At 72.2% G+C, this 229338-nt stretch carries 207 protein-coding genes, 4 tRNA genes, 1 other RNA gene and 6 pseudogenes (2 of these 218 running past the window's edge); 114 read left to right on the top strand and 104 right to left on the bottom strand.

Annotated elements, in window-relative coordinates; translation table 11 throughout:
• Positions 1-952 carry the 3' portion of an RNA polymerase sigma factor gene (locus S1361_RS13565; protein WP_243769517.1) on the top strand. The gene continues 266 nt to the left of window position 1, outside the view, so the window shows 952 of its 1218 coding nt (coding positions 267-1218); the start codon falls outside the window, past its left edge; it ends in the stop codon at positions 950-952.
• A 37-nt stretch (positions 953-989) separates the two neighbouring features.
• On the opposite strand, the gene S1361_RS13560 is transcribed toward S1361_RS13565, so the two are convergent.
• From S1361_RS13560 to S1361_RS13545, 4 genes are all read right to left on the bottom strand, one after another.
• The gene (locus S1361_RS13560; protein WP_208032109.1) at positions 990-2918 is read right to left on the bottom strand and encodes an ABC transporter ATP-binding protein; all 1929 of its coding nucleotides are present in this window, start codon (positions 2916-2918) and stop codon (positions 990-992) included.
• Positions 2918-4651, bottom strand: a complete 1734-nt coding sequence (locus S1361_RS13555) for an ABC transporter ATP-binding protein (RefSeq protein ID WP_208032108.1) — start codon at positions 4649-4651, stop codon at positions 2918-2920. Before S1361_RS13555 ends, S1361_RS13560 begins: the two co-directional genes overlap by 1 nt.
• A gap of 102 nt (positions 4652-4753) precedes the next feature.
• Positions 4754-6193, bottom strand: coding sequence for an FGGY family carbohydrate kinase (locus S1361_RS13550; protein WP_208032107.1), 1440 nt, complete (start codon positions 6191-6193; stop codon positions 4754-4756).
• A gap of 62 nt (positions 6194-6255) precedes the next feature.
• A complete protein-coding gene (locus S1361_RS13545) occupies positions 6256-6561 on the bottom strand; it encodes a YtxH domain-containing protein (RefSeq protein WP_208032106.1) in 306 nt (101 codons plus the stop codon).
• Between the two features lie 158 nt (positions 6562-6719).
• Between S1361_RS13545 and S1361_RS13540 the strand changes: the two genes are divergently transcribed.
• The 3 genes from S1361_RS13540 to S1361_RS13530 all read left to right on the top strand — a co-directional run bounded on the left by S1361_RS13540 (position 6720) and on the right by S1361_RS13530 (position 7122).
• A tRNA-Asn gene (locus tag S1361_RS13540) sits at positions 6720-6792 on the top strand.
• Positions 6793-6798: 6 nt separating this feature from the next.
• Positions 6799-6871: transfer RNA gene (locus S1361_RS13535), tRNA-Asn, on the top strand.
• Positions 6872-7045: 174 nt separating this feature from the next.
• Positions 7046-7122, top strand: a tRNA-Ile gene (locus tag S1361_RS13530).
• 181 nt (positions 7123-7303) lie between these two features.
• On the opposite strand, the gene S1361_RS13525 is transcribed toward S1361_RS13530, so the two are convergent.
• The gene (locus S1361_RS13525) at positions 7304-7957 is read right to left on the bottom strand and encodes a class I SAM-dependent methyltransferase (protein ID WP_208032105.1); all 654 of its coding nucleotides are present in this window, start codon (positions 7955-7957) and stop codon (positions 7304-7306) included.
• 296 nt (positions 7958-8253) lie between these two features.
• Between S1361_RS13525 and S1361_RS13520 the strand changes: the two genes are divergently transcribed.
• The 3 genes and pseudogenes from S1361_RS13520 to S1361_RS13510 all read left to right on the top strand — a co-directional run bounded on the left by S1361_RS13520 (position 8254) and on the right by S1361_RS13510 (position 11273).
• On the top strand, positions 8254-8676 hold the full coding sequence (locus S1361_RS13520) for a PepSY domain-containing protein (protein ID WP_208032104.1): 423 nt from the start codon (positions 8254-8256) through the stop codon (positions 8674-8676).
• A gap of 422 nt (positions 8677-9098) precedes the next feature.
• Positions 9099-9834 (top strand): annotated as a pseudogene (locus tag S1361_RS13515) (response regulator transcription factor).
• On the top strand, positions 9831-11273 hold the full coding sequence (locus S1361_RS13510; protein ID WP_208032103.1) for a sensor histidine kinase: 1443 nt from the start codon (positions 9831-9833) through the stop codon (positions 11271-11273). Before S1361_RS13515 ends, S1361_RS13510 begins: the two are co-directional and overlap by 4 nt.
• A gap of 209 nt (positions 11274-11482) precedes the next feature.
• On the opposite strand, the gene S1361_RS13505 is transcribed toward S1361_RS13510, so the two are convergent.
• The gene (locus tag S1361_RS13505; protein ID WP_208032102.1) at positions 11483-14329 is read right to left on the bottom strand and encodes an ABC transporter substrate-binding protein; all 2847 of its coding nucleotides are present in this window, start codon (positions 14327-14329) and stop codon (positions 11483-11485) included.
• A gap of 223 nt (positions 14330-14552) precedes the next feature.
• Between S1361_RS13505 and S1361_RS13500 the strand changes: the two genes are divergently transcribed.
• A complete protein-coding gene (locus tag S1361_RS13500) occupies positions 14553-15884 on the top strand; it encodes a serine/threonine-protein kinase (RefSeq protein ID WP_208032101.1) in 1332 nt (443 codons plus the stop codon).
• Between the two features lie 164 nt (positions 15885-16048).
• Here S1361_RS13500 and S1361_RS13495 read toward each other — a convergent pair whose 3' ends face one another.
• Positions 16049-16792 (bottom strand): ANTAR domain-containing response regulator, encoded by a 744-nt coding sequence (locus tag S1361_RS13495; RefSeq protein ID WP_208032100.1) that lies wholly within the window; start codon positions 16790-16792, stop codon positions 16049-16051.
• Between the two features lie 175 nt (positions 16793-16967).
• Here S1361_RS13495 and S1361_RS13490 point away from each other — a divergent pair, with 175 nt between their 5' ends.
• Together S1361_RS13490 and S1361_RS13485 are read left to right on the top strand one after the other, a co-directional pair.
• Positions 16968-17288, top strand: a complete 321-nt coding sequence (locus tag S1361_RS13490) for an STAS domain-containing protein (RefSeq protein ID WP_208036581.1) — start codon at positions 16968-16970, stop codon at positions 17286-17288.
• On the top strand, positions 17285-18247 hold the full coding sequence (locus S1361_RS13485) for a sensor histidine kinase (RefSeq protein WP_208032099.1): 963 nt from the start codon (positions 17285-17287) through the stop codon (positions 18245-18247). The genes S1361_RS13490 and S1361_RS13485 overlap by 4 nt, the downstream gene beginning before the upstream one ends.
• A gap of 57 nt (positions 18248-18304) precedes the next feature.
• Here S1361_RS13485 and mreB read toward each other — a convergent pair whose 3' ends face one another.
• The 5 genes from mreB to S1361_RS40040 all read right to left on the bottom strand — a co-directional run bounded on the left by mreB (position 18305) and on the right by S1361_RS40040 (position 27247).
• Positions 18305-19342 carry a rod shape-determining protein gene (gene mreB, locus S1361_RS13480; protein ID WP_208032098.1) on the bottom strand — a complete coding sequence of 346 codons (1038 nt, stop codon included), beginning with the start codon at positions 19340-19342 and terminating at the stop codon, positions 18305-18307.
• A gap of 158 nt (positions 19343-19500) precedes the next feature.
• Positions 19501-23940 carry an SAV_2336 N-terminal domain-related protein gene (locus S1361_RS39195; protein WP_243769164.1) on the bottom strand — a complete coding sequence of 1480 codons (4440 nt, stop codon included), beginning with the start codon at positions 23938-23940 and terminating at the stop codon, positions 19501-19503.
• Positions 23930-24964: an AAA family ATPase gene (locus tag S1361_RS13460; RefSeq protein WP_208032097.1), complete on the bottom strand. Its 1035-nt coding sequence runs from the start codon at positions 24962-24964 to the stop codon at positions 23930-23932. Before S1361_RS13460 ends, S1361_RS39195 begins: the two co-directional genes overlap by 11 nt.
• A gap of 34 nt (positions 24965-24998) precedes the next feature.
• Complete coding sequence (locus tag S1361_RS13455; RefSeq protein WP_208036580.1) at positions 24999-26699, bottom strand: VMAP-C domain-containing protein; 1701 nt, start codon at positions 26697-26699, stop codon at positions 24999-25001.
• Complete coding sequence (locus S1361_RS40040) at positions 26699-27247, bottom strand: CU044_2847 family protein (protein ID WP_341829314.1); 549 nt, start codon at positions 27245-27247, stop codon at positions 26699-26701. Before S1361_RS40040 ends, S1361_RS13455 begins: the two co-directional genes overlap by 1 nt.
• A gap of 223 nt (positions 27248-27470) precedes the next feature.
• Here S1361_RS40040 and S1361_RS13445 point away from each other — a divergent pair, with 223 nt between their 5' ends.
• Positions 27471-31091, top strand: a complete 3621-nt coding sequence (locus S1361_RS13445) for a S8 family serine peptidase (RefSeq protein ID WP_208032096.1) — start codon at positions 27471-27473, stop codon at positions 31089-31091.
• 30 nt (positions 31092-31121) lie between these two features.
• On the opposite strand, the gene S1361_RS13440 is transcribed toward S1361_RS13445, so the two are convergent.
• Genes S1361_RS13440 through S1361_RS13430 form a run of 3 tightly spaced genes read right to left on the bottom strand, consistent with a single transcriptional unit; the run spans position 31122 to position 34648 of the window.
• Positions 31122-32510, bottom strand: coding sequence for a carboxyl transferase domain-containing protein (locus tag S1361_RS13440; RefSeq protein ID WP_208032095.1), 1389 nt, complete (start codon positions 32508-32510; stop codon positions 31122-31124).
• Positions 32503-33987 (bottom strand): acyl-CoA synthetase, encoded by a 1485-nt coding sequence (locus S1361_RS13435; protein WP_208032094.1) that lies wholly within the window; start codon positions 33985-33987, stop codon positions 32503-32505. The genes S1361_RS13440 and S1361_RS13435 overlap by 8 nt, the downstream gene beginning before the upstream one ends.
• Before the next feature lie 55 nt (positions 33988-34042).
• Positions 34043-34648: an O-methyltransferase gene (locus S1361_RS13430; RefSeq protein WP_208032093.1), complete on the bottom strand. Its 606-nt coding sequence runs from the start codon at positions 34646-34648 to the stop codon at positions 34043-34045.
• Between the two features lie 99 nt (positions 34649-34747).
• Here S1361_RS13430 and S1361_RS13425 point away from each other — a divergent pair, with 99 nt between their 5' ends.
• Positions 34748-35629, top strand: a complete 882-nt coding sequence (locus S1361_RS13425) for an ATP-grasp domain-containing protein (RefSeq protein WP_208032092.1) — start codon at positions 34748-34750, stop codon at positions 35627-35629.
• 4 nt (positions 35630-35633) lie between these two features.
• Here S1361_RS13425 and S1361_RS13420 read toward each other — a convergent pair whose 3' ends face one another.
• Positions 35634-36191 (bottom strand): hypothetical protein, encoded by a 558-nt coding sequence (locus tag S1361_RS13420; RefSeq protein WP_208032091.1) that lies wholly within the window; start codon positions 36189-36191, stop codon positions 35634-35636.
• Between the two features lie 139 nt (positions 36192-36330).
• Between S1361_RS13420 and S1361_RS13415 the strand changes: the two genes are divergently transcribed.
• Together S1361_RS13415 and S1361_RS13410 are read left to right on the top strand one after the other, a co-directional pair.
• On the top strand, positions 36331-37104 hold the full coding sequence (locus tag S1361_RS13415; RefSeq protein ID WP_208032090.1) for an IclR family transcriptional regulator: 774 nt from the start codon (positions 36331-36333) through the stop codon (positions 37102-37104).
• Entirely contained in the window at positions 37101-37946 is an 846-nt protein-coding gene (locus tag S1361_RS13410) for an SMP-30/gluconolactonase/LRE family protein (protein WP_208032089.1), read from the top strand. Before S1361_RS13415 ends, S1361_RS13410 begins: the two co-directional genes overlap by 4 nt.
• Positions 37947-38191: 245 nt before the next feature.
• On the opposite strand, the gene S1361_RS13405 is transcribed toward S1361_RS13410, so the two are convergent.
• From S1361_RS13405 to S1361_RS13395, 3 genes are read right to left on the bottom strand one after another with little or no spacing between them, the layout of a single operon-like run.
• Positions 38192-39586 carry an NAD(P)/FAD-dependent oxidoreductase gene (locus S1361_RS13405; RefSeq protein WP_208032088.1) on the bottom strand — a complete coding sequence of 465 codons (1395 nt, stop codon included), beginning with the start codon at positions 39584-39586 and terminating at the stop codon, positions 38192-38194.
• The gene (locus S1361_RS13400) at positions 39579-40808 is read right to left on the bottom strand and encodes an MAB_1171c family putative transporter (protein ID WP_208032087.1); all 1230 of its coding nucleotides are present in this window, start codon (positions 40806-40808) and stop codon (positions 39579-39581) included. Before S1361_RS13400 ends, S1361_RS13405 begins: the two co-directional genes overlap by 8 nt.
• The gene (locus S1361_RS13395; protein ID WP_208032086.1) at positions 40805-41407 is read right to left on the bottom strand and encodes a toxin-antitoxin system, toxin component family protein; all 603 of its coding nucleotides are present in this window, start codon (positions 41405-41407) and stop codon (positions 40805-40807) included. Before S1361_RS13395 ends, S1361_RS13400 begins: the two co-directional genes overlap by 4 nt.
• 266 nt (positions 41408-41673) lie before the next feature.
• On the opposite strand from S1361_RS13395, the gene arfA reads away from it, so the two are divergent.
• Entirely contained in the window at positions 41674-43194 is a 1521-nt protein-coding gene (arfA, locus tag S1361_RS13390) for an arabinosylfuranosidase ArfA (RefSeq protein ID WP_208032085.1), read from the top strand.
• Here arfA and S1361_RS13385 read toward each other — a convergent pair whose 3' ends face one another.
• Positions 43195-46149 carry a beta-galactosidase gene (locus S1361_RS13385; RefSeq protein ID WP_208032084.1) on the bottom strand — a complete coding sequence of 985 codons (2955 nt, stop codon included), beginning with the start codon at positions 46147-46149 and terminating at the stop codon, positions 43195-43197.
• 75 nt (positions 46150-46224) lie between these two features.
• Between S1361_RS13385 and S1361_RS13380 the strand changes: the two genes are divergently transcribed.
• The 4 genes from S1361_RS13380 to S1361_RS13365 all read left to right on the top strand — a co-directional run bounded on the left by S1361_RS13380 (position 46225) and on the right by S1361_RS13365 (position 49875).
• Positions 46225-46683: an RrF2 family transcriptional regulator gene (locus S1361_RS13380; protein ID WP_030347877.1), complete on the top strand. Its 459-nt coding sequence runs from the start codon at positions 46225-46227 to the stop codon at positions 46681-46683.
• A gap of 214 nt (positions 46684-46897) precedes the next feature.
• Entirely contained in the window at positions 46898-47545 is a 648-nt protein-coding gene (locus S1361_RS13375; protein WP_208032083.1) for a DUF4360 domain-containing protein, read from the top strand.
• A gap of 258 nt (positions 47546-47803) precedes the next feature.
• A complete protein-coding gene (gene ctaD / locus S1361_RS13370; protein WP_208032082.1) occupies positions 47804-49528 on the top strand; it encodes an aa3-type cytochrome oxidase subunit I in 1725 nt (574 codons plus the stop codon).
• A gap of 11 nt (positions 49529-49539) precedes the next feature.
• A complete protein-coding gene (locus S1361_RS13365) occupies positions 49540-49875 on the top strand; it encodes a cytochrome C oxidase subunit I (protein WP_208032081.1) in 336 nt (111 codons plus the stop codon).
• An 87-nt stretch (positions 49876-49962) separates the two neighbouring features.
• Here S1361_RS13365 and S1361_RS13360 read toward each other — a convergent pair whose 3' ends face one another.
• The 8 genes from S1361_RS13360 to S1361_RS13325 form a co-directional block, all read right to left on the bottom strand.
• Complete coding sequence (locus tag S1361_RS13360) at positions 49963-51651, bottom strand: pyridoxal phosphate-dependent aminotransferase (protein WP_208032080.1); 1689 nt, start codon at positions 51649-51651, stop codon at positions 49963-49965.
• Positions 51652-51752: 101 nt separating this feature from the next.
• Complete coding sequence (locus tag S1361_RS13355) at positions 51753-52913, bottom strand: aldose epimerase family protein (protein WP_208032079.1); 1161 nt, start codon at positions 52911-52913, stop codon at positions 51753-51755.
• A gap of 26 nt (positions 52914-52939) precedes the next feature.
• The gene (gene mmsB, locus S1361_RS13350; protein ID WP_208032078.1) at positions 52940-54184 is read right to left on the bottom strand and encodes a multiple monosaccharide ABC transporter permease; all 1245 of its coding nucleotides are present in this window, start codon (positions 54182-54184) and stop codon (positions 52940-52942) included.
• A complete protein-coding gene (gene mmsA / locus S1361_RS13345; RefSeq protein WP_208032077.1) occupies positions 54181-55731 on the bottom strand; it encodes a multiple monosaccharide ABC transporter ATP-binding protein in 1551 nt (516 codons plus the stop codon). Before mmsA ends, mmsB begins: the two co-directional genes overlap by 4 nt.
• A 34-nt stretch (positions 55732-55765) precedes the next feature.
• Positions 55766-56875 (bottom strand): multiple monosaccharide ABC transporter substrate-binding protein, encoded by a 1110-nt coding sequence (gene chvE / locus S1361_RS13340; RefSeq protein WP_208032076.1) that lies wholly within the window; start codon positions 56873-56875, stop codon positions 55766-55768.
• Positions 56876-57010: 135 nt separating this feature from the next.
• Positions 57011-57988, bottom strand: coding sequence for a hypothetical protein (locus tag S1361_RS13335; RefSeq protein WP_208032075.1), 978 nt, complete (start codon positions 57986-57988; stop codon positions 57011-57013).
• A 113-nt stretch (positions 57989-58101) separates the two neighbouring features.
• Positions 58102-59106, bottom strand: a complete 1005-nt coding sequence (locus S1361_RS13330) for a zinc-dependent alcohol dehydrogenase (protein ID WP_208032074.1) — start codon at positions 59104-59106, stop codon at positions 58102-58104.
• A complete protein-coding gene (locus S1361_RS13325) occupies positions 59103-60260 on the bottom strand; it encodes a mandelate racemase/muconate lactonizing enzyme family protein (RefSeq protein WP_208032073.1) in 1158 nt (385 codons plus the stop codon). The genes S1361_RS13330 and S1361_RS13325 overlap by 4 nt, the downstream gene beginning before the upstream one ends.
• Positions 60261-60460: 200 nt before the next feature.
• Here S1361_RS13325 and S1361_RS13320 point away from each other — a divergent pair, with 200 nt between their 5' ends.
• Together S1361_RS13320 and S1361_RS13315 are read left to right on the top strand one after the other, a co-directional pair.
• Positions 60461-61366, top strand: coding sequence for an SCO2400 family protein (locus tag S1361_RS13320; RefSeq protein WP_208032072.1), 906 nt, complete (start codon positions 60461-60463; stop codon positions 61364-61366).
• A gap of 206 nt (positions 61367-61572) precedes the next feature.
• Entirely contained in the window at positions 61573-62733 is a 1161-nt protein-coding gene (locus tag S1361_RS13315) for a serine hydrolase domain-containing protein (protein WP_208032071.1), read from the top strand.
• A gap of 95 nt (positions 62734-62828) precedes the next feature.
• Here S1361_RS13315 and S1361_RS13310 read toward each other — a convergent pair whose 3' ends face one another.
• Together S1361_RS13310 and S1361_RS13305 are read right to left on the bottom strand one after the other, a co-directional pair.
• Entirely contained in the window at positions 62829-63248 is a 420-nt protein-coding gene (locus S1361_RS13310; RefSeq protein ID WP_208032070.1) for an organic hydroperoxide resistance protein, read from the bottom strand.
• Positions 63249-63343: 95 nt separating this feature from the next.
• Entirely contained in the window at positions 63344-64342 is a 999-nt protein-coding gene (locus S1361_RS13305; protein ID WP_208032069.1) for an NADP-dependent oxidoreductase, read from the bottom strand.
• 88 nt (positions 64343-64430) lie between these two features.
• Here S1361_RS13305 and S1361_RS13300 point away from each other — a divergent pair, with 88 nt between their 5' ends.
• Together S1361_RS13300 and S1361_RS13295 are read left to right on the top strand one after the other, a co-directional pair.
• Entirely contained in the window at positions 64431-64868 is a 438-nt protein-coding gene (locus S1361_RS13300; RefSeq protein ID WP_208032068.1) for a MarR family winged helix-turn-helix transcriptional regulator, read from the top strand.
• A 52-nt stretch (positions 64869-64920) separates the two neighbouring features.
• On the top strand, positions 64921-65709 hold the full coding sequence (locus S1361_RS13295) for an EI24 domain-containing protein (protein ID WP_208032067.1): 789 nt from the start codon (positions 64921-64923) through the stop codon (positions 65707-65709).
• On the opposite strand, the gene S1361_RS13290 is transcribed toward S1361_RS13295, so the two are convergent.
• Both S1361_RS13290 and S1361_RS13285 read right to left on the bottom strand, forming a co-directional pair.
• Positions 65699-66958: a pyroglutamyl-peptidase I gene (locus tag S1361_RS13290; RefSeq protein ID WP_208032066.1), complete on the bottom strand. Its 1260-nt coding sequence runs from the start codon at positions 66956-66958 to the stop codon at positions 65699-65701. The two genes, S1361_RS13295 and S1361_RS13290, sit on opposite strands and share 11 nt — an antisense overlap.
• Before the next feature lie 132 nt (positions 66959-67090).
• Positions 67091-67672 carry a TetR/AcrR family transcriptional regulator gene (locus S1361_RS13285; protein ID WP_208032065.1) on the bottom strand — a complete coding sequence of 194 codons (582 nt, stop codon included), beginning with the start codon at positions 67670-67672 and terminating at the stop codon, positions 67091-67093.
• Between the two features lie 103 nt (positions 67673-67775).
• Here S1361_RS13285 and S1361_RS13280 point away from each other — a divergent pair, with 103 nt between their 5' ends.
• A complete protein-coding gene (locus S1361_RS13280; RefSeq protein ID WP_208032064.1) occupies positions 67776-70217 on the top strand; it encodes a beta-glucosidase H in 2442 nt (813 codons plus the stop codon).
• Between the two features lie 409 nt (positions 70218-70626).
• On the opposite strand, the gene S1361_RS13275 is transcribed toward S1361_RS13280, so the two are convergent.
• The 3 genes from S1361_RS13275 to S1361_RS13265 all read right to left on the bottom strand — a co-directional run bounded on the left by S1361_RS13275 (position 70627) and on the right by S1361_RS13265 (position 73239).
• Positions 70627-71130, bottom strand: a complete 504-nt coding sequence (locus S1361_RS13275; protein WP_208032063.1) for a hypothetical protein — start codon at positions 71128-71130, stop codon at positions 70627-70629.
• Positions 71131-71367: 237 nt separating this feature from the next.
• On the bottom strand, positions 71368-72339 hold the full coding sequence (locus S1361_RS13270) for an aldose epimerase family protein (RefSeq protein WP_208032062.1): 972 nt from the start codon (positions 72337-72339) through the stop codon (positions 71368-71370).
• 15 nt (positions 72340-72354) lie between these two features.
• A complete protein-coding gene (locus S1361_RS13265; protein WP_208032061.1) occupies positions 72355-73239 on the bottom strand; it encodes an SGNH/GDSL hydrolase family protein in 885 nt (294 codons plus the stop codon).
• A gap of 256 nt (positions 73240-73495) precedes the next feature.
• Between S1361_RS13265 and S1361_RS13260 the strand changes: the two genes are divergently transcribed.
• The gene (locus S1361_RS13260; protein WP_208032060.1) at positions 73496-73990 is read left to right on the top strand and encodes a DUF3145 domain-containing protein; all 495 of its coding nucleotides are present in this window, start codon (positions 73496-73498) and stop codon (positions 73988-73990) included.
• A gap of 130 nt (positions 73991-74120) precedes the next feature.
• Here S1361_RS13260 and fabF read toward each other — a convergent pair whose 3' ends face one another.
• The 5 genes from fabF to fasR all read right to left on the bottom strand — a co-directional run bounded on the left by fabF (position 74121) and on the right by fasR (position 79084).
• Entirely contained in the window at positions 74121-75383 is a 1263-nt protein-coding gene (gene fabF, locus S1361_RS13255) for a beta-ketoacyl-ACP synthase II (protein ID WP_208032059.1), read from the bottom strand.
• Positions 75384-75490: 107 nt separating this feature from the next.
• Positions 75491-75739 (bottom strand): acyl carrier protein, encoded by a 249-nt coding sequence (locus S1361_RS13250; RefSeq protein ID WP_030341284.1) that lies wholly within the window; start codon positions 75737-75739, stop codon positions 75491-75493.
• Between the two features lie 81 nt (positions 75740-75820).
• Positions 75821-76852 (bottom strand): ketoacyl-ACP synthase III, encoded by a 1032-nt coding sequence (locus S1361_RS13245; protein ID WP_208032058.1) that lies wholly within the window; start codon positions 76850-76852, stop codon positions 75821-75823.
• 10 nt (positions 76853-76862) lie between these two features.
• A complete protein-coding gene (locus S1361_RS13240; RefSeq protein ID WP_208032057.1) occupies positions 76863-77789 on the bottom strand; it encodes an ACP S-malonyltransferase in 927 nt (308 codons plus the stop codon).
• An 89-nt stretch (positions 77790-77878) separates the two neighbouring features.
• Complete coding sequence (gene fasR / locus S1361_RS13235) at positions 77879-79084, bottom strand: fatty acid biosynthesis transcriptional regulator FasR (protein WP_208032056.1); 1206 nt, start codon at positions 79082-79084, stop codon at positions 77879-77881.
• Positions 79085-79270: 186 nt separating this feature from the next.
• Here fasR and S1361_RS13230 point away from each other — a divergent pair, with 186 nt between their 5' ends.
• Positions 79271-79933, top strand: coding sequence for a pirin family protein (locus tag S1361_RS13230; protein ID WP_208036579.1), 663 nt, complete (start codon positions 79271-79273; stop codon positions 79931-79933).
• Here the strand turns inward: S1361_RS13230 and S1361_RS13225 are convergent.
• The gene (locus S1361_RS13225; protein ID WP_208032055.1) at positions 79930-80751 is read right to left on the bottom strand and encodes a serine hydrolase domain-containing protein; all 822 of its coding nucleotides are present in this window, start codon (positions 80749-80751) and stop codon (positions 79930-79932) included. The two genes, S1361_RS13230 and S1361_RS13225, sit on opposite strands and share 4 nt — an antisense overlap.
• 251 nt (positions 80752-81002) lie before the next feature.
• Between S1361_RS13225 and S1361_RS13220 the strand changes: the two genes are divergently transcribed.
• On the top strand, positions 81003-81458 hold the full coding sequence (locus S1361_RS13220) for a MerR family transcriptional regulator (RefSeq protein ID WP_208032054.1): 456 nt from the start codon (positions 81003-81005) through the stop codon (positions 81456-81458).
• Here the strand turns inward: S1361_RS13220 and S1361_RS13215 are convergent, their stop codons facing one another.
• The 3 genes from S1361_RS13215 to S1361_RS13205 all read right to left on the bottom strand — a co-directional run bounded on the left by S1361_RS13215 (position 81459) and on the right by S1361_RS13205 (position 84343).
• Positions 81459-82307 carry a DUF4429 domain-containing protein gene (locus S1361_RS13215; RefSeq protein WP_208032053.1) on the bottom strand — a complete coding sequence of 283 codons (849 nt, stop codon included), beginning with the start codon at positions 82305-82307 and terminating at the stop codon, positions 81459-81461. It lies immediately after the preceding gene.
• A gap of 66 nt (positions 82308-82373) precedes the next feature.
• On the bottom strand, positions 82374-83591 hold the full coding sequence (locus S1361_RS13210) for an alpha/beta hydrolase (protein ID WP_208032052.1): 1218 nt from the start codon (positions 83589-83591) through the stop codon (positions 82374-82376).
• A 125-nt stretch (positions 83592-83716) separates the two neighbouring features.
• A complete protein-coding gene (locus S1361_RS13205) occupies positions 83717-84343 on the bottom strand; it encodes a TetR family transcriptional regulator (protein ID WP_208032051.1) in 627 nt (208 codons plus the stop codon).
• Positions 84344-84466: 123 nt separating this feature from the next.
• Here S1361_RS13205 and S1361_RS13200 point away from each other — a divergent pair, with 123 nt between their 5' ends.
• Positions 84467-86086, top strand: a complete 1620-nt coding sequence (locus S1361_RS13200; protein ID WP_208032050.1) for an MFS transporter — start codon at positions 84467-84469, stop codon at positions 86084-86086.
• A gap of 215 nt (positions 86087-86301) precedes the next feature.
• On the top strand, positions 86302-86607 hold the full coding sequence (locus tag S1361_RS13195; RefSeq protein WP_208032049.1) for a small hydrophobic protein: 306 nt from the start codon (positions 86302-86304) through the stop codon (positions 86605-86607).
• Here the strand turns inward: S1361_RS13195 and S1361_RS13190 are convergent.
• Positions 86561-87418 carry a potassium channel family protein gene (locus tag S1361_RS13190; protein WP_208032048.1) on the bottom strand — a complete coding sequence of 286 codons (858 nt, stop codon included), beginning with the start codon at positions 87416-87418 and terminating at the stop codon, positions 86561-86563. The two genes, S1361_RS13195 and S1361_RS13190, sit on opposite strands and share 47 nt — an antisense overlap.
• Before the next feature lie 143 nt (positions 87419-87561).
• On the bottom strand, positions 87562-90309 hold the full coding sequence (gene aceE, locus S1361_RS13185; RefSeq protein WP_208032047.1) for a pyruvate dehydrogenase (acetyl-transferring), homodimeric type: 2748 nt from the start codon (positions 90307-90309) through the stop codon (positions 87562-87564).
• 380 nt (positions 90310-90689) lie between these two features.
• Between aceE and S1361_RS13180 the strand changes: the two genes are divergently transcribed.
• The 6 genes from S1361_RS13180 (at position 90690) to S1361_RS13155 (ending at position 95159) form a co-directional block, all read left to right on the top strand.
• Positions 90690-91127, top strand: a complete 438-nt coding sequence (locus S1361_RS13180) for a DUF3052 domain-containing protein (protein WP_030649446.1) — start codon at positions 90690-90692, stop codon at positions 91125-91127.
• A gap of 128 nt (positions 91128-91255) precedes the next feature.
• Entirely contained in the window at positions 91256-91714 is a 459-nt protein-coding gene (locus tag S1361_RS13175) for a peroxiredoxin (RefSeq protein WP_208032046.1), read from the top strand.
• A 139-nt stretch (positions 91715-91853) separates the two neighbouring features.
• Positions 91854-92429: a TerD family protein gene (locus S1361_RS13170; protein WP_208032045.1), complete on the top strand. Its 576-nt coding sequence runs from the start codon at positions 91854-91856 to the stop codon at positions 92427-92429.
• 106 nt (positions 92430-92535) lie between these two features.
• A complete protein-coding gene (locus S1361_RS13165; protein ID WP_208032044.1) occupies positions 92536-93114 on the top strand; it encodes a TerD family protein in 579 nt (192 codons plus the stop codon).
• Positions 93115-93190: 76 nt separating this feature from the next.
• Positions 93191-94333 carry a DUF475 domain-containing protein gene (locus S1361_RS13160; RefSeq protein ID WP_208032043.1) on the top strand — a complete coding sequence of 381 codons (1143 nt, stop codon included), beginning with the start codon at positions 93191-93193 and terminating at the stop codon, positions 94331-94333.
• A gap of 88 nt (positions 94334-94421) precedes the next feature.
• A complete protein-coding gene (locus tag S1361_RS13155) occupies positions 94422-95159 on the top strand; it encodes a TerD family protein (protein ID WP_208032042.1) in 738 nt (245 codons plus the stop codon).
• Between the two features lie 84 nt (positions 95160-95243).
• Here S1361_RS13155 and S1361_RS13150 read toward each other — a convergent pair whose 3' ends face one another.
• Entirely contained in the window at positions 95244-96008 is a 765-nt protein-coding gene (locus tag S1361_RS13150) for a TerD family protein (protein ID WP_208032041.1), read from the bottom strand.
• A 177-nt stretch (positions 96009-96185) separates the two neighbouring features.
• Here S1361_RS13150 and S1361_RS13145 point away from each other — a divergent pair, with 177 nt between their 5' ends.
• Genes S1361_RS13145 through S1361_RS13135 form a run of 3 tightly spaced genes read left to right on the top strand, consistent with a single transcriptional unit; the run spans position 96186 to position 100663 of the window.
• Positions 96186-97352 (top strand): HpcH/HpaI aldolase/citrate lyase family protein, encoded by a 1167-nt coding sequence (locus S1361_RS13145; protein WP_208032040.1) that lies wholly within the window; start codon positions 96186-96188, stop codon positions 97350-97352.
• A gap of 27 nt (positions 97353-97379) precedes the next feature.
• Entirely contained in the window at positions 97380-99833 is a 2454-nt protein-coding gene (locus S1361_RS13140) for a phosphoribosyltransferase (RefSeq protein ID WP_208032039.1), read from the top strand.
• Entirely contained in the window at positions 99833-100663 is an 831-nt protein-coding gene (locus S1361_RS13135) for an HAD family hydrolase (RefSeq protein WP_208032038.1), read from the top strand. The genes S1361_RS13140 and S1361_RS13135 overlap by 1 nt, the downstream gene beginning before the upstream one ends.
• 142 nt (positions 100664-100805) lie before the next feature.
• Here S1361_RS13135 and S1361_RS13130 read toward each other — a convergent pair whose 3' ends face one another.
• Positions 100806-101027 carry an FmdB family zinc ribbon protein gene (locus tag S1361_RS13130; RefSeq protein WP_208032037.1) on the bottom strand — a complete coding sequence of 74 codons (222 nt, stop codon included), beginning with the start codon at positions 101025-101027 and terminating at the stop codon, positions 100806-100808.
• A gap of 210 nt (positions 101028-101237) precedes the next feature.
• Here S1361_RS13130 and S1361_RS13125 point away from each other — a divergent pair, with 210 nt between their 5' ends.
• From S1361_RS13125 to S1361_RS13115, 3 genes and pseudogenes are all read left to right on the top strand, one after another.
• Entirely contained in the window at positions 101238-103424 is a 2187-nt protein-coding gene (locus S1361_RS13125; RefSeq protein WP_243769516.1) for a transglycosylase domain-containing protein, read from the top strand.
• Positions 103425-103466: 42 nt separating this feature from the next.
• Positions 103467-104762, top strand: a pseudogene (locus S1361_RS13120) (polysaccharide deacetylase family protein).
• Positions 104763-104948: 186 nt separating this feature from the next.
• Positions 104949-106052, top strand: coding sequence for an amidase domain-containing protein (locus tag S1361_RS13115; protein ID WP_243769515.1), 1104 nt, complete (start codon positions 104949-104951; stop codon positions 106050-106052).
• Here the strand turns inward: S1361_RS13115 and S1361_RS13110 are convergent.
• Positions 106040-106651: a DUF4383 domain-containing protein gene (locus S1361_RS13110; RefSeq protein ID WP_208032035.1), complete on the bottom strand. Its 612-nt coding sequence runs from the start codon at positions 106649-106651 to the stop codon at positions 106040-106042. The two genes, S1361_RS13115 and S1361_RS13110, sit on opposite strands and share 13 nt — an antisense overlap.
• A 95-nt stretch (positions 106652-106746) precedes the next feature.
• Positions 106747-108141: a coiled-coil domain-containing protein gene (locus S1361_RS13105; protein ID WP_208032034.1), complete on the bottom strand. Its 1395-nt coding sequence runs from the start codon at positions 108139-108141 to the stop codon at positions 106747-106749.
• 220 nt (positions 108142-108361) lie between these two features.
• On the opposite strand from S1361_RS13105, the gene S1361_RS13100 reads away from it, so the two are divergent.
• Positions 108362-108433 (top strand) — tRNA-Val (locus S1361_RS13100).
• A gap of 45 nt (positions 108434-108478) precedes the next feature.
• On the opposite strand, the gene S1361_RS13095 is transcribed toward S1361_RS13100, so the two are convergent.
• Together S1361_RS13095 and S1361_RS13090 are read right to left on the bottom strand one after the other, a co-directional pair.
• Positions 108479-108817 (bottom strand): hypothetical protein, encoded by a 339-nt coding sequence (locus S1361_RS13095; RefSeq protein ID WP_208032033.1) that lies wholly within the window; start codon positions 108815-108817, stop codon positions 108479-108481.
• 63 nt (positions 108818-108880) lie between these two features.
• Entirely contained in the window at positions 108881-109789 is a 909-nt protein-coding gene (locus tag S1361_RS13090) for a ketopantoate reductase family protein (protein WP_208032032.1), read from the bottom strand.
• 93 nt (positions 109790-109882) lie between these two features.
• Between S1361_RS13090 and S1361_RS13085 the strand changes: the two genes are divergently transcribed.
• The 3 genes from S1361_RS13085 (at position 109883) to S1361_RS13075 (ending at position 111613) form a co-directional block, all read left to right on the top strand.
• Positions 109883-110113, top strand: coding sequence for a DUF2277 domain-containing protein (locus tag S1361_RS13085; RefSeq protein WP_208032031.1), 231 nt, complete (start codon positions 109883-109885; stop codon positions 110111-110113).
• Between the two features lie 293 nt (positions 110114-110406).
• Positions 110407-110862: a DoxX family protein gene (locus S1361_RS13080; RefSeq protein WP_208032030.1), complete on the top strand. Its 456-nt coding sequence runs from the start codon at positions 110407-110409 to the stop codon at positions 110860-110862.
• Between the two features lie 136 nt (positions 110863-110998).
• Positions 110999-111613 carry a DedA family protein gene (locus S1361_RS13075; protein WP_208032029.1) on the top strand — a complete coding sequence of 205 codons (615 nt, stop codon included), beginning with the start codon at positions 110999-111001 and terminating at the stop codon, positions 111611-111613.
• 92 nt (positions 111614-111705) lie between these two features.
• Here S1361_RS13075 and S1361_RS13070 read toward each other — a convergent pair whose 3' ends face one another.
• On the bottom strand, positions 111706-112350 hold the full coding sequence (locus tag S1361_RS13070; RefSeq protein ID WP_208032028.1) for an HNH endonuclease family protein: 645 nt from the start codon (positions 112348-112350) through the stop codon (positions 111706-111708).
• A 387-nt stretch (positions 112351-112737) separates the two neighbouring features.
• On the opposite strand from S1361_RS13070, the gene S1361_RS13065 reads away from it, so the two are divergent.
• Positions 112738-113319, top strand: a complete 582-nt coding sequence (locus S1361_RS13065; protein ID WP_208032027.1) for a TMEM165/GDT1 family protein — start codon at positions 112738-112740, stop codon at positions 113317-113319.
• 159 nt (positions 113320-113478) lie between these two features.
• A complete protein-coding gene (locus S1361_RS13060) occupies positions 113479-114147 on the top strand; it encodes an HAD-IA family hydrolase (RefSeq protein ID WP_208032026.1) in 669 nt (222 codons plus the stop codon).
• Between the two features lie 309 nt (positions 114148-114456).
• Here S1361_RS13060 and S1361_RS13055 read toward each other — a convergent pair whose 3' ends face one another.
• A complete protein-coding gene (locus S1361_RS13055; RefSeq protein ID WP_208032025.1) occupies positions 114457-115335 on the bottom strand; it encodes a peptidoglycan-binding domain-containing protein in 879 nt (292 codons plus the stop codon).
• 131 nt (positions 115336-115466) lie between these two features.
• On the opposite strand from S1361_RS13055, the gene S1361_RS13050 reads away from it, so the two are divergent.
• Entirely contained in the window at positions 115467-117506 is a 2040-nt protein-coding gene (locus tag S1361_RS13050; RefSeq protein WP_208036577.1) for an MDR family MFS transporter, read from the top strand.
• On the opposite strand, the gene S1361_RS13045 is transcribed toward S1361_RS13050, so the two are convergent.
• Complete coding sequence (locus S1361_RS13045) at positions 117499-118017, bottom strand: GNAT family N-acetyltransferase (RefSeq protein ID WP_208032024.1); 519 nt, start codon at positions 118015-118017, stop codon at positions 117499-117501. The two genes, S1361_RS13050 and S1361_RS13045, sit on opposite strands and share 8 nt — an antisense overlap.
• A gap of 137 nt (positions 118018-118154) precedes the next feature.
• Between S1361_RS13045 and S1361_RS13040 the strand changes: the two genes are divergently transcribed.
• Complete coding sequence (locus S1361_RS13040; RefSeq protein ID WP_208032023.1) at positions 118155-118832, top strand: hypothetical protein; 678 nt, start codon at positions 118155-118157, stop codon at positions 118830-118832.
• A 5-nt stretch (positions 118833-118837) separates the two neighbouring features.
• Entirely contained in the window at positions 118838-119920 is a 1083-nt protein-coding gene (locus S1361_RS39190) for a hypothetical protein (RefSeq protein WP_243769163.1), read from the top strand.
• Here the strand turns inward: S1361_RS39190 and S1361_RS13030 are convergent.
• Positions 119909-120352, bottom strand: coding sequence for a DnaJ family domain-containing protein (locus S1361_RS13030; RefSeq protein WP_208032022.1), 444 nt, complete (start codon positions 120350-120352; stop codon positions 119909-119911). The two genes, S1361_RS39190 and S1361_RS13030, sit on opposite strands and share 12 nt — an antisense overlap.
• 112 nt (positions 120353-120464) lie before the next feature.
• On the opposite strand from S1361_RS13030, the gene S1361_RS13025 reads away from it, so the two are divergent.
• On the top strand, positions 120465-120857 hold the full coding sequence (locus tag S1361_RS13025; RefSeq protein ID WP_208036575.1) for a hypothetical protein: 393 nt from the start codon (positions 120465-120467) through the stop codon (positions 120855-120857).
• A gap of 25 nt (positions 120858-120882) precedes the next feature.
• On the opposite strand, the gene S1361_RS13020 is transcribed toward S1361_RS13025, so the two are convergent.
• Entirely contained in the window at positions 120883-121554 is a 672-nt protein-coding gene (locus S1361_RS13020; RefSeq protein ID WP_208032021.1) for an O-methyltransferase, read from the bottom strand.
• 483 nt (positions 121555-122037) lie between these two features.
• On the opposite strand from S1361_RS13020, the gene S1361_RS13015 reads away from it, so the two are divergent.
• On the top strand, positions 122038-122445 hold the full coding sequence (locus S1361_RS13015; RefSeq protein ID WP_208032020.1) for a TipAS antibiotic-recognition domain-containing protein: 408 nt from the start codon (positions 122038-122040) through the stop codon (positions 122443-122445).
• A 121-nt stretch (positions 122446-122566) separates the two neighbouring features.
• On the opposite strand, the gene proP is transcribed toward S1361_RS13015, so the two are convergent.
• Positions 122567-123940, bottom strand: coding sequence for a glycine betaine/L-proline transporter ProP (gene proP / locus S1361_RS13010; RefSeq protein WP_208032019.1), 1374 nt, complete (start codon positions 123938-123940; stop codon positions 122567-122569).
• Between the two features lie 264 nt (positions 123941-124204).
• Positions 124205-124591 (bottom strand): ATP-binding protein, encoded by a 387-nt coding sequence (locus S1361_RS13005; RefSeq protein ID WP_243769514.1) that lies wholly within the window; start codon positions 124589-124591, stop codon positions 124205-124207.
• 108 nt (positions 124592-124699) lie between these two features.
• On the opposite strand from S1361_RS13005, the gene S1361_RS13000 reads away from it, so the two are divergent.
• Together S1361_RS13000 and S1361_RS12995 are read left to right on the top strand one after the other, a co-directional pair.
• Positions 124700-125527, top strand: coding sequence for a helix-turn-helix domain-containing protein (locus tag S1361_RS13000; protein WP_208032017.1), 828 nt, complete (start codon positions 124700-124702; stop codon positions 125525-125527).
• Positions 125508-125765, top strand: a complete 258-nt coding sequence (locus tag S1361_RS12995) for a DUF397 domain-containing protein (RefSeq protein ID WP_208032016.1) — start codon at positions 125508-125510, stop codon at positions 125763-125765. Before S1361_RS13000 ends, S1361_RS12995 begins: the two co-directional genes overlap by 20 nt.
• Here the strand turns inward: S1361_RS12995 and S1361_RS12990 are convergent.
• Entirely contained in the window at positions 125749-126918 is a 1170-nt protein-coding gene (locus tag S1361_RS12990) for a steroid 3-ketoacyl-CoA thiolase (RefSeq protein ID WP_208032015.1), read from the bottom strand. The two genes, S1361_RS12995 and S1361_RS12990, sit on opposite strands and share 17 nt — an antisense overlap.
• Positions 126919-127148: 230 nt before the next feature.
• Here S1361_RS12990 and S1361_RS12985 point away from each other — a divergent pair, with 230 nt between their 5' ends.
• On the top strand, positions 127149-128384 hold the full coding sequence (locus S1361_RS12985; protein ID WP_208032014.1) for a cytochrome P450: 1236 nt from the start codon (positions 127149-127151) through the stop codon (positions 128382-128384).
• A 4-nt stretch (positions 128385-128388) separates the two neighbouring features.
• Here S1361_RS12985 and S1361_RS12980 read toward each other — a convergent pair whose 3' ends face one another.
• From S1361_RS12980 to S1361_RS12940, 9 genes are all read right to left on the bottom strand, one after another.
• The gene (locus S1361_RS12980; RefSeq protein ID WP_208032013.1) at positions 128389-129645 is read right to left on the bottom strand and encodes a hypothetical protein; all 1257 of its coding nucleotides are present in this window, start codon (positions 129643-129645) and stop codon (positions 128389-128391) included.
• Between the two features lie 59 nt (positions 129646-129704).
• Positions 129705-130394 (bottom strand): YoaK family protein, encoded by a 690-nt coding sequence (locus S1361_RS12975; protein ID WP_208032012.1) that lies wholly within the window; start codon positions 130392-130394, stop codon positions 129705-129707.
• A gap of 150 nt (positions 130395-130544) precedes the next feature.
• Positions 130545-130958, bottom strand: coding sequence for a lytic transglycosylase domain-containing protein (locus S1361_RS12970; RefSeq protein WP_208032011.1), 414 nt, complete (start codon positions 130956-130958; stop codon positions 130545-130547).
• A gap of 332 nt (positions 130959-131290) precedes the next feature.
• Positions 131291-132196 carry an ECF transporter S component gene (locus tag S1361_RS12965; protein WP_243769162.1) on the bottom strand — a complete coding sequence of 302 codons (906 nt, stop codon included), beginning with the start codon at positions 132194-132196 and terminating at the stop codon, positions 131291-131293.
• A complete protein-coding gene (locus S1361_RS12960) occupies positions 132193-134016 on the bottom strand; it encodes an ABC transporter ATP-binding protein (RefSeq protein ID WP_208032010.1) in 1824 nt (607 codons plus the stop codon). The genes S1361_RS12965 and S1361_RS12960 overlap by 4 nt, the downstream gene beginning before the upstream one ends.
• Positions 134013-135107 (bottom strand): energy-coupling factor transporter transmembrane component T, encoded by a 1095-nt coding sequence (locus S1361_RS12955; protein WP_208032009.1) that lies wholly within the window; start codon positions 135105-135107, stop codon positions 134013-134015. The genes S1361_RS12960 and S1361_RS12955 overlap by 4 nt, the downstream gene beginning before the upstream one ends.
• Positions 135094-135738 carry an SCO2322 family protein gene (locus tag S1361_RS12950; protein WP_208032008.1) on the bottom strand — a complete coding sequence of 215 codons (645 nt, stop codon included), beginning with the start codon at positions 135736-135738 and terminating at the stop codon, positions 135094-135096. The genes S1361_RS12955 and S1361_RS12950 overlap by 14 nt, the downstream gene beginning before the upstream one ends.
• A complete protein-coding gene (locus S1361_RS12945) occupies positions 135735-136949 on the bottom strand; it encodes an SCO2321 family membrane protein (protein WP_208032007.1) in 1215 nt (404 codons plus the stop codon). The genes S1361_RS12950 and S1361_RS12945 overlap by 4 nt, the downstream gene beginning before the upstream one ends.
• A gap of 365 nt (positions 136950-137314) precedes the next feature.
• The gene (locus tag S1361_RS12940; protein WP_208032006.1) at positions 137315-138370 is read right to left on the bottom strand and encodes an ATP-grasp domain-containing protein; all 1056 of its coding nucleotides are present in this window, start codon (positions 138368-138370) and stop codon (positions 137315-137317) included.
• A 250-nt stretch (positions 138371-138620) separates the two neighbouring features.
• Between S1361_RS12940 and S1361_RS12935 the strand changes: the two genes are divergently transcribed.
• From S1361_RS12935 to S1361_RS12920, 4 genes are all read left to right on the top strand, one after another.
• On the top strand, positions 138621-139214 hold the full coding sequence (locus S1361_RS12935) for a helix-turn-helix domain-containing protein (protein WP_208032005.1): 594 nt from the start codon (positions 138621-138623) through the stop codon (positions 139212-139214).
• 94 nt (positions 139215-139308) lie between these two features.
• On the top strand, positions 139309-139836 hold the full coding sequence (locus tag S1361_RS12930; RefSeq protein WP_208032004.1) for a hypothetical protein: 528 nt from the start codon (positions 139309-139311) through the stop codon (positions 139834-139836).
• A complete protein-coding gene (locus tag S1361_RS12925) occupies positions 139836-141044 on the top strand; it encodes an MAB_1171c family putative transporter (protein ID WP_208036573.1) in 1209 nt (402 codons plus the stop codon). Before S1361_RS12930 ends, S1361_RS12925 begins: the two co-directional genes overlap by 1 nt.
• Entirely contained in the window at positions 141037-142446 is a 1410-nt protein-coding gene (locus S1361_RS12920; protein ID WP_208032003.1) for an FAD-dependent monooxygenase, read from the top strand. Before S1361_RS12925 ends, S1361_RS12920 begins: the two co-directional genes overlap by 8 nt.
• Positions 142447-142530: 84 nt before the next feature.
• On the opposite strand, the gene S1361_RS12915 is transcribed toward S1361_RS12920, so the two are convergent.
• Entirely contained in the window at positions 142531-143556 is a 1026-nt protein-coding gene (locus S1361_RS12915; RefSeq protein ID WP_208032002.1) for a Strvi_7410 family MBL fold metallo-hydrolase, read from the bottom strand.
• A gap of 297 nt (positions 143557-143853) precedes the next feature.
• Here S1361_RS12915 and S1361_RS12910 point away from each other — a divergent pair, with 297 nt between their 5' ends.
• Together S1361_RS12910 and S1361_RS12905 are read left to right on the top strand one after the other, a co-directional pair.
• Entirely contained in the window at positions 143854-144453 is a 600-nt protein-coding gene (locus S1361_RS12910) for a DUF4145 domain-containing protein (RefSeq protein WP_208032001.1), read from the top strand.
• 105 nt (positions 144454-144558) lie between these two features.
• Positions 144559-145467 (top strand): hypothetical protein, encoded by a 909-nt coding sequence (locus S1361_RS12905; RefSeq protein WP_208032000.1) that lies wholly within the window; start codon positions 144559-144561, stop codon positions 145465-145467.
• Between the two features lie 48 nt (positions 145468-145515).
• On the opposite strand, the gene S1361_RS12900 is transcribed toward S1361_RS12905, so the two are convergent.
• The 5 genes from S1361_RS12900 to S1361_RS12880 form a co-directional block, all read right to left on the bottom strand.
• Positions 145516-146730 (bottom strand): IS110 family RNA-guided transposase, encoded by a 1215-nt coding sequence (locus S1361_RS12900; protein ID WP_208031999.1) that lies wholly within the window; start codon positions 146728-146730, stop codon positions 145516-145518.
• 649 nt (positions 146731-147379) lie between these two features.
• On the bottom strand, positions 147380-147865 hold the full coding sequence (locus tag S1361_RS12895; RefSeq protein WP_208031998.1) for an NUDIX domain-containing protein: 486 nt from the start codon (positions 147863-147865) through the stop codon (positions 147380-147382).
• A 19-nt stretch (positions 147866-147884) separates the two neighbouring features.
• Entirely contained in the window at positions 147885-148364 is a 480-nt protein-coding gene (locus tag S1361_RS12890; RefSeq protein ID WP_243769161.1) for a hypothetical protein, read from the bottom strand.
• A gap of 1317 nt (positions 148365-149681) precedes the next feature.
• Positions 149682-150674 carry a chitinase gene (locus S1361_RS12885; protein ID WP_208031997.1) on the bottom strand — a complete coding sequence of 331 codons (993 nt, stop codon included), beginning with the start codon at positions 150672-150674 and terminating at the stop codon, positions 149682-149684.
• A 181-nt stretch (positions 150675-150855) separates the two neighbouring features.
• Positions 150856-151311, bottom strand: coding sequence for a hypothetical protein (locus tag S1361_RS12880; protein WP_208031996.1), 456 nt, complete (start codon positions 151309-151311; stop codon positions 150856-150858).
• A 436-nt stretch (positions 151312-151747) separates the two neighbouring features.
• Between S1361_RS12880 and S1361_RS12875 the strand changes: the two genes are divergently transcribed.
• The 6 genes from S1361_RS12875 to S1361_RS12850 all read left to right on the top strand — a co-directional run bounded on the left by S1361_RS12875 (position 151748) and on the right by S1361_RS12850 (position 156704).
• Positions 151748-152221, top strand: coding sequence for a carboxymuconolactone decarboxylase family protein (locus S1361_RS12875; RefSeq protein WP_208031995.1), 474 nt, complete (start codon positions 151748-151750; stop codon positions 152219-152221).
• Positions 152222-152363: 142 nt separating this feature from the next.
• Entirely contained in the window at positions 152364-153287 is a 924-nt protein-coding gene (locus S1361_RS12870) for an RNA polymerase sigma-70 factor (RefSeq protein WP_208031994.1), read from the top strand.
• A gap of 131 nt (positions 153288-153418) precedes the next feature.
• Complete coding sequence (locus S1361_RS12865; RefSeq protein ID WP_208031993.1) at positions 153419-154870, top strand: aldehyde dehydrogenase; 1452 nt, start codon at positions 153419-153421, stop codon at positions 154868-154870.
• A 3-nt stretch (positions 154871-154873) separates the two neighbouring features.
• On the top strand, positions 154874-155107 hold the full coding sequence (locus S1361_RS12860; RefSeq protein WP_208031992.1) for a ferredoxin: 234 nt from the start codon (positions 154874-154876) through the stop codon (positions 155105-155107).
• A 251-nt stretch (positions 155108-155358) separates the two neighbouring features.
• Positions 155359-156222, top strand: a complete 864-nt coding sequence (locus tag S1361_RS12855) for a tetratricopeptide repeat protein (RefSeq protein ID WP_208031991.1) — start codon at positions 155359-155361, stop codon at positions 156220-156222.
• Between the two features lie 260 nt (positions 156223-156482).
• Positions 156483-156704 carry a hypothetical protein gene (locus S1361_RS12850; RefSeq protein ID WP_208036973.1) on the top strand — a complete coding sequence of 74 codons (222 nt, stop codon included), beginning with the start codon at positions 156483-156485 and terminating at the stop codon, positions 156702-156704.
• 88 nt (positions 156705-156792) lie between these two features.
• Here S1361_RS12850 and S1361_RS12845 read toward each other — a convergent pair whose 3' ends face one another.
• Positions 156793-157413, bottom strand: coding sequence for a TetR family transcriptional regulator (locus S1361_RS12845; RefSeq protein ID WP_208031990.1), 621 nt, complete (start codon positions 157411-157413; stop codon positions 156793-156795).
• A gap of 220 nt (positions 157414-157633) precedes the next feature.
• Here S1361_RS12845 and S1361_RS12840 point away from each other — a divergent pair, with 220 nt between their 5' ends.
• Genes S1361_RS12840 through S1361_RS12830 form a run of 3 tightly spaced genes read left to right on the top strand, consistent with a single transcriptional unit; the run spans position 157634 to position 160862 of the window.
• Entirely contained in the window at positions 157634-159049 is a 1416-nt protein-coding gene (locus S1361_RS12840; RefSeq protein ID WP_208031989.1) for a glycosyltransferase family 4 protein, read from the top strand.
• The gene (locus S1361_RS12835; RefSeq protein ID WP_208031988.1) at positions 159043-159795 is read left to right on the top strand and encodes a class I SAM-dependent methyltransferase; all 753 of its coding nucleotides are present in this window, start codon (positions 159043-159045) and stop codon (positions 159793-159795) included. The genes S1361_RS12840 and S1361_RS12835 overlap by 7 nt, the downstream gene beginning before the upstream one ends.
• Positions 159792-160862 carry a prenyltransferase/squalene oxidase repeat-containing protein gene (locus tag S1361_RS12830; RefSeq protein WP_208031987.1) on the top strand — a complete coding sequence of 357 codons (1071 nt, stop codon included), beginning with the start codon at positions 159792-159794 and terminating at the stop codon, positions 160860-160862. The genes S1361_RS12835 and S1361_RS12830 overlap by 4 nt, the downstream gene beginning before the upstream one ends.
• Before the next feature lie 4 nt (positions 160863-160866).
• On the opposite strand, the gene S1361_RS12825 is transcribed toward S1361_RS12830, so the two are convergent.
• On the bottom strand, positions 160867-161160 hold the full coding sequence (locus S1361_RS12825; protein WP_208031986.1) for a hypothetical protein: 294 nt from the start codon (positions 161158-161160) through the stop codon (positions 160867-160869).
• Positions 161161-161321: 161 nt separating this feature from the next.
• Between S1361_RS12825 and S1361_RS12820 the strand changes: the two genes are divergently transcribed.
• Complete coding sequence (locus S1361_RS12820; protein ID WP_208031985.1) at positions 161322-161912, top strand: hypothetical protein; 591 nt, start codon at positions 161322-161324, stop codon at positions 161910-161912.
• On the opposite strand, the gene S1361_RS12815 is transcribed toward S1361_RS12820, so the two are convergent.
• The 5 genes from S1361_RS12815 to S1361_RS12795 form a co-directional block, all read right to left on the bottom strand.
• Positions 161909-162919, bottom strand: coding sequence for an LLM class F420-dependent oxidoreductase (locus tag S1361_RS12815; protein WP_208031984.1), 1011 nt, complete (start codon positions 162917-162919; stop codon positions 161909-161911). The genes S1361_RS12820 and S1361_RS12815 overlap by 4 nt on opposite strands.
• A 104-nt stretch (positions 162920-163023) precedes the next feature.
• On the bottom strand, positions 163024-163821 hold the full coding sequence (locus S1361_RS12810; protein WP_243769160.1) for a DUF5336 domain-containing protein: 798 nt from the start codon (positions 163819-163821) through the stop codon (positions 163024-163026).
• Positions 163822-163904: 83 nt separating this feature from the next.
• A complete protein-coding gene (locus S1361_RS12805) occupies positions 163905-164855 on the bottom strand; it encodes an N-acetylmuramoyl-L-alanine amidase (protein WP_208031983.1) in 951 nt (316 codons plus the stop codon).
• Between the two features lie 22 nt (positions 164856-164877).
• Positions 164878-165528, bottom strand: coding sequence for a class I SAM-dependent methyltransferase (locus S1361_RS12800; protein WP_208031982.1), 651 nt, complete (start codon positions 165526-165528; stop codon positions 164878-164880).
• 180 nt (positions 165529-165708) lie between these two features.
• A complete protein-coding gene (locus tag S1361_RS12795; protein ID WP_208031981.1) occupies positions 165709-167454 on the bottom strand; it encodes an MFS transporter in 1746 nt (581 codons plus the stop codon).
• 324 nt (positions 167455-167778) lie between these two features.
• On the opposite strand from S1361_RS12795, the gene S1361_RS12790 reads away from it, so the two are divergent.
• Positions 167779-168318 carry a SigE family RNA polymerase sigma factor gene (locus S1361_RS12790; protein ID WP_208031980.1) on the top strand — a complete coding sequence of 180 codons (540 nt, stop codon included), beginning with the start codon at positions 167779-167781 and terminating at the stop codon, positions 168316-168318.
• A complete protein-coding gene (locus tag S1361_RS12785; protein ID WP_341829312.1) occupies positions 168318-169139 on the top strand; it encodes a hypothetical protein in 822 nt (273 codons plus the stop codon). The genes S1361_RS12790 and S1361_RS12785 overlap by 1 nt, the downstream gene beginning before the upstream one ends.
• A gap of 22 nt (positions 169140-169161) precedes the next feature.
• Here the strand turns inward: S1361_RS12785 and S1361_RS12780 are convergent, their stop codons facing one another.
• Complete coding sequence (locus S1361_RS12780) at positions 169162-169803, bottom strand: response regulator transcription factor (protein ID WP_208031978.1); 642 nt, start codon at positions 169801-169803, stop codon at positions 169162-169164.
• A gap of 202 nt (positions 169804-170005) precedes the next feature.
• Here S1361_RS12780 and S1361_RS12775 point away from each other — a divergent pair, with 202 nt between their 5' ends.
• Positions 170006-170623 (top strand): TOPRIM nucleotidyl transferase/hydrolase domain-containing protein, encoded by a 618-nt coding sequence (locus S1361_RS12775; RefSeq protein WP_208031977.1) that lies wholly within the window; start codon positions 170006-170008, stop codon positions 170621-170623.
• Positions 170624-170838: 215 nt separating this feature from the next.
• On the opposite strand, the gene S1361_RS12765 is transcribed toward S1361_RS12775, so the two are convergent.
• On the bottom strand, positions 170839-172128 hold the full coding sequence (locus tag S1361_RS12765) for a sensor histidine kinase (RefSeq protein WP_208031976.1): 1290 nt from the start codon (positions 172126-172128) through the stop codon (positions 170839-170841).
• Between the two features lie 299 nt (positions 172129-172427).
• Between S1361_RS12765 and S1361_RS12760 the strand changes: the two genes are divergently transcribed.
• From S1361_RS12760 to S1361_RS12750, 3 genes are read left to right on the top strand one after another with little or no spacing between them, the layout of a single operon-like run.
• On the top strand, positions 172428-173303 hold the full coding sequence (locus S1361_RS12760) for a MaoC/PaaZ C-terminal domain-containing protein (protein WP_208031975.1): 876 nt from the start codon (positions 172428-172430) through the stop codon (positions 173301-173303).
• Between the two features lie 24 nt (positions 173304-173327).
• Complete coding sequence (locus S1361_RS12755; protein ID WP_208031974.1) at positions 173328-174404, top strand: Zn-dependent alcohol dehydrogenase; 1077 nt, start codon at positions 173328-173330, stop codon at positions 174402-174404.
• 9 nt (positions 174405-174413) lie between these two features.
• Positions 174414-175367 (top strand): 3-oxoacyl-ACP reductase, encoded by a 954-nt coding sequence (locus S1361_RS12750; protein ID WP_208031973.1) that lies wholly within the window; start codon positions 174414-174416, stop codon positions 175365-175367.
• Positions 175368-175467: 100 nt separating this feature from the next.
• On the opposite strand, the gene S1361_RS12745 is transcribed toward S1361_RS12750, so the two are convergent.
• Positions 175468-175626, bottom strand: coding sequence for a hypothetical protein (locus tag S1361_RS12745; RefSeq protein ID WP_208031972.1), 159 nt, complete (start codon positions 175624-175626; stop codon positions 175468-175470).
• A gap of 97 nt (positions 175627-175723) precedes the next feature.
• A complete protein-coding gene (locus tag S1361_RS12740) occupies positions 175724-176881 on the bottom strand; it encodes a hypothetical protein (RefSeq protein WP_208031971.1) in 1158 nt (385 codons plus the stop codon).
• Positions 176882-177067: 186 nt separating this feature from the next.
• On the opposite strand from S1361_RS12740, the gene S1361_RS12735 reads away from it, so the two are divergent.
• The 3 genes from S1361_RS12735 to S1361_RS12725 are packed head-to-tail and all read left to right on the top strand — an operon-like array spanning position 177068 to position 179994.
• Positions 177068-177907, top strand: coding sequence for a Nif3-like dinuclear metal center hexameric protein (locus S1361_RS12735; protein ID WP_208031970.1), 840 nt, complete (start codon positions 177068-177070; stop codon positions 177905-177907).
• Between the two features lie 13 nt (positions 177908-177920).
• Positions 177921-178664 carry a zinc ribbon domain-containing protein gene (locus S1361_RS12730; RefSeq protein ID WP_208036571.1) on the top strand — a complete coding sequence of 248 codons (744 nt, stop codon included), beginning with the start codon at positions 177921-177923 and terminating at the stop codon, positions 178662-178664.
• A 16-nt stretch (positions 178665-178680) separates the two neighbouring features.
• On the top strand, positions 178681-179994 hold the full coding sequence (locus S1361_RS12725; protein WP_208031969.1) for a bifunctional RNase H/acid phosphatase: 1314 nt from the start codon (positions 178681-178683) through the stop codon (positions 179992-179994).
• Here the strand turns inward: S1361_RS12725 and eda are convergent.
• The 4 genes from eda to S1361_RS12705 form a co-directional block, all read right to left on the bottom strand.
• Positions 179966-180628: a bifunctional 4-hydroxy-2-oxoglutarate aldolase/2-dehydro-3-deoxy-phosphogluconate aldolase gene (gene eda / locus S1361_RS12720; protein ID WP_208031968.1), complete on the bottom strand. Its 663-nt coding sequence runs from the start codon at positions 180626-180628 to the stop codon at positions 179966-179968. The genes S1361_RS12725 and eda overlap by 29 nt on opposite strands.
• A 72-nt stretch (positions 180629-180700) precedes the next feature.
• The gene (gene yaaA / locus S1361_RS12715) at positions 180701-181483 is read right to left on the bottom strand and encodes a peroxide stress protein YaaA (protein ID WP_208031967.1); all 783 of its coding nucleotides are present in this window, start codon (positions 181481-181483) and stop codon (positions 180701-180703) included.
• A 135-nt stretch (positions 181484-181618) separates the two neighbouring features.
• A complete protein-coding gene (locus S1361_RS12710; protein WP_208031966.1) occupies positions 181619-182185 on the bottom strand; it encodes a hypothetical protein in 567 nt (188 codons plus the stop codon).
• Positions 182182-182937 carry a MerR family transcriptional regulator gene (locus S1361_RS12705; RefSeq protein WP_208031965.1) on the bottom strand — a complete coding sequence of 252 codons (756 nt, stop codon included), beginning with the start codon at positions 182935-182937 and terminating at the stop codon, positions 182182-182184. The genes S1361_RS12710 and S1361_RS12705 overlap by 4 nt, the downstream gene beginning before the upstream one ends.
• 170 nt (positions 182938-183107) lie before the next feature.
• On the opposite strand from S1361_RS12705, the gene S1361_RS12700 reads away from it, so the two are divergent.
• From S1361_RS12700 to S1361_RS12660, 9 genes and pseudogenes are all read left to right on the top strand, one after another.
• Positions 183108-183956 carry an AraC family transcriptional regulator gene (locus tag S1361_RS12700; protein ID WP_208031964.1) on the top strand — a complete coding sequence of 283 codons (849 nt, stop codon included), beginning with the start codon at positions 183108-183110 and terminating at the stop codon, positions 183954-183956.
• Positions 183953-184732: pseudogene (locus S1361_RS40305) on the top strand (DMT family transporter); the annotation flags it as partial. The gene S1361_RS12700 and the pseudogene S1361_RS40305, both read left to right, overlap by 4 nt.
• A gap of 115 nt (positions 184733-184847) precedes the next feature.
• An RNA gene (gene rnpB, locus S1361_RS12690) (RNase P RNA component class A) lies at positions 184848-185250 on the top strand.
• Positions 185251-185517: 267 nt separating this feature from the next.
• Complete coding sequence (locus S1361_RS12685; protein ID WP_208031963.1) at positions 185518-186225, top strand: hypothetical protein; 708 nt, start codon at positions 185518-185520, stop codon at positions 186223-186225.
• Between the two features lie 52 nt (positions 186226-186277).
• A complete protein-coding gene (locus tag S1361_RS12680; RefSeq protein ID WP_243769158.1) occupies positions 186278-186643 on the top strand; it encodes a phage holin family protein in 366 nt (121 codons plus the stop codon).
• A complete protein-coding gene (locus S1361_RS12675) occupies positions 186619-187284 on the top strand; it encodes a DUF3618 domain-containing protein (protein WP_208031961.1) in 666 nt (221 codons plus the stop codon). Before S1361_RS12680 ends, S1361_RS12675 begins: the two co-directional genes overlap by 25 nt.
• A 251-nt stretch (positions 187285-187535) precedes the next feature.
• Positions 187536-188294, top strand: a complete 759-nt coding sequence (locus S1361_RS12670; RefSeq protein WP_208031960.1) for an alpha/beta fold hydrolase — start codon at positions 187536-187538, stop codon at positions 188292-188294.
• 1187 nt (positions 188295-189481) lie between these two features.
• Positions 189482-190705 carry a PP2C family protein-serine/threonine phosphatase gene (locus S1361_RS12665; protein ID WP_243769157.1) on the top strand — a complete coding sequence of 408 codons (1224 nt, stop codon included), beginning with the start codon at positions 189482-189484 and terminating at the stop codon, positions 190703-190705.
• Positions 190706-190734: 29 nt separating this feature from the next.
• On the top strand, positions 190735-191109 hold the full coding sequence (locus tag S1361_RS12660) for an STAS domain-containing protein (RefSeq protein ID WP_208031959.1): 375 nt from the start codon (positions 190735-190737) through the stop codon (positions 191107-191109).
• 316 nt (positions 191110-191425) lie between these two features.
• Here S1361_RS12660 and S1361_RS12655 read toward each other — a convergent pair whose 3' ends face one another.
• The gene (locus S1361_RS12655; RefSeq protein ID WP_208031958.1) at positions 191426-192520 is read right to left on the bottom strand and encodes a carboxylate-amine ligase; all 1095 of its coding nucleotides are present in this window, start codon (positions 192518-192520) and stop codon (positions 191426-191428) included.
• A gap of 1013 nt (positions 192521-193533) precedes the next feature.
• Between S1361_RS12655 and S1361_RS12650 the strand changes: the two genes are divergently transcribed.
• The 6 genes and pseudogenes from S1361_RS12650 to S1361_RS39170 form a co-directional block, all read left to right on the top strand.
• On the top strand, positions 193534-194430 hold the full coding sequence (locus tag S1361_RS12650) for a TauD/TfdA dioxygenase family protein (protein ID WP_208031957.1): 897 nt from the start codon (positions 193534-193536) through the stop codon (positions 194428-194430).
• Complete coding sequence (locus S1361_RS12645; protein ID WP_208031956.1) at positions 194427-195320, top strand: ABC transporter permease; 894 nt, start codon at positions 194427-194429, stop codon at positions 195318-195320. The genes S1361_RS12650 and S1361_RS12645 overlap by 4 nt, the downstream gene beginning before the upstream one ends.
• On the top strand, positions 195317-196048 hold the full coding sequence (locus S1361_RS12640; protein WP_208031955.1) for an ABC transporter ATP-binding protein: 732 nt from the start codon (positions 195317-195319) through the stop codon (positions 196046-196048). Before S1361_RS12645 ends, S1361_RS12640 begins: the two co-directional genes overlap by 4 nt.
• 45 nt (positions 196049-196093) lie before the next feature.
• On the top strand, positions 196094-197149 hold the full coding sequence (locus S1361_RS12635) for an aliphatic sulfonate ABC transporter substrate-binding protein (RefSeq protein WP_208031954.1): 1056 nt from the start codon (positions 196094-196096) through the stop codon (positions 197147-197149).
• Positions 197146-198471 (top strand): LLM class flavin-dependent oxidoreductase, encoded by a 1326-nt coding sequence (locus S1361_RS12630; protein ID WP_208031953.1) that lies wholly within the window; start codon positions 197146-197148, stop codon positions 198469-198471. Before S1361_RS12635 ends, S1361_RS12630 begins: the two co-directional genes overlap by 4 nt.
• Before the next feature lie 43 nt (positions 198472-198514).
• Positions 198515-198906: pseudogene (locus S1361_RS39170) on the top strand (glutathione S-transferase family protein); the annotation flags it as partial.
• Positions 198907-199172: 266 nt separating this feature from the next.
• Here the strand turns inward: S1361_RS39170 and S1361_RS12625 are convergent.
• Entirely contained in the window at positions 199173-200099 is a 927-nt protein-coding gene (locus S1361_RS12625; RefSeq protein ID WP_208031952.1) for a LysR family transcriptional regulator, read from the bottom strand.
• Between the two features lie 138 nt (positions 200100-200237).
• Here S1361_RS12625 and S1361_RS40300 point away from each other — a divergent pair, with 138 nt between their 5' ends.
• The 8 genes and pseudogenes from S1361_RS40300 to S1361_RS39160 form a co-directional block, all read left to right on the top strand.
• A complete protein-coding gene (locus S1361_RS40300) occupies positions 200238-200318 on the top strand; it encodes a putative leader peptide (RefSeq protein ID WP_425088005.1) in 81 nt (26 codons plus the stop codon).
• A 178-nt stretch (positions 200319-200496) separates the two neighbouring features.
• Complete coding sequence (gene sfnG, locus S1361_RS12620; protein ID WP_208031951.1) at positions 200497-201642, top strand: dimethylsulfone monooxygenase SfnG; 1146 nt, start codon at positions 200497-200499, stop codon at positions 201640-201642.
• A gap of 41 nt (positions 201643-201683) precedes the next feature.
• On the top strand, positions 201684-202241 hold the full coding sequence (gene ssuE / locus S1361_RS12615; RefSeq protein WP_208031950.1) for an NADPH-dependent FMN reductase: 558 nt from the start codon (positions 201684-201686) through the stop codon (positions 202239-202241).
• Entirely contained in the window at positions 202238-203434 is a 1197-nt protein-coding gene (locus tag S1361_RS12610) for an SfnB family sulfur acquisition oxidoreductase (RefSeq protein ID WP_208031949.1), read from the top strand. The genes ssuE and S1361_RS12610 overlap by 4 nt, the downstream gene beginning before the upstream one ends.
• Positions 203435-203471: 37 nt before the next feature.
• Positions 203472-204632 carry an LLM class flavin-dependent oxidoreductase gene (locus S1361_RS12605; RefSeq protein ID WP_208031948.1) on the top strand — a complete coding sequence of 387 codons (1161 nt, stop codon included), beginning with the start codon at positions 203472-203474 and terminating at the stop codon, positions 204630-204632.
• A gap of 304 nt (positions 204633-204936) precedes the next feature.
• Positions 204937-206160, top strand: coding sequence for an acyl-CoA dehydrogenase family protein (locus S1361_RS12600; protein WP_208031947.1), 1224 nt, complete (start codon positions 204937-204939; stop codon positions 206158-206160).
• A 48-nt stretch (positions 206161-206208) separates the two neighbouring features.
• The gene (locus tag S1361_RS12595) at positions 206209-206667 is read left to right on the top strand and encodes an RrF2 family transcriptional regulator (protein ID WP_208031946.1); all 459 of its coding nucleotides are present in this window, start codon (positions 206209-206211) and stop codon (positions 206665-206667) included.
• A gap of 233 nt (positions 206668-206900) precedes the next feature.
• Positions 206901-207110, top strand: a pseudogene (locus tag S1361_RS39160) (ABC transporter permease); the annotation flags it as partial.
• A 55-nt stretch (positions 207111-207165) separates the two neighbouring features.
• Here the strand turns inward: S1361_RS39160 and S1361_RS12590 are convergent.
• Genes S1361_RS12590 through S1361_RS12570 form a run of 5 tightly spaced genes read right to left on the bottom strand, consistent with a single transcriptional unit; the run spans position 207166 to position 212407 of the window.
• Positions 207166-207717, bottom strand: coding sequence for an ATP-binding protein (locus S1361_RS12590; RefSeq protein ID WP_208031945.1), 552 nt, complete (start codon positions 207715-207717; stop codon positions 207166-207168).
• A 28-nt stretch (positions 207718-207745) separates the two neighbouring features.
• On the bottom strand, positions 207746-208390 hold the full coding sequence (locus tag S1361_RS12585; RefSeq protein ID WP_208031944.1) for a LutC/YkgG family protein: 645 nt from the start codon (positions 208388-208390) through the stop codon (positions 207746-207748).
• Positions 208387-209832, bottom strand: coding sequence for a LutB/LldF family L-lactate oxidation iron-sulfur protein (locus tag S1361_RS12580; RefSeq protein WP_208031943.1), 1446 nt, complete (start codon positions 209830-209832; stop codon positions 208387-208389). The genes S1361_RS12585 and S1361_RS12580 overlap by 4 nt, the downstream gene beginning before the upstream one ends.
• Positions 209829-210650, bottom strand: coding sequence for a (Fe-S)-binding protein (locus S1361_RS12575; RefSeq protein WP_208031942.1), 822 nt, complete (start codon positions 210648-210650; stop codon positions 209829-209831). The genes S1361_RS12580 and S1361_RS12575 overlap by 4 nt, the downstream gene beginning before the upstream one ends.
• A 32-nt stretch (positions 210651-210682) precedes the next feature.
• Positions 210683-212407, bottom strand: coding sequence for an L-lactate permease (locus tag S1361_RS12570; protein WP_208031941.1), 1725 nt, complete (start codon positions 212405-212407; stop codon positions 210683-210685).
• Positions 212408-212588: 181 nt separating this feature from the next.
• On the opposite strand from S1361_RS12570, the gene S1361_RS12565 reads away from it, so the two are divergent.
• Both S1361_RS12565 and S1361_RS12560 read left to right on the top strand, forming a co-directional pair.
• Positions 212589-213374 carry a FadR/GntR family transcriptional regulator gene (locus tag S1361_RS12565; RefSeq protein ID WP_208031940.1) on the top strand — a complete coding sequence of 262 codons (786 nt, stop codon included), beginning with the start codon at positions 212589-212591 and terminating at the stop codon, positions 213372-213374.
• Positions 213375-213727: 353 nt separating this feature from the next.
• The gene (locus S1361_RS12560; protein WP_243769156.1) at positions 213728-214063 is read left to right on the top strand and encodes a mycothiol transferase; all 336 of its coding nucleotides are present in this window, start codon (positions 213728-213730) and stop codon (positions 214061-214063) included.
• A gap of 116 nt (positions 214064-214179) precedes the next feature.
• Here the strand turns inward: S1361_RS12560 and S1361_RS12555 are convergent, their stop codons facing one another.
• A complete protein-coding gene (locus tag S1361_RS12555; RefSeq protein WP_208031939.1) occupies positions 214180-214725 on the bottom strand; it encodes a DoxX family membrane protein in 546 nt (181 codons plus the stop codon).
• Between the two features lie 156 nt (positions 214726-214881).
• Here S1361_RS12555 and S1361_RS12550 point away from each other — a divergent pair, with 156 nt between their 5' ends.
• Together S1361_RS12550 and S1361_RS12545 are read left to right on the top strand one after the other, a co-directional pair.
• Complete coding sequence (locus S1361_RS12550; RefSeq protein ID WP_208031938.1) at positions 214882-215208, top strand: nuclear transport factor 2-like protein; 327 nt, start codon at positions 214882-214884, stop codon at positions 215206-215208.
• A gap of 259 nt (positions 215209-215467) precedes the next feature.
• Complete coding sequence (locus tag S1361_RS12545) at positions 215468-216685, top strand: D-alanyl-D-alanine carboxypeptidase family protein (protein ID WP_243769155.1); 1218 nt, start codon at positions 215468-215470, stop codon at positions 216683-216685.
• A 311-nt stretch (positions 216686-216996) separates the two neighbouring features.
• Here the strand turns inward: S1361_RS12545 and S1361_RS12540 are convergent.
• Both S1361_RS12540 and S1361_RS12535 read right to left on the bottom strand, forming a co-directional pair.
• Positions 216997-217533 (bottom strand): annotated as a pseudogene (locus S1361_RS12540) (SDR family oxidoreductase); the annotation flags it as partial.
• Positions 217534-217537: 4 nt separating this feature from the next.
• Positions 217538-218551: a Gfo/Idh/MocA family protein gene (locus tag S1361_RS12535; protein WP_208031936.1), complete on the bottom strand. Its 1014-nt coding sequence runs from the start codon at positions 218549-218551 to the stop codon at positions 217538-217540.
• 117 nt (positions 218552-218668) lie between these two features.
• Between S1361_RS12535 and S1361_RS12530 the strand changes: the two genes are divergently transcribed.
• The 5 genes from S1361_RS12530 to S1361_RS12510 all read left to right on the top strand — a co-directional run bounded on the left by S1361_RS12530 (position 218669) and on the right by S1361_RS12510 (position 223765).
• Positions 218669-220006, top strand: coding sequence for a multidrug effflux MFS transporter (locus S1361_RS12530; protein ID WP_208031935.1), 1338 nt, complete (start codon positions 218669-218671; stop codon positions 220004-220006).
• The gene (locus tag S1361_RS12525) at positions 219946-221127 is read left to right on the top strand and encodes a serine hydrolase domain-containing protein (RefSeq protein ID WP_425086602.1); all 1182 of its coding nucleotides are present in this window, start codon (positions 219946-219948) and stop codon (positions 221125-221127) included. Before S1361_RS12530 ends, S1361_RS12525 begins: the two co-directional genes overlap by 61 nt.
• 179 nt (positions 221128-221306) lie before the next feature.
• A complete protein-coding gene (locus S1361_RS12520) occupies positions 221307-222284 on the top strand; it encodes a small ribosomal subunit Rsm22 family protein (RefSeq protein ID WP_208031934.1) in 978 nt (325 codons plus the stop codon).
• Positions 222285-222314: 30 nt separating this feature from the next.
• Positions 222315-222929: a TetR/AcrR family transcriptional regulator gene (locus S1361_RS12515; protein WP_208031933.1), complete on the top strand. Its 615-nt coding sequence runs from the start codon at positions 222315-222317 to the stop codon at positions 222927-222929.
• 98 nt (positions 222930-223027) lie between these two features.
• On the top strand, positions 223028-223765 hold the full coding sequence (locus S1361_RS12510) for a bifunctional DNA primase/polymerase (protein ID WP_208031932.1): 738 nt from the start codon (positions 223028-223030) through the stop codon (positions 223763-223765).
• Between the two features lie 16 nt (positions 223766-223781).
• Here the strand turns inward: S1361_RS12510 and S1361_RS12505 are convergent, their stop codons facing one another.
• From S1361_RS12505 to efeO, 4 genes are read right to left on the bottom strand one after another with little or no spacing between them, the layout of a single operon-like run.
• On the bottom strand, positions 223782-224774 hold the full coding sequence (locus S1361_RS12505) for an SCO2278 family lipoprotein (protein WP_208031931.1): 993 nt from the start codon (positions 224772-224774) through the stop codon (positions 223782-223784).
• Positions 224734-225606 (bottom strand): iron uptake transporter permease EfeU, encoded by an 873-nt coding sequence (efeU, locus tag S1361_RS12500; RefSeq protein ID WP_208031930.1) that lies wholly within the window; start codon positions 225604-225606, stop codon positions 224734-224736. Before efeU ends, S1361_RS12505 begins: the two co-directional genes overlap by 41 nt.
• Positions 225607-225609: 3 nt before the next feature.
• Positions 225610-226866 (bottom strand): iron uptake transporter deferrochelatase/peroxidase subunit, encoded by a 1257-nt coding sequence (gene efeB / locus S1361_RS12495; RefSeq protein ID WP_208031929.1) that lies wholly within the window; start codon positions 226864-226866, stop codon positions 225610-225612.
• A gap of 17 nt (positions 226867-226883) precedes the next feature.
• Positions 226884-228020: an iron uptake system protein EfeO gene (gene efeO, locus S1361_RS12490; protein ID WP_208031928.1), complete on the bottom strand. Its 1137-nt coding sequence runs from the start codon at positions 228018-228020 to the stop codon at positions 226884-226886.
• 186 nt (positions 228021-228206) lie between these two features.
• On the opposite strand from efeO, the gene S1361_RS12485 reads away from it, so the two are divergent.
• Both S1361_RS12485 and S1361_RS12480 read left to right on the top strand, forming a co-directional pair.
• Entirely contained in the window at positions 228207-229067 is an 861-nt protein-coding gene (locus S1361_RS12485; RefSeq protein WP_243769154.1) for a hypothetical protein, read from the top strand.
• Positions 229060-229338, top strand: the 5' portion of a protein-coding gene (locus S1361_RS12480) for a PhzF family phenazine biosynthesis protein (protein ID WP_208031927.1). It continues 405 nt past the right edge of the window; only the first 279 of its 684 coding nucleotides appear in the window; it begins with the start codon at positions 229060-229062; its stop codon lies off the right edge, out of view. The genes S1361_RS12485 and S1361_RS12480 overlap by 8 nt, the downstream gene beginning before the upstream one ends.

Below are 229338 nucleotides of genomic sequence, written 5' to 3'. Positions count from 1 at the left end.
ACCCGTCGAGGTGCCGGTCGCCGCCCGGGCCGAGTCCGGCGGCCCCTCCGCCGACCTGTTCCGCCAGTACCTGCGCGAGATCGGCCGTATCCCCCTGCTCACCGCCGCCGAGGAGGTGGAACTCGCCCGCCGGGTGGAGGCCGGCCTGTTCGCGGAGGAGAAGCTGGGCAGCACCCCCGACCTGGACAGCGAGCTGGCGCTCGACCTGGACCGGCTCGTCGTCATGGGCCGGGTCGCCAAGCGCCGGCTGATCGAGGCCAACCTGCGGCTCGTCGTCTCCGTCGCCAAGAGGTACGTCGGCCGCGGGCTGACCATGCTCGACCTCGTCCAGGAGGGCAACCTCGGGCTGATCCGGGCCGTGGAGAAGTTCGACTACGCGCGCGGCTACAAGTTCTCCACCTACGCCACCTGGTGGATCCGGCAGGCCATGAGCCGGGCGCTGGCCGACCAGGCCCGCACCATCCGCGTCCCCGTCCACGTCGTGGAGCTGATCAACCGGGTCGTCCGCGTCCAGCGCCGGATGCTCCAGGAGCGCGGCTACGAGCCGACCGTCGAGGAGGTCGGCGCCCACCTGGACCTGCCGCCCGAGCGGGTCGGCGAGGTGCTGCGCCTCGCCCAGGAACCGGTGTCGCTGCACGCCCCGGTCGGCGAGGAGGACGACGTCGCCCTCGGCGACCTCATCGAGGACGGCGACGCCGCGAGCCCCGTCGAATCCGCCGCCTTCCTGCTGCTGCGCGAGCACCTCGACGCGGTGCTGTCCACGCTGGGCGAGCGCGAGCGGAAGGTCGTCCAGCTCCGGTACGGCCTGGTCGACGGCCGCCCGCGCACCCTGGAGGAGATCGGCCGCATCTTCGGCGTGACCCGCGAGCGGATACGGCAGATCGAGTCCAAGACCCTCAACAAGCTCCGCGACCACGCGTACGCGGACCAGCTGAGGGGCTACCTGGACTGAGGGGCCGCCACCACGCGGCGGCGGCCCCCGGCAGCACCTAGTCCACCTCGGCCACGGCCTGCGCGAACTGCGCCTTGTACAGCCGGGCGTAGGCGCCGTCCGCCGCCAACAGCTCGGCGTGCGCGCCCTGTTCCACGATGGAGCCGTTCTCCATCACGAGGATCGTGTCGGCGTCCCGGATGGTCGACAGCCGGTGCGCGATCACGAACGACGTACGCCCCGCCGCCAGTTTGGCCATCGCCTTCTGGATCAGCACCTCGGTGCGGGTGTCGACGGAGCTGGTCGCCTCGTCCAGCACCAGGATCACCGGGTCGGACAGGAACGCCCGCGCGATGGTGATGAGCTGCTTCTCACCGGCGCTGACGCCCGTGCCCTCGTCGTCGATCACGGTGTCGTACCCGTCGGGCAGCGTACGGATGAAGCGGTCCGCGTGCGCCGCCCGCGCCGCCTCCTCGATCTCACCCCGCGTGACCTCGCGCGAGGCGCCGTACGCGATGTTCTCCGCGATGGTGCCGCCGAACAGCCAGGTGTCCTGGAGCACCATGCCGATCCCCGAGCGGAGTTCGTCCCGGGTCATCCTCCGGATGTCGACCCCGTCGAGGGTGATCCGGCCGCCCGACACGTCGTAGAACCGCATCAGCAGGTTGACCAGCGTGGTCTTGCCCGCTCCGGTCGGGCCGACGATCGCCACCGTGTGCCCCGGCTCCACCGTGAGCGACAGGTCCTCGATCAGCGGCTTCTCCGGGTCGTACCGGAACGACACGTGCTCCAGCCGGACCCGCCCGCGCAGCTCCTCGGGCCGCTCGCCCGGCACCGGATCCGCCTCCTGCTCCTCCGCGTCCAGGAGTTCGAAGATCCGCTCGGCCGAGGCGACACCGGACTGCACCAGGTTCGCCATCGAAGCGACCTGCGTCAGCGGCATCGAGAACTGCCGCGAGTACTGGATGAAGGCCTGCACGTCACCGATGGACAGGGCACCGGACGCGACCCGCAGACCGCCGACGACCGCCACCAGGACATAGTTCAGGTTCGACACGAACATCATCAGCGGCTGCATGACACCGCTGTTGAACTGCGCCCTGAACCCGGCCTCGTACAGCGCCTCGTTCTGCTCGGCGAACTGCTGCGCCGACTCCTCCTGCCGCCCGAACACCTTCACCAGGGTGTGCCCGGTGTACATCTCCTCGATGTGCGCGTTCAGCTTTCCGGTGGAGCGCCACTGCTGCACGAAGTGCGGCTGCGACCGCTTGCCGACCCGGGTGGCCACCACGAACGACAGGGGCACGGTCACCAGCGCGACCAGCGCCAGCAGCCAGGACACCCAGAACATCATCGCCAGCACGCCGATGATGGTCAGCACCGAGTTGATCAGCTGGCCCATCGACTGCTGGAGCGTCTGCCCGATGTTGTCGATGTCGTTCGTCGCCCGGGACAGCACCTCACCGCGCTGGCGCTTGTCGAAGTACGACAGCGGCAGCCGGGACAGCTTCGTCTGCACGTCCTCCCGCAGCCGGTACATCGTGCGGTTCACGGCCCGGTTCACCAGCCGGGTCGCGATCGCCATCAGCAGACCGGCGACCAGGAAGGTGCCGAGCGCGAGCAGCAGGACGCTGCCGACGGCATCGAAGTCGATGCCCTTGCCGGGCGTGAAGTCGGTGCCCCCCAGCATGTCCGCGACCCGGCCCTGGCCGCGCTCGCGCATGGAGTCGAGCACCTGCTGCTTCGTGGCGCCGTCCGGCATCTGCCGGCCGATGATGCCGGCGAACACCAGGTCGGTGGCCCGGCCGAGGATCTTCGGGCCGACCACGTTGAGGCCCACGCTGACGACCACGCAGAGCAGCAGGCCGTAGATCGTGAGCCGTTCCGGTCGGAACTGGGCGACGAGCCGTTTGCCCGACCCCTTGAAGTCCATCGAGCGCTGGTCGGGGCCGCCCCCGGCCATCATGCGTCCCATGGGCCCGGCCATCAGGCGGCCTCCGCTTCCGTCAGCTGGGAGAGCACGATCTCCCGGTAGGTCTCGTTGGATGCCATCAGCTCGGCGTGCCGGCCGGTGCCGACCACCCGGCCCTCGTCCAGCACGATGATCCGGTCCGCGTCCCGGATGGTCGCCACCCGCTGGGCGACGATGACGACGGTCGCCTCGGCGGTCTCCCGGGCGAGCGCGGCACGCAGGGCCGCGTCGGTGGCGTAGTCGAGCGCGGAGAAGGAGTCGTCGAAGAGGTAGATCTCCGGGCGCTGCACCAGGGTGCGGGCGATGGCGAGCCGCTGCCGCTGACCACCGGAGACATTGGTGCCGCCCTGTGCGATCGGCGCGTCCAGGCCGCCCTCCAGCCTGCTCACGAAGTCCTTGGCCTGCGCCACCTCCAGCGCGTGCCACAGCTCCTCGTCGGTGGCGTCCGGGTTGCCGTAACGCAGGTTGGTGGCGACGGTGCCGGCGAACAGGTACGGCTTCTGCGGCACCAGGCCCACCGTGCCGGCGAGCAGCTCCGGGTCGACCTCGCGCACGTCCACGCCGTCGACCAGGACCTCGCCCTCGGTGGCGTCGAACAGCCGGGGGACGAGTCCGAGCAGGGTCGACTTGCCGCTGCCGGTGGAGCCGATCACGGCCGTGGTCTCGCCCGGCCGGGCCACCAGGTCGATGGACTTCAGCACCGGCTCCTCGGCACCCGGGTAGCGGAAGCCCGCGCCCCGGATCTCCAGGTGGCCGTGCGCGCGCAGCTCGGTGACGGGGGCCACCGGCGGTACGACGCTGGAATCGGTGTCCAGGACCTCCTGGATGCGCTCGGCACACACCTCCGCGCGCGGCACCATCATGAACATGAAGGTGGCCATCATCACGGACATGACGATCTGCATCAGGTAGGCCAGGAACGCGGTGAGGTCGCCGATGGCCATCTGTCCGCTGTCGATCCGGTGGGCGCCGAACCACACCACCGCGATGGACGACAGGTTCACCACCGTCATGACGATCGGGAACATCAGGGCGAGCATGCGGCCGGTGGCCAGCTGCATCTCGGTCAGCTCGGCGTTGGCCCTCCCGAACCGGCCCTGCTCGTACTCGTCCCGGACGAAGGCGCGGATCACCCGGTTGCCGGTGATCTGCTCGCGCAGCACCCGGTTGACCGTGTCCAGCCGCACCTGCATCGACCGGAACAGCGGCCGCAGCCGGCGCACGATCAGCGTCACGGAGATGCCGAGCACCGGCACGACCGCGATCAGCACCGCCGACAGCGGAACGTCCAGACCGAGCGCCAGCACGATCCCGCCGACGCACATGATGGGCGCCGACGCCATCAGGGTGAACGTCATCAGGGCCAGCATCTGGACCTGCTGTACGTCGTTCGTCGTACGGGTGATGAGGGAGGGCGCCCCGAAGTGGCCCACCTCCCGCGCGGAGAAGGACTGGACCCGGTCGAAGACGGCCCCGCGCACGTCCCGGCCGAGCGCGGAGGCGGTCCGGGCGCCGTAGTACACGGCACCGATGTTGCACACGACCTGTGCCAGCGAGATGCCGATCATCAGGGCGCCGAAGGTCAGGATGTAACCCGTGTCACCCTTCACGACACCGTTGTCGATGATGTCGGCGTTCAGAGTGGGCAGATAGAGGGTGGCGCAGGTCTGCAGGAACTGCAGCGCCACCAGAAGAACGATGGGTTTCTTGTAGGGCCTGAGATAGGTCCGCAGAAGTCGTATGAGCACGCTACGTCTCTCGGAGTCGACGACAGGGGCTGGTCGGTTGCCCTTGGCCCCTATCGTCGGGCACTCCACCGGCGTTACCTCAACTGATTAACCTCACCGGGTTCAGACCCGGAACGCCCCCGGATGGGTCTGCTCGCGCACCGCGGTGAACTGCTGCCGCACCGCCTGTCCCACAGCCAGCTCCTCACCGGGCTCCAGCACCTGCGCCGCCGCGCCCTGCCAGGCCGGCGGGGTCCGCGGATCGAGTGTGCCCTGCGACACACCGAGCGCCCAGGCCGCCTGCCGGGCCGCACCGATCGCCGTGTAGTCCGCGGGCTGCGGTACGACGACCTGCGCGCCGAACAGCGAGGGCGCCGAGGCCTGCACGGCGTGCAGTTCGGCGGCCGGGCCCAGCAGGAAGATCCGGCGCACCTCCACGCCCCGCCCGCGCAGCACGTCCAGCGCGTCGGCGAGCCCGCACAGCATGCCCTCGAACGCGGCCCGCGCCAGGTGCTCGGGCTTCATCGACTCCCGCCGCAGGCCCGCGAGGGTCCCGGCGGTGTGCGGCAGGTTCGGCGTCCGCTCACCCTCCAGGTAGGGGAGCAGGACGAGTCCGTGGGCGCCCGGCGTGGACTTCATCGCCAGATCGGACAGGCTCTCCAGGTCCGGCAGCCCGAGCAGTTCGGCGGTGCCGCGCAGGGCGCGTACGGCGTTCAGGGTGGTGACGACCGGCAGGTGCATGCCGGTGGCGTCGGCGAGGGAGGTGATCATCCCGGCCTGGTCGGCGAGCGCCTCCGGGTGCACGGCCATCACGGACCCGGACGCCCCGAGGGACACCACCGCGTCCCCGAGCCCGATCCCGAGCCCGAACGCGGCGGCCATGGTCTCCCCGGTGCCGGCGGAGATCAGCAGGCCCTCCGGGGTCGTACCGGCCGCGTCGGACGGGCCGATCACCTCCGGCAGTATCGCCTGGTGGCCGAGCGCCAGCTCGACCAGGTCGGGCCGGTAGGCGCCGGTGGCCGCCGACCAGTACCCGGTGCCGGAGGCCCCGCCGCGGTCGGTGGTCCTGCGCACCGGGCGGCCGAGCAGCTGCCAGACCAGCCAGTCGTGGGCCTGGAGCAGGACGGCCGTGCGCAGCGCGTTCTCCGGCTCGTTCTTCGCCAGCCAGCGCAGCTTGGTGACCGGCTGCGCCGCCTGCGGGACGCAGCCGACCGCCTGCGCCCAGGCCTCCTTGCCACCGAGGGCGTCGACGAGATCGGCCGCCGCGACCTGGGCGCGCTTGTCGCCGCCGACCAGGGCGGGGCGCACGGTGTTGCCCTGGGCGTCCAGCGGGACCAGCGCGTTCTGCTGCGCCGACACCCCGATGGCCTGCACGCCCTCCAGCAGGCCCCCGCCGGCGGCCTCCCCGAGGGAGAGCAGCCAGGCCTGGGGGTCGACATCGCTCGGGCGCCCCTCCACCGGGTGCGGGGCATACCCCTGCCGTATGACGGCACCGGTGTCTGCGTCACAGACCACGATGCGCGTGAACTCCGGTGAGCTGTCCAAGCCGGCGACTATCCCCATGCTTAGGAATTTTGCCGTATCGGCGGGGGTGACCGTGTGCGCCGGGCGCGGGTGCGTGACCCTTACGTGTTGCTCGTGCCCCAGTCGTCCTCGCCCGTGCCGTTGACATTGCGTTCCCGCAGGGAGCGGACCCGCTGGGCGACGGACTCCGGCACGCGGTCGCCGACCTTGTCGCTGACCGTGTGGAAGGCCTTGCCCGCGTAGGTGCGGCCCTGCTGGGCGGCGGTCTCGGCGGTGTTGCGGACCGCGGGGTTCTGCGCGATCTGCCGGGCCGACTTCTTCAGCTGCTCGTAGCGCTCGCGTCCGGCCCTCGTGCCGAGTACGTAACCGAGGGCCAGTCCGGCGAGGAACGTGAGCCGGTATCGCATGGCTGCCACCCTTCCCGTGTGTAGGTCTCTGGTGCGGCGCTGGCGCCGAGGGATACCGATTGGCGGAGCACCCCCCTGCTTGCGCTAATGTATGTGTCGCAGCGAGCGCGCGCCCCCTGGCGAATACCCAGGTAGGTACGTTCGATGCAACGAGGCGATCCTCCGTAGCTCAATTGGCAGAGCAGCCGGCTGTTAACCGGCAGGTTACTGGTTCGAGTCCAGTCGGGGGAGCTTCGGTCCTCCGTAGCTCAATTGGCAGAGCAGCCGGCTGTTAACCGGCAGGTTACTGGTTCGAGTCCAGTCGGGGGAGCGCTGAACGAGGACCCCTCAGGGGTCCTTTTTCATGTCCGCGGGAACCGCCGCGCCCGCGGTGCTGTCCTCAAGGTCATCAGCAGTGCAGAAGCCGACCATCCGAGGCAGGAGATCGTATGAGCGGCTATGCTGCGGCAGACGGCGCGCACACTTGTACGCGACACGCCGCTATGGGGCGGTAGCTCAGCCGGTTAGAGCAGCGGACTCATAATCCGTCGGCCGTGGGTTCGAGTCCCACCCGCCCCACCATGCAGGCCTTCAGCCTGCGGAAACGTTTCAGCTGCGAGCAAGCGCCGGCCCCCTCTGGCTGGAGGGGGCCTTCTTGCCTCTGAAGATCGTCAGCTGGCCCGCTGCCGGCCCGAAAGGCTGACGATCAGGGCGGGAGCGGCCTCTGCCGGCGGATCGCCGACCGAGGCCTCATGGAGTCGGTTCAGACAGTGGCTCGCACGATGAGCGTGCCGATGTGGCCCGCCTTCGGAGCGTCGACGACCCGGGCCTCCGCGCTGGTGAAACCAGCGCGGAACAGGTGGCGTTCCCACACCGCAGGCTTGTGGCTGTACCGGTAGGTGAACATCGCCTTCCCGGCAAAGCCGCCCTTGTACATGCCCTGCGGCCCGTAGGCGCCCGGGATCGCCGGCGGCTGGGAGAACACGAACACGCCGCCCGGGCCCAGGCGCTGGTGCACGAGAGGGAAGAGGCGGGACGGGTCGGTGAACCAGGCGGCGCCGAAGATGGAGTACACGGCGTCGTACCGGGCTTGGTCGGCGGCGAGCCAGTCGAGGACCTCCGCCTGCTCGATCCGGACGCCGAGCGGCGCCCACCGCTCGCCGGCCAGCTGCACCATACGGGGTGACAGGTCCACGCCGGTGGCCTTCACCCCCTGCTGCGAGAGGTAGGCCAGGGCGCGGCCGGTGCCGCAGCCGATCTCCAGCACGGATTCCGGTGAGCCGAGGAGTTCCGGCCCCGGCCCGTGGCCGGCGTACTGCGTCCAGCAGAACGAGGGCTCCGCCTCCGCGTCGAACGCGCTCTTGGCGTAGGCGTCCCAGAGTTCGGTCTCGGCGGGGATGTCGTGCGGTACAGGCACTGCTGATCCTCTGGTCGTAGGTACGAGGGAGCCCCCGCCCTCCGGGTGCGTGAGGGCAGGGGCGACTGTAGTGGGCTCAGTGGCTGTCGGGGACCTTGTCGTCGCAGGGTGAGCAGTCCGCGCCTTCGATGGCCCACAACTCGGCAGCGTGGCCGAAGATTGGCGATCTGCTGGTCTCGCACTCTCCATTTGCTGGGCTGTCTCTCGACAGCGGGTTCCTAGGGTCGTTCTCGTCCCCGGGAGGTCCGGTTCCACAGGCCTCCGAACCCGCGTTCCCCAGTGTTTGGAGACACCCGATGCGTGCTCTGCCCCGTCGTGCCGTGCTGGCCGCTCCCGCTGCCGTGCTGATGTGCGCGCTGGTCGCCTGCGGCGGCTCCGACTCCGGTTCCGACGGCTCCGGTGCCGCGGACAGCAGGCAGTCGGCCCAGAGCGCCGGCGGCGCGGAGGCGGCCGGGGAGGCCGGCGGTGACACCGACGAGAAGGACGAGAAGAAGGAGCCGCCGCTGACCGGTGACATCAAGAAGAAGGCCGAGGCGGCCGCGCTGGCCGCGTACCCGGGCACGGTCGTCAAGTCCGAGGAGGACACGGAGAAGCCCGGCATGTACGCGGTGGAGGTGAAGCAGGCGGACGGCACCTCGATCGAGGTGTACATCGACAAGTCCTTCAAGGTCACCGACACCAAGAAGGAGGGCACCGAGGAGACCGGGGACGCCGGCTGACGCCCACGGCCCGAGCCGCTCGAACGAAAGAGCCCGATGCCGGCCGGCCTCGAACGCGCCTCCGGCTACCCGCCGACCGGTCAGCGGCTGCGGCCGGATGCCCCCCACCACCGGGCCCGGCGTCGGTACGCGCGCCGGTGTCGCGCCCGCGCCGACGAGCCCGGTGCCGGGCGCCGGTGAGGACCGGGGACGTGACGAGAACCACGGGCCGGGCAGGCGGGAACGCGAGGACGGCGGCGACGGCCAGGTCCCCGGTCGGCTTCGCCCGCCGTGCCGCCACCGCCCTCCGGCCGGCAACATCCCCGCACCATCCGGCCGTACGGCACCTGCTCGACCACCGTCGTCCCGTACGTCTCCCTGGTCCCAGGCGGCTTCCTGTGAACTCTCCAACTCCCCTGGCACAGCTGTGCGAGCCTGACGCCATGCGGCTGCTGCTCATCGAAGACGACGACCGAATCGCCGGCCCCCTCACCGAGGGCCTGGGGCGCTACGGGTTCACCGTGGACCACGTCCGCACCGGAGCGGCCGGCTTGGCCGACGCCGAAGCCGCGCCCGACCTGGTGCTGCTGGATCTCGGCCTGCCCGACATGGACGGTCTGGACGTCTGCCGCAGCCTGCGCGTCCGTTCCGCCGTCCCGATCATCATGATCACCGCACGGGGCGAGGAAGCCGACCGCATCGTCGGCCTCGAACTCGGCGCCGACGACTACCTCGCCAAGCCCTTCGGCGTGCGCGAGCTCATCGCCCGCATCCGCGCCGTCACCCGACGCGCCCGCCTACGCACCGGCCGGGCCCGCGCAAGCGCCCGGGGAACCCGAGCTGCGCCGGACGGGCTCCGGCGCACAGGCGCTGGGGCCGCTGGCCGTCAACCGCCGCACCCGCGAAGTCCACCTCGACGGACGGCACATCGCCCTGACCCCCCGGGAGTTCGACCTCCTCGCCTATCTTGCCGAGGATCCCGGGACGGTGTACTCGCGCCAGCAGATCATGGACACGGTGTGGGATCCGCACTTCTTCGGCCCCACCAAGACCCTGGACGCCCATGTCGCCGCGCTGCGCCGCAAACTCGGCGACCCGGGCTGGATCACCACCGCCCGCGGGGTCGGCTTCCGCCTCACCGTCCCCGGTCACCGAGCGGCCTGCGAGGGGGACGATTGACCAGGCGCTTGCTGCTGAGTTACGTCGCCTTGGCCTTGCTCGTGCTGGCCGGACTGGAGATTCCGCTCGGCTACATCTACGCCCGCGGCGAGACCGCCCGCGCCTCCCAGAACATAGAGCGCGACGCCGCCATGCTCGCCGAGATCACCGAGGAGGACATCGAGAAGGGCCAGCTCGACGAACTGCCCGAGGTGGTCCGCGACTACGCCGAGCGCACCGGCGGCCGGGTCGTCGTCACCGACAAGCAGGGCATCGTCCTGGCCGACTCCGACTCCGACTCCGACTCCGACTCCGACTCGGCCGGCCGCGCCGGTGTCAGCCTTGCCGCACAGCCGGACATCGCCCGCGCCCTGCGCAATCAGCCCACCGTCACCACCACGACCGACAGCGACGGCGCGGACGTCCTCGTGGCCACCATGCCCGGTTCCTCGGGCACCACGGTCCGCGGCGCCCTGCGCCTGACCTACCCGCTGGACGGGGTCTCCGTTCGCGTCTACCGCATCTGGGGTGCCCTGGCGCTCGCCGGCGCCTGCGTCCTGGCGGCCGTCGCGCTGGTCGCCTTCAGCATGGCCCGCTGGATCACCCGGCCTCTGCGCACCCTGGAAGCGGCGACCACGCAGCTGGCGGACGGTCACCTCGCCGATCCGCCCGACGTCACGACCGGGCCGCCCGAACTGCGCCGTCTGGCCGCCTCGTTCACCCGCACCGCCACCCGGCTGCAACAACTCCTCCAGGACCAGCAGGCGTTCGCCTCGGAAGCCTCCCACCAGCTGAAGACCCCGCTGACCGCGCTGCGGCTGCGCCTGGAGAACTTCGAGCCCTACCTCGACCCGCGCGCCCACGGCAGCCTGGAGGAAGCCGTCGGCGAGGTGGAACGCCTGGGCCGCATGGTGCAGGGTCTGCTCGCCCTGGCCCGTCTGGAGAACACCGCCACCACGCCCGAACCCGCCGACCTGGATGCCGCCCTCGCCGACCGGGTCGCCATGTGGGAGCCGCTGGCCGCCGAACAGCACGTCGCCATCGACATCACCGGCCCGCCCGCCGGCCGGGTCTGGGCGATCCCCGGGGCGCTGGAGCAGATCGTCGACAACCTCCTCGCCAACGCCCTGCGTGTCTCCCCGCCCGGCAGCAGCATCACCCTCCACCGCATTCCGGGCGGCGAACTGCACATCGTCGACCAGGGGCCCGGGATGAGCGAGGCCGACCGCGCCCGCGCCTTCGACCGCTTCTGGCGTGCCTCCGACTCCCACCACGACGGCACCGGCCTCGGTCTGCCCATCGTCCGTCACCTCGTCGATGCCTCCGGCGGCGCCATCACCCTGCACCCGGCGCCGGGCACCGGCCTGGACGTCACCGTACGGCTGCGCCCGGTGACCCGCCGGCGGTCGCACGGCGGCCGGGGACCCCGCTCCACGTCGGCATCGGCAGGAGCGCGATGAGCGAACCGCGCGAAAGGTGAGACCGGAGTCGGGTCGCGTGCGGGCCTGGTGCCCGCTCACTGCGGGTGCGGGTGTGCCGGGCGCGGCGGTGACCGGCAGGCCGGCGGGATCCTGCGCCGCAGCGGCAGGTGACGAGCCCCGCGGCGGTCGTGTCGTCCTCCTCGGCCGGCGTGCGGCCGAGGAGGGTACGGGCGAGGGCGGAGGTGTCGTCAGGAGGCGTCGTCCACCGGGCAGTCGAAGCGTCCGCCGGGACCCCACCGGGTGACGGATCGCGCGCCGTCGGCGAGCATGCCGCAGGTCAGATCCGTGACCCGGGTGCCCTCGGCGGTGATCTCGCGGATGTGGATCTCCTTGTTCGGGGGGTAGTTGTGGCCGCCGTCGAGTGTGATGACCCCGGATTCCCCGACGTACTCGCGGACGCCGGGATCCTGCAGGTAGGTGACGAGCGCGCTGGGCGAGAAGGAGCGGTCCGTGGTGAAGATGGCGTCCATGGCCACGGCGAGGATGTTGACGGCGTCGTAACCGGCCCCGGCGTCGTTCTCGGCGGACAGCCCGAACGCCGCACGGAAGGACTTGGTGAACGGCCCGTCGGGGTCCGGCAGGCTCGACTGGTGGTAGAAGAGCGCCAGCGCGCCGTACTGCTGCGCCATCGTCTTCGGATGCAGGACCAGGTCCGGGGCGGGGCTCTGCGCCAGCACCGCGACGCGGCCCCGGCGGGCGCGGCACTCCCGGTCGTGCTGCATGTAGGGGAACAGGTCCTCCATGACGCTGGAGCGGCCCGCGTAGAGGACGAAGCCGTTGGTGCGGTGGACCAGCTTGCAGACGGTGTCGGCGACGGCGCGCGTGCGGCGGCCGTCCTCCATCTCGCCGTACGGCACGAGGTGCACGGGACCGGTCGACCGGTAGTCGGCGTCGAAGCGGTGGGCGAGGTCGGCGCTGAAGTACTCGTCGCGGGGGTCGAAGACGACGACGGCGGCCGGACCCGAGTGGCCGGGGGACGGCTCCGCGAAGGCCCGCAGCCGGGGCGAGTGGCGGGCGAAGGCGGCCATGACCGCGGCGGTGCGCGCGTCGGGCGGGGAGAGCTGGAAGTACGACACGGGCGCGTCGCCCTCGACCATGCGCTGGCCGGAGACACCGGTCCCGAGGACGGCGATGCCCCGGGTGCCCAGTTCGATCGCGGCCTGCTGGGACTCCGGACGGCTCTGGGCGAGGCCGATGACGGCCGCGATGTGGTCCTCGTCCGCCCGCTCGTTGATCATCTGGGCGACGTCCACATCGCTTCGGTTGGTCTTGTTGAGGCCGCCGTGTGAGCCGTAGAGGAAGTACTCGCCCGCGTTGGCGACGAGCAGCCGGACGGGCACCTGGGACTTCATGTGACGGTCGTTGACCTGTCGCTGGGCGAGCAGTGCGCCGCGCAGCATCTGGAAGCCGGTGGGCACGGTGCGCTTCGACTCCGAGCCGACGCTCAGGGGTGCGAAGAAGACGACGGTGCGGTACGGCCGGTCCAGGTCCACCCGCGCGTTCTGGCGGCCGAGGGTCCGCACCAGGTCCCTGAAGTCCGGCGCGTACAGACCATGGGCGAGATCGCAGCCGTCGATGCCGTCGGTGAGGCCGACGATCTCCCCGGACGGCACCTGCCGGCAGGATGCGGTGAGGGCGGAGGGTTCGGGGAAGAAGACCGCCATCAGCTCCCGGTACAGGGCGAACCCGCCGGCGCACAGCACCGCCGCGGCGGTGACGGCGGCCACCGGACGCACCCAGTCGAGGCGGCGAGCGGGACGGGAGCGTACGGCGCGGTGCCGGGCCAGCCGTTCCGCCGCGGTGCCGTCGTCCGGGGTCCGCGGCAGGGGCAGCACGTGCACGGCGTCGGCGGCCCGGCCGGCGACCGCCGCCGCGAACAGTGCGGCCGCCGCCCGGCCGGCCCGGTGGGCGTCGGGGTCGCCGCCCTGGGCCGGCACGCTCCGGCGCGGCGGAGCGGCGGCGTAGGAGGGGAGCTGGTCGGTGGCGGCACCCAGCACCAGCAGCGGACTGGACCCGGTGTCGCGCACGACGGCGGCGTACGTGTCGAGGAACTTGCGGCAGGCCGATCCCTCGCCGCCCACGGTGGGCAGGAGCAGTACGAAGGCCCATCCGCGTCGTGGGCGCAGGCGGCTCCACACCCGGGGCCTGGCTGCCCTGGCCAGGTCACGGATCAGCGCGGTCAGGAGGACCTGGCGGACCACCGCCTCGTCGCGGGCGGCCAGGGAGGCCGCCTCCGGGTGCGGGGTCCGCGCCGCGTCCTGGGCCAGGGTGTGCTGGTGGGCCGCACGGAGCTCCGCCGCCGCGTCGAGGAAGCTCCGGCCGGTCTGGCCCAGCATGCGGCCCATCCACGGATGCCGTCGGTCGAGGCGCATGCCGTACGCCAGGCTCCGCAGCCAGCCGGGCAGGACGGCCAGCAACTGCAGGACCGTGCCCCACTTTCCGTCCACGGCCTGGTTGAGCTGCCCGCTGCGGTCGGTCGGTTCGAACCGGCCGGCCGCCCTCTCCCGGAGCAGGTGCCGCAGGGCCCGCCGCTCCTCGTCCGCGTCCCCGGGCGGAATGTCGGCGCGCAGCACCGCCAGGCACGTGTTGAACTCGGGCAGCCGCAGGGCCCCGGCCCTCTCCGGCATGGAGGCGCTCAGCTGTCGCGCCACATCGGCCAGCAGCAGCACGTGCGGTCCGGCGGCGACGTCCTCTCGCGCGCCGCCCCGCGGCGGCCGCACGTCGTCGACCACCGCGTGCGGCGCGAGGCTGACCAGATGCCGTGTCGTCCCGTTCCCCGCGGAGGACACCAGGCGCTGCCCGTACTCCAGCACCAGTGCGGTGAGCCCCGGATCCGGCTCGGCGGCGCCCGCGGCCGTGTCGCCGTCCGGCTCGCGGGCCAGCAACAGGGCCGGCATGCGGGATGCGCGGGACCGTTTCAGACGCGGCAGGCCTGCCCGCCGGTCGGCGACGTACCGGTCGATCACCCGGACGATCTCGTCGAAACCGGCGGGCAGGACGAGCCGTTGCCCGTCCCCAGGTGGTGAATCCAGCACGCGCTGCCTCCAAGTGTCCTGTTCCGGCTGGGTCGTTGAGGAACCCTAGAAAAGGAAAGGGGCGATACGGAGGCTTTGCAGCTTTTCGACTCGTCTTGAAGCGATGTGACGACAATGTGGCCGTTGTCGGAGCCGTCCCCACGCCGTCCGGCGCGGCCGTGCGGCGGCAGGATCCGCCGCAGGCCCTGAGCCGAGTGCCGTACGGGACCTCCATACTGTCCGCATGGAACGCATCGGGGGATACCTCGTCGAGCGCCGGCTCGGCGAGGGCGGCATGGGCACGGTCTATCTCGCACGGACGCGCGGCGGACGGGCCGTCGCGCTGAAGGTGGCCAAGGCCGAACTGGCCGCCGACCCCGTCTTCCGGGAGCGGTTCCGCAGCGAGGTCGAGGCGGCCCGCGCCGTCGGCGGCTTCCACACCGCGCCGGTGGTGGACGCCGACGTCCACGGCGACCCGCTCTGGCTGGCCACCGCCTACATCCCGGGCCCGACCCTCGCGGCCCGGCTCGCCGCCGAGGGCGCCATGGACGAACCGCAGCTGCGGTCCCTGGGCGCCGCCCTCGCCGAGGCGCTGGAGTCCATCCACTCCTGCGGCCTGGTGCACCGGGACCTCAAGCCCGGCAACATCATCATGGCCGCCGACGGACCCCGCGTCCTCGACTTCGGCATCGCCCGGGCCGTGGAGTCCACCCGGCTCACGGCCACCGGCACCGCCTTCGGCACACCCGGCTTCCTCGCTCCCGAACAGGCCCTCGGCCACGACGTCACCGGCGCCGCCGACGTGTTCGCCCTCGGTGCCGTGCTGGTCGCCGCGGCCGGCGGCAGCGCCTGGGGCGAGGGCACGCCGATGGGGCTGATGTACCGCTCGGTGCACGAGCCGCCGGACGTGTCCGCCGTACCGGCCGGGCTGGCGGACCTGGTCTCGGCGTGCCTGGCGAAGGAGCCCGCGGACCGGCCGACGCCCACCGCGCTGCTGGACCGGCTGACGGAACCGGCACCGCAGCCGGCCCGGCCGGCGGCACCGCCGTACCCGCCGACCGTCACCGCGACCCCGCAGGCCTTCGCCGCACCTCCGCAGGTGTTCGCGCCGCCCCCGCAGGCCTTCGCCGCACCCCCGCAGGCGTTCGCGCCGCCCCCGCCGCCCGCGACCCCGCCGCACCTGCCCGCGCAGGCCGCCGCGCCCCCGTACCACCAGCAGCCCGTCCCGGCCGCCGCGCCACCGCACCCGCCCGCGCAGGCCGCCACCCCGGCGCCGCCCGGTTTCGGGCCGCCCGTGCCGTACGGCAGCCCGGAGGCCGTGCTCGCCGACGCGCAGTCCGGCGCGATCGTCAACGCCGACGGAGTGCTCCTCGAAGTGGCCGGTGCCAGTGCGGACTTCGCCTGGGAGGAGATCGCGCACGTCGAACGCCACTGGCGCGGCAACCGCCTCACCCTCACCGTGCGGCTGTGGGACGGCGGCGTGTACTCCTGCGAGCTGAACGCCCGCCGCAGGGCCCGGCTGAACACCTGGCTGGCCCTGCTCGACCCGGTCCTCGCCCGGTACCTGACCCGGTAGCGGAGCCGGTGGCCGCACGGGTCGTCAACCGTCGTCCGGGTCGTACGACTTGGGCCGGCCAGGCTTGAACAGGTCACCTGCTGGGCACGCACCCCCTACCGGCGTCCAGCCGGGCCGGTGTCGGCAGGAGGAGGGCGTCATGGACCGTCGGATCCGGGTACGTGTCAGCCGGCGGCCCGCCGCGCCGCGCGGGCAGGAGATCGACCGCAGGACTCCGTCCGGGCGCATCCTGCCGTACTGACCCGGCGGGCCGCGTCGGCCAGGGCCGTCCGCAGCACCTCCGGCGGGGCCGGGCCGTCGGGCGCGGCGCTCCGTGTGACCGCCGCCGCCACCCGACGCAGCTTGACGTTGGACCGCTGCGACGCCTCCCGCAGGATCTCCCACGCCTGCTCGGGACCGCACCCGTGCGCCGCCATCAGGACACCGCGGGCCTGGTCGATCACCGGACGCGAGTCCATCGCGTGGCGCAGCTGCTCGATCTCCAGGCGCAGCACGTCCAGTTGCTCGGCACGCTCCCGGGCCACCGCGGACGCCGTACGGGCGGGCCGGCCCTCGGGCAGCGCGGCGCCCAGCGGGTCCACGGGGTCGAGACCCACCAACTCCAGCACCCGGCGCGGCTGTCCCCGCCAGCCGGTGGCCCGCACCGGCACGCCGTGCCGGAGACCGTAGGCGGCCAGCGTGTCCAGGACCGCCAGCCCCGCCGTGTCCACGAAGGTCACCCCGGACACGTCCACGTCCACCCGGGCCGCGCCCGCCGGCAGGACCGCCAGCGCGCCGGTCAGGGTGTCCGTACAGCCGTCGACCAGTTCGCCGCGCGCGGTCAGGACGACCCGGTCGCCCTCCGCGCGGCCTTCGACGGCCAGGGTGTCCAGCCGCCCGGTGTGCGCTGCGTCTGCCGCTGAAATCATGTGCTTCGTCCCGCTCTGCCGCTCGTCGTCCGTCCCTCGCCTGCCCCCGGGGCCCGGGCCCACACCCGGGCCGGACGGAGTCAGGCGCATACTGGGGGTTCATGTACCCGTGCGGCTGGGAGACGACGTGAGCGGACCCGAGCCGGCGCGACCCCTGCCGGTCGCCGCCGAGCCGATGCCCGCGACGCCACGGCTCGACGTGCGCCCGCTGGCCGGGCGGACCGGATTCCGGGCGGCGGGCGAGGTGAGCCTGAGGACGCGGGGCATCTGGGAGCGCGCGTTGGAGCGGGCCGTTCGCGAGGACGAGGACGTGTACTACTTGGAGCTTTCCGCGCTGACCTTCGTCGACGTCGCGGGCGTCGGGGCGCTGGCGCACGCCGCCCGCAGCCTCGGCGGGCGACGCCGGCTGGTCCTGGACCGGCCACCGGACGCCGTACCGCGGATACTGGACCTGCTGTGGCCCGGTCTGCCGGGGATCGAGGTGTCGGCGTCATGACCGGGACGGTCGAAACACCGGCGGGTGCGGACCCGTTCGTGCACCCCGCCCTGTTCTACGGCGACACGCGGGAGTACCTGGCCGGCACCGTGCCCTTCGTCCGCGCGGCGCTCGCGGCCGACGAGCCGGTCGCGGTCGCCGTCCCCGGCGAGAACCTGCGGCTGATCCAGGACGAGCTGGGTGCCGACGGCGCCGCCGTCCGCTTCCTCGACATGCGCGAGGCCGGACGCAACCCCGGCCGGATCATCCCCGGTGTGCTGCGCGCCTTCGCCGACGCCCAGCCGCCCGGCCGGCGCGTCCACATCATCGGCGAGCCGGTCTGGGCGGGCCGCAGCCCGGCCGAGTACCCGGCCTGCGCCCAGCACGAGGCACTGATCAACGCGGCGTTCCAGGGCCGCGAGGTCACCATCCTGTGTCCGTACGACACCTCCCGCCTGGACGAGCGTGCGCTCGCCGACGCGCACGCCACCCACCCCGTCGTCATCCCCGCCGGCTCCGCCGCCGAACACGTCAGCGCGGCCTACGACCCCGACGGCGTGGTCGCCCGCTACAACGAGCCGCTGACGGCCGCCCCCGGCGCCGGCCCCGGCGTGCTCGCCGTCGACTTCGACGAGGACTCCCTGTCCGCCGTCCGGCACCTGGCGACCGACCACGGCGCCCGGCTGGGCCTCGCCGGCCTGGCCCTGGAGAACCTGGCGCTGATCACCGCCGAGCTGACCACGAACAGCGTGGTCCACGGCGGGGGCACGGGCGCGATCACGGTGTGGTCCGAGGACGGGTACGTGCTGTGCGAGGTCCGCGACCAGGGCCGCCTCACCGACCCGCTGGCCGGCCGCCGCCCGGCCAGTCGCGACCAGCGCGGCGGACGCGGACTGCTGCTGGTCAACCTGCTGTCCGACCTGGTGCGCACCCACACCGGCCCGCAGGGCACGACGATCCGCTCCTACCTGAGCCGCTGAGGCACCGCGGCACCGCCGCGCCCCCCGCGCCGTCGCCCCGCCGTCACCCCGGCGGCCTCAGGCGGCGAGCGGGTTCAGGACCAGCGGTTCGATCCGGCCCTCCAGCATGGCGCCCAGGCCCTGCGCCGCGCACACGTCGGGCCGCTCGGCGATGTGCACCGGCATCCCCGTGGCCTGCCGCAGCATCTGGTCGAACCCGGGCAGCAGCGCCGAACCGCCGACCATCATGATCCCGCGGTCGGCGAGGTCGGCCACCAGATCGGGCGGGCAGTCGCGCAGCACCTTGCCGATGGCGTCCAGGACGGCCGTCAGCGGGGTCTGGATCGCGTCGCGCACGGCGGCGGTGTCCACCCGCACACTGCGCGCGAGCCCCGTCGCCACGTCCCGGCCGTGGATCTCGGTGGACGCCGGGCCGTGCGGGGTGAGCCCGTTGCCGGACAGGGCCAGCTGCAGCGGCCGTACCGACTGGCTGGGCAGCATCAGCTCGTGCTCGTGCCGCAGGTGCTGCACGATCGCGCGGTCCACCGCCTCGCCGCCCACCGGGATCCGCTCGGCGGTCACGATCGAGCCCAGCGAGAGCACCGCGACCTGGGTCGCCGCCGCCCCGCACACCAGCACCATGGTGGCCTCGGGCCGCTCCACCGGCAGCCCGCACCCCACGGCGGCGGCGATCAGCGTGTCGACCAGCTCCACCCGCCGGGCCCCCAGCCCGGCCAGCGTCTCGATGGTCGCCCGCTGGGCCAGCGGATCGGCGTCGTGCGGGGCGCAGGCCGCCGCGCGCAGCCGGGGCTTGCGGCGCAGCGCCCGGCGCATCTTGTCGCCGAGCAGATGGCGCAGCATCCGCTGGGCCATGTCGATGTCCACCACCGTGCCGCCGGAGATGGGCCGTACGACCCTGATGTAGTCCGGGGTGCGGCCCGTCATCTTCTCCGCGAACTCGCCCACGGCGATGAGCCCGCCGGTACGGGTGTTCACGGCCGCGACCGAGGGCTGGTCCACGACCAGGCCGGCGCCCTTCACATAGACCCGGGTGCGGGCCGCACCCAGGTCGACGGCGAAGTGGCAGCGGCGCAACTGCTCCAGGCTGACGGTCACGGCGGATCCTCCCGAGGGCGTGGGGCCTTGAGGTCCCCGCCTGATCGGCGGGCTCACTGGCATCCTGCGCGGCGCCGGGAGCGGGCGCCCGCTGTGCGCGCCCGGGCGGGGCGCGGCTGAACGGGCGTATTTCGCGCCCGTACCGGAGTGTCGCCGGGTCATCGGGCGCGGGCGGCCTCCACCAGCGGTTCGAGCGAGGAGACGGTGACCTCGCTGCCGCCCTCCCGCAGGCTCCGCCGCCCGGCGGCGCCGGGCGCGTACCCGATGAAGCGCAGGCCCAGCTGCTGGGCGGCGGTGAGTTCGGCGACCGAGGAGCTGATCAGCACCGCGGAACGGGCCGGCGTGCCGCGCGCCCGCAGGGCCCGCAGCAGACAGTCGGGGTGGGGCGTCAGCAGACTGAGGTCGTGGCGGCGGCCGTGGACGCCCGCGAGGGGCAGCCGGTAGGGCTCCAGACAGCGGTGCAGGGCCGCGGTGGACACGTCCGTCACCACGCTGACCCGGCGGCCGGACCGGTGCAGGGCACGCACCAGCGCGAGGGAGCGGTGCGTCGTCGGCGCGTCGGGCACGGCCCGCAACTCCAGCTCGTCCAGCCGCGCCCGCAGCAGGGGGCCGAGCCGGTCGTGGGCGAAGGCGCGCAGCAGGTCCAGCGGATGCGTGAACGCCTCCCGGCCGGACGTGCCCACGACGGGCAGCGGCCGGCCCGCCGCCGCGTCCTGCGGATCGCGGTGATCGGCCACGATCGACAGCAGGTCGAGCACGGCCTCCCGCGCCGTCTGCGCGGGGAACAGCCGGGCGAGGGGGCCGTCGAAGCCGATCAGCACCGTCTCGGCGTCGGCGAGGAGGGCCGACAGCCGCCGCCGCGACGGGACCGGCGGCTCCGCGGCCGGCGCGGGCGCCCACTCGGGGACCAGCTGCACGCTGTACGACACCGTCAGCCCCGGCACCGGCCAGTCGTCCACCGCCGCGTTCACCGCCCGCTGGGCCGCGCCCGCCCGGCGCAGCGGATAGCGCAGGGTGACGGGGGCCGCCGCGCCGCGCAGGTGCTCCAGCAGCAGCCCGGAGACCCCGGTGACCTCGGCGCGGACGAAGGCCACCGGGTCGTCGACCCGCCAGGACAGCTTCACCGCGGCCTGGAACGCGCCCTTGCCGGAACTCGGCAGGGACACCAGGTGACGGGTCTCGTGCGGGGTGAGGTCGACCGAGTAGTACGTCTCGGGGCGGGGCGGCCGCGTGCCGTACGGCTGGATCGGGTCGAGCAGCGTGAGCGGTCCGCCGGGCCGCGTGTGGACGACGGCCGTCCGCCCCGGGGTGGGAACGCCCAGCTCGTGCAGGTCGTGCGCGATGAACGGGCCCTGCACCAGGTCCCGCTCCGCGGGCTCCGCGGCCCCCGCCCCCAGCAGGCAGTACCACGCGGCCGGCGGGCTGTCCGGGGCACTGTCGGCGAACAGCGGGCGGAAACGCGGGGAGCGCCGGGCGGCCGAGCTGGCGGCGAAGTCGTCGTACAGCGCGGGCGGTACGACGACCACGGCGTCCGCGGTTGCCTCCGGCGGCCGGGCCGGCGGCTGCCCGAACGTGACCCCGAGCCGCGGTGGACGGGTCAGCCGGGTCAGCGCGTGCGGGAGTTCGCGCAGCACCGCGACGAGCAGGGGCAGCAGGTAGGCGCCGGGCTCGGTGCGCACCAGGTAGCCGTCCGGGCGGACGTGCACCTCGTACTGGCGGGGGCTGAGGGAGCCGCGCGCGAGGACCTCGTGCACCGCGGCTTCGAGGGTGATGCGGGCTTCCGGGCGGCCGGTGAGGTCCTCGGCGGTGAAGTGGATCTCCGGGTGGGCGACGGGAGCCCCGGCCGTGGCGGGGACCGTGCCGAGGAGGATCGCCCGGAGCGTGTCGCGGAGCGCCTCCAGCTCCGCCCGGGCGACCCGTGCGGCCGGGCCCGGCACACCGGTCAGCGGCTGGCCCCGCCACAGCTCCAGCGCCGTGTGCGCGAGTCGACGGGCTCGTGACGGCTCTCCGGCGTCCCTTGCCTCCGTGGCCTCGGCGGCCAGCCGGCGGAAGCGGAAGACGTCGACGTCGTCGGGGGCGCGCAGGGCGTACCCGGTGTCGTCGGCGGTCAGGACGTCCGGGCCGAGGAGGTGGCGCAGCCGGGTGAGGGACGTGTCCGGGGAGCGGGCGCCGGACCCGGGGCCGTCCGAGAGCCCGGCGGCCAGTTCCTCCCCGGTGGCGGGCCGGCCCTGCCGCAGCAGCAGCATGCACAGGACGGCTCGGTCGTGCGGGTCGCCGACGGGGAGCGGGCGGCCGTCGCGGGTGACCTGGAGCGGGCCGAGGAGGGAGAAGCGCAGGGGGACCTGACGGGAGAGCAGGGCGAGAAGCCGCTCGACGCCGCGCCGCAGGCTCTCCGGGCTGCCGGAGAGCATCGCGGTGACGGCCGCGTCCAGCTCGGCGCCCGGTTCGCCGGCGAGGGCGTCGTGCAGGGTCCGCGCGATCTCTCCGAGCGCCTGCAGGGCCTTCTCACGGCTGCCGTGGTCCAGCGGTGCCGAGTCCAGACAGGTCAGGACCGGCCCGTCGGGCGTGAGGACCACCGAGCGGGTGCCGAACACTCCCAGCGGCGTCCTGGCCGTGTACAGCGCGAGGGCCGCCTCGGCCAGCTTCGGCAGCAGGGCGGCGACTTCGCCGGCGGGCAGGCTGCCCCCGGCCTCCGCCAGGCGCCGGTGCAGCGTCTGACCGTCGACGTACTCCCGCACCAGGTAGGGGACCCCGTCGCCGAAGCCGTGGTCGAGGATCCGCGCGATCCGGGGGTGACGCACCTCGGCCAGCCGCCGGCACAGGTCCGTGAAGGCGGCGGGGGAGCGTTGCGCCGGGTACCGGTGCAGCACGACGAGGGCGTCTCCCTGCTGCGCGTCCCGGGCGAACCAGCCGGTGCCCTCGATCCGCCGCACCGGCAGGTACCGCCCCGCGAACAGACCCCCGGCATCCGCCGTCGACAGCCGCCGCACGCTGTCCTCGCTGACCGTGGCGAACGGGTCGTCCTCCGCGCCCGTTCCCGCGCCGCGGGCCGCCGGGACCGCCGCACGGAACTCGCCCGGCGCCCGGCCCGCCCTGCGGTCGATGAACTCGCCCATGCGCTCCAGGAGTTCGCTGGTGCGGTTGCGGTCCGTGCGGGGCAGGCCGAGCAGGAGCAGCTCCCGTACGCCGTCCCGGAAGGCGTAGGAGCCGGGCGGGCCGCCCGGGACGGCGGTGAGCATGCCGCTCACGATCACCTCGGCCAGGTGCTGCGGGCGCGGATCCGGTTCGACCGCCGCCTGGACCAGCCGCATGACCGGCAGGTCGGGGCGGCCCACCGCGAGATGGCCGGCCAGCCGGAACGCCTCGGGCGAGGCGGTCGCCCGGAACCGCAGCACCAGCTCCTCGGCGGACAGCCGTCCGACGTCCGTCCGGTCCTCGGCGTCCGCAGGCAGCGGACGGACCAGCCCGGCGACCGCGCCGGGGACGCCCGTGCCGCCCTGCGTGGTCAGCAGCGCGGCCCAGTGCGCCAGCCACCCCGGCCCCGGCTCCAGCACCGGGAGCGGAACGACACCGGCGGGCACCTCGGCCACCTGCTCCTCATGTCCTTCGTGCGGCTCGTGGCGCTCGTACGGGGTGAACGTGAGCGTGGCCGTGGGGGCGGCGGGGTGCGGGGCGGACAGGGTGCCGGGAGTGGTGGGCAGGGCGGTGTCCCGCCACAGGCGTTCCGGGAGCGGCTGGACGACGGCCAGGGGCATCCGGCGGGCCCAGCGGTGCAGGGTGGCGTACCACAGGGTGCCCGCGGGGCCCTCCCGCCACTGCGGGCCCATGCAGTCGCTGATCAGGAGCGTGACCGTGCGGCCGTCGGCGGGCTCGTGGGCGTCGGGGCCGTGCACGGTGCCGTCGGCGGCGGCCCGGTACAGGGTGACCGTGCGGAACGCGCCCGACTGGGCCAGCACCGTGTGCAGTTCGCGGATCAGGGGACGCCACACCGGCATGGTGGGGCCGGCGTCGTACACCAGGTTCAGCCGCAGCCAGCGCTCCCGGGCGGGGCGCAGCACCGGCAGCCACCACGTGGGGTCGGCGCCCAGCCGGGCGATGCGGTCGGCGGTGGCCGGCTCGTCCAGCTCGTGACCCACGGGCGCGTCGATACGGCGGGCCAGCGGGCGCAGGGCGCGTTGCAGCGCGAGCCGGTGGCGCAGCATCGGGGGCGCCGGGGCCAGCAGCGCGGTGTGGGACCGGTCCGCCGCCGCGGCGGGGCGGCGGGAGGGCAGGTGCAGGGGGACGCGCGAGGGCGGCCGGGCGGCGCGGCGCGGCTCGGGCGGCGGGGCCGGCTCCGGTGCCGTCTCCCGGGGTGGCGGGGGCAGGGCTGCTTCGGGCGCCGGGGCCGCCTGCCCGGGGGTGCTGTCGTACCCGGTGGCGTCGGGCTCGCCGGCGTCGGGACCCATGTGCCGGGCCAGCCACAGCACTTCGGCCAGTTCCCGGGGGGTCGGGCGCACGCCGTGGGCCGCCTCGGCCAGGACGTCGGCCAGGCGGACCAGGGGATCGGGGGCACCCGAGGGCGCGGCGGGCGCGGCGACCTCGGCGGGTTCAGAAGACATCGGTCTGCGCGGTCTGCCCCAGGTAGGGCATCAGCTGCTCGGCCAGCCGGTCGAGGGACTCGGCGTCCAGGTCGGCGGAGCGGGCCAGGTAGATCGCGTTGAGGAGCTGGTCGGTGGCCAGGTCGCCGACGCCCGACCGGGACAGGAAACGCTCGATCAGGGTGCGCGCGTAGGCGTCCGGTTCGCCCAGGTGGGCGCGGACGATCTCGGCGAGGTGCCGGTCGTCCGGCTGCCGCAGGTGCAGGGTGACGCAGCGGCGCAGGAAGGCGGGCGGGAACTCGCGCTCGCCGTTGCTGGTGAGGACGACGAAGGGGAAGGCGCGGCAGCGGACCCGGCCGCGGGCCACCGGGACCCGCTCGTCGGTGCCGTCGGCCAGCACCTCGGCGACGCCGTCCGGGGTGAGCCGTGCGGCGCGCACCAGTTCGGGAATCTCGTACTGGCCCTCCTCCAGCACGTTCAGCAGGTCGTTGGGCAGGTCGAGGTCGCTCTTGTCGATCTCGTCGATGAGCAGGGCGCGGGGACGTTCGTAGGGCAGCAGGGCGGTGCCGAGCGGGCCGAGGCGCAGATGGTGCTCGATGCCCGACCGGTCGGCGGTGCCCTCCGCGCCCTCCGGCCGGGCGGCGTCCTGGCGGGCCGCGTACAGCCGGGAGAGCGGGTCGTACTGGTAGAGGCCGTCGTGGAGGGTGCTGCGGCTGGTGATGTTCCAGCGCAGCACCGGGCCGAGCCGCAGCTCGCGGGCGACCGCGTACACGAGGGAGGACTTGCCGGTGCCGGGCGGGCCGGTGACCAGCAGCGGACGGCGCAGGTACAGGGCCGCGTTGACCAGCTGGACCGTCTCCTCCGTGGCCTGGTACGTCTCGGCGCGGTGGGTACGGTCGGGCGAGACGGCGGAGGTGTCGGCGGCCGCGTCCGGCGCGGGGAGCACCGGCCCGCCGTCGAAGGCCCGCCAGGGCGGCGGCGGGGGCAGCTTCGCGATGCCGTCGTGCGGCTCGTTCGTACCGGTGTAGACGGGCCACAGGGGCATGGGCTCTTCTTCTCCGTGGGGGTCGTGCGGTCGGTCAGGCGACGGGGGAGTGCAGGCTCGCGGTGGTCTCGGGGAAGCAGCGCGGGTCGTCCCAGAGCAGCTGGAGGTCCCTCGCCCAGTGCAGGTCGGGCTCGTCGGCGGCGTCCGCGGTCATCCGCAACGACAGGATGTGCCGGGGGAGTTCGGCGGGCGGGACGTCGGCGATCGCGGTGGTGAGCTGGTCGAGGAAGACGGTGCCGGGGCAGGGCTCGTCCTCGTGCCCGGGGCAGGGAGAGCCGCTCCGGGGCCACAGCAGGACGGGGACGGGCACGGTGAGCCCGACCTCGAAGTGCTGCCGGGCGACCGTGGGCGGGGCCGCGTAGCCCGCCAGTCCGGCGTCGCCGTCCCACAGCCGTTTGCGCAGGCTCGGGGGGCGCTCCCGGGTGCCGCACTCGACGCGGTGCACCTCGACCGTCCGGCCGGAGTCCAGCCTCTGCCACTTCTTGCGCAGCTGGTGGCGCAGCCGGCCGCTGTGGTGCCGCGCGCGGTCGGTCACCACCAGGGGATAGGCGCAGCCCAGGGGCGTGCTGTCGTCCGCGCCGCACTCCCAGTGCGCCACGGCCTCGTTGAGCCACTCGCGCGGCAGGACGAACGTGACCAGTTCGTCGGCGTCCGGGGCGAGATGCGCGACGGCCTCGTCGATGCGCTGCTGGACGTAGGACCGCACCGCGGTCCGCGGCAGCCGGCGGGCGCCCACCGGCCGGCGCCGGCCGTCGCGGTACGCGGACACCTCCACGGTCACCTGGTCGGGACCGGCGCCGCTGTGGTCGATCTCGACGACCACCGGGGACCAGGCCGGCGGGGCCTCCGCGCCGGACGGCACGGGAGCCGCCGGGGGCCGTAACGCCGGGGTTCCGTCCAGCAGTTCGTGCAGCCGGTCGGCGAACCGGCTCACCGCCTCCGGGTCCGGGACCTCCCACTGCACGTAGGCGGCGGCCGCCCACAGGGAGGGGAAGCCGCCCGCGGGCAGCGCCGGACCGAAGGCGCCCACCGCGTCCACGTACAGCCGGTTCGGATCGCACACCGGCCCGGTGCCGGCCGCGGCCCGGCGCAGCAGGGCGTACAGCCGCCGGCGGGCGTCGTCGCGGTGGCCCGGGGTGGGCACCAGCTCGCCCAGCTCGGGCCAGTACCGGGCCAGCACGTCCAGCGGCAGCATCCGGCCCTTGCGCACGTCCGGGGAGCCCGAGGCCGCCGTGATCATGCCGGCCACCCTGCCGTCCGGCAGCGCCGCCGCGGCACCGCTGAACCCGGCCACGAGCGGCTGCCCGTGCCCGTTCCAGGCCACCAGTTCCAGCCACTCGCCGGCGATCAACTGGGCCGAGACGGCCTGGTATTCGGCGAGCGTGCCCTCGTCGTAGCCCTCGGGGAAGCCGTACGCGACCAGTTTGGGGTACGGCTCGGTGTACGCGGCGTCGGGCGACGCGAAACCGGCCGGGGCGAGCGGGACGTCACGGTCCAGTTCGAGTACGGCGACGTCGCCGGGGTCGGTGACCTCGCCCGCCCAGCCGCCGTGGGCGACGACCGAGGCGGGCAGCTCGCCCAGCTCCCGGGCGTGCGGGAAGCTCACGGTCACCGCCGCCCGGTCGCTCCACCTGACGACATGGGCACAGGTGAGCACCCGGCGGCCGGTGACCAGGAATCCGGCCCCCACCTCGTCGCCACAGGCGATGCGGGCGTGCCAGGCGGCGCTGTGCATCACCGGTCGGCGGGCTCCGGGTCGGGACCGGCCGCCTCCGGCGCGGTCCGGCCGGGCATGGTCTGACCGGGCACCGGCCGGCCGGGCGCGGTCTCACCGGGCGCCGTCCGTCCGGGCGCGGTGTCGCCGGGCGCCGTCTGACCGGGGACGGCCGGCGCCTGCCCGTTCAGCACGGACGCGTCCTGCCCGGATACGGCCCGCCCGTGCGGTCCCTGAGCGGTCTGCTCCGGCTGCTGTCCGGGGGACCAGCTGAGCTTGACGACCAGATGGCCCTCCGCAGAGCCCTTCGCGATGACCGCACCGGCCTCCGCCGAGAGCCGCACCCCGAACTCGATCTCCACCGCGTCGGGCCGCAGACTGCCGTCCCGGAAGACCCGCAGCGCGGCGGCCGCCGCCGCCCGCACGCCGTCCAGCGCGCCCTCGAAGGTGCGCGCGGCCTGCGCCGGTCCGTCGCCACGCGAGACGAGGCGGGCCCCCGATCTGGTGCCGACGCCCTCCACCACGACGAGCGCACCGTCCTCGGTCCTGAACTCGACCAACCCGTCCATCGTGGCGCTCGCTCCCCCGTAGTAACCGACCAGTGACCACCTCCCATGTTACGGACGGTGCTACGCGAGTCACACATCCGAAGGTGCGGTGCGGGACTTCCACCGAGGTTGGCGGAAACCCGCCCTGGCGCTTTTCCGTCGGTATCGGTCAACTCCCGCACAGGCGAAGGCACATCGCACTCGTGCCGGCAACGCACTCGACACGACACGGGAAGAGGCGTGGATGAGCACAGGACCGGTCAGACGCGGCGCGGCCCTGCTGGCGGCGGGGCTGGTGAGCGCCCTGCTCCCGGCCGGCCCGGCGGCCGCGGCGCCCACCTTCGGCCCCGGTCCAGGCCCCGGCAGCGGTGACACCAGCACCGTCACCCTGGTCACCGGCGACCAGGTGACCGTCACCGGCCTCGGGCGCGGCCGGCAGGCCGTCACCGTGCAGCGGCCCCGCGGGGCCACCGGGGCCGTGCGGACCCGGAAGAGCGGCGGCCACCTCACCGTCGTACCGGACGAGGCGCTGCCGTACCTGCGCGCGGGGACCCTGGACCGGCGGCTGTTCGACGTCGGCGGGCTGATCCGGCAGGGGCTCACCGACGCCGGGTCCGGCGCGCTGCCGCTGATCGTGACCTACGACAAGGGCGTACGGGCCGCGACCCCGGCCGGTGCCGAGCGGACCCGCGCGCTGCCCGGTCTGCGCGGGGTCGCCGTGCGGGCCGGCAAGGGCCGTGCGTTCTGGCGGTGGTTCACCCGGACGTCCGGCATCGGCAAGGTGTGGCTCGACGGACGGGTGCGGGCCGACCTGGCGGCGAGCAACGCCCAGATCGGCACGGCGGCGGCCTGGGACGCCGGGCTGACCGGCAAGGGCGTCACGGTCGCCGTCCTGGACACCGGCGCCGACCTCGGCCACCCCGACCTGGCGGACCGGGTGAGCACCAGCCGCAGCTTCGTCGACGGGGAGGAGGTCGCCGACCGCAACGGCCACGGCACCCACGTCACGTCCACCGTGGGCGGCAGCGGCGCCGCCTCCGGCGGCACGGAGAAAGGCGTGGCGCCCGGTGCGGACCTCGCCGTCGGCAAGGTGCTGAGCGACCAGGGCTCGGGCAGCGAGTCCCAGATCATCGCCGGGATGGAGTGGGCGGCCCGGGACGTGCACGCCCAGATCGTCTCCATGAGCCTGGGGTCGACGGAGCCGAGCGACGGCACCGACCCCATGGCGCAGGCGGTGAACACCCTCTCCGCGGAGACCGGCGCGCTGTTCGTCGTCTCCGCCGGCAACACCGGCGCCCCCTCCTCCATCGGCTCGCCCGGCGCCGCCGACGCCGCCCTCACCGTCGGCGCGGTGGACTCCGCCGACCGGGCGGCCCCCTTCGGTTCCACGGGCCCCCGGTACGGCGACAACGCCCTGAAGCCCGACCTGGCCGCCCCCGGCGTCGACATCCTCGCCGCCCGCTCCCGACTCGTGCCCGGCACCGGCTCCTACACCTCCATGAGCGGTACGTCCATGGCCACCCCGCAGGTCGCCGGCGTCGCGGCACTGCTCGCCGAGCAGCACCCCGACTGGACCGGCGCCCGGCTGAAGGACGCGCTGATGTCCACCTCGCGGCAACTGGACGCCTCCGCCTACCGGTTGGGCGCGGGCCGGGTGAGCGTGCCGGACGCGGTGCGCGCGACGGTCACCGCCACCGGCAGCGCCGACCTCGGCTTCCTCGCCTGGCCGTACGAGGCGCACCAGCCGGTCATCCGGACCGTCACCTACAGCAACCGGTCCGACGAGCCGGTGCGGTTGAAGCTCTCGGTGCGGGGCGCCCCGGACGGCGTCGCGACCCTCGCCGACGACACCCTGACCGTCCCCGCCCACGGCACCGCCGCCACCACCGTCACCGGTGACGGCTCGAAGGCGCCGGTGGGCGAGACGAGCGGACGGATCGTGGCCACCGACCAGGCCGGGGACACCGTCGCGCATACCGTGTTCGGGCTGGTCAAGGAGGAGGAGCGGTACACCCTCACCGTCCACGTCAGGGACCGGTCGGGCGCGCCCGCCGCCGCCGACGTCACCGTGCAGCGGCTCGCCGCGGGCACCGACGCCCAGCCCGTCCACGTCGGCGGCTCCGGCACGCTCGCGCTGCGCCTGCGGCCGGGCAGCTACGCCCTCGCCTCCTTCCTCGACGTGCGCGGCGGCCACGGCGCCGACTCCCTCGGCCTCGGCTTCCTCGCCGCGCCCGAGATCACCCTCGACCGGGACCGCGAGGTCACCCTGGACGGCCGGGCGCTGCGGGAGATCAGCGCCCGCGTGGACCGGCGCACCGAGACCCGCCAGCTCCTCATGGAGTACGACCGGAAGGCCGGCGGCGCCGACCTGTTCGGCGCGGTCCAGGTGCCCCTCGTCTACGACAGCGTCTTCGCCGCGCCCACCCCGAAGGTCACGCACGGCACCTTCGAGTACCGGACCGTGTGGCGGCTGGCCCGGCCGCGGCTGGAGGTCAGGGGCGTCGGCGAGGCCACCGTCCAGCCCGGCGGCACCCTCGTCGAGGGCCGCACGCGGCTCCCGCTGGTGGACGTGGGCGACGGACCCGTCACCGGGGTGTCCGGCAAGGCCGTGCTCGCCCGCCTCGCCGACGGCGCCGACCCGGCCGCGCTCGCCCGGGCCGCACAGGACGCGGGTGCCGAGGCCCTGTTCGTGACGGACGACGTGCCCGGCCGGCTGATGGCCTGGTGGGGCACGGACGACAACGCCGACCGGCCGCTGCAGATCGCCACCGTGAACGGCGCGGACGCGGCACGCCTGCGGGCGGCCGGCCGGGTCGACATGACCGGTACCGCCGACTCGCCGTACGTGTACGACCTCGCCGACGGCCACCGGGGCGCCGTCCCGGACCGCGACCTCACCTACGCGCCCGGCGGCCGCGAACTGGCCGCCGTCCACGTCCGGTTCCACGCTCCCCGGCCGCAGGACGGCGGCGAGTTCCGGTACTCGGTCACCGACTCCTTCCCGATCGGACTCGGCTTCCAGGAGCGCGTCGCCCTGCCCGCCGAGCGCACGGACCACGTCTCCACCGGGCCCGGCCAGCTGTGGCACGAGTCCGTCAGCACCGCCGGCGGCGCGCTGGAGGAACGCGGCGGGCTGGTCCGCTACACCGGCGGAACCCGGCCGGTGCTGAACTGGTTCCGCCCGGTGTGGCGCCCCTGGCTGGGCACCGGGCTCGACTGGGGCCAGCAACGCGCCGGGAACCGGATCCGGCTGAACGTGCCCGGCTGGGGCGACTCCGGGCCCGACCACACCGGCTTCGGCGACGTGTGGAGCGAGGACAGCGGCATGAGCCAGACCACGGCCGTCTCCGTGGACGGCACCCCGGTCGACCGGCGGACGGGTCCCGCCGTCGACGTGGAGGACGCGCCCGCCGACGCGCACACGTACCGGGTCGTCACCGACACCGCACTGGACGCCGCCCGGTGGCCGCTCGCCACCCGGGGCCGCACCGAGTGGACCTTCCGCTCGGCGGCCACCCCCGAGGACCACTGGACGTACCTGCCGCTGATCAACCTCGCCTACGACATCGGTACCGACCTCGCCGGCGCGGTGCGCGGCGGCCGGCGGACACCGGTCGGGCTGAGCGCCGCGTACGTGGCCGGGGCGTCCGGGACCGGGACCCTCGGCGGCGGCCGGCTGGAGGTGTCGTACGACGACGGCACGACCTGGCGGACGGTCCCGCTGCGCGCCGGCCGGGGCGCCTCCTGGCGCGGCACGGTGACCGTGCCGCGTGGCGCGTCCTCCGTGTCCCTGCGGGCGTCGGCCCAGGACGACAAGGGGGGTTCGGTGACGCAGGAGATCACGCGGGCGGCAGCCGTCCGGTAGCGCCCTCGGAGGGGGTGCGGCCGAGGGCGTTCAGACGATGCCCCGGACCACGCCCAGCTCCACCAGGTCCTGTGGGCGGACGCGGAGCTGGTCCGCGGTCGACCGGACCTCCTGCGGCGGGCGCTTCAGGATGGCCGCGGCGAGTTCCGGGGCGATCACCGAGAAGTAACTGTCCGGGGTGGCCCAGGTGTTGCCCGGCGCGGCCAGCGCGAGGGCGCCACCGGAGCCGCCCTCGCCGATGACGAGGGTGGTGACCGGCACGCGAGCCGCGGCCACCGCGCCGAACACCTCGGCGATCGCCGCGCCGACGCCCTGCCGTTCCGCCTCCGCGTCGTTCGCGGCCCCCGGGGTGTCCACCAGCGTCAGCACGGGGACGCCGAGCCGGTCCGCCAGCCGGATCAGCCGGGCGGCGGTCCGGTACCCGGCGGGCCGGGTCGCCGCCCCGGTCTGCGCCGCGTACGCCACGGTACGGCCGTCCCGCTCGCCGAACCCGCACAGCATCCCGTCGGCATCGACCCCGCCGCACCGGTCACCGCTGATCAGCACCCGCCGCCGGAAGTAGGCGTCCAGGTACGCCCGCGCCCTCGGCCGCTCGGCCGCCCGGGCCCGGACCACCGCCTCCCACCCGCCACGGGGCACACCCGCCGACCCGAGCGCGAACGGCACGGGGGCGGGCTCGGGCCGGCGCACGCGCTCCGGGGCGGGGACACCTGCCGCTGCATCGGCACCCGCCCCGGCCCCCTGCCCCGCCAGCAGGCCGAGCCACGTCCCCAGCGTCCGCTTCAGCTCGGCCGGTTCCACCACCGCGTCCACCGAGCCGGCCGCCACCTGGGATTCCGCCGTGTACGCGGCCGGGTCGGCGTCGGGTGGGCGGACCCGGGAGCCGGCGAAGCCCACCTGGGCGGCGGGGAGGGCCAGGACGACGTCCGCGCCGGCGCCGAGGGTGGCCCAGCCGCCGCCGGTGGTCGGGTCGCGCAGGACCGCGATCTGGGGCAGGCCGGCCTCGCGGGTGAGCGCGGACTGGCGGGCCACCCGCTGGAGCTGGGTGAGCGCGAGCATGCCCTCCTGCATGCGGCTGCCCCCGGTCGCGATCAACGGCACGACGGGCAGCCGGTGTTCGCGGGCGTGGGTGTACGCCGCCTCCAGCCGGTCCCCGGTGCTGCGGCCCAGCGAACCGCCCAGGAAGCCGAACTCGAAGGAGATCAGTACGGCCCGGGTGCCCTCGACGCTCGCGGTGCCGCAGACGACCGACTCCTGCTCGCCGGTGCGCGCGGCGGCGCGGGCGCGGGAGGCGTCGTAGCCCTGCCAGCCGAGGGGGCCGTCGGGCGCGGACTCCCGCTCCGGGGCCGGGAGTTCGCGGAAGCTGTCCGCGTCCGCGACCAGCGCCAGCATCTGCCGCGCCGACAGCCGCTCAGGCATCGGCGAGCGCCCGCTTCATGATCTTCCCCATGTCGTTGCGGGGGAGTGCCTCCAGGTAGCGGACGACGCGCGGGCGCTTGTGCGGGGCGAGACGCCGGGCCACGTGGTCCGCCAACTCCTCGGCGCCGGGCGGCGTCCCCGGGTCCGCCGGGACGATCCAGGCCACGATCCGCTCGCCGAGGTCCGCGTCCGGCTCCCCGGTGACCGCGGCCTCCCGCACCCCCGGATGCTCCAGCAGCGCGTTCTCGATCTCCCCGGCCCCGATCTTGTAACCACCGCTCTTGATCAGGTCGGTGGCCTTGCGCCCGACGATGCGGACGTAACCGTCGGGCTCGCGCACGGCCATGTCCCCGGTGCGGAACCAGCCGTCGGCGGTGAACGCGGCGGCGGTGGCGTCGGGCCGGTTCAGGTACTCGCTGAACAGGTTCGGCCCGCGCACCTGGATCTCCCCGACGCTCTCCCCGTCGTACGCGCCGATCTCCGTACCGTCCTCCTCCACCAGCCGCAGTTCCACGCCCGGCAGCGGCACCCCGACCGTGCCGGGCCGGGCCTCCCCGTCGGCCCGCACCGCGGTGTTCATGAGGGTCTCCGTCATGCCGTACCGCTCGATCACCCGGCGCCCGGTGGCCGCCGCGATCCGCTCGTGGTCGTGCACCGGCAGCGCGGCCGAGCCGGAGACCAGCAACCGGGCCCCGGCGAGCGCCTCGGCCAGCTCCGGGTCGCCGGGCAGCGCCTCCGCTATCCGGTGGTACATCGTCGGCACCCCGAACAGCATGGTCGCGCCGCCGTTCAGCTCGCGGGCCACGCCCTCGGGCGAGAACCGCCCCAGGTGCCGCACCGAGCCGCCGCGCCGCAGCGGGCCGAGGACGCCGAGCACCAGCCCGTGCACGTGGAACAGCGGCAGCCCGTGCACCAGCACGTCGTCGCCGGTCCACTGCCAGGCGTCGGCGAGCGCGTCCAGGGTGCTGGCGAGGGCCCGGCGGGGGAGGACCGCGCCCTTGGGCGGGCCCGTGGTGCCGGAGGTGTAGACGATCAGCGCCGGGTCGCCGTCCGCTGCCCGCTCCTCGGGGAGGACGCAGGTGGCGGACGCGTCGACGTCGGCGCGGGGCAGGTCGCCGAGTGCGGGCGGCAGTTCGGCGCCGGGTGCGGCGAGGACGAGCGACGGCGCGCTGTCGGACAGGATGTGCGCCAGCTCCTTCTCGCCCGACTTCGGGTTGAGCGGCACCGCGGCCACCCCCGCGAGCAGCGCGCCGGTCACCGCTACGGCGGTCTCCAGCTCCGGGGTGGCCCACACCGCGACCCGGCCGGCCCGGCCGATCCGGGCGGCCACGGCGCCCGCTGCGCCCGCGAGTTCGCCGTACGTCAGGGTCCGCGGCCCGAACCGCAGGGCGACCCTCCCCCGGACTTCGTCCGGGGGGACCCCCGTCTCGCTGCGCTCGGCCGGACCTTCCGCCAGGGCGGGGAAGAGAGAGGACACGCGGCGTACTCCTTACTGTCGACGGTGCCGACCGCCGGGGACGACAGCACCCTTCCTACACCAGGACCCGCGTCCCGACGACCGTGCTCAGATCGGCCGCGAGCCTCAGCTCGACCGCCCGCAGCGCGGGATGCTCCAGCCAGTGCAGCCGGGCCCGGTCGATCCGGCCCTCGTGCAGCGGGGGCCGGCCGGCCGCCGGCGTGAAGTCGTCCACGACGACCGTCCCGCCCGGCACCAGCAGCCGCTCGACGTCGGCGGGCGGGTCCCCGGGCGCCTTGCCCTGCCCGCCGCCGTCGAGGACGAGCAGGTCGAAGGGGCCGTACTCCTCGATCCGCCGCCAGTCGCCGGTGAGCACGGTGACCTCGGGGCGGCCGGCGAACACCTCGGCCGCGCACCGGGCCCGCTGCGGATCCCGCTCCACGCTGTACAGCCGCACGCCCGCCGAGGCCCCCGACACCAGCCAGGCCAGGCCGACGCCCAGACCGGTCCCGGTCTCCCCGATGCGCAGCCGCGCGCCGCCCGCCAACGCGTGCAGCAGACGGCCCTGTTCCGGCCGGCACGAGTGCGGGAACCGTTGGGCCCGGGCGGCCGACAGGGCGGTGCGCACCAGCGGCGGCAGCCGGGGCTCGGCGGTGTGGGCGTCCGTTCCGGCAAGGGACATGGCCGTGATCCTGCCCGATCCCGGCCGCCCGTGCCACGGCGCTTGTTAGCCTCACAGCCGCACCGACCGTCGAACCGTCGTACGACAGGGAGCCCCGCCGTGCCCCGGATAGCCCTCGCCACCTACGACCCCGGAACCGAGCCGAGCAGGGACGCCGATCTGCCGGTGCTGGTGCGGGCGCTCACGGACGCCGGTGCCGAGGCGGAGGCCCGGCACTGGGACGACCCGGCGGTGGACTGGGGCGGGTACGACCTGGTCGTCATCCGCTCGACCTGGGACTACAGCTGGCGGGCCGCGGAGTTCGGGGCCTGGGTGGACCGGGTGGGCACGCTGACCCGGCTGGCCAACCCGGCGCCCGTCGTGCGCTGGAACGCCGACAAGCGCTATCTCGGCGAGCTGGCGGCGGCCGGTGTCCCCACCGTCCCCACCCACTACATACCGCCGGGCGAACCGGCCGGCCTGCCCGCCGGCCACGAGTTCGTGATCAAGCCGACCTCGGGCGCCGGCGCCCGGTTCGCCGCCCGCTACACGCCCGCCGAACGCGACACCGCGGTACGGCACCTCGCGCGCATGCACGCGGAAGGCTTCACCGCGATGGTGCAGCCGTACATGCCGGGCATCGACGTGCGCGGCGAGCGGGCGCTGCAGTTCTTCGGCGGTCGGCTGCTGCACGCCAGCCGCAAGGGCGCCGTCCTGTCGCCCGGCACCCCGTACGACGCCGACAAGGTGCCCCACCCGGACCTGGAGCGCTGGCAGCCCACCGAGGCCGAACTCGCGGTCGCCGAGAAGGCGTTGACGGCCGTACCCGGTGCGCCCGGTCTGCTGTACGCCCGCGTCGACCTGGTCGACGGCGACGACGGCGAACCCCGCCTGATGGAACTGGAACTGGTGGAACCGAACCTGTTCCTGCGGCTGCACCCGGACTCGCTGCCGCGGGTGACGGAGGCGATCCTCACGGCGGCGGGTCCCCTGCCGGGCTGAGGTCTCAGGTGACGACGGCCGTCCGCTGGAGCAGCCCCCAGGTGAACTCGGCGACCAGCTCGTGCCGCACGCCCGCCCGGTCGGGGGCGGTGAGGGCCAGACCCCACCGGGTGGGTGCGGTGCCCTCCAGCGGGCGGGCCGGCGGGAAGGCGCGGGCGGCCTCGTCCACCGTGCAGGACCAGGGCGTCAGATCCTCCAGGGCGCGCAGCTGCGGCGCCGGCGCACCGGGCGCCCGGACCAGCCACTCGTTCCACACCCCGCCGTCCGGCCCGACGAGCACCTCGAAGCGCAGCCCCGGCCAGAGCGGCAGCGCCCACCGCCGGGCCTCGCAGTCGACGTCGCCGAGGCGGCGGGGCACGACGGACTCGGGCTCGCCGAGGACCGAGCGGTACCGGGAGGCGGCACCGCGGGCCCGCGGCGAACGGACCATGGCCTGCCACCGCTTGTTGGCCTCCCGCATGTCCGCTGCCGATGCGCCGAGCCGCCGCCGGGCGTCCTCGACCAGGTCCGGGTTGTGGTCGGCCATGCGGCGCAGCAGCACCAGCTGGAAGTCGAGATCCATGGCCCCATGGTGCCCGTGACCACGGGTGTGCTTCCCGACCCATTGCCCGCACCCCCCGCCATGACTAGCCTGTGTTCGTCATGCCGATCGTCTGTTGAAATCTCGAACAGACGCTTAGACCCAAGGGAGGGGGCCGGACGTGGGACGCCTCGTGCCTGCCGTGACCCGGGCTCTCGACATTCTTGAGCTGTTCCTCGACGGGGACGGGACACTCTCCGCCCCCGACATCGTGCGCAGGCTCCAGCTGCCGCGCACCACCGTGCACGAGCTGGTCACCACGCTCGCCGCACGGTCGTACATCGCGCAGGTGCCCGGTCAGCCCGGACGGTACCGGCTCGGCGTACGCCCGTACCAGCTCGGCAGCCGCTACGCCGAGCAGCTCGACCTCGCCGCCGAGGGCCAGCAGGTGGCCCGCTCGGTCGCCGAGACCTGCGACGAGACGGTACACGTGGCCATCCTCGAAGGCACCGACGTCATCTACATCGCCAAGGTCGACTCCACCCACGCGGTCCGCATGGTCTCCGCCGCCGGCCGCCGGCTGCCCGCCCACTGCACCTCCGTCGGCAAGATGCTGCTGGCCTCGCTGCCCGAGCCGGAGCTGGCCGCGCGGATCCCCGACGGGACGCCACTGGCCGCGATGACCCCGAACAGCATCACCGACCCGGCCGCCCTGCGCGAGGCCCTGGCGGACGTCCGGCAGCGCGGGATCGCGGTGGAGAACCGCGAGTCCAACCCGGACGTCTCCTGCGTTGCCGCGCCGGTCCGCGACCGCACCGGGCAGGTCGTGGCCGCGCTGTCCATCTCCGTACCCATGATCCGCTGGAGCGAGGAGCGCCGGGCCGAGCTGGAGCAGCTCGCCGCGAAGGGCGCGACGGAGCTGTCGGAGCGGCTGGGCCACCGGGGCGGGGCATGACCGCGTACGAGGTCGCGGTGCGGGCGGAGGCGACGCTCGGCGAGGGGCCGACCTGGGACCCGGCGACGGGCCGGCTGATCTGGCTGGACATCCTGGGCATGCGGCTGCACACCTACGACCCGGTGTCCGGTCGCCGCACGGTCCGTACGACACCCCAGCACATCGGCGCGGCCAAGCCCCGCGCGGGCGGCGGTCTGGTGCTGAACCTGCGGGACGGCGTCGCACTGCTGGACCCCGACGACACGTTCCGCTGGCTGCACCACGAGCCGGTGCCCGGGCGACGCGCGAACGACGCGGCCGTGGCGCCCGACGGCTCCCTCTGGGCGGGCACGATGCGGTACGACGAGGCGCCGGGCGGCGGCACGCTGTCCCGTCTGACCGGGGACGGGTCGGTGGTGACCGTGCTGCCCGACGCCACGGTCAGCAACGGCACCGGCTGGAGCCCCGACGGCCGCCTCATGTACTACGTCGACTCCCCGACCCGGCGCGTGGACGTCTTCGACCACGACGCCGACGGCGTCCGCGGTCGCCGTCCGCTGGTGGAGATCGAGGAGGGCGCGGGCTTCCCGGACGGCCTCACGGTCGACGCGGAGGGCTGTGTGTGGGTCGCCCTGTGGGACGGCGGAGCGGTACGCCGCTACACGCCGGCCGGCGAGCTGGACCGGGTCGTCACCCTGCCGACGCCCCGCACCACGGCCTGCGCCTTCGGCGGCCCCGACCTGACCGACCTCTACATCACCACGGCCCGCACCGGCCTGACGTCCCCCCACCCCCTGTCGGGCTCCCTCCTGGTGATCCCGAACGCGGGCAAGGGCCTCCCCCAACCACCTTTCACAGGCTGACCGCCACCGACTCCCCGCACCGGCGCGCACACACCCCAGGGGCGCGGGGAACGGCGCGAGCACCCCGACGCGCCCGCAGCCGGCGGACGGCGCAGGCCCCCCAGGGGCGCGGGGAACGGCGCGAGCAACCCCGACGCGCCCGCAGCCGACGGACGGCGCAGGCCACTCCCCAGGGGCGCGGGGAACGGCGCGAGCAACCCCGACGACCCCGCAGCCGGCGGACGGCGCAGGCCACCCACCGCCCCCTACAGCCCCGCCGCCCTCCGCTCCGACACGGTCAGCGGCGGCGCAGCCAGCGCCGGCTTCAGGGGTCCCGCCACCGCCGCCACCACCACACTCGGTGCCAGCAGCGCCTCCGCCCCCCGCTCCAGCGCCGTCACGTCGGTGACCCGGCGGGCGATGCGGCCGTTGCCGGTGGCGGTCCGCAGCAGGCGGCCGACGTACGCGGCCAGCACCCGGTCCCGCACCGTCGGCCCCTGCCCGGTCGCACCGGGGTAGAAGACGTCCGCCCCGACGGCGAGGTCCCACGCCGCCCGAACCGTCCGCCCGACCGCCTTCTGCGCCTCCCGGGCCAGCCCCCGGCTCCCGAGCCCCCGGCGCCGCACCACGTCCCGCAGGGCCGACGCCGACCGCGCGGCCACCGCCATCCCGTGGCCGTACACCGGGTTCAGCGCGCACACCGCGTCGCCGAGGACCACGAAGTTCTCCGGCCACACCGCCATCCGCTCGAAGAAGTGGCGGCGGTTCGCCGTCGACCGCGTGACCGCCACCTCACCCAGCGGCTCCGCGCCCCCGCCCAGCAGCTCCCCGATCAGCGGGTGCCGCAGCTCCTGACGGGCGTACCGCTCGAACTCCCCGGCACCGGCGGGCGGTTCGTCACCGCGCCCGCCGAACAGCGTGACGATCCACTTGCCGTCCTCCACCGGCATGAGCACGCCCCCGCGCCCCGACCCCGCCCCCCGCGGGTCGGGTTCGATGTTGACGATCGGGAAGCCGGCCCGGGCCGCCTCCGGCGCCCGGTAGAGGCGACTGGCGTACACCAGCCCGGAGTCGACGTCCCGCCGCTCGGCGGCGGGCAGCCCCAGCCCGGCCAGCCAGTGCGGGGCCCGCGAGCCGCGCCCGGTCGCGTCCACCACCAGGCCCGCCGTCAGCGCGCGCTCGGTGCCGTCGTGGGCGCGGATCCGCACGCCCGTCACCGCGCCGCACGTGCCCGTCAGCCCCGTCGCCTCGGCCCCTTCCACCAGCTCGATCCGCCCGTCGGCCAGCACCAGCCGCCGTACCACCCAGTCCAGCAGGTCCCGGCTGGCGGGCAGCATGAACGCGGACTCGGCCCAGCGCCGGTACCAGCCGTACGGGGACAGCGCCACCATGTCCGTCGTCATCGGCACCCGGCTCACCCCGGCCGCGCGCAGCCGCCCGATCGCCCCGGGCACCAGCTCCTCCAGCGCCCGCGCCCCGCCCGACCACAGCTGGTGCACGTGCCGGGCCTGCGGCAGCCCCTTGCGCGGTACGGGAGCGTCGGGCAGGGCGTCCCGCTCGACCACGGTCACCCGGGCGCCGCCGTCGGCGAGGGCGCGGGCCGCGAGCAGGCCGGCGAGGGAGCCGCCGAGTACGACGGCGGTGGGTCTGTGCTCACTCATGAACGGCAACGCTCTCTGCCGGGGCGGCCGCACGCGCGCGTACCGCCTCGATGTCGTCGGGACGGCGGAGGGCCCGGGACACGGCCCCGATCTCCTGGAGCAGGTCGGTCGTGTCGGGCCCGGCGGCCGGCTCGGCCGGCTCGGGGGTACGGGCCTTGGTCTCGATCGCGTCGAGGATGCTCACCGCCGCGGCCAGCGCGCGGGCCCGCTCGGGCGGATGGCCGAGGGCGAGCGCGGCGTCGTGGGAGCGCCGGCCGAGGCCGGTGTCGATGTGCCGGGCGAGCGGCAGCAGCACGTCCCGGATGAACGTCTCGCGCCGGGTGAGCCGCAGTTCGGGGGTGGCCCGCAGCACGAACGGCACGCCCTCGCCGCTCACGGTGCGCATCAGCCGGTACAGCGGCCGCAGTTGGCGGTGGGCGAGCCGGACCCGCCAGCGGTCGTGCAGGTACTGGCCGGCGTGCGGCAGGATGAAGCCGACGGCGATGAGGATGGCGGACAGGGCTGCCACGGGCGGGGCCAGGTTGGTGCTCAGCCAGTCCAGGTCCTGGCCGAACCAGCGCGCGACCACGGCGATCAGCTTGACCGCGTCGAAGATCAGGTTCAGCACGTAGCCGGCGCCCAGCAGCTTCAGGGCCCAGCGCAGCCAGGCGTCCAGGCCCTCGGTGCGCACCCAGTTCCAGATCAGCCGGGAGGTGATCAGGCAGGCCACGGCGTGCGCGACGAGGTAGAGCAGGATCTCCTCGCGCATGAACGGCGTGGTGGCGTAGTAGGTGTCGAGATCCCGCAGCCGTTCCTCGGGGGCGTCGGCGAGCAGGAACAGCGCCCACAGGGCGGCGATCACCCCGGAGTACACCGAGATCACCCAGCGCATCGCCCGGCGGGTGGCGGCCGAGCGGTCGGACAGGCCGTTGCGCCAGGTGATGATCAGCAGCAGACAGGAGCCGCAGAACGCGGTGATGAGCGAATAGCACCAGGGCGCGGAGATGTTGGGCACGCCGGTCAGCCGGTTGACCCCGGCGATGGTGGACGGGGTGCAGAACACGAACACCGCGCAGGCCAGCAGCAGCAGTCCGCCGACGGCGCGCAGCAGCGGGTCCCGCCACAGCCGGATGATGGTGGGCAGCTTGATCACCAGGGCGGCGGTGAGCACGGCCGTGGGGATCCAGAAGGAGATGTACAACTCGCTGAGGAGTCCCGAGGGGTTCAGCGCCAGCAGCGTCACCGCGCCGTTCCTCCACGTCCGCGATAGCCGAGGGAACGCTGGACGGGGTCCAGCGGGGCGGGGCGGTTCCCGCAGAGGTGGCCCCGGAACACGGTGGCCAGGCGGTGCCCGAAGTCGTCGGCCTCGGCCTCGTCGGTCTCCCGCGAGCCGTTGCGGGCGGCCACGGTGAGGGGCGTGTCCCGCCAGCCGGGCGCGTCGGCGAGGGCCCGGGCGGCGGCCGTGCCGGCGAGCTGGTGGTGCCGGTGCCCGGCGTGCAGGTGCCACAGTTCGTGTCCCAGGATGACCAGTTGCTGCACGGCCTCGGCCCGCTCCTCCACGATGACCAGGTCGAAGTCGGTGAACTCGACCCACAGTCCGGTGACTTCGATCTCGTCCGGGAACCGCTCGAAGCGCAGCTCCAGCGGCCGTCCGCCGCGCAGCGCGCTCATCTCCTCGCACAGTGCCCGGCACAACTCATGGACGCCCTCGGGTGGTTCGGGACGGGCGCGGACGGCGGCGGCGAGGTCGCCGGCCAGGGAGCGCATCGACGAGCCGGGGCGGGAGCGCCGCAGCCGTGCGGCCAGGCGTACCGCCTGGGCTCGCGCACCCCCGAAGCTCATCTGTCTCCCTTCCCACCGCCGGTTGCGGCTGGTCCGAGCGTACGCGCCCGGATGTGCCCACGTCATGCGATCCGGCGACCGTTGTTCAACGGGGAACGACCGGAGGCTGTGCCGGACCCATTGACGCGGGAGCGCTTCGAACCTACGGTCCCGTTCGAACTTACGAGCGGCATCCGACATATCGAACACTGGGGGGCCAAGGTATGGGCCAAGGAGCTGCGGCGGCACGCCGGTCGGCCGGTTTCCCCGTGACTCGGGAGGATTCCATGAGCAAGCGCACCGCCCGCTTCACCCTCGACCCCGCCTTCGGCGTCGGCGACGCCGGCCCCCGCCTCTTCGGCTCCTTCGTGGAACACCTCGGCCGCTGCGTCTATACCGGCATCTACGAGCCCGGCCACCCCACGGCCGACGCCGAAGGCCTGCGGACCGACGTGCTCGACCTGGTCCGCGAACTCGGCGTCACCGCCGTCCGCTACCCGGGTGGCAACTTCGTGTCGGGCTACAGGTGGGAGGACTCGGTCGGCCCGCGGGCGGAACGCCCCCGGCGCCTGGACCTGGCCTGGCACTCCACCGAGACCAACCGGTTCGGCCTCTCGGAGTACATCGCGTTCCTGAGGAAGCTCGGCCCCCGGGCCGAGCCCATGATGGCCGTGAACCTCGGGACGAGAGGCGTCGCCGAGGCCCTCCAGCTCCAGGAGTACGCCAACCACCCCGCCGGCACGGCCCTCTCCGACCTGCGCGTCGCCCACGGCGACAAGGAGCCCTTCGGCATCCGGCTCTGGTGCCTCGGCAACGAGATGGACGGCCCCTGGCAGACCGGCCACAGGACGGCCCGCGAGTACGGGCGGATCGCCGCCGAGACCGCCCGCGCCATGCGCCGGCAGGACCCCGGGGTGGAACTGGTCGTCTGCGGCTCCTCCAGCCAGGCCATGCCCACTTTCGCCGAGTGGGAGGCGACCGTCCTGGCGGAGACCTACGAGCTGGTCGACCACGTCTCGCTGCACGCCTACTACGAGCCCGTCGACGGCGACCTGGACTCCTTCCTCGCCTCGGCCGTCGACATGGAGTCCTTCATCGAGAACGTGGTCGCGACGGCCGACCACGTGGGCGCGCGGCTGAAGTCGAAGAAGAAGATCAACCTCTCCTTCGACGAGTGGAACGTCTGGTACCTCTCGAAGTGGCAGGAGTACGCCAGGACCGTCGCCCCCTCAGACTGGCCCGAGGCGCCCCGCCTGCTGGAGGACACCTACAGCGTCACCGACGCGGTCGTCCTCGGCTCGCTCCTCATCGCGCTGCTCCGGCACGCCGACCGCGTCACCGTCGCCTGCCTCGCCCAGCTCGTCAACGTCATCGCCCCGATCATGACCGAGCCCGGCGGCCCGGCCTGGCGGCAGACGACGTTCTTCCCGTTCGCCCAGGCCTCCCGGTACGGCCGGGGCCGGGTGCTGGACGTCCGTGTCGACTCCCCGACCTACGAGACGAAGAAGTACGGCGAGACGGACCTGCTGCACGCCACCGCCGTCCGCGCGGACGACGGCACGGTCACGGTGTTCGCGGTCAACCGCAGCCGTACCGAACCACTGCCCCTGGAGGTGACCCTCCACGGGCTGGGGCTGACGGCCGTCACCGAGCACAGCGCGCTCGCGGACGCCGACCCCGACGCCCGCAACACCCTGGCCGACCCCGAACGCGTCGGCCCGCACCCGGTCGAGGGCACCGCCCTGGCGGACGGCACCCTCACCGCCGTACTGGAGCCGCTGTCCTGGAACGTGATCAGGCTGGCGTGATCAGACCGGTGTGACCGGCACACCGCCGCTCGCCTTGCCGAGCAGCGTCAGCCGTACCGACCCGGGGCCCGACAGCGTGGTGAACTCCGAGAGGACCGCCAGCGCGAGGGTGTTGGTGCCCCGGGTGCGCAGGATGCCGTTCGGCAGGACGAAGGTGTGCTGCGGGCCGACGTTGTTGATGTACTGGCCCAGGTTCCAGCCGTTGAGGAAGAGCTGGGCGCGGTAGGCGCGGTACGGGTCGTCGTCCAGGGTCAGGCCGATCGACGCGTCGACGCCGCCCGGCACCGACAGCCGGAACTCGGTCCGGTACCAGGTCACGCCCTGGTACCGCGCGGCGCGCGGGAAACTCACCTTCTCCCAGTCCCGGTCCCGGAAGCCGGGCAGGTGCCAGCCCTCCCGCTCGCCGTACAGGCCGCCGTTGTTCATCGGCCCGCGCACGGGGTCGGCGGCGCCCGCGCCCTGGATGCGCCAGCGCACCTTCGGCGCGGCGCCCTTGAAGGTGACCGCCGTCAGCCCGCGCGCCGCCTTGTGCGTGTCGAGCGCCTTGCCGTCCTGGTCGTGCTGCATGCGCCGGACCAGGACCGACAGCACATGCCGGCCGGGGGAGCGCAGCTGCTCGCGCACCGGGAAGACCGCCGTCTCCGCCCAGCTGCCCTTGCGGATGGTCACCGTCTTGTCCGGCACCGGCATCCGGTGCGTGCCCAGCGGCTCGCCGTCCAGCCAGGCCATCAGCAGGCCCTGCGTGCCGGTGCTGTAGGCGAGCGACACCTCCTCGACGCCGGTGGTGTCGTCGAAGGTGCCCCGGTACCAGACGTCCCCGTAGTGGAAGCCGTAGTCGTCGGCGAAGAGGACCGGCTGTCCGTCCGGGACGGCCGTGGTACTGGACGAGGAGGCCTTGTCGGCCACCTTCCACGAGGAGTCGTCGAAGCTCGGGCCCGCCTCCGGGTTCTCCCTCCGCATCCGCCACCCGCCCAGCTCGGGCAGCCGGACCTCGGGCACGTCCGGCAGCATCCCGGTGGTCATCAGGCTGCCGGAGAGGGTGACCCGGGTGGCCAGCCGCTGCCCGTTCCACACCAGGGTGTCGATCCCGCGCGGCCCCCACACCTCCATGCTGGTCCGCTCGGTGACGTCACCGGTCAGATGCACCTCCGAGCCGCGCAGCTCCACGTGCCGCAGCAGCGCCGGGCCGTAGACGAGCAGCGTCCCGGACGGAGTGTCGTGGGGGAAGAGGCGGACGGCGGTGGCGTCGTCGGCGAAGAGCAGCAGCAGCGGGGTGTCGCTCCCGCCGTTCTGCACCAGGACCCGGGTCAGGCCGCCCTGCCCGAGGGGCGCGTTCACATGGAGTTCGCCGCGGTCGTAGGCCCAGCCGGCCTCCTCGTCGAGCCGCTGCACGAACGGCTCGTCCGGGCAGTCCAGCACCAGCTCGGCCATCTGGCCGCTCCGGCCCGCGAACACCGCGACGTCCTGCCGGCCCGCCGTCACGAGCGTCATGGGCGAGGCGGTGGCGTACTTCAGGGTCCGCTCGCCCAGCGGCAGCCCGGTGGTGAGCAGCGTGGCGTCCTTGCCGGGCACCGTGATCGGCAGGTCGCCGGCGTCGGTCGGCAGGTCGGTGGTGACCGGGTCCGTGCCGTCGTTGCGGGCGATGTACACATGGCTGCCGGTGTCGGGGTTGGTCAGGTGGTACACCTTCAGCCCCTCGGCGGTCACGTCCGCCGCCCGGTCCAGCTTGGCGAAGTCGGGCACGCGCTGGAGCAGGTGCCCCAGCTGGTGCATCGGCGCCATCTTGTCCGTGACGTTACGGGCCTCGTCGATGGCGGCGCCGTAGTCGTACGACGTGTAGACGACCGGCGCGGGCAGCCAGCCCCACGAGGTGCCGCCGAAGGTCATGTACACGTTGTGCAGGGTGAGGCCGTTGGCCAGGTTGGTCAGGTAGAACCGGCGCTCGTACGCGGCGTCCCGGGTGCGCCGCGACTCTGCGTACCCCTTGCCGTCGAACCAGGCACCGCCCCACGGATCGAACCAGCCGCCCCCGAACTCGGGCACGAACCCGGGCGTGGTGGGGGAGGCGGTGGCCCCGCCCTTCGCGCCGCCGGGGCCGTAGTGCCCCCAGTCCGGCGGGGTCTGGGAGGGGGACGGGTACCCGTCGAACCCGTACAGCCAGCCGCCCCGCTCGCCGCCGGTGTCGAACGAGCCGGGGGTCCAGTACCCGTTGCGGCCCTTGTCGTTGTGGAACAGCGGTACGTCGATCCCGTCGGCCCGCACCTTCCGGTACAGGTGGGCCATGTAGTTCCGCCCGGTGGGCTCCCCCACGTGGGCGTCGTACTCGTTCTCGATCTGGTACAGCAGGACCGTGCCGGTGCCCTGCGTGAACAGGTGCCGGCCGGCGATCCGGTTCACCTGGGTCAGCCACTCGTCGACGTGCGACAGATAGGCCGGGTCGTCGGTGCGGGCCGTGCCCTTCGTCGCGGTCAGCCAGCCCGGGAAGCCGCCGCCGTCCACCTCGGCGTTGATGTACGGACCCGGCCGCAGGACGACGTACAGCCCGGTCTCGGCGGCCGTCCGCAGGAACAGGTCCAGGTCCCGCACGCCCGTGAAGTCGTACCGGCCGGGCGCGGGGGAGTGGTAGTTCCAGGCCACGTAGATGCTGACGGCGTTGAACCCGTGCGCCCGCATCTTCTGCAGCACGTCCCGCCACAGCGACGGGCTGGGCAGCCGGAACGGGTGCATCTCGCCGGACCACAGCACCAGCCGCCGCCCGTCGACGAGCAGCGAGTAGCGGTCGTACCCGATGGTGTGCCGCCGGCCGTCCGCGCGCGGCGGGGCCGGCGCCGGACCGGTCGGCGCGCTGGCGCCCGCGTACGCGGACGGCGCGCCGGGGCCGCCGCTGCCGCCCAGGGCGAGCCCGAGCGCGGCCGAGCCGGCCAGGGCACTGAAGGTACGTCTGCTGAGCGCCAAGGTGGATCCTCCCGGGCGGTCTTACGGGGGCGCGGTCCGGCCATTCTCCCCGCGCCCACGCCCCACAATGGACCCATGAGGATCTCGGCACGGGCGGATTACGCGGTACGGGCGGTACTGGAGCTGGCCGTACGGCAGGGTAACGGCCCGGTGAAGGCAGAGGAAATCGCCGCCGTGCAGGACATCCCGCACAAGTTCCTGGAAGGGATCCTCGGCGACCTGCGCCGGGCCGGGATCGTCGACAGCCGGCGCGGCGGAGGCGGCGGTTACCGGCTGGCCCGGACCGCTGCCTCGATCACCGTGGCCGACGTCATCCGGGCGGTCGACGGCCCGATCGTGTCGGTGCGCGGCGAACGCCCGACCGGCCTGTCCTACACCGGCACCGCCCAGCCCCTGCTGCCGCTGTGGATCGCCCTGCGCGCCAACGTCCGCCGCATCCTGGAGGGCGTCACCCTCGCCGACCTCGCGGCGGACGCGCTGCCCGAACCGGTACGCGCCCTGGCGGCGGAGCCGGCGGCCTGGGAGAACCCGTAGGAGCACCCGCCGGCGGTCGCCGGAGTGTGCCGGCAGGACGTGAAAAGCCCGGTGTGAATGGCCTGAGTTCGCTCTCCCGGGTGCGGGCGGGGCTCCCTACGCTACCCACGCCTCCCTCTCCCCTTCACAGATGGCGCACATCTTCTGCAAAGGTGAACGGGCTGGAAGGGGCCCACGGGAGGCGCAACCCCCCACCCGACAACCGGGAGAGACCATGGCTGGTGGACTCCTCATGAGCGGCGCAGTGGCCGCTCTCCTCACCACCGCACTGCCCGCGCACGCCTCGTCCCCGTTCGACAACCCGCCCCCGGACAAGATCGTCATCGACGTCGCGACGGTGAACGGCTCGGGCTGCCCGGCCGGCACGGCCGCGGTGGCGGTGTCGCCGGACAACACCGCCTTCACGGTGACCTACAGCGCCTACCTGGCCCAGGCCGGCGGCAACTCCGACCCCACGGCCTTCCGCAAGAACTGCCAGCTCAACCTGATGGTCCACGTCCCGCAGGGCTTCACCTACGCGGTAGCAAGCGCCGACTACCGGGGCTTCGCCTCGCTCCAGCGCGGCGCCTCGGCCACACAGAAGGCGTCGTACTACTTCCAGGGCTCGTCGAACACCGTGCCCAGGACCCACCCGTTCGGCGGCCCCTACAACGACGACTGGCAGGCCACCGACTCCACCGACTGGGCCCAACTGGTCTGGGCGCCCTGCGGGGTCCTGCGCAACTTCAACATCAACACCGAGCTGCGCGTCAACGCCGGCACCACGAGCCCCGACAAGGTCAGTTTCATGACCATGGACTCGACGGACGGCGACATCAGCACGGTGTACCACATGGCGTGGAAGACCTGTCCGAACTCCTAGTCGGCGCAGGAGGGGGCGCCGGCGCGTCCCCTCCCCGTCAGCACCGGCCGGTCCGACGACCGGACCGGCATCGACCGCCGGGCGCCGCGGAGCGCGGGGCGGTCCGTCCCCCGCACTGCTCCGAACGTGTGCATCCGTCATCCGAACGGCTGCGCCTCGGCCGCTCGGGCTGCCCGCGCCGCCCCGGCGCGGCCAGGATGGGCGGATGACCGACGCCATCGCCTGGGCGGTCGGCGAGCATCGGGAGACGGACGACTTGTGAGCATCCTGAACGAACCCCAGGGCGGTGCAGCCGCGGCCGAGGACTCGTACGAGAACGAACTGCCCGTCCGGCGCAAGCAGCCCGGCAACGTCGTGGTGAAGTGGCTGACGACCACCGACCACAAGACGATCGGCACGCTCTATCTGACCACGTCGTTCGGGTTCTTCCTGGTCGGTGGAGTGATGGCCCTGATCATCCGGGCCGAACTGGCCCGGCCGGGCCTGCAGCTGGTCTCCAACGAGCAGTACAACCAGCTGTTCACGATGCACGGCACCGTGATGCTGCTGATGTTCGCCACCCCGCTGTTCGCCGGCTTCACGAACTGGATCATGCCGCTGCAGATCGGCGCACCGGACGTGGCGTTCCCGCGGCTGAACATGTTCGCCTACTGGCTGTACCTCTTCGGCTCGCTCATCGCGGTCGGCGGTTTCCTCACCCCGAACGGCGCGGCCGACTTCGGCTGGTTCGCCTACACCCCCCTGTCGGACCTGATCCGCAGCCCGGACATCGGTTCGGACCTGTGGATCATGGGTCTGGCCTTCTCCGGCTTCGGCACCATCCTCGGCGCCGTCAACTTCATCACCACGATCATCTGCATGCGCGCCCCCGGCATGACCATGTTCCGCATGCCGATCTTCACCTGGAACGTGCTGCTGACCGCCGTGCTGGTCCTGCTCGCCTTCCCGGTCCTGGCGGCCGCGCTGTTCGCGCTGGAGGCGGACCGCAAGTTCGGCGCCCACGTGTACGATCCGGCCAACGGTGGCGCGCTGCTGTGGCAGCACCTCTTCTGGTTCTTCGGCCACCCCGAGGTGTACATCATCGCCCTGCCGTTCTTCGGCATCGTCACCGAGGTGATCCCGGTCTTCGCCCGCAAGCCGATCTTCGGCTACATGGGCCTGGTCGCCGCGACCATCGCGATCGCGGGGCTGTCCGCGACCGTGTGGGCGCACCACATGTACCCCACCCAGGGCGCACTGCTGCCGTTCTTCGCCTTCATGACCTTCCTGATCGCGGTGCCGACCGGAGTGAAGTTCTTCAACTGGATCGGCACCATGTGGAAGGGCTCGCTCTCCTTCGAGACACCGATGCTGTGGGCCACCGGCTTCCTCGTCACCTTCCTCTTCGGCGGTCTGACCGGCGTCATCCTGGCCTCGCCGCCGCTGGACTTCCACGTGACCGACTCGTACTTCGTGGTGGCGCACTTCCACTACGTGGTCTTCGGCACGGTCGTGTTCGCGATGTTCGCTGGCTTCCACTTCTGGTGGCCCAAGTTCACGGGCAAGATGCTGGACGAGCGCCTCGGCAAGATCACCTTCTGGACGCTGTTCCTCGGCTTCCACGGCACCTTCCTGGTCCAGCACTGGCTGGGCGCCGAGGGCATGCCGCGCCGGTACGCCGACTACCTCGCCGTCGACGGCTTCACCGCGCTGAACACGGTCTCGACCATCAGCTCCTTCCTGCTCGGCCTGTCCATGCTGCCGTTCCTGTACAACGTGTGGAAGACGGCCAAGTACGGCAAGCCGGTCGGCGTGGACGACCCGTGGGGCTACGGCCGCTCGCTGGAGTGGGCGACCTCCTGCCCGCCGCCGCGGCACAACTTCGTCACCCTGCCGCGGATCCGCAGCGAGTCCCCGGCGTTCGACCTGCACCACCCGGACATCGCGATGCGGGAACAAGAGGCGTACGCGCTTCCGGCCACCGACGACCGGGGCCACGGGTGAGCGGTCTGCCCATGCAGGGGGCAGGCGCCGGCGGGGACCTCGGCAACGAGGTGGAGGGCTACCTGCTGTGGCAGGCCCGGGTCGCGGAGGCGGAGCGGCGCGCCCGGGAGTTCACCGGCTCGCTGGACTGGCTGACGACGGCACAGCGGGAACAGGTCGAGCAGCGGTACGTCGCCGACAGCCTCCAGCGGGCCAGGGGTGACCTGGAACGGGTCGCGGCGCGCTGTGTGTCGCTGCGGGCGGAGTACGAGCAGCGTTACCGGGAGCTGCGGCGGCGCTGCGTGGGCATCGCCCTCGCGGTGTGCGCGGGCTGCACCACGCTGGCCACGCTGCTGCTGGTCCTCTGACGCCCCGTCCTCCGACGCCCGCCCCCTGGGGCTCCGCGGCTCGGTCGGCTGGGAGGGTGCCGTCGTTCCCGTCGGTCGGGTGGCGGGTCAGCCTGCTGCTTGGCCCGTCCCGGCCGCGTTCGGCCAGCTCTGGGCGTTGGGCCAGCCCGTCGCGGGGGCCGGGGTCAGGCCGGCGGCGGGGGCCGGTGCCGTCATTCCGCGTACCTGGGCCGCGGTGAGCCCACCCCGGGCCGGAACCCCGGGCGGGGTGGGGGCGACGGCGGCGGCCGGTACGGGTGCGGGGGCCGGCGGCGCGGGCGGGGCAGGCATCGGCGCCGGCGCCGGGACGGGGGTGAACGCCGGCTGCGGTGCCGGGGCGGGCGCCGGCATGGGGGTCGGTGCCGGAACGGGGGTGAACGCGGGCTGTGGTGCGGGTGCGGGTGCGGGTGCCGGGGCCGGTACTGGTGCAGGGGCCGGCTGGGCTGCCGCCGGCATCGGCATCCCGCCGCCGGCCGGCGCAACGGCGGCGGGGAGCGGCATGCCGGTGCCGGCGGCCGGAGCGGGGCCGGCCGCGGTGAGCCGCATTCCGGCCCCGTTGGTCTCGCTGACCAGCCGGTCGACCGCCGCCGTACCCGAGCTGTAGCTGGTCCCGGTGCCCAGCTCGGGTACGGCGGCTCCCCTCCTGGACCCGTAGAGCACCTGCTCCAGGCCGGACACCAGGCGACGCACGTCGACCTGGGGGCGCACCACGAGCCGCAGGAAGCGGCTGGAGGATCCGATCTTGTTGCCGCACTCGCGGACCAGGATCCGGTGCTCGGTGAGCATCCGGTCCCGCACCACCGTGCCCTCGGCGCCCACGGGCAGGCGCACGAACAGGAAGTTCCCCTGGGAGGGGTAGACGGTGAGGCCGGGGAGTGCGGAGAGGTGGCTGGCCATCTCCAGCCGGTCGCGGCGGACCTGCTGGAGGCTCTGGGCGTACTCGGCCCCGTGCTCCTTCAGCATGAACACCACGTGCTCGGCGAAGGAGTTGAGGTTCCACTTCGGCAGCATCGAGCGGACCTTGCCGGCGAGCGCCGGGTTGGCGACGAGGTAGCCGAAACGGATGCCGTGCAGGCCGAAGTTCTTGCCGAGGCTGCGCAGGACGATCACGTTGGGGCGGAGCATGGCCTCCTGGACGACGCTGGGCTCGGCCTCCGCGTCGGCGAACTCCAGGAACGACTCGTCGACCACGACGAGATCCAGGTCGGTCATCGCGTCCATGAACTGCACGACCTGCTGCCGGCGCAGGAAGCCGCCGTCGGGGTTGTTCGGGTTGCAGATCACGGCGACCCGGGTGCCGCGGGCGCGGATGAACTCCGCGTACTGCGCGAGGTCCAGGGCGAAGCCGTTCGCCTCCTGGAGCGGGAACATGTCGACCCGCTTGCCGGTCTCCATCGGCTGGTCGGTCCAGCGGCCGAAGGTGGGGACCGGGACGGCCAGGGACTCACGGACCAGCAGGTGGTCGATCCAGGTGATCAGCTCCGTGGAGCCGTTGCCCATCGCCACGCACTGCGGCGGCAGCTGGAGCAGCGAGCACAGTTCACCGGTGATGGTGTCGGCGTTGCTCGGGTAGTAGGTGACGATTTCACGCAGCCGGCCCGCCATCTCCTCGAACATGGCGGGCGTCGGGAAGTACGGATTGCAGGGGATGCAGAAGTCCACCGGGCCGGTCCCGTCGCCGCCCTCCCGCGTCAGCGCCGCCATGGAGGGGCTGTGCGCGGCGGTGCCGCGGAACAACGAGGTGACGTTGCCGGCCAAGGGGACCTCCGTTCGGGGTGGCCCGTGCGGGGGAGCACGGGCCGCCCTTCGATACGGAGGAGACGGCAGTGGCGTTCAACTCACCGGACCTGTGAGCCGGTTCACGCCCCGAAGGCGTGCATGGTCGATGTCCGGTATGTCTGCCCCGGCCGCAGCACCGTCGACGGGAAGTGCGCGTGGTTCGGCGAGTCCGGGAAGTGCTGCGTCTCCAGGCACAGGGCGTCGCCCTGCCGGTAGGTGCGGCCACCGGTGCCGGCGAGCGTGCCGTCGAGGAAGTTGCCGGAGTAGAACTGCAGGCCCGGCTCGTTCGTGGCGATCCTCAGGGTGCGGCCGGAGCGCGGGTCGCGCAGGGTCGCGACGTGCTCGGGCCGCGCCGTGATCCCCTTGTCCAGGACCCAGTTGTGGTCGTAGCCCTTGGCCTGCACCTGCTGCTCGTGGCCGGCCCGGATGTCCCGGCCGACCGGCTTGGCATGCCGGAAGTCGAACGGGGTGCCCGCGACCCGGGCCAGCTCACCGGTGGGGATCAGACCCGGGTCGGTGGGGGTGTAGCGGGACGCGGCGATCGAGAGCTCGTGGTCCTCGATCGTGCCGCTGCCCTCGCCGGCCAGGTTCCAGTAGACGTGACTGGTGAGGTTGACCACGGTGGCCCTGTCGGTGGTGGCCTCGTAGTCGATGCGCCAGTCGCCGTGCCGGGTGAGGGTGTACGTCACCTTCGTCCGCAGCGTGCCCGGGTAGCCCATCTCGCCGTCGACGCTCGTGTAGTGCAGGTGCAGTCCGACGTCCGAGCCCTTGGTGAACGGCTCGACGTGCCACACGTGCTTGTCGAAGCCCTTGGCCCCGCCGTGCAGGCTGTTGACGCCGTCGTTCACGGAGAGCTGGTACGCCTTGCCGTCCAGCGTGAACCGCCCCTTGCCGATGCGGTTGCCGTACCGGCCGATGAGGGCGCCGAAGTACGGGCTCTTCGCCACGTAGTCGGCGAGGTTGTCGAAGCCGGCCACGACGTTCGCGTGGCGGCCGTGCCGGTCGGGGATCTCCAGGGTCTGGACGATGCCGCCGTAGGAGAGCACCTTCAGCCGGGTGCCGCCGTTCTCCAGCGACCAGCGGTACACCCTGGTGCCGTCGGCGAGCGTGCCGAAGAGTTCCTTCGCCGGCCTGCGGCCTGCCGGACCGGTGGCGGCCCGGGCGCTGCCCGTGCCGAGGGTGGTGGCGGCGAGGCCCGCCGCCGCTGCTCCTGCCATGACCGTGCGTCTGTTCAGTTCCATGGTGCGGCTCCGTGTTGTCTGGGCGCTTACGAACCGGACTTGCGCTTGTTCCACACGTCGAACCCGACCGCCACCAGCAGGGCGAGGCCCTTGATGACCTGCTGCCAGTCGGTGCCGACGCTGAGGAGGTTCATGCCGTTGTTCAGCACGCCGAGGACGAGACCGCCGATGATGGCGCCGAGGACGGTGCCGACACCGCCGCTCATGGAGGCGCCGCCGATGAACGAGGAGGCGATCGCCTCCAGTTCGAAGTTGACGCCCGCCTTCGGCGAGGCCGCGTTCAGCCGGGCTGCGACCACCATGCCCGCCAGGGCCGCGAGCACGCCCATGTTCAGGAAGACGTAGAAGGTGACCTTCTTGTCCTTCACGCCGGACAGCTTGGCCGCCGGCAGGTTGCCGCCGATCGCGTAGATGTGCCGGCCGAAGACCGCGTTGCGCATCATGTAGCCGTACCCGACGACCAGCACGCCGAGGATGATCAGCACGATCGGGGCGCCCTTGTAGCTGGCGAGCAGCAGGGTGAGCACGAGGATCGCGGCGACCAGGGCGGTCAGCTTCAGCAGGAACAGCCGGGTGGGCAGGACGTCCAGGGAGAACTCCTGCTGGCGGCGGCGGTCCCGGAACTCCTGCCGGACCACGGCCGCGATCAGGACGAGCCCGAGCAACAGGGTCAGGTTGTGGTAGTTGGTGTCGGGGCCGGCCTCGGGCAGGAAGCCGTTGCCGAGCTTCTGCAGGCCGTCCGGGAACGGGCCGAGGGTCTGGCCCTTGAGGAGGATCTCGGTGAGGCCGCGGAAGAGCAGCATCCCGGCGAGGGTGACGATGAACGACGGTATGCCGAGATAGGCGATCAGACAGCCCTGGACCGAGCCGGCGACCCCGCCGACCAGCAGGCACAGCACCAGCGCGACCGGCCAGGCCACCCCGTGCTGCACGGTCAGCACGGCCGCGAAGGCACCGACGAACGCCGTGAGCGAGCCGACCGACAGGTCGATGTGCCCGGCGATGATCACCAGCATCATGCCGATCGCGAGGATCAGGATGTAGCTGTTCTGCAGCACCAGGTTGGAGACGTTGCGCGGCAGCAGCAGGTCCCCGCCGGTCCAGATCGCGAAGAGGACCACGATCAGGCCGAGCGCGATCAGCATGCCGTACTGGCGCATGTTGCGGCGCAGTCCGGCCAGCACCAGGCCGAGCAGCCCCTCGCCGGCAGCCGATCCGCTCCTGCCCGGCGGCGCGGGGGCCGGGCTCTTGGCGGTCACATCCGTGCTCATCGCGTTACCTCTTTGTCCTTCGTCATATGGCGCATCAGCACTTCCTGCGTGGCCTCGGCCCGCGGCACCTCGCCGGTCAGCCGCCCGGCGGCCATCGTGTAGATGCGGTCGCACATGCCGAGCAGCTCGGGCAGCTCGGAGGAGATGAAGACGACCGCCTTGCCCTGGGCGGCGAGCTGGTCGATGACCGTGTAGATCTCGTACTTGGCGCCCACGTCGATGCCGCGGGTCGGTTCGTCGAGGATCAGCACGTCCGGACCGGCGAAGATCCACTTGCTGAGGACGACCTTCTGCTGGTTGCCGCCGGAGAGCTTGCCCACCGGCTCGAACACCGTGGGTGCCTTGATGTTCATGGACGCCCGGAAGCCCTCGGCGACCTGCCGCTCCTCGTGCTCGTCCACCACACCCCGCCTGGCGACCTTGTCCAGCGCGGTCAGCGAGATGTTCCGGTTGATGGTGTCGATGAGGTTCAGGCCGTAGTGCTTGCGGTCCTCGGTGACGTACGCGATGCCGTGCCCGATCGCCTCCGCCACGGTCTTCGTACGGATCTCCGTGCCGTCCTTCAGGACCGTGCCGCCCGCGTACCGGCCGTAGGTCCGCCCGAAGACGCTCATCGCGAGTTCGGTGCGGCCCGCGCCCATCAGGCCCGCGATGCCCACGATCTCCCCGCGGCGCACGGTCAGCGACACGTCGTCGACGACCTTGCGCTGCTGGTCGATCGGGTGGAACACGGTCCAGCCGCGGATCTCCAGCGCCGGTGCCGCGCCCTCCTCCGGCTGGTGCGGGCTGCGCTCGGGGAAGCGGTGGTCGAGGTCGCGGCCGACCATGCCGGCGATGATCCGTTCCTCGGTCGTCTCCGGCGCCTTCACATCGAGGGTCTCGATGGACCGGCCGTCCCGGATGATCGTCACCGAGTCGGCGACCTTGCGGATCTCGTTGAGCTTGTGGGAGATGATGATCGAGGTGATGCCCTGGTTCCTCAGCTCCAGGATCAGATCGAGCAGTTTGTCGCTGTCCTCGTCGTTCAGGGCCGCCGTCGGCTCGTCCAGGATCAGCAGCTTCACCTGCTTGGACAGCGCCTTGGCGATCTCCACCAGCTGCTGCTTGCCCACGCCGATGTCGGCGACCCGGGTCTCGGGGTGCTCGTCCAGACCGACCCGGCGCAGCAGTTCGGTGGCGTGGCGCAGGGTCTCGCGCCAGTTGACGAGTCCGCGCGTGGCGTGCTCGTTGCCGAGGAAGAGGTTCTCGGCGATGGACAGGTGCGGCACCAGGGCCAGCTCCTGGTGGATGATCACGATGCCGTGCTGCTCGCTCGCCCGGATGTCCCGGAACCGGCAGACCTCCCCCTCGAAGAGGACGTCCCCCTCGTAACTACCGTGCGGGTGGACGCCGGAGAGCACCTTCATGAGGGTGGACTTGCCGGCGCCGTTCTCCCCGCAGATGGCGTGGACCTCGCCCTGCCGGACGGTCAGGGTGACGTCCGACAGCGCCTTGACACCGGGAAAGGTCTTGACGATCGAGCGCATTTCCAGGACGGGTCCCGCCATGGTCGTGCCTTTCAATCCGTAGGAGAGGGGCGGGTTACTTGAGATCGGCCTCGGTGTAGTAGCCGCCGTCGACCAGCACCTGCCGGTAGTTGCTCTTGTCGACGCTCACCGGCTGGAGCAGGTAGGCGGGCACGACCTTCGTCCCGTTGTCGTAGGTCTTGGTGTCGTTGACCTCGGGCTTCTTGCCCTTCAGGGAGTCGTCCATCATCGAGGCGGCGACCTCGGCGAGCTTGCGGAGGTCCTTGTAGACGGTCTGCGTCTGCTGACCGGAGATGATCGACTTCACCGAGGCCAGCTCGGCGTCCTGGCCGGTGATGACCGGCAGCGGCTTGCTGCCCGAGCCGTAGCCGTCCGACTTCAGGGCGGACAGGATGCCGATGGAGATGCCGTCGTACGGCGAGAGGACCGCGTCGACCCGGCCGCTCCGGTAGGACGAGGTGAGGATGTCCTCCATGCGCTTCTGCGCGGTGGTGCCGTCCCAGCGCAGGGTGGTGACCTGGGTCAGCTTGGTCTGCCCCGACTTGACCACCAGCTGCTTGCTGTCGATGTACGGCTGGAGCACCTTCATGGCGCCGCCGAAGAAGTACTTGGTGTTGTTGTCGTCGTTGGAGCCGGCGAACAGCTCGATGTTGAAGGGGCCCTTCTTGCCCTTGCCCAGCCCGAGCCTGTCCACGATGTACTGGCCCTGGAGGGTGCCGACCTTCTCGTTGTCGAACGAGGCGTAGTAGTCGACGTTCTCGGTGCCGAGGATCAGCCGGTCGTAGGAGATGACCGGGATGTGCGCGTCCGCGGCCTGCTGGAGCACGCTGTTCAGCGACTTGTTGTCGATGGCCGCGATGACCAGGCCCTTGACGCCCTGCGTGATCAGGTTCTCGATCTGGGAGACCTGCTGCTCCGGGTCGTCCTCGCCGTAGACCAGCTTGGTCTTGTAGCCCTTGGCCTCCAGATCCTTGACGACGTTCTTGCCGTCGTTGATCCAGCGCTCGGAGGACTTGGTCGGCATGGCGATGCCGATGGTGGCGCCCTTGACGTCGCCCGTCTTCTCCTTGCTGCCGCCCTCGCCGCTCTGGCCGCAGGCGGTGAGGGTGAGGGCGAGCGAGGCGGCTCCGGCTATGGCGGCGAGGGCGCTTCTACGAGTGCGCATGGTGATCGGTCCCTGTTCTTCTCGTCGTGGAGAGCTTGTTGAGCGAGGTCGGTGAAGCGCCCCGGAGGGGCGCGGGACTGCGGGTCGGGAACCTGGGGGAGTGACCGGCCGCGCACGGCCCGCAGCCCCCGTCGGTCATCCGGTGGCACCTTCGGAGGGGAACCGGTGCAAAGCTCCCGGCAGCCGGGAGCCGAGCGGCGCCATGTCGCCGTCCGCGCCGTGCCGGGCGAGCAGGTCCAGGGCGAGCCGGCCGCGCCGTACCCGCTCCCGGGCGGTGTCCAGGGTGACGTCCCTGAGGTGGGTGCCCCACGGGTAGATGCCGGGCGCCTTGGACAGCCCGAACTTCAGGTAGAGGGGTGCGCCGCGCCGGATCAGCTCGGCGACCTCGTACATCCGGACGTAGCCGCCGAGGTCGTCGGGGGCCTCGATGTACATGTCCATGGGGGCGCCGGAGACCCGGCGGATCTCGGTGAGGTGGTCCAGCGTCAGATCGCTGGGCACGTTGACGGAGTCGGCACCGAGCCGCTCGTAGACGGCGTACGAGGCCGGGTTGACGGGACCGATGAGCGCCGAGACCTTCAGCGTGGTGTCGGCCGGGATGATCCCGGCCTGTCTGGCCCGGTGCAGGGTCCACAGCACGCCCTCGTCCGCGACGAGCAGGCACTTGACGCCCAGTTCGGTGGCCCGGACGGCGTCCTCGACGCAGCCGGCGACCGCGTCGTGGCCCCGGGCGCGCAGTCCGGCCCCCCGTGAGTCGGACCGCACCGAGCCGCCGATGTCCCAGGTGCCGCGGGGGCCGGTGAACAGGCAGAGTTCGATGTCGCGTTCGCCGGTGGCCTCGACCATCTCGGTGATCTCGGCGTCGGTGAGCATCCACACGCCGCTGCCCTGGCTGATCCGGTGGACCGGCACGTCGAGGCGCGAGGCCTCCTTGAGGACGACCGCGAGCGCTTCGGGTCCCTCGCACGAGGGGATCTCGGTCCGCCAGCGGCCGCCGCCCGGGAAGGTGTGGGCGGAGGTGTCGGCGGGGTCGAGGGCGGGCGCGGCCAGGCCCAGTGCGGCGAGCACCTGCTCGCCGGGCCTGCGGGCTGCCGGAGCGGAAGCGTCGGTCACAAGCTGTCCTTCATGTTCGGTATTTCGGACAAGGTTCGGGGCTCTCGGTACGAAAAAGCGCCGGGTGTACGCCGGTCGGGGCGCCGTCAGGTCACGTCCCGGCCGGCGTACGGTCAGGGGCGGAGCAGCACCTTGCCCACCTTCGGATCTCCGGCCCCCACCAGCTCGATGGCCTGCGGGAACTCGGTCAGCGGCAACTCGTGTGTGACCAGCGGCAGCGGATCCAGCAGCCCGGCGCCGAACACCCGCACGGCGTGCGCCCAGGCGTCCGGCGGTGCTCCGAAGACGGTGTGCACCTCCAGCTGCCGTACGACGAGATCGGTCGGGTCGAGCCCGTCCGCGCCCGGCGCCGGGATCCCGGTGAGGACCAGCCGTCCGCCGCGCCGCAGCAGAGAGGCGGCGGTGCGCGCGGCGGACGCCGAACCCGCGGTCTCGATGACCACGTCGAAGTCGTCGGGCAGTTGCCGGTCCCTCAGCCGGAAGTCGCTCGCCCCGAACCGCCGGGACAGCGCCTCGCGGTCGCCCCGCGTGCCCACCACCAGCAGTTCCACCGGGGATACGGCCTTCAGGAACTGCACCGCGAACATGCCCAGCGTGCCCGTGCCGACCACCGCGACCCGCTCGCCCGGCCGGGCGTTCGCCTTCAGCGCGGCCGCGGCGATGCAGGCGGCCGGCTCCAGCAGCGCGGCCGCGGTCAGGTCGGCGTCGTCCGGCAGGACGTGCAGCAGCCGGGCGGGCAGGGTCAGCGTGGCCGCCATGGCGCCGGGCCGGGTGAACCCGGTCTCCTCGTACCCGGCCGAGCACAGCGTGGTCTCGCCCGCGTGACAGCGGTCGCAGACCTGGCAGTTGCGGAAGCCCTCGCCGACCACCTTGCGGCCGACGAGCGAGCCGGGCACCCCGGCCCCCACCGCCCGCACGGTCCCGGACCACTCGTGCCCGGGCGTGAGCGGATACCGCACGTACCCTTCGGGCCGGTTGCCCTGGTACACCTCGCGGTCGCTGCCGCAGATTCCGGCCGCGTGCACCGCGACCAGCGCCTCCCCGGCACCGGGCTCGCGCGGCGTGTGGGCCTCGACCCGGTGCACGCCCGGCGCCTCGACCAGGACCTGGGAACTCACTTCGTACCCTTCGGCTTGCGCTGCTCCCAGCCCTCGGCCCACAGGTCGAACCGGGCCTGCTGCTGGGGGAACTCGGCCGCCGCGTCGACGTCCAGCTCGACGCCGAGGCCGGGCGCGTCGGACAGGTGGAAGTAGCCGTCCACGACCTGCGGCGCCCCCTTGACCACCTTCTTGATCTCCGCGTCCGCGAAGTCGTTGAAGTGCTCCAGGACCTTGAAGTTCGGGGAGGTGAACCCGACCTGGAGGGAGGCGGCCGTGAGCACGGACCCGCCCACGTTGTGCGGGGCGACGAGCATGTAGTGGGTCTCGGCGGTGGCGGCCAGCTTCCGGGTCTCCCAGATGCCGCCGATGTGGCCGACGTCCGGCTGGATGATGTCCACGGCCTGGCTGTCGAACAGCTCGCGGAACTCGATCCGGTCGTGGATCCGCTCACCGGTGGCGACCGGGATGTCGACCTTGGCGGCGACCTTCTCCAGCGCCTTCAGGTTCTCCGGCGGCACCGGCTCCTCCAGCCAGGCCGGCTTGAACGGCGCCATCTCCCTGGCCAGCCGGACGGCGGTGGCCGGGGAGAACCGGCCGTGCATCTCCAGCATCAGCTCGGCCTCCGGGCCGATGGCGTCCCGCACGGCCTCGATGAGCGAGACCGCGTACAGGGTCTGCTCGTGGTCCAGCTCGAAGTGCCCGGTGCCGAACGGGTCGATCTTCAGCGCCTTGTACCCGCGCTCCATCACCCCCCGCGCGGCCTTGTGGTACGCCTCCGGCGTTCGCTCGGTCGTGTACCAGCCGTTGGCGTACGCCTTGACCTTGTCGGTCACCTTCCCGCCGAGCAGCTGCCACACCGGCACGCCCAGTGCCTTGCCCTTGATGTCCCAGCACGCCATCTCGACGACCGCGATGCCGGACATGACGATCTCGCCGGCCCGGCCGTAGTCGCCGTACTTCATGCGGCGCACCAGGTCCTCGACAGCCAACGGGTCGGATCCGAGAATGTGGTTGGCCTCGGCCTCCCGCAGGTAGCCGATCAGCGCGTCGGTGTGCCCGAGCATCCGGGTCTCGCCGACTCCCGTGATGCCCTCGTCGGTGTGCACCTGGACGTAGGTCAGGTTGCGCCACGGCGTGCCGACCACGTGCGTGCTGATTCCGGTGATGCGCACGGCAGTTGCCTCTCAGCTGTTCGAGATTTCGTCACACGTTCGAAATGCTGGCGTGACAGTAAGGATGGTCCGGCAGGGGTGTCAATGGGTCGAACGGGTAACGGTTTCGGCAAGGCTTTCGAGAACTTTTTCGACTTCGCACCAAACCTTCACAGCCCCGCCTGGAACGGGGCCCGCGCGGACTCTAGTCTTCCCGCGTCATGGACTACTGCTCCCCGTGCCAACGGCACCTCAACGGCGCCCTGGCCTGCCCTGGGTGCGGAACGCCGGCCGACCGCCTCGCCGTCACCACGGCTGTCTCGGCCGCGCATCCGCACGCGTACGGGCACGGGTACGCGCAGCCATCGACGACGGGGTACGACAACCCGTACGACGCCCCGTACGACCCGCTCGGCGCACCCGAGGCCCCGGACCAGCCGGACCGGTGGCGGGAGCCCGGCGAGGACGACCGCGCCGACGGCCGTGCCGGCGCGTACGCGGGGGAGGACACGGACGAGTACGCGGACGAGGACTCGGACGAGTACGCCGACCGTGAGAACGCCGAGGAGGCCGCCGCCGGCGGTCGGCGGGCCGCCCGCGCCGGGGCGAGCCGCCGGGACCGCAAGGCCGCCGTGCACCGCCGTCGCCGTCGCCGCACGGTGCTGATCGCGGCCGGGTTCGTGCTCGCGGCCGGCGGACTGAGCCTCGCCGAACTCGGCACCGACGCGCCCTTCTCGCCGTTCTCCGGCGACACCCCGGCACCCGCCGGGGACACCACGGCGGACGGCGGCGCCGCCTCCACCGCGCCGGGCAGCACCGCCCACCCGGTCGACGCCCCCTCCGGCGCCTCCGCGAGCGCGCGCGACTCCGCCTCCCCGGACGCCTCGGCCTCCGCGTCCCCCTCGAAGTCCCCGCGGGAGAAGGATTCCGCCTCCCCCTCCGCCAGCGACACCGGCGAGGCCCGGCAGTCGGCCGGCAGCGGTTCCGGTACGACCGCGGCCACCCCCACCGCCCCGGCCGCCAGCGCGCCCGCCGGCACCCCCAGCGCGGCCCCGACGACCGCCGCCCCCACCCCGGAGCCCTCGCCCACCAGGACCTGCGACCGCTTCCTGTGGTGGTGCACCTGAGCGCATCCGCGGCGCGCCCCGGCGCACCGCACCGCGCGCCGTCCCGTCCCATCCGCCGTCCGGGGCATCCCTGACACCCACCGGCCCGTACGGGGGTTGAGTCGAACGGGCACGTCTCGCCGTACCGATCTCGGGCACGCCCGGAGATCGGCAGGGGCGTCGCGCCGACGGGGAGCAGTGAAGAGCGGATCGGTCAAGGAGTGCGGATGACGCAGGAGATCACCGTCCAGGGCACGGTCACCGAGGGCTTCGAGCCGGTGCGCGAGGAGTTCGCCGCCCTGGTCGCCGAGGAACGTCAGGACTACGAGGGGCAGTTGTGCGCGTACGTCCACGGCCGCCGGGTCGTGGACCTGTGGGCGGGCCCCGGCGTGACGGGCGACTCGCTGTACGCCGTGTACTCGGCGACGAAGGGCGCGGCCCATCTGGTCGCGGCGCTGCTCGTGCAGGACGGCACGCTGGAGCTGGACCGGAAAGTCACGTACTACTGGCCGGAGTTCGCCGCCGAGGGCAAGGGTGCGCTGACCCTGCGGGACCTGCTCGCGCACCGCGCGGGACTGGTCGGCACCGACACCGGGTTCACCCTCGCCGAGCTGGCCGACGACCGGGTGATCGCCGAACGCCTCGCCGACCAGCGGCCCTTCTGGCGGCCGGGCACGGCCTTCGGCTGCCACGCGCTCGTCATCGGCGCGCTGACCGGCGAGATCGTCCGCCGGGCGACGGGCCGTACGCTCCAGGAGGTCTACGAGGAGCGGATCCGTGCCCCCCACGGCCTCGACCTCCACCTGGGCCTGCCCGCCGCGCACGAGCCACGCTTCCGCACGGTCCAGCCGATGCTGCCGACGCCCACGCAGCAGGCCCAGCTCGACGCCGTACCGACCGGCCCGCACACCCTCGCGTCGATCGCCTTGAACCGGCACGGCGCGCAGCCCACCGACCTGGAGAGCCTGCCGAACGAGCGGCTGATCCGCGCCAAGGGCCCCGCCTCGGTCGGCGGCGTCGGCTCGGCCCGCGGCCTGGCGGGCATGTACGCGGCGATGATCAGCGAGGTGGACGGGAGGGCTCCGCTGCTGAAGGAGGACACGCTGGCGGAGTTCGGCCAGATCCACTCCGCGGGCTACGACCTGGTGGCCCGCGCCCACAGGTCCTTCGGCCTGGGCTTCCAGGCCACCGCCGACACCTGGCACCCCTTCCTGGGCGCCGCCACCGTGGGCCACAGCGGCACCAACGGCGTCCAGGCCTTCGCGGACCCGCACAGCGGCATGGCCTACGGCTACACGAGGCGCAGGTGCGCGTTCCCGGGCGGGGCGGCCCCCGAGAACAACAGGCTTGCGGCCACCGTCCAGCGAGCGATCCTGGCAACCCCCTAGGGGCGCGGGGCGGATACCCGGCAGACGCCCCCGGCCGAAAGAGCAGCCGCACCCCACGTCCAAGGATGCGGCTGCCGATGTGGAAACGACGAAGGTCAGACCAGCGTCACGGTGATGTCTCCCCGGGTCGCCTTCGAATAGGGGCACACCTGGTGAGCCTTCGCGACCAGGTCCCGCGCGGTCGCCGCATCCATGTTCGGGATGCTCGCCGAGATCTCCACGATGATCCCGAACCCGTCGTCGTTCTTCCCGAGCCCGACCTTCGCGGTGACGGTCGACCCGGAGACGTCGGCGCCCTCCTGCCGGGCGACCACGCCCAGGGCCCCCTGGAAGCACGCGCTGTAGCCGGCGGCGAACAGCTGCTCCGGATTGGTCCCGGACCCGCTGCCGCCCATCTCCTTCGGCGGACTGACGACGACGTCGAGTCGGCCGTCGTCCGTGGCGACCCGTCCGTCGCGGCCGTGCTCGGCGGTGGCGACGGCGGTGTACAGGACGTCGGACTGCGTGATGGGCATGCGGTTGTCCTTCTCCTCGGTCCGCCGCGACTCGCGCCCACGATCGCCGACGGATTTCGGAAAGAAGTTACCGCATGCCGAAAATCACGGGAAGGTCAGAGCTTGACGACCATCTTGCCGACGTTGTCGCCGCGCAGGACCCCGAGGAACGCCTCCAGGTTGTTCTCGATGCCCTCGACCACGGTCTCCCGGTACTTCAGCGCGCCCGAGGCGACCCACGGGCCGACCTCCTGGACGAACTGCGGCTGAAGGTCGTAGTGGTCGCCGACCAGGAAGCCCTCGATGCGGCCCCGGGTCTGGATGAGGCGGGCGAGGTTCCTCGGGCCGGGGGCGGGCTCGGTGTTGTTGTAGACCGAGATCATGCCGCAGACCGCGATCCGGCCGCCCTCGTTCAGGGAGCCGATGGCGGCCTCCAGGTGGTCCCCGCCGACGTTGTCGAAGTAGACGTCGATGCCGTCGGGTGCCGCCTCGCGCAACTGCTCGGCGACCGGGCCGCTCTTGTAGTTGAACGCGGCGTCGAAGCCGTACTCCTCCACCAGCAGCCTGACCTTCTCGTCGGAGCCGGCCGAGCCGATGACCCGGGAGGCGCCCTTGAGCTTGGCGATCTGGCCCACCTGGCTGCCCACGGCCCCCGCGGCGCCCGACACGAACACGGCGTCGCCCTCCTTGAAGGAGGCGGTGCGCAGCAGGCCGGCGTAGGCGGTCAGGCCGGTCATGCCGAGGACGCCCAGGTACGTCGACAGGGGTGCGGCCTGGGCGTCGACCTTGACGGCGTGCCCGGCGTCCACGGCCGCGTACTCGCGCCAGCCGAGGAAGTGCAGGACGTGGTCACCGACCGCGATGCCCTCGGCGCGGGACTCGATCACCTCGCCGACCGCGCCGCCCTGCATGACCTTGCCCAGCTCGAAGGGGGCGACGTACGACTTCGCCTCGCTCATCCGGCCGCGCATGTACGGGTCGACGGAGAGGTACTTGTTCCGCACCAGCACCTGACCCTCGCCCGGGGTCGGGACCGGCGCCTCGACCAGGGCGAAGTCCTCGGGCTTCGGCCAGCCGACGGGACGGCTGAGCAGGTGCCACTCGCGGTTGATCATGACAGCGCCTTTCCTGTTACTTCAGTACCTTAAACAACCCTGCACCTGAATATTTCATGATGTCAAGTAACCGGGTATCCTTCAGACCATGTCCACCCCATCCAAGAGTCATCGCCCCGACGCCCTCACCCTGGAAGTCGTGGAGCTGATCGGTGACGTCGTGGCCCGCTTCTACGCGGACTACGAGAAGGCGGCGGGCGAGCACACGCTGACCGGCCCGCAGGCCCGGCTGCTCAGCCTGCTCTCCCTGGAGCCGCTGCCCATGCGCAAGCTGGCGCAGAAGCTGAAGTGCGAGCCGTCGAACGTCACCGGGATCGTGGACCGCCTGGAGTCCCGCGGCCTGGTGGAGCGCCGCCCGGACCCGGCCGACCGCCGGGTGAAGGTGGCCGCCGCCACCGAGGAGGGCCGCCGGGTGGCCCGGGACCTGCGCGAGGGCCTGCACTTCGCGCGCGAGCCGCTCGCCGCCCTCACCGACGACGAGCGCGGCTCCCTGCGCGACCTGCTCCGCCGCATGCTGGACGTCTGAGCAGCCGCAACCGCAGCCACAGCCGTCCGGCCGAGCCAGTAAAGTCCTCGTCATGCGCGATCTCGGGGTGGGTTTCGGTTATCTGCTGAAAGGCCAGCGCTGGGTGGCCCGGCACGGACGGCAGTACGGGTTCGGACTGCTGCCCGGCCTGATCACACTGGTGCTGTACGCGGCCGCGCTGGTCGCGCTCGCCCTGTGGGGCGCCGACGCGGTCGGCTGGGCGACCCCGTTCGCGGACGACTGGTCCAGCCCCTGGCAGGGCCTCTTCCGCGGCTTCCTGACGGCCGTCCTGTTCGCCCTCGGCCTGCTGCTCGCCGTGCTGACGTTCACCGCCGTCACCCTGCTGGTCGGCCAGCCCTTCTACGAGAGCCTCTCGGAGAGGGTCGACGCCGACGTCTCGCCCGACGGCATCGCTCCCCGGTCCGGCCTCCCGCTCTGGCGCGAGCTGTGGATCTCGGCCCGGGACAGCGTGCGCATCCTGGCCCGGGCCGGCCTGTGGGGCGTCCTGCTCTTCGCCCTCGGGTTCCTGCCGTTCGTCGGGCAGACCGTCGTACCCGTGATCGGCTTCTTCGTCACCGGCTTCTTCCTCACCGAGGAACTCGCCGCCGTGGCGATGCAGCGCCGGGGCGTCGACCTGCGCGCCCGCCTCACCCTGCTCCGCTCCCGCAAGGCCCTGGTCTGGGGCTTCGGCACGCCCCTGGGCCTGGCCTTCCTGGTCCCGTTCGTCGCGGTGTTCCTGATGCCGGGCGCGGTCGCGGGCGCCACGCTCCTCGCCCGGGACCTGCTCGGCGAGGAGATCGCCGGTGAGGCCGAGGAGACGGCACAGAACGTCACTTCCTGACCGGGGCGTTCGCCGTCGCGCCCACGGACACGGCCACGATCGCCCGCACCTGCCCCACGATGTCCAGCCGGTTGCGCACGAACTCGGGGTCGGTCACCTCCGTGGTGTTCCCGGCCCCGAACCGGAGCACCGGGGTGTGCACATGCCCGCCGGGCAGGGTGTCGTGCAGCCCGAGCCGGTCCCGCAGCAGGGTGGCCCGGTAGGCGATCTCGTTGGACAGGTAGTCCCCGCCGGCCCCGGCGCGCGCGGTGGAGCCGGGGGTCGGTCCGTCCGGCCGTACGACGGGATCGCCGCCGCCCGCCGGGATCTCGGTCACCTCCGTGTGGTCGTACACCGGGAAGCGGCCCGTCGGCGCGGCCACGACGGCGGCGTACGGCAGGGTCGTGCCCGTCCACTGCGGCTGTGCCGACGGGTCGGCGACCGGGACGGTCCCGGTCCGGGAGACGTTGTCGTTGTCCGGGAAGCCGCCGCGCCAGGCACCGTTGGTGCGCTCGATGTCGAACCGGCCGACGCGGCCCTGGCTCACGGTCGTGAACAGGTCCACCCTCGGCAGGTACGGCCGCAGCGTCCGCTCCACCGTGCCCTCGGCGAAGTCGTCCCAGCGCACCGGGAACACGGCGGTCTCGATCCGGGCCGGCCCCCGCGCCGTCTCGACCACCGTGCCGTCGAGCGCGAGCGCCGTCGCCCCGGAGGGGTTGGAGATACGGATGTCCCGGTCGAGCGTGAACGGGTCGAAACCGGTGAGCAGCACGCGCCGCAGCCGGCCGGACGCCGGGTAGCGGATGTCGGTCTGCCCCCGCGAGGTCCGCTCCAACCGGTCCAGCAACGCGTCCCGTTGTCCGCCGGTGAGGCCGAACCGGGGCTCCCAGGTGCGCACGTGCCGGCTCATCCCCAGCCGCGCCCAGTACAGCGGCCGGTCGTCGTCCCGGCTCAGGTCACCACCCGCCGGCCCCCGCCCCTGCGCCCGGTCCACGGCCCGCCGCCACAGTGCGGATCCCTCCCGTACGACGATGCGGCGGGCCTGCGCGTAGTCGTGCGCCCCCTCCAGCGCACGGCCGAACTCCGCCGCCACGCCGTCGAATCCCGACCGCCGGAGGATCTCCTGCGGCACGGCGCCGTCGAGCCGCTGCTCCTCGGCGGTGGGGGAGGGGGCGGTGGCCGGTGCGGCGGAGGCGGTGGCCGGGGGAACGGCCAGTCCGGCCAACAGGGCCAGACCGAGGACGCCGGAGCGAACGCGTATGCGGAGCACGGGAGTTGGTGTCCTTCCGTCGGTGCGGGCCGTCCCACGGTAGGCGCCGAGGGGGGTCATCCGCCATGGCCCGGCGCGGCTCCGGCTGCGCGCGCCCTCGGGGCCGCGGTGCCGCCCGCTTCCAGGGGTGCCCTACTCCACCGGCTCGCCCAGCAGCCGCAGGAAGTCACGGAAGGCGCCCGGCATGTCCACCGACTCCGGGTCCAGGAGCCACTGGTACTGGAGGCCGTCCATCACCGCCACGAGCAGCGGGGCGGTCCGCTCGGGGGTGAGCCCGTTGGGCAGCCGGTCCCCGTACTCGGTGCGCAGGACCGCGGCCATGGCCGCGCGGACACGCGCATACCGCTCGGTGAAGTACTCCCGCGCCGGATGCCCCTCCGTCACGCTCTCGCCGAGCAGCGCCGAGAAGGTCTGGATGATCGCCGGCCGCATCGCGTTGTACTCGACCAGCGAGGCCAGCAGATCCATCCGCCACTGCGGGTCCGGCACCGCGTCCCACCGGTCCCGCTCCTGGAGCACGGCCACCAGCAGGGCGTCCTTGGTGGGGAAGTAGTGCAGCAGCCCCTGCTGGGTCAGCCCGACGCGCTCGGCCACCGCGGCCAGGCTCGCCCCCCGGTACCCCCGCTCGGCGATCACCTCGAGCGCGGCCCCGACGATCTCCGCGCGCCGCTCCTCGCTCCTGACCCTCGCGCTCATGACGACACCGTACGACATCCCTCCACCGCGAACATAACGGCAAGATGACGAAACCTACCGCTCTACAGGCCGCGCGGGCACGATGGACCCACCTGAACGGACTCGACGAGGAGGAACCGCGATGGCGGGAGCCCAGCCCACCCCGGCCGACAAGGCCCGCGAGGCGGTCGTGGAGGCCGCCCTCGGCACGCTCGACCTCGACGCCAAGGCGCGGCTGCTGGCCGGCCAGGACATGTGGACCCTGCCCGCACTGCCCGAGATCGGCCTGGAGTCCCTGGTGATGTCGGACGGCCCGATCGGCGTCCGGGGCGTGCGCTGGAGTGCCGACGACCCCTCCGTCGCCCTGCCCTCCCCGACCGCGCTCGCCGCCACCTGGGACCCCGAACTCGCCCGCCGCGCCGGCGTCCTGCTCGCCCAGGAGGCCCGCCGCAAGGGCGTCCACGTCCTGCTCGCCCCCACGGTCAACCTGCACCGCTCCCCGCTCGGCGGCCGCCACTTCGAGTGCTACAGCGAGGACCCCTACCTGACCGGCGTCATCGGCACCGGGTACGTCCGCGGCGTCCAGTCCGGCGGAGTCGGCACCACCGTCAAGCACTTCGTCGCCAACGACGCCGAGACCGACCGCCTCACGGTGAACAACCTGGTCCCCGAACGCGCCCTGCGCGAGCTGTACCTGGCCCCCTTCGAGGCCATCGTCGAGAACGCCCGCCCCTGGGGCGTCATGACCGCCTACAACAGCGTCAACGGCACGACGATGACCGAGCACCACCACCTCGTCAACGAGGTCCTGCGCGGCGAATGGGACTTCGACGGCTGCAACGTCTCCGACTGGACGGCCGCCCGGGACACCGTCGGCGCCGTCAACGGCGGCCTGGACGTCGCCATGCCCGGTCCCCGGACCGTCTACGGCCCCGCGCTCGCCCGGGCCGTGCGGGACGGCAGGGTGGGCGAGGCCGCGGTCGACGCGGCCGTCCGCCGGGTACTGCGGCTCGCCGCCCGGGTCGGCATCCTGGCCGGCGCCGAACCGGTGGTCCCCGCACCGCCCGCGCCGGTCGACGGCGAGGCCCTGGCCCGCGAGATCGCCCGCCGCTCCTTCGTCCTGGTGCGCAACGAGAACCGCGCCCTGCCGCTGCCGCCCCACGGCACCGTGGCCCTGATCGGCGCCGCCGCCCGCGACGCCCGCGTGCTCGGCGGCGGCTCGGCCACCGTCTTCCCGGCCCGGATCGTCTCCCCGCTCGACGGCCTCACCGCCGCCCTCCCCGAGGGCGCCCTCACCTACGCCGTCGGCGCCGACCCGGCCACCGAACTCGCCGTCGCCGACCAGGGCTTGACCCTGCGCGCCGTCTGCCGCGACGCCGCCGGCGAGGTCGTCGGCAGCCGCTCCGCCCCCGGCGGCCTCATCCAGTGGATGGGCTCCGACCTCCCCGACGGCGTCACCCACGACAACCTCCACACCGTCGAGCTGACGGGCACCTTCACCCCCCGCGAGTCCGGCCCGCACCGCTTCGGGATCAAGGGCATGGGCCCCTTCACCCTCACCGTCGACGGCACGACGTACTACGACGACGTCCAGCGCCCCGACAAGGACGATCCGTTCGAGGCCTTCTTGGGCGCCCCCGTCCCCCGGGCCGAGGTGGAGCTGACCGCCGGCGAACCGGTCGACGTCGCCCTCACCCACGTCGTCCGGCTCCCCGAGGACCTCCCGATGAAGGTGGTCGGCTTCGCGCTCGCCCACTCCGGCCCGCAGCGCGACCCGGACGAGCTGATCGCCGAGGCCGTCGAGGCCGCCCGCGCCGCCGGCACGGCCGTCGTCGTGGTCGCCACCACCGACCGCGTGGAGTCCGAGGGCTTCGACCGCCGGGACCTGACCCTGCCCGGCCGCCAGGACGACCTCGTTCGCGCGGTCGCCGCCGCCAACCCGAACACCGTCGTGGTCGTCAACGCCGGCTCCCCGGTGGAGCTGCCCTGGCGGGACGAGGTCGCCGCCGTCCTGCTGACCTGGTTCCCCGGCCAGGAGGGCGGCGGCGCCCTCGCCGACGTCCTCACCGGCGCGCACGAGCCCGGCGGCCGGCTCCCCACCACCTGGGGCCCCCTCGCCGACGCCCCGGTCACCCAGGTCGTCCCGGTCGACGGCGAACTTCCGTACAGCGAGGGCGTGTTCATCGGCTACCGGGCCTGGGACCAGGCCGGCCGCACCCCGTCGTACCCCTTCGGCCACGGCCTCGGCTACACCGACTGGGCCTACGAGTCCCTGAAAGTCGAGGGCACCACCGTCCGGGTGCGGGTGCGCAACACCGGCGAGCGGGCCGGCCGGGAGGTCGTCCAGGTCTACGTCTCCCCGGCCGGGCCCGGCCCGGAGCGCCCGGCGCGCCTGCTGGCGGGCTTCGCGTCCGTCGAGGCCGGGCCGGGGGAGAGTGCCGAGGCCACCGTGGAGCTGCCGCGCCGCGCCTTCGAGGTCTGGGACGAGACGGGGGAGGCGTGGGTATGTGTGAAGGGTTCGTACGAGATCGCCGCCGGACGCTCGATCGCCGACCGCAGGCTGACCGCGCCGATTAACGTCTGATCCGGGACAAGCCTCCCGCATGAGCAGCCCCGGCCCGGGACCTGACCCCTGGGCCGGGGCTCGGCATCTGCGTTTAACACCGTTATGTCCGGTTCGTCAAGTTACGACTTCCCGGAACCTGACCGGGGTGTGGCCGCCGGGGTTCATTTGAAGCAGCCCGAGAACGGCTCGGGCACCAACCCCCCACGGAGGCGGATTCCCATGACGAACACCGAGCGCAAGACCTACAAGAAGCGGCTCGCGATGCTGGCCACCACGGTCACCCTGGCAGCCGGCGGTGTACTGCTCCCCACCACTGCTTTCGCCGCACCGACGGTCGCACCGCAGACGGTGCACACCCAGGTACACGACAAGGCCAAGCACTCCAACGACCACAAGTCCAAGCACAACAACAAGCACAACAAGCCGGTTAAGGGCAAGGGTGCTGGTGCTGGTGCTGGTGCTGGTGCTGGTGCTGGTGCTGGTGCCGGCGCTGGAGCCGGTGCGGGTGCGGGTGCGGGTGCTGGGGCTGGTGCGGGTGCCGGGGCTGGAGCGGGTGCCGGGGCTGGAGCCGGTGCGGGTGCCGGGGCTGGAGCGGGTGCCGGCGCTGGGGCCGGTGCTGGAGCCGGTGCGGGTGCTGGTGCTGGAGCGGGTGCCGGTGCCGGGGCTGGAGCGGGTGCTGGTGCTGGGGCCGGTGCTGGAGCCGGTGCGGGTGCGGGTGCGGGTGCTGGGGCTGGAGCCGGTGCGGGTGCTGGTGCGGGTGCTGGTGCTGGGGCCGGTGCTGGAGCCGGTGCGGGCGCGGGTGCGGGTGCTGGTGCCGGCGCGGGTGCCGGTGCCGGTGCGGGTGCTGGTGCCGGGGCCGGTGCGGGTGCTGGTGCCGGTGGCTGAGTCGGGCAGTGGCCGGTCCGGCGGTGAGGTTTCCCCTTCCCGCCACGGTCGAGGCCTCCGGGCCGGTGGGACTTCCGTCCTCGCCGGCCCGGAGGCCTCCGCGCTGTCCGGGGCCGGAGGCCAGGGCCCGTCGTCCGGATCACGCCGGGCTCGCACGCCCCGGCACCGCGCCTCACCCCGTTGCCGCCGGCTGCCGTGGCTCCGCCGGGGCGCTCTTCTCCGCCTTGCGGCGCACGGCACCGGACCCCGCTCCCTGGTCCGGCCTGAACGCAGCCGAATGACCCTAGGGCGCCGAGACGGCGTACACCGTCTCCGACCGGAAGACCTCCCCGGGACGCAGGACCGTGCTCGGGAAGCCGGGCCGGTTGGGGGAGTCCGGGAAGTGCTGCGTCTCCAGGGCGATCCCGGCGCCGGGGGAGAACGGGCCGGACAGATGGTCGGCGGTGTACAGCTGGAGGCCCGGCTCGGTCGTCGCCACCGTCAGGGTCCGCCCGGACGCGGGGTCGTACAGCTCGGCCACCTCCTCGGCCGCCCCGGTCGGCCCCTTGTCGAGCACGAAGTTGTGGTCGTACCCGGTGCCGACCTTGCGGGCCGTGCGGAAATCGAAGCGGGAGCCCGTGACGTCCGCCGGTTCCCCGGCGGGGATCAGGTCCGTGTCCACCGGTGTGTACCGGGACGCGGCCAGCCGCAGCTCGTGGCCGTCGGCGTGGCCGGAACCGCTCAGGTTCCAGTACGTGTGGTTCGTCAGGTTCACCACCGTCGGCGCGTCGGTGACCGCCTCGTACCCGATCCGCAGCGCACCCGACTCGCCGAGCGTGTACGTCACCGTCACCGCCAGCCGCCCCGGAAAGCCCTCCTCACCGTGCGGGCTGACCCGGCTCAGGCGCAGCCCGTGCGCGACGGGCGTCACGTCCCACACCCGCTTGTCGAACCCGCGCTCGCCGCCGTGCAGCGAGTTCGGGCCGTTGTTCCGCGCCAGCGCGTACGTCCGGTCGTCCAGTGAGAACCGGCCGCCTGCGATCCGGTTCGCGTACCGCCCGATCACGGCACCCAGATACGGCTCGGGATGCGCCAGATAACCGTCGAGACCGGGGAAACCCAGCACCACGTCCACCGTCCGCCCGGCCCCCTCCGGTACCTCGACCGACTGCACGATCCCGCCGTACGACAGCACCCGAACCCGCACCCCGCCGCGCTCCAGCGTCCACCGGTGCACCGGGGTGCCGTCGGAAAGTGTGCCGAAAAGTTCGTTCATGTGGGGAACACTAGGTCACGGTTGGCTCGCCGTGATCCTGCGGTACGCGATCTCCGCCAGCCGCGCCTGGCCGTCCGTGCTGGGATGGAACCAGTCCCAGTGGCTGAGCTGGTCCGTGCCGAAGCGGTAGTCGTACACGGCGTTGTCGTCGAAGCGGCAGCGTGGGTCCTTCGCGCAGACGTCCTTCAACACCTTGTTGTACTCCACCACCCGCTGCTGCACGCTGTCCCGGCGCACCATCGCCGCACTGGTCAGATCGTCCGCGTCGGCCAGCATCGAGGGGCAGATGCCCAGCTTCCACACCTGCTTGCCCAGCACGTTCGCCCGGCCCTGGGACCACAGCCGCTTCAGGTTCGGCACGCTCGCCACGTACACCTGCGTCTTCGGCAGTGACGAGCGCAGGGTGCTCATCGCCTCCTCGAAGTCCGCGCGGAAGTCGGCCACCGAGGTCATCACCGAGGCCGAGGACCGGCAGGCGTCGTTCGCGCCCACCATCACCGTCACCAGCTCCGGGCCGCGGGCGGCCGCCTGCTCCATCTGCTCCGGCAGGTCGGCCATGCGGGCGCCGGTCACCGCGTAGTTCCAGCTGTGCGTCGCCGCCCTCGTCGCGCCCAGCAGCCGTACGGCCAGGCTGTCCACCCTGGCGTCGCGGCCCGTCGCCCACGACACCTCAGGGCAGTCCGACAGCACGGTGCACGCGTCGAAGCCGCGCGTGATGGAGTCGCCCACCGCGGCGAGGGAGCCGGGACTGCGGTCCCACACCGGAGGCCGGACCGCGCGCGCCTTGGTGCCCTTCGGGGCCGGCGCGTGCCCGTCCCCGCCGGCACAGCCGGCGGCACCCAGCACCACGGCCGCCACGACGCAGAGGACGGTCCGCACACGGTGGGTTCGCTTCCGCATCCCTGCTGTTCCCCTCGCTCGACGGTCGGCACTTCCCTCCCATGACAACGTGCGGGGGTTCCCGTCCCCGCCTCCGGGAACGGCGCACCCCCGTACAAGCGTCCCCCTGGGTGAATGGCGGCGGTTTCCTGGCACCGGGACCGACGGTACGTCACACTCCTTGCGCCGCCGCAGGGTAGCCTCGCCATCAACGCGGCCGTCGCGCCACTGCCGCCCAGCCAGTCCGCAAGATGTCCCGCTCTGCCCGGAGGTTCCGGTGACGACACGTGGAGTTCTGTACGTGCACTCCGCGCCGCGCGCGCTGTGCCCGCACGTCGAGTGGGCCGTCGCCGGGGTGCTCGGCACGCGCGTCAACCTCGACTGGATCCGGCAGCCCGCGGCCCCCGGCACCTGGCGCTCGGAGTTCTCCTGGCAGGGCGAGGCCAGCACCGCCTCCAAACTCGCCTCCGCGCTGCGCGGCTGGCGCCTGCTGCGCTTCGAGGTCACCGCCGAGCCCTGCCCCACCGCCGAGGGTGAGCGCTACAGCTGCACCCCCGACCTCGGCATCTTCCACGCCGTCACCGGCATCCACGGCGACATCCTGATCCCCGAGGACCGCCTGCGCGCGGCGCTGACGCGCTCTCAGCGGGGCGAGACCGACCTGGAAGCAGAGATCGCCAAACTCCTGGGCAAGCCCTGGGACGACGAACTGGAGCCGTTCCGCTACGCCGGCGAGGGCGCCCCGGTCCGCTGGCTGCACCAAGTGGTGTAGCGGGCCCCGAGGAGGCGCGGCGACCCGCGCGGGCAACCACGACGGACCGGCATCCGGCGACGAAGAGCCACCACCAAAGGCGATGGCCCGATCTCCATCACAGGAGACCGGGCCATCGACGTCACGGGACTCAGATCGTCCGGAACGCCAGCACCACGTTGTGCCCGCCGAACCCGAACGAGTCGTTCAGCGCGGCGATACGGCCCTCGGGCAGCTGACGCGCCTCACCGACGACGACGTCCGCGTTGACCTCGGGGTCGAGGTTCTCCACGTTGATCGTCGGCGGGGCCGTACGGTTCACCAGCGCCAGGATCGACGCGACGGTCTCGATGCCACCGGCACCGCCGAGCAGGTGACCGGTCATCGACTTGGTCGCGGAGATCGCCATGTGGTCGACGTCGTCGCCGAACACCTTGCGCAGCGCCTTGATCTCGGCGACGTCACCCTGCGGCGTCGACGTGGCGTGCGCGTTCACGTGCACGACCTCGGCCGGCTTCAGGTCGGTGTTGTCCAGCAGGTTCTGCAGCGCGTGCGCGATGCCGTTGCCGGACGGCTCCGGCTGCGTGATGTGGTGGGCGTCGGCGGAGATGCCCTGGCCGACCGCCTCCACGTAGATCCGGGCGCCGCGGGCCTTCGCGTGCTCCTCGGACTCCAGGACGATCACACCGGCGCCCTCGCCGAGCACGAAACCGTCCCGGCCGGCGTCGTAGGGACGCGAGGCACCCTGCGGGTCGTCGTTGTTCTTGGACATCGCCATCATGTTGCCGAACGCGGCGATCGGCAGCGGGTGGATGGCGGCCTCGGTGCCACCGGCCACGACCACGTCCGCACGTCCGGTGCGGATCATCTCGATCGCGTACCCGATGGCCTCCGCGCCCGAGGCGCAGGCCGAGACGGGGGTGTGCACACCGGCGCGGGCACCCAGCTCGATCCCGACGTTGGCCGCCGGGGAGTTGGGCATCAGCATCGGCACGGTGTGCGGGGAGACGCGGCGTACGCCCTTGTCCCGCAGGACGTCGTACTGGTCCAGCAGGGTCGTCACGCCGCCGATGCCGGAGGCGATGACCGCACCGAGACGATCGGGGTTCACGGACGCGTCCTCACCGGCCTTGGCGGTGAAACCGGCGTCCTTCCAGGCCTCCTGAGCGGCGATCAGCGCGAACTGCGCGGACCGGTCCAGCTTGCGGGCCTGCGGGCGGGGGATGATCTCGCCCGGTTCGACGGCGATCTGCGCGGCGATACGGACCGGCAGCTGAGCCGCCCACTCCTGCTCCAGGGGGCTGACGCCGGACGTGCCGGCGAGCAGGGCCTCCCAGGTCGAGGCTGCGTCGCCACCCAGCGGTGTGGTTGCGCCGATACCGGTGACGACCACGGTGCGATTGGTCGGGCTCACGGGAATTCTTTCTCCAACGGATACGGGAGGACTACCCCCGCGTCAGCGGGGATTACGGCGCCACCGCCGGGTGGCGGGGCCTTGCAGCCTGCGGCCTAGGGGGTGGCTCAGGCCTGGTGCTTGAGGATGTAGTCGGTCGCGTCGCCGACGGTCTTGAGGTTCTTGACGTCCTCGTCCGGGATCTTCACGTCGAAGCGCTCCTCGGCGGCGACGACGACCTCGACCATGGACAGCGAGTCGACGTCCAGGTCGTCGGTGAAGGACTTGTCCAGCTGGACGTCCTCAACCGGGATGCCGGCGATCTCGTTCACGATTTCGGCGAGACCGGCGACGATCTCTTCCTGAGTGGCGGCCATGTCAGGCGCTCCTTCTTAGATATTCCAGACGGTTTGTGGCAGTTTTCCCCCTGCCGGATCGCATGATCCGGCACGGAGTGCCTAGGGGAGGGTAACGACCGTGGCGGCGTAGACGAGACCCGCCCCGAATCCGATGACGAGCGCGGTGTCGCCGCTCTTCGCCTCCCCGGTCGCCAGGAGCCGCTCCATCGCGAGCGGGATCGAGGCGGCCGAGGTGTTGCCGGTGGTGCGGATGTCACGGGCGACCGTGACGTGCTCCGGCAGCTTCAGTGTCTTCACCATCGAGTCGATGATCCGCACATTGGCCTGGTGCGGGATGAAGACGTCCAGGTCGTCCGCGGTGATTCCGGCCGCGTCCAGCGCCTGCTGGGCGACCTTCGCCATCTCGAACACGGCCCAGCGGAAGACCGCCTGGCCCTCCTGCGTGATCGCAGGGAACTTGATGTTGCCCTGGCTGTCCAGGGGCAGCTGGGAGACGTCACCGAGGGCGAAACGGTCCCAGGGGACGGTCTGCTTGATGGTCTCGGACTTGTCGCCCTCCGAGCCCCACACCGTCGGGCCGATCGCCGGCTCCGTCGAGGGGCCGACCACGACCGCGCCGGCGCCGTCACCGAACAGGAACGCGGTCGCCCGGTCCTCCAGGTCGGTCAGGTCGCTCAGCCGCTCCACGCCGATCACGAGCACGTGGTCGGCGGAACCTTCCACCACCAGGCCCTTGGCGAGTGTCAGGCCGTAGCCGAAGCCCGCGCAGCCGGCCGAGATGTCGAAGGCGGCGGCCTTGTCCGTGCCCAGCCTGTCGGCGATCTCCGTGGCGACGGCCGGGGTCTGGGTGAAGTGCGAGACGGTCGAGACGATCACCGCGCCGATCTGCTCGGCGTCGATCCCGGCGTCCGCGATCGCCTTCCCGGAGGCCTCGATCGCCATCGCGGCCACGGTCTCCTCGGGACCGGCCCAGTGCCGGGTCTCGATGCCGGAGCGCGAGCGGATCCACTCGTCGGAGGAGTCGATCCGCTCCAGGATCACCTCGTTGGGCACCACCCGGGTCGGCCGGTAGCCGCCGACGCCGAGGATGCGCGCGTGCGGGGCACCCTTGCTGGGCTTGATCTTCGCCATGTACGGCTCCTTAGGCGCCTGTGTGCTCTGCGAGCAGAGCGCGGGCCGCGTCGAGGTCGTCGGGGGTCTTCAGCGCCAGCGTCCTGACACCGGGCAGAGCACGCTTGGCCAGGCCGGTCAGCGTGCCGCCCGGGCACACCTCGACGAGCGCGGTGACGCCCAGCTCCTTGAACGTCTCCATGCACAGGTCCCAGCGCACCGGGTTGGCGACCTGGCCGACCAGCCGCTCCAGCACCTCCGTGCCGGAGGCGACGGCCCGGCCGTCCTTGTTGGAGACGTACGGCACCTTCGGGTCGGCCGGCGACAGCTCCGCCGCGGCCTTGGCCAGGGTGTCCACCGCGGGCGCCATGTGGCTGGTGTGGAAGGCGCCGGCCACCTTCAGCGGGACGACCTTGCGCACGCCCTCGGGCTTGTCCTCGGCCAGTGCGGCCAGCTGCTCCAGCGTGCCGGCGGCGACGATCTGGCCCGCGCCGTTGATGTTCGCCGGGGTCAGGCCCAGCTTCTCCAGGTGCGGGAGGGTCACCTCGGGGTCGCCGCCGAGCAGCGCCGCCATGCCGGTCTCGGTGACCGCGGCGGCGTCGGCCATCGCCAGACCCCGCGTGCGGACGAGGCCGAGGGCGGCCGTGTCGTCCAGGACGCCGGCGAAGGCGGCGGCGGTGATCTCCCCCACACTGTGACCGGCGACCGCGCCGGGGGCGATCTCGGAGATGTCACCGAGTGCCGCGGCGGACAGGATGCCGGCGGCCACGAGCAGCGGCTGCGCCACCGCGGTGTCACGGATGGCGTCGGCATCGGCCTGGGTGCCGTAGTGGACGAGGTCCAGTCCGATGGCGTCCGACCAGGCGGCGACGCGGTCCGCGGCACCGGGCAGTTCGAGCCAGGGGGTCAGGAAGCCGGGCGTCTGAGCGCCCTGGCCGGGAGCGACGAGTACGAGCACTCTCACACTCTCTCTTGGGGACGGGCACGGCCGCCCGTGAGGACAGGGACGAAGAACACGAAGGGCTTTTGTGGGCCTCCGACAAAACCCTATGTCTGGGGTTCACCATCGGCCAGACGCCCCAGGATGAGCGCGATCCGCAGTGTGAACGCGGATCGTACATCCGAAGGCGACCATCCGGTGACATCAGTCACACGTCGGAGCCGGTAGCGCACGGTGTTCGGGTGAACGAAGAGCATCCTCGCCGCGCCTTCCAGACTGCTCGCCTGCTCCAGGTACACACTCAGGGTTTCCAGGAGCGCGGAGCCGGCCTCCTCCAGCGGTCTGTAGATCTCCTCCACCAGCTGCTCGCGCGCGCCCGGATCACCCGCGATCGCCCGCTCCGGCAGCAGATCGTCCGCGAGCACCGGCCGCGGCGCGTCCTGCCAGGCCGAACAGGCCTTCAGCCCCGCGGCGGCGGCCTGCGCGGACCGGGTGGCGGCCAGCAGATCGGGGACGACCGGACCCGCGACCACCGGCCCGGCGGCGAACGGCCCGATCAGCGACTTGGCGACCGCCAGCGGATGGGGGCTGCCCCCGGCGATGACGACCAGCCGGTCCCCGAGCACCCCCGTGAGCACCTGGAGCTTGGCGTGGCGCGCGGCCCGCCGGATCGCCTCCACCGTCAGCTCGCTGTCGCCGTCGGGCGCGGTCCCGAGCACCACGCACACGTGCTCGGGCGAGTTCCAGCCCAGCGCGGCGGCCCGGCTGACCGCGCCCTCGTCCGCCTCCCCGCTCAGCACGGCGTTCACCACCAGCGACTCCAGACGCGCGTCCCAGGCACCGCGTGCCTCGGCGGCCTGGGCGTACACCTGGGCGGTGGCGAAGGCGATCTCCCGGGCGTACACCAGCAGCGCCTCGCGCAGCACGCTCTCGTCGCCGGGCGCGGCCACCTCGTCGATGGCGCTCTCCATGACCTCGATGGTGGTCCGCACCATCTCCACGGTCTGCCGCAGCGTGATGGCCCGGGTCAGCTCACGCGGGGCGGTCCCGAAGACGTCCGTGGAGATCGCCTGGGGTGCGTCCGGGCGCCGGAACCACTCGGTGAAGGCCGCGATGCCCGCCTGGGCGACGAGGCCGATCCAGGAACGGTTCTCCGGGGGCATGGCCCGGTACCACGGCAGGGACTCGTCCATGCGCGCGATCGCCTGCGCGGCGAGACGCCCCGAGGACTTCTCCAGTCGCTTCAGGGTCGCGGAGTGCGGGTGGACGTCGTGGGCTGCGGGATCGCCGTTGTGGGATTCGGGTTCGGGCACGGGGACAAGACTGCCTTATCGGGCCGGGCAGGTGCGCCGCCGGGGCTGTGCTTGACGGCTCGGTCGCCTCCGGGGGGCGCCCTCCTCCGAACTCCCTCGCGGCCGACGCGTGGGGACAGGCGGTGTCGGTGGGCCCTTGCCCCTGGTCGGATCCCGGGGCCCGGCCGGGCTACCGTGATGACCGTGATGGACGTTCGGCGCGCCGGTGAGCGCTACCGCGGAGGGGACCCCGGGGCCGGGATCGACACCCGGCACGCCTTCTCCTTCGGCCCGCACTACGACCCGGACAACCTGCGCTTCGGCGCGGTGATCGCCTGCAACGAGGAGCGGCTCGCCCCCGGCGCCGGCTTCGCGGAGCACCCGCACAGCCACACCGAGATCGTCACGTGGGTGGTCGAGGGCGAGCTGACCCACCGCGACTCCACGGGCCACGAGACCCGGGTCCGCCCCGGGGACGTCCAGCACCTGAGCGCGGCGGCGGGCGTACGGCACGTGGAACGCAACGACGGGGACGCGCCGCTGACCTTCGTCCAGATGTGGCTGACGCCACACGAGCCCGGCGGCGACCCCTCGTACCACCTCGTCCCGGGCATCGCCGACTCCACGCCGTACGCGGTACCGGCGGCGGGCGCGATGCTCCACGTACGGCGCCTGGAGCCGGGCGGGCGGACGGCGGTCCCGGACGCGGCGTACGTGTACCTGCACGTCGTGCGGGGCGAGGTCCGGCTGGCGGGGGAGGAGCTCCACCCCGGGGACGCGGCGAGGATCACCGGGGCACAGGCCCCGGAGTCCCTGGAGGCGGTGGCGGTGACACCGGCGGAGCTCCTGCTCTGGGAGATGACGGCTTAGCCGCGCAGCTCCGCGAGCACCGCGTCCGTGAAGGCCGGCCACGCCTCGATCGCCCAGGGCCCGAACGCCCGGTCCGTCAGGGCGACGCCCGCCACCCCGGCGTCCGGGTCGATCCACAGGAACGTACCGGACTGCCCGAAGTGCCCGAAGGTGCGGGGCGAGGAAGAACTCCCCGTCCAGTGCGGGGACTTCCCGTCGCGGATCTCGAAGCCCAGCCCCCAGTCGTTCGGGTTCTGGTGCCCGTACCCCGGCAGCACCCCCTTCGTCCCCGGGTACTGCACCGTCATCGCCGCCGCCACGGTCCGCGCGTCCAGCAGCCTCGGCGCCTGCACCTCGCCCGCGAACCGCAGCAGGTCCTCCACCGTCGACACACCGTCCTTCGCCGGCGAGCCCTCCAGCGACGTCGACGTCATGCCCAGCGGCTCCAGCACCGCCTGCCGCAGGTACTCCGCGAACGGAATGTCCGTCGCCTTGGCGATGTGGTCCCCGAGCTGCTCGAACCCGGCGTTGGAGTACAGCCGCCGCTCCCCGGGCGCGGCCGTGACCCGGTGCTCGTCGAAGGCCAGCCCGGAGGTGTGCGCGAGCAGGTGCCGGACCGTCGACCCGGGCGGACCGGCCGGCTCGTCCAGCTCGACCGCCCCCTCCTCGTACGCGACGAGCGCCGCGTAGGCCGCCAGCGGCTTGGTGACGGAGGCGAGCGGAAAGCGGTGCCCGACGGGACCGTGCGTCCCGAGGACGGTCCCGTCGGCTCGTACGACACCCGCGGCGGCGGTGGGGACGGGCCAGTTCTCGATCAGCGCCAGGCTCTGCAACGACATGCGTCCGAGCCTATGCGGCTCCCGGCGGCAGCCGCACCGACGGGTCGGGATCCCGCGTGAAGCCTGGGCAGGCGTACCGCGCTCGGCCTGCGGCGAGGCGTCGACCAGCACGTCCCCGGCACATCCTCGGGCTGGGCCCGGCGCGCACGACTCATGGGCCGCACACCGGACGGCCGCCCCGGGCCGGATCGTGCCGGTTTCTTGCCCGACCGGCTTGCTTGGAGTGCACTCCAAGGCCATAGCGTGGGGCCATGACGGTGATGCAGACCCCGCCGACGGCCACCGAGCACGCCACCCCCACCGACATCTGCTCCGCCCCACCCCGGCGCCATCCCCGCCCCGACGGCCAGGACCGCTACACGATCAGCGAGGTCGTCGCGTTCACCGGCCTGACCGCGCACACGCTGCGCTGGTACGAGCGGATCGGGCTGATGCCGCACGTCGACCGCTCGCACACCGGTCAGCGCCGCTACAGCAACCGCGACCTGGACTGGCTGGACTTCGTGACCAAGCTGCGGCTGACCGGCATGCCGGTGGCCGACATGGTCCGGTACGCGGAGCTGGTCAGGGAGGGCGACCACACGTTCGCGGAGCGCCGGCAGCTGCTGGAGTCGACCCGCAGGGACGTCCTGTCGCGGATCGCGGAGCTCCACGACACCCTCGGCGTGCTGGACCGGAAGATCAGCTTCTACGGGCAGGAGCGGTAACTACAGCTCGGCCAGCAGCTCGGCCTTCTTCGACGAGAACTCCTCGTCGGTGACCAGGCCCGCCTGATGCAGTTCCCCGAGGTGCCGGATCCGCTCGGCGATGTCCGCCGGGTCCCGCCGGGACACGGCCGGTGCCACCGGCACCGGCCCACGCGAGCGGACCGCGGCCAGGACCGCGGCGGCGAACGGCAGCGACTCGTGCACCGGCCCGTACCCCAGTCCGAAGACCACCGACGCCGGATCCTGGTCCGGCTGCGCGGACCGCCCCGAGCCCGGGTCGCGCGGCACCAGCCGCAGATGCCCCTCGAAGATCTCCGGTGACCGCCACTCCACCCCGCTCAGCTCGGCCACCGGAAAGCTCTGGTCGCCGGCCTTCCACTTCGCCGAGGAGGCCCCGGTCCAGGACCAGCGGAACTGCACGGACGTCCCGTCGAAGGACGCCTTCCCGTCGTACGCCTTGAACTGCAGCGGCGCCTCGGGCGCCGCCACCAGGTGCCGCTCGGCGGCCCCGGACTCGGTCAGCAGCCCCTTCAGCTCGTCGGCGTAGTACTCGGCGAGGGTCTCCCGCTCGGCCGGCAGCACCAGCCGGTAGGGGTCGGCGCCCTCCTTGAGCTGGCCGTCGGCCGCCTCCATCAGCGGATCGGCGCCGGGGCGCGGCTCCAGGCGCAGGACGACCGTGCCGCGTTTGCCCGGCTCCAGGGTCACGCCCTGGACCGCCGACAACGGAATCCGGCGCTCACCGAGCGCCTGGAACAGCTTCGGTGTCCGAATCCCCCGTTCGTAACGGATGAGCACGGAGTCGGACTCGAACTCCCAGACGGCATGAAACCCCGCCAGTACGTCACCCATGCGGCTCATCGTATGCGGCACGTGCTCCTCCGTCGCCACCCGCGCAGACCGCACTTCCTGCTGTTTCTACGCGCGTCCGGCCGTCGTCGCGCCGGACAGACCGGACCGGCACGCCTCGTTCTCCCGCGCGCACGTCACCGCGTCGTACGCACCCACGCCGATGTCCGCGAGGTTGCGCAGGCTGTCCGTGCCGGGCTGGAAGTACCCGCTGTGGCCCTGGGCGTCCCGGGCCGACAGCACCCGCGCCCCGAACGCCGAGGACACCGGGTCGGCACCGTGGCCGAGGCCGCCCAGCTCCAGGTAAGGGACGTCCTGCACCCAGTCGCTGGCGTCCCGCATGGCCCACACCCGGGCCGTGGTGCCCAGACGGGAGGCCTTGGTGACGCGCATGCCGGGGCTCGCGGCCACGGCTATGTCGGCGACCCGGCGGGGCATGCCGTGCGCGGCGACCCCGCAGACCACCGAGCCGTAGCTGTGACAGAACATCGACACCGGGGCCCGGCCGGGCAGGGCGCTCAGCAGCCTGTTCAGCCGTACCGCGCCCTCCTCGGCGCGCAGACCGGTGGCCGCGTCCACCCCGAGCCCGTCGGGGGAGGTGTAGTCGGCCCAGGCGATCACCGCCGTGCGGGTCGTGGGGTCGGCCGCGCGCTCGGCCGCGTACAGGGCCTTGGCCATGCCGACCGGGGCGCTGTACTTGCGGTACGTCCGCTGGAAGGTGAGCAGATCGGTGTCGACCCCGGGGACGACGACCGAGATCCGCTCGGCCTTGTCGAGGTTGCCGAACACCTCGGCGACCCGGCCCGAGCCCTCGGGGTCGAAGGCCAGGATGTGCCGGTCCGCATCCAGCAGGGACGCGTAGCGCTCCATCCGGCGGGCCGCGTCCTGCTGGCCCGCCGAGCTGAGCCGGCTGTCGTGCATGCGTCCGTGCTCGACCTTGCGGGCCTGGTCCAGCGCGATCCGGTTGGCCCGGTAGCGCAGGGAGACGGGGGCACCGTTCATGTTGCCGACCGCGAGCGGGTAACGGTGGGCGAGACGGTCGCGCTCGTGCGGGGTGAGCGAGGCGAAGAAGCGGGCGAGGCGGGCCGGGGCGGCCTCGGGGTCCGGCAGGTCCAGACCGTGGAGGCTGCCGTGCTCCCACTTGGTGAGCGAGGCCTGCAGCGCCGTCGACTCCCGGTGGCTGCGCAGGGCGGTCCAGCCGGTGGTCGCGAGCATCACGAACACGACGGCCAGCGCCAGCAGTGCGCGCCAGACGTTCAATTGCGGGGAGGTGCCGAAGGAAGTCACTGGGAGGACACACTAGGAGAACGAGAGGGTCTCGCGGTAACCGAGTGACAGGGATCACGTTTCGTCGGTTACCGAACACGGCCCCGGTGATCTGCGGTCGGTCCGCCCGCGATCCGCCGGTGATCTCAGGTGGTGCGCCAGTGCCCGGTGAGCGCCGAGCCCACCTGGTCGAGGTAGGACGCGGTGAGCGCGCGGATGGATTCCAGGCCGAAGTCCTCGCTCGTGCACCACTGCCGTTCGCTGACCCGGATCACCCCGCCGAACACGGCCACCGCCAGCCGGGGCCGCGGGTCGGTGTCCACGTCGACGCCCTCCCGCTCGGCCAGCATGCGCGCGAGGGTCTCCTCCGTCGCCGCCGACCGGCGCAGATGGGCGGCGAGCAGCGCGGGCGTGGACTCGATCGTCCGGTACATGCGCAGATACAGCTCGACCGGCACCACCGACTCGACGGTCTCGCGGATCGTGTCCCAGCCCTCCAGGAACGCCTGCCGCAGGGCCGTCATCGGCGTCTCGTGCGCAGGGCGCGCGCGCACGGCCGCCAGGAAGGCGGCCTCCGTCATCTTCTGCACCGCGAAGGCCACGTCCTCCTTGCCCGCGAAGTAACGGAAGAAGGTGCGCTGCGAGACGTCGACGGCCTCGGCGATCTCGTCGATGGTGGTCCGCTCGTAGCCCTGGCTGGTGAACAGTTCGAGAGCGGCCCGCAGCAGCGATTCCCGCGTACGCCGCTTCTTGCGCTCCCGCAGCGTCTCCATGGCCTCTCTCCCCTGTGTACGTCCGTCCGGCCGGCCCCTGAAGACTATGCGCCGATGTCGTGTCAGTAACCGACGAGTGAATCAGTTTGTCAAGTGTCAGTGGCTGTCACTAGCCTGAGCGGTATGACTAGTCAGACGACCGTCGACGCCACGGGGCCGGGGGACAAAGCACCCGCAACCCCGTCGGGGCCGCAGCCGGCCGCCGGCCTGCGCGGCCATCCGTGGCTCACCCTCATCACCGTCGCCGTAGGGGTCATGATGGTGGCCCTCGACGGCACCATCGTGGCCATCGCCAACCCGGCCATCCGTGACGACCTGAACGCGTCCTTCGCCGACGTGCAGTGGGTCTCGAACGCCTACTTCCTCGCCCTCGCGGTGACCCTGATCACCGCGGGCAAGCTCGGCGACCGCTTCGGTCACCGGCAGACCTTCCTCATCGGCGTGACCGGCTTCGCCGCCGCCTCCGGCGCCATCGGGCTGTCCGGCAGCATCACCGCGGTCATCGTCTTCCGGGTCTTCCAGGGCCTGTTCGGCGCGCTGCTGATGCCGGCCGCGCTCGGCGTGCTGCGGGCCACCTTCCCGGCCGAGAAGCTGAACATGGCCATCGGCGTATGGGGCATGGTGATCGGCGCGTCCACCGCGGGCGGCCCGATCCTCGGCGGTGTCCTCGTCGAACACGTCAACTGGCAGTCGGTGTTCTTCATCAACGTGCCGGTCGGTGTCCTCGCCCTGCTCCTCGGCACGCTGATCCTGCTCGACCACCGCGCCGAGAACGCCCCCCGCTCCTTCGACCTGCTCGGCATCGCCCTGCTGTCCGGTGCGATGTTCTGCCTGGTCTGGGCGCTCATCAAGGCCCCGACCTGGGGCTGGGGCGACGGCAGGACGTGGCTGTTCATCGCCGGGTCCGCGGTGCTCTTCGCCCTGTTCTCCTTCTGGGAGACGAAGGTCGCCGAACCGCTGATCCCGCTGGGCCTGTTCCGCTCGGTGGCGCTGTCGGCGGGTGTCGTCCTGATGGTCCTGATGGCCATCGCCTTCATGGGCGGCCTGTTCTTCGTGACGTTCTACCTGCAGAACGTCCACGGGATGAGTCCCGTCAAGGCCGGCGCGCACCTGCTGCCGCTCACCGGCATGATGATCATCGGCTCGCCGCTCGCCGGCACCGCGATCACCAAGCTCGGCCCGCGCATCCCGCTGGCCTTCGGCATGGCCGTGACCGCGGTCGCCCTGTACGGCATGTCGACGCTGGAGAGCGACACCGGCAGCGGTGTGATGTCCCTCTGGTTCGCCCTGCTCGGCCTCGGGCTCGCGCCGGTCATGGTCGGCGCCACCGAGGTCATCGTCGGCAACGCTCCCCTGGAGCTGTCCGGTGTGGCGGGCGGCCTCCAGCAGGCGGCCATGCAGATCGGCAGCAGCCTGGGTACGGCGGTGCTGGGTGCCGTGATGGCCTCCAGGGTCGACGGCGAACTGCCGGGCAACTGGGCCCGCGCGGGGCTGCCGAAGCTGACCCCCGACCAGCTGGACAAGGCCTCCGAGGCGGTCCAGGTCGGCGTGGCCCCGGTGGCGAAGGGCATGCCGGAACCGGTCGCCGCGAAGGTCACCGCGGTCGCCCACGACACCTTCATCTCCGGCATGAGCCTCGCGTCGCTGGTCGCGGCGGGCGTGGCGGTGGTCGCCGTCCTCGTCGCGCTGCTCACCAAGCGGGGCACGAACGCGGAGGCGGGCGCGGGCGTGGGCCACATCTGAGCGGAGTTCCCCTATCAGGGTGACTCCGCTAAAGATCCCTCGCACTCGGCCCGCGCCGCAGGTCACAGTGGGTCAAGTCCTCCGCAGGGCATGGGAGGACGGACGGGCCGCGGCGCGCGCTGCTGGAGGGGGGCAGCGCGCGCAGGTCTGTGCCGGCGGAACCGGGGTACCCGCAGTCCGAAGCCGAACTGTCCGCAGACCTCAGGGAGTTGATGATGGCAGGCTTCGGGCACGGAACGCGCGGGTACCCCCGGTCACGTGGCCGGACGTGGCGACGGACAGGGCCGGACCGTGCGACGCTCGCGATCATCGGCACGATCTGCGCGGTGGCCGGCTTCTTCGCACTGGGCATCGTGCTCGGTCCGGTGGCGATGTTCTGCGGTTGGCAGGCGATGGGCCGCAAGTGGTCGAACGACGGCAACGTCCCCGCCCTGGTGGCTCTGATCCTGGGTGCGATCGACACGCTGCTGGCCATCATCGCCCTGGCGGGCGCGGCGACCTGGGGCCACGGTCTCCTGTAGCCGACAGCCCCGCGCCGTCGAGCGGAGGGTGCGCTCGTGGCTGCGGCTGCGCGGTGGCTGACCGCGCAGCCGCCCACCCGTCCTCGGGGCGCTCGGCCAGGCGAGCCACCTCCGCCCGCAGCAGGCGGACCTCCTCGGTCAGGGCCGCGATCGCCTCCGTCTGGCGCCGCTCCTCCACGTCGTCCTTCTCGAAGCGCGAGATGAACCAGGCGGCGATGTTCGCTGTGACCACACCGAGCAGGGCGATCCCGGACAGCATCAGCCCGACCGCGATCATCCGCCCGAGCCCGGTGGTCGGCGCGTGATCCCCGTATCCCACGGTCGTCATCGTCGTGAACGACCACCACACCGCGTCACCCAGCGTGCGGATGTTCCCGTGCGGCGACTCCCGCTCCACGGACAGCACCGCCAGCGACCCGAACATCAGCAGGCCGATCACGGCCCCGACGACATACGTGGTCAGCCGGATCTGCGGAGCCATCCGGGCCCGCCGGCCCACCAGCATCAGCGTGGACACCAGGCGTAGCAGCCGCAGCGGTTGCAGCAGCGGCAGCACGACCGCGCACAGGTCGAGCCAGTGCCGTCGTACGAAGTCCTTCCGGCGCGGGGAGAGAGCCAGCCGGACCAGGTAGTCGACGGCGAACGCCCCCCACACCACCCATTCCACTGCCGTGCACACGGCCGTCAGGGAGCGGGCGGCGGAGGCCTCCACGATCGGCACGGCGTACGCCACCGCGAACGCCACGGCAAGCGCCAGCAGCGGCCGCTGCGTATACCGCTCCCACCGAGCCTGCGCCGAACTCTGCTCCATGCCCCGCATAGTAAAGAAACCGTAAGTTCCCCGCGCCCGAAGGGGCGCGGGGAACCGCGCGACCAGCCCCCATGGGCCCGCACCCGGCAACGAACCGGCAGCCTCCCCCCGGGTGGCCGTCCGGCCGAAGCCCAGCGCAGCGGCTACGCGTCGCCGCCCGCCACCCCCGGATCCGCCGCGGAGACGTCCAGCAGCCGGTACCGGTCGATGGCCTGCTTCAGCGCGGACCGGTCGACCTTCCCCTCGCGGGCCAGCTCGGTCAGTACCGCGACCACGATCGACTGCGCGTCGATGTGGAAGAAGCGGCGCGCGGCACCCCGGGTGTCGGCGAAGCCGAAGCCGTCCGCGCCGAGCGACTGGTAGGTTCCGGGCACCCAGCGCGCGATCTGGTCCGGAACCGACCGCATCCAGTCGGACACGGCCACGAACGGACCCTCGGCGCCGCTCAGCTTCCGCGTCACGTACGGCACCCGCTGCTCCTCCTCCGGATGCAGCAGGTTGTGCTCCTCGCACTCCACGGCCTCGCGGCGCAGCTCGTTCCAGGAGGTCGCGGACCACACGTCCGCCTTGACGTTCCACTCCTCGGCGAGGATCCGCTGGGCCTCCAGGGCCCACGGGACCGCCACGCCCGACGCCATGATCTGCGCCGGGACCGAGCCGCTCGTGCCCTCGCTCAGCTTGTGGACGCCCTTGACGATGCCCTCGACGTCCACGTCCGCCGGCTCGGCCGGGTGCTGGATGGGCTCGTTGTAGACGGTCAGGTAGTAGAAGACGTCCTCGCCGTGCGGGTGCTCGGGCGAGCCGCCGTACATCCGGCGCAGACCGTCCTGCACGATGTGCGCGATCTCGTACGCGTACGCCGGGTCGTAGGCCACGCAGGCCGGGTTGGTGGAGGCCAGCAGCTGGGAGTGGCCGTCGGCGTGCTGCAGGCCCTCACCGGTCAGGGTCGTACGGCCCGCGGTCGCACCCAGGACGAAACCGCGCGACAGCTGGTCGGCCATCTGCCAGAACTGGTCGCCGGTGCGCTGGAAACCGAACATCGAGTAGAAGACGTACACCGGGATCAGCGGCTCGCCGTGCGTGGCGTACGCCGAGCCCGCGGCGATCAGCGAGGCCGTGCAGCCCGCCTCGGAGATGCCGTCGTGCAGCATCTGGCCGGTCGGCGACTCCTTGTAGGCGAGCAGCAGGTCGCGGTCCACCGCCTCGTACTGCTGGCCGAGCGGGTTGTAGATCTTCGCACTCGGGAAGAAGGAGTCCATGCCGAAGGTGCGGTACTCGTCCGGCGCGATCAGTACGAACCGCCTGCCGATCTCCTTGTCCCGCATGAGGTCCTTCAGGAGGCGCACAAAGGCCATGGTCGTCGCGATGGACTGCTGACCCGTGCCCTTCTTCACGGTCGCGTACGCCTTGTCGTCCGGCAGGGCGAGCGGCTGGGAGCGGACCACTCGGGTCGGGACGTAACCGCCGAGGCCCTTGCGGCGGTCGTGCATGTACTGGATCTCCTCCGAGTTCCGGCCCGGGTGGTAGTACGGCGGCGCGCCGGACTCCAGCTCCTTGTCGGAGATCGGCAGGTGCAGCCGGTCGCGGAAGCGCTTGAGGTCGTCGACCGTCAGCTTCTTCATCTGGTGCGTGGCGTTGCGGCCCTCGAAGTTCGGGCCCAGCGTCCAGCCCTTGATCGTCTTGGCCAGGATGACCGTCGGCTGGCCCTTGTGCTCCTTGGCCGCCTTGAACGCCGCGTAGATCTTGCGGTGGTCGTGGCCGCCGCGGCCCAGGTGCAGGATCTGGTCGTCGGTCATGTTCTCGACCATCGCGCGCAGCCGGTGGTCGTCGCCGAAGAAGTGCTCGCGGATGTAGGCGCCGGTCTCGGTGGCGTACGTCTGGAACTGGCCGTCCGGCGTGATGTTCATCTTGTTGACGAGGATGCCGTCCCGGTCCTGCGCGAGCAGCGGGTCCCAGGTGCGGTCCCAGATCAGCTTGATCACGTTCCAGCCGGCGCCCCGGAAGATCGACTCCAGCTCCTGGATGATCTTGCCGTTGCCGCGCACCGGGCCGTCGAGGCGCTGGAGGTTGCAGTTGACCACGAAGGTCAGGTTGTCCAGGCCCTCCCGGGCCGCGATGGACAGCTGGCCCAGCGACTCCGGCTCGTCCATCTCGCCGTCGCCGAGGAACGCCCATACGTGCGACTTGGAGGTGTCCGCGATACCGCGCGCCTGCATGTAGCGGTTCATCCGCGCCTGGTAGATCGCGCCGAGCGGGCCGAGGCCCATGGAGACCGTCGGGAACTCCCAGAAGTCCGGCATCGACCGCGGGTGCGGGTAGCTGGACAGGCCGTTCGGGTACTTCGACTTCTCCTGGCGGAAGCCGTCCAGCTGCTCCTCGGTGAGCCGGTCGAGCAGGTACGCGCGCGCGTAGATGCCGGGGGAGGCGTGGCCCTGGAAGAAGACCTGGTCGCCGCCGTCGCCCTCGTCCTTGCCGCGGAAGAAGTGGTTGAAGCCGACGTCGTAGAGCGAGGCGGAGGAGGCGAAGGTGGCGATGTGGCCGCCGACGCCGATGCCCGGGCGCTGGGCGCGCGAGACCATCACGGCCGCGTTCCAGCGGGTCGCGTTCAGGATCCTGCGCTCGATCTCCTCGTTGCCCGGGAAGAACGGCTCGCTCTTGGTGGGGATCGTGTTGACGTAGTCCGTGCTGCGCATCTCGGGCACGGCCACCCGCTTCTCGCGGGCCCGCTCGATGAGGCGCAGCATGAGATAGCGGGCTCGCTCCCGCCCGCGCTCGTCGACGGCGGCGTCCAGGGAGTCGAGCCACTCCTGGGTTTCCTCGGGATCGAAGTCAGGAACCTGACTCGGAAGGCCGCCAATGATGATCGGGTTGCGATCGGATCCGGAAGCCACGCTGTTCCTTACCTGTCGGAGGGCCAGTTTCTGCCTGCCTACACCGTTCCCCATCGTGTACCTGGGGAAGGCGTACGTCACCTGCACCGGTCAAAACGCAACGATACGCCCGGGGTGTGACGTGCTTGGCAAAGTTGTTCGAGCGACGTAACACTGGATGATTCCGAACCGTACAAACCGGGCACATCGGTGTGATGTGGGTTCCGCGGAATCGGGATACGGTGCCAGGGGTTGGGGCGACACGGCCGGGATCGTCACCGTTTCGGCGGTCCCGAGGGCCGGGTACTTGCGCGATCCGCCCCGCCCGTGTGGACTACGGCCAATGCTTCGCGCACGCGCGTGGCTGAGATACTCACCAAGACATGATCAGGAGGCAACCCGTGAGCGCGACCGCGGACCACGCGGAGGAGCGGACGAACCCTGCCGCCAGGCTGGGGTTCCAGCCCGGGCAGGTGGTCCAGGAGATCGGCTACGACGACGACGTCGATCAGGAGCTCCGCGAGGCCATCGAGGAAACCATCGCAGGCGACCTCATGGACGAGGACTACGACGACGTGGCCGACGCCGTTGTGCTGTGGTTCCGTGACGACGACGGCGACCTGACGGATGCGCTGGTGGATGCCACCACGTACATCGAAGAGGGCGGCGCGATCCTGCTCCTCACGCCGAAGACCGGCCGTGCGGGGTATGTGGAGCCGAGCGACATCCAGGACGCCGCCACGACGGCCGGCCTGACCGCTTCGAAGAGCGTCAGCGTCGGCAAGGACTGGAGCGGCAGCCGGCTGGCGACGCCGAAGGCGGCCAAGTCCAAGAGGTGACCGTCCTCGTCCCCCGGACGGGCCGAGCAGGCCAGGCCCGTCCGGTGGATCCCGGTGCCCGCTGCGTAGGGTGGACCCGAGCGTTTGCGCGCTCCCACCCGAACAGCCCACCGAAGGGATGCAGGACGATGGCGATCCAGGTCGGCGACAAGGCGCCCGACTTCGAGCTGAAGGACAACCACGGCCGGACCGTGAGGCTCTCCGACTTCCACGGCGAGAAGAACGTGGTCCTGCTCTTCTACCCCTTCGCCTTCACCGGCGTGTGCACCGGCGAGCTGTGCGAGCTGCGCGACAACCTGCCGAAGTTCGCCGACCGCGACACCCAGCTGCTCGCCGTCTCCAACGACTCCATCCACACCCTGCGCGTCTTCGCCGAGCAGGAGGGCCTGGAATACCCCCTGCTGAGCGACTTCTGGCCGCACGGCAACGTCTCGCGCGCGTACGGCGTCTTCGACGAGGACAAGGGCTGCGCCGTCCGGGGCACCTTCATCATCGACAGGGAGGGCGTCGTGCGGTGGACCGTGGTCAACGGCCTGCCGGACGCCCGTGACCTGAACGACTACGTGCAGGCGCTCGACACCCTGTGACCGGCCCGCGGGCCGACACCTGTGAATCTTCGGCTCCAGGGTCTGCGGAGGGCGGGAACCCGTCACTAGGATCGGCACGTTGATCCCATATCCGAAGCACGACGGGGCTCCCCGCCCCTGAACACCACATGGAGGACCCGTGGGAGTCAGCCTCAGCAAGGGCGGCAACGTATCGCTGACGAAGGAGGCCCCGGGCCTGACCGCCGTCATCGTCGGCCTGGGGTGGGACGTGCGCACGACGACCGGCACGGACTTCGACCTCGACGCGAGCGCGCTGCTGCTGAACAACTCCGGCAAGGTCATCAGCGACCAGCACTTCGTCTTCTTCAACAACCTCAAGAGCCCCGACGGCTCGGTCGAGCACACCGGTGACAACCTCACCGGTGAGGGCGAGGGCGACGACGAGCAGATCAAGGTCGACCTGGCCGGCGTACCGGCCGACGTCGACAAGATCGTGTTCCCGGTGTCGATCTACGACGCCGAGAACCGCCAGCAGTCCTTCGGCCAGGTCCGCAACGCCTTCATCCGCGTCGTGAACCAGGCCGGCGGCCAGGAGATCGCTCGCTACGACCTGAGCGAGGACGCCTCCACCGAGACGGCCATGGTCTTCGGCGAGCTGTACCGGCACGGAGCGGAGTGGAAGTTCCGCGCCATCGGCCAGGGCTACGCCTCCGGGCTGCGCGGCATCGCGCAGGACTTCGGCGTCAACGTCTGATCCCGGCAGAGTCACGACCCCTGCACCATCCGGCGCCGCACCGTTTACGGGCGGCGCCGGACGCGCAGGACCACCAGGGAAGCACCACCAGGGGAGGACAAGCATCATGGGCGTCACACTCGCCAAGGGGGGCAATGTCTCCCTCTCCAAGGCCGCACCGAACCTCACCAACGTCATGATCGGACTCGGCTGGGACGCCCGGTCCACCACCGGCGCCCCCTTCGACCTGGACGCCAGCGCCCTGCTGTGCGGCGCCGGGAACCGGGTCATGGGTGACGAGTGGTTCGTCTTCTACAACCAGCTCAAGAGCCCCGACGGCTCCGTGGAGCACACCGGTGACAACCTCACCGGTGAGGGTGAGGGCGACGACGAGTCGATCCTGGTCGACCTCGCCAAGGTGCCCCCGCAGTGCGAGAAGATCATCTTCCCGGTGTCCATCCACATGGCGGACGAGCGCGGCCAGACCTTCGGCCAGGTCTCCAACGCCTTCATCCGCGTCGTCAACCAGGCCGACGGCCAGGAACTGGCGCGCTACGACCTGAGCGAGGACGCCTCCACCGAGACCGCGATGATCTTCGGTGAGCTCTACCGGTATCAGGGCGAGTGGAAGTTCCGTGCGGTCGGTCAGGGGTACGCGTCGGGCCTCCGAGGCATCGCTCTAGACTTCGGAGTCAACGTTTCGTAAAACTCGGTACGACTCCGGGGAGATCCTCCCCCAGACTCCGTCTGGGAGGTGCCCCCCACACACGATGGGGTAGCCAGTGCTTTTGAAAACCTTCGGCTGGTCGTTCGCGGTCACCGCGCTCGGCCTGGTCGCGGCGGCGTTCTACGGGGGGTGGACCGCCTTCGGCATCGTGGCGATCCTCGCCATCCTGGAGATCTCGCTGTCCTTCGACAACGCGGTCGTGAACGCCGGGATCCTGAAGAAGATGAACGCCTTCTGGCAGAAGATCTTCCTCACGGTCGGCGTCCTCATCGCGGTCTTCGGCATGCGGCTGGTGTTCCCCGTCGTCATCGTCGCGATCAGCGCCAAGATGGGCCCGATCGAAGCGGTCGACCTCGCGCTCAACAACAAGGACCGCTACCAGCAGCTGGTCACCGACGCCCACCCGGCGATCGCCGCCTTCGGTGGCATGTTCCTGCTGATGATCTTCCTCGACTTCATCTTCGAGGACCGGGACATCCAGTGGCTGCGCTGGATCGAGCGGCCGCTGGCCAAGCTGGGCAAGGTCGACATGCTGTCGGTCTGCATCGCCCTGATCGCCCTGCTGATCACGTCCTTCACCTTCGCCACCCACGCCCACCAGCACGGCGGCGCCCACGTGGACAAGGCGCAGACGGTCCTGATCGCCGGGATCGCCGGCCTGATCACCTACATGGTCGTCGGCGGTCTCTCCGGCTACTTCGAGGACAAGCTGGAGGAAGAGGAGGAGCGCGAGCACGAGGAGGAGGAAGAGGCCGCCCGCAGCGGCAAGCAGAAGCCCGCGATCGTGCTGGCCGGCCAGGCCGCGTTCTTCATGTTCCTCTACCTGGAGGTCCTGGACGCGTCCTTCTCCTTCGACGGCGTGATCGGCGCCTTCGCCATCACCAACGACATCGTCCTGATGGCCCTCGGCCTCGGCATCGGCGCCATGTACGTCCGGTCGCTCACGGTCTACCTGGTCCGCCAGGGCACCCTCGACGACTACGTCTACCTGGAGCACGGCGCCCACTACGCCATCGGCGCCCTCGCCGTGATCCTCCTGGTCACCATCCAGTACGAGATCAACGAGGTCGTCACCGGTCTCGTCGGCGTCGTCCTGATCGCCTGGTCCTTCTTCTCCTCCGTCCGCCGCAACCGCGCCCTGGCCGCGGCGGGGGAGGAGGGCACCGACGAGAAGGCCGAGGTGTCCTCCGGGGTGTGACGGCCCGGACGGTGAGGAACGCTCTGAGCGGGGCGGCCGACACGGTCGGCCGCCCCGTCGGCGTCACAACAGGTACCTGGGGGCGGGAATGGGTTTCTTCGACGGACTGCTGGGCGGGCGCGCCGCCGACTTCGACTCGGGCAACGCGTCGACCAACGCCATCGAACTGACCAGGCGGCACCAGACGGTGTCCCTCACCAAGCAGGAAGCCGCCACCGGCCACCTGCGCGTGAACCTCTCCTGGCGGATGCGGACCTCCGACTTCGACGGAACCCAGCGCACCAGCCTGTTCCGGCACCCCTTCAGGGCCCTGAAGCCGCCGGAGATCCTCGGCCACGGCCAGAGCATGGTCAACGTCGACCTCGACCTCGGCTGCCTGTACGAGCTGGCGGACGGCACCAAGGGGGTCGTACAGCCCCTCGGCGGCTACCTCGGCGACGTCAACGCGCCGCCGTACATCAAACTCAGCGGAGACGACCGGTTCGGCTCGGCGTCCGGCGAGACGATGTACGTCAACCTCGACCACCGCGACGCCCTGAAGCGGCTGCTGGTCTTCGTCTACATCTACGACCAGACCCCCGCCTTCGACCGTACCCACGCCGTCGTCACCCTCTACCCGAGCAACGGCCCGCGCATCGAGATAGGCCTCGACGAACGCCATCCGCAGGCCCGCTCCTGCGCCGTCGTCATGATCGAGAACGTCAAGGGCGAACTGGTCGTCCGCCGCGAGGTCAAGTTCGTTTACGGCTTCCAGGGCGAACTCGACCGCCTCTACGGCTGGGGCCTCCAGTGGGGCAGGGGCTACAAGACGAAGGCGGACCTGTGAGGCGCGGGGGCGCGGGGAACCGCGTGATCAGCCGGCCACATCCCGCACCCGCCGTACCACCCGGTCCCCCGCCCCCTCGGGTGCCTACCGCCCGATGAACTGCGGTCCCTGCGGCGGCAGCCGGAAGTACGCGTCCCCCATCGCGGCCGCCGGCACCTGCATCGACTGCGGATAGCCGTAGGCGGGCGGCTGGGCCGGCACCGAAGCCGTCGGCGGCTCCGGCGGCGTCCGCTGCTCCGGAGGCGACGGCAGCTCCGGAGGCAAGGGCCGGGACGACGTGGGCTCGGCCTCGGGCTCGGCCCCCTCCGACTCGTCCACCGAGATACCGAAGTCCGTGGCGAGCCCCTTCAGCCCGTTCGAATAGCCCTCGCCCAGCGCCCGGAACTTCCAGCCCTCCCCGCGCCGGTACAGCTCACCGCAGATCAGCGCCGTCTCCGCGCCGGTCTCCGGCTTGATCTCGAACCGGGCCAGCGGCTCCCCGTCGGCGACCGCCGCGTCGTACAGCAGGATGCACAGCGCCGGCACCCGGTCGAAGGCGATCCCGTCCGCGGAGGCGACCAGCAGGATCCGGCCGACCCCCGGCTCCACACCGGAAAGGTCCGTCTGGATCGCGTCGGTCAGTCCCTCGGCGATCCGCTTCTTGCCGAGCCGCCAGACCTTCCCGGAGGGGTGCCGGGGCTGGTTGTAGAAGACGAAGTCCTCGTCGGAGCGCACGCGGCCGTCTGGGCCCAGCAGCAGCGCCGACACGTCCACGTCCGGGACGCCCTGCCCCGGCGTCCAGCGCAGCACGGCGCGCACCGTGGTGGCCTCCAGCGGGACGTTCGACCCCTTCAGCATCGCGTGCGTCATGCGGTCATCCTGCCCTCTCGGTCCTGGTCACGACAATGCGGGGGGCGATGCCGCCGACATGGGCGGGTAACCGGAAATTCATGCCCCGCAGGGAACCCACGACATGGATCCCTACGTACTATTACCGGCCACCCTTTACCCAACCCAAAGACTTGACTCGCACCCCGAGGGAGTCCTATGCGTCATTTCGGGCACATCGCCCCCGAGGTGCGGCAGCGCCTCTTCCATCAGGAGCCGTGCGCGTTCACCGCCGACTCCCCGGCCCGGCTGCTCTCCGCGGCCCTGGGCGCCACGCTGTACAGCCCGGCCACCCGGCCCCGGCTCGCCGACGACATCGTCAAGCAGGCAGGCAGCGGCGTGGTCTCGATGGTGCTGTGCCTGGAGGACTCCATCGACGACGCGGACGTCGGGGCCGGCGAGGACAACCTCGTCCGGCAGTTCGCCGATCTCGCCGCCCGGCCCGGGGCGGAGCCGCCCCTGCTGTTCATTCGGGTCCGCACCCCCGAGCAGATACCGGACCTGGTCCACCGCCTGGGCCCGTCCGTGCGCCTGCTGTCCGGATTCGTGCTGCCCAAGTTCACCGAGGAACGCGGCATCCCCTTCCTGGAAGCCCTCACCACCACCGAGAGGGCCTGCGGTCGGCGGCTTTTCGCCATGCCCGTCCTGGAGTCCCCCGAGCTGCTCTACCGCGAGTCGCGGGTGGAGACCCTGGAGGGCATCTTCCGCGCGGTCGACAAGTACCGCGACCGGGTACTGGCCCTCCGCCTCGGCGTGACCGACTTCTGCTCCTCCTACGGCCTGCGCCGCGCCCCCGACATGACGGCGTACGACGTCCAGGTCGTCGCCTCCGTGATCGCCGACGTCGTGAACATGCTCGGCCGCGCCGACGGCACCGGCTTCACCGTCACCGGCCCGGTCTGGGAGTACTTCCGCGCACCCGAACGCATGTTCAAGCCGCAGCTCCGGCAGAGCCCCTTCCTCCAGATGCAGGCCGTCGAACTGCGCGAGAAGCTGATCGAACACGCCATGGACGGACTGCTCCGGGAGATCTCCCTCGACCAGGCCAACGGTCTGCTCGGCAAGACCTGCATCCACCCCTCCCACGTCCTGCCCGTGCACGCGCTCTCCGTGGTCAGCCACGAGGAGTTCAGCGACGCCCAGGACATCCTGCGGCCGGAACGCGGCGGCGGGGGTGTACTCCGGTCGGCCTACACGAACAAGATGAACGAAGTGAAACCGCACCGAGCCTGGGCGGAGCGGACCCTCCTGCGCGCCGAGGTGTTCGGCGTCGCCAACGAGGACGTCGGCTTCGTGGAACTGCTCGCCGCCGGCATACCCGGCTGAACCTTTCGCCACCTCTCCAAGGAACGCATGAACAACGCAGTGAACGACGGGGTCTGGTCCGGCAGCTGGGTCGCCGAGCGGCTCGGGGTCGGACTCGTGGGCGACGACGCGCTGCCGGGGCTGCTCGGGCTCGCCCTGCGGCGCAACCCCAAGCGGGCCCACCTGCTGGTCTCGAACGTCCTCGGCAAGCACGTGCCGCAGTCGCCGGCCGTGGTCTACGACCACGGGCTCCAGCTGGGCCGGCGGGTCGCCGCGCTGCTCGGCGAGGAGGCGGAAGCCGCGGTCGTCCTCGGGTATGCGGAGACCGCGACGGGGCTGGGGCACGCGGTGGCCGACGGGATCGGTGCGGTGCCGTATCTGCACTCCACCCGGCGGCCGGTCCCCGGGGTCGCCCCGGCGGGCGGCTTCGAGGAGTCGCACTCCCACGCGACGTCGCACTTGCTGCTTCCCGAGGATCCCGGGCTGCTGGCCGGTCGAGGGCCTCTCGTCCTGGTGGACGACGAGTTCTCCACCGGTAACACCGTGCTGAACACCATCCGCGATCTGCACGAGCGGTATCCGCGCGAGCGGTACGTGGTGGTGGCCCTGGTCGACATGCGGTCGGCGGAGGACGCCGGCCGGCTGGAGCGGTTCGCGCAGGAGATCGGGGCGAGGGTGGAGCTCGTCGCCGCCGCGTCCGGGACCGTGCGGCTGCCGGAGGGGGTGCTGGAGAAGGGGCAGCGACTGGTCGCGGAACGCGAGTCCGCCGGGTGCGGTGCCGTGGTGGCCCCTGGCGGGGCGCCGCAGCCGGGTTCCGTCACCAGGGTCGGCCTGCGCTGGCCCACCGGTCTCCCCGACGGCGGCCGGCACGGTTTCACCCCCGCCCACCGCGTCCGCCTCGAAGCGGCCCTTCCCGCCATGGCCGGCCGCATACGCGACGCCCTCCCCGCCGGCGCCCGGCGTGTCCTCGTCCTCGGCTTCGAGGAGCTGATGTACGCCCCGCTGCGGCTCGCCCGCGAGCTGGAGCAGGGAGTGGACGCCGAGGTGCGGTTCTCCACCACCACCCGCTCGCCGGTGCTCGCGGTGGACGACCCCGGTTACGCGATCCGCACCCGCCTGGTCTTCCCCGCCCACGACGACCCGGCCGACGGCCCCGGCGAGCGGTACGCGTACAACGTGGCCGGCGCCGGCTTCGACGCCGTCGTCGCCGTGGTCGACTCCGCCGCCGACACCCCCGCCCTGCACGCGCCCGACGGCCTGCTCGCCCGCCTCGCCGCGCACGTCCCGCACGTCCTGCTCGCGGTCGTACCGTCGTACGTCCCGCACGCTCCCGAAAGGCCGGTCATGCTGCCCGAGCCCCTCCGTGGCCCCGCATTCTCCTCGTACGCGCCGGAGGAGGTCGGCTGGCTGCTCCAGGACCTGTCCGACGTGACCCTGGAGGCGCCGACGGAGGAGCGGGAGGAGGCCATCCAGAGCGGCGGCGCGCACTACGCCGAGTCGCTGCCGGTGGAGTACCAGCCCAGCGAGCAGTACCAGGAGCTGTTCCACGCGGCGCTCGACGCGTCGGCCGCCCGGCTCGCGCAGGCCGTCGGCGTCGTCACCGAGACGGTCATCACCGAGCGGTCGCCCCGTCCGGTGCTGGTCTCCCTGGCCCGCGCCGGCACCCCGGTCGGCATCCTGATGCGCCGCTGGGCGCAGTTCCGGCACGGCCTGGAGCTTCCGCACTACGCCGTGTCGATCGTGCGCGGCCGGGGCATCGACGCGAACGCCCTGCGCTGGCTCGCCGACCGGCACGACCCCCGGGACGTCGTCTTCGTCGACGGCTGGACCGGCAAGGGCGCGATCACCCGCGAACTCGCCGAGGCCGTCGAGGAGTTCGAGGCCGCCGAGGGCGTCACCGGGTTCGACCCGGAGATCGCCGTGCTCGCCGACCCCGGGTCCTGCGTGCGCACCTACGGCACCCGCGAGGACTTCCTCATCCCCTCCGCCTGCCTCAACTCGACCGTCTCCGGCCTGATCTCGCGTACGGTCCTGCGCGCCGACCTGGTCGGCCCGCACGACTTCCACGGCGCCAAGTTCTACCGGGAACTCGCCGGCGCGGACGTCTCCGTGGCCTTCCTCGACGCCGTCTCCGCCCGCTTCCCGGAGGTCGGCGACGCCGTCGACAGCGCGGTGAAGGAGCTGCTGGCCGCGGACCGCACCCCGACCTGGGCGGGCTGGCGGGCGGTCGAGCGGATCAGCGAGGAGTACGGCATCCACGACGTCAACCTGGTCAAGCCGGGCGTCGGCGAGACCACCCGGGTGCTGCTGCGCCGGGTGCCGTGGAAGATCCTGGCCCGCGCGGGGGCGGGCGCCGACCTGGACCATGTGCGGCTGCTCGCCGGGCAGCGCGGGGTGCCGGTCGAGGAGGTCGGCGACCTGCCGTACACCTGCGTCGGCCTGATCCACCCCAAGTACACGCCGGGCGCCACGGGCGCCGACGGCAGGGCGGTGAACGTCTGATGCCGGTGCTGGTGGCGAGCGACCTCGACCGTACGCTGATCTACTCCTCGGCGGCCCTCGCGCTGACCATGCCCGACGCGCGGGCGCCCCGGCTGCTGTGCGTGGAGGTGCACGAGGCCAAGCCGCTGTCCTACATGACGGAGACCGCGGCACGGTTGCTGACCGACCTCGGGGACGCGGCCGTGTTCGTGCCGACGACGACCCGGACGCGCAAGCAGTACCAGCGCATCAACCTGCCGGGTCCGCCGCCGGCGTACGCGATCTGCGCCAACGGCGGGCATCTGCTGGTCGACGGGGTCACCGACGCCGACTGGCACGCGCGCGTCCAGGCGCGGCTCGCCGACGAGTGCGCGCCGCTGACCGAGGTGAGCGAGCATCTGCTGCGGTCCGCCGACCCGGTCTGGGTGCGCAAGCACCGGATCGCCGAGGATCTGTTCGCCTACCTGGTGGTGGAGCGCGAGCTGCTGCCCGGGGACTGGGTGAAGGAGCTGGCGGTGTGGGCGGAGAACCGGGGCTGGACGGTGTCCCTCCAGGGCCGCAAGATCTACGCCGTACCGAAGCCGCTCACCAAGAGCGCGGCCGTCCGCGAGGTCGCCCGGCGCTCCGGCGCGGAGCTGACACTGGCCGCCGGCGACTCCCTGCTCGACGCCGACCTGCTGCTGGCCGCGGACCGCGGCTGGCGCCCGGGCCACGGCGAACTGGCCGACAGCGACTGGTCCGCGCCGGGCATCGCCGCGCTGCCGGAGCGCGGGGTGCTGGCGGGGGAGCGGATCGTGCGGGAGTTCCTGGAGGCGGCGCGGGGGTCGACGACCGTGGGGCGAGGGGCGTAGGCCGGCGGCTGCCGGGCGACGGGCGCCGGCCGACCGCCGTGGGTGAACACCCGCACGCCGGCACCCGTAGATCAACACGTGCAGACCCCGCTCCGTGCAGATAGGTCCCGTGCGGGCCGGCCCCGTGCAGATCCGGCCCCGCTCAGCCGCAGCACCCTCCGCCGCAGCACCCGCCGCCCCCGCCCTGGGGCGCGGGCGCCGGGGCGGAGCCGCGCGACACGCCTCCCATGGCCACCGTCGACAGGAGCTTCACCGTGTCGTCGTGGCCCGCGGGGCAGCTCGCCGGGGCGGCGGACTCCGCCATCGGACGGTTCAGTTCGAAGGTGTCGCCGCAGGTCCGGCAGCGGTACTCATAGCGAGGCATGGCCCCAGGTTAACCGTCAAGGCCCCGCCGGGGACGTCTCAATGTTTCATGAGTGTTGCTTTCTATCCGGCATATGTGCAGGGCATTCGAAAACGTTACTGATAATTTGTGAACGCCGTTGCGAGGATGCTCAGCTCACCCGCGCGAGCAAGACCTAGTGCGGAGGGAGACGCAGGCGTGACCGATGCGTCGCAGGGGGAGGACGGCCCCATGGGGGGTGGCCGGGGCGAGAAGCCGTCGCGCGCCGACGAGACCTTGCACCTGAGAGTCGACGCCCTCAGGGCGGACGAGACCGTGCAGCTGCGCGTCCCGCCACCACCGGAGCCACCCGCTCCGGGCGGCGGCCGGGCCGAGCGCCGGCGCAGCGCGCGCTCCGCCGGGCGGGAGCAGACCGTGAGCGCGGCCGCGCAGGCGGTCGGCCGCGTGCTGAGCCCGCTGGCCCCGTACGCGCGCCGCGTGGCCCCGTACGCACGGCGTCTGAAGCCGGTCTACCCGCGCCCCGGCCGCGTCGGCTGGCGCCGCTGGATACCCTCCTGGCGCCAGTGGGTCGGCGCCACCCTGACCTCGTTCGGTCTGCTGAGCGCGTTCCTCGTCACCGCGTACGCCATGACGGACATACCGGACAACCTCAACTCGTACGCCACCCAGCAGGACAACGTCTACTTCTGGTCCGACGGCACGCCCATGGCCCGGACCGGCTGGGTGCAGCGGCAGGCGATGCCGCTGAAGGACATACCCGAGGACGTCCGCTGGGCGGTGCTCGCCGCCGAGAACGAGAGTTTCTACTCGGACCCGGGCATATCGGCCAAGGGCATCACCCGCGCGGTGTTCCGCACGCTGGGCCAGGGGGACACCGAGGGCGGATCGACCATAACCCAGCAATACGTGAAAAACGTTTACCTGACGCAGAACCAGACGGTCAGCCGCAAGTTCACCGAGGCGATGATCGCCCTCAAGCTCGACAACAAGATGAGCAAGGACCAGATCCTGGAGGGCTATCTCAACACCAGCTGGTTCGGCCGCGGCAGCTACGGCATCCAGCGCGCCGCCCAGGCCTACTACGGCAAGGACGTCGGCAAGCTCAACGCCTCCGAGGCGGCCATGCTCGCCGGACTCCTCAAGGGCGCCGGCCTGTACGACCCCACGCTCGGCAAGGCCAACCACGCGCGGGCCGTCGAGCGCTGGTCCTGGATCCTCGACCGCATGGTCAAGATCGGCAAGCTGTCGCCGCAGGAACGGGCCGAGTACACCCGGTTCCCCGAGCCGCTCAAGAGCAACCCGCTGTACAACACCGGTGCGCAGAGCGACTACCTGGTGGAGCTGGCCTCGCAGTACGCCAAGAAGGCCGGACACCTGACGGACAAGCAGTTCGACCTGGGCGGATACCAGATCTACACGACCTTCGACCGCAAGCGGGAGAAGGCGCTCACCGACGCCGTCACCAAGGCCCGCAAGCAGGCCAGGCAGGACGACCCGGCGACCGCGAAGGACGGCCACTACGGCGCCGCCTCGGTGGCACCCGACGGCCGGATCCTCGCCGTCTACGGCGGCCCCGACCACCGCAAGCAGGGCTACAACGAGTCCAACGCGACCACCGTCCCGGCCGGCACCGCGTTCACGCCGTTCGTCTACGCCGCCGGACTCGAACACGGTGTGCACAAGACGCGCGGCGGACCCGCCACCCCCGTCACCCCGGACAGCGTCTACAACGGCGACGACGGCGTGCCCGTCACCACGCCCGAGGGGCCGTACTGGGACCGCAGCGGCAAGAAGGTCTCCGCGCACAACGACGGCGGCAGGTCCTACGGGCAGATCACGCTGCGCGAGGCGCTCGCGAAGTCGGTGAACACCCCGTTCATGCAGCTCGGCATGGACACCGGCCTGGAGACGGTGCGCCAGACCGCCGAGGCGTCCGGACTGCTGTCCTCCAGCATCGGCCCCCAGGTGCCCGCCCTGTCCATGGGGAACTCCACGCCCAGCGCGATCCGGATGGCCAGCGGCTACGCCACCTTCGCCGCCGGCGGCACCCACACCGAGCCGTACTCGGTGCGCCGGATCACCCGCAACGGATCCCCGGTCCCGCTGGCCACCCCGCACCCCAAGCGCGCGATCGGCGGGACGGTGGCCGAGCAGGTCACCGAGGCGCTCACCGACTCCTTCCGCACCGCCCATCCCGAGGCGGCCGGCCGGCCGGGGGTGTCCGGGAAGGCCGGCACCACCGAGAAGGACACCGCCGCCTGGTACGTCGGCACGGCCGACTCCGTGTCCACCGCGATCGTCGTCTACCGGATCGACCTGGCCAAGTCCCTGGAGCCACTGCCGCTCAAGGGCCTGGCCGGCACGTCCGCCCACAGCGTCCCGTATGCCCTCTGGTCGGCAGCGTCGGGCATCGGCTGAGCCGGTCCCGTGCACCCTTCCCTCCCGCAGAATGAGCCGCGCATGTCCCGCAAGATGTCGTCCTCAGGCCGCCGTCGAGCCTCCCGCCGCCGCAGTGCGCCCCGTGCCACCCGGCCGCAGGTCCTGACGCTGGCCGCCCTCCTCGTCGTGGCCTCGCTGGTGGCCGGGTTCCTGGCGCTGTCCGGCACGGACGGCAGCGGCACCCCGGCCGCCGCGGCGCGCAAGAAGCCCACGACCGCGCCGAAGGCCAGCCCGACCCCGGAATGGGACGGCAGGACCAAGGTCCTCGGTGACGGCTCCACCTCCTACACCGGGCCGCAGAAGGGCCAGCTGAAGGCGGTGCCGCTCAAGCCCGGTGAGAAGCCGCCCCAGTTCGTGGTCTTCTCCTGGGACGGCGCGCTGGAGGGCAGCGACCACCTGTTCTCGCACTACCGCGAGCTGGCCGAGCAGTACAACGCCCACATGACCTTCTTCCTCACCGGCATCTACCTGTTGCCCAAGAGCAAGAAGGCGCTGTACCACGGCCCCATGCACTCCCCGGGCGACGCGGCGATCGACTACGCCACCGACGACCACATCCGCACCACCGTGGAGCAGCTGGGCAAGGCCTACGAGGACGGCAACGAGATCGGCACCCACTTCAACGGCCACTTCTGCGGGGCCAAGGGCGGCGGCGACTGGAGCGTGAAGGAGTGAAAGAGCGAGATCGACCAGTTCTTCTCCTTCGTGGAGCGCTGGAAGACCAACACCGGCTTCAAGGACCTCCCGCCGCTGCCCTTCGACTTCAAGAAGGAGGTCGCCGGCGGCCGGGCGCCCTGCCTGGAGGGCCAGCCGAACCTGCTGAAGGCCATCAAGGACTACGGCTGGCGCTACGACGCCAGTTCGCCGGGCGACTTCCAGATATGGCCGTCGAAGAAGAACGGCATATGGGACTTCCCGCTGCAGATGCTGCCGTACGAGAGCGGCAAGTACCAGGGCCTGTCCATGGACTTCAACTTCCTCTACAACCAGTCCGACGGTGAGACCCAGGGCGACCCGGCCAAGTTCCCGCAGTGGGAGCAGCAGACCGTCGACTCCTACATGGCCGGCTTCAACCGTGTCTACTACGGCAGCCGCGCCCCGCTGTTCATCGGCAACCACTTCGAGGACTGGAACGGCGGCATCTACATGAAGTCCATCGACCAGGTGGTCAAGAACGTCTGCACCAAGAAGGGCGTCAAGTGCGTGTCCTTCAAGGAACTGGCCGACTGGCTCGACGCGCAGAAGCCGCAGACCCTGGCCGCCCTGCGCACCCTCGACCCCGCCCAGTCGCCGGACTGGTCCGCGGTCGTCAAGTGACAAGTACGCGCTGGGGATTCCACTTGTGCAACCCCCTTCACAACCGCCACACCCGTCGTGGCAAGATGCCCTCGCCCGGTAGGTGTACCGGCGTAGAGGGGAACATCATTGAAATCTAGAAGACTGAGCCGTGGCCGGCGCCGTACGGCCATAGTGACCGCCGCGGCCGCCTCCGTGGTCGCGGGCGTGGCCCTGGTGCCCAACTGGAGCGCGGGCGCGGCCGTGACCGACGACCCGACGGTGGACGCGGCCACCAAGGCGACCTTCCAGCGGCTGGCCGACGCGGTGTTCACCGACCGCACCCAGGCCCTCGTGGAGGGTGCCGGCACGGCCGACACCCGGCACGCGTCCGGCTTCTCCGGATCCGTGCGCCTGTCCGGCGGGCAGACCCGCGAGGAGAAGTCCGCACTGGACACGCTGCGCGACCGCCGCAGCCGGCTCGCCCGGCTGGGCGAGACCTACCGCGGGGGCAGCACCAAGGTCACGCTCGACGCCACCGAGGTGAAGGGCCGGCGCGCCAAGGTCGCCGTCACCGAGACCACGACGCTGGCCTACGACAAGGCTCCCGCCAAGGGCCCGAAGTCCACCGGCTTCCAGGCCCACCACGAGCTGACCTTCCAGGCCGACCGCCACGGCACCTGGCAGCTCACCGGCATCCGGGACACCGACGACGGCTACCTCGCGGTGAACCAGGTCGCCAAGCCCGCCGTCACCTCGGTGAAGACCACCGGCGAGGACGACGGCCCGCCCTCGGCGACCCGCTCGGCCACCACCTGGCCCGCACCGGCCAACGCGAAGAACTTCTCCGCGACCGGCTACGACTACAAGGCCATGGTCGCGTACGCGCAGAAGTACTGGAACAACTACAACCCGGACTACCCGGACTTCAACGGGCACGGCGCCGGCGGTGACTGCACCAACTTCGTCAGCCAGGCCCTGAAGGCGGGCGGCTGGAAGCACGTACCCGGCTACACGTACGACTTCCACAAGTGGTTCGGCAACTCGGAGATCCAGTCGGACTCCTTCGTGGGTGTCAACGAGTTCTCCTGGTTCGCCCTGTCCTCCAAGCGGGCCACCAGCCTCGCCAACGTCTACCAGCTGGACCTCGGCGACGTGCTGCAGATGGACTTCAACCGGGACGGGTCCAAGGACCACTCGATGATCGTCACCTACCGGGACCGCCGGGGCCTGCCGTACGTGAGCTACCACTCGACCAACACCTTCAACAGGTCGGTGGCCAGCCTCGTCGCCTCGTACCCGACCGCGGCGTTCTACGCCTACAGGACCTGACCCGGTCCCGGCTGCCGCGGGCCCTGCCGCCCCTGCACCTCCCGCTGTTCCCGCCGCGCAGGCTGCTCCGGCCGCGTGCGCTGCTCCTGCGGGGAGGCCTCGGGGTGGCGGGCCCGCCAGTACGGGTTGTCGTGCGGCAGGGCATGGCCGACCCGGCCGTACATGCCGAACGTCATCAGCAACAGGCCCACGATGAAGCTGAACAAAACGTTCTGGATCTTGAAGGCCAGGAAGTTGTAGTCGGTGTCCAGCAGGCCGAGGAACAGGAAGCCGTTCAGCAGGAACAGCACGCCGAGGACCATGTTCAGGGTCGACGCTACGTTCCCGCCGATCACCATGCCGGCCAGCAGCACCGCGCCGATGCAGATCGACAGCACACTCAGCGCGCCGTTGCTGTTCAGCCCGGTGACCGTGTCACCGCCGATGCTGAAGAAGCCGATGTGGTTGACCAGGCCCAGAATGCCGAAGACGACCAGGAAGGCACCGATCAGCCCCGCGCCGATCCGATAGACCAGGTTGAGCCGGTGGTCGACGGGCAGGTGGTCGTCCAGCCGGATCCGCCGCCGGTCGTTCCTCGAGTGCACTGCGTGTGTGGCCATGTCCGCCTCCTCGGGCGCTAGCGGAGGCCATCCGTCCTCTTAATATCCGCTGCCCCGCACAGCCCGGCAACACGCCCGTCGGTGTCCGGCGCCCGTCAGTGTCCGGCGCCGCGCTCCTCGCGGATCTGCGCCACCACCCGCGCCACGGCCCGCCGCACCCCTTCCGTCTCGGTCAGGAAGTGCCAGTAGTCCGGGTGCCGCCCCTCCAGCGTCCCGATCGCCCGCTCCAGCCGGGCCACCGCGTCGTCCAGCGGCCCGGCGTGCCGCGGATCGGGGGTCGTACGCCCCGTCATGGCCAGCCGCTGGGCGTCCCGGATCGCGAACCGGGTCCGCTCGATCTCCGCCTGCGGATCCTTCTGCACCGCGTTCAGCCTGTTCAGCCGGTCACCCGCAGCCGACACCGCCTCGTCGGTCGCGTTCAGCAGCGCCCGGACCGTGGACAGCAGCGAGGTCGCGTCCGCCCAGCGCTGGGCGTCCCGCGCCGCCTGCGCCTCGCGGAGCTTCAGCTCGGCCTGCCGCACGTTCTCCGCGGCCTGCCCGGGCACCTGCTGCAGGTCCTGCCAGCAGGCGGCGGCGAACCGGCGGCGCAGCTCGCTCAGTACCGGCTCCACCTGCCCGGCCCGCGTGGTCAGCGCCTCGGCCCGGGTACGCAGGCTGACCAGCCGGTGATCGATCTCCGCCGCCCGCTCCGGCAGCCGCTCGGCCTCGGCCCTGATCGCCCCGGCCTCCCGCTGCACCCGCTCGGCCCGCTCCAGCGTCGCCTGCACCCCGTGCCGGCCGGCACCCTGGTTCAGCCTGGTCAGCTCCGGCGACAGGGCCGCCAGCCGCGCGGCCAGCTCGTCGGCCCGCAGCCTCTTCTCCCGTACGGCGTCCAGGGCGTTGCTCGCGGCCAGCAGCGACTGCCGGGCCCGCTCCACGGCGGGCGCCAGCCGGGCCAGCTGCGTCTCCGCCTTGCCCAGCAGCGGCCCGAGCGAGTCGCCGAACCGGTCCAGCTCCTGCCGGACCCCCACCAACTCGTCCTTGGCCGCGGTCAGCTCCGCCCGCGCCCGGGCGGCGGTGCCGGCCTCCAGACCGTCCCGGTCCAGGTCGTGGGCGTCGACGGCCTGGATGTACCGCCGGCTGACCTCGTCGATCCGGCGGCCGAGCGCCTCGAAGTCGGAGACGGCACGCCGGGCGGCGGGGGAGTCGTCCACCGCCGCGATGGTCTCGACCGAGATCCGCAGATCCCGCTGCGCGGTGTCGAGTTCGTAGAACGCGGTCGCCGCCGCGTCCTTGGCGGCCTGCGCGTCGGCCCGCTGGCTCTCGGCCCGGCCGCCGAACCAGCGCCGGGTGCCGCCGCCGGCGAACGCGGCGGGCAGCGCGAGGGCGGCCAGCACGGGCAGCCCCATCAGGACCAGGGCGTCCCGCAGCGGCGCGAGCCCACGCCGGACCCGGGCGGCGGACGACGGCGGGTACGGTTGTGTCGCTGGCGTGCCCGGTGTCGCCGTCACATCCCTCTCCCGTGCCGTGGTCCGCGCTGGGTGGTGCCATTCTCCCACCCGTGGAAGACGAACACACGGGCCGGTCAGTTCGCTGTACGACCGTGACTTTCCGCCCGCGGGCAGCGCAGACCTCGGTCCCCGCGGGCGCCGGGCGCTCTCCGGTTTGCAGCACAGCCGCCCGGGCAAGGTACGCTGTCGGCCTGCCCCGGGTGCGTAGCGCTGGGGCAACGGGTGCGTAGCTCAGGGGTAGAGCGCCTGCCTTACAAGCAGGATGTCGGCGGTTCGAAACCGTCCGCGCCCACCGAACCGGCCCCTCGGAGATGTCTCCGAGGGGCTTTTCCGTGTCTTACTCCTGCTCCTTCTGTTCGTGGGCGTGCTTCAGGAGGGTGCGGGCCTCCACGCGGTCCGCTGCCGCGAGCTCGGCCCAGAAGCGGTGGGTGCTGACGAACACCGCGAGTTCGTGTTCGCGCCGCCGCAGCTTCTCCACCTCGGCCTGCTCGTCCTCCGTCCAGCCCGGGGACGCGGGCCGCTCCACCTTGCGCCAGCCGGTGTCGTCACTGAATCCGTCCATCGGCTCGACCGACCAGGGCAGCCGCTTGAGCAGGGCCGACAGCTCGGCCCGGACCTGATGCAGCTCCTCCTGACCGGCGAGGAGGTCACTGGGGAATTCATAGGTCGTAGCCACGGGGCAATGCTACGCCTGTTCGATTTTGGGGTGCGAGGGTGGACGGCCGCTCCGGGCGGGGGTTCAGCCGAACGAGTGGCCGCCCGCCCGCAGCTCCCGCACCAGCCGTTCCGTCACCGGAACCGCCACCCCGTGCCGCACGGCCGCGCGCAGCAACGCCCCGCCGATCGCGTCCAGTTCGAGCGGACGGCCCGCCTCGGCGTCCCGTTGCATGGAGGACCTGGTGGCGGGCGGGAAGGTGTCGTACCGGGCCAGGGCCCGGGCCGGGTCCGCGGGGGCGCCGCAGGCGCGGCTGACCGCGGCGGTCTCGGCGACCAGCGCCTCCAGCTCGTCCCGGTGCCGGGTGCGGGCCGTGCCGAGGGGGACGCCGTACCGCGTGGTGAGCAGGGCGAAGGGGGCGAGGAAGGCCATCTTGGCCCACAGGGCCGCCGTCTCGTCCCCGGCCACGCGGGCGGTCGCACCGGAGGCGGAGAGGTGACCGGCCAGCGCGTCGAGACGGGCGCGCGGTACGGCGTCCCCGGCCAGGTCGATCTCGGTGAACGGGCTGCCGTGTTCGATCACGCCCGGGGCGGTCCGGGTGGACTCCACGCGGATCACCGCCGGGGCCACCCGGTCGGGGCGGTAGCGGGCGCGGAGGGTCGCGGGGTGTTCGATGCCGTTCAGGAGCGGGACGAGCAGCGCGTCGCCGAGGACGGCGGGCGGGACCCGGGTGAGGGCGGCGTCGAGCGCGGTGTGCTTCACGGTGACCAGACAGACGTCCACCGGTTCGCGCAGCTCGGTGTCCGCGTCGACGGCCGCCGTGAAGTCGCCGAACTGCCGGCTGCCCACCGTGATGCCGGTGCGGCGCAGGGTGTCGGCCGTGGCCTCGCCGGCCAGGCAGATCACACGGTGACCGGAGCGGGAGAGCAGGGCGGCGAGCAGGCCGCCGGTGCCGCCGGGGCCGAGGACGGCCACGGTGAGCGGGTGCGTCATGGAGTTGTTCCCTTCGGTGGTCGGCCCCGGGTGCCGGTGGCCGCCTAGGCAGTGATCATCGCAGCGAACGGTGCGGCGCGCGAGACTGGGCGCATGTGCCGAAGCATCAAGACGCTGCGCCCGCCCGTGCTGCCCGGTGAGGCCACGGACGAGGACATCCACGCGGCCGCGTTGCAGTACGTACGCAAGGTCTCGGGGTTCCGCGCCCCGGCCGCCCACAACCGCGAGGTCTTCGACCGGGCGGTGGCCGCGGTGGCCGAGGCCACGGCGGAACTCCTCGGGGGACTGGAGGTGCGGGGGCGGTCGGCCGGACGGGAGGGGTAGGGCCGGGGGCGTGCCCGGGGGGCGCGGGGCTGTGCGCCTCCGCTGACGGGCAACTCCGCTCACACGTACGGGCGTTGGCCCTCACGGGTGGCTCCGTGTCGCCCGAGGGTCGCCGGGCGCCCCGTACCGGGCATTTCTTCTTCCAGCGGGTGACCGTGGCCGGATGTTGAACTTGCAAGCATTGATTAGGTTCCCCTAACCTGGGTCTCCCGTTCGGTGCCGCCGCCCCCACGACCGGCCTGCTCAGTCCCCGGCCGGCCGGCCCGACCGAAACCGAAGAGGAGAACCCCCACATGTCCGCACGTCTCGACTCCGCTCAGCCCTACGTCATCGGGCTCTTCCGCATCGTCCTCGGCCTGCTCTTCGCCGTGCACGGCGCCGCCTCCCTGTTCGGCGTCCTCGGCGGCGCCGCCGGTACCGGCGGCGGCACGATCGCGGCCGGCACCTGGCCCGGCTGGTACGCGGCCGTGATCCAGCTCGTCGCCGGCGGCCTGGTGCTGCTCGGCCTCGGCACCCGCGGTGCCGCGCTGATCGCCTCCGGCTCGATGGCGTACGCCTACTTCGACGTCCACCAGCAGGCGGCCCTGTGGCCCATCCAGAACGGCGGCGAGCTGTCCGTGCTGTTCTGCTGGGGCTTCTTCCTGCTGGTCTTCACCGGCTCCGGCGCCTTCGGCGTGGACCGGCTCCTCGGCCGGCGCACCGCGGCGGACGGCGAGCCCGCGGCGGACCGGAGCCCGCTGGCGGCCTGACCTGTCCGTCGGTACGCGGGAGCGGGTCGCCGCCGTGTGAGCCCTCCGTGATCGCCCCGCGAACCCCCCGCGATCCTCCTGTCACACCCGCCGCGTACGCTGTACGGCTGTCAACGGGGGAGTGACAGGAGTCGTGGTGTTGGAGAGCGTGGGGTTGCCGGCGGCCGGACCATGGATCTATGCCGTGGTGGCCCTGTCGGTGCTGTTCGACGTGTTCCTGCCGGTGCTCCCGAGCGGTGTCCTCGTCATCACGGCCGCCACGGCGGCGGCTGCGGGCTCCGGCGCGGCGGCGGGCCGGGTCCCGCACGAGGTGCCGGACATCCTGGCCCTGATCCTGTGCGCCGCGACCGCCTCCGTCCTCGGCGACCTGGTCGCCTACCGGCTGGCCTGGCGCGGCGGGGCACGCCTGGACCGGGCGATAGCCCGCTCCCGGCGCCTCACCACCGCACAGGCACGTCTCGGCGAGGCCCTCGCCCGGGGCGGGGGCGCGCTGGTCGTCCTCGCCCGCTTCGCCCCCGCCGGCCGCTCGATCGTCTCCTTCTGCGCGGGCGCCGCCCACCGCCGCGCCCGCGACTTCGTGCCCTGGTCGGCCCTGGCCGGCCTGTCCTGGGCCGGCTACAGCGTCGCCCTCGGCTACTACGGCGCCCAGTGGCTCGGTGCCACCTGGCTGGCCGCGGGTGTCTCCGTGGCCGCCCTGTTCGGCGCGGGAGCGGCGGCGGGCTTCCTGGTGCGCCGCCGCCCGGTCTCCTGAGCGCCCCGAGGGGGCGCGGGAGGCCGCGCTACCGGCCACGACGGACCGGCAGCCGCGGTACGGCCGGAAGCCCCCTGGTGCGACCGGGAAACTCAGCAGCCGGCCAGGTAGTTGGTCAGCGCGCTCTTCTCGGCCGAGTCCACCGACAGGTTGTAGTAGTACTTCACCTGCACCCACGCCCGCACGTACGTGCACCGGTACGCCGACCGCGACGGCATCCACGTCGCCGGGTCCTGGTCCCCCTTGGCCTGGTTGACGTCGTCGGTCACGGCGATCAGCTGCGGCCGGGTCAGATCGTTGGCGAACGCCTGCCGCTGCGCGGTGGTCCACTTGCTCGCGCCGGAGTCCCAGGCCTCGGCCAGCGGCACGAGGTGGTCGATGTCGAGGTCGGCCGCGGCGGTCCAGGTGGCGCCGTCGTACGGGGAGTACCAGCTCCCGCTGGTCGCGGCGCAGGAGGAGTCGGTCACGACGTTCGTACCGTCCCGCTTGAGGACCGTCTCGCGGGTGTTGCAGGCGCCGCTGACGGTGATCCAGTGCGGGAAGAGGTCACGGCTGTAGCCGGTGCGGTTCTCGGTGGCCACGGTGAGCTGGGAGAGGTAGCTGCGGGCGGTGGCGGCGCTGACCGGCGTGGGGAGGGCGGCGGAGGCGCTCGGGGAGTTGAACAGGGCGACGGAGGCTATCAGGCCGGTGAGGGCCGCGAGTATGCTCGTCCGTCGACGCGCGTAGAACCTGGACATGCGTGAACTCCCTTGTGGGGTTGGGGTGTTGGACCGCGAGCGAGAGAATGTTCGCGGTTCCGTCTTGCCGGGGGGTGAGCGCTCGGTAAGAAGTTAGTGACGTGTGCATGTCACGACAAGCTTGACTGCGGAACTTTCACATCCCGTACGATGGGGAGCGCAGAAGGGGAGTAGCTCTTCGCCGGACCGTCGACACACTGCTCAGCGAGCCTGAGCCGGCGCCCGGAGGCGGACCGCCTCGTTCCATCGAGGTCCGCCAGCGAGACCTTCGGCAAGCAGTGCACGCCCGTGCCCTCCCGGTACGGGCGCCGAGTGCGCTGCCGTGCCGAGGTGTCATCGCGTGACGTACCGCACTCTCGGCGGGGCAGCCCGACCGATTGAGGAACCTTGATCAGCATCACCGTGACGGCGCTCGTCTTCGGCGTCATCTTCCTCGCCGAACTGCCGGACAAGACCGCGCTCGCCGGCCTCGTCCTCGGCACCCGCTACCGCGCCTCGTACGTCTTCGCGGGCGTCGCCGCCGCCTTCCTGCTGCACGTCGTGCTCGCCGTCGCGGCCGGCAGCGTGCTCACCCTGCTCCCGCGGCAGATCGTGCACGCCCTCACCGGCGTCCTCTTCCTCGGCGGCGCCGCGATGCTGCTGCTGAAGAAGGACGAGGGCGACGAGGAGGTCAAGAAGCCCGCCGACCAGTCCTTCTGGAAGGTCGCCGGTACGGGCTTCACGCTCATCCTGGTCGCCGAGTTCGGTGACCTCACCCAGATCATGACCGCCAACCTGGCCGCCCGTTACGACGACCCGGTCTCCGTCGGCCTCGGTGCGGTGCTGGGCCTGTGGGCCGTCGCCGGACTCGGCATCGTCGGCGGAAAGGCCCTGATGAGGCGGGTGCCGCTGCGGCTGATCACGCAGATCGCGGCGCTGCTGATGCTGGCGCTCGGCGTGTGGAGCCTGTGGGAGGCCGTGAGCGGCTGAGCCGGACGCCGGATGAATGCCCGCCGGGGGTGATGGCGGGACCACGCCATGTTTTGTACCGTGGAGGAACAAAGTGGCTCCCGCCCGTTTTCCCTGACCGGCGGGCGGGGCCGCCTTGTCCCTGCCCGCACAGGGCCTGTTTCCCTCCTGGAGCTGCCGATGCCGGCCACCGCCACGCCCACCGTCCTCACCGCCCGCGCCCTCCTGCTCGACATGGACGGCACCCTCGTCAACTCGGACGCCGTGGTCGAGCGCATCTGGCGGCGCTGGGCCGAGCGGCACGGGCTGGACGGCGACGAGGTGATGAAGGTCGTGCACGGGCGGCAGGGCCACGCCTCCATGGCCGTGCTGCTGCCCGACCGGCCCGTGGAGGAGAACCTCGCCGACAACGCCCGCATGCTCGCCGAGGAGACCGCCGACACCGACGGCGTCGTCGAGGTCCCCGGTGCCGGCGCCTTTCTCGCCGCGCTGGAGAGGCTCCCGCACGCGCTGGTGACCTCCGCCGACGTCGCCCTGTCCACCGCCCGCATGCACGCCGCCGGGCTGCCGCTGCCGGCCGTGCGCGTCACCGCCGAGTCGGTCGGCGCGAGCAAGCCGGACCCCGAGGGCTTCCTCAAGGGCGCCGCCGAACTGGGTGTCGACCCCGCCGACTGTGTGGTCTTCGAGGACTCGGGGGCGGGGATCGCGGCGGGGCGCTCCGCTGGGATGACCGTGGTGGGAGTGGGGCCGCGAGCGGTTCCCCATGAGCCGGACGTGGTGGTGCGGGACCTCACCGAGGTGGCGGTCGAGGCCACGGCGGACGGTGTGATCCGGCTGCGGATCGGCTGACGCGGGTAGGGCAAGCCGGTTCGCCGGGTGTCGGCGCGCGGTGGCCGCTCGCGCCCGTGCCGCGCAGCCGCATGCAGACACGGCCCCACACCCCTTGGGCCGGTCCGGTGGGCGGCGTTGTCAGGGCGCTTGTGTTCGCGTGGGGGAGCCGTGTGTTCGTTGCGGTCTGGCGCCCTGGGGCGGTCTGGTGGGCGGCGTTGTCAGGGCGCTTGTGTTCGCGTGGGAGGGCCGTGTGTTCGTTGCGGTCCGGCGCCCTGGGGCGGTCCGGTGGGCGGCGTCGTGAGTGCTCGCACCCGCGCTGCCGGCTCGCTACGGCTTCGTCGTTTCGCCTTCCAGGCTCTTCCGCGTCGCCGGGCCGTACTCGCCCAGCACGTCGCCCATGATCCCCCGTGCCAGTTGGTAGTTGCGTACCGCGTCCTGCACGGTGCGGGTGAAGACGCCGTCGACCCGGTCGCCGTAGAGGTTCAGTTGGCGGAGTCGCTGCTGGAGTTCGGTGACCTGGGGGCCGGTGTCGCCGAGGCGCAGGACCGGAGCCACGGCGGGCGTGGCCCGTGGGGTGCCGGACACCGTCGTGGAGGGGGTTGGCGAGGTGGTGCGGGAGAGGGTGGGGGAGGGAGTGGCGGACGGCGACGGTGACGCCGGGGACGGGGTCGGCGTGGGCGTCGGCGAAGCGGAGGGCGCCGGCGGGACGGGTGCGGGCGGGGGCGGCGGGGTCTTCGCCGACGCGGGCGCCTGTGTGGGTGCCGTCGGGATGCGTTCCCTGATCTCCTGAGCCCCTCGGTCGCGGGCCGGAGCGTGGTAGGAGAACAGGGCGAACGCGGTGGCCGTGACGATCACCGTCCCCGCGCCCGCGGCGGCCGGCAGCAGGCGGGAGCGGCGCCGGGGCGGGGCGGGCTCGGGGGCGACGCCGGGAAGCGGTTCGGTCGGTGCTTCCGGTGGGGCGGGGCGGGACACCTCACCGCCGGTGTTCGCGAGCGGCGGTGCTGCAGGGCCCGGCGGTGCCGCGTCCGGGACCTCCACGTACGGCCGTATCCGCAGCGGATCGAAGTCCTCCGCCGCTGCCGCCTCGGCCGTGCGTGCCTCGCGCAGCGCCTCGGCGGCCCGCTCGGTGCAGTCGCACGACGGTGTGTTGTCCGCCCCCCTCGGAGCCCCGCACTCCGGGCACCTGGTGCCTTGTTCTCCCGTCACGCCTGATTCCCCTCCCCTCGGGAACTTCAGAGATTATGCGGATCCCCTCCACCTCCCCAGGACTCGACAGGCCATAAGTGGTGACACCCACCACGATGGAAGAGGTGCACCCCGAACTCCGGGAGGTCTCCATGGCCCTGGACACGCACGGCACGGCGAAGGACGTGAGCAGCGGCGAACACGTTCCGGGCAGCGTGCTGGTCCCGATCGGCGCGCTCCTGCTCGGACTCCTGCTCGCCGCCCTCGACCAGACCATCGTGGCGACCGCGCTGCCCACCATCGTGAGCGACCTCGGCGGGCTGGAGCACCTCTCCTGGGTCGTCACCGCCTATCTGCTGGCCGCGACCGCCGCGACCCCGCTGTGGGGCAAGCTCGGCGACCAGTACGGCCGCAAGCGGCTGTTCCAGACGGCCATCGTGATCTTCCTGATCGGGTCGGCGCTGTGCGGCATGGCGCAGAACATGCCGCAGCTCATCGCCTTCCGGGCGCTCCAGGGCCTGGGCGGCGGCGGGCTGATGGTGCTGTCCATGGCGATCGTCGGCGACCTCGTGCCGCCCCGCGAACGCGGCCGCTACCAGGGCCTGTTCGGGGCCGTGTTCGGGGCGACCAGCGTGCTCGGACCGCTGCTCGGCGGCCTGTTCACCGAGCAGCTCAGCTGGCGCTGGGTGTTCTACGTCAACCTGCCCGTCGGCGTGGTCGCGCTCGCCGTGATCGCCGCCGCCCTGCGCATCCCGCGCCGCACCGCCCAGCACGTCATCGACTACCTGGGGACCTTCCTGATCGCCGCCGTCGCCACCTGCCTGGTGCTCGTCGCCTCGCTCGGCGGTACCACCTGGGCGTGGGGCTCGGCGCAGATCGTCGGGCTCGCCGTGCTGGGCGTGCTGCTGGCCGTGGCGTTCGTCGCCGTGGAGCGGCGCGCCGCCGAACCCGTGCTGCCCCTGAAACTCTTCCGCATCCGCACCTTCGGCCTCGCCGCCGTGATCAGCTTCATCGTCGGCTTCGCCATGTTCGGCGCGATGACCTACCTGCCGACCTTCCTCCAGGTCGTGCACGGCATCTCCCCGACCCTGTCCGGGGTGCACATGCTGCCCATGGTGGCCGGTCTGCTGCTGTCGTCCACGGTCTCCGGGCAGATCGTCAGCCGCACCGGCCGCTGGAAGGTCTTCCCGACAGCCGGCACCGCCGTCACCACCCTCGGCCTGCTGCTCCTGCACCGGCTCGACGAGCACAGCTCGACCGCCGAGATGAGCGTCTACTTCTTCGTCTTCGGCCTCGGCCTCGGCCTGGTCATGCAGGTCCTGGTGCTCATCGTGCAGAACGCCGTCTCCTACGAGGACCTGGGCGTGGCCACCTCCGGCGCCACGTTCTTCCGCTCCATCGGCGCCTCCTTCGGCGTGGCCGTCTTCGGCACGGTCTTCGCGAGCCGCCTCGGCGACGAACTCGCCGACGCCTTCCGGGGCGTACGCCTGCCGGCCGGCGCCAGTGCCGACGCCCTGAAGGCCGACCCGCGGGGCATCGCCGCCCTGCCGCCCGCGCTGCGCCCGGCGGCCCTGCACGCGTACGCGTCCGCCATCACCGACGTCTTCCTCTACGCCGCCCCCGTCGCCCTGCTCGGCTTCGTGCTGGCCTGGTTCCTGAAGGAGGACCGGCTGCGCGGCTCGGTCACCGCACCCGACGTCTCCGAGACCATCCCGCCCAACCCCGTCGAGCGCTCCTCCTACGACGAGGTGTGCCGCGCCCTGTCGGTGCTCGGCACCCGGGAGGGCCGCCGCGAGGTCTACCGGGAGATCACCGAACGGGCCGGGTACGACCTGCTGCCCGCCGCCAGCTGGATGCTGCTGCGCATGCGCCGCTACGGCTCCGTCGAACCGGCGGTGCTGGCCGAGCGCAGCCCGGTCCCGCTGAGGGCGGTCATGGCCGCCGCCCGCCAGGTCGAGGAACGGCGGCTCGCCGAACGCCGGGGCCTGGACCTCGTCCTGACCGGCACCGGCCGCGAGGCCGCCGAACGGCTCGCCACGGCCCGCGAGGAGTCCCTGGCCGAACTGCTCGGCGACTGGTGGCAGCCCGGCCGCGAGACCGACCTGACCCGGCTGGTCCACGACCTCACCGGCGAACTGTGCGGGGCCGAACGGGAACGCCCGCACAACGGCACGGTGACGGTGGTCAGTTGACGGACCCGGCCGGCACCAGCTCCTTGCGGAACCAGTGTTCGGCGTACGGGTCGGTGTTGTGCGGGCCGGTCTCGGTGTAGCCGAGCCGGGCGTACAGGGCGCGGGCCTCGACCAGATCGCTGCGGGTGTCGAGGACGATCCGCCCGGCGCCGAGAGCCCGCGCGGCAGCTTCGGCGGCGGCCACCAGCAGCGGGGCCCCGCCCCGGCCGCGCCGCTCCGGCAGCACGAACACGCGGGTCAGTTCGGCGGTGTCCGGATCCAGCAGCCGTACGCCCGCCGAGCCGGCCGGCGTGCCGTCGTACCGCCCGACGAGCAACTGCCCGCCCGGCGGCGCGAGATCGGCCCCCGAGTGCGCGGCGATCTCCCGCTCCAGCTCGTCCGGGTCGGTGCGGTGCCCCTCGTGCAGCAGGTACCAGCGGTCGCTGACCTCGGTGTAGTACGCCCGCCACAGCGCGGCGGCGGCCGGGGAGCCGTACGGTTCCGGAGCGATCGTCCATGTCATGCCGGCCATTGTCGGGAGCCGCCCCGTGCCCTCCGCAACCGGATATGGGCGCCGCCGTGGCGGGGCCGGGAGCCGTTTGTGGGCCTGCTTCCGGGTCACCCGAAGGGAGAACCGGCCAGCGGGGCCGGTCCGAGCGGAAGGCAACCATGTCCACAGGCTTGATCATTCTGTTGATCGTGATCGCAGCGGTCGTGGTCGTCGGTGCGGCCACCCTGGTCGTGCGCAGCCGCGGCAGGCACGGCGGCAGCCTGAAGCGGCGCTTCGGGCCCGAGTACGAGCGGGTCCTGGCCCTGCACGACGGGGACACCAAGGCCGCCGAACGAGAGCTTGCCGAGCGCGTCGAACGCCATGGTGAGCTGCGGGAGCGGCCGCTGGACGGCGCCGAGCGGCAGCGGTACGCGGACCGCTGGACCGCCGTGCAGGAACACTTCGTCGAATCGCCCCGGGAGGCGGTGGCCGAGGCCGACCGGCTGCTCGCGGAACTCGCCGCCGTGCGGGGCTACCCGGACGGCGGGCGGTACGAGGAGCAGCTCGCCGCGCTGTCCGTGCACCACCCCGAACACGTCGACGGATACCGGCAGGTGCACCGGGCCGCCCGCACGGGCGCCGGCGACGGGGCGGGCGGGTCCGGCGCGGCGACCGAGGAGCTGCGGTCGGCGCTGCTCGGCGCACGCGCCCTCTTCGAGGAGCTGACCAGCGCCGAGTCCGGCCGGCACCGGGCCCCGGCCGGTGCGGAGCGCACGGCGCCGCCCGCTGCGAACCGCTCCCACGCCCGCTCCCACACGTCGTGGGCTCTGCACCGGAGCCGACCGAAGGAGAGCTGAACGCCATGACGGACAGGACGAGCGGCCCCGGCGGCGACCGGCACCGCACCGAGCGCTTCACCCGTCCCCAGGGGGACGAGTGGACGCCGGAGCAGGAGTCGCCGGACAGGGACGAGTGGTCCCCGGGCGACGCGTTCCCGGCCCACCGCACCCCGAGAGAGCCCCGCCCGGACGAACGCCTCCCCGGCGAACCGGCACCCCGTACGAGCCCGGCCCGCGGCTCGGCCGAGGGCACGGGCGGACGGCTCACCGGTGCGGACCCGAGCGGCGGGGCTCCCGGCGGGAGCACCGGCGACCGGCCGGCGGCCGAGGAGGCCGCACGCGGTCGGGACCTGGGGACGGAAGCGAGTGGTACGGCCCAGGGCGCGGACGGCGGTGGTCGGCCCGCGTGGGCGGCCGGACCCGGGAAGGAAGGGCTCACCGGGGACGATCGCGCGCCCGAGGAGACTCCGCCGCCTCCGGGGCCGGCGGGGGCCCCGGAGGGCGGCCGGCGCCCGGAGAGCGAACCGGCCCCGAGGCACGAGCACGGCTCGGAGGGGCTGCGGCCCGGCACGGAGGACCTGGCGTCGCAGACGCCCGGCAGCGGTCGGCGGGGGCCGGACGCGTCGGCGGAGCCCGGCGGGCAGGGCGGCCGGATCGCCGGTGCGGGCTCGGTGGACGAGGACGGGATCATGCCGGACGACGGGCTCGGTGCGCCCGCCGTCGGTGCGGCCAGCGGGCGCGAGGCCCGTACGGCCAACGGGCGGGGAACGGACTCCTGGCCGACGGCGCCAGCGACCGCCACCGCACCCTCCGGCACCGGCGCCCCGCTCCTGCCGCACGAGGAGACGGATCAGTGGGAGCACCGGCTGCGCGAGGTGGCCGTCGGGTTCGTGGACGACCCCAGGGAGGCCGTCGAAGAGGCCGACCGAGCCCTGGAGGAGATCACCGCGCGGTTCACCGAGGCCGTGACGCGCCGCCGCCGTACCCTGCGGATGTCCTGGCAGGAAACCGAGGCGCGCGACCCCGGCGCCGAGGCCGACACCGAGCAGCTGCGGCTCGCCCTGCGCGACTACCGGGAACTGGCCGGGCGGCTGCTACACGGCTGAGCCGGCCACGCCCCCGTCGTCACCCCTGGCGGCAGCCCTGCGCTGCCGCCATTCCCGTACGACCTCCTCGACGTCGTACGGCTTCCTGCCCAGCGGCGGACCGGGCGGCGGCTTGAACATCATGTCCCGGATCCGGACGTTCACATCCTCGATGATCTTCCGGGCGATCCGCTCCGAGGGCGCCGCGTACGCCGCCTCCAGCGCGTCCTCCGCCTCCTTGCGCAACGCGAGCGCGGGCGGCAGCACGGCCAGCCCCTCACGCACCAACTTCCGCTTGACCCACCACAGTTCGTCGTACGTGGAGTCGACCTCCGAAGGCAGCGGCGCGCCCGCCCCCGGCAGCCGGTCGAACTCCCCGCGCCCCTGCGCGTCGCGGATCTGCTTGTCCACCCACGACTCGAACGGCACACCCGGTGGCTTTCGCTCGGTCATGAACCCATTGTGCCGGACGCGGCCCCGCCGGGCGTTTTATCATTCGGCGGCGGTGACGCACAGCGCCCGCCGCAACCCAGCACCGCACAAGGACGTTTCAGGGGGAACGCTCGTGCTCGAACTCACCATGGCCGCCGTCTCCGGGGCCGACACGGGCGCCACCGCCGGCATGATGATGGCCGAGGCCCCCAGCGAGCCCGGCGCCGTCCTGCGGGTCGGCCGCGACGGGGCGCTGTGCCGGCTGGCCACCCCCGAGGACTGGCTGTTCGTCTCCCGCGTCCACCTGGAGTTCCTGTGCGGCCCGGACGGCACCTGGCAGCTGACCTGGCTGCGCGGCTCCCAGCCCGACCCGGCGTCCGAGGTGCATCTCACCGTCGGACCGCAGGTGCAGCCCGTCGGCTACGGCGCGACCGTGCCGCTGCCGCACGGCGGGTCCGGCGAGATCGTCATCCAGGACCGCACCGCGCCGCGCAGCGTCAACGTCGGCTTCTACCACGACCTGTGAGCCGGCCCACCGCGAGCCGGTGCCCTCAGCCCAGCACCCGGGCCAGCGCGAAACCGTCGTAGCCCTTGCTGCCGACCGTCTGGATCGCCGTACCGGTCAGCCGGGGGTGGCCGGCGATCAGTTCGATCGCGGCGCGGGTGCCGACGACGTCCGGCTCGGTGCTGCCCGGGTCGGCCACCCGGCCGCCGCGCACCACGTTGTCCAGCACGATCAGGCTGCCCGCCCGGGTGAGCCTGATCGCCCACTCCACGTAGTGCGGGTTGTTGACCTTGTCCGCGTCGATGAAGACCAGGTCGAAGGGGGCCGGGTTCTCGTCGGCGAGCTTGGGCAGCGACTCCAGCGCCGGCCCCACCCGCACCTCCGCGATCCGGTCCAGGCCCGCGCGGGCGATGTTCCGCACGGCCACCTCGGCGTGCTTGGCGCTGTACTCCAGCGAGATCAGCCTGCCGTCCTCGGGCAGGGCGCGGGCCAGCCAGATCGTGCTGTACCCGCCGAGCGTGCCGATCTCCAGGATGTGCCGCGCGCCCTGCACCTGGGCGAGCAGCTGGAGGAACTTGCCCTGCGCGGCCGTGACCGCGATGGCGGGCAGCCCGGCGGCGTCACTGTCGCGCAGGGCCGCGCACAGGGCCTCGTCGTCCGGTGAGAGATTGCTGATGAAGTAGTCGTCGACGTCGTCCCAGAGCTGCGACCCGCTCATAGCGTCTGCTGCCTTTCCCGAGTGTCCTGATTCGATGATCGCAGCAGAGCACCGTCTCCGGCAGGACAATCAGCGGGCCGGGGCGGCGCCTGGAAGCCGACGGCCCCGCCGCTCCTCGGGGGTGCGGGGCACCGCGCGCCGGGCAGGACGGACCCGTACCCGGCGGACGACCCGCACCCCTGCGGCCCAGGCCCTCCCCTTCGGATCGCGCAGGACCAGCGGGCGGCGCCGGGGTGCGGGACGGTGTGTCGACCGGTCGGCCGTCATGGAGCCGGACCCGGTGCCGGCCGAGCTGCGCCTTTCCGTCGCCGGCTGACCGGGACGGAGCGCCGGAGAGCCCGAGAAATGGTTTGCCGACCCGGTGGCTGTGTGTCACCGTTCGGCCTGGACCGGCAATTGATCATCGGCGGCCGGCCGATGTCGACATGCCGGCGGCCTCCCGGGGATCCACCTGAGAGGTGGCGAACGAGGGGAACCGGTGCCGTGGGGAACAGTTACGAGGACGAGTGCCGCCGGTCGTTGGCCCAGGAGCAGGCGAAGAGCCTTGCCGGGACCAACGGCTGGGAACATGTGGACAGGGAGCGGGTCCACCGGGACTGGGACGTCCTGTACCGGGAGATCACGGCTTTCCTGGAGGGCGGCTCCCTGCCCGGGGACCAGCAGATCCAGGAGCTCGTCCGCAGACACTTCGACATCGTCTGCCGGTTCTACACCCCCTCCAGGGAGGCTTACGTCGGCATGTCGCTCTTCTATGCCGAGGACGAGGCCATGAGGGCGTTCCACGATTCCTACCACCCCGGGATGGCAGAGTTCATGGGCGCCGCGATCAAGGTGTTCGCCGAGCAGGGGAGCGGGTTCGCCCCCAGCGCAGGGGCCAAGGCTCCGGCGTAGTCGGGCGACACGGGCCAGGGCATGCACGGGCGGGCGCGCCCGGACCGGGGGTCCGGGCGCACCCGCCGAGGGGTGAGGCGGTCTTCAGGCCCAGCGGCTGAGACAGTCCCGGCCCAGCGGCCTAGCGGCCTTCCACGGACGGGGCGGAACCGGGCAGCGGCCGTCCCGCGCACTCCGACATCCGCCACACGGCGACACCGCCCACGACGGCCGCGGCCATCATGTAGTACGCGGGCATCATCATGTTGCCCGTCGCCCTGATCAGCGCGGTCACGACCAGCGGAGTCGTCCCGCCGAACAGCGACACGGACACGTTGAACCCGACGGACAGGGACCCGTAGCGCACCCGGGTCGGGAAGAGCGCGGGCAGCGCGGCCGGCATGGCCGCCGTGAAGCACACCAGGAGCAGGCCCAGCGCGCCCATGCCCAGGCCGACGGCCAGCAGGCTGCCCTGGCGGATCAGCAGCAGGGCCGGGACCGACAGGAACAGGAAGCCGGCGCAGCCCGCCGCGATCACCGGTCGCCGCCCGATCCGGTCGGTCAGCGCGCCGGCGAACGGCTGGACGACCATCATCAGGACCATCACCGCGAGCACGACCAGCAGCCCGTGCGTCTCGTCGTACTTCAGCTCGCTGGTGAAGTAGCTCGGCATGTACGACAGCAGCATGTAGTCGGTGACGTTGTAGACCAGGACCAGGGCCATGCACAGCAACAGGGACTTCCACTGACCGGTGATCATCTCGCGCAGCGGCACCTTCGGCCGGGCGGCCTCGGCCTTGGCGACCTCCGCCGCGAACGCCGGGGTCTCCTCCAGCCGCATCCGCAGGTACAGACCGATGATGCCCATCGGGCCCGCGATCAGGAACGGGATGCGCCAGCCCCAGGCCGTCAGGTCGTCCGAGGACAGCAGGGCGGTCATCAGCGTGACCAGGCCCGCGCCGCCGATGTAGCCGGCGAGGGTGCCGAACTCCAGCCAGCTGCCGAGGAAGCCGCGCTTCTTGTCGGGCGCGTACTCGGCGATGAACGTCGTGGCGCCCGCGTACTCCCCGCCGGTGGAGAAGCCCTGCACCAGCCGGGCGGCGAGCAGCAGCAGCGGCGCGCCGACGCCGATGGTGGCGTAGGACGGGATGAGGCCGATCGCGAACGTACCGACCGCCATCATGATCATGGTGACGGCGAGGACCTTCTGCCGGCCCACGCGGTCGCCCAGCGGACCGAAGACGAGGCCGCCGAGCGGGCGGACCAGGAAGGCCGCCGCGAAGGCGCCGAACGTCGACAGCAGCTGCGCGGTCGGGTTGCCGGACGGGAAGAAGACCTTGCCCAGGGTGACGGCGATGTAGCTGTAGACACCGAAGTCGAACCATTCCATGGCGTTGCCGAGCGCGGCCGCCTTCACGGCGCGCCTGACGAGCGCGGGGTCGGTGACGGTGACGTCGTGGGCCTTCGAGGCCCGGCGGGTCTTCTGATGCGGGAGAGCGGCTGCGGCGGTCGCCAAAACGGGGCTCGCCTACCTTTCGACGGGGACGGGGACGGGCCCGGACGGCGGCGGTGACGTGCGACGGGCCGAAAAACGACCATAGGGGGAGTTCTGCCCTTTACATGCCGTATGCGTTTGGGTGCATAGGGCATCGAAAGCAGGGATACGCAGGTACGTCTGCCCGCTCACGCAGTGGCATTCCACCTGCTCACTGTGATCCTTGTCGCGCGCCTGACGTGCAACCGAGGGGTTCTCGGGCACTGGCCCCGACCGGCACCGGTTTCAGTCGGGCCCCGCGGAAACGTCCTGGAAGCCGCACTCGAACCAGACCGTCTTTCCGCCCCCGGCCCCCGTCGACACCCCCCACTTGTCCACGACGGCGTCGAGCAGCGCCAGACCCCGCCCGCTCTCCGCGTCCCGGTCCGCGTCCGGCTCCAGTCGGGGCCGCCCGGTGAAACCGTCGGTCACTTCTGCCCGGACGCCCGCGGTCTGCCGTGCCACCACGAGCGTGCAACGCCGGTCCGGCACATGCCGTACGACGTTCGTCACCAACTCGCTCACGCCCAGCTCGACGGCGAACGTCAGCTCCTGCAACTGCCACTCGTCCAGCAGCGAGCGGACGATGCGGCGGATGTGGCGTACCGAGTGCTCGCCCACGGTGAGCTGCATGCGGTACTGGGGAGTGTGGGGAAAGTCGAGGTTCACAGGACGAGGCTGACGGCGCATCACTACGCTGGGCTACCGGGTGAACACAACCTGTCCGAGAGGGGACTTGCCGTGGTGAACATCAACACCCTCGACCCCGGCGCCTCGCCGCTCGACTACTACGGCTTCGAGTTGCGCCGGTGCCGGGAGGCGGCGGGGCTTACGCAGCGGCAGCTCGGCGAGATCGTCAACTACACCGGGTCGCTGATCGGCCAGATCGAAACGGCACGGAAGCTGCCATCTCTGGAATTCAGCGAGCGGGTGGATGTCGCGCTGGGGACGGGTGGGCTACTGACTCGACTTGTTCCGCTGGTGATGCGGAGCCAACTTCCGACGTGGTTCCGGGAAGTTGCCGAGTTGGAGGTGAGGGCCGTAGAAATCTGCTCCTTCCAGACGCACATGGTCCTTGGCTTGCTCCAGACTCCGGCATACGCACGCGCCGTGCTCGGAGCAGTGAATCGGAGCAAGCTCGATGACCGCACCGCCGTTCGTCTGGCACGTCAGCAGGTCTTCGAGAAGGAGGAGCCGCCCGTCTTCTGGGCGGTCCTCAGCGAGGCTGCGCTGCACTTGGAGATCGGCGACAGGGAGACCATGCGGGGTCAACTGGCCCACCTGTTGACCTTCGAGGACAACCCCCGGATCAACATCCAGGTGTTGCCGTTCTCTGTCGGTTCACACGCTGGGCTCACCGGCGCATTCGACCTCTATCGCTTTGCCAGTGATCCGACCATCCTCTATACCGAGACCTACGGCAGTGGGCATCCCACAGCAAACCCGGAGACGGTCAAAGACTGCTCGCTCCGTTACGATCATCTTCAGGCCGCCGCGCTCTCCCTCAAAGACTCGGCGGAGCTGATCCGACGCGTGATGGAGGACCGCTATGGAGAGCAAGTGGCGTAAGTCGAGCTACAGCGGCGACCAGGGCGGCTCGTGCGTCGAATGCGCCCCCCTCGGCGGCCTGACCTGGCAGAAGTCCTCGTACAGCAGCGACCAGGGCGGCCAGTGCCTGGAAGTCGCCGCAACCCCCACCACCCTGGCCATCCGCGACTCCAAGACCCCGGCGGGGCCGATCCTCACCGTCGCCCCCGCCGCGTTCACCCGCTTCGTCGCCTGGGCGTCGGCTACAGCCGCTGGATGATCGTCCCGGTGGCCAGGCCGCCGCCCGCGCACATCGTGATCAGCGCGAACTCCTTGTCGAGGCGCTCCAGTTCGTGCAGGGCGGTGGCGATGAGGCGGGCGCCCGTCGCGCCCACCGGGTGGCCCAGGGCGATCGCTCCGCCGTTGACGTTGACCTTCTCCAGGTCCTGCTCGAAGACCTGGGCCCAGCTCAGGACCACCGAGGCGAACGCCTCGTTGATCTCCACGAGGTCGATGTCCTTCAGGGACATCCCGGCCTTGCCCAGCACCGCGCGTGTGGCGTCGATCGGGCCGTCGAGGTGGAAGTGGGGGTCGGCGCCGACCAGGGCCTGGGCGACGATGCGGGCCCGGGGTTTCAGCTTGAGGGCGCGGGCCATCCGTTTGCTCGCCCACATGATCGCCGCCGCGCCGTCGGAGATCTGGGAGGAGTTGCCGGCGGTGTGGACGGCCGTCGGCATGACCGGCTTGAGGCCCGCCAGCGCCTGCGGGGTGGTGTCCCGAAGGCCCTCGTCCTTGTCGACCAGGCGCCACATGCCCTGTCCGGCGTACTGCTCCTCCTCGGTCGTGGGCACCTGTACGGCGAAGGTCTCCCGCTTGAAACGTTCCTCCGCCCAGGCGTGGGCCGCCCGCTCCTGCGACAGCAGTCCCAGCGCGTCGACGTTCTCGCGGGTCAGGCCCCGGTGGCGGGCGATCCGCTCGGCCGCCTCGAACTGGTTGGGCAGGTCGACGTTCCACTCGTCGGGGAACGGCTTTCCGGGGCCGTGCTTGGAGCCCGAGCCCAGCGGGACCCGGGACATCGCCTCGACGCCGCAGCTGATGCCGACGTCGATCACGCCGGCCGCGACCATGTTGGCCACCATGTGCGAGGCCTGCTGCGAGGACCCGCACTGGCAGTCGACCGTCGTGGCCGCCGTCTCGTACGGCAGTCCCATGGTCAGCCAGGCCGTGCGCGCGGGGTTCATGGACTGCTCGCCGGCGTGGGTCACCGTGCCGCCGACGATCTGCTCGACGGCGTCGGCGGGGATGCCGGTGCGGCCGAGGAGTTCACGGTAGGTCTCGCCCAGGAGGTAGGCGGGGTGCAGGTTGGCGAGCGCGCCGCCGCGCTTGCCGATCGGGGTGCGGACGGCTTCGACGATCACGGGTTCGGCGGCCATGGGTGCGGGTCCTCTCCGAGAGGGCTCTCCTCCAGAACTAGTACGCGTTCTAGTTCTGTTCAGCAGTCTGCTGACGTGACGTCCATCACCGCAAGGGTCTTGCAGGTGCCGAGGGTGCGATCTGCACGCGTTCCGCACCGATTGGGGGTGTCGTGCCCCTTGCCTCTTGTAGAACCCGTTACTACCTTCACGGCACCCGCTGATGGACCGTCAGATGGCTGGAGTCGCCGATGCCCTGTCCAGCGCTGCCCGACGGGTTCGACCTCACCGACCCCGATCTGCTGCACCACCGTGTGCCCCTCCCGGAGTTCGCCGAGCTGCGCCGTACCGAGCCGGTCCGCTGGATCCCGCAGCCGCACGGCATCGCGGGCTTCGCCGACGCCGGCTACTGGGCCGTGACCAGGCACGCCGACGTCAAGTACGTCTCGACGCACCCGGAACTGTTCTCCTCCTCCCTCAACACCGCGATCATCCGCTTCAACGAGCACATCGAACGCGACGCGATCGAGGCGCAGCGGCTGATCCTGCTCAACATGGATCCACCGGAACATACGCGGGTCCGGCAGATAGTGCAGCGCGGGTTCACGCCACGCTCCATCCGTGCGCTGGAGGACCGGCTGCGGGCCCGCGCCGAGGCGATCGCCGCCGCCGCCCGTGCCCGCTCCGGGCCCTTCGACTTCGTCACCGAGGTCGCGTGCGAGCTGCCGCTCCAGGCGATCGCCGAGCTGATCGGGGTCCCGCAGGACGACCGGTCCAAGATCTTCGACTGGTCCAACAAGATGATCGCCTACGACGACCCCGAGTACGCGATCACCGAGGAGGTCGGCGCCCAGTCGGCCGCCGAGATCATCGCGTACGCCATGAACATGGCCGCCGAGCGCAAGCGCTGCCCGGCGCACGACATCGTGACGACCCTGGTGGCGGCCGAGGACGAGGGCAACCTGAACTCCGACGAGTTCGGTTTCTTCGTGCTGATGCTGGCGGTGGCCGGCAACGAGACGACCCGTAACGCCATCACCCACGGCATGCACGCCTTCCTCACCCACCCCGGCCAGTGGGACCTCTTCCGCCGCGAGCGCCCGTCGACCACGGCCGAGGAGATCGTCCGCTGGGCGACTCCGGTCAACTCCTTCCAGCGGACGGCGACCCAGGACACGGAGCTGGGCGGGGTCCTCGTCAGGAAGGGCGACCGGGTCGGGCTCTTCTACGCCTCCGCCAACCACGACCCGGAGGTCTTCACCGACCCCGACACCTTCGACATCACCCGCGATCCCAACCCGCACCTGGGCTTCGGCGGAGGCGGTCCCCACTACTGCCTCGGCAAGTCCCTCGCGGTCCTGGAGATCGACCTCATCTTCAACGCCGTGGCCGACGCGATGCCCGGCCTGCGCCTGACCGACCCCCCGCGCCGCCTGCGCTCCGCGTGGATCAACGGGGTGAAGGAACTGCGGGTGAGGGCCGGTTGACCGGCTACAGGACTGCCATCGCCCCTCCGTTGCTCAGGTACGTGAACCCGTACTTGTCCAGTTCCTGCTGCGATTCGGAGTAGGACGGTTCCTTCTCCTCCCCGTCGGACACCAGGGAAGCGGCCAGGGGGCTGAGCGGGTTCGTGTTCTCGGTGCCCAGCATCCACCACAGGGTGATGTGCCTGCGCTTCCTCGTGAAGTTCAGGATCTGGTTGCTGTAACTGACCGGGACGCTGTACTTGACGTAGGCGGAATCCGCGGGGACCCCCAGCAACCTCGTCACCCATTCGGGGGCTTTCTCTCCCTTTTCGGCCCAGGAGTGGTATTCCCCCACGGGTGCTTGCTGGAGCATCCTGTCCTTCCTCAGCAGATACGCATCGCTTTGGACCTGGACCGCCCGGTACGCCTGGGTCGGCAGTTCGATGGTCTTCTCCTGCACGTACTTCTCGCCCGGGTCCAGTTTGTAGTCGAAGGGCGCCAGGAGCAGTCCGAGGCTGACCGTGAAGGCTTCCGGCTTGTCGGCGAAGGCGTTCAGGTCGGTCAGCCCGTCGCTGTCGATGTCCTTCTCCCACTCCTTGACGCTTCTGGAGGTCTGGTACGTCGACTTCCAGTTGACCCCGGTGAGCGAGTAACTCGCCCCCACGACGTACGCGGCCACCGTCCCGGTGTTCTCCAACTGGAACGTCAGCGGCACGTACGTGGTCTCCTTGTCCTTGCGTACGTTGCCGATCTTCGCGGAGAGCACCACCGTCATGGGTGAGGCGTAGGGCGTGTAGATCTGCGTGTAGACGAAGTTCGCGACGGTGATCAGCGCGGTGGCGGAGGCGATCGCCGCGAAGTTGCGGCGGAAGGTGATCTGCCGCCAAGCCCGGCGGCGGTGGAGGAGGTCCCACAGCGCCCAGGCCGACCACACGACGAGACCCAGCCAGGCCCACAGCCAACGCGTGTACTCCTCTGTCTGGATCACCAGCAGCATCAGACCGGCGCCCAGTACGGCCAGCACTCCGAACAGGGTGATCGCGGTCGTGTATTTCGATCCGCGCCCCGCGAATCGGTCCACGACGACGCAGATCGCCCCGGCGAAGGCCGCCAGTCCCGCGACGACGAGGATCCCGCCGGCGAGGCGACCGGCGTAGGACAGCGCATGGGTGGTGTCCGCATGGCCCAGGTAGACGAGCAAGGCGGCGGCCGCGACCAGGCCGGCGGCCGTGAATCCACCGGATATCCGTCCACGGCTCAGGGCAGGGGGTGTGGGTTCCATGGCGCCATGCTCGTGCCGCGGGGTCCGGCGGGCCGCCGGGGCTGCTCCGTTCGGCCGAGTCACTCCCGGCCCGACGCGAGCACCGCCATGAGTCCGGACGCCAGTGCCGCGAGCAGCAGCGCGACGCCCAGGCCGTGGTGCAGGACCAGCCAGGCGCCCAGGCAGGCACCGCCGGCCATGGCGAGGACCGAGGCCGAGCGGCGCGGCGAGCGGTGGCCCGTGGCGTCGCCGAGGCGGGACTCGGAGGCGAGGGCGGTGAGGGTCATCGTCTGGACCGTGGTGGTCAGGTCGGGCACGCCCAGTTTGCGGACCGTCGCGTTGCGCAGGCCCATCGCGAAGGCGGTGAGGGCGATCAGGGCGTACCGGGTCCCGGTGGAGCCCGGCCAGGCGAAGGCCACCGCCGCCGACCCGCCGACCAGCACCGCCTCGGCCGACAGGATCAGCCGCGCCCAGCGGCGGCGGGAGCCCCGGCCGAAGCGGGCCGCCGTCCGGCCGCCCGCCACCGTGCCGAGCAGGAAGCAGACCAGGGACGTGGCCGTGTGCGGGACGGAGAAGCCGGGGGCGCCGGCCGCGGCGAAGCCGAGGACGACCACGTTGCCGGTCATGTTGGCGGTGAAGACCCGGCCAAGGCCCAGGTAGCTGACGGCGTCGATCAGGCCGCTGACCACGGTGAGCGTCAGGAGTACGGCCACCAGCCGCAGCCCGCGCCTCTCCGGGTCCCGTTCCACCGGTGGCGTCGGCGTCGTCATCGTTCCTCCGCGGTCCTCCGGGGTTGCACCACGGGACACGGTAGGGAACAGCGGCCCGTGCGCGTGCCCGGACATGCGCGCGCACCCTCGCCGGGCGGAGGCGAGGGTGCGGGTGCCGGGTCAGCCGGGGTGCTGCCGGGGGACGGCGGCTCAGTACCAGCCGTTGGCCTGCCAGAAGTTCCAGGCCTTGACCGGGCTGCCGTAGCGGGAGTTCATGTAGTCCAGGCCCCACTTGATCTGCGTGGCCGGGTTGGTCTTCCAGTCGGAGCCGGCCGAGGCCATCTTCGAAGCCGGCAGGGCCTGGACCAGGCCGTAGGCGCCGGAGGAGCTGTTGGTGGCGCTGGGGTTCCAGCCGCTCTCGTGCTCGACGATCTTGCTGAAGGCGTTGAACTGTGCGGCGTCCGGGATCATCCGGTGCGCGATCGCCTGGGCGGAGGAGGCGGAGGAGGTGGCGGCGTGGGCGGGCGCCGCGGTCAGAGCCAGGCCGGCGGTGGCGGCGGCCACGGCGGCGGTGGTGAGGGCCTTCTTCGGGGAAGCGATGCGGCGAATGAAGGAGACGGACACGGAGAACCTCTTACGTCGGGGACAGGGGGTCGCCCGCAGGGAAGGACCACGCGCTGTGGCCGTATGCGTCGGCACCGCGGCCCGGTCGGGCTCGTGGTGCCTGGCGACGTCGTCCAGAGAAGCAGGCCCGGAAGGTGTCCGCAATGACCCCTTTTACTAGTTGTGGCCGGATGGAAGGGAAACGTCCACTCTGTGACGTGGCTCGCAATCCGCAGGTCAGGAGGGGTGCACCAAAGGATGTATCGGACAAATAGGACTACGGCCCCGCCTCGTAGGTGACGTGCGTCATGTGGGGTGCTTCACCGTCTCGCTCACGGACGCGACACGAGTCCTCACCCGCCGGGACCGTCGAATGTGACCGCCGTCTCGAAAGCGGCCCGCCGTGTCGCCCGGCGCAGCGCCCGCAGCACCGCCGGGCCGAGCGCGAGGGTCAGCACCACCGTGCAGACCGCCCGGCCCAGGTCCCAGCCGAGCGAGGTGGCCACGCAGTACGCCACGAAGTGGGCCAGGTTCACGGCGACCGGGGCCCCGGCGGCGAAGGAGATGTTCGAGGCGGCGCTGTCCAGGAAGGTCCAGCCGGCCAGGTTCATCACCGTGCCGTAGGCGAAGGCCGCCAGGAAGCCGTACGCGGCGAGCATCAGCAGCTCGACCCGGCCGCGCAGCCGCACCGGGCCGGGCAGCAGGCCCGCGCCCATGGTGAACCAGCCCATCGACAGCATCTGGAACGGCAGCCACGGCCCGACCCCGCCCGTGAGCAGCGCCGACGCGAACATCGTCACCGAGCCCAGCGCGAACCCGAAGCCGGGGCCGAGCACCCGCCCGCTCAGCACCATCAGGAAGAACATCGGCTCGATCCCGGCCGTACCCGCGCCGATCGGCCGCAGCGCCGCCCCCGTCGCGGCCAGCACCCCCAGCATGGCCACGGCCTTCGGTCCGAGGTCCGACTCCGAGATCGCCGCCGCCACGACCGCCACCAGCAGGATCAGCAGGCCCGCGAAGAGCCACGGCGCGTCCTGGGCGTGGGCGCTCAGGTGCGAGGCGGGTGGGGCGAGGAAGGGCCAGAACAGGGCGGCCATCCCCACCGCGCTGGTCAGCGCGAGCGCGGCCAGTGAGCGGGGGCCGAGGCGGACGGCGTGGACGCGGGCGGGGGGCGCGGCCGACGGGGTCACCGCGTCCCGGGCACCCGCACCGGGGGGTGCGGGCGGTGGAGCGGGTGCGGTCGGTGGGGTGCGGCTCATGCCAGGGCCTCCCGGACCTCGGCCACCGTCAGCCACCGCTGCGGGGCCAGGATCTTCGTCACCTGCGGCGCGAAGGAGGGGGAGGACACCACGATCTCGGCCGTCGGTCCGTCCGCGATGACCTCGCCCTCGGCGAGCAGCACCACCCGGTGGGCCAGCTCGGCGGCCAGCTCCACGTCGTGCGTGGCCAGCACGATCGCGTGTCCCTCGGCCGCCAGCCCGCGCAGCACGGCCACCAGGCGGGCCTTGGCCGCGTAGTCCAGCCCGCGGGTCGGCTCGTCCAGCAGGAGCAGGGGAGGGCGGGCGGTCAGGACCACGGCCAGCGCGAGCGCCAGGCACTGGCCCTCCGACAGGTCCCTCGGGTGCGTGTCGTCCGCGATGTCCGGCAGCAGCCCGGACACCAGCGACCGGCAGGTGCCGGGCTCGGCGCCGGCGTCCCGGTCGGCCGCCGCGCACTCGGCGGCGACCGTGTCCGCGTACAGCAGGTCGCGCGGGTCCTGGGGGACGAGACCGACGTGGCGCACGAGGTCCCTGGGCGCGGTGCGGTGGGGGGCGACCCCGCCGACGGCGACGGTTCCGGAGGTGGGCGCCAGGAGGCCGACGAGTGAGCCGAGCAGGGTGGACTTGCCGGCGCCGTTGCGGCCCATGAGGGCGACGGTTTCCCCGGGGGTGACGGTCAGGTCCACGTGGCGGAGGGCCTGGACGCGGTCACGGCGGACGGAGAGGGCGTGGACCTCGGCGATGTGCGTACGCGGAGGTACCCCGGTGGGACCGGGGCGGCGCCGGAACAGGGAGCGGCGGGGTCGGTCAGGGGCGGCCTGCCGCTGCGGGGCGGGCGGGGGGCCGCTCGCCGGCTCGGGCAGGGTGCCGACTGCCCCCACCCGTGCCGCCCCGGCGGCCCGGCCGCCCGCAGCCGGGGCGCCCGGAGGAGGGCTGCCTGCGGCTGCGGTGGCAGGGGAATGGCTGCGGGAGGACTGGTTGCCCGTGGCCGTCGAAGGGGTGCGGGTGGCCAGGCGGTCCCGGAGGGCCCCGGCCTGGCGGCGGGCGTTGCGGACGGTGAGGGGGAGGGGGGACCAGCCGGCCAGGCGGCCGAGGGCGACCACCGGGGGGTGGACCGGGGAGACGGCCATGACCTCGGCCGGGGGGCCCACGACCGGGGTCGCGCCCGGCGCGGGGAGGAGGACGACGCGGTCGGCGTACTGGATCACCCGCTCCAGGCGGTGTTCGGCCATCAGGACCGTCGTCCCCAGGTCGTGCACCAGCCGTTGCAGCACGGCCAGCACCTCCTCGGCGGCGGCCGGGTCCAGCGCCGAGGTCGGCTCGTCCAGGACCAGGACCTGCGGGTGCGGGGTGAGCACGGAGCCGATCGCGACACGCTGCCGCTGCCCGCCGGACAGGGTGGCGATCGGGCGGTCCCGCAGTCCGGCGAGGCCCAGCAGGTCCAGGGTCTCCTCGACCCGGCGGCGCATCACCTCCGGGGCGAGGCCCAGCGACTCCATGCCGTAGGCGAGTTCCTCCTCCACGGTGTCCGTCACGAAGTGCGCCAGCGGGTCCTGGCCCACCGTGCCGACCACGTCGGCGAGTTGTCGCGGCTGGTGGGTACGGGTGTCCCGGCCGGCCACCGTCACGCGGCCGCGCAGGGTGCCGCCGGTGAAGTGCGGGACCAGTCCGCTGACCGCGCCCAGCACGGTCGACTTGCCGACCCCGGACGGACCGGCGAGCAGCACCAGTTCACCCTCGGGCACCTCGAAGTCCACGCCGTCGACGGTGGGTTCGGCGGCACCCTCGTACGTCACGCTGACATCCTCGAAGCGGATCACGGATGCTCCTTGGGGAGGAAGGCGGGCAGCAGGGCGAGCAGGACGGCCGCGGCCGGCCAGAGCGGGAGGGCGGGCGCGACGAGGGGGACGACCCCCGGGTGCAGGGCCTGCGGATCGCGGACGGAGGCGAGCGTGAGCAGCGCGGCCACCGCGGCACCGGAGCCCGAGACCAGCCAGGCACGCGGTCCCCACGGATCCGGGCGGTACCGCGTCCGCAGCGAACGCCGGCCGCCCAGCCGCAGCCCCGCGAGCGCGGCGACGACTCCGGCGAGCAGCAAGGGAAGCCCGTACGCGCCCCCTTCCGCCGTCAGCAGCCCGTACGTTCCCGCGCACACCCCCAGCAGGCCGCCGAGGGTGAGCGCGGTCGTCGTACGGCGGACCCGGGCGGGGACCTCGGCGGTACGGCCGTAGCCGCGGGACTCCATCGCGGCGGCGAGCGCGACCGAGCGCTCCAGCGCGCCCTCCAGCACCGGCAGTCCGACCTGGAGCAGCCCCCGCAGGCCCCGGTCCGGCCGGCCGCGCAGCCGGCGGGCGGCGCGCAGCCGCTGCACGTCGGCGACCAGGTGCGGGGCGAAGGTGAGGGCGACGACCACGGCCACGCCCGTCTCGTACAGCGCGCCCGGCAGCGACTTGAGCAGGCGGGTGGGGCCGGCGAGGGCGTTCGCCGCGCCGACGCAGACGAGCAGGGTGGCGAGCTTCAGCCCGTCGTAGGCGGCGAAGACGACCGCCTCGGCGGTGACCCGGCCGCCCAGCCGGATGCCCTGCGCCCAGTGCGGGAGCGGGACTTCGGGCAGCGTGAGCAGGGTGTGGGTGCCCGGGATGGGGGAGCCGAGGGCCACCGCGAACAGGACGCGGACGAGGACGACGGCGAGGGCCAGCCTGACGAAGGCGGTGTAGGAGCGGGCCCAGGGGGTGGGGGAGCGGTGCGTGGCCACGACGTAGGCGGAGGCGGCCGTGAGGAGGCCGAGGAGGAGGGGGTTGGTGGTGCGGGTGGCGGCGGTACCGAGGGATATCGCCCAGACCCACCAGGCGCCGGGATGCACGACCGCTCGGCGCCGGGCGGGGGCCGGGTCGCACTCACCGGGACTCATCGCGCCGCCGTCGTGACTGCCACACCGCCGCACCGGCCAGCAGGGCGATCACTCCCACACCGATCGGCAGCCCCAGGGAAGGCCCGCCGTCGGTCGTGTCCCCGCTCTGCTCGCCCTCGGCGGAGACCTGCTCGCCGCACCCCTTCCCCGGATACCCGGCGATCGCGCACAGCAGGGCGTTGGTGTCGTACCGGAGCGGCTTGGCCACAGCGGCCAGCGCATCCGCGGTCGTCGCGTCGGCCGGCACCCGCGCGCAGGCCGTCCGGCGGCCCGGCGGCGTCTCACCGGACGGACCGTCCGCGCGGGTGCCGAAGTCGAGGACGAGGCCGACACGCTTCGTACCGGAAGCGGCGGGCGTGTCGGCGCAGATGGAGGTGAAGTCCGCCGCACCGCGCGGCCGGCTCGCGTCCGCCGAGTCCGCGCTCACCGCGAACCGGAAGCCCTGCACCGCGCCGTCGTCCGGGCGGACGGTCGCCGGCCCCTGGGTGGCGTACGTCCAGTGCCCGCCGGTGCGTTCCCAGAACGACCAGTAACGGTAGCCGGCGGCCCCCGCCGGCCCGGCGGAGGCGAGGAGCAGCAGCGCGGCGAGCCCGGCGGCGAGCACCGGCACGGCACGGCGGTACACGGTCACGGCCGGCGCTGCTTCCGGCCGCTCAGCAGGAAGCCGATGCCGATACCGGCGACGAGCCCGGCGCCGACGATCCACCAGACACCGGTGCCCGAGTCGTCGGACTCCTCCGCGTTCTCGGTGTGCCCCGTGGCGGAGTCCATGTACGGGGCCGGGCCGAGCGCGTTGAGGGAGCTGACCAGGCTGGTGCCGTTGAAGTCGCCCGGCTGCTCCCCGATCGCGTGGGCGGCGAGGATCAGCTGGGCGTACGCGGCCGGGCCGCTCTGCACCGCCCACGGGCCGGCGTTCTTCTCCAGCCAGGCGTACGCCTTCTTCGCCGGCTCGGTCCGGCCGTCCGCGGCGAGCGCGACGACGGCGTCCGCCGTGTTGCCGTAGTCGGGCTGGTCCTTGGCACCGGGCAGGGCCGACCGGAGGTGGCCGCTCTTCGCGAGCGCCGTCGCCAGGTACGCGCCGGCGTTGTCGGCGACCTGCTCCCGGGTCGGGTGCTCGGCCGCGGCACAGGCGTCCTGCGCCGGGGACTTGCCGGCCTCCGCCACGAACCCCTTGCCGAGCGCGCCGAGCACACCGGCCGCCGTCGCGTCCGCGTTGGCGAGCAGCTTGCCCTTCTTGTCCGGCTGGTAGGCGAGGGCGCCGCCGCCGTCCTGGTCGCACGGGATGGACCAGGCGGGCAGCGCGTCGTACGGGGACTTGCCGGACGTGTGGACGTTCGCCGGGTCGGTGCCGGCCGCGGTGAGCGCGCCGATGACGACCGAGGTGGAGTTGGTGTCGCTGGGGCTGCCCGGGTAGTAGCCCCAGCCGCCGTCCTTGTTCTGCACGGACTTCAGCCAGTCCACGGCCTTGCCGACGGCACCGCCGTGCCCGCCGGTCGCGGCCAGCGCCTGGACGGCGGCGGCCGTGCTGTTGGTGTCGGGCTTGGTCTTGGCGTCGCAGGGCTTGGCGGGGTCGGCGCGGAAGGCGGCGAAGGAGCCGTTGGCGCACTGCTGTCCGGTGAGCCAGTCGACGGCCCTGGCGGCGGGCCGGTAGCCCAGCGTGCGCTGGGCGAGCAGCGTGAGCGACTGCCGCCACACGCCGTCGTACGTCGGGTCGCTCTTGCCGTACAGGCCGGGCTGGACCGTCGCCTTGGCGGACGGGGACGGGTCGGCGGCCGTGGCGGGCGCGGCGGCGGCCAGCACGCCTATGGCGGCGAGAGCCGCGGCACTGCGGCGGACGTTCATGGTCGGCGACTGCCTCTCCTGTGGGGAGCCGGGCAGCGCACGGGAGACACCCCGGGCGGCTCGGCTCCGTAGACCTCGACGGTGCCGTGCGCGGCGGACCGCCGGCGCACGCGAGCCGGTCAACGTCCCGCCCGGGGCAGTCCGGCTCACCGCCCCTTCCGGCGGCACACGGCTGGGGGCGCCCCCGGCGCGAGCGCAGCCGAGAGCTGGGGAGGGTCAGCGCCGGAATTGCACCGGCTTCTCCCCGTACGGGTGTGATGACGACCCCGCCACTTTACCGGCCGCCCTGCCAGGGCCGAGGGGTGGCTGTCGGCACAGGGGGTTGGTGACCGGGGTCACGGGCGCGGGAGCGCGGAAAGGCGGCCCTAGGCCGCGTACACGTCGGGTGTCGGCAGGACCGTCGCCGTCAGGTGGTGGGCCAGGCGGCGCAGGGCCGTTTCGCAGTCCGTGGGGTCCTCGGCCGTGACCACCCAGTGGGCCAGGCGGTCGCCGGTGTTCGCGTGGGGGGCCGCTGTCACCGGGGCGCCGGGGCGGTGGGTGAGGAGCATGCGGTCGGCGGCCGGGTCGTGGTCGGCGGCGGGGTCCAGGTGGAGGTGGGCCAGGCGGCCGGTCACGGTCGGGTAGGCGAACTGGACGGCGGCGGCGCGCTGGCTGGTGGGGGCCAGTTCCGGGTGCCGGCCCGTGGCGAGGGCGGCGGCGGCCCCGGTCAGGTCGACGCCGGTGGCGCGCTCCACCAGCAGCGGGATCAGGTCGCCGGGGAGGTGCGGGGCGACGTCGAGGACGCGCGGGCCGCGGTCCGTCAGCCTCAGGACGATGTGCGCGACCGTGTGGGTCAGGCCCAGGGCGTGGACGGTCCGCTCGACGCACTGGCGCAGGAAACGGTTGTGTAGGAGGCCGTCGTGGGCGTGGACGCCGTGCCGCAGCGCGACCCGGGCGGGCGGCGGGCCCGGGGTCGTACGGGTGAGCGCGACGATGCGGACCTCGTCGTCCAGGACGACCGTCTCGGCGGACACCAGTGGGCCGGCTGTGTCCTCCCGGTCGCCGGCACCGGCCGTGGGCAGCCGGTGCCGCAGGAGGAGGGCCTGTAACGCCACCGGGTCGGCGCAGACCGCGGCCGTCTCGTACGGCAGGCCCGGCAGGCCCAGCCGGCCGGTGATCCGCGCGGCGGTGGCCAAGTGCCCGGTGCACCAGGTCAGTACGCCGGCGACCGGATGCATGGCCGCGTAGGCCAGGACCGCCTCCGCCGCCTGGGTCTCCCGGGCCGGGTCGGCCGGGAGGTGCGCCGCGACGTACGGGCGCGCCCAGGCGGGCGGGTCCGGGTCGACCAGGACGACCGGGTGCAGCGCGGCGATCCGCGCCAGCGAGAACTCGTCGCACGTCTCGCGGCGTCCGGCCCCGAGGAGCACGACGGGCTGCGCCATGGTCCTGGACCTTCCTCAGGGAGAGGGCGGACAAGAAACACCCCGGGTGCCGCTCCCCCATAGGCGGCACCCGGGGCGGGTCGGATCTTGCTCTCCGTGCAGTGATCCTCACCCACGGCGCCCCTAACTGTCAACGATAGCTGCGGAATTTGGCAGGGAGCGTTGTCACGTCTGGTCGCCGAACGGGCGAACGGGTAGCCTCGCCGTCAGCCCAGCCACCGAACGGACGACACGCCCAGGGGGGACCTCGGTGAGTGACGCCTACGCCTCGCTGGCCGATGTCCTGGACCGACTCGGCGAGTTGACCGGCCGCCCCGGACGACTGCCGGAGACCCTCGACGTGGCCGGCCTCTCCTACCGCACCGGCATCCCCGTCGGCGTCGTCGTCGAACTGCTCTCCGGCGGCCGGGCCCCGGAGACCTGCCTGGCCCATCGCGTGCGCCAGCGGCTCGACTTCATCCGCGAGAGCCGGCGCCGCCCGGACGGCAAGCGGTACTCGCTGGACGAACTGGCCAGGATCGCCGGAACCAGCCGGCAGTGGCTGAGCGAGTGGCGCAAGAGCGGGATGCCGAGCCTGGAACACGCCGACCGGCTGCGCCGCTTCTTCGGCCTGCCCGCGGGCTTCTTCACGGCCGACGAGCCCGAGGCCCTGCACGAGGCGCTGCAACCGGTGCTGCAGGGCCTGGAGGCCGAGGCGGACCCGCTGCTGCGGCTGCGCGAGAGCGGGCTGGTACGGCTGGCCGCCCGGGCCCCGCAGATGAACGCCCGCCAGCTCGCCACCCTGGCCGACCTGGCCGAGATGATCATCGCGTCGGAGCGGGCGGAGGGCACCGGGCGTGCCTGAACCGACCGCCGGGGCCCCGAAGCGGGCCAGGCGCCCTCGGCCGGCGGCTGCCCCGAAGCACGCCAGGTCCCCGAGGCGCTTCCTCGACCGGCTCGTGCGCGACACCGTCCGCGGCCTCACCCCGCCGACCGCCCCGGAGGCCTTCCTGCACGCGCTGTGCGCCACGCTCAGCCCCCAGCTGGACCGCCCGGTCCGGCTGAAGTTCGTCGCCTTCCCGCCGGGTCTGGACGTCTCCGGGATCACCCTCGCACGGGACGAGGACTACATCGTCGTGGTCGAGGAACGGGCCCCGGACCCGCACAAGTTCGTCATCGCCGGCCACGAGATCGGCCACATCCACTACGGCACGCTGGACGTGCACTACCCGGCCGGGCTGCCCGCCGCCGCCCGCCGGCTGCTGTCCCGCGCCGAGGACGACGTCCCCTGGGACCGGGTGGCGGCCATGGCCACCCGCTCGCCCGCCGCCGCGGCGGCCGAGGCCGAGTGGGAGGCCGAGGAGTGCGGGCTGCGCCTCGCGGCGAAGTTCTCCAAGGTCGTCGGTCCGGGCGCGGCCGGCCGGATGACCCAGGACACCCTCACCGACCGGCTGTCGTCCTCCCTGGGCAACATCGGCGGGCCGTGATGCGCTGGGACATCGCCGGCTCCTTCGCCGCCTACGTGGTCCCGGCCGCCCTGCTCGCCGTGGCCTTCGTCATCAAGGTGCCGCTGCTGCGGCGGGCCTGGCAGGACCCGATCCTGCGGGCCACCGCGCTGCTGCTCGGCATCGGCGCGATCGTCTTCGCCTCGCTGCCGCCGGCCAACCTGCACCGCATCAACGTACTCGCCGGCATCCCCAACTTCGCCGGCCTGTGGGTGTACTCGCTGCTGACCGCGTACTGCGGCGCCTGCCTGTGGCTCATCATCACCTGGCGGGAGCCGCCGTCCGCCGTCCGCCGCCGGCGCACCCGGCTGGTCTGGGTGGCGTACACCGTCATCATCGTCGGCCTGTGGACGACGTTCCTGCTCGGCGACCACCACGTGGAACGCACCCGCGACCTCGACACCTACTACGCCGGCACCCCCTGGATGCGCGAGTTCGTGCTGCTCTACCTCGTCGCCCACCTGGTGTCCGCGCTGGTCGCGGCGGGCATGCTGTGGGCCTGGTTCCGGGAGATCGAGGACACCTGGCTGCGCCGGGCGGTGACCTTCCTCCAGGAGGCCTACGCGCTCGGGCTCATCTTCGACCTGGCCAAGCTCGCCGCGATCGGCGCCCGCTGGAGCGGCCGGGACTGGGACTGGCTGTCCACGCACGTCGCCCCGCCGTTCGCCATCGCCGAGGCGGTCCTGGTGGCCGTCGGCTTCATCGCCGGGCAGGCCGGGCCGTGGGCGGCGGAGCACCGGCGGCTGGTGCGCACCCACCGGCGCCTGAAGCCGCTGTGGCAGACCATGCTGACCGTCACCGCGCCGGCGGCGCCCGCGACCGGCCGGGTCAGCGGTGCCGCGCTCCGTCTGGAGCTGCGCCGGGCCGCCATCAACGACGGGCTGCTCAAGCTGGCCCCGCACCTGTGCGCGAACCGGCGGGAGCGGACGCGGCAGGCGGCGACCGCGGCGGGGTACCCGGAGTCCGCCGCCCGGGGCATCGCGGCCGCGGTGGACATCCTCGTCGCGGCCGACACGCTGCACGCGCCCGCGGACCGCGACCGTCCGCCGCCGGACGGGGACGCCGGGTTCGTCTCCGTCCCGGACAGCGAACTGGAGTCCGTCGCCCACGCCCTGCGGCACCACGCGGTGGCCGTCGAGAGGTTCCGCCGGCAGGCGGTCGCCATGGAAGGTCTCACCTCGCATGCCTGACATACCCACCGCCCGCCGAAGCGCGCTCGTCATCGGCGGCAGTACGGCCGGCATGCTCGCCGCGTCCGTGCTCGCCAGCCGCTTCCACGAGGTGACGATCGTGGAGGCCGACCGGCTGCCGGCGGGCCCCGAGCCGCGCAAGGGCCTGCCCCAGGCGCGGCACGCCCATCTGCTGTGGTCCGGCGGGGTCACCGCGCTGGAGCAGCTGCTGCCGGGCATCACCGGGGAGCTGACCGCGCAGGGCGCCGGCCTCATCGGCGTGATGCGCGACCTGGTCAGCAAGGCGCCGTCCGGGCAGTGGTTCCGGCGGTTCACCGACTCCCGGCACCACATGATCGTGTGCAGCCGGGACCTGCTGGACGCCGTGATCCGCGCCGACGTCCTCGCCCGGCGCCGGATCACACTGCGCGACGGGACCCGGGTGGCGGGCCTGGCCGGCGACCGCCACCGGGTGACCGGCGTCCGTGCGCCCGCGGCCGACGGCCGACTCACCACCCTGCACGCCGACTTGGTGATTGACGCCGGCGGGCGCGGCTCCCAGGCGGACAACTGGCTGCAGGCACTGGGCCACGCCCCGGTCGAGGAGCGGGTGGTCGACGCGGGCGTCACCTACGCCAGCCGGGTCTACGCGGCACCCGACGCCACGGCGACGCTGCGCTACCCGGTGGTCAACGTGCAGGCCGACCCGCGCGACGCGCCCGGCCGGGGCGGGGTCGTCGTACCGATCGAGGGCGACCGCTGGCTGGTCACGCTCTCCGGCACCCGGGGCGGCGAACCCACCGCCGACCCCGACGCGTTCGAGCACTTCGCGCTCACCGGCCTGAAGGACCCGGTGATCGGCCGGCTCCTCACCCAGGCCAAGCCGCTGACCGACCCGGTGATCACCCGCAGTACGGCCAACCGCCGCCGCTTCTACGAGAAGGCCGCGGCCTGGCCGGAGGGGTTCGCGGTCCTCGGTGACGCCGTCGCCGGCTACAACCCGGTCTACGGCCACGGCCTGTCCGTCGCCGCGCAGAGCGCCCTCGCCCTCGGCCGGACCCTCGACCGGTACGGCCCCACCGCCCCCGGCACCGCCCGCCGCGTGCAGCGCGCGGTGGCCCGGCCGGTCGGCAACGCGTGGAACCTCGCGGTCGGCCAGGACGCCTACTATCCCGGCGCCGCGCCCCAGCCGCCGACCTTCGTCGAACGCCTCCTCACCGCCTACGTCGACAAGGCCGTGGCCGCCGGCTCGGAGAACCCGCGCGCCCTGCGCGGACTGCTGGACGTGATGAGCCTGCGCACCCCGGCGGCCCGCCTGTTCGCCCCGGACATGCTGTGGAACGTCTGCTTCGGCCCCCGCAAGGGCCCGCTGACCGGTCCGCCACTGACGGAGACGGAGCGGGAGTCGGCGGGGCTGGAGTGAGGGGAGCGGGGGTGGCTGGGGCGGCTGGGGGGCTGAGAGTGGCCGGGGGGCTGAGGGTGGCCGGGGGCGGTTGGGGCAGTCGGGCTACACCGCCGTGTACGTCACCGGGTCGCTGCCCGGTACCGGTTCCGCCCGGCCCAGTTTCACCAGGCGGCGCAGATGGGACTCCGCCTCCGAGACCGCGATGTTGCGCGAGCCGTAGGGGATGTCGGTCCAGGGGCGGTTCCACTCCATGCGTTCGGCGAGCTGCCAGGGCGTGAGGGGCTCGGCGAGGAGGGCGAGGAGGCCGGCCAGGCGGCTCTCGTGGTGGTCGAGCAGGGCGCGGACACGCCCCGGCGCGTCGGCGAAGGCGTGCTGGTGGGCCGGGAGGACCTCGGCGGGGGAGAGCCGGCCGATCCGCTCCAGGGAGTCCAGGTAGTCCCCGAGGGGATCGGTGACCGTCGCGTCGTCGGGGTCCTCGTACAGGCCGATGTGCGGGGTGATCCCGGGCAGCAGGTGGTCCCCGCTGAACAGGCGCCCGTGGCCCGGGAGACGGGCCGGGTGCTCCTCCTCCAGGTGCAGGCAGACATGGCCCGGCGTGTGCCCCGGCGTCCAGACCGCGCGCAGCCGGCGGCCGGGCAGGTCGAGGAGTTCGCCGGGGACGATCTCCCGGTCGGGCAGGGCCGGGGAGAGACCGGGCAGGGTCCGCGCGCGGGGCGTCCGCAGCGGCGCCACGTGCGCCTCGGGCGCCCCGGCGGCCGTCAGCTTGGCCGCCATGTACGAGAACCACCGCTCCGGCCGGGTCTCCCGGGTCCGGCGCACGATCGCCGCGTCGGCCGCGTGCAGCGCCACCCAGGCACCGGAGGCCTCCCGTACCCGCGCCGAGAGGCCGTGGTGGTCCGGGTGGTGGTGGGTGATCACGACGCCGTACACCTCCCCGACCGCCGTACCGCAGGCCGCCAGCCCTGCTCTGAGCGCGTCCCAGGACCCCGGGTCGTCCCACCCGGTGTCGACCAGCACCGGCCCCCGGTCCGTGTCCACCACGTACACCAGCGTGTGCCCGAGGGGGTTGTCCGGAATGGGCACCCGGACGGACCGTACGCCCCCACCATGATCGAACGCCGACACCATCAGCCCTCCACCCTCCGCCCCCGCGACCCACTATAACTAGAACTGGTTTCAGTGGGCGCTCAAGTCGACCGAAGTGTAGGGGGGTTGGGATGACCTGCACTGATGTGTGCGCTACCTGTCGTCGCTTGTCGACGCTGGTCGGTGTCGGACGGCCCAGGGACGGCCCAGCCCACGGTGCGGTGCTTCTTGTTGCTGGCCTGGCGGAGTACCGAGTCAAGTCGGCACTTGTGCCATCCGGTGGCCTGGAGTGTCGGGAAACCCATGTCAACATCGAGCCGCAACCCCTAGGATTCCAACATGGCTGGACACAGCGACATCGTTCATTACAGAGGCCCCGACAACCGGATAGTCGAAATTAGTGATGGAAGCTCCTATGAATCCATCACCTGTGGACACTGCCGGGAAAAAGTTGTTGGCTGCGTAATCGCCGCTCACTACAAATTTTCCGCCACCAAGTGGATTAGATGCCCCTCCTGTGGCGCAGGGAGCGTTATTTACCAGGGAGCCCAATATCCCGGGCCAAAGATTGGTGGTGATGTCGCAGGGTTGCCGGAAGATGTGCATCGCGCCTACGAAGAAGCCAGGGCTTGCGCGTCAGTAAATGCCTTCACCGCAGCAGAGGTGATGTGTCGTAAGATCCTTATGCACGTTGCTGTGGATAAGGGAGCTGAAGAGAATAAGTCTTTCGCCTTCTATATTCAATATCTGAGCGACAATGGGTACGTCACGCCGCCCATGACGCCATGGGTGGATGCGATTCGGAAAAACGGCAACGTCGCAGTACACGAAATCCCCGCCACGGATGAGGGGCGAGCCGTCGGTACACTAATTTTCACTGAACAGCTTTTGCGGCTGGTGTACCTGATGGAACATCTCGCAGCCAAGTATGCCTCTTGATTTGTGGGTGATTGCGCTTGGCGTCAAGGCCTATCCTGCCTCCGATTGAACTTCAGGCACCTCCTAGTCGCTCCTTATTCTTCGTCGCGTGTAAGAGAGATTGGCGTGCAAGTAGAGATTGTGTCTGCACTCATCGGTGCCGCCGTGGCGCTGCCGGCCGCAGCTGCGGCTTACGCCGTTGGACGTCACCAGGCTGTGGCTACGATCTCCGCTGCCCACGCGCAAGTCGACGGCAGTCATAAGCAGTGGCGCGACGGGACACGGCGTTCGGCCTGGCTCGCCTTTATTCGTTCAGCGGATGAGCTGGACCGTGCGGCCGCCAGGTTGGCTAGAGGGACGGCGTCATATGACGCCGCGCTACACGACGCCATAGCGGACCTCGACATCAAGCTAGCAGACGTTGAGTTTGAGGGACCGGCGACAATCGCTGCCTGCGGTGAAAGACTTCGCAACGCCCTATTCGGGCAGCTGATTTTTTCAGCGACCTTGGGGTCATTTGTTGGCGTTCAGAAGCGTTTCGACGAAGCGCTTGCAAGGTCTCGACAGGAAGTGGCTATCGCAATATCAGGGGAGCCGCCGGTTGGGGCTCTGCGTGTTATAGAAGCGCATCAAACCCTGGAGAACCTTTCTAATGAGCGGCCCGCGATAGCCGCAACGCCACCGTCAAATGACATCATGGAACTTGCCATGATGGTTTTTTCCCCCTTCATTCAAAGCGGAGGTAGAGAGCATCGTGAATCCCTAACGATGATTGCTCAGGGGGTAGCCGCAATAGCCGCAAGCGCGATGACTGCCACTCCCGAGCTTTTCGTTCATGCGACACGAAAACTCCAAGAATGTCGAATATTCGATCAGCGGGAAGTGGGAGGGATCGTTTTCAATTACGCGTCAGGCGTGATCCCTTATTTTGAGGTGCACGTAGCACGAATGCGTGAGATCTCTTTAGCTCTACGCTCGGAATTCCTTCGGGAGTCGGATAAGCATTTGGATGCACCGTTGCCGGTAACACGTTGAACGTCGCCGCGCGTTGAGTCGGAGGTCGGCGGAGTCTTAATGACCGAGTCAAGCTGCTGTAGCGGCCGGTGTCCTGGCTGGCGGGCTGGTGGTGAAGGGGCGGTCGTCCCGCAGTAGGGCCCAGAGGACGTCGACGCGGCGGCGGGCGAGGGCGATGACGGCGGGTATGTGCTTGTGTCCTTGGGCTCGTTTCTTGAGGTAGTAGGTCCGGTTGGGGCCGTCGCGGATGATGCTGGTCTGCGCGGAGAGGTGGAAAACTCTGCGCAGGCGGCGGCTGTAGCGCTGGGGCCGGTGGAGGTTGCCGGTGCGGCGTCCGGAGTCTTTGGCGACGGGGACCAGGCCGGCGGCGGAGGCGAGGTGACCGGCGTCGGGGTAGGAAGCCAGATCACCCGCGGTGACAAGGAACTCGGCGCCGAGGATGGGGCCGATCCCCGGCATCGACTCGATGACGGTGGCTTGCGGGTGGGTGTGGAAGGCGTCGCTGATCTGCCGGTCGAGCTGCTTGAGCCGTTCGTCCAGGGCCAGCACTTGCGTGGCGAGGTCTGCGGTGATGCCTGCGGCCGTGTCCTGGCCGGGCAGTTGGATGTGCTGGGCGTGCGCTGCGGTGAGGGCGGTGGCGGCGACCGTTTCGGCGTGGCGCACGCCTCGTGCGGCGAGCCAGCGGGTCAGACGGGCCTGGCCGCAGCGGCGCAGGGTGGCGGGGGTCTGGTAGCCGGTGAGCAGGACCAGGGCGCCCTTGTGGTCGGCGTAGTCGAAGGCTGCTTCCAGGGCAGGACTGATGCCGGTGAGCACGTCGTGGAGACGGTTGAGAAGACGCACCCGGTCGGCGATCAGGTCGGAGCGGTGGGTCGTGAGCAGAGCCAGGTCAGCACCCAGGTTCGTGGGCGCCTCGACGGGGGCGAAGTCCCTCCTCAGGCGGGCTGTCTCGGCGATGATGTAGGCGTCGCGGGCATCGGTCTTGGCCTCGCCCCGGTAGGCGCCGGCCATGCGGTTGACCGTCCGGCCTGGTACGTAGACGACTCGTTGGCCGTGGTCGGCTAGCAGGGCCAGCAGCAAGGCGGGCGCGGTGCCGGTGAGGTCCACTGCCCAGCGGACCTCACGGGCCAGTGCAAGGATCTCGCTCAGGCCGGCGAGGATGGCGGCCTCGTCGTTGCCGACCTTTCGGCTCCAGACGGTGGTTCCGGTGTCGTCGATGGCGACCCACCAGTGGTGGGCCTTGCTGGCGTCGATACCGACCCATAAGCAGGGCACCTGTGTGGTCATGTGCGTCTCCTCGGCCTCGGACAGCGTGCCGTTCCGGTCCGAGGACACCCCGCCGTCAGCTCCGTAAACAGCGACCGATTCGCACATCTCAATCAGCGGCCCGGGCGTCCCGAAGAGCGGGGCGGCCACTCCACCGGAGCCACCGGGGGCTAGCGACTTTAGAGCCACACCCCACTCTTCCGGACCGCCAAACACCTTACGGAGCGGCTTTGGGCTGGAGCTGCTTTGGCGCGAGTGATCATGGCCCCGTAAGCTTCCGGCGCGTCGGGCAGTCTGTGGACCTGCCCGGTGAAGCACGACGTTGGGGCCATGATCTTCGAGGCTCGCGCCAAAGTGGCTGCCTAAAGCCGTGGAGCCGACCGCCCCAGCCACGACGTGTTCTGACCTCGGCTGGGCCGTCTTACCCTTACCCCGGCCTGGTCTTCGCCCCTTGTGGGCGCGGACGGGCGACGGCGCGCGGCCCCGGTGACGAAGGCAAGGAGGGGCGGCGCGACGGCGACCGGCCGGCGCCGCCGCGCTGTGCGCGGCACCTCCGATCTGTGATCGGACTGCTTGCAGTTCAGGAGGCCGGGGCAACGGCGAGCGAAGCGAGCCCTTGATGATGTAGAGAAAGTCTTACCGCGCTAGTGACCTGGCATCGAGGAATCGATCATGCAGCCCGGCTCTTCGGCTCCTCGCCGTGCTCCAAGTAAACCGGAGCAGAGCTTCCCCTCGCCTCGACAGCCGCCCTGATGCGTCGGGCCAGTCGTGGGATCGTCCGCTCGGCCAGCTGGTCCGCAGAGACAAAGGCAAAGCTCTTTAGCTCGTCCGGCTGGAGCTTGATGCTCGCCAACCGGTCCTGGCTGAGCTGGCCGCCGTCGAACAGGTACAGCACCTTGTCGCCCTCGGCCTCGTTCGGAGCCCAGTCGACCGCGAGCAGGCGTCCGATGGGCGGGGTGATTCCCAGCTCCTCCTGGACCTCGCGGATGGCGGCGTGCAGCGGGGACTCGCCGGTCTCGACGTACCCGCCGGGGATCTCCCAGTAGTCCTTGTAGGAGGGCTCCACCATGAGGACCCGCCCGGCGGCATCAAAGAAGAGCACACCCGCTGCCATACGCGGGTGCGCCATCTTCGCTTCGTGTGCATTCGGCGCCATGCAGCCGAGGGTACCCAGGTCAGACCACGCGCAGCCTGTCGGCCAGGTCCGCCAGGTTCCGGCTCGGCCGGCCGCGCTGCCCTCGAACCCAGGTGAGTACCAGCTCCCGCGCCAGGTAGTGGCTCCGCACCTGCTCCGGTGCCCAGCTCTCTGCTTCGAGGACCTTGGCGAGCGCGTCGTCCATCCGGTTGTGGGCGCTGAGGGCCCGGGCTACTTCGAGGTTGTGCCGTGTACGGCGTTCCGTCGGCAGTCCTGTCGTATCGATCTGCGGGCCGAGGTCGACCGCTACCTGTATGTCACCCAGCTCGGCCGCCGTGGCCACCCGGTGAATGGCGACGTTCGTCGGCCCGAAGGCGGTCCAGACGTGATTGGCGTCGGTGCCGAGTCGGTCGGCGGCCGTTGCGGTCGCGGTGGGTGCCGATCTCCGCAGAAGTGTTGCGCGGGACTTGCGCCAGTTCCGGGTCGGCCGTGATGAGCGCAGCTCCAGATCGATCCCCACGCTTCATGATGAACCCGTTGTGCTGCTGCACAGCCACAACTGATCTTCAGCCGTGGTGACCTGCGGCCACCTATCCGATCAACGCTCTGATCCGCCGTCGAGCGGTGGGGAGTTTCGACGTTGGCAACATTGAGCGCCCTTCCACGGCCCGAGGACGGCCCGGGAGGGCGTTCGTCCATGAGCACGATCGGGGGATCCTCGCCGCCGCGGTACGCGCTACAGGAAGCCCGCTCCCGATGCTGGAAACGGGCTTCCAGGCGGGGACCTCCTGGCCCTCTCGATGCGAACTATGGGGGGCATGGTTGCTGAGGTCTGCCAGACAGGCGGACCGGCTCCTAGCGCACGTTGACGGGTATCTCGGGCCGCCGCGGTTGCTGTACTCCGTTGCTGTACAGCCAGGCTGTCGACCACCGCCTGAGGAGGTCGACCCGAAGGGCTGCCTGAGTTGGGTGCGCCCAGGAGGCTGAGTGTCGCGTCTACCTGCTGGGGAACTTCGACCCGAAGCAACTCGGCTGGGCGGTTGCGTTATCCGGCCGCCACCCGGCTGGGGTTGACCTGCATCTGGATACATTCATAGTCGTGCCGCAAGTACATGGGAGGCAGGACCTCCAGGACCTCGTACTTGCTCATGTCTGGTGCTTCCATGACCACTGGGAGCCCTGCGGAGCTGTCGTCGCGGACAGATTGCAGCTGCTGAATAACCTCGTCGAGTGTCATCACGGCCACCCTTTCAGAGCCTTGTCCCCGCCATGGTTGCCGGTTTCAAAGCACAGCGCCTGCCGGATTGCGCCGAGTGTGTGATCGTTCCGTCTCGATCCTCCGGTTGCCGCCTTCCGAACGGGGCGCCTCTGCCGGCCAGCAGACAGGGCACGCGGTCGGTGTAGCGACTGTGGCCGGGAGCTGCTTCGGCGCGAGTGATCATGGCCCCGTAAGCTTCCGGCGCGTCGGGCAGTCTGTGGACCTGCCCCGTAAAGCACGACGTTGGGGCCATGATCTTCGAGTCTCACGCAAAGTGGCTGGCTAAAGTCGCGGAGCCGACCGCCCCAGCCACAGCGAGTGTTCTCCTCTTGTGGCTGCGCCCGTTGTCCGGGCGGTGGCACCAAGTGTCTTTGACCTGCACCGGCCGGGATCACCGTTCGCCGCCGTGCCCGTGTTGGAATGTGGCCGCTGCCGTGCGGCCGGTGGCGAAGACAAGTGAGGCGGCGCGGCCCTCGGGCCTTGATCCGGCCTAGCGGAAGTAGGCAACCGGGTGGAAAGGGGTGCGCGGTGGTCCCGGATGCGGAGCGTTGAGCCCCTCTCCTCCTTGCCGAGGCGGTGTCAGTGTGCGGTGCGTGGTGTCCGTGCGCTCGCGTGGGGTGCCTGGGCGGTGGTGATCTGGTTGAAGGTGTTGGAGTAGGCGTAGCCGGTGGGCTTGTCGTACCCGTCGACCTCCCAGAAGGACAGCTCCTGGACTCCGTTGGAGGCGGCGAAGTTCTCCAGCGTGGCGGCGTCGGCCTGGGAGAAGACTTCGTCGTCGTCGTTCTTGCCGGCGATCGGCGTCAGGCCCATCATCTGGTACGCCTGCGAGGTGGAAACGCCGTAGATATCGGCGAGTTGGCGGGCGGTTGCCTCTGCGGCCGATTCCGCGTCGGCGAGCGGGTTGTGTCCGTCGCCGAAGTCCATGGTCATGAGGTTGACGGTGCTGACGTTGACACCGTTGTCCTTGGCGTCCTGGAGGAGTTGGGTCTGTGCGGAGGGCAGGCCGTCGGGGGCGACCGCGAGCGTGTAGTCCACCTGTACCGAGGGGTTCTGTGCCTGAAGCGCGGCGAGCGCCTGGTTGCGGCGGGTGTTGGCTGCGGTGTCGTCGAGGGTCGCGCCTTCGATGTCGAAGTCAAGCCGGGTGACGCCGTAGGTGTTGACGATGTCGGCGTAGGCGGCGGTCAGGTCGGAGACGGAGGTGCAGGTCTGGGCGAGTTCGCCACCGGCGGCTCCGCCGAAGGAGATGATGACGTCTCCACCGTTGGCCTTGAGCGCGTTGATTTCCGAACTGAAGGCGCCGACGGGGTCACCGTTGAACTCCCATTTGGCAGTACAGCCGTTCTGGGGGATGAGGAATGCCAGCGTGTAGTGCTTCAGACCGGTGGTGGCCATGTCGTCGGCCATGTCACCGACTGTGCCGGGACCGATCTGGAGGTAGGGGGCCGCGAAGTGCGCGGGCCACGTCGACGTCGCCGCGGCGGCGTTGGCCGGCTGTCCGTTGCCGACCAGCATGGCGGTGGCGGTGAGCGGCAGAAGCGCGGCGAGAGCGGTCCTGGGGATGCGAGTGTTCATGGTTGCCTTGTCGCACTGGGAATTGAAGGGAATGGATCGCCGTCCGCGCCGGCCAGGGTCTGGGAGGGGCGGCGTGCTCCGGCACGGTGTGCCCGACCTGGTGCGCGGATGCGAGGGCATGTACGTGCGTCGGCCGCCGGAAGGGACCGAACGCCGACGAGCCGGGCCGCTCAGGGGCGGCTCAGTGGTGGACGACCGTGCACTGTCCGTCGGAGAACATCGGGGTGGTGTCGACCGGCAGGCCGGGGTCAGGGTCGACGATGATGCCGGAGTCCTGGGTGACCGAACCTTCGCAGTTGCCGAGGGCCGGCTCCGGCTGCGTGCCGGCGGGGCCCATCCACAGATCGACGTGGTACACGCCGTTCTTCCAGTCCGAACTGCACTCCGCACAGCCGTCCTCCATGATGAAGTACTTCTGGAGGTACGGGACGTAGATGCGCGTGCCGGGCGCGAATTCGCCGGGGTCGGTGGCGAAGGTGGCGGGGTGGTCGTATGTACCCAGGTCTTCGGTCGCCTCGTCGTGTATCTGGGGATAGGCGATCTGCGCGGTGCCGTAGTTGCCATTGCCGTCGTCGTTGTCGTTGTAGCCGTAGGACGTCACATGGACGTTGATGCTCCGGCTGTCCGACGGCCGCATTTCGTGACTGCCCGAACGCTGGACGACGGCGGAGACGGCGTGTGCTGAGGCAACAGGGGCGGCGAGGGCCGTGGCGAGTGTCGCCGCCGTGACGGCGACTGATAACTTCGGATGTGAGCGCATAAGAGTCCTTTCGACGGGCCGTTCAGGATGAAACGGGTCGGCTGCGGAAGCCGCCGTACCGTTGTACAGCAGATTACTTTCGGTAACAGTTATGGCCCGTATGGAAGTTGGGTTTCTAAGGCTTCATTACACGTCGCTTAAGGCAGAGATATGGCGATGGAGGGCGGAGAGGGTTTCTTCGCAAGGCCTCCGCTGGGGTTCGCCGAGATCGGCTACCGCGACCCGGCCGATCCACGTGCTTCCGTCGTGTCACAGGACGTCGGGCCACCTCGTCTCAGGGGTGTAGCCACTGACGACCACAGAGGAGCACACCATGGACGCGCGACTGGACTACTTCGCCAGCCCGAGCGCAGGCAGGGTCCTGAAGCACTTCATGTCGGCGGGCAAGGCGCTCAAGGACTCGCCGCTGCCGGCCGCGACGCAGGAGCTGGTGGCGCTGCGCGTGAGCCAGATCAACGGCTGCGCCGCCTGCATCGACATGCACACCAAGGAGGCCGCCGCTGCCGGCGAGACCCCGGTGCGGCTGAACCTGGTCGCGGCGTGGCGGGAGGCCACGGTCTTCACCGAGGCCGAGCGTGCCGCGCTGGAGCTGGCGGAGGAAGGGACCCGGGTCGCGGATGCGGCCGGGGGCGTCAGTGACGCGGTGTGGGCGTACGCCGCCAAGCACTACGACGAGGAGCAGCTCTCCGCCCTCGTGGTCCTGGTCTCCTTCATGAACGCGGCGAACCGGCTGAACATCATCACCCGGCAGCCGGCCGGCCACTACGAGCCCGGACAGTTCCACTGAACGGCATCGGCGACCGGCCCGGGGTCCGGCTGCGGGCCCCGGGCTCGGTGGCGCCGGCGTGGCCACCGGTGGCCCAGGTGATCACAGAAGATGTCTGCGCCGGCGAGTGCGGCCGGCGGGGAACGTGGGGAGGGGTTTCGTCGTGACCAAGGTCGAGGAGTTCGAGGAGCTGCGGCCGCTGCTGTTCTCGATCGCCTACCGCATTCTGGGCAGCGTGGGTGAGGCCGAGGACGCGGTGCAGGAAACGTGGCTGCGCTTCGACGGTTCGGCGACCCGGGTCGCGTCGGCCAAGGCGTTTCTGTCGGCCACGGTGACGCGGATCTCGATCGACGTGCTGCGCTCCGCGCGGGTGAGGCGGGAGGAGTACGTGGGCCCTTGGTTCCCCGAGCCGCTGCTCAGCGATCCGTATCAGGATCCGGCGCGTTCGGCGGAGCTGGCCGACTCGGTGTCGATGGCGGCGCTGCTGCTCCTGGAGCGGCTCAGCCCGCTGGAGCGGTCGGTGTTCGTCCTGCGAGAGGTGTTCGGCTTCGGGTTCGACGAGGTCGCCGCGGCGGTGGGGCGGTCGGAGGCGGCGTGCCGGCAGCTGCTGGTACGGGCCCGGCGGCACATGCAGGCCGGACGGCCACGGTTCGAAGCGGACCGTCGGGAGCGGCAGGAGCTGGCGAAGCGGTTCTTCGACGCGCTGAAGAACGGTGACGTCGGCGGCCTGCGGAATCTGCTGGCCGCCGACGTCCAGCTGGTCGGGGACGGCGGCGGCAAGGCCCCGCAGCTCGCCAGGGCCGTCAGCGGAACCGAGAACGTGGCCCGGCTGCTCGCCTCCGTCTTCCCCCTGTTGGCCCGGATCGACGTGACGTTCGCGCCGCAGGAGATCAACGGGCAGCCCGGCGCGATCTTCCGCGACCGGGACGGCAAGGTGCTCCACATCCTGGCCCTGGAGGTGCTCGACGGGCGGATCCAGACCATTCGCTCCGTGATCAATCCCGACAAGCTCGGCCACCTCGGGCCGGTCGCCGACGCCTGGGCCATCGACCGTGAGGTGAAGCAGGCCCGCGGGCGGACGAAGTGACCTGCCGGGCCGCGGAGTGATCTTCTGATGAACCGCCATGTCCGTGGACTACTTCAACTGGAACTGGTATCAGTTCTGACACGCCGTCAGAATCGGCGGATGCGGTGCGGTGCGGCGGGAGGCAGTCGGCCATGACCGAGCTCGTGGAACACGGACAGCTGTTCATCGGCGGGGAGTTGACCGACCCGCTGGGCCGGGACGTGATCGAGGTGATCTCCCCGCACACCGAGGAGGTCGTCGGCCGGGTGCCGCACGCGTCGCGGGCGGACGTCGACCGGGCCGTGGCCGTCGCGCGCCGTGCCTTCGACGAAGGGCCCTGGTCCCGGGCCGCGCTGGAGGAGCGGATCGCGGTCGTCACCCGCATCAAGGACGGCATCGCCGCCCGGCACGAGGAGATCGCCCGGGTGATCTCCTCGGAGAACGGCTCCCCCTACTCCTGGAGCGTCCTCGCCCAGGCGCTCGGCGCGATGATGGTGTGGGACGCGGCGATCCGGGTCGCCCGGGACTTCGCCCACGAGGAACGCAGGGACGGCGTGCTGGGTCCGATCCTGGTCCGGCGGGAACCGGTGGGCGTGGTCGCCGCCGTCGTGCCCTGGAACGTCCCGCAGTTCGTCGCCGCCGCCAAGCTGGCGCCCGCGCTGCTGGCCGGCTGCACGGTCGTCCTCAAGCCGTCCCCGGAGTCCCCGCTGGACGCCTACCTCCTCGGCGAGATCGCGCGCGACGCCGGCCTCCCCGAGGGCGTGCTGTCCATCCTCCCCGCCGACCGCGAGGTCAGCGAGTACCTGGTCGGCCACCCCGGCGTCGACAAGGTCTCCTTCACCGGCTCGGTCGCGGCCGGCAAGCGCGTGATGGAGGTCGCCGCCCGCCATCTCACCCGGGTGACGCTGGAGCTGGGCGGGAAGTCGGCGGCGCTGGTGCTGCCGGACGCGGACCTGGAGGCGGCCGTCTCCGGGATCGTCCCGGCGGCGTGGATGAACAACGGGCAGGCCTGCGTGGCGCAGACCCGCATCCTCGTCCCGCGCGCCCGCTACGACGAGTTCGCCGACGCCTTCGCACAGGCGGCGCGCGCCCTCGTCGTCGGGGATCCGCTCGACCCGGCCACCCAGGTCGGCCCGCTGGTCGCCCGGCGCCAGCAGCAGCGGAACCTGGACTACATCCGCATCGGCCAGGAGGAGGGTGCCAAGATCCTCACCGGCGGCGGCCGTCCGGACGGTCTGGAGCGCGGCTGGTACGTCGAACCCACCCTCTTCGGCGACGTCGACAACTCCATGCGCATCGCCCGCGAGGAGATCTTCGGCCCGGTCATCTGCCTGCTGCCGTACGGCGACGAGGCCGAGGCCGTGAAGATCGCCAACGACTCCGACTACGGCCTCTCGGGCAGCGTGTGGACGGCGGACACCGAGCACGGTGTCGACATCGCCCGGCAGGTCCGCACCGGCACCTACTCCGTCAACACCTTCAGCCTCGACATGCTCGGCCCGTTCGGCGGCTACAAGAACTCGGGCCTGGGGCGGGAGTTCGGCCCGGAGGGGTACGGCGCCTACCTGGAGCACAAGATGATCCACCTCCCGGCGGGGGCGTAGCCGATGGGCGACCGCTGGCACGTGGAGGTCGACCGGTCGGTGTGCATCGGCTCGGCCCAGTGCCTCCACCACGCCCCGGCGGGCTTCCGCCTCGACCCCGCCCGCCAGTCCCACCCGACCGCCTCGGACACGGACGCCAACGAACGGATCCTGGCAGCGGCCGAGAACTGCCCGGTGGAGGCGATCGCGATCACCCTGCGGGACAGCGGGGAGGCGGTGTTTCCGCCGGAGGACTGAGCGGACCCGCGCCGTGTCGGCCTCCTCGCCGGCGGTCGCGGCCATCCGGTGGGTGGGGCCATCCGGTGGGTGGGGTGTGCGGCCGCTGATCAGCGAGGATGCGTGGCACCAGGTCCTCCGGCGGCCGCCGGGTCGTCGTCACCCGTGCGGCCCCCCCGGGCCCGGGTTTGGGGGCCGCCAGGCCGTCCGCGCCCGCACGGCCCCCGCGGGGTAGGCTCCTGCGGTTCGATGGGACGGCGGGCGGGAGTGACGTGCACGAGTTCGAGGCCGAGCGGCTGGTCGAGGAGGCCTACAGGGCCTGGGACGCCCAGGACTGGGCGGTCGCGGCCGGGCTCCTGGAGCGCGTGCTCGCGCATCACCCGGACGCGCCGAAGAGCCCGGTGTGGTGGTACGACGCCGCGCTCGCCCACAAGTTCCTGCGCAACTGGGCGAAGGCGTACGAGCTGGGCCGCGAGGCCGCCGCCCGGGCCCCGCGCGGCGAAGGCGATCCGGCGTACTGGAACCTGGGCATAGCGGCCACCGTCCAGCGCGACTGGGCCACCGCGCGCCAGGCGTGGGAGGGCTTCGGCATCCGGCTGCCGGAGGGGGAGGGCGAGATCGAGGGACGTTTCGGTGCCGCCTGCGTCCGGCTGGACACGGGCGGGGAGCGGGAGGTCGTCTGGATCGACCGGCTCTGCCCCACCCGCGGCCGGGTCATGAACGTGCCGGGAAGCGCCGGCCGCAGGTTCGGCGAGATCGTCGTACACGACGGCGAGCCGAAGGGCCGCCGGGTCGTCGACGGCCGGGAGTACCCGGTCTTCGACGAACTCCTCCTCTTCGAGTCCTCCGACCTGCCGACTCTCACGGTGACGGTGCACGCGGCCGAGGCCGGCGACGTCGAGGCGCTGGTCGACCTGTTCTCCGGCCACGACTACGGCGCCGAACCCGCGAGCAGCTTCGAGCTGCTGTGCGCCTGCTGCAGCGAGGGCACGCACGAGCGGGAGCGGCGGGTCCACGCGGGCGGCCAGCAGGTGCTCCTGGCCGCCCCCGAGCGGGAGGCCCGCCGGCTGCTGGAGGAGTGGGCCGGACGGACCGGGAGCGGACGGAGCTGGACCGGGCTGGAGCCGGTCGGCTGAGGCGCCGGTTTCCGCATGTTGGCAAATGGTGGGAATTGGACGGTTCCGTCAGCGGTGTCCCGTTCTATCCTGGAATCAGCCTACGAGGCGAGTGAGGGAGTCCCACCGGAGTAGCCGACTTGGGCGAGACGCACAAGCATCCGCCCGGGCCGACAGCGACGGTAGGGCTGAGAGGCCGGAAGGCAGCAGTCAGGCCGTACGGCGACCCCCAGAACCTGATCCGGACCATGCCGGCGAAGGGAACCCGTCTCGTAGGTCTTTTGCGTGCGCGTCCCGGGGGCCCTGCGGGTTTCGCCCGGAGTCCGGGGGGACTGCCGGTCACCGTTCAGCTGCCCGTCCTGCTCGCCGCGCTCGTCTTCCTCGCCGTCTACGCCGGGGTCGTCCTGCCCGCCGTATGGTCGCGCCGGCCGGCCGGGCGCACCGCGGCGCTCGCGGCGCTCGACCGGCTCCTGGGGTCGCTGCGGCGCCGGCGGCGGGGGTGATCGGACGCGGGGCGGACCCGTGCGGCCGGTCGGTGCGGGGGCGGACCCGTGAAGTGCGGTCGATGCGGGGGCGGACCCGTGCGGCCGGTCAGGTGCGGGGGGCCGGCTCGGTCAGGTCGATCAGGCGGCACACCGTCTCGATGTCGATCTTCACCTGGGCGATGGAGGCCCGGCCCGACAGCCAGGTGATGAGGGCCGAGTGCCAGGTGTGCTCGATGACCCGGACGGCGGACAGCTGCTCGGGGGTCGGGTCCGCCAGGCCCATCGCGTCCAGGATGATCGCGGTGGTCTGGCGGGAGACCTGGTCGACCTCGGGCGAGACGCTGCGGTCGGCGAAGGTGAGCGCGCGGACCATCGCGTCGGCCAGGTGCGGCTCGCGCTGCAGGGCCCGGAACGCGCGCATCAGGGTCTCGGCGACCCGCTCGGCCGCCGTGTCACCCGCGGGCGGCTTCTTGCGCAGGGTGCCGTGCATGTGCTCCAGCTGGTCCTGCATGGTGGCCACCAGCAGGTGCACCTTGGACGGGAAGTAGCGGTACAGCGTGCCGAGGGCCACCTGGGAGGACTCGGCGACCTCGCGCATCTGCACCGCGTCGAACCCGCCCCGGCTGGCCAGCTGCGCGCTGGCGTGCAGGATCCTGCGCCGGCGGGCCTCCTGCCGCTCGGTGAGGGGTGACGAGGCCGGGCGCGAGGTGCTGGCTTCCGCAGGCATGGGTCCCGTTCCGTGACAGTCGGTGAGGGTGTCGGCAGGGCTCGTGATCAGACAGGACGGCAGGGTCGCGGGTCGTGGCGTGAATCACCTGATCCACTGCTCACAGCGCCCCTACCTGCCGGTAGATTCAGAGCCTCTTGAACGATCAAGTCTGAAACTTGTTCTAGATTAGCGTCCCGTCGTAGTCTCGCGGGACAGTGCAGGCAGAAGGGGGCACGGAGTGACCGCTGAGGCCCGGGAAGCGGGTCCCGATCAGGAACCCGCTGCCGACGGCGAGCGACCGCTCGACATCGCGCTCCTCACCTATAAGGGGAACCCGTTCTGCGGGGGCCAGGGCGTCTACGTGCGGCACCTCTCGCGCGAGCTGGCCCGGCTCGGCCACCGCGTCGAGGTCATCGGCTCGCAGCCGTACCCCGTCCTCGACGAGGGCTTCCCCGGTCTCACCCTCACCGAGCTGCCCAGCCTGGACCTCTACCGCCAGCCCGATCCCTTCCGCACCCCGAAGCGGAACGAGTACCGGGACTGGATCGACGCCCTCGAGGTCGGGACCATGTGGACCGGCGGCTTCCCCGAGCCGCTGACCTTCTCGCTGCGCGCGCGCCGGCACCTGCGCGCCCGGCGCGGCGAGTTCGACGTCGTCCACGACAACCAGACCCTCGGCTACGGCCTGTTGGGCGACATCGGCGCCCCCCTGGTCACCACGGTCCACCACCCCATCACCGTGGACCGGCAGCTGGAGCTGGACGCCGCCGGCACCTGGCAGCGCCGCTACTCGGTGCGCCGCTGGTACGCCTTCACCCGCATGCAGAAGCGCGTCGCCCGCCGGCTGCCCTCGGTCCTCACCGTCTCCGGCAGCTCCCGCCAGGAGATCGTGGACCACCTCGGCGTCCGCGACGACCGCGTCCACGTCGTCCACATCGGCGCCGACACCGACCTGTTCGCGCCGAATCCGGCCGTCCCCGAGGTACCGGGCCGGATCGTCACCACCTCCAGCGCGGACGTCCCGCTGAAGGGCCTGGTGTTCCTCGTGGAGGCGCTCGCCAAGGTGCGCACCGAGCACCCGGCCGCGCACCTCGTCGTCGTCGGCAAACGCCCGCAGGAGGGCCCGGTCGCGCAGGCGATCGAGCGGTACGGCCTCGCGGGCGCCGTCGACTTCGTCAAGGGCATCTCCGACGCCGAACTGGTCGACCTGATCCGCTCCGCCCAGGTGGCCTGCGTGCCCTCCCTGTACGAGGGCTTCTCGCTGCCCGCCGCCGAGGCCATGGCCACCGGCACCCCGCTGCTCGCCACCACCGGCGGCGCGATCCCCGAGGTCGCCGGCCCGGACGGGGAGACCTGTCTGGCCGTACCGCCCGGCGACGCGGGCGCGCTGGCCGCCGGGCTCGTCCGGCTGCTCGGCGATGCGGAGCTGCGGGTGCGGCTGGGCCGGGCGGGCCGCGAACGGGTGCTGCGCAACTTCACCTGGGCCCGCGCCGCCGAGGGCACGGTCGCCCACTACCGCGAGGCCATCGCCCGCTCCGCGGGCCCCCACCGCCCCGCGGCCGGCCACAGCCGTCCCGCGGCCCCGACCAACGGCCGCTCCGCGGCCCCGGCAAGTGTTGCAGGCGTCTCCTCCGAAAGCAGGGCCACGTGCTGACCGTCGACTTCTCCCGGTTCCCGCTCGCCCCCGGCGACCGTGTCCTGGACCTCGGCTGCGGGGCCGGCCGGCACGCCTTCGAGTGCTACCGGCGCGGCGCCCGGGTCGTGGCGCTGGACCAGAACGGCGAGGAGATCCGCGAGGTCGCCAAGTGGTTCGCGGCGATGAAGGAGGCCGGGGAGGCCCCGGAGGGCGCGACCGCCACCGCGATGGAGGGCGACGCGCTCGCCCTGCCCTTCCCCGACGACTCCTTCGACGTCGTCATCATCTCCGAGGTGATGGAGCACATCCCCGACGACAAGGGCGTGCTCGCGGAGATGGTCCGCGTGCTCAAGCCGGGCGGCCGCATCGCGGTCACCGTGCCGCGCTACGGCCCCGAGAAGGTCTGCTGGACGCTGTCCGACGCCTACCACGAGGTCGAGGGCGGCCACATCCGCATCTACAAGGCCGACGAACTGGTCGGGAAGATCCGCGAGGCGGGCCTGAAGCCGTACGGCACCCACCACGCGCACGCGCTGCACTCGCCGTACTGGTGGCTGAAGTGCGCGTTCGGCGTCGACAACGACAAGGCGCTGCCGGTGCGGGCGTACCACAAGCTGCTGGTCTGGGACATCATGAAGAAGCCGCTCGCCACCCGGCTCGCCGAGCAGGCGCTGAACCCGCTGATCGGCAAGAGCTTCGTGGTCTACGCGACCAAGCCGCACCTGCCCGGGCTCGCCGAGACCGACGGGGTGGCCGCCAAGTGACCACCCCCCGGACGGAACACCTCGTCCTGCCCGGGGTCCTCACCGCCGAGCAGGCCGCCGCGACCGTCCGCGGCATCCTCGCCGTGCAGCGGGAGGACGGCGCGATCCCGTGGTTCCGCGGGCACCACCTCGACCCGTGGGACCACACCGAGGCCGCCATGGCCCTGGACGCGGCCGGCGAACACGAGGCCGCCGAGCGGGCCTACGACTGGCTCGCCCGGCACCAGAACGAGGACGGCTCCTGGTACGCCGCCTACGCCGACGGCGCCCACGACGAGGTCACCGACCGCGCCCGCGAGTCCAACTTCGTCGCCTACATAGCCGTCGGCGTCTGGCACCACTACCTGTCCACGGGCGACGACACGTTCCTGGACCGGATGTGGCCGACCGTGTACGCGGCCGTCGAGTGGGTGCTGCGCCTCCAGCAGGCGGGCGGGCAGATCGGCTGGCGCCGCGAGGACGACGGCACGCCCACCGCGGACGCCCTGCTGACCGGCAGCTCCTCGATCCACCACGCCCTGCGCTGCGCCCTCGCCATCGCCGAGGAGCGGGAGGAGCCGCAGCCCGACTGGGAGTTGGCCGCCGGGGCGCTGCGGCACGCCATCCGTTGCCACCCCGAGCGCTTCCTGGACAAGGACCGCTACTCGATGGACTGGTACTACCCGGTCCTCGGCGGCGCGCTCACCGGAGCGGAGGCCAAGACCCGCATCGAGGCCGACTGGGACCGGTTCGTCGTCCCCGGGCTCGGGGTGCGCTGCGTGGTGCCCAACCCGTGGGTGACCGGCGGCGAGTCCGCCGAACTCGCCCTGGCCCTGTGGGCGATGGGCGAGTCCGACCGGGCTCTGGAGATCCTCCAGTCCATCCAGCACCTGCGGGACCCGGAGAGCGGCCTGTACTGGACGGGCTACGTCTTCGAGGACGACGCGATCTGGCCCCGCGAGCTGACCACCTGGACGGCGGGCTCCCTGCTGCTGGCCGTGGCCGCACTGGGCGGCCACGACGCCACCTGCGCGGTGTTCGGCGGCGGCCACCTGCCGGCGGGGCTCGATCCCGACTGCTGCCGCTGAGCGGTCAGTGCCGGTGCATCCGGTTGGCTACCGCGTGGCCCACGAACAGGTAGACCACGGCGGCGAGGCCGTAGCCGGCGACCACCCGCGCCCATGCCTCGTCGAAGGTGAACAGGTCGTGCGACCACCCGGCCAGCCAGGAAGCCGCGTCGTGGACGAACTGGACCAGGCTGTTGGCCCGGTTGGCGTCCAGCAGGTACATCAGGATCCACAGGCCGAGTATGAGCGCCATGATGTCGGCGACGATCGCGATGACCGTCCCGGCCTGATTCGCACCGTTGCGATATCGAGGGGACATACCTTCCGGATTGCCGGGCGACGGCCGGTGAAACCAGGACGGCACCCGGACGGCCCCCGGAAGGCACCCGTACGGCGTCCCCCGGGTGGCGGATCCGGCGGGTCCGGGTGAGGCTGCCGGAGGAAGCAGACCGCTCGGGGAGGACACGTACGGAGGACCTCGTGCCCGTACCGATACGGCGCCTCGTCGTGGCGCTCACCCTGTGCTGTGCACTGGTGGCCGGTGCCACCGCCTGCGGTGGCGAGCAGGCGAGTACCAGGAGCAGCACGAAGAGCAGTGCGCAGCCGTCGGGGGAGGTGCGGGCCGAGCCCGCCGCCGACACCCCCAGCCCGACCACGTCCGTCGAACGCCAGAAGTTCGCCAAGACCCGGTTCGTGGCGAACGCGGGCCTCGCCGCCGGCGCGACCTACCAGTGGATCGTGAAGCCCTGGAAGGCCGGCAAGTTCAAGAAGGGCGCCAAGGGCCGCAGAACGACCCTGATCAAGGCCGGTCTCGCCGGTGCCTTCGCCTACAACCGGCTCAAGGCGGCCCAGAAGAACGCCCAGGCCGACCCGACCCTCTCCAAGGCGCTCGCGCCGCTCACCGCCGCCATCGAATCCCTGAAGAGCCTGCCGTCCAAGCTCCGCAGCGGCGACGGGAACGCGGCGAGCCTGTTCAACGACGTCATCGGTGACGTCAAGGACGCGGGCAAGAGCGCCGGCGCCCCGGTCCAGGACCAGGTGCCCTCCGGCTCCCAGCTGGCCAAGGGCTAGGAGTTCAGCTCCGCCAGCACCCGCAGGCTGTGCGGGTCCGGGGACAGGGCCAGCAGGTCCGTCACCGGGCCCGCGCGCCACAACTGCAGGCGTTCGGCGATGCGTTCGCGCGGGCCGACCAGGGAGATCTCGTCGGCGAAGGCGTCCGGCACGGCCAGCACGGCCTCCTCACGGCGTCCGGCGAGGAACAGCTCCTGGATCCGCCGGGCCTCGGCCTCGTACCCCATGCGGGCCATCAGGTCGGCGTGGAAGTTGCGGGCCGCGTGTCCCATCCCGCCGATGTAGAAGCCGAGCATGGCCTTCACGGGCAGCAGTCCTTCGGCCACGTCGTCGCACACCTGCACCCGGGCCATCGGCGCCACCAGGAACCCCGCGGGCAAGGTGCGCACCACGTCCCCGTACACCTCGGGGCGGCTCGGCGCCCAGTACAGCGGCAGCCAGCCGTCGGCGATGCGGGCCGTCTGGGCGACGTTGCGCGGTCCCTCGGCGCCGAGGAGGAGGGGGAGGTCGCGGCGCAGGGGATGGGTGATCGGCTTGAGCGGCCTGCCGAGGCCGGTGCCGTCCGGCCCCCGGTAGGGGAGGGGGTGGAACCGCCCGTCCACGGCCACCGGCGCCTCCCGGCGCAGCACCTGCCGTACGACGTCGACGTACTCCCGGGTCGCGGTCAGCGGCGATGCAGGGAACGGGCGGCCGTACCAGCCCTCGACCACCTGCGGCCCGGAGAGGCCGAGCCCGAGGAGCACGCGTCCGCCGGAGAGGTGGTCCAGGGTGAGCGCGTGCATCGCGGTGGCGGCCGGTGAGCGGGCGGCCATCTGCGCAACGGCCGTACCCAGCCTGATCGTCGAGGTCTGCGCGGCGATCCAGGTGAGCGGGGTGAAGGCGTCGGAGCCCCAGGACTCCGCCGTCCACACCGAGTCGTAGCCGAGCCGTTCCGCCTCCCGGGCGAGCGGCACATGACGGGCGTCGGGACCGCGCCCCCAGTACCCGAGTGCGAGACCGAGCCGCATGCGCCTGCCTCCTGACGAACCGTCAGACACCAGCCGGGAGCCGACTGTACGACAACGGCCCCCCGCCCGGAAGGGCGAGGGGCCGGTGCGGCACGGCGGGCGGTTCAGCCGCGCTGGATGCCGGAGGTGTCCTGGAGCACGCCACGGCGGCCGTCCTGGGTCTGCGCGACGAGCGCGGCACCGCGCTGCTCGACGGCCAGGTACCAGGTGCCCGGGGCCAGTTCGGCGATCGGCGTCGGCGAGCCGTCCTCCGCGAACAGCGGGCGGGTCACCGGTACGGCGAACCAGAACGGCGAGAAGTCCGCGGTGGCCGGCTGCGGCGCCGGGGCGGCCTGCGCGGCCGGAGCGGCCGGCGGCTGCTGCCCGTACGGCTGCCCCGGCTGCGGCTGCGCGCCGTACGGCTGCTGCGGCTGGGCGCCCGGGTAGCCGTAACCACCGGGCGGCTGGGCGCCGTAGGGCTGCGGCGCGGCCGGCTTGGCGGCCGGGAGCAGGGGGGCCTGGAGGGCAGGGACCAGGGGGGTGGCGATGGCCGCGGCCGACAGGACAAGAGCCGCGATGAACCCGAGGATCAGGCCGGCACCGGCGTCCAGGTTGTCGAGGTCGATCAGCGTCCACAGCAGCGTCCAGGCGGTCAGGATCGCGAACGCGGTGCCGACGGCGGCGAGGTCGAGCCCGGCCACCTTGCGCGGCTGCGGCAGGCAGCGGTTGGCGACGATGAGAACGGCACCGATGACCGCGCCCATGTAGGTGCCCAGGCCTGTGCCCAGGTTTTCCCACGCGTTCTTGCCGACTTCGGTGCCGTAGCCGGAGAAGGTGTAGAAATTGAGGAACGACGCGATGAACAGCACCACCGCTGCTCCGATCACCACGCCGTCGCCTCTAGTGAGGGAGCGGATATTCACTTCAGGTCCTTCGTAGGTCGTCTCGTCGTCGGTAGACACTATCGCCCGCAAGATCCGGCTGTCCGGCCGGTTCCGCCTACCGGTCACGACTCGCGCAGGAAACTCACGATTCCCTCAGAGATCCCCTGCGCCGCCCGCTGCCGCCAGGCGCCGCTGGTCAGCAGTGCCGCGTCCTTGCTATCGCGCATGTTGCCGCACTCGATGAACACCTTGGGAACCGTTGACAGATTGAGACCACCCAGGTCCGTCCGCGTGACGAAACCGGTACCGTCGCCGAGGTAGTTGGAGGGCGGCTCGCCCGTCTCGCGGAGGAAGTTGCCCGCGATGCGCACCCCGAGGTCGTGGGACGGGCCCACGATGGGGCGGGTGTCGGCGGCACCGGCGTGCACCGAGCCCGGCAGGATGACGTGGAAGCCGCGGTTCCCATCGGCCGAGCCGTCGGCGTGGATCGAGATCGCCGCGTCCGCGCGCGCGGTGTTGCCGATCCGGGCCCGCTCGTCCACGCACGGGCCCCACGCCGGGCTGTCGCCGTCGCGGGTGAGCTTCACCGTGGCGCCTTGCCGTTCCAGCAGCGTCCGCAGCCGGTGCGCCACGTCGAGCGTGAACTCCGCCTCGGTGTAGCCGTCGTTGGTGGACGTCCCGGTGGTGTCGCACTCCTTGCGGTTGGTTCCGATGTCCACCTGGCGGTTGATCTCGGCCGTGTGCCGGAAGTTGCCGGGGTTGTGTCCCGGGTCGACGACGACGACCTTGCCCTTGAGCGGGCCGGTGCCGCCGGGCCGGGCGGAGGGCGAGGCGGACGCCTTGGCGTCGTCCCCCGGGGAGGCGGCCGGCGTCGCGGGGGACACCGTGGCGCTGCGCGGGACGGGCGCGGGGGAGGCCGTACGGTCCTTGCCGTCCGGGCCGCCGCCCACCGCCTCGTACACCAACCAGCCGAGCAGCGCGCCGGGCACCAGCGCGGCGAGCGCCACGGTCAGCGGGCCGCGCCGGGGCCGGCGCTGCTGCGGGGGATCGAAGTCCGGTCCTGTGTACGACACGTCTGCGACTCTAACCGGGGCGTCAGATCCCCGCTCCCGTTCGCCGCAGGACACGCAGGGAGCCGGTCGCCGACACCTCCGTGAACGCCCCGGAACGAAGGGCCCGCAGGTAGACCCGGTACGGCGCCTGGCCGGTGAACTCGTCCTCCGGATGGGGGAAGACGTCGTGGACGGCCAGCAGCCCGCCCTCGGCGACGTGCGGCGCCCAGCCCTCGTAGTCGGCGGTGGCGTGCTCGTCGGTGTGGCCGCCGTCGATGAACACGAACCCGAGCGGGGAGTTCCAGACCGCGGCGATCTGCGGGGACCGGCCGACGAGGGCGACCACGTGCTCCTCCAGGCCCGCCCGGAACAGCGTGCGCCGGAAGGCCGGGAGCGTGTCCATGAGGCCGATCTCGGGGTCGACCGTCTCCGGGTCGTGGTAGTCCCAGCCGGGCTGCTGCTCCTCGCTGCCCCGGTGGTGGTCGACGGTCAGCGCCGTGACCCCGGCCGCGCGGGCCGCGTCGGCCACCAGGATCGTGGACCGCCCGCAGTAGGTCCCCACCTCCAGCACCGGCAGCCCGAGCCGGCCGGCGGTGACGGCGGCGTCGTACAGGGCGAGCCCCTCGTCGAGGGGCATGAACCCCTTCGCCGCCTCGAACGCGGCCAGGATCTCGGGCTTGGGAGCGGCGGGCATGGGGCGCCTTTCGGTCGTACGTCGGTCCGACCGCCCATGCTGCCGCACCCCCCCGCCGACTGGATGACAGGGGGTGCGTGAGCGAGGGGCGCGGGGCTCTGCCGGACTTGCGGCTCCGCCCCGTGGGCGCGTCGAGCGGCGACGGCGAGCCGCCGCGAGACGGCGTCCCGGGGTGCGGCGCTAGGCGCTCACCGTCTCCCCCGGCAGCGAAAGATCCAGGTCGACAGCCCGCTCCGCACCGGAATGCGTCACCGAGGAGGCCAGCGGCCCATGGCCGGAGGCCTTCGCGGCCAGCACGTACGCCCCCTCACCCGGCACCGCCAGCACATAGCTGCCGTCCGCCGCGGAGAGGGTCGCGCCGGCCTGCCGCCCCCGGCGGTCGATCAGGGTGACCTTGGCCCGGGCGACGGGCGCGCCGCCGGCGTCGAGGATCCGTCCCCGGAACCCGCGCAGCGCCTCCTCGGCCCGCTCCAGGTTGGCGTCCTCCTCGCTGCTCGCCCGCAGCTGCGTGTGCTGCGGGGCCGGCCGGGCGGCCCTGGGCAGGCACAGCGCGAGCAGCAGGCCCACCGCGACGGCGGCCGTGGCGATCAGGAAGGAGACCCGGAAGCCGTGCATGGTCGGGACCGCGACGCCGCCCACGTCGTTCGCGGTGTTGGCCAGCACCATGCCGATGACGGCGCTGGACACCGACGTACCGATGGACCGCATCAGGGTGTTCAGGCCGTTGGCCGCGCCGGTCTCCGAGGCCGGGACCGCGCCGACGATCAGCGCGGGCAGCGAGGAGTAGGCGAGGCCGATGCCCGCGCCGAGGACCACGGAGGTGACGACCGTCTGCCAGGCGGCGTCCATCAGGCCGAGGCCGCCGCCGTAGCCGATCGCGATGATCAGCAGGCCGACGATCAGGGTGACCTTGGGGCCGTAGCGGGCGGACAGCCGGGCGTAGACCGGCGCCGTGAACATCATCGTCAGGCCCAGCGGGGCCACGCACAGGCCCGCGACGACCATCGACTGGCCGAGGCCGTAGCCGGTGGCGGTGGGCAGCTGGAGTAGCTGGGGCAGGACGAGGGAGACGACGTAGAAGCTGACGCCGACCATGATCGAGGCGAGGTTGGTGAGCAGCACCTCGCGGCGCGCGGTGGTGCGCAGGTCGACCAGGGGCGCCTGGACGCGCAGCTCGAACACGCCCCACAGCAGCAGGACGACGGCGGCCCCGGCGAACAGGCCGAGCGTGGTGCCCGACGACCAGCCCCAGTCGCTGCCCTTGGTGATGGGCAGCAGGAGCAGGACCAGGCCGGTGGACAGGCCCAGCGCGCCGAGCAGGTCGAAGGAGCCCTCGGCGCGCATCGGGGACTCCGGCACGGTGAGGAGGGTGAGGACGATGGCGAGCGCGCCGAGGCCGGCGGCGCCGTAGAACAGGGCGTGCCAGTCCGTGTGCTGGGCGACCAGGGCCGCGGCGGGCAGCGCGAGGCCGCCGCCGACGCCGATCGAGGAGCTCATCAGGGCCATGGCCGAGCCGAGCTTCTCGCGGGGCAGCATGTCGCGCATCAGGCCGATGCCGAGCGGGATCGCGCCCATGGCGAAGCCCTGCAGGGTACGGCCCACGATCATGGTGAGCAGCTGGCTGGTGACCGCGCTGACCAGGGCGCCGGCCACCATCACGGCGAGGCTGAGGATCAGCATGCGGCGCTTGCCGTAGAGGTCGCCGAGCCGGCCCATGATCGGGGTGGCGACGGCGCCGGACAGCAGGGTCGAGGTGAGCACCCAGGTGGCGTTGGTGGGGGCGGTGTCCAGGAGCTGCGGCAGGTCCTTGATGACCGGCACGAGCAGCGTCTGCATCACCGCGACCACGATGCCCGCGAAGGCGAGCACGGGGACGACGGCGCCGCCCGCTCTCCGGTTGGGCTGGTCGGTCGTCGTGTCTGGCATGGGGTGAGGCCTTCCGCGTGTCATAAGTGCCGGGTAAACCTCGTATGCACAGGCAACTATTCCGTTGCTTCGGGCCTCTAACGAATCCTTGACCCTTTCATGAGATTCTGACGTGGCGTCAGGAGCGGGGACTTGATGGAACACGTTCCAGTCGGGTGCGTCATGGTGCCGGGTGGAACACCGCGCTGGAGGGCACAGACCTCGCCTGCATCGGCATGGAACAGGTTCCTGCCGGCTGCTGTCTCGAAAAAGTTCGCCGAATCCGCCGGCCGGGGCAACGGTCCGGGCGGCCCATGGACTCCTTTGAATATCTAGGAGGTGCCCATGGGGGACGGGAAGCAGACTCGGAACGATGAGTTCCAGAGCTTCGTGGTCGGCCGCTGGCCGCGGTTGATGCGTACGGCATTTCTCCTCACGGGGGAGCAGCACGCCGCGGAGGACCTGGTCCAGTCGACGCTCGAACGGGTCTACGCGGCCTGGCGCCGGGTCGGCGCCGCCGACGACCCGGAGGCGTACGTACGGCGGGTGATGATCAACGCGCATGCGCGCAGACACCGACGGAGGCTCCGGGAGTTCCTGGCGCCGAAGGACGACTCCGGCCTGGTGCGCGAGGTGGCCGACACGGGGGACCGGATGGCCCAGGCCGACGACCGCAGCGCCCTGCTCCAGGCGCTCGCCCAACTTCCCCTGCGGCAGCGGGAGGCGGTCGTCCTGCGCTACTGGGAGGACCTGACGGAGACGCAGGCGGCGGAGGCGATGGGCTGCTCGGTGGGCACGGTGAAGAGCAACGCGGCCAAGGGGATCGCGAAACTCCGCGCCATACCGGGACTGGCCGACATGGTGACGTACGGAGGGCGGAAGTGATGAGCGCGGACCAGGAGAAGCACGACATGACACACGCGGACATCGCGCTCCTGCTCGCCGACGCGGCGGACGAGGTCGAGATCGGCATACCCCCGGTCCAGGCCGTCATCCGCGGTGGCCGGCGCCGCAAGGCGCGGCGCTGGGCGGTGGCGGCGGCCACGGCCCTGGTGCTGGCGGGCTCGACGGGGGCGACGCTGGCCTTCGGCGGGCTGCCCGGGGAGCGCGCCGGCCGGACGACGCCGATGGCGCCCGGCCCGGCGTCCGCCGAGGAGAGACACGTGTACCACCCGCAGCAGACCGAGCTGGCGCGGGGGACCGAGCACGGCAAGGAGTGGCAGGTCTGGGTCCAGGTGTGGGGCGCGCCGCGTGACAGGAAGGAGGCGGACGGGCAGTTCGACGCCATGAAGCGGATGGGTCTGGGGCCGTCGGTGGACAAGGCCGCCGACCTGGTCGGCAAGACCTCGTACTTCTCGATGCGGTCCTACGGCGACGGCCTGTCCCTGGTGGTCATGTTCGACACGCACAAGAGGATCGACCGCCTCTCGGGCACCGACCTCCAGTCCGCAGCCGTCAGCTTGGATGAGGTCAGCCCCACGGCTCCCGAACGGCTGGTGGTCGGGCATGTGGCGAAGACCGCCCGGGAGGTCACCTGCCGCTGGAAGGACGGCAGATCCACCGTGGCCCCGCTGGAGGGCCCCGCGCCCGCCGCCCATGACGGCACCTCGCTGATCCGCCCGGTGGCCGGCTATCCGGGCGGGAACTGGTTCGTGTGCCTCGGCCCCGAGGGGACGAGCTTCAAGGACGCCGAGGTGACGAAGTGACCCGCCGCGGGCGCGGCCCGGCTCACAGCCAGCCCTGCTGCCGGGCCTCCCGGACCGCCTCCGCCCGGTTGCGGGTGCCGGTCTTTCCGATCGCGGAGGAGAGGTAGTTGCGGACGGTGGACTCCGACAGGTGGAGCTTCCCGGCGATGTCGGCGACGGTCGCCCCGTCCACCGACGCCTGGAGCACCTCGCACTCGCGGGCCGTCAGCGGATTCGGCCCGGCGCTGAGCGCGGCGGCGGCCAGCGCCGGATCGACCACGGTCTCCCCGGTGAGCACCCGCCGGATCGCCGTGGCCAGTTCCTCCACCGGCCCGTCCTTGACGAGGAAGCCGGCCGCACCGGCCTCCATGGCCCGGCGCAGATAGCCGGGCCGGCCGAAGGTGGTGAGGATCAGCACCCGGCAGTCGGGCGCCTGGTCCCGCAGCTCGGCCGCCGCGTCCAGCCCGCTCCTGCCCGGCAGTTCGATGTCCAGCAGGGCCACGTCCGGCCGGTGCGTGAACACGGCGTCCACGATGCCGTCCCCCGTCGCCAGCTGGGCCACGACCTCGATGTCCTCCTCCATGCCGAGCAGCAGGGCGAGAGCGCCACGCATCATGCCCTGGTCCTCGGCGAGCAGCACCCGGATGCACTTGGCGGGCCGGCGGTCCCGGGGCATCTCGTTCATGGAGCCAGATTACGGCGGCGCGCAGGCGGGGGAGCCGGCCGGTGAGCAGGCGGTCATCGCGTTCGGGGGCTGCTGCCGGGCCGCCCGGAGCACGTCCGGCTGCTGCCGGAAGAGGCGGGCTGCTCCCCGCCGTTGCCCGGGGCACCGCACGGCCGGTGGAAATTCGCTGTCCGCGCGGCCGGGGGAGGCGGAGACTCGTCCCATGGCTGACATGACGGGGTTCCGGGAAGCGGTCACCGCGTGGGCGGCCGGGGGGCCCGAGCACCCCGCGCGGGAGCTGGCCGCGCGGCTGTCGGTCCGGACGGTCGTCCTGCTGGAAGGGCCGAGCGACGCCGCGGCGATCGGCGCGCTGGCCGCACGGCGCGGCCGGGACCTGGCGGCCGAGGGGGTCTGCGTCCTGTCGATGGGCGGGGCGATGAACGTCGGGCGTTTCGCCCGCCTCCTCGGGCCGCCCGGGCTGGACCTGCGCCTCACGGGGCTGTGCGACGAGCGTGAGCGCGGCTACTACGCCCGCGGCTGGGAGCGGGCCGGTGCGGCACCGCACGGGGTCTTCGTCTGCGCCGCCGACCTGGAGGACGAGCTGATCCGGGCGCTGGGCGTGACCCGGGTGGCCGAGCTGGTCCGGGCCGAGGGCGACCTGCGCGCCCTGGAGACCTTCCTGCGCCAGCCCGCGCAGCAGGGCCGCAGCCCCCAGCAGCAGGTGCGGCGCTTCCTCGGCACGAAGAAGGGGCGCAAGATCCACTACGGCCGCGTCCTGGTCGAGGCGCTCGACCCCGCCCGCGTCCCGGCTCCGCTCGACGGACTGCTCGCCGGCCTGTGAGGGCCTGGCCGTGAGGAGCCGGCCGTAAGGACTCGGCATGGCCCGGTGCGGCGGGGCCGACGCCGTCGCCCGCAGACCGGCAGCAGTGGCACCGGCACCTCGTTCGCCTCGTACCACCACCCGACGAGGTACCTGCGCCACTACGACCACGAGCTGTGCAGCGAGCAACGGCGGATCCGGCGCCTTCGACAGGGCCACGTCCCGGGCGAACGATGTCAGCCTGGCGGTCGGTTCGCCCCGGGCGCCGTAGCCGCCGGTGACACCGGCTCCGCACCGCCGGCCGGGAGGTCGGCGATGACGGTGAAGCCGCCGCGCGGCGCCGGGCCGGCCGTGAGGGAGCCGCCCGCCGCCGCGAGGCGCTCGGTCAGCCCCTTCAGCCCGGTACCGCCGGCACCCCCGCCGGTGCCGGTTCCCCTGCCGTCGTCCGTGACCGTGAGCCGGACCCGTTCGGCGGCCCCCTCCACGGTGATCTCGCAGCGGCTCGCGCGGCTGTGCCGGACGACGTTGGTGACCGCCTCGCGCACCACCCAGCCGAGCAGCGCCTCCGTCTGCGGGGCGAGCGGCGCCCCGGACTGGCGGACCACCGGCTGCACGCTCGCCGCGGACAGCGCCGACCGGGCCCGGGTCAGCTCGGTGGCCAGGCTGCCCTCGCGGTACCCGGTCACCGCCTCCCGGATCTCGGTGAGCGCCTGCCGGCCCACCGACTCGATGTCCGAGATCTGCGCCAGCGCCGCGGCCAGATCACGCGGGGCCAGCCGACGGGCCGCCTCCGACTTCACCACGACCACCGACAGCGTGTGCCCGAGCAGATCGTGCAGATCGCGGGAGAAGCGCAGCCGCTCCTGCTCCACCGCGCGGCGGGCCAGTTCCTCGCGGGCGGCCCGCAGTTCCCGTACGGCCTCGGACAGGCTGAGGATCGCCGCGGTCACCATGGTGGAGATGAAGGTGCCGTAGGCCATGGTCGTCGCGTTCGCCCAGTCGTCGCGCAGGGCGGAGACGGCACCCGCGTGCACCGCCAGCAGGGTGCCGGTGCGGCCCAGCCACGGCCCGCGCAGGACCGCGCCGGTGGCCAGGCCCAGCAGCGGGAAGAACATCAGCCAGCTGCCGCCGTAGCCGAGGGCGAGGCCCGTGGTGAGCAGGGCGAGCAGGGCGAGCGCCACCCGGGTGGCCGCCGACTCCCGCTTGGCCCGGTCGAAGGCACGGAAGATGACGTAGACGTAGAGGGAGTTGAAGGCCAGCAGGCCCAGGCCGCCGAACCACGGGTTCGGGGTTCTGCCCTGGAGCAGGTGGGAGAAGGAGCCCATGCCCATCAGCAGCCAGGGCAGCAGGGAGAACCCGGTCGGCGGCGGGCCCGGATGGTCCGTGGCGGCGGGGTCCGCGCCGCCCCGCCGGGCGGCCCGGAACCGTCGCATCTCCGCCCGCCAGGCCGGCCGTTCCCGCTGCCCGGCCGCCGCCTGGCAGCGCAGTCTCCGCCACCACGGCGTCCCGGTGTTCCCCCGTGTCATCTCGATCCCCCGTTCGAACGCCCCCGCCCGGCGGCGGGAGGGCAGCACAGCCTACGAGTCGAACGGTACGAAACCGGGCCCCGCCCCCGGCAGGCACACATGTACGGAACCGGACGGGACACATGTCACAGCCCCGCCGCCGAAGCTGACACGGCGTCAGGAGCCTTCACAACTGCGGAGCGCTGGGCTATACAGAGGGCGCCGGACTGGAACGCGTTCTAGGTCCGCACGTGGACGACCTCGGTGCGGCCGACGGTGCGGACGTCCGCACCGAGGTCTTGAGACCCGTCAGGAGCCCCATGCCCATCGACGCAGCCCAGGCCCTCGCCGCCGAACCCCGCTCCGGTGAGATCGGCTGGACCGCCAAGGACGTCCAGCTCTACCACCTCGGCATCGGCGCGGGTGCCAACCCGGACAAGGACAGCCCCGCCACCGACCCGGACGAACTGCGCTACACCCTGGAAACCCGGCTGCACGTCCTGCCGAGCTTCGCCACCGTCGCGGGCGGCGGCAAGCCCGGGGTGACCGGCGGACTGTCCATGCCGGGGGTCGACGTCGACCTGGCCAGGGTCCTGCACGGCGGCCAGAGCCTGACCCTGCACCGGCCGCTCCCGGTCGCCGGCACCGCCACCGCCACCGGCCGGATCGCCGCCGTGTACGACAAGGGCAAGGCCGCCGTCCTGGTCATGCGGACGGAAGTCGCCGACGCCGACGGCCCGTTGTGGACCAACGACGCCCAGATCTTCGTACGCGGCGAGGGCGGCTGGGGCGGCGACCGCGGACCCTCCGCCCGCCTGGACCCGCCCACCGGCGACCCCGACCGGACCGTCGACCGGCCCGTCCGCGCCGACCAGGCCCTCCTCTACCGCCTCTCCGGCGACTACAACCCCCTGCACGCCGACCCCGAGTTCGCCAAGCTCGCCGGTTTCGACAAGCCGATCCTGCACGGCCTGTGCACCTACGGCATCACCCTCAAGGCGGTCGTGGACACGCTGTTCGGCGGCGACGTGACCCGGGTGCGCGGCTACAGCACCCGGTTCGCCGGGGTCGTGTTCCCGGGGGAGACCCTGCGCGTCCGGATGTGGCGCGAGGAGGGGCGGGTGCGGGTCACGGTGGGGGCCGTGGAGCGCGGGGACGCTCCGGTGCTCGCCGACACCATCGTTCAGCACTCCTGAGAAGCCTGTGAGGGGAGCCGCACCATGCGCGCAGCCGTACTGCACGAGATCGGCCGGGAGAAGCTGGAGGTCCTCGACGACGTCGAGGCGGTGGGCTTCGGCCCCGGCAAGGTGAGGGTCCGGGTGCGCGCCACCGGACTGTGCCACTCGGACCTGTCCGCGATGAACGGCGTGCTGCCCCAGCCGGCCCCCTTCGTGCCCGGCCACGAGGGCGCCGGCGAGGTCCTCGACGTGGGCGACGGCGTACGGCACCTGAAGCCCGGGGACCGGGTCGTCCTGTGCTGGCTGCCGGCCTGCGGTGCCTGTCCCGCCTGCAAGCGCGGGCAGACCCAGCTCTGCCTGGCCGGGTTCGTGAACGCGGGCACCCCCAACTTCCGGCGCGCCGGCGGCGACCTGTTCGGTTTCGCGGGCACCGGCACCTTCGCCGAGGAGGTCGTGGTCGACGCGGGCTGCGCCGTGCCGATCCCCGAGGACGTGCCCTTCGACATCGCCGCCCTGATCGGCTGCGGGGTGACCACCGGCCTCGGCGCCGCCCTCAACACCGCCGACGTGGCCCCCGGTTCGTCGGTCGCCGTCATCGGGTGCGGAGGCGTCGGCATCTCCGCCGTACAGGGGGCGCGGCTGAAGGGAGCCGCCGAGATCGTCGCCGTCGACCCGGTCGCCTCCCGGCGCGAGTCGGCTCTCACGTTCGGTGCCACCAGGGCTGTCTCGCCCGAGGAACTGGCCGACGCCAAGCAGCAGGTGACCGGCGGCGAGGGCTTCGACTACGTCTTCGAGGTCGTCGGCAGGTCCGCCACCGCCCGCACCGCCTACGACAACACCCGGCGCGGCGGCACCCTCGTCGTGGTCGGCGCCGGCGCCATGGACGACTTCCTCCAGCTCAACATGTTCGAGCTGTTCTTCGACGAGAAGCGCATCCTGCCGTCCATGTACGGCGGCGGGGACGTGCTGCGCTCCTACGAGCGCACGATCGCCCTGTGGCGGGCCGGCCGCGTCGATCTCGCGAACCTCATCACCCACCGGGTGCCGCTCTCCGGGATCAACGAGGCACTGGACCAGATGCGCACCGGGACCGCCCTGCGCACCTGCATCGAGATCTGAGGAAGCCTCATGTCACTGCCACTCGCGGGCCTCTCCGCGATCGTCACCGGCGCCGGACGCGGGCTCGGCCGGGCCGAGGCCCTGGAACTCGCCCGGCTCGGCGCGGCGGTCGTCGTCAACGACCACGGGCAGCCCGGCCGGGACGGCTCCGGTGCCGCGTCGGCGGGGCCCGCCGAACAGGTCGTGGCGCAGATCCGGAAGGCCGGCGGCACCGCCGTACCGCACACCGGCGACGTCTCCGACTTCCGGCAGGCAGGGGAACTGGTCGAGTCGGCGATCGCCGAGTTCGGCAAGCTGGACATCCTCGTCAACAACGCCGGCATCCTGCGCGACCGCATGGTCTTCTCCATGACGGAGGACGAGTGGGACGCGGTGATCCGTGTCCACCTCAAAGGCCACTTCAACACCACCCGCTTCGCCGCCGCGCACTGGCGGGATCGGGCCAAGGCGGCCGGGGGAACGGTGTACGGACGGATCGTGAACACCTCCTCGGAGGCGTTCCTGGCCGGGTCCGCCGGCCAGCCCAACTACGCGGCGGCGAAAGGCGGAATCGTCGGCCTGACCACCTCCACCGCCCTGGCCCTCGCCAAGTACGGCGTCACGGCCAACGCCATCTGCCCGCGCGCCCGGACCCGGATGACCGAGGACGTCTTCGCGGGCCTGCGAAAACCGGAGGAGGGGCTGGACCCGCTCGCTCCCGAGCATGTCGCCCCGCTCGTCGGCTACCTGGCCTCACCGGCCGCCGCCTCGGTCAACGGCCAGCTGCTCGTCGTCCACGGCGGCATGGTGGCCGTGATGGAACGGCCGCGGGTGCGGGCCCGGTTCGACAGCAAGCAGGAGGCCTTCACCCACGACGAACTGGACGCGCTGCTCACCCCGCACTACGCGGACCGGCCGCCGGGGGAGACCTTCGCGGCGGCGGAGGTGCTGGGGCTCAGGCGGGGGCGAGACGAAGGGGATTAGGCGAAGGGGGCAAGGCGCAAGGCACCCCGGCCGCAAGACGCAGGGGGGGCAAGGCAAAGGGGGCGCCCGCCGGGCGGGCGCCCCCTCGTCTTCACTGCTGTCAGGCAGCCGCCTCGACCTTCTCCTGGACCGGCTTGCGGTGCCGGCCGTGCGGAGTCGTGTCGCTCTCCTGGGCCGCGACCGGGCCGCGGTGCCGGCCGTGGCCGGCGGCCTGGGAAGAGTCGGCAGACAGCTGCTCAGTCGTGCTGGTGTCGCTCATCGGACGTATTCACCCCGTCAACCATGATCTTTCGTACAGCCGGGCGAGTCTAACCGGCACACCACGGCCCGAATCCAGGCGCACACGCCGACCGGCACTAGTTCGTTACAAGACGTCCCAGAGGGGCTTGTTGCAAGGGCACCGGCCGGGTCGCGGACCGTACCGGAGGCTCCGGTTCCGCAGCCGGCGGGGCCGGCTCGGGTGCCCGGTCGGCGTCGCTCTCCCGGGCGGGACCCGCCGGTGCCGTCAGGTCCGCCACCCCGCACGGCGTCGCCTCCGTCGCGTACGGCAGCCGCAGCACCCCCTCCCGGGTCCACACCCCGGCCCCCGCCAGCCAGCCCTGGGGTGCCGGAAGGTGCCGGACCCGGCGCTCGGCCGGCCGCCAGGTGCCCACCCAGGTGCCGAACGCGCCGTCGACCCTTAGGCCCACCGCGCAGTTCTCCGGCATCAGCGCCTGCCCCGGCTGGATCGCGAACGGGGTCACCGCGCACTCCGGCAGCCGCAGACACTCCGGGAACCGCACCGGCAGGGTGCTGCCGAGCACACCCCAGCCCAATCGTTCCTGCCCGGGGCAGGGCGCGTCGGAGGAGATCAGCACCAGGCCGCTGTCCGGGTCGGCGAGCAGCAGCCGGTCGTCACTGCCCTCCGTGATCTGCAGCAGCGGCGAGACCTCCCCGCGCTCGAGGTCCACCACCACGGTCTTGGTGCGCCCGCCCAGCTCCCGGTCGAGCGCCAGCAGCCGCCCGGTGCCGTCCAGCCAGACCCCGCCCGAGCAGCGCCCCGGCACCTCGGCGAGCCGCTCGGGGCCGGACGCCCCGCCCGCCACCCGCCACACCGCGGCGGAGCGCGGCCCGACGGCGAGGGCGTACGCGCGCACGCCCCCCGGCGCCGGCGGCAGCAGGGTGAGCCGGGTGCCGGGCTCGGGGCACTCCACCGCGCCCAGCGGCAGCTCGCCGGTGCCGGGCCCGGTCGGGTACAGCAGCGCGAAGGCGTGCCGCCGCTCCACCAGCCGGTGGATCAGCACCCGCCCGTCCCCCATCGGCTGCACCTCGGTGCCGGGCTCCTCCGGCTGGTTGCCGGGCAGCGGTACCGCGTACGGTTCCGGGCCGTCCAGGGTCCAGCGCTCCGGGAACCAGGAGTCCCCGTCCCGGGCGAGCCGGGCGGCGTACGCGCCGTCCGCCGTGATCGCGCACCCCGCTCCCGGCGCGCCGTCGGCCCCGTCCGTGGACGGCGGTTCGATAGCACAGACCGTCATCGTTCGGTCACCTCCGGCGACGAAGCTAGTTTTCGTACGGAAGGGCGGGGGCCTCCTGCCTCCCGCTTCACACGTACGGGTGGCGCAGAAGCGATTCACCTGAGGAAACCGGGGCGTGTGTGCTGACCCTGGACAGACCGGACGCTTGCGGTACAGCCCCGCCGAGCAGCCAGGTAGCCTTGGGCCGTGCCCCGTCTGTCTGAAGTCATCGCCGCGCTGGAGAACCTGTGGCCCGCCGAGCGGGCCGAGTCCTGGGACGCGGTCGGCACGGTGGTGGGCGACCCCGACCAGGAGGTCGGCCGGGTCCTGTTCGCCGTCGACCCCGTGCAGGAGATCGTCGACGAGGCCGTGAAGCTCGGCGCCGACCTGCTCGTCACCCACCACCCGCTCTACCTGCGCGGGACGACCACGGTCGCGGCCACGCACTTCAAGGGCCGGGTCGTGCACACCCTCATCAAGAACGACATCGCGCTGCACGTCGCCCACACCAACGCCGACACCGCCGACCCGGGTGTCTCCGACGCCCTCGCGGGAGCCCTCGACCTCCGCGTCGTACGGCCCCTCGTGCCGGACCCCACCGACCCGCACGGGTGCCGGGGCCTCGGCCGCGTCTGCGAACTCGACCACCCCCTCACCGTCCGCGAACTGGCCGCCCGCGTCGCCGAGCGGCTGCCCGCCACCGCGCAGGGCATCCGGGTGGCCGGCGACCCCGACGCCGTCGTCCGTACGGTCGCCGTCAGCGGCGGCTCCGGCGACAGCCTCTTCGACCAGGTCCGCGCGTCCGGCGTCGACGCCTTCCTCACCGCCGACCTGCGCCACCACCCGGCGTCCGAGGCGGTGGCGCACAGTCCCCTCGCGCTGCTCGACGCGGCGCACTGGGCCACCGAGTGGCCCTGGTGCGAGCTGGCCGCGAGCCAGCTCGACGAGATCTCCGACCGCCACGGCTGGGACCTGCGTGTCCACGTCTCCAGGACGGTCACCGACCCCTGGACCGCCCACGCGGCGTCCATCGCCCCCTCTAGCTAACAGGAGCCCCCAACTGAACGCCGCGCCCGCCGACCAGATCCGCCTCCTCGACGTCCAGGCCCTCGACGTCCGCCTGCAGCAGCTCGCGCACAAGCGGAGGTCCCTGCCCGAGCACGCCGAGATCGAGTCGCTGACGAAGGACCTGACGCAGCTGCGCGACCTGCTGGTGGCCGCGCAGACCGAGGAGAGCGACTGCGCCCGCGAGCAGACCAAGGCCGAGCAGGACGTGGACCAGGTGCGCCAGCGCGCCACCCGCGACCAGCAGCGCCTGGACTCCGGCGCGGTCACCTCGCCCAAGGACCTGTCCAACCTCCAGCACGAGATCGCCTCCCTCGCCAAGCGGCAGGGCGACCTGGAGGACGTCGTCCTGGAGGTCATGGAGCGCCGCGAGGCCGCGCAGGAGCGGGTGAACGAGCTGACCGGGCGGGTCGCCTCCGTGCAGTCGAAGATCGACGACGCGACCGGCCGCCGGGACGCGGCGTTCGAGGAGATCGACGGCGAGGCGGCCTCGGTGACGAAGGAGCGCGAGGTCATCGCCGCGTCCGTCCCCGCCGACCTGCTCAAGCTGTACGACAAGCTGCGCGCCCAGCAGGGCGGCATCGGCGCGGCCAAGCTGTACGCCCGCACCTGCCAGGGCTGCCGGCAGGAGCTGGCCATCACCGAGCTGAACGAGATCCGCGCGGCGGCCCCGGACACGGTGGTCCGCTGCGAGAACTGCCGCCGCATCCTGGTGCGTACGGCGGAGTCGGGTCTGTAGTCAAGGGGTGGGGCGGGTGCGGGAGTTCATCGTCGAGGCCGACGGGGGATCGCGGGGCAACCCCGGGCCCGCCGGCTACGGGGCCGTGGTCCGCGACGCGGCGACGGGGCAGACCCTGACGGAGGCGGCCGAGTACCTCGGCGTCGCCACGAACAACGTCGCCGAGTACCGCGGCCTGCTGGCCGGCCTCCGCGCCGCCCACGCGCTCGACCCCGCCGCGCGGGTCCACGTCCGCATGGACTCCAAGCTCGTCGTCGAGCAGATGTCGGGCCGCTGGAAGATCAAGCACCCCGACATGAAGCCGCTGGCCATGGAGGCGAGGTCGGTCTTCCCGCCGGACCAGGTCACGTACGAGTGGATCCCGCGCGAGCAGAACAAGCACGCGGACCGCCTGGCGAACGAGGCCATGGACGCGGGGGCGAAGGGCCGGCAGTGGTCCCCGTCCGAGTCCCGCGCGGCCTTGGACACCCCGCCCGCCGTCCCCGAGCCGTCGGGCCCGCCCGGGGACGCGGCGGCGGGTGCGGCGAAGGCCCGCGCGGCGCTGGCGGAGGGCCGGACCGACGGTCAGGGGAGGCCGGTGGCGGCTCCGGCCGGGGACGACGTCGAAGCGGAGGCGGTACGGCAGACGGAGGCCGCCGCAGCGGCACCCCGCGGCGAGCAGCGCCTCCCCAGCACCCCCGGCTGGAGCGCCGCCCCCGACCTCGGCGCCCCCGCCACGCTCGTCCTCCTCCGGCACGGCGAGACCCCGCTGACCCCCCAGAAGCGTTTCTCCGGCAGCGGCGGCAGCGACCCCTCGCTCTCGGTCGCCGGCCGGGAACAGGCGCACCGGGTCGCGGAGGCGCTCGCCCGGCGCGGCACGATCCAGGCCGTCGTCGCCTCCCCCCTCGCCCGCACCCGCGAGACCGCCGGCATCGTCGCCGCCCGGCTGGACCTGGACGTCACGCTGGAGGACGGTCTGCGCGAGACGGACTTCGGCGCGTGGGAGGGCCTGACCTTCGGCGAGGTCCGCGAGCGCCACCCGGACGACCTGAACGCCTGGCTCGCCGACCCGGAGGCCCACCCCACCGGCGGCGGCGAGAGCTTCGCCGAGACGGCCGCCCGCATCGCCGCCACCCGGGACAAGCTGGTCGCGGCCCACGCGGGCCGTACCGTCCTATTGGTCACGCACGTGACCCCGATCAAGACCCTCGTCCGGCTCGCCCTCGGCGCCCCGCCGGAGTCGCTGTTCCGGATGGAGCTCTCGGCGGCCTCGCTGTCGGCGGTGGCGTACTACGCGGACGGCAACGCGAGCGTACGGCTGTTCAACGACACCTCTCACCTGCGTCCCTGAGCCCGGCCGCCGCCCGCGCCAGCCGCTCGATCCGGCCCCAGTCCCCGGCGGCCACCGCCTCCGCCGGGAGCATCCAGCTCCCGCCCACGCAGCCGACGTTGGGCAGGGCCAGGTAGTCCGGCGCGGTCTGCGGGCCGATCCCGCCCGTGGGGCAGAACCGGGCCTGCGGCAACGGCCCCGCGAGCGACCTCAGATACGCCGTACCGCCCGCCGCCTGTGCCGGGAAGAACTTCAACTCCCGCACCCCGCGCTCCAGCAGGGCGACCACCTCCGAGGTGGTCGACACCCCGGGCAGGAACGGCACCCCGGACCCGCGCATCGCCGCCAGCAGCGCCTCCGTCCAGCCGGGACTGACCAGGAACCGCGCCCCGGCCGCCGTACAGGCGTCCACCTGCTCCGGTGTGATCACCGTGCCCGCCCCGACCACGGCCTGCGGAACCTCCCCGGCGATCGCCCGGATCGCGTCCAGGGCCGCCGGGGTCCGCAGGGTCACCTCGATCGCGGGCAGCCCGCCCGCCACCAGCGCCCGCGCGAGCGGTACGGCGTCGGTGGCGTCGGTGAGGACCACGACGGGCACGACGGGGGCGAGATCCAGTACGGAGGCAGCCGGGGAGGAGGGCAGCGGCGAGGTCATGCCCTCATCGTGCACAGGGTCTGCATCACCCGCAATGAGCGTTGCGCATGCTGCAATGAATGGGCGAGGGGCTCAGTGGATCTCCTCCACCAGCACGTCCAGCGCCCACGCCTTGCCCGGCTTCCCGGGAGCCTCCGCCTCCACGGCGTACCCCAGGTCCCGCAGCGCCGTCACCAGCTCGGCGGGGTCCTTCGGCGCGGTCCCGGCGGTCAGCAGGCTGCGGACGATCCGGCCCTTGGTCGCCTTGTTGAAGTGGCTGACGACCTTCCGGGTCGGCGCGTGCAGCACCCGTACCGTCGCCGTCCGCCCGGCCACCTCGCCCCTGGGCCGCCAGGCCGCCGCGTACGCCGAGGACCTGAGGTCCAGGACCAGTCCCGCTCCGGCCGCCTCCGGCAGCACCTCGGCCATCGGCGCCCGCCAGTGCCCGGCCAGCGCGCCGAGCCCGGGCAGCTTGACGCCCATCGAGCAGCGGTAGGAGGGGATCCGGTCCGTCACCCGCACGGCGCCCCACAGCCCGGAGAACACCAGCAGCGAGTCCGCCGCGCGCCGACGGGCGTCCGCGTCCAGCGTGGCCAGGCCCAGGGCGTCGTAGAGCACACCGGTGTAGATCTCCCCGGCGGGCCGGGTGCCGGCCGTGCGCAGCCCCGCGTTCTTCGCGACCTCGCCCCGCAGGCCCTCGCTCAGCCCGAGCACCTCGCGGGCCTTCTCCTCGTCGCCGGAGCACAGCTCCACCAGCTCCCCGAGCACGGCCTCCCGGGCGGCGGTCAGCCCCGGCAGGGACAGCGACAGGGGCTCCAGCGGGGCGCCCTCGCCCGGGTTCGCCTTGCCTTCGGAGGGCGGCAGCAGGACCAGCAACACGTACTCCTTACGTAGACCTCCGCGCCAGGGTACGGCGTACCGCCCGCCCGCCCGGCCTCGCCCGCGCCCGCCGGCAGCCCCGCCGTGGGACACATGTCACCGCAACCGGACCGGGGACGGCGAAGGCGCTGGTCACCGGGGGGTGAGCGCCCGGACCAGCCCGTCGGTGTCGTCCGCGTACAGCCGCACCACGCCCACCTGCCTGCCGCGGCCGAGCAGGTTCGTGTGCACCACCGGCTCGGCGAGTTCGAGCGTCACCGTGGTCCGGGAGCCGACGGCCAGGTCGAGCGTGCCCTCGGCCGGCTCGTGCGTGGCCCGGCTCTCGCGCCGTACGGCGGCGATCGCGGTCAGCGGGATCCGCAGGTCGACGTGGGCGCCGTACCGCACGCGCAGCGCGTCCGGGGTGAGTACGTGCGGGCGGACCGCACAGGCCGCGTGCAGGGCGACCACGAACAGCACCGTGTAGCCGTCCAGGACGAGCATCACGTCGTGCGCCACGGGCTGGTCGCGGAGCATGACCGCGACACCGGCCGTCTCGATCAGGCAGACGAAGGCCAGCGCCGGCATCGTCGCACCCTGCCCGCGCGCGTACCCGAAGGCCCGCCCGCCGGCGGTGCCGTGGGTGCGCCGGGTCAGCCACAGCGCCAGGCCGGCGAGCAGCCGCAGCTCGTGCCGGGCCAGCCGGTACACCGTCGTCATCCCTCCTCCTCCGTCTCCTCCGTCAGGATCTTCAGCGCACGTCGGACCACCTCGGCCTGGGCCGGGCGGAGGTCGGCGTACAAGGCGTTCAACAGGGCGTTGGCCGCGACGGGTTGGCCAGGTGTCAGCAGTTCGCGCGGTACGCAGTCGGCCAGGGCGCGCGCCGCCCCTGCCACGCGCGGGTCGTCCGGGCCGGCGTCCGCCAGCGAGTCCAGCAGGGCGTACGCCTGCCGGGAGCGCGCCACCGTGTCCGGATCCTCCAGGGCGCCGCGCAGCGCGGAGAGCAGCCGCTCCCGCTCCCGCGGTGGCGCCGCACCGTCGACCAGGGCCAGGAACTCCCGGTCCCTGGCGGCCATGGGGGAGTCCCCGGCGGGCAGCGCGGCCAGCAGAGCGGCCAGTTGCGGCGAGACGGGGCCCTCGGCGGGCAGCTCCCCGGCGTCCAGCAGGACATGCAGCCGCTGCCGGCGCTCCCGGATCTCCGCCTCCTGCCGGGCCAGGTCCTCCTCCAGCTCGGTCAGCACCTCGGCGAGGTCCTTGCCGGCGTCGTCGGCGAGCACGTCCCGCACCTCCGTGAGACCCAGGCCCAGCTCGGTCAGGCGCCGGATGCGGGCGAGGACGACGGCGTGGCGCAGGGTGTAGCGCCGGTAGCCGTTGGGCCGGCGCTCGGGCTCGGGCAGCAGACCCAGATGGTGGTAGTGCCGCACCGTGCGCGTCGTGACACCGACGACGGCGGCGAGTTCTCCGATTCGCATGGGCCCAGTACAGACGTTGACGTCGCGTCGGGGTCAAGCGGCGGCCCGGCGACGGCACGGGAGCGGGGCCGGAGGGCCGACGCCGGCGCTCCGGCCCCCGGAAACGGCATGGAAACGGGGCCGGGCGGCGTTGCACCCTTGGCAGGAGGCGTCGCGAAGGAGAGGGTCCGATGGGGGAACAGGCACGGTGGACACGGGCCCGGCTGGGCCGCTGCGGGCCCCCGCTCGACCTGCTCACCGCGAGCTTCCGCCGGCACGTCTACGCACCGCACGCCCACGACGAGTACACCGTCGGGGTGTGCGTCGGCGGCTCCGAGATCATCGACTACCGGGGCGGGCACATCCGCACCGGCCCGGGCACGATCGTCGTCCTAGAGCCCGGCGAGATGCACACCGGCGGGCCCGGCAACAGCACCGACGGCTACGCCTACCGAGCCCTGTACGCCGAGCCGTCCCTGCTGGCCGACGGCACCCTCGGCGGCCTGCCGCACTTCCGCGAACCCCTCGTCGACGACCCCGCGCTGGCCACGGCCCTGCGCACCGCCCACACGGAACTGAGCGCCTGCCCCGACGCCCTGGAGGCCGAGTCCGTCCTGCCCTGGCTGCTGACCGCGCTCGCCCGGCGCCACTCCACCGCGAGACCGGCCCCCGACCGCGTCCCCGGCGCCGACGCCGTGGCCCGCACGGTCCGCGACCGCCTCGCCGACGAACTCACCGACCCGCCCTCCCTCGCCCTGCTCGCCACCGACCTCGGCCTCTCCCGCTACCAGCTGCTGCGCGCCTTCCGTACGACGATGGGCATACCCCCCTACGCCTGGCTCGCCCAGCACCGGGTGACCAAGGCGCGGGTCCTGCTGGAGAGCGGCCTGCGCCCCGCCGAGGTGGCCCCTCTCGTCGGCTTCGCCGACCAGGCGCACCTGACCCGCTGGTTCCGCCGGGTGCTCGGGGTGACCCCGGCGGCCTATCGCAACAGCGTTCAAGACAGGCCCGGACCGGGGGGCCGACACTCGGCCGCATGACTGCACGCGGCTGGTTCCTGTTCTCCCTGATGGGAGTGGTCTGGGGCATCCCCTATCTGATGATCAAGGTGGCGGTGGACGCGGTGTCCCCGCCGGTGGTGGTGTTCACGCGGTGCGCGCTCGGCGCGCTCCTGCTGCTCCCGTTCGCCCTGCGCCAAGGCGGCTTCGTGACGGCGGTACGGACCCACTGGCGCCCCCTGCTGGCCTTCGCGGTCCTGGAGATCATGATCCCCTGGTTCACCCTCACCGACGCCGAACGGCACCTGTCCAGCTCGACGGCGGGCCTGCTGATCGCGGGCGTGCCGATCGTCGGCGTGGTCCTGGCCCGGCTCCTCGGCGACACCGAACACCTCGGCGTCCGCCGCGTGACGGGCCTGGCCCTGGGCCTCGCCGGGGTCGCGGTCCTCACCCTGCCGCACCTCACCGGCGGCGACGCCCGCTCCCTGCTGGAGGTCCTGCTGACGGTCCTGGGCTACGCCACCGCGCCCCTGATCGCGGCCCGCCGCCTCAAGGAGGTCCCGTCCCTCCACCTGACCGCCGCCTGCCTGGCCCTGGCCGCCCTGGTCTACGCCCCCGCCGCCGCGCTGACCCGACCGTCCGCCGTGCCCGCGCCCACCGTGCTGGCCGCGCTGGCCGGACTGGGCGTGATCTGCACCGCGGTGGCCTTCGTGGCGTTCCTGGAACTGATCAGGGAGGCCGGTCCCACCCGGGCCACGGTGATCACGTACGTCAACCCGGCGGTCGCGGTGGCCGCGGGCGCGCTGTTCCTGCACGAGCCGCTGACCCTCCCGGTGCTGGCCGCGTTCGCGCTCATCCTGGCCGGCTCGGTCCTGGCCACGGCCGCCGGTCCGCGGCCCGGCTCCCGCCGGGTACCATGGTCGGCACGGCAGACGAGCCGGGCGGACGGCCGCGTGGAGTCCCCCTAGGGGGCTTCCCGAGGAACGTCCGGGCTCCACAGGGCAGGGTGGTGGCTAACGGCCACCCGGGGTGACCCGCGGGACAGTGCCACAGAAAGCAGACCGCCCGGGGCTTAGGCCCCTGGTAAGGGTGAAACGGTGGTGTAAGAGACCACCAGTGCCCAGGGTGACCTGGGCAGCTAGGTAAACCCCACCCGGAGCAAGGTCAAGAGGGGACACCCCGGTGTCCCTGCGCGGACGACCGAGGGCTGCCCGCCCGAGTCCGCGGGTAGACCGCACGAGGCCGGCGGCAACGCCGGCCCTAGATGGATGGCCGTCGCCCCGGCGCCCGCGAGGGCACCGGGGAACAGAACCCGGCGTACAGCCCGACTCGTCTGCCGCTCATTTCTTCCGCAGGTCAGCGGCTCTTTTCCGACATGTCGCCGACGGTATGCCCTCGCGGTGGCAGCGCTCTGACTCCCCTTCCCGCGCGACCGTCCAGCGCAACTCAGTCGCCACCTTGTGCGGCCCCCGGTTCTCAAAATCAAGGACATTCCTGGAGGAACACCGTTCTTCTCGTAAAAAGGTGTGAATCCCCTCTGAGTAGTCACTCGGGTGAAGCGACCCATGAGAGCCATGGGGCCGGCTCGCCGAGGAGAGTGCTGATGAGTGAGTCCGTATCTGACGGGGGCGGCAAGCTGCAGCAGGCCGGGCAAGCAGTCAAGACAGAGACGTCGGCGACGGCCGATCAGGCCAGACAGGCCGCGGGCCAGGTGGCATCCACGGCCGTTCAGCAGGCGAAGGAGGTCGTGGACGAGGCGCGGCAGCAGGCCGGCTCAGTCGTCCAGGAGCTGCGCAGCCGTGCCATGGACGAAGCCGAAGGACAGACCCGGCGGGCCGCGGGAGTGTTGCGGCAGTGGGCACAGGACCTGACCGAGCTGGCGGAGAACGCTCCGGGCGACTCGCCCGCCCGCAGCGTGGCGGCCCAGATGGCCGACCGCGGACACCGGGCGGCCGACTACGTGGACAAGCAGGGAGTCGAAGGCATCGTCGGCGACCTTCAGAGGTTCGCCCGTCGGCGCCCCGGGCTGTTCCTGGGCGGGGCGTTGCTGGCGGGACTGGCCGTGGGACGTCTGGGGAAGGTGGCGGGCAAGGCCGCGCAGTCCGGCGACGGCGGGCAGGAGCAGTCCGCGGGAGCGGTGCGGCCGCAGTACTCGGTCGAGCCTGACATGCCGACGCCACCTCCGGGTGCCGGTCAGTGGACACCACCGCAGCCGGTGTCACCACCGGCCGCGCCGTACACACCGCCGCCCGTGCCGCCCACAAGTCCGGCTGCCGCTGACATGCCGACGCCTCCGCAATCGGGGGTGTGAGATGTCCTCGGTCCAATCGAACCGGGGCGACTCCTACGGTCGGGACCAATCCGTGGGCGAGCTGCTGTCTCAGGTGACCTCCGACGTTCAGACCCTGTTCCGTCAGGAGGTCGAGCTGGCCAAGACCGAGGTCAGGCAGGAAGCGACCAAGGCCGGTAAGGCGGCCGGCATGTACGGCGGGGCCGGGTTCGCCGGCTACATGACCCTGCTGTTTCTGTCCCTGGCCGCCGTCCTGGGCCTGGCCAACGTGATGGACGGCGGCTGGGCCGCGCTGATCGTCACCGCCGTATGGGCCGTGGTGGCAGCCGTGCTCTATGCGCGGGGCCGTGCCCGGATGCGCACCGTGTCCCCCACGCCCGAGAAAACCGTCGAAACGATGAAGGAGAACGCGCAATGGGCACGTCACCCGACCAGATGAGAGCGGACATCGACGCCACCCGCGACCGCCTGTCCACCGATGTCAACCGGCTCGTCCACCGGGCCAGCCCTCGTCAGATGGTCCGGCGCCGCACGGACCGGGTGCGCGGTAAGGTCACCGGCCTGCGGGAGTGGGTCATGGGCTCCGCCTCGGACACCGCGCAAAGCCTCGCCGGCACCGCGCGGTCAGCGGCCGGTTCCCTGCAGGAAAGCGCCGGGCAGGCCACGGGTGCCGCCCGCGACACGGCCCAGCAGGCCGGTGAAGCGGTCAGGCAGGCCCCCGAAGAGGCCGTCCGACAGACACAAGGGCATCCGCTGGCAGCCGGTCTGATCGCCTTCGGTACCGGTGTGCTGGCCTCCTCCCTGCTGCCGGCCTCGCAGAGCGAACAGCAGGCCGCCTCCGGCCTGATGGAACAGGGGCGAGAAGCCCTGGAACCCGTGAAACAGGCCGCACTCGAGTCCGCGCAGAACCTGAAGGAAGGCGCCCAGGAGGCAGCACAGAGCGCGGCCGAGGAAGTGAAGGACACCGCAGGCGAGGCCGCCCGCGCCACCCAGTACGAAGCCCGCGAGCAGGCCGGCACGGTCGCCGACCAGGCCCGCGACTCCGCTGAGCACCTCAGCGACCAGAGCCGGCAACAGTGAGTACTCATGTCCCCGGCTCAGGCGAGTCCCCGACATGGCCGAAGTGCAGGCGGCGCAGGCGCCCAGTGCCGGCGCGCCCGGACGCAGCAGGACGTGGATCACCGGAGCTGTCCAGTCGGTGTCGGACGGCCATACGGCGCGGGTGCGGCGCAGAGCTGGAGAGAGCCTGGGTGAGGCAAACGGTGCGGCCGGTTCAGGCGAGCGAACTCCGGCTGTGGCGTCCGAGGGACCCGGAGGGGAACGCGTAGCGCATGCGCACAGCCGGGCGGGAGCGGTCCACTGCCCGCTGGGACCAGGTAGCAGGGCACTGGGTACGGAGTCTGCAGACGGGCGGCCGTCCGGGGGCGCCCCCCGTGGTCCTGGTCCCTGGGCTGGGGGCCCTGGGTTACCTGATCGACACCCTGGAAGGGTGCGGCGCGTGGTCGCACTCGTTTCTCCTGGACGTGCCAGGATTCGGCCATCGACGGCCCCGCGCCGTCTGTCCCCCGCGCATTCCCGCCCTCGCGGAGACGGTGTCCGCCTGGCTCGCCGCGGTTGCCCGAGAACCGGTCGTGCTCGCGGGTCATTCCACCGGTGCTCAGGTCGCCTGCCGAGTGGCCGCGGACCATCCCGAGACGGTGTGCTCGCTGGTGCTGATGGGCCCGACCTTCGCGCCCGGGGCACGCCGGGTGACCGGCCTGCTGCGGGCCCTGCCCGGCACGCTGGCGCACGAATCGCCCGGCGAGATCCGTGTGACGGCGCCTTACTACCTGCGCGCCGGACGAGAACTCCACCGGTACCTGCGTGCGGCGCTCCAGGATGTTCCGGAGCGGGTGATGGACCGGGTGACCTGCCCGACGCTCATCTTGCGGGGTGAACACGACGCCTTGTCCCCGGAGCCGTGGGTGAGCGAGTTGGCCGCTCGCGCGCCGCGCGGACGGTGGGCGACGGTTCCCGGCGCCCACAACTTCCCCTACCAGCGCGGCGGGCTCACCGCCGCTCTCATCGCCGAAGCCGCCCGGCGCCGCTGACGGCCGCCGCGGCGACCGCTCGTGCCGACCCCCAGGCACCTACGGCTGCCGAGGGGTGCCGGGGAGTCGTAGATACCGCTCTACGGCACCCGCTCCCCGGGCCGATATGTCTCGCTCATGGCTCCACATGACCCGCGGGGCACCTGGGGCGCGATCGCGGGCCCGCGGGCGGGCCGCTGTCCGGAGTGTCCCGGAGCCGGTCCGGCCGGCCGCGTGGATGATGAGGCATGGAGTGCGACGAGGGCCGTGGGTGGTCTGAGACCAGCATCGCGGGGTTGCAGGTCCGTGTGGACGGTGCTGCCGGGATGCGTCTTCTGGGGTGGGAGGGCGTGTTGCCGCTGTGGGTGGTCGAAGCGGCAGTGCTGGGCGTGCGTGGACGCGGCGGGGCGGTTGGGGTTCTCCTGGAGGGAGGGTTCCCGAGCGAAGAGGACGCCGGTGGATGCGCTCACTGTGGCAGTGCGGACCACTGAGCCTGGCAGTCGCCGGGTGGCAGTGGCCGGGGAACTGGACGGCGCCACCGCGCCGGAGGTCCGTGCGGCCTTGCGCGGCGCGCGATGGCCGACCACCGGCGCGCGGTGATCGACCTGAGTGCCCTTTGCTTCGGTGACTCACGGACCTGACCGTGTTCCTGGCGTCGGCTCGCACCGCCCGCCATCACGGCGTGGACCTGCGGCTGTGCGCCGTCCCGTGCTCGCTCGCACGGATCATGCGCCTGTCGGGCACCCACGGTACGTTCGCTGATGGACGCGTGCACCGCCACGCGCGGCGGCCCCCGATTCACATCAGGCGGGGGCGGGGCGAGCAGAAAAATCGACGCTGTCTGGCGCGGCGCCCCTGCCCGCTGTCCGTCTGCCCCGGGTGGCCGACCGACGGGACCTGGCGCGCATGACAGCGACTCGGGGACTCGCCCGGCATCCCGGATGCGCGGCGTGGGAGAGGCGGCGCCCAGGCGGTGCCGATGGCCCATCCTTCGGCGCCGACGGAGCCGACCGAGTATGTTGAGAGTGGTTTTCGGGCCGTGACCCGTCGGTGGCGTGTCTCGGCGGCGCCGGGCGGCGCCGTCCGCGGTGAGTGATCACTACTCGTGGAAGGGCCGGAAAGGGGTCGTCCAATGCGATGTCCTTGCCGTGGCCCGGTGCAGGTCGCCATCGCTTCGACCGGACCCCGGCGGCCGAAGAGGGTGTGTCGTGGCTGACAGGGCCGCGGCCGCTCTGGCACTGGTGCGGATGCTCCAGGCCGGTCACGCCGTCACGCTGGAGCAGCTTCCGGATCTGGTCGCCGCGCACGCCGCAGAGGCCGGGCTGCACGACGTGGCCGTCTACGTCGTCGACATCCGTGAGACGGTACTGCGTCGGCTCACCGGCAAGGGACGTGATGCCGCCGGGGGAGGGCAGGAGTTCACCGTCCAGGGCAGTCTGCCGGGCCAGGCGTACCAGCGTGTGGATGTGCTCGCCGAATCCGCATCGGCCGGTTCACCGGGCGGGCGGCGGCGGTGGTGGGTGGCTGTCACCGACGGCGTGGAGCGTCTGGGTGTGCTCCGCGCCGACAGCGACACGGATGACGAGCAGACCCGTGACGTCCTGCGCGATCTGGCGTCGACCACGGCATTGCTGCTGCTCAGCAAGCGTTCCTTCAGTGATTCCTACGCGCGGCTGGTGCGCACCGAGCCGATGAACGTCGCCGCCGAGATGCAGTGGAACCTCACGCCGCCGCCCGCTTATGCCGGACATGACGTCACCGTGGGGGCGGTGATGGAACCGGCGTACCAGGTCGGCGGTGACGCCTTCGACTACGCCGTTGCCGACACGACGCTGCATCTGGGCGTCTTCGACGCCATGGGTCATGACACGACAGCCGGTATCACCGCGAACGTCGCCGTGGCCGCCTGCCGCAACGCCCGCCGCCAGGGCGCGTCGCTGGCCGAGACCAGCGAGCATGTGGAGCAGGTGCTGCTGGAGCAGTTCAGCACCAGCCGCTACGTCACCGCCATCCTGGCCGACCTCGACATGGTCAGCGGGCGGCTGACCTGGATCAACCGCGGTCATCACCTCCCCATCCTCATCCGCGACAACCGCTGGACCATCGAGCTGGCCTGCCCGCCGGCCGGTCCCATGGGCAGCGATCTGGGCCTGCCGGTGACCCAGCGCACCGAACACCTGCAACCCGGTGACCGCCTGCTGCTGTACACCGACGGAATCACCGAAGCCCGCGACGCCTGCGGTGACGCGTTCGGCCGGGACCGGTTCGTCAGCTTCATCCGCCGTCACCACGCGGGTCGGCACACCCTGCACGAGACCCTGCGCCGGCTCATGGCGGCTGTCATGGAACACAACGCCGGGCGGCTCGCCGACGACGCCACCGTCCTGCTCGCCGAGTGGCGCGGCGGGCACCAGGACGAGCTCACCCCGTGAGGCGCACCAGCCCGGGACAGGAGGTCCGCATGAGCCCCGACTCGCCCGTCCCCGACCGGCGACAGGCCGCTCCCGTGGACGTACAGGTGCGCACGTCAGCCCCCGACCGCTCGCTGGTGACGGTCACCGGCCATGTGGACCTGCACACCGCCCACCATCTCGCCGACGCGCTGCAACCGCTGCTGGGTCACGACGGCCGTACGGTGCTGGTGGACCTGTCCGGCGTCACCTTCCTCGACTCCACCGGTCTGACATGTCTGATCACCGCCTACCGCACCGCCAGGAGCACCGGTGTCCGCCTCGCGCTGATCGCACCGAGCCCGCAGGTGCAGAAGATGCTGCTGCTCACCGGCGTCGACCAGGTACTCGACAGCTACCCCTCCCTGGATGCCGCGCCACCCTGACATCTCAGACCGATACCGCGATACCCGGGATGGCGGAGGGCAAGGCCGGATGCAGACCATGCGTCGGCTCTGCTCGACGGACGAGCGCCCCCCCGGCTCCATGAGCTGCTCGAACGAGCCCGACAGCAGCACGCAGCAGCGGCTGTACCGCCTCCGGCCGGAAGGGCCAGTGGACGAACGTCTGCGTGAGCCTGCCGGCCCGCAACGTCGGCAGGCTCACCCGCTGTTCCGCTTCGTATGCCACCACAGGCGGTGAGTCACACGATCGAGGAAGACGCACGGGCCCGCACCTGAGGGGATCAAAGGCCGCGGCAGGTCAGGGCATGGTGCCCCTGCCGATGATCAGGTCGGTGACGACGGGCAGGCCGCCTCGGGCCAGGGCGGCGCGCTGCCGGTCGGCTCCCGTGCCGTCCTGCAGGAGCCGGTGGACCAGGGCCGTCACCTCCCGGCCGTCGCCGGACGCGTCCAGCGCGGGAGCGACGTGGCGCAGCAGCTCGTACAGCATCTCGCCGGCCCGGCGTGGTCGGCCGGCGGGATCGATCAGGGTACTGCTCAGTCCATGGCGGGCGGCGTGCCACATGCTCGCCTGCAGCAGTTCCTGGTCGCAGTCGAGCGCGGGAGCGCCGGCGGCGGCCTCCGCCAGCGCGGTCTCCACCAGGGCCCGGACCAGTCCTGTCAGCATCACCGCCTCGTCCGCGCGCAGCTGCACGTCCAGGCAGCGCACCTCGATGGTGGGGTACCGGGCCGAGAGCCGGGCCTGCCAGTACAGCTGACCCGTGTCCGAGATCAGACCGCTGTCGAGCAGTTGCTGCACGCGCCGGTCGTGGTCGGCGATGTCGGCGAAGTGCGGGGGCATGCCGCTGACCGGCCAGCGGCTGAAGATCACGGTGCGCCAGCTGGCGAATCCGGTGTCGTGGCCGTCCCACAGCGGAGAGTTCGTGGACAGGGCGGTGAGGGTCGGCAGCCACACCCGGATCCGGTTCAGGACCTGGATGCCCGTCTCCCGGCTGGGCACGCCCACGTGGACGTGCATGCCGTTGACCAGCTGCTCCGCCACCAGCTGCGGCGCCTGGGTGAGCATGGCCCGGTACCGGGCCTGGTCGGTGACGGCCACAGGGTGGCCGTGGCGCAGCGGGGGTGTCGCGCAGGCCGCGATCCGGCAGCCGTACTCCTCGGCGGCCGCGCCCACGGCGTGCCGCAGCCGGAGCAGGTGTCCGCCGATCTCCTCCAGTGTGCTGCACACCGGGGTGGCCACCTCGACCTGCGCCTGCAGCAGCTCGCAGTGCACCTCCTGGTCGGCCACAAGACGCCCCAGGCCGGCCGCGGCACGCACCTTGTCCGCCACCGGTACCGGCAGACCCGTGACCGGGTCGAGCAGCAGGTACTCCTCTTCGACACCGATCGTCGTCATCGATCGCCTTCTGTTCCTCCCGGCCGTGCTGCCGGACTGGCTCCCGATGCGCCTGGCCGGTGCAGCGCACGCCGAGGACTCGTCGAAGGAGTCACTCACGGTGCCCGAGTGCCGCACCCACTTCCCGGTAAACCATCACCCGCCGCCGACAAGCTCGGCGAGGACCTGCTGGCGGGGTGCCGTCTCAGCAGGTCCTCGCGAGCAGGATTCACCCGCGGCGCATCAGGTCGCAAGCGGTGTGCAGGTGCTCCAGCTCCATGTTCAGGTGCAGCTCCCAGATCGCCTTGACCTTGGGGTCGACGTACGCGGCATATCGGGCGCTCGGTGGGCCGCATCTGACCTGTCGTCGGCGAGCCCGTCGCCGACGCCTCGCAGGCCGACCTCTCGTATGAAGAAGGGGACATGGTGCGATCGGCTGGGCGAACCGGCCCCGCGACGCCGAGAGCGCCGAAGCAGGCGACGTGCCGACGTGATCGTTTTCCGTCGTGGGGAAGTGTCCCGAAGAGACGGAGAGTCTCTCCGTGTCCGCGATGCAAGACCTGTCGGGGAAAGCATTGACCGACGCGGCGGGTGTCTGCTGAACTCCCGTTCCATGAACCCGCGCGTGGACCTGACTCGGCGGCGCCACATCGATCTGGCGCACGTCTCCAGCGCGTTTTGTTGTCGCTGACCGGCCGATCGGTTCCCGGCAGCAGTCGGTGTCGCAGGCGCTGCGCGCCGAACTGAGGCGGTGTGAAACCGCCCGCGCTGCGATGCCTCCCCCCGGAACCGTCGTATCCACTTCCTGAGGGCTCTCCGTCTCCTGCCCTTCTCGTATGAGGCAGGAGCCTGTTCGCGCACGCCGACGCGGTCGCTGAGAACGCGGCGGCAGCGGCTGCCCTGCGACCACTCTTCTCCGGTCGACCTGGACTTCGGTGTGCGACCGATCAGTCGTGCGCAGTACCAGCCCTTTCACCCAGCTCTCCGATCCACCGCACCCCTAGGTGTGCCCGACTGCCCGGGAGGGACCCCTCATGCCTGTGTCCATCCGTAAGCTCACCGGCCGCATCGGCGCCGTCGTCGAGGGCGTCGACCTCACGGCGCCGCCCGACCTCTCGACGGTCACCACGCTCAGACAGGCACTCAACGAGCACAAAGCGATCGTGTTCGACGGCGTGCAGCTCGACAACGCCGGCCAGGAACGGGTGGCCGGGTGGTTCGGCGAGCTGACGACCGCCCACCCGAACGTGCCGGCTGCCGACGGCACGACGAACGTGCTCGCCGTCGACGGTGAGACGTCCAAGGCCAACGAGTGGCACACGGACGTCACCTTCGTGGTCAACCCGCCGCAGCTCACCACGCTCCGGTCCGTCGTGGTCCCGCCGTACGGCGGCGAGACGCTCATCGCCAACGCCGCTGCGGCGTACCGCGACCTGCCCGAACCGCTGCGCGCTCTCGCCGACACGTTGCGCGTCGTGCACACCAACCAGTACGACTACGCGCGCCCCGCAGCCTTGACCGCGCAGCGTCAGGAGTACGACCGCGTCTTCGTCTCGACGCCCTACGAGGCGGAGCACCCGGTCGTGCGGGTGCACCCGCTGACCGGCGAACGCGGCCTGTTCATCGGGGGATTCGCCAAGCGGATCGTCGGCCTGTCCAGCACGGACTCGGCCGATCTGCTCCGCATCCTCCAGTCGTACGTGACGCGTCCGGAGAACACCCTGCGCTGGACCTGGTCCCGGAACCAGCTGCTGATCTTCGACAACCGGATCACCCAGCACTACGGGGTGGACAACTACGACGATCACCCGCGCCGCCTCAACCGGGTGACGGTCGCCGGAGAGGTGCCAACCGGCGTCGACGGGCGCCGCAGCGAGCAACTCGTCGGCGACGCCTCGCACTACAGCAGTGTGCCGGCGGTGGCGGCATGACCGAGCTCGGCCTCAAGGCACCGGCCGTTACCGAGCGCTCGGACGCCGGGACGACGGGCGCGCGGGAACGCGAGGTGTTCCTGCCGCGCCACGCCCGCCGCCGGACGCCGCTCAGCACACTCCGCGAGCGCCTGCGCTGGCCACTGGGGGTCTACACGACCCCGGTCGTGATCCTCCTCGCCTGGGAGGTACTCGCCCGGACGGGAGTGGTCTCGAAGACGTACGCTCCGGCGCCGACGTCGATCGTGAAGTCCGCCGCCGATCTGTGGCAGCAGGGCGTCCTCGGCCCGGACCTGGCCGTCTCGCTGCAGCGGGCCGGCATCGGCCTCGCGATCGGTCTGACGGTGGGCATCGTCACCGGCGTGCTCGGCGGCCTGCTGCGCAGTGGTGAGTACCTGTTCAACGGCGTGGTGCAGGTGCTCAACACGATCCCGCTGCTTGCCGTGCTGCCGCTGATGATCGTGTGGTTCGGCATCGACGAGCTCACGAAGGTGCTGCTGATCTCCTTCGGGGCCGGCGTGCCGATGTATCTCAATTTGTTCGCCGCGATCCGGGGCGTCGACCAGCGCCTGATCGAGATGGCACGGACCACGGGCGCGGGCACCTGGCGCCTGGTGACGCGGGTGCTGGTGCCGGGAGCCCTGCCCGGATTCCTGGTCGGCCTGCGGTTCTCCCTCGCGTACAGCGTCCTGGGCCTCGTCGCAGCCGAAACGATCAACGCCGACGAGGGACTCGGCTTCCTCATCACTCAGGGGCAGACGTACCTCCAGACCAACCAGGTCTTCGTGGGGCTGGTGATCTACTCGCTCCTCGGTCTGCTCGCCGACCAGTTCGTCCGGGCTCTGGAGCGGGTGCTGCTGCGGTGGCGACCCAGTTATGAGGCATCATGAGCAGCACGGTTGCGACTGAGCCGCGTCGGCAGACCGGGGCCGTCGTCGAGCAGGTGGTCCGTCAGTTCGGCGACCGGGTGGTGCTCGACCGCCTCGACCTCACCATCGGCGACGAGGAACTGGTGATCCTGCTCGGCCCCTCGGGCTGCGGCAAGAGCACCCTGCTGCGTCTGCTCGCCGGACTGGACCGGCCCGACGGCGGGCGCGTGGAGGTCCCGGCACGGCGTGCGATCGTCTTCCAGGCCGACCGGCTGCTGCCCTGGCAGCGTGTCCTGCGCAACGTCACGCTCGGCCTGCACGGGCCCGACGCGGAGCAGCGGGCCCGTGACGTGCTCGCCGAGGTCGGACTCGCGGGCCGCGAGAAGGCATGGCCCAAGGAGCTCTCCGGCGGTGAGGCCCAGCGTGTGTCGCTCGCCCGCGCTCTGGTCTCGGAACCCGAACTCGTTCTCCTCGACGAGCCGTTCGCGGCGCTCGACGCCATCACACGGCTGCGCATGCACGACCTCGTGCGCGCCCTGCGGACCAGGCACCACGCCGCCATGCTGCTCGTCACCCACGACGTCGACGAGGCGATCGCCCTCGCGGACCGCATCGTCGTCATGAGCAACGGCCGCATCGGCGCGTCGCACGAGGTGCACCTCGGCGCCGCGGACCGCGAAGCGAGCGTCGCACGCGAGGAACTCCGCGCCCGGCTCCTGGAAGACCTCGGCCCCGCCGGCCAGCACTGACCTCCCCGGAAAAACCCTCATCCAGCACAGAAAGCACGACAACCCATGCCAAAGAGAACCAGCAGACTCATCGCCGCCGTCGGCTCGCTCGCCCTGGCGACCACCCTCACCGCCTGCGGATCGGACTCGGACACCACGGGGCCGCTGAGCGACGCCGTCGACGCGAGCGACGCCAAGCACCCCGAGTGGAGCAAGTACACGTTCACCATCGGTGACAACGGCGGTGACGGCAGCCAGGAACTGGCGAAGATCACCGGCGTGTTCGACAACGCGCCCTACAAGGTGAAGTTCGCCCGCTTCACCTATGGCCCCCCGCTCGTGCAGGCCGCAGCCTCGGGCGACATCGACCTCGGCAGCGTCGGTGACGTACCGCCGATCACCGGTGCCGCGAAGGAGTACGGCTTCAAGGTCGTCGCCGTCAACCGGTCGCTCACGCCCGACCAGGCGGTGGAGAACATCATCGTGCCCAAGGGTTCGACGCTGAGGAAAGCCGCCGACCTGAAGGGCAGGAAAATCGCCGTTTCGCAGGGCAGTTCGGCCCACGGACTGGCCCTGAACGCGCTGAAGAGCGTCGGCCTCACCCCCAAGGACACGAAGCTGGTCTTCCTCGACCCGGCGGCCGCCGCCACGGCGTTCAACACCGGCAAGGTGGACGCCTGGTCGATCTGGAACCCGCAGTCCGCGATCGCGGTCAAGAACGGCGCGCGGATCCTGGTGAAGGGTCTCCCGCCGATCGACCAGACGAGCAGCTACTACGTCGCCAGTGACACCTCGCTGAAGGACAGGACCAAGCGTGCCGCTCTCACGGACGTCCTGAAGAGGCTGTCGCGGGAATTCGCCTGGGCCGTCAAGAACCCCGACAAGTACGCGCGGGCGCTCTCGAAGGAGCAGGGCATCCCGCTGGACGACGCCAAGGCATCCCTGGCCGCCTACTCCAACCGGGTGACCCCCGTGGAGCAGTCGGACATCGAGCTGGAACAGAAGCTCGCCGACGCCTTCCTGGAGGCGGGGCAGATCACCAAGAAGGTGGACGTCAAGTCGATCACCGACAACCTGCTGCCGGCCGGTTACGACAGCTCCAGGCTGAAGGTCACCTCATGAGCGCCGGACGGCAGCTCCACCTCAACGCCTTCCTGATGGAAGCGGGCCACCACGAGGCGGCCTGGCGGCTCCCGCACAGCAACCCCCGGGCCGACTTCGACCTGCGGCACTGGATCGAGCTGGCACAACTCGCCGAGAGCGCCAAGTTCGACTCGCTGTTCCTCGCGGACGGCCCCGCCCTCATCGGCACTGGCGAGTTCCGGCCGCCGGGCCAGCTGGAGCCGCTGACGCTGCTGACCGCGCTGTCCCAGGCCACCAGCAGGATCGGCCTCATCGCCACCGTCTCGTCGACGTACAACGAGCCGTACAACCTCGCCCGCAGGCTCGCGTCCGTCGACCACGTCAGCGGCGGCCGCGCCGGCTGGAACATCGTCACCTCGGCAGGGGCCGACGAGGCCGCCAACTTCGGCCTCGACGACCGCCCCGGCCACGCCGAACGCTACGCCCGCGCCGACGAGTTCCTGACGGTCGCCAAGGCGCTGTGGGACAGCTGGGAGTCCGAGGCCGTCCTCGCGGACAAGACCACCGGACGCTACGCCGACCCCGCCCGCCTGCACCGGCTCGGCCACCAGGGCGGGTACTTCAAGGTGGCCGGCCCGCTCAACGTCCAGCGTCCACCGCAGGGCCATCCGCTGCTTGTCCAGGCCGGCTCCTCCGAAGACGGCAAGGACTTCGCGGCCCGCCACGCCGAAGCGATCTTCACGGCGCACACGACGTACGAGCGCGCCGCCGCCTTCTACGCCGACATCAAGGCACGGACCCGAGCCGCGGGGCGTGATCCCGACGGCGTGATCGTCCTGCCGGGCATCGTCCCGTACATCGGGTCGACCGAAGAGGAGGCCCGGGCGCTTGCCCGGCAGTTCGACGAGCTGCGCGTCCCCGGGTACGGGCTGCGCCAGCTGGCCGCCGTGTTCGAAACGGATCCGTCGGTCTTCCGGCTCGACGAGCCACTGCCGGACTTCATCCTCGCCCGACCGAAGCTGGAAGGCTCGCAGAGCCGCTCCGACCTGATCATCGACCTCGCGGTGCGCGAGAAGCTGACGGTCCGGCAGATCATTTCCCGGCTCGGGGGCGGACGCGGCCACTTCGAGTTCGTCGGCACCCCCGAGCAGGTCGCGGACACGATCATCACCTGGTTCGAGGGCGGCGCGGCAGACGGGTTCAACATCATGGCCCCGGCCCTGCCGTCGGGCCTGGCGGCCTTCGTGGAGCACGTGCTGCCGATCCTGCGCGGCAAGGGGCTGTTCCGTGAGGACTACGAGGGCACGACCCTGCGCGAGCACTACGGGCTTGCGGTCCCCGCGAACCGGTTCCATGGCTGACCGGTTTTCCGGGGCGACCAGCTTCCCCTGGCTGATCGGAATTCTGCTCGGTCCGGACACCGTCTGTCCGGCGACTGTCCTGCCGGCCGTGCCCGACTGTCCCGAGGGTGGTCACCGCGCCCTGCGTCCGCTGTACGAGGCGAGTGCACACCGGTACATCGGCCCGGCCGTCGCTCCGGTCCTCAGCGACTGCTGGTCCGGATCGTGAGCACTCACGGCCCGGACATCATGGGTGATCCGGCCCGCCGCTTCGGCACCGGCGGCCTCTCGCTCCACCCGTGCGGCGCCGACTCGGAGATCGAGGCCGTCGAGCGGATGTGCGCGCAGGGCATGGACGAGGCAGCTCGGCGTGCCGGTTCGGCTGACGGCGGGCAGGCGGAGCGCGACGCGGCACTCCGGACGCCGGGCGTGCTGGAGCGCCGGCTCGTCGGACGCACGTCCGGGGCAGGTCAGGCCGGTGCCAGGCCACGGAGGAGCAGAGCCAGTGGCTGCGACGGGCTCTGCCCCACCGTGTCGACGACGATGTGCTCGCGGTCCCAAGGCTCGTACTCCCGGGGCAGCGGCAGAGCTGGAACGTCGACCGACCGCGAGGCCAAACGGCGCCGGTGCTCCGCCGGATCCGAACGGTCAGCCACTGCCGGAGACGGTCCTCGGCCGGCGCATATCGGTGGTGGGGACCCGCAGGTGTACCGCACCGGGAATCACTCCTCCGACAGCCGTCGTGAAGAGGCGCCATAGGCCTGGGCGTTGCGCACGAAGAGCTCGTGCAGGTCGCGGACCGCCCGCGGAACGGAGCCGGAATGGCGGCGCTGCAGGACCAGCAGTACGTCGGTCGCGGTCCCCGCAAGGGGCCGCACCGTGATCACGCCCCGGCGTTCCAGCGGATCGCCGACGACGCTGAAGTCGGGCAGCACCGTGGCTCCCAGTCCCTCGGCCACCATCAGCTTACCCATCTCCGCGCCGTCGGTGGAGTACGAGAAGGAGGGTGTCCGGCCGCGCAGCAGCCGGTGCACGAAACGGTGCATGACATAGCCGGACCGCATCACCACCAGCGGCTCGGTCAGGAGGTGATCCGCGTCCACCGCGTCCAGCGCCGCCAGCGGACTGTCCGGACGCACACACACCACCGGTCGGCCGCACAGCAACTCCGTCGTCTCGAAGCCGGGCGGCATGTCGTCGCCTCGCAGGTAGTTCACCAGTCCCAGGTCGAAGGCGCCGTCCAGCAGGCCGCGGTGAATGTCGGCCTGCTGCGCACCGACCAACTCCACCTGGGTGACCGGATGCGCGGCCCGGAACTCCCGCACGGTTGGGATGACCAGCGGCACGGTAGCCGTGTTCACCGTGCCCAGCCGGACCATGCGGCTGATGCGGTGCTGGTCGCCGGCCGCACCGCGCAACCGGTCGACCGAGTCCAGCACGCTCATGATGTGCGGCAGCAACTCCCTGCCCTCGTCGCTGATCTTCGCCCCGGACCGCTTGCGCTCCAGGACGTCCACACCGAGTTCGCGTTCCAGATTGCGTACGGTCTCGCTGAGCGCCGGCTGGGACAGATGCAGTTCCTCGGCGGCGCGCCGCAGTGAACCGAAACGTGTGACGGCGGCGATGTATTCGAGCTGTTCGATACGCACGAACAGGAGACTGCGCGTTCCCCGGCACTGCGTTCAAGGGAATCCCTGTCACAACCTCGTGAATACCGACGCTCACCATGTGGAATCACAGCCGGGCATTCTTGACCGGCCGGACGCTCCCCTGGTTCGATCGGTGGCATGAAGCGACAGGACCTCACGCGGCGACGCCACGTCGACCTTGCGCGTGTCTCCAGCGCCTTCTGTCGCTGCCGGGGCTGAGCGCGGCTGAGGGAAACCCTCCCACCACGCCCCCCTCCACGACTTCGTTCCGTGCATTCCGGTCCCGCCTCAGTTCCGTCGTGATGACGGCCTTCCCGGAAAAGCCGCTCCCGCGCGTCCGAATTCCGCGGAGCTCGTTCGTCCTGCACGCGCAGCATTCTCCTGCCAGGAGTTCTCCATGCCCGAAACCCCCGTGTCCTCCGTGTCCCGCGGATCCGATCCCGTCCGCTTCGCCTACTGGGTCCCGAACGTCAGCGGCGGCCTGGTCACCAGCACCATCGAGCAGCGCACCGACTGGGGCTACGACTACAACCGCGAACTCGCCGTCCTCGCCGAGAACAACGGCTTCGACTACGCCCTCAGCCAGGTCCGCTACATGGCCAGCTACGGCGCCGAGTACCAACACGAGTCCACCAGCTTCAGCCTCGCCCTGCTGCTCGCCACCCAGCGGCTGAAGGTCATCGCCGCCGTGCATCCCGGCCTGTGGCACCCGGGCGTCCTCGCCAAACTCGGCGCAACCGCCGACCACCTGTCGAACGGCCGCTTCGCCGTCAACGTCGTCAGCGGATGGTTCAAGGGCGAGTTCACCGCCCTGGGCGAGCCCTGGCTGGAGCACGACGAACGCTACCGGCGCTCCGAGGAGTTCATCCGCGCCCTGCGGAAGATCTGGACGGAAGACCACGCCGCACTGGCCGGCGATTTCTACCGGTTGCGTGACTTCTCCCTCAAGCCCAAGCCGCTGAACACTCCGGACCGCCCGCACCCGGAGATCTTCCAAGGAGGCAACTCCACCGCCGCCCGCGCCATGGCGGGCCGCGTCTCCGACTGGTACTTCAGCAACGGCAAGGACTTCGACGGCGTCACCGAACAGATCGACGACGTCCGCAGGTCTGCCGCCGAAGCCGGACGTTCGGCACCGAAGTTCGGTCTCAACGGATTCCTCATCGCCCGCGACACCGAGGCCGAGGCCCGCGAGACGCTCCGCGAGATCGTCGCCAAGGCCGACACCCAGGCCGTGCACGGTTTCCGCGACGCGGTCCAGCAGGCCGGTCCGTCCACCGTCGACGGCAAGGGCATGTGGCAGGACTCCGGCTTCGAGGACCTCGTCCAGTACAACGACGGCTTCCGCACGGGCCTGATCGGCACCCCCGAGCAGATCGCCGAGCGCATCGTCGCCTACAAGCGGCTCGGCGTCGACCTCTTCCTCCTCGGCTTCCTGCACTACCTGGAGGAGGTCGAGTACTTCGGCAAGCGGGTGCTGCCCCTGGTGCGTGAACTGGAGGCCCAGGAAGCCGCGTCCGAGCCCGCCGCCGCCCACGCCTGACCGCGCCCCGCACACGAAACGACGAACCGAAAGGTCCTCCCATGGCCACTGTCCTGTCCGTCTCCGGAAGCCCCTCCGCCACCTCCCGCACTGCCCGGCTGCTGCGCCACCTGGACGAACGGCTCATCGCGCAGGGGCACCAGGTGATCCCGCTGGACGTTCGAACCCTCCCCGCCGAAGCACTGCTCGGGGCCGACTTCGCTCACCCGGCGATCGTCCGGGCCACCGCCCTGTTCGAGCAGGCGGACGGGGTCGTGATCGGCACCCCCGTCTACAAGGCCGCCTACTCCGGACTGCTGAAGTCCCTGCTCGACCTGCTCCCGCAGTACGCCCTGGCGGGCAGGACGGTCCTCCCGCTGGCCACCGGCGGCACCACCGCTCACGTCCTGGCCATCGACTACGCCCTGCGCCCGGTGCTGGCCTCCATGGGCCCCGCGCACATCACGCCGGGCTGGTTCACGCTCGACAAGGACCTCACGGTGGGCGACGACGGCACGCTGACCGTCGCGCCCGGTGCGGCCGAGGCCCTGGCACAGGTCACCGACCAGTTCTCGGCCGCGCTGGGCGGCCGTACGACGCTGCTGGCGGCTGCCGGATGAGCGTCGCGGACGTCATCGCGGATGACGCCGAGGCCCTGGTCGTGGCCGCGGAGCTGGCCGCGGACTTCCGCAAGGGCGCCGCCGAGCGGGACGCGCGGCGCAGGCTCCCGCACACGGAGCTGGAGCGGCTGTCCGCCTCCGGGCTGCTCGCCGTGACAGTGCCTGCCGAGTTCGGCGGGGCGGACGTCCGTGCGGAGACGCTCGCCGAGATCTTCCGGCTGTTGGCCGCCGCCGACGCCAGCCTGGCCCAGATCCCGCAGAGCCACTTCGTGTACGTGGGCGTGCTGCGCCGGCAGGGGACCGACGAGCAGCAGGAGTTCTTCTTCGGCGAGGTACTGGCCGGCAAGCGGTTCGGCAACGCCCAGTCCGAGGCGGGCACCCGGCACGTCCAGGACATCCGCACCCGCCTCGCCCGGCTCCCGGACGGGTCGTACGCCCTCGACGGCGTCAAGCACTACTCCACCGGCGCGCTGTTCGCCCACTGGATCCCGGTCCTCGCCCGTACCGAGGACGACACCCTGCACGTGGCGTACGTCCCACGCGACGCGTCCGGCCTCACGGTCGTGGACGACTGGGACGGCATGGGTCAGCGCACCACCGCCAGCGGAACCGTCCGCCTGGAGTCGGTGCCCGTCCCCGCCGACCGGGTCGTGCCGCACCACCTCACCTTCCAGGGCCCCCAACTCCACGGTGCCATCGCCCAGTTGCTGCACGCGGCCATCGACGCAGGGATCGCCGCCGGGGCACTGGCCGAGGCGGTGGAGTTCGTCCGCACGAAGAGCCGCCCCTGGTTCGAGAGCGCCGCCGAAGGGCACGGGAGCGCCGCGGAGGATCCGTTGCTGATCCAGCGGTTCGGCGAACTGGCGATCAGAGTACGGGCCGCCGAAGCACTGCTGCGCGAGGCCTCCCGCGCGGTCGACGCCGCCCGCGCCGAACTGACCGACGACTCGGCCGCCGAGGCCTCGATCGCGGTGGCCACGGCCAAGGTGACCGCCGCCCAGGCCGCCGTCGAGGTCTCCGGCGCCCTCTTCGAGGTCTCCGGCACCCGCTCCGCGCTCGACTCCCTGAACCTGCACCGCCACTGGCGGGACGCGCGCACCCACACCCTGCACGACCCGGCCCGCTGGAAGGTCCAGCACATCGGCCGCTATGTGCTCAACGGCACCAGGCCGCCCCGTCACGGCCTCCTCTGACCACCCACCTGACCGCACTCCTGATCGGAGACGCCGCGTGTCCCTCATCTTCCACTGGTTCCTGCCCACCAACGGAGACAGCCGCCACGTCGTCGGCGGCGGCCACGGCACCCCGGCCACCGCCTCCGGCCGGGACCGGCCGCCCACGGTCGCCTACCTGAGCCAGATCGCCCGCGCCGCCGAAGACCTCGGCTTCGTCGGAGCGCTCACCCCGACCGGGGCGTGGTGCGAGGACGCGTGGCTGACCACCGCCATGGTCAGCCGGCACACCGAGCGGCTGAAGTTCCTCGTCGCCTTCCGCCCCGGCTTCGTCTCGCCCACGCTCGCGGCGCAGATGGCCTCCACCTTCCAGCGGCAGACCGGCGGACGGCTCCTGCTCAACGTCGTCACGGGCGGCGAAAGCCATGAGCAGCGGGCCTACGGCGACTTCCTCGACAAGGACGCGCGGTACCGCCGTACCGGTGAATTCCTGGAAATCGTGCGGGGATTGTGGGAAGGCAAGACCGTCAATCTGCACGGCGAGCACCTGCGGATCGAGGACGCGAAGCTGGCGCGCCTGCCCGATCCGATCCCCGAGGTGTATTTCGGCGGATCCTCTCCGATCGCGGGCGAGGTCGCGGCACGGCACGTCGACGTCTACCTCACCTGGGGGGAGCCGCCCGCGCAGGTGGCCGAGAAGATCGCCTGGATCAGGAAGCTCGCCGCGCAGGAGGGGCGCACGCTGCGCTTCGGCATCCGCCTGCACGTCATCACCCGCGACACCTCCGAGCAGGCCTGGGCGGAGGCCGGCCGCCTTCTGGCGGGCTTCGACCCGGAGACCGTTCGGGCCGTCCAGGCCGGCCTCGCCCGCAGCGAGTCACAGGGACAGCGGCGGATGCTGGCCCTGCACAAAGGCGGGAGCCGGGACGGGCTGGAGATCCACCCCAACCTGTGGGCGGGCATCGGGTTGGTGCGGGGTGGGGCGGGCACCGCCCTGGTCGGCAGCCACGACGAAGTCGCCGAGCGGATCCAGGAGTACGCCGCGCTGGGGATCGAGGAGTTCATCCTCTCCGGCTATCCGCACCTGGAGGAGGCCTACTGGTTCGGCGAGGGCGTCCTGCCGAAGCTTCAGGCGCAGGGTCTGTGGCAGCCCCCGTACGGGCAGCGGGCGGCCCCCTCGGCCCAGGTGCCCTTCGCCGGCACCGGGAACCCGAGTTGACCCACGTGATCGCGGCGGAGACCAGGGGCGGGAAGGCCGACGACATCGCGAACTCGCCATCCCCGAGGCGTGAACCAGCCAGAGCGCAGCAGTATCCCTAGTTTTCCTATCGAATTACTAGGGAAGTGTTGACCGCAGCCGAAGAGGACAGCGAGGATGACGAAGCCGACGCGTCTCCGCGCACCGCTGCACTCCCACGCTGCCTCGCCGGGCACCGCGTCGTCCTCGACCGTGAAGGAAGACGCGTCATGACCACAGCACTGAGCCGCAGCGACGGCCGCAGTCGCACGAAGCGGGTGCGGACATGACGGTGACGGCCGACGAGGTGACCGACGCGGGAGCGTGGCAGGTCGACTGGCTGCACACAGCCCGCGAGATGGCGGACGACCTGGCCACGGACGCGGCCGAGCGCGAACAGGCCGGCAAGACACCGCTCGACGAGGTGGCGCGGCTGCGCGAATCGGGACTGCTGACCCTGCTGGCACCGGCCGAACTCGGCGGAGGGGGCGGCGACTGGCGCACGGCCTACGCGGTCGTCCGGACCGTCGCCGCGGCCGACGGGGCCATCGGCCACCTGCTGGGCCACCACTACGTCCTGTCCCGCAGCGCCGGCTTCTTCGCCGACCCCGGCCGTGCCGCCCGCATCGAGCGGGACTCCACAGCGGGACGGTGGTGCTGGGGTGGCGGCATCGCCTCACACGAACCACCGCTCATCCTGACCCCCTCGGTGGACGGCTTTCTGCTGCACGGCCACCAGAGGCACACCGCAGGAGTCGGCGTCGCCGACCGGCTGGTCGTACGGGCCGCCGGATACGGCACCGGTGAGCCGCTGGCCGTCCTCGTCGACCCCGCCCGCCCGGGCGTCGTCAGCGACGGCGGCGGGGACACCTTCGGTCTGCGGCTGGCGGCCGGCGGCGGCGTCGAGTTCGACTCCGTGCCGGTCGCGGCCGACGACGTGCTCGGATCCCTCTCGCCGGACGAGGGCGACCTGTCACCCTCCGCCTCGCTGGCCGCACCGACCGCGCGGCTGGTCTCCGCCCATTTCTGTCTCGGCGTCGCCGAGGGACTGCTGGCCGAGGTCCGCGAGCACGGAAGGGCCGTACGGTCCTCCTGGCAGCCCTTCTCCACCCAGCCCTGGCCGGGCGGCCCGCCGCAGGATCCGTCGGCGCTGACCGCGTACGGCGAACTCGCCGTGGTCGCCCGTGCCGCGTCCGCCCTCGCCGACCAGGCGGTGGACGCCCTGATGCGCGGCCTCGCCCAGGGCGAGGATCTCGACGACGAGAAGTGCGCGGAGATCGCTGTCCTCGCGAGCGCGGCCGAGGCCGCAGCCTCCCGGGCCGCGCAGGAGATCACCACCCGCGCCCTGGACGTCGTCGGTGCCGACGCCGCATCCGTGCGGCACGGGTTCGACCGCTTCTGGCGCAACGCCCGGACGCACACCCTGCGCGAGCCGGCCGCCCCCAGGCTGCGTGAGATAGGGGACTACTTCCTCAACGGCGCGCACCCGCCCTTCACCCTTCCTGCCTGACGGCGCGGGCGGTGAGGGGTGGACACGGCAGTAAGGGATAATCGCGGCATGCGGATCTCGGCGAGGGCGGACTATGCGGTGCGGGCGGCACTGGAGCTGGCCGCGGCAGGGGACGAGACCTCGCTCAAGGCCGAGGCGATCGCCGCGGCGCAGGGCATCCCGCACAAGTTCCTGGAGGGCATCCTCGGCGACCTGCGCCGAGGCGGTCTCGTGGTCAGCCAGCGGGGCGGCAAGGGTGGCTACCGGCTCGCCCGCCCGGCGGACTCGATCGCCATCGCGGACGTCATCCGCGTGGCGGACGGACCCTTGGTGTCGGTGCGGGGCATGCGGCCGCCCGAGCTCTCCTACTGCGGGCCGGCGGAGTCGCTGCTGCCGCTGTGGATCGCCGTACGCGCCAACGTCCGCAAGATCCTCGGCGAGGTCACCCTGGCCCACGTGGCCGCGGCCAAGCTGCCCGACGACGTCCTGAGCCTCACAAAGGATCCCGAGGCCTGGACAAATCCCTGACCGTGTCCTCTGAGCGCTCCTTCAGCGGGTGACCAGCAGACCGCGGCTGCGCAGCACCCACCGAAGACGGCCAGGAACACCTGCGCCATGCCGGAGTTGTTGCGCCCGTTCTCCGGCAACTGGCCGAGGCCGACGCCGGATCGGGCGAGGAGGCGATGATCTCGGCGGCCATCCGGCCTCGACGCCCTGGACTCGGTGCGGGCCGGGCCGTACGCCACTGCGCGAGACTCTGACAGGTGCTGGTGTGGGGGAACGTCACCCCCGATTACCAGCTGCCCTCGCCGTCCGACGTGTGGGCGCTCGCCATCGGTACGCCGCTCGGCCTGCTGGTCGCCCGCGTGGGATTCGTCCGGGTGGCCATCGGCCCCATCCTTACCGGACTGCAGTCGCTGCCGTCCGTGGCCTGGGTGCCACCCGCCGTGATCCGGCTCGGCCTGAACGCGCAACGGCCTTGCCGCGGGCATTCCAGTAGTCGACCCGCATCTGGAGCGGTGGACGTCACGGCCGGGCGGTCGTCCGGGGCGGTGGTGGTGCCGGTGTGGTGCGCGGCGCGCGGCGACCTGCCGTGCGGGCCCGCCGTCCCCCCGGCGGATGCTCCGGCATGGTCGCCCAGGCGCAGGTGCCGTACGCCGTACGGTGCACACCGCACTGCCGGCTCAGCGCCTGCACCAGCATCAGTCCCCGGCCGCCCTCCGACAGATCGTCGTACGGGCCACCGGTGGCGGGAGGGCGCCATGTGCCGCTGTCGAAGACCTCGATCCACACGCCGGCCCGGGAACGCGTGAGCCGGAGGCTGACGTCGGCGGAGGGGCTGTGCCGGACCGTGTTGGTCACGAACTCGGAGACGACGAGGCGTGCCGCGTCGACCACCTCCTCGCCGATCCGCCATGCCGTCAACTGCACCCCCACGAAGGCTCTCGCCTGCGACACCGCCTCCTCTTCGGCCGGCAGCGCACAGACGGCGAGGGCGCTGGGGTGCTGCGGGCGCGGCTCCGTGACGTCGGACGGCACTGCCGCGTGGGGGCGCGGTTCTCGGTTTCGGGCAGGCATGACAACTCCTGTCATGACGGACGCAGGGTCACACGACGACGAGGGCGTGGAGCGTGCGCGGTCCGTGCACGCCTTCCACCCGGTCGAGTTCGATGTCGCTGGTCGCCGAGGGTCCGGAGACGAACGTCAGCGGCCGGACGGGATCCAGGCGGGCCAGCGCCTCGGGAACGCAGGCCACGACCTGTTCGGCCCGCAGCACGCACACATGGTGGTCGGGCACCAGGGTCAGAGCGCGTCGTCCCTGTCCGGGACCGCCGTCCAGGACGAGGGTGCCGGTCTCGGCGATCGCGACGGCTGCGGTCGTGACCACACTGTCGACCCGGTCCAGTTCGCGGACGGGCACCTGCGGACGGTCGTCCAGCACCCGGTGCGGGTCGAGTGCGGCCAGCCAGGCAGGGGGGAAGCCCTGTGGCACCACGACGCATGCGGCACCGCGGGCGCTCAGCGTCTGGGCGATGGCCGTGGGGGCCTCCTCTTCGGTCACCAGGCGCACCGAGGCGCCGTAGTCGGCGAGCCGCGTGGTGAGCAGTTCCAGCACCTCCGGGGAACCGGCGGCCGCCGTACCGCCTCGCGCGTAGGTACGGGTGACGGGTACGTCCTCGGGGCGCTCCCCTTCGGGGACGTCCGCGAGCGCCCGCCGGATACGACTGAGCACTTCTGTCCGCGCGTTCACGGGTGTGTCCTCCTCCACCAGGCCCGAAAGCTCTCCCGGGCCGGAGCCGGTACGTCACGTGCCTCGGTCCACGCCGAGGCCGGGCCGGGCAGCCGGCTGATCCGGCCGTCGCGGCCGGCCAGCCGCCCGGCCGCGGCCGCGGCGCGCTGCGCCGCCGCCAGCCGGGACGGGCTGGAGAGCACCGAGCGCGCCGCCGCCATGGCCAGCCGCTCGGGACTCGGCACCTTTCGGGTACGGCCCTCGTCGACCACCCGGGCCCGCAGGTGAACCAGGACCTCCGGAATGTTGATCTTGACGGGGCAGACCTCGTAGCAGGCTCCGCACAGCGTCGAGGCGTACGGCAGCGAGCGGTCGGCCTCGGCCGCGGTGCCGCGCAGTTGCGGGGTGAGGATGGCACCGATCGGGCCGGGGTAGACCGAGCCGTAGGCGTGCCCGCCGACGCGTTCGTAGACGGGGCAGACGTTCAGACAGGCCGAGCAGCGGATGCAGTTGAGCGTCTGGCGTCCGACGGGGTCGGCGAGCGTGTCGGTACGGCCGCCGTCCAGGAGCACCAGGTGGAAGGCGCGCGGCCCGTCGTCCGCGGTGGTGCCGGTCCACGACGAGGTGTAGGGGTTCATCCGCTCGCCGGTGGAGGAGCGGGGCAGCAGCTGGAGGAAGACCTCCAGGTCCTGCCAGGTGGGAACGACCTTCTCGATGCCGACGACGGAGATGAGGGTTTCGGGCAGGGTGAGGCACATCCGCCCGTTGCCCTCGGACTCCACGACGACCGCGGTGCCGGTCTCGGCCACCAGGAAGTTCGCCCCGGACACCCCGACCTTGGCGCGCAGGAACTTCTCCCGCAGATGCCGGCGGGCCGCCTCGGCCAGCTCCCGCGGATCGTCGCCCAGATCGGCCGGCGCCGCACGGCCGTGATCCCCCATGGTGCGCAGGAAGATCTCCCTGATCTCCGCCCGGTTGCGGTGGATGGCCGGCACCAGGATGTGTGAGGGCCGGTCCTCGCCCAGCTGGACGACCAGTTCGGCCAGGTCGGTCTCGTACGCGGCGATGCCCGCGTCGGCCAGTGCCTCGTTCAGGCCGATCTCCTGCGTGGCCATCGACTTGACCTTGACGACCTCCCGTTCGCCCGTGGCCTGGACGAGGTCGACGACGATCCGTGCCGCCTCCTGGCCGTCGCGCGCCCAGTGCACCTGGCCGCCCGCCGCGGTGACCCGCTCCTCCAACTGCAGCAGGTAGTGGTCCAGGTGGCGCAGGGTGCGCTCCTTGACGGCACGTCCGGCCTCGCGCAGCGCCTCCCAGTCGTCCACCTCGGTCACCGCCTCCTCGCGCTTGTGGCGGATGGTGGTGGTGGCGTGGGCGAGGTTGTGCCGCAGCCGGGTGTCGGCGAGCGCGGTGCGTGCCGCCGACGGGAAGGCGGGCGTGCCCAGGAAGGTGGGGCCGCTCATGGGGTGTTCCTTTCCGCGGTGCGAGGGGACTGCCGGGGCTTCCCGGAGTGCGGGGCGGGCCGCGACCGGGAGGGGGCGGCCGGTGCCTGGTCCTCCTCGGTGGCGGCGAGAATCTCGGCCAGGTGCAGGGTGCGTACGCCGGTACGCAGCCGGGACAGGACGCCGCCGATGTGCATGAGGCAGGAGTTGTCGCCCGCGCACAGCACCTCGGCTCCGGTGCTCAGCACATGCCGCGCCTTGTCCGCGCACATGGCCACCGAGGTGTCGTGGTTCTTCAGGGCGAAGGTGCCGCCGAACCCGCAGCACTGCTCGGCGGCCGGCAGCTCGACCAGATCGATGCCGCGTACCGCCCGCAACAGCCTGAGCGGCCTGTCGCCCACGCCGAGCATGCGCTGTGAGTGGCACGTCGGATGGAAGGTGACCCGGTGCGGGAAGTAGGCGCCGACATCGGTGACGCCGAGGACGTCGACGATGAACTCCGACAGCTCGTGGACGGCCGGCGTGTCCCGCACCGCCGCGGCCAGCCCGGTGTCCCCGGCCACCTCGGCGACCCGCCCGTGGTACTCGCGCACCATGGCCGCGCAGGAGCCCGAGGGGGTGACGACCGCGTCGTAGCCGGCGAAGGTTTCGGCGAAGCGGCGCACGAGAGGCACGCACTCCCGCTGGTAGCCGGTGTTGAAGTGCATCTGGCCGCAGCAGGTCTGGCCGGCGGGGAACTCCACCGCGCAGCCCAGGCGCTCCAGCAGCCTCACGACCGCCTGGCCGGTCTCCGGATAGAGCGTGTCGGTCAGGCAGGTGACGAACAGGGCGATCCGCATGGTTCCTCCGGTCGACGAGGGCGCGGCGGCGCTCACGGGAGCATCCCGGCGAGCAGGCTGGACTGCAGCAGGACCAGGACGCACAGGGCCAGCAGGAGCAGCAGGCTCCACTTGATGGCGGCCCGGAACAGCACCGACTCCCGGCCGACGAGGCCGACCGCGGTGGCCGCGATGGTGAGGTTCTGCGGGCTGATCATCTTGCCGACGACCCCGCCGGAGGTGTTGGCCGCGACGAGCAGGGTCGGGTCGAGCCCGGCCTTGTGCCCGGCGGTCTGCTGGAGCGTGGCGAACAGCGCGTTGGCCGAGGTGTCCGAGCCGGTGACGGCGGTGCCCAGCCAGCCCAGGATCGGCGAGAGGAAGGCGAAGGCGGCGCCCGCGCCGGCGATCCAGGTGCCGATCGTGATGGTCTGGCCGGACAGGTTCATCACGTAGGCGAGGGCCAGCACGGAGGCGACGGTGAGCAGGGCCCAGCGCAGCCTGACCACGGTGGCGCCGAACTCCCGGACCGCGACGAGGGGGCTCACCCGGTACACGGCGGCGACCAGCACACCGGACAGCAGCAGCAGCGTGCCCGGGGAGGACAGCCAGGGGAAGGTGTAGACGGTGGCGGTGGAGGGCTGCCCCGCCGCCGTGAGGACGTGCCCGTCCAGACCCGGCCAGCCGAGCTTGAGATCGGTCGTGGCCAGGTACTCCTTGGCGCGGGTCCACAGCTTCGCCAGGGAGAAGACCGCGATCACGATCAGGTAGGGCAGGAAGGCCATGACCACCCGGGCTCCGCTGTCCGGTCGCTCGATGGTGGCCGTGGCGGTGGGCACCGGACGCGTGGCGCCGGCCCCGCCCTCCTCCCGCGGGGCGCCCGACGGCACGGCGCCGTCCGGGCCTGCGCCGTCGCCCCGCTCCGCGTCGCGCTCCCGCAGCAGGGCGGCTCTGGCCTGCTCGCCACCGGCGGGCTGCCATACGCGCAGGAAGAGGACGACCGCCGCCAGGGCCGCGAGCGAGGCGATGATGTCGGTCAGCTCCACCGAGATGTAGTTCGAGGTGACGAACTGGGTGGCTGCGAAGACCGCGCCGCACACCAGCGCCACGGGCCAGGTCTGGCGCAGTCCGCGGCGGCCGTCGACGAGCAGGACGAGCAGCAGCGGCACGAACAGGGCGACGACGGGGGTCTGACGGCCGACGTAGGCACCGATGTCCGTGTAGGGGATCTTGGTGAGGTTTCCCGCCGTGATGATGGGAATGGCGATCGCGCCGAAGGCGACGGGCGCGGTGTTGGCGACCAGCACGGTGAGCGCAGCCCGTACGGGCGCGAAGCCGACGGCCATGAGCATGACGCCGGTGATCGCCACGGGGGCGCCGAATCCCGCCAGGGCTTCGAGCAGGGCGCCGAAGCAGAAGGCGATGATGACGGCCTGGACCCGGGGATCGTCGCTGATCAGTCCGAAGGCCCGGCGCAGGTCCTCGAAACGGCCGGTGACGACGGTGAGTTGGTAGAGCCAGATCGCCGCGACCACGATCCACATGATGGGGAAGAGACCGAAGGCCGCGCCCTCACCGGTCGACAGCAGCGCGAGCTTGACGGGCATGCCGTAGCACGCCACGGCGACGATGAGCGCCACGGCCAGGGAGGCGAGTCCGGCCCAGTGCGCCTTGAGTCGCAGCCCGCCGAGGAGCAGGAACAGGGTGAGCAGGGGCAGGGCGGCGACGAGAGCGGAGAGCGCCAGGCTGTCCATGAGAGGGGAGAGATCCGGCTGGTACATGCAGTCCTCGCAACATCGGAGCTTGGTCAGACCATGCTTTGGCTCTTCCACGCTGACACCTTCCCGTCGCCGGTGTCCAGAGGGCGGGAGAGAGAAATTGCTGTGGTCAGACCAAAGATCGGGTGTCCCAAGCTATGATCAGAAGGAAAGGTGTTGCCTCAACGGGATGAAAGGGCTTTCCATGGCGGAGCCGAGTGCGGCCTGGGAGCCGGTACCGCGTTCCCGCACTTTCGAGCTCGTGCTGGCCCGGATCGAGGACCAGATCCTGGCGGGCAACCTGAGCGTCGGCGACCGGCTGCCGCCGGAGCGTGAGCTCGTCGAGCTGCTCGGAGTGAGCCGGGCGGCCGTCCGGGAGGCCCTGCGGATCCTGGAGGCGCAGGGGGTACTGCGCTCCCGCGTGGGCACCGGGCCGGATTCCGGCAGCGTGATCACCGCCATGCCGAGCGACGGCCTCACCCAGTTGCTCCGCCTGCACATGGCGCTGGCGAACTTCCCCCTCGACGACGTGGTGGAGGCCCGCGCCACGCTCGAACGCTCCAGCGCCCGTCTCGCCGCCGGCCACGCCAGCCAGGAGGACCTCGCCCGGATCCGGGAACCGCTCATCCGCATGGACGACGAGGCCCTGACCCGCGAGCTGTTCAACGACCACGACACCGCTTTCCACGTCGCCATCGCCGAGGCCGGGGGCAACCGGCTGATGGCGGACATGACCGTCGCCGTCCGCAACGCCGTACGGCGCACCCTGCTCACCGCGTTCCACAGGATCGCCGACTGGGAGCCGATCGCCGCCCGGCTGCGGGCGGACCACCACGCGATCTACGACGCCATCGCGGCGGGCGACGTGGAGCGCGCCGGTGACCTGGTGGAGCAGCACATCCGCGGCTTCCACGACGATGTCGTCCGCAAGGCCCTGAGCATGCCGGAGGCCGGGGCCGCGGCGACCGGGACGGAGACGGGGCCGGCCTGAAGGGCCGATGCCGTGCAGTGGCGGGTTGGTGCGTGACGGCCGGTGAGGCACGTCCGGCCACAGGGCCGGGCGGTCGCCTGCGGGGAGGCGTGTGAGGGCTCGGGAACCGTCAACGGGCGGCCGGAGTCTCGGAAGTGACGGTATGTCACATCGTCGGCGGACGACGGTGGGCACAGTGGCCGATGGGACACGAGGGGGGTGGCGGTCCACCCTCGCCCGGCCGATGACCGAACAGTGCCGAAGTGCGCTGACGTGTTCCTGCCGCCGGAGTCGGACCCGCGTACCGAGCCGCCGAGCTCAGCCGCCGTTCGGTCGGGTTCTCCGGGCTCTCCCCGCTCGGTCTCGTACGGCAGATGGCCGATGCCGCACGTCAGTGGTTCCGCCGGCGGACGGCGGGCGAGGACACCCCCGGACTCTTCTCCGGCCGGGCCGAACCCGACGGCGCCTTCGGCCATGTCGCGCCCGGTCCACGGCTGGTCGAGGAGGCATGGCAGGCCTGGCGGGCCGAGGTCGGGTATGCCGAGCAGTTCGTCACGAAGGCCGAGAGCCTCGGCATCGCCGGCGGCGATCCGTGGCGGGGCGAGGTGTCACCGCGGTTCGTCCTGATCCACATGATCGAGGAGTACGCCCGGCACAACGGGCACGCGGATCTGCTGCGTCAGGGCATCGACGGCGCGGTGGGCCAGTAGACCGGCGGCATCCTCGCTGCCATCGATGCCGGAAACCGCCATGTCCATGAGACCGTCGGCGCTCGCCGAGGTCCGGGCGCCGCCCGGTCCCGGGCACCAGGACACCCGGCGTCGCGTCACTCCTCGAACAGGACCTCCTGCTCGCCCTCCCGCTGCTGCCGCACCCGCCGGTTCCGTGCCCCGACCACCAGAGCCGTCGCCGCCGCCGTCGCACCGAGGGCGGCCGGGACCATCCAGCCGCGGTCGAGGACGTGCCCGAGGGCGTGGTCGAGGGAGAGGCGGCCGGGACCGGTGACGGCGAGTGCGGCCGCGGACAGGCCCAGGCTCGCCGCGTGCTCGTAGCCGCCCTCCTGGGCGAAGAAACCGTTCGGCATGTGGACCGCCGAGGCCCCCGCCATGGCGCCGGCCGCCGACGCGCCCGCCGCCGGGGTGGCGAGGCCCAGGGCCAGCAGCACGCCGCCGCCCGCCTCCGCCAGGCCGGCGGCCGTCGCGCTGGCCTTGCCGGGCGTGTAGCCGACGGACTCCATGAACTGGCCGGTGCCCTCGATGCCGTGCCCGCCGAACCAGCCGAACAGCTTCTGCGCGCCGTGCGCCGCGAGTACTCCGCCGGTGCCCAGCCGCAGCAGCAGCAGGCCCAGATCACGTCGGTCGTAGCAGGTCACGGTGACTCCCCAGCAGACAGGCGGACAGGTCCCCTCCCGCGCTCCCACCCTCGCACCGCCGACGCCATCCGGCTCGCCCTGGCTGCCGTTCGGGTGGCGGGCCCGAGGGGCGGCGTTCGGGTGGCGGGCCCGGGGGAGCGGTGTGAGCCTGACGCCATGACGATTCAGCCAGCCAAGCTCAGCGACCCGGCCGTCCGGGCGTTCGTGCACGCCGTCAACTCGCACGACCGCGAGGGATTCATGGCCCTGCTCGCGCCCGGCGCGACGATGGCCGACGACGGCTCCGACCAGGACCTCGCCGAGTGGATCGACCGGGAGATCTTCTCCTCCCACGGCCACATGGAGGTCGACAACGAGTCCGGTGGCGGCCGGGTCCTGCTGGCCCGCTACAGCAACGACGCCTGGGGCGAGATGCGCACCAAGTGGCGCTTCACCGTCGACGACGACGGGCGGATCTCACGGTTCGAGACCGGGCAGGCGTAACGGGCCCGGCAAGGGCTTGTGTTCGCGTGCACTTCAACCCCTGGCGCCCGGGCCATGACGACATGGACGTCGGGACGCAGCGGCATCGAGGTGAGCGCGCTCGGCCGGGCTCGACCTGGGCGTGACCCGGCCCCGGGTAAAGGATGTGTAAGCCCCGAGAATGCGGGGTAGTCCATCGGATTTTCATAACGCGGCAAATTTCGCGCCGTATCGGCCTCCGCTCGCGAATCCCCTGCTCGAAGCGGTGTACGGTCCCCGGGTGCGCGATTGTTCCCGGTTCAGCCGGCGTGCCGTCCTTGGGCTGACGGCCGCCGCCCTTCCCCTGTCCACGGCCGCCGAGGCCACCGCCGCGACCCCTGTCATCGGCGGCGAACGGCTGGCCCGCACCGGCGTCCAGGTGCGCGGCGCGACCGGACTGCCGAAGAAGCTCACCGCCCGCTCCTGGCTGGTCGCCGACTGCACGAGCGGGGAGGTGCTCGCCTCGTTCGGCGCACACCTGCGGCTCGCGCCCGCGTCCACGCTGAAGATGCTGTTCGCGGACACCGTCCTGAAGAAGTTCGACCGCGCCCAGCGGTACGAGGTCACCGAGGCCGACCTCGCCGACGTCCCGGCCGGCTCCAGCCTCGTCGGCATCAAGCCCGGCATCACCTACACCGTCGAGCAGTTGTGGCAGGGCGTGTTCCTGCGTTCCGGCAACGACGCCGTGCACGTGTTGTCCCACATGAACGGCGGCATCGCGAAGACCGTCGCCGAGATGCAGGCCAAGGCCCAGGACCTGCAGGCCCTGGACACCCGTGTGGTCAGCCCGGACGGCTTCGACCACAAGGGGCAGCTCTCCTCGGCGTACGACCTCACGCTCTTCGCCCGCCACGGCCTGAAGGACGCCGACTTCCGCGGCTACTGCGGCACGCGGACCGCCGACTTCCCGGCGGGCGGCAAGAAGACCTTCCAGATCCAGAACACGGACCGCCTGCTGACCGGGGCATGGGGGCTGAAGACATACGACGGCCTGATCGGTGTCAAGAACGGCTACACCAGCCACGCCGGCAACACCTTCACCGGCGCGGCCACCCGGGGCGGGCGCACCCTGCTGGTCACCGTGATGCACCCCGACTCCGGCGGCAACGCCGTCTACGAGCACACCGCCGCGCTGCTCGACTGGGGCTTCACCCACGGGCGTTCGGCGCAGCCCGTCGGCATGCTGGTCGAACCGCTCAGCGAGGGCGGGGCGAGCGCGAGCCCGGCACCTTCGCGCAAGACCGTGCAGGCGGCGGCCGGCGCGCCCGGCGCGGCCTCCGGGAGCGCCTCCGCGTGGCAGGTCACGGAGGGCGCCGCCGGGGCGCTCGCGCTGCTGGGCCTGGGCGCCTGGATCGTGCGGAGGCGCCGGACCCGGCCGGCGACGGCCCTGGAGGAGGACGAAGCGGGGACTCGCGGCGCCCGGCGTGAGGGCGGCACCAGGGGCAGGCGCCGATCTTGATGCGGCCGTGCCGCCGCTCCTGAGCTGTCGTACGGCCTGAGCTGTCGTACGACCTGAGACGTCGTGCGGCGGGCGTTCCACCGGCCGGCGTGTACCCGCGGTCCGCCGCGAGGTCCACCCCCAACTCCGGTCCGGTGGAACGTCCGCCGCCTCCCCCCTCTCAGTGGCTGCGAAGCTTTCGTGCGCCAACTGTGAAGCTCTCGTGGAGAAAAGTTGAGCACACGTCCATGACCGGCCGCAATAGCGCGGATGTTCAAATTCCACTTGTGCGGGCGGGGGAGTGCGGCTCAGCCTCGCCCGATGTACGGCGTCGCCTGGGGCGCGCCCGCCCGCATCCGGGCCGTCATGCCGGTGGCCGCGTTGCCGATGTCCACCTGCCCGACCGCGATCCGGTACGGCCGCCCGTCCGGGGACAGCGACTTGGTCAGGCCGGTCAGCGCGTACTTGGTCGCTGTGCAGGCGACCGAGTGCGGGCGGGGCGTGTGCGCCGAGACGGAACCGTTGTCGATGATCCGGCCGCCGTGGGAGAGGGTCCTGCTCCTTCATCCGCCGGTAGGCCGCCTGCGCGCACAGGAACGCCCCGCCGAGGTCGACGTCCACCACGTTTCGCCAGTCCTCGTACGGCAGCTCCTCGACGGGGACCTCGCGCGGCCCGTTGATCCCCGCGTTGTTGAACAGCAGGTCCACCCGCCCGAACCGCTCCACGGTCGCCGTGAACAGCGCGTCCACGTCCGCCGGCCGGCCAGTGCCACGGACCAGCCGGCGCGCAGCAGCTCCACGGCGACGGCCCGCCCGATGCCGGGACCGGCGCCGGTCACCACCGCGATCTTCGAGTTGGTGTCCGCCATACGGTCAAGCGGCCGTCGTGACCGCTTCCCCGGGGTACCGCACCCCGATCCGCTCCCGCACCGCGTCCAGCGTGCGCATCACCGCGAGCGTCCCCTCCAACGGCACCAGCGGCGACTCCTTCTCACCCGCCCGCAGCGCCCGCATGACCTCCTCCGCCTCGTGCCGCAGGCTGGTGCGCGGCCCGTCGGCGGGGTCGGCGGCGAACTCCTCGGGGTCACGGCCGTCGCGGTGCAGCACGAAGCGGTCGGGATGGAAGAACCCGGACGGGACGTCGATCCGGCCGCGCGTGCCGGTCACCGACGCGGTGACCCCCGTACCGCCGACGATCGAGCAGTGCACCGAGGCCAGCGCCCCGCCGTCCCAGGACAGCAGCGCGCCCGTCTGCAGGTCCACGCCCTCCTCCGACAGCACCGCGCGTGCGGCGATCCCGTCCGGTTCGCCCAGCAGCAGCTGCGCGAACGACACCGGGTACACCCCGAGGTCGAGCAGGGCCCCGCCGCCCAGCGTCCGGTCCCGCAGCCGGTGCGCCGGCGGGAACGGACCAGCCAGCCCGAAGTCCGCCTGCACGGTGCGCACTTCACCGATCGCCCCGTCGTCCACCAGTGCCTTCAGCCGCCGCACCAGCGGATTGCAGTGCATCCACATCGCCTCCATCAGGAAGCGGTCGTGCTCCCGTGCCAGCGCCACGAGTTCCTCCGCCTCGCGCACGTTCAGCGTGAACGGCTTCTCGCAGAGCACGTTGCGGCCCGCCTCCAGGCACAGCCCGGCCGCCGCCCGGTGCGCCGAGTGCGGGGTGGCGACGTACACGACATCGATGTCCGGGTCCGCGGCCAGCGACTCCCAGTCGCCGTACGCCCGCTCCACCCCGAACCGCTCCGCGAACGCCTCCGCCGAGTCCCGCCGGCGCGACGCCACCGCCGTGATCTCCGCGTCCCGCAGATCGACCAGATCCGCCGCGAACGCCGCCGCGATCCCGCCGGTCGCCAGGATCCCCCACCGCACGTTCCGCTCCGCCATCGCAGACCCGCCCTCGCTCATGTGTGCCTCGGCAGTGTGTACGAGCTGAGAGCATAGGTGCCGGTCGTGTCAGCGACACCGATGTCACAAGCAGCACGGAGCAGCAGGGAGGGGCACATGCCGGAGCACGCCGCGGCACCGACACCGGAACGGGACCACCAGTCCCCCTCCGCACCGGCCCGCGTCCCGCGCCGCACCGGCCCCCTCGTCACCTTCCTGCTGGGCGGCCTCACCGCGACCACCCCGCTGGCCATGGACATGTACCTCCCGTCCCTGCCGCAGGTCACCCGCTCCCTGCACGCCCCCGCCGTCACCGTCCAGCTCACCCTCACCGCCTGCATGGCCGGACTCGCGCTCGGCCAGCTGGTCGTGGGCCCCATGAGCGACCGCTGGGGCCGGCGCCGCCCGCTGCTCACCGGACTCGCCGTCTACCTCGCCGCCACCGCCCTGTGCGCCCTCGCGCCCACCGTCGAGACACTGATCGCCTTCCGGCTGGTGCAGGGCCTCGCCGGCGCGGCCGGGGTGGTCATCGCCCGGGCCGTGGTCCGCGACCTGTACGACGGGGTCGCCATGGCCCGCTTCTTCTCCACCCTGATGCTGATCTCCGGCGCCGCGCCCATCGTGGCGCCGCTCGTCGGCGGGCAGATCCTCCGGGTGACGGACTGGCGGGGCGTCTTCGTCGCCCTCACGGCGGTCGGCGCGCTGCTCACCGCCCTGGTCTGGGTCCGGCTGCCCGAGACCCTGCCGCCCGCCCAGCGCGTCCCCCCGCCCCAGCCGGGCCGGGAGCGGGGCAGGCACCGCGGCGGAGTGGGCGAGGCCCTGCGCGCGATGCGCGGCCTCCTCGCCGACCGGCCCTTCACCGGCTACATGCTCGCCGGCGGCTTCGCGTTCGCCGCGCTGTTCGCCTACGTCAGCGCCTCCCCGTTCGTGATCCAGGAGATCTACGGCGCCTCCCCGCAGACCTTCAGCCTGCTGTTCGGCCTCAACTCCGTCGGCCTGGTGGCCGCCGGACAGATCAACGGCAAGGTGCTGGTCGGCCGGGTCAGCCTGGACAAGGTGCTCGCCGCCGGGCTGACCGTGATCGTGCTCGCCGCGACCGCCCTGCTGCTGATGGCCACGGGCGCGCTCGGCGACACCGGGCTGGTGCCCGTCGCCGCCGCCCTGTTCGTCCTGATGTCCGCCATGGGCGTCACGCTGCCCAACGCCCAGTCCCTCGCCCTGCTGCGCACCCGGCACGCCGCCGGCTCCGCCTCCGCGCTGCTCGGCTCCTCCTCGTTCCTCGTCGGCGCGATCGCGTCCCCGCTCGTCGGCGTCGCCGGGGAGCGCACCGCCGTCCCCATGGCCGTCGTCCAGTTGGCGGGCGCACTGGTAGCGACGGCCTGCTTCGTGGGACTGTGCCGTCCCTGGGCGGCACGGGAGACCCCCCGTGCCGGGTCGGAGGGAGACGAGAGCTGAGCGCACCGAGACTGCGCACCGGCACACCGGAACGAGCCGGGTTCGACCCCGTCGTACTCGGGCATCTGGTCGAAGAGGTGCACGCCCTCACCGTCGGCGAACGCCCCTGGGCGGCCGGAGCCGTCGTGCTGGCCGGCCGCGGGCCCGTGATCGCCGTCGCCGAGGCCGCGGGCTGGGCGGTGCGCTACGCCGCCTACGACCCCGAGACCGGCACCGGCGTCGAGCTGCCGCCCGCCGCCCGGGTCCCGGCCACCCTCGACACCCCCTTCGACCTGGCCTCCCTCACCAAGCTGTTCACGTCCGTCGCCGCCGTGCAGCAGATCGAGCGCGGCACGCTCGGCATGGACGCCCGGGTCGGCGACTACCTGCCCGACTTCCACGCCGCCGCCGCGCACGGCGTCACGGTACGGCAGCTGCTCACCCACACCTCCGGGCTGCGCCCCGAACTCCCCCTGTACGACTGCCCCGACGACGCCACCCGCCTGGACCTGCTGCGCGCCGAGGCCCCGTCCGCCGGCCCGGGCCGCTATCTCTACTCGGACCTCAACATGCTCCTGCTCCAGTTCGTCCTGGAGCGGATCACCGGCCGCACCCTCGACGTCCTCGTCCGGGACGGCATCACCCGGCCGCTCGGCATGACCGCCACCGCCTTCGGGCCCTGCCCGGGTGCCGCGGCCACCGAGGACCAGCGGCGGCCGTGGGCCAAGGCCGACCGGGGGATGCTGCGGGGCGTGGTCCACGACGAGAACGCCTGGGCGCTCGGCGGGGTCGCCGGCCACGCCGGCCTGTTCTCCACCGCGCCCGACCTGGCCGTCTTCTGCCGCACCCTGCTCGCCGGCGGCTCCTACGGCCCCGCGCGCATCCTCGGCCCCGACTTCGTGGAGCTGCTGTTCACCCCGCCCGGGCTGGGCTTCGCCCTGGACCAGCCGTGGTTCATGGGCGAGCTGGCGGGCCGGGGCGCGGCGGGCCACACCGGCTTCACCGGCACGTCCCTGGTCCTCGACCCGGACACGGACACCTTCCTGGTCCTGCTGGCCAACACGGTCCACCCCAGACGCCGCCACCCGGACAACGTCCCCCGGGCAACCCTGGCAACCCACCTGGCCAAGGCAGTCATCTGACCCGACTGCCCGCACCGGACCGACCACTCCCTGCCGGTGCCTTCTCGGCCGCCCGCGTGCGGTCCCGTGGCGGTCCTCCCGGCCGACCGCGCCGGGAGGCGGGCGGGCACGGGGCCGGGGGTCCGGGGGCGGATCCCCGGGAGGGCCGGCGGCGCCGCCCGGCGCCGTAGAATCAGCGGGTGAACGACCCCCTCCGCACCGCGCTGGCCGAGCTGCTGGACGGTCTGCCCCCCACGGAGGTGACCGCCGCCGTGGACCGCCTGATCACCCACTACCGCGGCGACACCCCCACCCACGCACCGATCCTCCGCGACCGCGCCGACGTCGCCGCGTACGCCGCCTACCGCATGCCGGCCACCTTCGAAGCCGTCCGTTCCGCGCTGGAGGCGTTCGCGGCGACCGCCCCCGACTGGACCCCCGGCAGCCACGTCGACATCGGCGGCGGCACCGGCGCGGCCACCTGGGCCGTGGCGGAGACCTGGCCCGGCGAGCGCAGCGTCACCGTGCTGGACTGGGCGGAACCCGCCCTCGCCCTCGGCCGGCAACTCGCCGCCGCCCACCCGGACCTGAAGGACGCCGACTGGCGGCGCGCCCGGATCGGCGCGGACCTCACCCTGGACGACACCGACCTGGTCACGGTGTCGTACGTCCTCAACGAACTCGCCGCACCCGACCGCGCCGCCCTCGTCGACGCCGCCGCCGGCGCCGCGCGGACCGTCGTGATCGTCGAGGCCGGCACCCCGGCCGGCTACCAGCGGATCATCGAGGCACGCGACCGGCTGATCCGGGCCGGCTTCCGCGTCGCCGCCCCCTGCCCGCACAGCGCCGCCTGCCCCATCGCGCCCGGCACGGACTGGTGCCACTTCTCCGCCCGGGTCGGCCGTTCCTCCCTGCACCGCCAGGTCAAGGGCGGCTCGCTGGCCTACGAGGACGAGAAGTTCTCGTACGTCGCCGCGACCCGGCTGCCCGCCGAGCCCGCCCCCGCCCGGGTGGTCCGGCGCCCGCAGATCCGCAAGGGCCAGGTGCTGCTCGACCTGTGCGAGACCGAGGAGCGGCTGCGCCGTACGACGGTCACCAAGCGCCACGGCGACCTGTACAAGGCGGCCCGGGACGCCGACTGGGGTGACGCCTGGCCCCCGTACGGCTCCGCGTCGTAGCCCGCGGCCGTGGCTTGTTACTTTCACCCCATGGTCGACAAGCCCGCCCCCGACGCCACCCGCCGCAGCGAGAAGTCCCGCAGAGCGATCTACGCCGCCGCCCTCGCCCTGGTCGGCGAGGTCGGCTATCCCAAGACCACCGTCGAGGGGATCGCCGCCCGCGCCGGCGTCGGCAAGCAGACGATCTACCGCTGGTGGTCCTCCAAGGCGGACGTCCTGCTGGAGGCGTTCCTCGACCTGTCCCGGCAGGCGGCCCGGGAAGCGGGACAGGAGCCGTACGCCGTCCCGGACACCGGGGACCTCGCCGCCGACCTCAGGACCGTGCTGCGGATCACGGTGGACCAGTTGCTCGACCCGCGCTTCGAGGTGCCCTCCCGGGCGCTGGCCGCGGAAGGCCTCGTCAACGAGCAGCTCGGCCGCGAGTTCGTGACCACACTCCTCGAACCCCAGCTCCAGTTGTACGTGGCCCGCCTGCGCTCGGCGCAGGACGCCGGGCACGTACGGCACGACGTCGATCCGCGGATCGCCCTGGAGCTGTTCGTCTCCCCGCTCGCGCAACGCTGGCTGCAACGGACCGGGCCGATCACGTACGCCTACACCGACACCCTCGTCGACTACGCCCTGCACGGGATCGCCCCCCGCTGACCGCGGGCCGCCCGTCTCGTCGGCTTTCAGACCCCCGAAGTACGCGAAGATGGGACGATAGGGCATGCTGTCCGCACAACAGCGAGGCGAGGGGATAGATGAGCGCGACGTTCGGCGGCCGGACCGGCCGGCAGGGCAAACTCTCCCAGTGGCTGCTCGGACGCCGCCCGAAGGAGGCCGCCGACGAAGGCGGCCGTGAGGCCCTGCTGCTCGCCGCCGCCGCGGCGGGACTGCCCCTCGCCCCCGCCGCGCACCCCGCCGACGGCTACCGCTGTTCCTGCGACCGCGTGGGCTGTCCCACCCCGGCCCGGCACCCGGTGTCGTTCGCCTGGCAGACGCAGTCCACCACCGACCGCGCCCAGATCGAGCGTTGGGCCCGGCACCAGCCGCAGGCGAACTTCATCACCGCCACCGGCATGGTCCACGACGTGCTGGACGTGCCCCTGGAGGCCGGCCGGGAGGCCATGGAGCGGCTGCTCGGATCCGGTGTCGAGGTCGGACCGGTCGCCGAGAGCGACGACGGCCGCATGCTGTTCTTCACCCTCACCCGGGGCACCCCCGAGGACGAGGACGAGTGGTGGCCGTGCGAGCTGGACTGCCACCCGGAGACGATGGACGAGCATCCCGGCCTGCGCTGGCACTGCCGGGGCTCCTACGTCCTCGTACCGCCCGCCCGGCTGCCCGGCGACGAGGGCCAGCAGGTGCGCTGGCTGCGCGGCACGGAGCATCCGCTGCCCGACCCGCTCAGCCTGCTGGAGGCGCTCACCGACGCCTGCGCCCGGCACGTGGGCACCGAGGCCGGCCACGCGGGCGCGGCCTGGCCCCTGCACCACTGACGCACCGCCCGGCGGCCTACTCGCCCTGCGCGGCCGTCAGGCCCTGCACGCGCCCCAGCATCCGCACCGGGCCGCTGCCGGCCGGGTCGAGCACGGCCTCGTTGGCGATCGACTCCAGCGTGAGGGACTGCTTCACCTCGCCCTTGACCAGGGCCTGCACGTCCTTGTTCGGGACCGACACGGTGCCGCCGGTGTAGGCGGTCTGCTTCTCGTAGTGGTGTGTGGTGAAGAACACCAGCGCCCCGCCGTCCGCCGTGCGCAGCGCGAGCGGCGCGTAGTCGCCGTGGGTGAGGGGTTCGTCGATGAACTGCCGGACCAGGCCCGGCTTCTTGGCCGCCTTCTCGCGGTCCGCGCGCAGCCCGCTGGTGTCGCGGCCGTCGGCGAAGGTCTGCCCGCCGCTCTTCAGATAGGCGGCGTACGCCTTGCTCAGCTCGTCGGGCCGGACGGCCAGCCCCGGGCTGCCGGCCGGCACGGCCTCGGCCCAGCCGTCGGCGTCCTTCTTGAACTCCGGTACGGTGCCGGGCGCCATCAGCGTCAGATAGCTCACCTGCCACCGCTCGCCGAGGCCGTTGCGGGTGAACACCAGCACCCAGCGGAAGTTCCCGCCCTTGTTGCCCCGGCCGTCGGCGACGAACCAGCGCGGCCAGCCGGCCTTCTTCGGGATCGTGTACTTCACGTCCGTCAGGGTCAGCGGGGTGTGGTCCCGGTTCCCGGACGGGCTGTTGACGTGCCCGGCCTGCAGCCGGGCGGAGTCGATGTCGGCGACGGCCCCGGTGACATGGGGAGCGTCCAGGGAACTGTCGTAGGCCTTGTCGGCCTTGTTGTACGCCGTCGTGAACGCGGTGAGCGCCTTGGCGGCCTCCGCGCGTGTGGTCGCGGGCAGCACGACACGCTCCCCGTGCACCACCACGCATCCGCTCGCGGTCAGCGACAAAGCGGTCAGCGAGGCCGCTATGAGTGCGTTCCGGTCACGCCTGCGAAGCCGCTGACGGCTGCGTTCCCTGGTCATCGGGCTCCTTCACCTTCCCCTTCCCGGAGGCGAACCCTACCGGGGAGAGGAACAGCGCGAGCACCGGGACCAGGTACAGCGCCCACACCGAGATCTGAACGACCGTCGGGTCCGGCTGGAAGTTGAAGACGCCCTTGAGCAGGGTGCCGTACCAGCTGTCCGGCGGGATGGCGGCGCTGATGTCGAAGGCCAGGTGGTTGATGCCCGGGATCCAGTCGGCCTCCTGCAGGTCGTGGAAGCCGTACGCGAGCACGCCCGCCGCGACCACGACCAGCATGCCGCCGGTCCAGGTGAAGAACTTGGCCAGGTTGATCCGCAGGGCGCCGCGGTAGAACAGCCAGCCCAGGAACACCGCGGTGGCGAGGCCGAGGGCGACCCCGACCAGCGGGCGCGGGGTGCCGTCGGAGGCCGCGTGCACCGACGCCCACACGAACAGCGCGGTCTCCAGGCCCTCCCGGCCGACCGCGAGGAACGCGGTGGCGACCAGCGCGCCCGTGCCGAGCGCGAGGGCCGCGTCCAGCTTGCCGTGCAGCTCCGACTTCAGGTGCCGGGCGGTGCGCCGCATCCAGAACACCATCCAGGTCACCAGGCCCACGGCGACGATCGACAGGGAGCCGCCGAGGGCCTCCTGCGCCTGGAAGGTCAGCTCCTGCGAGCCGAACTCCAGGGCGCAGCCGAAGCCCATGGCGATGGCGATCGCGATGCCGATGCCGATCCAGATCGGCCGCAGTGCGTCCTTGCGGCCCGTCTTGACCAGGTAGGCGATCAGGATGCAGACGACGAGCGACGCCTCCAGGCCCTCGCGCAGACCGATCAGGTAGTTGGAGAACACGGGCTACGCCTCCTTCGAGAACAGCGTGCGGCCCCACCAGTCATCGGAGTCCCGGACGCCGGGCGGGATCGCGAAGACCGCCGAACCCACGTGCTGGATGTACTCGTTGAGCGCGTCGTGGGCGGCGAGGTTGCGCTGGAGCGGGATGAACCCCTTGCGCACGTCCCGCTGGTAGGCGAGGAAGAACAGGCCCGCGTCCAGGCGGCCCATGCCGTCGGTGCCGTCGGTGAAGGAGTAGCCGCGGCGCAGGATGGTGATCCCGTTGTTGGAGTCGGGGTGCGCGAGGCGTACGTGTGCGTCCGGCTTCATCGCCTTCAGGAACGGCTCGTCGTGCTCCTTGGCCTTGCCGACCGGCGCGCCCTCGCCCTTGTCCCGGCCGAAGATGTCCTCCTGCTCCTGCAGCGGGGTCCGGTCCCAGGTCTCGATGTGCATGCGGATGCGCCGGGCGACCAGGTACGACCCGCCGGTCATCCAGTCCGGCCCGTCCTCGCCGCCGACCCACACGAACTTCTTCAGCCGGTCGGTCTCGGTGCCCGCGATGTTGCGGGTGCCGTCCTTGAAGCCCATCAGGTTGCGCGGGGTCTGCGCGTCCGGGGTGGTGGAGGAGGTCTTGCCGAAGCCGAGCTGGGACCAGCGGATGGCGACCTTGCCGAAGCCGATGCGGGCCAGGTTGCGGATGGCGTGCACGGCGACCTGCGGGTCGTCGGAGCAGGCCTGGACGCACAGGTCGCCGCCGGTGCGGAACCGGTCCAGGTTGTCGCCGGGGAACTTGGGCAGGTCGACCAGGGCCTCGGGCCGCTGGTCCGCGAGCCCGAACTTGTCGAACAGCGACGGACCGAACCCGATGGTCAGGGTCAGCCGGGACGGCTTGAGCCCGAGCGCCTCGCCGGTGTCGTCCGGCGGGGCCTCGGCGAGTCCGCCGTAGGCGCCCTCGCCGACCGCCTTGCCCGCGGTCATCCGGCGGGCCGCCTCGGTCCAGTCCTTGAGCATCTGGACGAACTCGTCGCGGTCCTCGGTCTTCACGTCGAACGCGGCGAAGTGCAGCCGGTCCTGCACCGGGGTGGCGATGCCGGCCTGGTGGGCGCCGTGGAACTCCACCGCACCGCCGGTCTCGGCGGCGGCCGGGTCCATGTCGTTGCCCGCCCTGGCCATCGCCACGGCCCCGCCGGCCGCGGCGGCCCCGAGCGCGAGCCCGGCACCGCCCCAGCCGATCAGCGCACGACGCGAAGGAGTGGTCTGAGTGCCCTGGGTCTCGGTCATCGCCCTGTTCCCCCTGCTTACTTCACGACCGCGGCGGCGAGCTTGGACAGCGGCTCGGCGAGCGCGTTCACCGCGTCCGACAGCTCCTTGCGCTGGTCCTCGGTGACCTTGTCGTAGGAGACGAAGTCGTACGTGGCCTTGTCCGAGCGGTACTTGTCCAGCAGCGTGTCCAGCGCCGCGAACTGCTTGTCCAGTTCCTTGGTGAGCGCCGGGTCGTTCTTCGCGGCGACCGGCCTCAGCAGCTCGTACGCCTTCTGGGCGCCCTCGACGTTGCCCTTGAAGTCGACCAGGTCGGTGTGGGCGTAGCGGTCCTCCTCGCCGGTGACCTTGCCGGTGGCGACCTCGTCCAGCAGCTCCTTGGCACCGTTGGCCATGGAGGTCGGGGTGATCTCGGCCTTGCCGACCCGGCCCTGCCAGTCCTTGAGGTCCTTCAGCAGCTGGTCGGCGAGGGCCTTCTCCTCGGCGCCGATCTTCTTGTCGTGCCAGAGCGCCTTCTCCAGCCGGTGCCAGCCGGTCCACTTCTGGCCGGCGTCCAGGCCGTCCTCGCGCACGTCCACCTTGGGGTCGATGTCACCGAAGGACTCGGCGACCGGCTCGGTGCGCTCCCAGCCGAGGCGGGACAGGCCGTAGGCCTTCTTCGCGGCGTCCAGGTCGCCGTCCTTGACCGCCTTCACGAAGGCCTCGGCCTTCGGCAGCGTCTCGTCGGCCTGGTCCTGGGCGTACGTGCGGTACTGGGCGACGGCCGTGTCCAGCTGCGGGTCGCGCTTGGCGGTGCTGCCGCCGCCGGTCACGGTGAGCTTCTGCCGGACGCCGTGGCCCTTCATGCCGGGCCGGCAGGCGATCTCGTACGAGCCGGCCTTCACCTCGGCGGTGAGCGTGTACCTGGTGCCGGGGCCGATGTTCTCCTTCTCGGAGACGATCCGGTCGTCCGGGAACAGGATCTCGACCTCGGTGGCCTTCGAGCCCTTGTTCTCGATCTTCAGCGTGACCTGGCCGGCCGGCACGGACGTGCTGGAGGTCTTGCACGTGGAGTCGGCGGCCGTGACCTGGATGGCGTCGCCGTCCTTGGCGTCGCTTTTCGCGGTGCAGGCCGAGAGGGCGGTCAGAGCCGCCGCGGTGGCGGCGGCGGTGACGGTCAGTCGGACGGCGCGCATGCAGGCTCCAAGCGGATCTGGTCTGGTGAGGCTGCCCTAACTTACATGAGGCTAACCTCACCGATATCCGCCGGGGTGGTGATTCAGCTCTCACAGGAAGAGCACAGACACGGCTTGATCTCGATGTCTCAAAAGAGATGGCAACGAGCGGCAAAGGCGTCACCAAGCCGTGGCAGGCTGGCGGCCATGGGGAGGGGGTGCAGGGAACTGCTGGGGTCCGGCGGCCTGGTGCTGGACGTACGAGACCGGCCCGGACCGCCGCCGTTGCGCTTCGAGACGGCCGACGGTGGTCGCATGCTGCTGCGGCAGGACGAGCGGGTACTGCTCCTGGCCCGGGTGGAACGGGCGAACCAGGGCGTCCACGTCAGCCGGTACGCCGGCTACCGCTCCCCCCTTCCGCCGATGCGCTCCGCGCTGATGCGAGATCCGGGCAACTGGGTGCACGCCTACGCCCGATGGCTGGAGGAGGCGTGCCACGGCCCCCTGCACGACTCCCGTTGGCACCTGAGGGTGCGCACGGTGTTCCCCCCGTACGTCTGGCACGCCGCCGACTTCGTCCGCACGTGGCCCCACTGCCACCTGGACTGGTCCGGGTACGGCTGGCACGGAGTCGTTCCCCTGCGTCCGCTCTCCCCCGAGGACGCGCCCCGGGTGCGGGCCTGCCGCAAACACGCCCGCGACGGCACCCTGGCGCCGGTGCTGCTCTGGTGGGTCACCGCCCTCGACGGCTGGCTGCTGCTCGACGGCCACGACCGGGCCGTCGCGGCGCTCGCGGAGGGGCGGTCCCCGCCGTGCGTGGTGCTCGCCCGGGTGCCGGACGAGGAGGACTGGCGGCGGGAGGTCCGCGAGGCCACCGAGGCCCATCGGATCCGGTCGGCCGCTCCGGGCACCGAACGGTGGCGCGAGACGTGGGCGCGGGCCCTCGCCGAGGTCGTCTCCGGGCTGCCGTACGCGGAGGCCCGCACCCGGTCCTGGCCCCTGCCCGGCGGTGTCCCCGCCTGGGAGGCGGTCGCCGGTGCCGCGATGTTTCAATTCCCCGGTGACTGACTACGACGTACTCCGCGTCTTCTGCGGGCCGAACGGCGGCTACGGCAAGGAGCTGGGCGTCGTCCGTGACGGTTCGGTGCTGCCCGGGCCGGGCGACCGGCAGGAGCTGGCGGCCAAACTCGGCTTCGGCGAGACCGTGTTCGTGGACGACCCCGAGCGCGGGGTGATCGACATCTACACGCCCACCCAGCGCCTGCCCTTCGCCGGTCACCCCTGCGTGGGCACGGCCTGGCTGCTCGACGTGCCCGAACTGGTCACCCCCGCCGGGGCC

This window comes from Streptomyces cyanogenus, from assembly GCF_017526105.1.
Taxonomy (GTDB): domain Bacteria; phylum Actinomycetota; class Actinomycetes; order Streptomycetales; family Streptomycetaceae; genus Streptomyces; species Streptomyces cyanogenus.
The sequence above is the reverse complement of the archived record's forward strand: the minus strand, read 5'-3'. Positions and strand labels throughout refer to the sequence as shown.

Coding starts and splice junctions, on each gene's coding strand:
- S1361_RS13560 (WP_208032109.1), bottom strand. CDS start 2,918: ATGGCCGGGCCCATGGGACGCATGATGGCCGGGGGCGGCCCCGACCAG.
- S1361_RS13550 (WP_208032107.1), bottom strand. CDS start 6,193: ATGGGGATAGTCGCCGGCTTGGACAGCTCACCGGAGTTCACGCGCATC.
- S1361_RS13545 (WP_208032106.1), bottom strand. CDS start 6,561: ATGCGATACCGGCTCACGTTCCTCGCCGGACTGGCCCTCGGTTACGTA.
- S1361_RS13520 (WP_208032104.1), top strand. CDS start 8,254: ATGCGTGCTCTGCCCCGTCGTGCCGTGCTGGCCGCTCCCGCTGCCGTG.
- S1361_RS13500 (WP_208032101.1), top strand. CDS start 14,553: ATGGAACGCATCGGGGGATACCTCGTCGAGCGCCGGCTCGGCGAGGGC.
- S1361_RS13495 (WP_208032100.1), bottom strand. CDS start 16,792: ATGATTTCAGCGGCAGACGCAGCGCACACCGGGCGGCTGGACACCCTG.
- S1361_RS13490 (WP_208036581.1), top strand. CDS start 16,968: ATGCCCGCGACGCCACGGCTCGACGTGCGCCCGCTGGCCGGGCGGACC.
- S1361_RS13485 (WP_208032099.1), top strand. CDS start 17,285: ATGACCGGGACGGTCGAAACACCGGCGGGTGCGGACCCGTTCGTGCAC.
- S1361_RS39195 (WP_243769164.1), bottom strand. CDS start 23,940: ATGTCTTCTGAACCCGCCGAGGTCGCCGCGCCCGCCGCGCCCTCGGGT.
- S1361_RS13460 (WP_208032097.1), bottom strand. CDS start 24,964: ATGCCCCTGTGGCCCGTCTACACCGGTACGAACGAGCCGCACGACGGC.
- S1361_RS13455 (WP_208036580.1), bottom strand. CDS start 26,699: ATGCACAGCGCCGCCTGGCACGCCCGCATCGCCTGTGGCGACGAGGTG.
- S1361_RS40040 (WP_341829314.1), bottom strand. CDS start 27,247: ATGGACGGGTTGGTCGAGTTCAGGACCGAGGACGGTGCGCTCGTCGTG.
- S1361_RS13445 (WP_208032096.1), top strand. CDS start 27,471: ATGAGCACAGGACCGGTCAGACGCGGCGCGGCCCTGCTGGCGGCGGGG.
- S1361_RS13440 (WP_208032095.1), bottom strand. CDS start 32,510: ATGCCTGAGCGGCTGTCGGCGCGGCAGATGCTGGCGCTGGTCGCGGAC.
- S1361_RS13430 (WP_208032093.1), bottom strand. CDS start 34,648: ATGTCCCTTGCCGGAACGGACGCCCACACCGCCGAGCCCCGGCTGCCG.
- S1361_RS13420 (WP_208032091.1), bottom strand. CDS start 36,191: ATGGATCTCGACTTCCAGCTGGTGCTGCTGCGCCGCATGGCCGACCAC.
- S1361_RS13410 (WP_208032089.1), top strand. CDS start 37,101: ATGACCGCGTACGAGGTCGCGGTGCGGGCGGAGGCGACGCTCGGCGAG.
- S1361_RS13405 (WP_208032088.1), bottom strand. CDS start 39,586: ATGAGTGAGCACAGACCCACCGCCGTCGTACTCGGCGGCTCCCTCGCC.
- S1361_RS13395 (WP_208032086.1), bottom strand. CDS start 41,407: ATGAGCTTCGGGGGTGCGCGAGCCCAGGCGGTACGCCTGGCCGCACGG.
- arfA (WP_208032085.1), top strand. CDS start 41,674: ATGAGCAAGCGCACCGCCCGCTTCACCCTCGACCCCGCCTTCGGCGTC.
- S1361_RS13380 (WP_030347877.1), top strand. CDS start 46,225: ATGAGGATCTCGGCACGGGCGGATTACGCGGTACGGGCGGTACTGGAG.
- S1361_RS13375 (WP_208032083.1), top strand. CDS start 46,898: ATGGCTGGTGGACTCCTCATGAGCGGCGCAGTGGCCGCTCTCCTCACC.
- S1361_RS13365 (WP_208032081.1), top strand. CDS start 49,540: ATGCAGGGGGCAGGCGCCGGCGGGGACCTCGGCAACGAGGTGGAGGGC.
- S1361_RS13355 (WP_208032079.1), bottom strand. CDS start 52,913: ATGGAACTGAACAGACGCACGGTCATGGCAGGAGCAGCGGCGGCGGGC.
- mmsB (WP_208032078.1), bottom strand. CDS start 54,184: ATGAGCACGGATGTGACCGCCAAGAGCCCGGCCCCCGCGCCGCCGGGC.
- mmsA (WP_208032077.1), bottom strand. CDS start 55,731: ATGGCGGGACCCGTCCTGGAAATGCGCTCGATCGTCAAGACCTTTCCC.
- chvE (WP_208032076.1), bottom strand. CDS start 56,875: ATGCGCACTCGTAGAAGCGCCCTCGCCGCCATAGCCGGAGCCGCCTCG.
- S1361_RS13320 (WP_208032072.1), top strand. CDS start 60,461: ATGGACTACTGCTCCCCGTGCCAACGGCACCTCAACGGCGCCCTGGCC.
- S1361_RS13315 (WP_208032071.1), top strand. CDS start 61,573: ATGACGCAGGAGATCACCGTCCAGGGCACGGTCACCGAGGGCTTCGAG.
- S1361_RS13310 (WP_208032070.1), bottom strand. CDS start 63,248: ATGCCCATCACGCAGTCCGACGTCCTGTACACCGCCGTCGCCACCGCC.
- S1361_RS13305 (WP_208032069.1), bottom strand. CDS start 64,342: ATGATCAACCGCGAGTGGCACCTGCTCAGCCGTCCCGTCGGCTGGCCG.
- S1361_RS13300 (WP_208032068.1), top strand. CDS start 64,431: ATGTCCACCCCATCCAAGAGTCATCGCCCCGACGCCCTCACCCTGGAA.
- S1361_RS13295 (WP_208032067.1), top strand. CDS start 64,921: ATGCGCGATCTCGGGGTGGGTTTCGGTTATCTGCTGAAAGGCCAGCGC.
- S1361_RS13285 (WP_208032065.1), bottom strand. CDS start 67,672: ATGTCGTACGGTGTCGTCATGAGCGCGAGGGTCAGGAGCGAGGAGCGG.
- S1361_RS13280 (WP_208032064.1), top strand. CDS start 67,776: ATGGCGGGAGCCCAGCCCACCCCGGCCGACAAGGCCCGCGAGGCGGTC.
- S1361_RS13270 (WP_208032062.1), bottom strand. CDS start 72,339: ATGAACGAACTTTTCGGCACACTTTCCGACGGCACCCCGGTGCACCGG.
- S1361_RS13265 (WP_208032061.1), bottom strand. CDS start 73,239: ATGCGGAAGCGAACCCACCGTGTGCGGACCGTCCTCTGCGTCGTGGCG.
- S1361_RS13250 (WP_030341284.1), bottom strand. CDS start 75,739: ATGGCCGCCACTCAGGAAGAGATCGTCGCCGGTCTCGCCGAAATCGTG.
- S1361_RS13245 (WP_208032058.1), bottom strand. CDS start 76,852: ATGGCGAAGATCAAGCCCAGCAAGGGTGCCCCGCACGCGCGCATCCTC.
- S1361_RS13230 (WP_208036579.1), top strand. CDS start 79,271: ATGGACGTTCGGCGCGCCGGTGAGCGCTACCGCGGAGGGGACCCCGGG.
- S1361_RS13225 (WP_208032055.1), bottom strand. CDS start 80,751: ATGTCGTTGCAGAGCCTGGCGCTGATCGAGAACTGGCCCGTCCCCACC.
- S1361_RS13220 (WP_208032054.1), top strand. CDS start 81,003: ATGACGGTGATGCAGACCCCGCCGACGGCCACCGAGCACGCCACCCCC.
- S1361_RS13215 (WP_208032053.1), bottom strand. CDS start 82,307: ATGGGTGACGTACTGGCGGGGTTTCATGCCGTCTGGGAGTTCGAGTCC.
- S1361_RS13205 (WP_208032051.1), bottom strand. CDS start 84,343: ATGGAGACGCTGCGGGAGCGCAAGAAGCGGCGTACGCGGGAATCGCTG.
- S1361_RS13200 (WP_208032050.1), top strand. CDS start 84,467: ATGACTAGTCAGACGACCGTCGACGCCACGGGGCCGGGGGACAAAGCA.
- S1361_RS13195 (WP_208032049.1), top strand. CDS start 86,302: ATGGCAGGCTTCGGGCACGGAACGCGCGGGTACCCCCGGTCACGTGGC.
- S1361_RS13190 (WP_208032048.1), bottom strand. CDS start 87,418: ATGGAGCAGAGTTCGGCGCAGGCTCGGTGGGAGCGGTATACGCAGCGG.
- S1361_RS13175 (WP_208032046.1), top strand. CDS start 91,256: ATGGCGATCCAGGTCGGCGACAAGGCGCCCGACTTCGAGCTGAAGGAC.
- S1361_RS13165 (WP_208032044.1), top strand. CDS start 92,536: ATGGGCGTCACACTCGCCAAGGGGGGCAATGTCTCCCTCTCCAAGGCC.
- S1361_RS13155 (WP_208032042.1), top strand. CDS start 94,422: ATGGGTTTCTTCGACGGACTGCTGGGCGGGCGCGCCGCCGACTTCGAC.
- S1361_RS13150 (WP_208032041.1), bottom strand. CDS start 96,008: ATGACGCACGCGATGCTGAAGGGGTCGAACGTCCCGCTGGAGGCCACC.
- S1361_RS13145 (WP_208032040.1), top strand. CDS start 96,186: ATGCGTCATTTCGGGCACATCGCCCCCGAGGTGCGGCAGCGCCTCTTC.
- S1361_RS13140 (WP_208032039.1), top strand. CDS start 97,380: ATGAACAACGCAGTGAACGACGGGGTCTGGTCCGGCAGCTGGGTCGCC.
- S1361_RS13135 (WP_208032038.1), top strand. CDS start 99,833: ATGCCGGTGCTGGTGGCGAGCGACCTCGACCGTACGCTGATCTACTCC.
- S1361_RS13130 (WP_208032037.1), bottom strand. CDS start 101,027: ATGCCTCGCTATGAGTACCGCTGCCGGACCTGCGGCGACACCTTCGAA.
- S1361_RS13125 (WP_243769516.1), top strand. CDS start 101,238: ATGGGGGGTGGCCGGGGCGAGAAGCCGTCGCGCGCCGACGAGACCTTG.
- S1361_RS13110 (WP_208032035.1), bottom strand. CDS start 106,651: ATGGCCACACACGCAGTGCACTCGAGGAACGACCGGCGGCGGATCCGG.
- S1361_RS13090 (WP_208032032.1), bottom strand. CDS start 109,789: ATGACGCACCCGCTCACCGTGGCCGTCCTCGGCCCCGGCGGCACCGGC.
- S1361_RS13085 (WP_208032031.1), top strand. CDS start 109,883: ATGTGCCGAAGCATCAAGACGCTGCGCCCGCCCGTGCTGCCCGGTGAG.
- S1361_RS13080 (WP_208032030.1), top strand. CDS start 110,407: ATGTCCGCACGTCTCGACTCCGCTCAGCCCTACGTCATCGGGCTCTTC.
- S1361_RS13070 (WP_208032028.1), bottom strand. CDS start 112,350: ATGTCCAGGTTCTACGCGCGTCGACGGACGAGCATACTCGCGGCCCTC.
- S1361_RS13060 (WP_208032026.1), top strand. CDS start 113,479: ATGCCGGCCACCGCCACGCCCACCGTCCTCACCGCCCGCGCCCTCCTG.
- S1361_RS13050 (WP_208036577.1), top strand. CDS start 115,467: ATGGCCCTGGACACGCACGGCACGGCGAAGGACGTGAGCAGCGGCGAA.
- S1361_RS13045 (WP_208032024.1), bottom strand. CDS start 118,017: ATGGCCGGCATGACATGGACGATCGCTCCGGAACCGTACGGCTCCCCG.
- S1361_RS13040 (WP_208032023.1), top strand. CDS start 118,155: ATGTCCACAGGCTTGATCATTCTGTTGATCGTGATCGCAGCGGTCGTG.
- S1361_RS39190 (WP_243769163.1), top strand. CDS start 118,838: ATGACGGACAGGACGAGCGGCCCCGGCGGCGACCGGCACCGCACCGAG.
- S1361_RS13030 (WP_208032022.1), bottom strand. CDS start 120,352: ATGACCGAGCGAAAGCCACCGGGTGTGCCGTTCGAGTCGTGGGTGGAC.
- S1361_RS13020 (WP_208032021.1), bottom strand. CDS start 121,554: ATGAGCGGGTCGCAGCTCTGGGACGACGTCGACGACTACTTCATCAGC.
- S1361_RS13005 (WP_243769514.1), bottom strand. CDS start 124,591: ATGCAGCTCACCGTGGGCGAGCACTCGGTACGCCACATCCGCCGCATC.
- S1361_RS12995 (WP_208032016.1), top strand. CDS start 125,508: ATGGAGAGCAAGTGGCGTAAGTCGAGCTACAGCGGCGACCAGGGCGGC.
- S1361_RS12990 (WP_208032015.1), bottom strand. CDS start 126,918: ATGGCCGCCGAACCCGTGATCGTCGAAGCCGTCCGCACCCCGATCGGC.
- S1361_RS12985 (WP_208032014.1), top strand. CDS start 127,149: ATGCCCTGTCCAGCGCTGCCCGACGGGTTCGACCTCACCGACCCCGAT.
- S1361_RS12980 (WP_208032013.1), bottom strand. CDS start 129,645: ATGGAACCCACACCCCCTGCCCTGAGCCGTGGACGGATATCCGGTGGA.
- S1361_RS12975 (WP_208032012.1), bottom strand. CDS start 130,394: ATGACGACGCCGACGCCACCGGTGGAACGGGACCCGGAGAGGCGCGGG.
- S1361_RS12965 (WP_243769162.1), bottom strand. CDS start 132,196: ATGAGCCGCACCCCACCGACCGCACCCGCTCCACCGCCCGCACCCCCC.
- S1361_RS12955 (WP_208032009.1), bottom strand. CDS start 135,107: ATGAGTCCCGGTGAGTGCGACCCGGCCCCCGCCCGGCGCCGAGCGGTC.
- S1361_RS12945 (WP_208032007.1), bottom strand. CDS start 136,949: ATGAACGTCCGCCGCAGTGCCGCGGCTCTCGCCGCCATAGGCGTGCTG.
- S1361_RS12940 (WP_208032006.1), bottom strand. CDS start 138,370: ATGGCGCAGCCCGTCGTGCTCCTCGGGGCCGGACGCCGCGAGACGTGC.
- S1361_RS12925 (WP_208036573.1), top strand. CDS start 139,836: ATGCGCTGGGACATCGCCGGCTCCTTCGCCGCCTACGTGGTCCCGGCC.
- S1361_RS12920 (WP_208032003.1), top strand. CDS start 141,037: ATGCCTGACATACCCACCGCCCGCCGAAGCGCGCTCGTCATCGGCGGC.
- S1361_RS12915 (WP_208032002.1), bottom strand. CDS start 143,556: ATGGTGTCGGCGTTCGATCATGGTGGGGGCGTACGGTCCGTCCGGGTG.
- S1361_RS12910 (WP_208032001.1), top strand. CDS start 143,854: ATGGCTGGACACAGCGACATCGTTCATTACAGAGGCCCCGACAACCGG.
- S1361_RS12900 (WP_208031999.1), bottom strand. CDS start 146,730: ATGACCACACAGGTGCCCTGCTTATGGGTCGGTATCGACGCCAGCAAG.
- S1361_RS12895 (WP_208031998.1), bottom strand. CDS start 147,865: ATGGCGCCGAATGCACACGAAGCGAAGATGGCGCACCCGCGTATGGCA.
- S1361_RS12885 (WP_208031997.1), bottom strand. CDS start 150,674: ATGAACACTCGCATCCCCAGGACCGCTCTCGCCGCGCTTCTGCCGCTC.
- S1361_RS12880 (WP_208031996.1), bottom strand. CDS start 151,311: ATGCGGCCGTCGGACAGCCGGAGCATCAACGTCCATGTGACGTCCTAC.
- S1361_RS12875 (WP_208031995.1), top strand. CDS start 151,748: ATGGACGCGCGACTGGACTACTTCGCCAGCCCGAGCGCAGGCAGGGTC.
- S1361_RS12865 (WP_208031993.1), top strand. CDS start 153,419: ATGACCGAGCTCGTGGAACACGGACAGCTGTTCATCGGCGGGGAGTTG.
- S1361_RS12860 (WP_208031992.1), top strand. CDS start 154,874: ATGGGCGACCGCTGGCACGTGGAGGTCGACCGGTCGGTGTGCATCGGC.
- S1361_RS12845 (WP_208031990.1), bottom strand. CDS start 157,413: ATGCCTGCGGAAGCCAGCACCTCGCGCCCGGCCTCGTCACCCCTCACC.
- S1361_RS12825 (WP_208031986.1), bottom strand. CDS start 161,160: ATGTCCCCTCGATATCGCAACGGTGCGAATCAGGCCGGGACGGTCATC.
- S1361_RS12815 (WP_208031984.1), bottom strand. CDS start 162,919: ATGCGGCTCGGTCTCGCACTCGGGTACTGGGGGCGCGGTCCCGACGCC.
- S1361_RS12800 (WP_208031982.1), bottom strand. CDS start 165,528: ATGCCCGCCGCTCCCAAGCCCGAGATCCTGGCCGCGTTCGAGGCGGCG.
- S1361_RS12795 (WP_208031981.1), bottom strand. CDS start 167,454: ATGCCAGACACGACGACCGACCAGCCCAACCGGAGAGCGGGCGGCGCC.
- S1361_RS12790 (WP_208031980.1), top strand. CDS start 167,779: ATGGGGGACGGGAAGCAGACTCGGAACGATGAGTTCCAGAGCTTCGTG.
- S1361_RS12785 (WP_341829312.1), top strand. CDS start 168,318: ATGAGCGCGGACCAGGAGAAGCACGACATGACACACGCGGACATCGCG.
- S1361_RS12780 (WP_208031978.1), bottom strand. CDS start 169,803: ATGAACGAGATGCCCCGGGACCGCCGGCCCGCCAAGTGCATCCGGGTG.
- S1361_RS12775 (WP_208031977.1), top strand. CDS start 170,006: ATGGCTGACATGACGGGGTTCCGGGAAGCGGTCACCGCGTGGGCGGCC.
- S1361_RS12765 (WP_208031976.1), bottom strand. CDS start 172,128: ATGACACGGGGGAACACCGGGACGCCGTGGTGGCGGAGACTGCGCTGC.
- S1361_RS12760 (WP_208031975.1), top strand. CDS start 172,428: ATGCCCATCGACGCAGCCCAGGCCCTCGCCGCCGAACCCCGCTCCGGT.
- S1361_RS12755 (WP_208031974.1), top strand. CDS start 173,328: ATGCGCGCAGCCGTACTGCACGAGATCGGCCGGGAGAAGCTGGAGGTC.
- S1361_RS12750 (WP_208031973.1), top strand. CDS start 174,414: ATGTCACTGCCACTCGCGGGCCTCTCCGCGATCGTCACCGGCGCCGGA.
- S1361_RS12745 (WP_208031972.1), bottom strand. CDS start 175,626: ATGAGCGACACCAGCACGACTGAGCAGCTGTCTGCCGACTCTTCCCAG.
- S1361_RS12740 (WP_208031971.1), bottom strand. CDS start 176,881: ATGACGGTCTGTGCTATCGAACCGCCGTCCACGGACGGGGCCGACGGC.
- eda (WP_208031968.1), bottom strand. CDS start 180,628: ATGACCTCGCCGCTGCCCTCCTCCCCGGCTGCCTCCGTACTGGATCTC.
- S1361_RS12710 (WP_208031966.1), bottom strand. CDS start 182,185: ATGACGACGGTGTACCGGCTGGCCCGGCACGAGCTGCGGCTGCTCGCC.
- S1361_RS12705 (WP_208031965.1), bottom strand. CDS start 182,937: ATGCGAATCGGAGAACTCGCCGCCGTCGTCGGTGTCACGACGCGCACG.
- S1361_RS12700 (WP_208031964.1), top strand. CDS start 183,108: ATGGGGGAACAGGCACGGTGGACACGGGCCCGGCTGGGCCGCTGCGGG.
- S1361_RS12685 (WP_208031963.1), top strand. CDS start 185,518: ATGAGTGAGTCCGTATCTGACGGGGGCGGCAAGCTGCAGCAGGCCGGG.
- S1361_RS12675 (WP_208031961.1), top strand. CDS start 186,619: ATGGGCACGTCACCCGACCAGATGAGAGCGGACATCGACGCCACCCGC.
- S1361_RS12670 (WP_208031960.1), top strand. CDS start 187,536: ATGCGCACAGCCGGGCGGGAGCGGTCCACTGCCCGCTGGGACCAGGTA.
- S1361_RS12660 (WP_208031959.1), top strand. CDS start 190,735: ATGAGCCCCGACTCGCCCGTCCCCGACCGGCGACAGGCCGCTCCCGTG.
- S1361_RS12655 (WP_208031958.1), bottom strand. CDS start 192,520: ATGACGACGATCGGTGTCGAAGAGGAGTACCTGCTGCTCGACCCGGTC.
- S1361_RS12650 (WP_208031957.1), top strand. CDS start 193,534: ATGCCTGTGTCCATCCGTAAGCTCACCGGCCGCATCGGCGCCGTCGTC.
- S1361_RS12645 (WP_208031956.1), top strand. CDS start 194,427: ATGACCGAGCTCGGCCTCAAGGCACCGGCCGTTACCGAGCGCTCGGAC.
- S1361_RS12640 (WP_208031955.1), top strand. CDS start 195,317: ATGAGCAGCACGGTTGCGACTGAGCCGCGTCGGCAGACCGGGGCCGTC.
- S1361_RS12635 (WP_208031954.1), top strand. CDS start 196,094: ATGCCAAAGAGAACCAGCAGACTCATCGCCGCCGTCGGCTCGCTCGCC.
- S1361_RS12630 (WP_208031953.1), top strand. CDS start 197,146: ATGAGCGCCGGACGGCAGCTCCACCTCAACGCCTTCCTGATGGAAGCG.
- S1361_RS40300 (WP_425088005.1), top strand. CDS start 200,238: ATGAAGCGACAGGACCTCACGCGGCGACGCCACGTCGACCTTGCGCGT.
- sfnG (WP_208031951.1), top strand. CDS start 200,497: ATGCCCGAAACCCCCGTGTCCTCCGTGTCCCGCGGATCCGATCCCGTC.
- ssuE (WP_208031950.1), top strand. CDS start 201,684: ATGGCCACTGTCCTGTCCGTCTCCGGAAGCCCCTCCGCCACCTCCCGC.
- S1361_RS12610 (WP_208031949.1), top strand. CDS start 202,238: ATGAGCGTCGCGGACGTCATCGCGGATGACGCCGAGGCCCTGGTCGTG.
- S1361_RS12600 (WP_208031947.1), top strand. CDS start 204,937: ATGACGGTGACGGCCGACGAGGTGACCGACGCGGGAGCGTGGCAGGTC.
- S1361_RS12595 (WP_208031946.1), top strand. CDS start 206,209: ATGCGGATCTCGGCGAGGGCGGACTATGCGGTGCGGGCGGCACTGGAG.
- S1361_RS12590 (WP_208031945.1), bottom strand. CDS start 207,717: ATGCCTGCCCGAAACCGAGAACCGCGCCCCCACGCGGCAGTGCCGTCC.
- S1361_RS12580 (WP_208031943.1), bottom strand. CDS start 209,832: ATGAGCGGCCCCACCTTCCTGGGCACGCCCGCCTTCCCGTCGGCGGCA.
- S1361_RS12575 (WP_208031942.1), bottom strand. CDS start 210,650: ATGCGGATCGCCCTGTTCGTCACCTGCCTGACCGACACGCTCTATCCG.
- S1361_RS12570 (WP_208031941.1), bottom strand. CDS start 212,407: ATGTACCAGCCGGATCTCTCCCCTCTCATGGACAGCCTGGCGCTCTCC.
- S1361_RS12565 (WP_208031940.1), top strand. CDS start 212,589: ATGGCGGAGCCGAGTGCGGCCTGGGAGCCGGTACCGCGTTCCCGCACT.
- S1361_RS12560 (WP_243769156.1), top strand. CDS start 213,728: ATGGCCGATGCCGCACGTCAGTGGTTCCGCCGGCGGACGGCGGGCGAG.
- S1361_RS12550 (WP_208031938.1), top strand. CDS start 214,882: ATGACGATTCAGCCAGCCAAGCTCAGCGACCCGGCCGTCCGGGCGTTC.
- S1361_RS12535 (WP_208031936.1), bottom strand. CDS start 218,551: ATGGCGGAGCGGAACGTGCGGTGGGGGATCCTGGCGACCGGCGGGATC.
- S1361_RS12530 (WP_208031935.1), top strand. CDS start 218,669: ATGCCGGAGCACGCCGCGGCACCGACACCGGAACGGGACCACCAGTCC.
- S1361_RS12515 (WP_208031933.1), top strand. CDS start 222,315: ATGGTCGACAAGCCCGCCCCCGACGCCACCCGCCGCAGCGAGAAGTCC.
- S1361_RS12510 (WP_208031932.1), top strand. CDS start 223,028: ATGAGCGCGACGTTCGGCGGCCGGACCGGCCGGCAGGGCAAACTCTCC.
- S1361_RS12505 (WP_208031931.1), bottom strand. CDS start 224,774: ATGACCAGGGAACGCAGCCGTCAGCGGCTTCGCAGGCGTGACCGGAAC.
- efeB (WP_208031929.1), bottom strand. CDS start 226,866: ATGACCGAGACCCAGGGCACTCAGACCACTCCTTCGCGTCGTGCGCTG.
- efeO (WP_208031928.1), bottom strand. CDS start 228,020: ATGCGCGCCGTCCGACTGACCGTCACCGCCGCCGCCACCGCGGCGGCT.
- S1361_RS12485 (WP_243769154.1), top strand. CDS start 228,207: ATGGGGAGGGGGTGCAGGGAACTGCTGGGGTCCGGCGGCCTGGTGCTG.